Raw genomic sequence first — 230686 nt, 5'->3', positions numbered from 1 at the left:
TGGAAACCCAGAACAACAATCTGGGCGCTTGCCGTCTCTATGAGCGCTGCGGCTATGTGGTAGGCGGCATCGATCATCTGCGTTATCGGGGTATCGATCCCAACACTGCCGAGGTGGCGTTGTTCTGGTACCGCTTTTTCGATAATCCGCTGGAAAAACCGATCAGTTCGCCAACATCGCCGCGGCTTGTTCCGTGATGATCGCCAGCAAGGCCTGAACGGCGGGGGAAGGCTCGCCGTTTTTAAGGCTCAAGGCGTAGAGACTGACCGGCACCGCGGGCGCCAGCGGGCAGACATCGAGCCCGGCCGATTTGGCACCGAGGGCGGTGAAGGGGTCGACGATGGCCAGGCCTTCACCGGCCTCGACCATGCTGCGCATCATCTGGTGAGTCTGCACCCGTGTGTGGATCACCGGTGCCGGGCGCAGCCCATGCAGTTTGTTTTCCAGCGCCGGGCTGAGCGGGTCGTGACCTTCGAGGCCGACCATCGCCTGGCCCGCCAGGTCCTGCAAGGAAATGTACTTCTGCCGGGGTTGCAACCAGCCGTGGGGCGCGAGCAGCTGCAGTTTGCCCTGGGCAATCACCTGGCATTCAATTTCGGGCCGATCCGGGTCATGCAAGCTCAATCCCAGATCGCTTTCGCGCAGCAGCAAGCTTTTGACGATCTCGCGGGTGGGTTGGCTGAGCAGGGTGCAGGGCGCATCGGGCAGGCGTCGACGCAGCGCCGCAATGCTTTGCGGCAGCAATTGCTGGGCCAGGGGCGGCGTGCAGATGATGCGTAAGGGAGGGGCCTGGTATTGCCTGAGGCTGTTGGCCAGGCGCTGCACCGGTTCGAGCGCATCGTAGACGTGGGCCATTTCGACTTGAAGCTCCCGTGCCTCGCGGGTGGCTTGCAGGCGCCCGCGTACGCTGGAGAACAACATGAAGCCCAACTGACCCTCGGCGTCGCGCAGAATGCGTTCGACTTCGGCCACCGGCAGCTGCAGCCATTCGGCGGCAGTGCCCAGGTGACCGGTCTGCAGGAGCGCCTGGATCACTTCGATATGGCGTAAGCGCATGCGTGAAGTCCATGTTCAGCAGGTGAGGGAGTCAGTGGCTGAATCCTAACCCATGTCTGCGCTTAAGACTTCTGCTCATGCCATCGAGTTATGAAACGCTGCTCGATACGGGCTCGCGGGTAATGGTGACGCCCGATTGCACCAGCAGGAATTCGTTTTCATCCAGCTTGTTCACGCGATCGCCAATTGCCAGCTTGTACGTGGTGACAGGCGCCGCGCTTGCCAGGCCGTCTGCCGGCGGGGTGGATTCCTGGAACTCATGTACGGAATAAATGCGGCCTTCCGCGTCTCTTGCATGGAACTGACCGACGAGTACTGCTGCCATCTGCTTAGAACCTCTGGAGATAAATCACTCAATTTGCGGCTCAGTAGACCGTCGCTGGGTGAAGTAAGTTTTCCTACAGGAAAAAAATAGTCAGGGACGGCGTTTCCGTTCGCCCACTGTTTGAATCGTCATCTATAACTACAAGCTCCTCCCATCGGACAGTCGAGAATCTTCCATGAGCAACGTCTTTAAGGTCGCAGTCCTGGTCGGCAGCTTGAGAAAGGATTCGATCAATCGCAAGATCGCGCTGGCCCTGGCCGATCTGGCACCGGCCAATCTCAAGCTGACTATTGTCGAAATCGGCGATCTGCCGCTGTACAACGAAGACATCGATGGCGCTTCACCGCCGGCAGCCTACAGCACTTTCCGACAACAGGTGAGCTCATCCGACGCAGTGCTCTTCGTCACTGCGGAATACAACCGCTCGGTGCCTGCCCCGATGAAAAACGCCATCGACGTGGGTTCGCGTCCATATGGCAAAAGTGTCTGGAGCGGCAAGCCCGGCGCGGTGATCAGTGCATCGCCTGGCGCGATCGGCGGATTTGGCGCCAACCATCACCTGCGGCAGTCCATGGTGTTCCTCAACGTGCCGATGATGCAGCAACCGGAAGCCTACCTGGGCGGCGCCGGTTCGGCGTTCGACGAGGCGGGCAAGCTGTCCGAATCGGTCAAGCCGTTCCTGCAGAGTTTCATCAATGCCTATGGGCAGTGGGTTGAGCAGCACAAGCAGGCCTGAGATTGTTTGCAGGCTGAGGGAGCTTGTCTGTGACAAAGGGCGGGCCCCCTCAATTCAGGTCACACACGCAAAACAGCATTGATCCCGTGGGCGCCATTGCCACGGACGGCGGCTCTACTTCAGAATCCCCGCCGGTCCGCCCCTTGCTCAAGGCTGTTTCGCATGCTCGCCGCTTCATTGATTTTTCTTCTGACGATTACCCTGGTTATCTGGCAGCCCAAAGGCCTCGGCGTCGGTTGGAGCGCGGTGCTGGGCGCCGTACTCGCGCTGATTTTCGGCGTGGTGCATCTGAGCGACATCCCGCTGGTGTGGCAGATCATCTGGAACGCCACCGGTACCTTTGTCGCGCTGATTATCATCAGCCTGTTGCTCGACGAAGCCGGGCTGTTTGCCTGGGCGGCGCTGCATGTGGCGCGATGGGGGCGGGGTAATGGACGAAAGTTGTTTGCCTATATGGTGCTGCTCGGCGCGCTGGTTTCGGCGTTGTTCGCCAATGACGGTGCTGCCCTGATATTGACGCCCATCGTGATTTCCATGTTGCTGGCGTTGCGCTTTTCGCCGACGGCCACCCTGGCATTTGTCATGGGCGCCGGTTTCATTGCCGACACCGCCAGCCTGCCATTGGTGGTGTCGAACCTGGTGAACATCGTTTCGGCGGACTTCTTCAAGATCGGTTTCAACCGCTATGCCGCGGTGATGATTCCGGTCAACCTGGTCAGCGTGGCCGCGACCCTGGCGGTGCTGATGTGGTTCTTCCGGCGCGACATTCCCCGGGATTACGACCCCGAACAACTGGAGCACCCGGCTTCTGCGATCCATGACAAGGCGACGTTCTATGCCGGTTGGGCAGTGCTGGTGATTCTGTTGCTTGGTTGTTTTGCGCTGGAGCCGCTGGGCATTCCGATCAGTGCCATTTCGGCGGTGTGTGCGGCCTTGCTGCTGGCCATCGCGGCCCGCGGTCACAGGATTTCCACGCGCAAAGTCATGAAAGAAGCGCCGTGGCATATCGTTATTTTCTCGCTGGGCATGTATCTGGTGGTCTATGGCCTGCGCAACGCCGGGCTGACCGGTTATCTGGCGGTCTGGCTGGACGCCTTTGCCGGATATGGCGTCTGGGGCGCGGCACTGGGTACGGGGGTGCTGACCGCGTTGTTGTCGTCGATCATGAATAACCTGCCGACGGTGCTGATCGGCCTGTTGTCCATTGATGCGAGTCAGGCAACGGGAGTGGTGAAGGAGGCAATGATCTACGCCAACGTCATCGGCAGCGACCTGGGCCCGAAAATCACCCCGATTGGCAGCCTGGCGACCCTATTGTGGTTGCATGTGCTGGAACGCAAGAACATCCAGATTGGCTGGGGGTACTACTTCAAGGTCGGGATTGTGTTGACGGTGCCGGTGTTGCTGGCAACCCTGGCGGCGCTGGCGGTACGGTTGTCCGTTTAAATCGCGTCGCCGCCATCGCGAGCAGAGGGCTCAGGTGCAACGAGAACCTGTGGGAGCGGGCTTGCCCGCGATGGGGCCACTACAATCGCCATAAAATCCGGATCAACCCTGGCCCGGCACATTCGGCCAAAGATCCGCCACCAGAAACAATCGCTCAGCTTCCTCCCAGTCGCCCTGGGCATTTTCCGTCAGCCGAACCAGCAGTTGCGCCGGCGCCAGCGGCTCCAGATCGCTTAACCACGCTTGCAGTTGCTCGGCGCTCCATGTCTGCTCGGCAGGGTAGTGCGCTGGCGCCAGCCAGGCATGGCGGGGCAGGGGTTGCCAGCGGCCAGACGGACTCTGGGCCGCGAACTCGGCCCAATCCTTTTGGTGCAGCCACCGACCACGCAGGTGCTGTGGATGCGCACCTCGCGGTGGCGCCGCTTGCCCCGGCCAGGGATAAAGCAAGTAACCACCCAGCCACAAATGAGCGCTGAACTCGCGGATGCCCAGCGCCGCCAGCACTTCGCGGCTTTCCGGTCGCGCGGAAATCGGCAATTGATGCTGGCACAGGTGTGCCAGTTTTCGATCCAGCCGATCATGGCAACCAGGGCCGAGCCATTGCGCGGTATCGTGGCCGTCGCCGTTTTGCGGCCCCAGGTACAGCTTGATCGCCAGCTCCAGGTGATGCACGCCGTCTCGATCACGCAGCAGCATGTCCAGTTCGCCGAGGGTGTGGCCTTCGCGGCGGATCGGCATATTGGCGGCAATCATCTCGATGCCGGGTGCGTGCTGTACGGCAAATTGCCAGAGACGTTCGTAGTAAAGGCCCAAGCGCCGGGTGCGGGCCTGGGCCAGCCAATGCAACAAGCCGTAACTGTCTCGATCCAGTTGTAGCAGCCAGTGTTGCAGGCGTTCCGGCGCCTGTACCCAGTCACTGCCGGCCAGCGGATGGCGCTGCGGCCACGGGGTGTCGCTGAGCATCGGCGGCGCCAGGATGACCCATGCCAGGTCGCGCACTTCGGGGTGGCGCAACTGGTGGGGTAACTGCAGCAAATCTGGAAATAGGATCATCTTGCGAGCATAGCCCGAAACCGGAAGCCGCCTTGAGGCTGAAAGGATTTTGTCTATCAGCGGCTTTCGCCCATAATCGTGCTTTTCGCCGTCGCTGCCCTTCCTTAGGAGCCCCATGGAGCAATTTCGCAATATCGGCATCATCGGTCGTCTGGGCAGTTCTCAGGTGCTCGATACCGTTCGCCGACTGAAACGGTTTCTGCTCGATCGTCACCTGCATGTGATCCTCGAAGACACCATCGCTGAAGTCTTGCCGGGCCATGGTCTGCAAACCTCCTCGCGCAAGATGCTCGGCGAAGTCTGCGACATGGTCATCGTGGTCGGGGGCGATGGCAGCCTGCTGGGCGCGGCCCGTGCGCTGGCCAGGCACAATATTCCGGTGCTCGGCATCAACCGCGGCAGCCTGGGCTTTCTGACCGACATCCGCCCCGATGAGCTGGAAGTCAAGGTCGCCGAAGTGCTCGACGGCCACTATCTGGTGGAAAACCGCTTCCTGCTGCAGGCCGAAGTCCGCCGTCACGCCGAGGCCATCGGTCAGGGCGACGCATTGAACGACGTGGTGCTGCACCCCGGCAAATCCACGCGGATGATCGAGTTCGAGCTGTACATCGACGGCCAGTTCGTCTGCAGCCAGAAAGCCGACGGCCTGATCGTCGCCACGCCGACGGGGTCGACCGCCTACGCGCTGTCTGCGGGCGGGCCGATCATGCACCCCAAGCTCGACGCTATTGTGATTGTGCCGATGTACCCCCATACCTTGTCGGGCAGGCCCATCGTGGTCGATGGCAACAGTGAGCTGAAAATCGTCGTGTCCAAGGATATGCAGATCTACCCGCAAGTCTCGTGTGACGGGCAGAACCACTTCACCTGTGCGCCGGGTGACACCATCACCGTGAGCAAAAAAGCCCAGAAACTGCGGCTGATTCACCCGCTCGACCACAACTACTATGAAGTCTGCCGGACCAAGCTCGGCTGGGGCAGCAAGTTGGGGGGTGGAGGCGACTGATGCTCGATCCCGCGCGTAGCTATGACCTGATCGGTGACGTGCACGGTTGCGCTCTGACCCTGGAGCACTTGCTCGACCGACTTGGTTATCACAAACAAGCTGGCGTCTGGCGTCATGCCTCGCGCATGGCGGTGTTCGTCGGTGACATCATCGACCGTGGCCCACGGATTCGCGAGGCGCTGCACATCGTCCACGACATGGTCGAGGCCGGTCAGGCGCTGTGCATCATGGGCAACCATGAGTTCAACGCGTTGGGCTGGAGTACGCCGGCACTGCCTGGCAGCGGCAAGCAGTTCGTACGCGAACACACCCCGCGCCATGCCCGGTTGCTTCAGGAAACCCTGACCCAGTTCGAGCATCATCCAGCGGACTGGCATGACTTCTTGCAATGGTTCTATGACATGCCGTTGTTCGTCGATGCCGGGCGCTTCCGGGTGGTGCATGCCTGTTGGGATGCGAGCTTGATCGAACCGTTGCGGGCATTGTTCCCCAATGGTTGCGTCGATGAACACTTCCTTCAGGCGTCTGCCATACCCGGCAGCTTCGCCTGTACCGTGTTTGACCGATTGCTGCGCGGCACCGACATGCGCCTGCCCCATGGCCTGACCATGACCAGCGGCGATGGCCTGACACGCTCGTTCTTCCGGACCAAATTCTGGGAAGACGATCCGCAAACCTACGGAGACATCGTGTTCCAGCCTGACGCCTTGCCCGAACCGGTGGCCCGCACGCCGCTGTCGTCAACCGAGAAAAACAACCTGCTGCGCTACGGCATCGACGAACCGTTGCTGTTCGTCGGCCATTACTGGCGTAGCGGCAAACCGGCCCCGATTCGTCCGAATCTGGCGTGTCTGGATTACAGCGCCGTGCTCTACGGCAAACTCGTTGCCTATCGACTTGACCAGGAAAGTCGTCTCGATCCGCATAAATTCGTCTGGGTCGATGTTGAGCGGCCGGAGGTGCTGCAATGACGACAGTCGCCGTATTGCGCTTGCCCCTGGCGGTGGATTTGAGCGGGTTCGTCAAACTGCTGCAGCGCATGCAGGTGCCCCATCGGGTCAGTGAGGAGGCGGGCGAGCAAGTGCTGTGGGTACCGGCGAACATCAGTGAAGACGTCCGGGTGCTGTACGAACGCTATCCGGCGGGCGACCCCGATGAGCAACTGGATATCCCGGTGGCGAGGACGGTTCGCCGGCCGAGCTTGCGCTCGCAGCTTCGCCATGCAAAAGGCACGGCGTTGGTGCTGTTGCTCAGCCTGATCGTCGGTATCGTGACTTGGCTGGGCGATAACCTAGACACCATGCGCTGGCTGACTTTCCTCGATTATCACGTCGTCGGTGAGTACATCCACTTTGTGCCATTGGCCGACAGCCTCGCGGCTGGGCAATGGTGGCGACTGGTGACGCCGATGCTGATCCACTTCGGCATCCTGCACCTGGCCATGAACGGCATGTGGTACTGGGAGCTGGGACGGCGCATCGAATCGCGTCAGGGCACTGTCAATTTGATAGGCCTGACCCTGTTATTCAGCCTCGTGTCCAACTACTCCCAGTTCGTATTCGGCGGCCCGACCCTGTTTGGCGGGTTGTCCGGCGTGTTGTACGGGCTGCTCGGGCATTGCTGGATTTTCCAGATATTGTCGCCGAACGCCGCCTATCGTTTGCCCCGCGGGGTGCTGGTGATGATGCTGGTGTGGCTGCTGCTGTGCCTCTCCGGGCTGGTCTCGATGATCGGCTTCGGTGAAATCGCCAACGCGGCCCATGTCAGCGGGCTGCTCGTCGGATGCTTGACCGGTTTGTTGGGTGGTTTGTACAACCGCCGTAAACTGGCCGCCTGAAACAGTTATGTAAATAGAGAGCGCGGAGACCCAATGTCCTCTTTTAACGAAATGATCAAAAACATCACCCCGGACATCTACCAGAGCCTGAAACTGGCGGTGGAAATCGGTAAATGGTCCGACGGCGGCAAGCTCACCGCCGAGCAGCGCGAGCTGTCGCTGCAAGCGATGATCGCCTGGGAAATCAAAAACCTGCCTGAAGAAGAGCGTACCGGCTACATGGGGCCGCAGGAATGCAGCTCCAAATCGATTCAAGTGCCCAATATTCTGTTTAAGTCGGATGCCATCCATTGATCGAGATTGGCCGCGGTGCAATCAGTAAAATGTCGGCGCGCCTGGACGGGCCGAACGTGCAATACGCCTTTCGCCTGGGCGACGCCGAGGTACCGGTCAACCCCTTGATCGGCACCACGGTTCGCCTGGAATACCTGGGAGCGATCCACTGCACCCATTGCGGACGCAAGACCAAAACCAGTTTCAGCCAGGGCTACTGCTACCCCTGCATGAGCAAACTGGCCCAGTGCGACGTGTGCATCATGAGCCCGGAGCGCTGCCATTACGACGCCGGCACTTGCCGCGAGCCGGAGTGGGGCGAGCAGTTCTGCATGACCGATCACATCGTGTACCTGTCGAACTCGTCCGGGGTGAAAGTCGGGATCACCCGCGCCACCCAGTTGCCGACCCGCTGGATCGACCAGGGCGCCAGCCAGGCCTTGCCGATCATGCGTGTGTCGACTCGCCAGCAATCGGGCTTTGTCGAGGACCTGTTCCGCAGTCAGGTCGCGGACAAGACCAATTGGCGCGCCTTGCTCAAGGGGGATGCGGCGCCCGTGGACCTGGCGCAGGTTCGCGATCAGTTGTTCGAGAGTTGCGCCGAAGGCCTGCAAGGGTTGCAGCAGCGTTTCGGCCTCCAGGCGATTCAGACCGTCGCCGATGTCGAACCACTCGAAATCCGCTACCCGGTCGAGCAATACCCGGCCAAGATCGTCAGCTTCAACCTGGACAAGCAGCCGATTGCCGAAGGCACGCTGATGGGGGTCAAGGGCCAGTACCTGATCTTCGACACCGGCGTGATCAACATTCGTAAATACACGGCTTATCAGCTGGCCGTGCATCAGTAAGGACTCCAGCATGCGCACCGAACAACCGAAGATGATCTACCTCAAGGACTATCAGGCACCCGAGTACCTGATCGACGAAACGCACCTGACCTTCGAGTTGTTCGAGGACCACAGCCTGGTCCATGCGCAACTGGTGATGCGCCGCAATCCCGAGCGCGGTCCGGGCCTGCCGCCGCTGGTGCTGGACGGCCAGCAACTGGAACTGCTGTCAGTGACGCTGGCTGATCGCGAGCTGGGCATCGCCGATTACCAGTTGACCGAGAATCACCTGACCCTGCACCCGACCAGCACCACCTTCACGGTCGACACCAGTGTCAGGATCCACCCGGAAACCAACACCGCGCTGGAAGGCCTGTACAAATCCGGCACGATGTTCTGCACCCAGTGCGAGGCCGAAGGCTTCCGCAAGATCACCTATTACCTCGACCGTCCGGACGTGATGAGCACGTTCACCACCACCGTGGTCGCCGAGCAGCACAGCTATCCGGTGCTGCTGTCCAACGGCAACCCGATTGCCTCGGGGCCTGGCGAAGATGGCCGGCACTGGGCGACCTGGGAGGACCCGTTCAAGAAGCCGGCATACCTGTTCGCGCTGGTGGCCGGTGATCTGTGGTGTGTCGAGGACAGCTTCACCACCATGACCGGGCGTTCCGTGGCGCTGCGCATCTATGTCGAGCCGGAAAACATCGACAAGTGCCAGCACGCCATGAACAGCCTGAAGAAGTCCATGCGCTGGGACGAAGAGGTCTACGGTCGCGAATACGACCTGGACATCTTCATGATCGTTGCCGTGAACGACTTCAACATGGGTGCGATGGAGAACAAGGGCCTCAACATCTTCAACTCCAGCGCCGTGCTGGCCCGGGCCGAAACCGCCACCGATGCCGCGCACCAGCGGGTCGAGGCGATCGTTGCCCACGAGTACTTCCACAACTGGTCGGGCAACCGCGTGACCTGCCGCGACTGGTTCCAGTTGTCGCTCAAGGAAGGCTTCACGGTTTTCCGCGATTCGCATTTCTCCGCCGACATGAACTCGGCCACGGTCAAGCGCATCCAGGACGTGGCGTACCTGCGCACTCACCAATTCGCCGAAGACGCCGGCCCCATGGCCCACGCGGTGCGTCCGGACAGCTTCATCGAAATTTCCAACTTCTACACCCTGACCGTCTACGAAAAGGGTTCGGAAGTGGTCGGCATGATCCACACCTTGCTCGGCGCCGAAGGTTTCCGTAAAGGCAGCGACCTGTACTTCGAGCGCCACGACGGCCAGGCCGTGACCTGCGACGACTTCATCAAGGCCATGGAAGACGCCAATGGCGTTGACCTGACCCAGTTCAAGCGCTGGTACAGCCAGGCAGGCACGCCACGCCTGGCGGTGAGCGAGTCCTACGACGCGGCGGCCAGGACCTACAGCCTGACCTTCCGCCAGAGCTGCCCGGAAACGCCGGACAAGGTCGAGAAACTGCCGTTCGTGATCCCGGTCGAGCTGGGCCTGCTGGACAGCCAGGGCAACGAAATCGCCTTGCGCCTTCACGGCGAAGCCAGCGCCCAGGGCACTACCCGGGTGCTTTCCGTGACCGAAGCCGAGCAGACCTTCACCTTCGTCGACATCGCCGAACAACCGCTGCCGTCGCTGCTGCGAGGCTTCTCGGCGCCAGTGAAACTGAACTTCCCGTACAACCGCGACCAACTGATGTTCCTGATGCAGCACGACAGCGACGGGTTCAATCGTTGGGATGCCGGCCAGCAGCTGTCGGTGCAAGTGCTGCAGGAACTGATTGCCCAGCAGCAAAAGGGTGAAGCGCTGGTGCTCGATCAGCGCCTGGTTTCGGCCTTGCGCACCGTGCTGTCCGACGAGTCGCTGGATCAAGCGATGGTCGCGGAAATGCTCTCGCTGCCAAGCGAAGCCTATCTGACCGAAATCAGCGAAGTGGCCGACGTCGAGGCCATTCACATCGCCCGCGAGTTTGCCCGCAAGCAACTGGCCGAAGCGTTGTTCGACGGCCTGTGGACGCGCTATCAGGCCAACCGCGATCTGTCGAAGCAGACCCCGTACGTGGCCGAGGCCGAGCATTTTGCCCGCCGTGCGCTGCAGAACATTGCGCTGTCGTACCTGATGCTCAGCGGCAAGCCTGAAGTCCTGGCGGCGACACTGGAGCAGTTCGACACCTGCGACAACATGACCGAGCGCTTGACCGCACTCGCGGTGCTGGTCAATTCGCCGTTCGAAGAGCAGAAGGCCAAGGCGTTGAGCAGTTTCGCCGAGCACTTCAAGGACAACCCGCTGGTCATGGACCAGTGGTTCAGTGTCCAGGCGGGCAGCGTGTTGCCAGGTGGCCTGGAGCGGGTCAAGGCGTTGATGCAGCATCCGGCGTTCAACATCAAGAACCCGAACAAGGTGCGGGCACTGGTAGGCGCATTCGCCGGGCAGAACCTGATCAACTTCCATGCGGCCGACGGTTCCGGGTATCGCTTCCTGGCAGACCTGGTGATCGAGTTGAACGGCTTCAACCCGCAGATCGCTTCCCGCCAACTGGCACCGCTGACCCGCTGGCGCAAGTACGACAGCGCCCGCCAGGCCTTGATGAAAGGCGAGCTGGAGCGCATTCGTGCTTCCGGCCAGCTGTCCAGCGATGTGTTTGAAGTGGTCAGCAAAAGCCTGGCTTGATGCCTTTTGCGCGCAGTGCCAGTCACTGCGCGGTGCCTAAATCTCGAGCAAGCTCGCTTCTACAGGGTTCTGTCTGATCCTGGCAGGAGCCAGCCTGCTGGCGATGGTTGTCAACGATAACGCGTGTGACCTGGATAAACGCGGCGCACTTGAGTCCATCGCGAGCCGGCTCGCTCCTCCAGGTATGGCGTTACATCCCCCTGAGCCAGCTCGCGATGATGTCGGCCCAGATACCATCATCCTTCCTGATACCCCCTCATTCACCCGCGCCCGTTATCCCTTCAGTTAACAAAACATAACGTGCCGTCGATTGTCAGCCCTTCAAAAACACCGATAGGATAAGCCAGCTTCCGAAGGGGCTCTGGATTGCGGGTTTCAGGACTATGCTCCGAAGCAGTCAATCACGGCGAGCACCCTGTCGGCGCCCTGAAAGGTTGAACGACCTAACAATAATAATGGGGGAAGGTCTATGAGTGAGCCTGTCATGGGTGTGGGTATCTGCCGCCCGCCGGCAATACGCAAATTCGCGTTGCTGGCCACAGCGCTCTCGCTGTTCGGCTGTGCCATGGTGTCGGCGCCAGTGCTGGCCGCTGACGCGCCGGCATCCGACGTTGTTTATTCCGTTGAATCGGCCAAGGCCAGCAAAAGCCTGATACTCGATGTCGTGCACGCAGGCTCGCGCCTGGTGGCGGTCGGGGATCGCGGTCACATTCTCTATTCCGACGACAAAGGCGCGACCTGGGTTCAGGCCAAGGTGCCCACCCGGCAACTGCTGACGTCGGTGTTCTTTGTCGATGACAAGCATGGCTGGGCCGTCGGTCATGACGCGCAGATCCTCGCCAGCGAGGACGGTGGCGTCACCTGGATCAAGCAATTCGAAGATCTGAAACGCGAATCGCCGCTGCTCGATGTCTGGTTCAAGGACGTCAACAGCGGCTTTGCCGTGGGCGCCTACGGGTCGTTGATGGAAACCACCGACGGCGGCAAGCACTGGGAAGATGCCAGCGATCGCCTGGACAACGAAGACCAGTACCACCTCAACGCCATCGCAGCGGTCAAGGATGCCGGGCTGTTCATCGTTGGCGAGCAGGGCAGCATGTTCCGCTCCGCCGATTGGGGCCAGACCTGGGAAAAACTCCAAGGCCCTTACCAAGGCTCGCTGTTCGGTGTGATCGGCACCGCACAGGCCAATACGCTGCTGGCTTACGGGCTGCGCGGCAATCTCTATCGCTCCACCGATTTCGGCAGCACCTGGCAGCAAATCGAGCTCAAGGCCGAACGCGGTGACCTGGAGTTCGGTCTGTCCGGTGGCACGCTGCTGGAAGACGGTTCGATCGTGATCGTCGGCAACGGCGGTTCGGTGATCAGCAGCAGCGACAACGGCGAGACTTTCAGCGTATTCAATCGTCGGGATCGCATTTCCCTTTCGTCGGTCACTGCCGCCGGGAATGGCAATCTGATTCTGACCGGACAGGGCGGCGTTCACGCCACTTCGCCAAACGGCGCCGAGCTGGGCAAATGAGCCGGGTTAATAATAAGAAGGCGGGGCTATGACTTCCTTGAGCACTCATCATCAAGACAAGGCGACGTTTCTTGAGCGCCTGATTTTCAACAACCGCCCGGCAGTGATCACGATCTGCCTGCTGGTCAGCATCTTCCTGTTCTGGCAGGCGACGCTGATCAGGCCATCGACCAGCTTCGAGAAAATGATCCCGCTCGAGCATCCGTTCATTCAAAAGATGATGGAGCACCGCAACGATCTGGCGAACCTGGGCAACACCGTGCGGATTTCCGTGGAGGCCACCGATGGCGACATCTTCTCCAAGGAATACATGGAGACCCTGCGTCAGATCAACGACGAGGTGTTCTACATTTCCGGCGTCGACCGTTCCGGCCTCAAGTCGCTGTGGAGCCCGAGCGTACGCTGGACCGAAGTGACCGAGGAGGGCTTCGCCGGTGGTGAGGTGATCCCGCAGAGTTACAACGGTTCGCAAGCCAGCCTCGACCTGCTGCGCAACAACGTGCTCAAGTCCGGACAGGTCGGGCGCCTGGTATCCAACGACTTCAAGTCGAGCATCGTCGACATCCCGCTGCTGGAGGCCTACCCGGACCCACAGGACCAGGGCAAGTTGCTGGCGCTGGACTACCGCAAGTTTTCCCACGAACTCGAAGACAAGATCCGTAACAAGTTCGAAGCGCAGAACCCCCACATCAAGATTCACATCGTCGGCTTCGCCAAGAAAGTCGGCGACCTGATTGATGGACTGGTGATGGTGGTGATGTTCTTCGGCATCGCCTTCGTCATTACCCTGATCCTGTTGTACTGGTTCACCAACTGCATGCGCAGTACGGTGGCCGTGTTGAGTACGACGCTGGTGGCGGTGGTCTGGCAGCTCGGGTTGATGCACTTCTTCGGCTTCGGGCTCGATCCCTACTCGATGCTGGTACCGTTCCTGATCTTCGCCATCGGTATTTCCCATGGCGTACAGAAGATCAACGGCATTGCCCTGCAATCCAGTGATGCGGACAACGCCCTGACTGCTGCGCGCCGCACCTTCCGCCAACTGTTCCTGCCGGGGATGATCGCGATTCTCGCGGATGCGGTGGGCTTCATCACGTTGCTGATCATCGACATCGGCGTGATCCGCGAGCTGGCCATCGGCGCGTCCATCGGCGTGGCGGTGATCGTGTTCACCAACCTGATCCTGTTGCCTGTGGCGATTTCCTACGTCGGCATCAGCAAGCGCGCCGTCGAGCGCAGCAAGAAGGATGCTCACCGCGAACATCCGTTCTGGCGTCTGCTGGCCAATTTTGCCAGCGCCAAAGTCGCACCGGTCTCCATTCTGCTGGCGCTGATCGCCTTCGGTGGCGGCCTCTGGTACAGCCAGAACCTCAAGATCGGTGACCTCGACCAGGGCGCGCCGGAGTTGCGTCCGGACTCGCGTTACAACAAGGACAACAACTTCATCATCAACAATTACTCGACCAGCTCCGATGTATTGGTGGTGATGGTCAAGACCAAGGCTGAAGGTTGCTCGCGCTACGAAGCCATGGCGCCGATCGACGAACTGATGTGGAAGATGCAGAACACCGAGGGCGTGCAATCGGCGATCTCCCTGGTGACGGTGTCCAAGCAAATGATCAAGGGCATGAACGAGGGCAACCTGAAGTGGGAAACCCTGTCGCGCAACCCAGACGTGCTGAACAACTCCATTGCCCGGGCTGACGGTTTGTACAACAACAGCTGCTCGTTGGCGCCGGTGCTGGTGTTCCTCAACGATCACAAGGCCGAGACCCTGAATCGCGCCGTGCATGCGGTGCAGGAATTCGCCAAGGCCAACAACAAGGATGGCCTGGAATTCCTCCTCGCCGCCGGTAACGCCGGTATCGAGGCGGCCACCAACGAGGTGATCAAGGAATCCGAGCTGACCATCCTGATCCTGGTCTACATCTGCGTGGCGACCATGTGCATGATCACCTTCCGCTCCTGGGCGGCGACCTTGTGCATCGTGCTGCCGCTGGTGCTGACGTCGGTACTGGGTAACGCCCTGATGGCCTTCATGGGCATCGGCGTAAAAGTCGCGACCCTGCCGGTCGTGGCGCTCGGGGTGGGGATTGGCGTGGACTACGGGATCTACATCTACAGCCGCCTGGAAAGCTTCCTGCGTGCCGGTCTGCCGCTGCAAGAGGCTTATTACCAGACGCTGAAGTCCACCGGTAAGGCCGTACTGTTCACCGGCCTGTGCCTGGCCATCGGCGTGTGCACCTGGATCTTCTCGGCCATCAAGTTCCAGGCCGACATGGGCCTGATGCTGACCTTCATGCTGCTCTGGAACATGTTCGGTGCACTGTGGCTGCTGCCAGCACTGGCACGCTTCCTGATCAAGCCGGAGAAACTGGCGGGGCAGAAGGGCAATTCGCTGTTTGCTCACTGATCCACGAAGAAATGAAAAAGCCGCAACCCTGATTGCGGCTTTTTTGTTTCTCAAATTCCACCTCAAATCCTGTGGGAGCCGGCTGCCGGCGAAGCGGTTCAACCGTCGGCATGGATGCCGCTGATCCACCGCCATCGCAGCGATGCGGCGACCCGACAAGTCAGCGTCTACAGATGGCTGTGGTCGTCAGTGCCCAGCACCACATTCAATGCGTTACGCGCATCGTCAAGTTGCACCAGAGTCGCATGTCGCGCACCCAACGCATCGCGATTCTCGATGGCGGTCAAAATCGCCTTGTGCCGTGGCAGCGCCAGTTCATGCAGGTTGGGCCGCTGGTTCGAGTGCTTCAACGCTTCGGCAATGGCCACCGAGAGCATGTTGCACAGGTTGGCCAGCAAGTCGTTGTGGGTCGCATCGGCGATGCGGCTGTGGAAGTCGAGGTCGGGTTGTAACAGCGCTTCCGGCGTTGGCGCGGCTTCCATGCGTTGATAGGCCTCAGCGATGGACGCGATGTCGGCCTCCGTGGCGAATTGCGCGGCCAGTGCGGCGGCGGCCGGTTCGATGATGCTGCGCACACTGGTCAGCAGATCGAAGAACTGGTTCTGCGGACTGCTTTGCATCAGCCAATGCAGCACGTCCGGATCAAGCATGTGCCAGTCTTTGCGCGGTTTGACCACGGTGCCGACCCGTGGACGGGAATACACCAGGCCTTTGGCGACCAATACCCGAGTGGCTTCGCGCAACACCGGCCGGCTGACGGCATATTCCTCGCACAACAGGGCTTCGGCGGGCAGTTTGTCATCGGGCTTGAAGCGTCCGGAGACGATCTGCATGCCCAGTTCCTGGACGATGCGCGAATGCATGCTTTTGCGGTCGGAAGGTTTGCGGTAGTCCATGGGGAACGGCGCGGTCCTGTGCGATGGAGATGCCGGGCATGATAACAGGCGCGGCGGGTGACGGTCGCTAGCGCCGGTTTTTGACTGGCGCAGAACGACCGTAGGAGCGAGCCTGCTCGCGATGGACTTGAACGATCGCGCGTGCTGTCTGAAAGCATGCGTCGCCTTCAAGCTCATCGCGAGCAGGCTCGCTCCTACAGGGGGGTGGGGTTAGTGGGAGTGACGTGGCACTTCAGCCCCACGGCAGCCGACCAGGAAATCGAAGTCGCAACCCTGATCCGCCTGCAAGACATGGTCGATGTACAGCTGGCGATAACCGCCCACCAACAATGGCTGCGGCAGTTGCAGGTCCGCCATGCGTGCGGCCAGTTCGGCGTCCGGGATGTCCAGGTGCAGGCGGCCACTGGCGCAATCGAGTTCGATCCAGTCACCTTCCTTCACCGCCGCCAATGGGCCGCCCGCAGCCGCTTCCGGCGCTACGTGCAGGACAACGGTGCCATACGCCGTGCCGCTCATGCGTGCGTCGGATATGCGCACCATATCGGTCACGCCCTGGGCCAATAGCTTGGCCGGCAGGCCCATGTTGCCGACCTCGGCCATGCCCGGATAACCCTTGGGCCCGCAGTTTTTCATGACCAGGATCGAGTTGGCGTCGACGTCCAGCTCCGGGTCGTTGATCCGCGCCTTGTACAGGTCGAAGTTCTCGAACACCACCGCACGCCCGCGATGTTGCATCAATTCCGGTGTGGCAGCAGAAGGCTTGAGTACGGCACCGAGGGGCGCCAGGTTGCCGCGCAATACGCAGATGCCACCGTCGGCGCGAATCGGGTTGTCGAGGGTGCGGATCACTTCATCTTCGCCGTAGATCGGTGCGTCCCTGGTGTTCTCGCCGATGGACTTGCCGTTGACGGTCAAGGCGTTCGGGTTCGGGATCAGATTGGCCTCGCCGAGACGGCGCAACACCGCCGGCAAACCACCGGCGTAGTAGAACTCTTCCATCAGGAAGCGCCCGGAGGGCTGCAGGTCGACGATGGTCGGCATGCCGCGCCCGATGCGGGTCCAGTCGTCGAGATCCAGTTCCACGCCGATGCGGCCGGCAATGGCTTTGAGGTGGATCACGGCGTTGGTCGATCCGCCAATGGCGGCATTGACGCGAATGGCGTTTTCGAAGGCTTCCCGGGTCAGGATCTTCGACAGTTTCAGGTCTTCGCGGACCATTTCCACGGCGCGCATGCCGGACATGTGTGCCAGCACATAACGCCGCGCATCGACGGCTGGAATCGCCGCGTTGTGGGGCAGGGAAGTGCCGAGTGCTTCCGCCATGCAGGCCATGGTCGAGGCGGTGCCCATGGTGTTGCAGGTGCCGGCGGAGCGCGACATGCCGCCCTCGGCTGCAAGGAAATCATCGATCGTGATGGTGCCGGCCTTGACCTGTTCGCTGAGCTGCCAGACCACCGTGCCCGAGCCAATGTCCTTGCCCTTGTGTTTACCGTTGAGCATCGGTCCGCCGGTGACGACGATGGCCGGCACGTCGCAACTGGCCGCTCCCATCAGTAGCGCCGGGGTGGTTTTATCGCAGCCGGTCAGCAGCACCACGCCGTCAATCGGGTTGCCGCGAATGGCTTCTTCCACGTCCATGCTGGCCAGGTTGCGGGTGAGCATGGCGGTGGGGCGCAGGTTCGATTCGCCATTGGAGAACACCGGGAATTCCACGGGGAAACCACCGGCCTCGATCACGCCGCGTTTGACGTGCTCGGCAATCTGGCGGAAATGCGCGTTGCACGGCGTCAGTTCCGACCAGGTGTTGCAGATGCCGATGATCGGCTTGCCATGGAACTGGTGGTCGGCGATGCCCTGATTCTTCATCCAGCTGCGGTACATGAAGCCGTTCTTGTCGGCCGTGCCAAACCATTGGGCGGAGCGCAGGGTGGGTTTCTTATCAGACATGATCAATTCTCTTATTGTATGACTATATGGTTCAAGCTTGCGCCTAACATAAGCGTAAATTGACCTGTTTGGAAGTGTTGTTGGGTAATTAGTATTACTATATAGTCGCTTTCAACGGAGGGATGGCCCTGACGGTTTTCCGTGAGAGGCGTCTCCCAAGGTTCTATAAAAACAACAATCGGAGACCGATCTCATGAGCCAGGAACTGCGGCTTGTTCGCCGCATCACGCTGAAACTGATTCCCTTCCTGATCCTGCTGTACCTGATCGCCTATGTGGATCGCTCCGCCGTGGGCTTCGCCAAATTGCACATGGGCGCCGACATCGGCCTGGGCGATGCGGCTTATGGCTTGGGCGCAGGGCTGTTCTTCATCGGTTACTTCCTGCTGGAAATCCCCAGCAACCTGATGCTCGACCGCTTCGGTGCGCGGCGCTGGTTCGCGCGGATCATGATCACCTGGGGCGCCATCACCATCGGCATGGCCTTCGTCCAGGGGCCGAACAGCTTCTATGTGATGCGTTTCCTGCTCGGTGCAGCCGAAGCCGGGTTCTTCCCGGGCGTTCTCTACTACATCACCCAGTGGTTCCCGGTGCGCCATCGCGGCAAGATCCTCGGGCTGTTCATCCTGTCCCAACCCATCGCGATGATGATCACCGGGCCGGTGTCCGGCGGATTGCTGGGCATGGACGGCGTGCTCGGACTGCATGGCTGGCAATGGTTGTTCATCGTCATCGGCACCCCGGCGATCCTGCTGACCTGGCCGGTGCTGCGTTACCTGCCGGACGGCCCGCAACAGGTGAAATGGATGGACCAGTCCGAGAAAGACTGGCTGACCGGCGAGCTGAAAAAAGACCTGGAACAGTACGGCCAAACCCGTCACGGCAACCCCTTGCATGCTCTGAAGGACAAACGCGTGTTGCTGCTGGCGCTGTTCTACTTGCCGGTGACGCTGAGCATCTATGGCCTGGGCCTGTGGCTGCCGACGCTGATCAAGCAATTTGGTGGCAGCGATCTGGTGACCGGGTTCGTTTCATCGGTGCCGTACATTTTCGGAATCATCGGCTTGCTGATCATTCCGCGCAGTTCCGACCGTCTGAACGATCGCTACGGCCACCTCGCGGTGCTTTACGTATTGGGTGCCATCGGCTTGTTCTTCAGCGCCTGGCTGTCGGTGCCGGTGCTGCAGCTGGCAGCGCTTTGCCTGGTGGCATTCGCGCTGTTTTCCTGCACGGCGATCTTCTGGACCTTGCCCGGCCGCTTCTTCGCTGGCGCCAGCGCAGCGGCGGGGATTGCCCTGATCAACTCGGTGGGCAACCTCGGCGGCTACATCGGCCCGTTCGTGATCGGCGCGCTCAAGGAATACACCGGCAACCTGGCCTCGGGTTTGTACTTCCTGTCCGGCGTCATGCTGTTCGGTCTGGTGCTGACCGGCGTGGTCTATCGCCTGCTGGAACGCAAGCACGTGCTGCCGGCCGATGAGTTTGCCGCCAGTGCCCGCGGCGCAACCCGCACCTGACCCATAACTGGAAATCACCACTATCCCTGTGGGAGCGGGCTTGCCCGCGATAGCAATCCATCTGGCACATGAATGTTGAATGTGCTGCCGTCATCGCGGGCAAGCCCGCTCCCACAGGGAGTCAGGTGTGCCCAAGTTCTGTGTTTACAGGAGAGATTCATGCGTCTGGTTCAATTCGAATTGAGTAACGGCGAGCGCCGGGTTGGCGTCGTCGAGCAAGGAATGGTGCGTGAGGTGCAGGACGCGCGCACGGTTCGTGACCTGGCACTGGCGGCGATCGAGGCCGGGGTCAACCTCGAGCAGCAAGTGAAAAACCTGGGGCTGGGGATCAGCCATGACTACGCCGAACTGCTGGCGCAACTGCGCATCCTGCCGCCACTGGATCATCCCGACCCGGCGCACATGCTGATCAGCGGCACCGGACTGACGCACCTGGGCAGCGCTTCGGCCCGGGACAAAATGCATCAGCAGGCCGGTGACGAAACGGCGATGACCGACACCATGCGTATCTTCAAGTGGGGCGTGGAGGGCGGTAAGCCCGAAGCGGGTCAGGCCGGCGTGCAGCCTGAATGGTTTTACAAGGGCGATGGCAGCATTGTCGTGCGTCCGGGCCAGCCGTTCCCGTTGCCACCGTTTGCCGAAGACGCCGGAGAAGAGCCTGAAATCAGTGGCCTGTACGTCATCGGCCAGAATGGCAAACCCTATCGCCTTGGTTTTGCCGTGGGTAACGAGTTCTCCGATCACGTGATGGAGCGCAAGAACTACCTGTACCTGGCCCATTCAAAATTGCGCAGTTGCAGCTACGGGCCGGAACTGCGAGTCGGCGATCTGCCGCAGCACCTGGCCGGTACCAGTCGCATCCTGCGGGACGGTGAAGTGCTGTGGCAGAACGAGTTCCTCAGCGGCGAAGCGAACATGTGCCACAGCCTGGCCAACCTGGAATTTCACCATTTCAAGTACAGCCAGTTCCTGCGGCCGGGGGACGTGCACATTCATTTCTTCGGCACCGCGACCCTGTCGTTCGCCGAGGGTGTGCGCACCCGTCCCGGTGACGTGTTCGAAATCAGTCAGGCCGAGTTCGGCGCGCCGTTGATCAATGGCATTTCGCCGGTCGAAGCGGCGTTCGAACCCGGCTCCGTCGGCACCTTGTGAGGCGTTACCCATGACCCGGATTCTTGGCCACAACTACATCGGCGGCCAGCGCAGCGCGCTGGGCACCGTCAAATTGCAGAGTGTCGACGCCGAAACGGGCGAAGCACTGCCCCATGATTTCTACCAGGCGACACCGGAGGAGGTCGATGCCGCCGCCAAGGCTGCGGCCCTTGCGTACCCGGCTTATCGGCGCTTGAGCGCCGAGCGTCGCGCGCAGTTTCTCGAGGCCATCGCCGATGAACTCGATGCCCTGGGCGACGCGTTCGTGACGCTGGTTTGCCGTGAAACCGCGCTGCCAGCGGCACGGATCATCGGCGAGCGCGGCCGCACCAGCGCGCAGATGCGTTTGTTCGCCAAGGTGCTGCGGCGCGGCGACTTCTACGGGGCGCGCATCGACCAGGCGCTGCCTGAGCGCCAACCGCTGCCGCGACCCGATCTGCGCCAGTACCGCATCGGCCTCGGGCCGGTGGCAGTGTTTGGAGCGAGCAATTTTCCCCTGGCCTTTTCCACCGCGGGTGGCGATACCGCTGCGGCACTGGCCGCCGGTTGCCCGGTGGTGTTCAAGGCCCACAGTGGACACATGGCCACGGCGGAGCAGGTGGCCGATGCCATCGTCCGCGCGGCGCAAAAGACCGCGATGCCGACCGGCGTCTTCAACATGATCTACGGCGCTGGCGTCGGCGAAGCACTGGTCAAGCATCCGGCCATTCAGGCGGTGGGCTTCACCGGTTCGCTCAAGGGCGGCAGGGCGTTGTGCGACATGGCGGCGGCGCGTGCACAACCGATACCGGTGTTCGCCGAGATGTCGAGCATCAACCCGGTGATCGTGCTGCCCCAGGCACTGCAAGAGCGCACGGAAACCATTGCCCGTGGCCTGTCGGCTTCCGTGGTTCAAGGCTGTGGTCAGTTCTGCACTAACCCCGGCCTTGTTATCGGTATCCGTTCGCCGCAGTTCAGCGCGTTCCTCAAATTGCTCGCCGACATGATGGCCGATCAACCGGCGCAAACCATGCTCAACGCCGGAACCCTGGGCAGCTATGGCAAGGGCCTGCAAAAGCTTTCCGATCATCCGGGCATCGAGCACCTGGCGGGCAAACCGCAACAAGGTCATCAGGCGCAGGCGCAACTGTTCAAGGCCGATGTCAGCTTGCTGATCAACGGCGACGAGGTGCTGCAAGAGGAAGTGTTTGGCCCGACCACCGTAGTGGTGGAAGTGGCCGACCAGGCACAACTGCACGCTGCATTGAATGGGCTGCACGGTCAGTTGACCGCGACGATCTTGGGTGAACAGGCTGACTTTGAACAGTTCGGTGAGCTCACGGCCTTGCTGGAGCAGAAGGTCGGGCGAATCCTGGTCAACGGCTATCCCACCGGTGTCGAGGTGTGCGATTCGATGGTGCATGGTGGGCCGTATCCGGCGACGTCGGACGCTCGCGGCACGTCGGTGGGCACCCTGGCCATCGACCGTTTCCTGCGTCCGGTGTGCTTCCAGAATTACCCGGACAACTTGCTGCCGGAGGCGTTGCAGAATGCTAATCCGCTGGGCATTCAGCGCCTGGTGGATGGCAAGCCCTCCCGCGACGCGATCTGATCGCGGGTGACAGTCCCCGTGGGAGCGGGCAAGCCGGCACCCACGGATTGTGTGGAACAGTCAGCAAACCCATGAGCTATCATTGCGTCTTTCCCTTCCAAAGATTGAATGCCATGACTGCTGCCACTGACACCTTGCTCAACGTCCTCGTACACTGCGGTATGGTGGAAATCGACGGGCTGCACGCCTTTGAATTTTCCCTCGACGAGGACGACAACCTGCACATCGAATGCATGGACGGTCGAGCGGCCAGGCATTGGGAGTTCACACCGGCGCAAATCCAGGCCGCTAGCTTCGACAGCACTTTGCAAAGCTGGTTGATCACGGGTGATTCTGGTGAACATCGCCTGGTTTGCCTCGGTGACGTCATTGGCGGTGACAACGATGACGATGATGAAGACGATGAAAATGAGGATGCGTAACTTCTGGCCATTGTTCATGGCCGGCAGCATCGGTGCGATGGGTGTTCAAGTCGCTTCTGCCGAGGACTATCAACTGCTGGTGGGTTCGTACACCGCCGGACAAAGCCAGGGCATCTATCGGCTGCATTTCGACAGCGCGACCGGGCAGATCGACGCCAAACCCCTGCAAGTGGTCAAAAGCGAAAATCCTTCCTGGCTGACCCTGTCAAAGGATCAGCGTCGTCTGTTCGTGGTCAACGAAAACGGCCCCGGCCAGACCGATCCGGTAGGGCGAGTGAGCAGCTACGCAATCGACCCCAAGACCCATGAGCTGAGCCTGATCAATCAGGTGCAGAGCCTGGGCAATGAACCGACGCATTCGAGCCTCAGCGCTGACGCCAGCCATCTGTTTGTCAGCAACTACTCGGTGGCCGAAGATCCCGGTGGCACCCTGGCGGTGTTACCAGTGAATGCCGACGGTGCGCTCAAGCCGGTGGTGCAGATGAGCAGCCATCCGGCCAGTCGGGTCAATCCCGAGCGGCAGATGTCGGCGCACGTGCATTCGACGGTCTCGGCGCCGGATGGCCGATACGTGTTCTCCAATGACCTGGGCGCGGACCGGGTTTTTGCCTACCGGTTCGATCCCAAGGCCAACCCGGACCTGCCTTTGACCCCGGCCAAGCCGGCGTTCGTCCAGTTGCCTGCCGGCAGCGGGCCACGGCATTTGCTGTTCAGCGCCGATGGCAAACACGCCTGGCTGACCATGGAGATGAGTGCACAGGTGGCGGTATTCGATTACCGGGACGGCTCGCTGGTGCAGACGCAGATGGTCGACCTGGCGGCCGGCCAGCCGGTCTCGGACAAGGCTGCCGCCGCGTTACATGCCTCGGCAGACGGCAAATTCCTTTACGTCAGCAACCGTGGCACCGCCAATCAGTTGCTGGTGTTCGCCATCGACCCTGCAACCGGCCACCTCAAGGAGCTGCAACGTCGTTCGGTGGAAGGCGACCACCCGCGTGAGTTCAGCCTCGATCCGAGTGGCAAATTTGTGCTGATCGCCAATCAGAAGAGCAACCAGATTGTCGTCGTCGAGCGCGATGCCAAGACCGGTTTGCTGGGCAAAACCGTGCAAAAGTTGCCGATGGACGCCCCGAGCGATCTCAAGTTTTTGCTGCGACAATAGGCCGCAGGCCCCGGTCTAAGGGGTCTGCGCTGTTCTATCAATGAGGCTGATATCTGGTAATGCTGCAAAGCATTTCAAGACACCGACCCTCGAAGGTTAAGTTTGCTTCACGGCCCCACCGGGCAAGCAAGCCAACTGACTTCGAGGAATACCGCCATGAACTTCAATCTCTTTTCCGTAATCGCCGCTTCCGCCATCTCTGCTTCCGTTGCCCTGCCAGCCAGTGCCAACGTTGAAATCAGCGAGAAAAAATCCCACACCCAGAGCTACACCCAGAAATACCTGCAGCAGAGCGCCAACTTCTACGCCGCGCTGGATCACAAAGCCCAACACTGAAAGCTACTTCCTGCCCCCTTTATGCAGGAGCGAAGTCACTTGCCTATCGACCGTCCGCGGACCGAAAGGCGTAGAAGTGATGTCGCTCCTGCATAACGCATTTACGACAGCATCAAATAGCCATCAATCTTCTGCTTGATATCACTCCACTGCACGTTTAAATTTGACGCTGATTTTTTGACTCCTTCTCAAGAAAAGGATCGACAAGATGGCGATGCGTCTGGCTGTGGTGCTGCTGTTTCTCTATTCCACACCCATTTTATCCGCTGCACAGCCTATTCCCGGCGAGCCTGACGCTGCCCGGGAACGCCTGATGAGTTTTATTGAAGACTGAAACAGTCTGCTTCAATGATCAACGAAGCTGATAGTTGCTATAGACCGGACTCGTTGGTTATCCGCGCTTATTTGATCGATCCTGTGGACATTGAAACATGCCCACGGAGAACATCATGGCCAGCGCAATCATCACTTCTGCCAAACATGGCGCCTATGTGGCTATCGGTCTTTACCTGGTCATGGTGCTGGTGGTCAGTCTTTCGCCGCAGTCGCAACAATCCTTCGAAGCGCCGATTCAAGTCGCGCATCCCGGCATCCAGTTTGAACACCGCGCCCAACAGGCGATGGTCGATCAGGCTGATCTCGCGGGAGTCGGCGGAGCATGAACAGATGCAAGTTTTTGGTCATTGCCATTCTGGCATTCATCACCAATGGATTTTCCTTGCTGGGGATCGGGCAAGGTTCGATAGGCGGGGTGGCACGAGCCATCGAGGCCAACCACAACATCGCGCGTAACATCGAGACCGCCAAGGCCATGGGGATGCTGGCCGGTAATCCGCCGGTCGAACCTGAAAGCGGCTTTTTCGGGCCGTTCGAAGTGGACTGCTCGATGATCGGAATGTGTGAAGTGCTGGCCTGAATCACTGAATCACTGAATCACTGAATCACCATGATCCCTGTGGGAGCGAGCCTGCTCGCGATGGTCGTTAACGATGACGCTGAGCACCTGTCACCGCGCGGCGCTCTCAGGTTTTTCGCGAGCAGGCTCGCTCCTGCAGAGGGGCGCGTTTATTTCGCCATGATCGACGTAAACAATGTCGACTCGATAAACCGCTGCAACCAGGCCTGCAACCGCCGATAAGGCGTCTGCGCGAACCATTCGCGATCGACATGGGCGAATTGCCGAACGAACGGCATCAACGCCACGTCGGCGAGGCTGGGATGATCGGCCAGCAAGCAGGCATGACCCTCGAGCATCTCGTCGAGCTTGCGCAAGAACACCTCGCCCTCGGCGCGGTAAAACTCCATCGCATGCTCGGGGTAGCGTTCGGCGTACTTGTAGCGATTGAGCTGCAGCTTGAACGCCTGGTCGTTTTCCTCGATCAGTGCGGCAATGGTCAGCTGTCCCTGCGGATCATCCTTGAGCAACCAATCCTGGGGATCGTTCTGCGCCAACGCCCAGCGCATGATTTCCAGGCTTTCATCAATGACCCGGCCGTCCACATTCAGCACCGGCACCGTGCCTTTGCTCGACAGCGCGAGCATTTCGGCGGGCTTGGCCTTCAGACTGACTTCGACAATGCTGACCTCAACCCCTGAGTAGCGCAGGGCCATGCGCGCCCGCATGGCGTATGGGCAGCGGCGGAAGGAATAGAGCGTGGTCATTTCACCTCCAGGGTGCTGAGGCCGTTGCCTTGGCGACGGACCTGAATCTGTACTGGAATCCGTTCATGCATTTCCTGCACGTGGGAAATGACCGCGACCTTGCGGCCCTGGGCCTGCAGGCCGTCGAGAGCGTCCATGGCCAGTTGCAGGGATTCCGGGTCGAGGCTGCCGAAGCCTTCGTCGATGAACAGCGATTCGATTTTCAGCGTGCTCGACGCCATCGATGCCAGGCCCAGCGCCAGCGCCAGCGACACCAGGAAGGTCTCGCCACCGGACAACGAATGCACCGAACGCAGTTCGTCGCCCATCTCGGTGTCCATCACCAGCAACCCCAGCATGCTGCCGCCGCGCTTGAGGCGATAGCGGCGCACCAGTTGGCGCAGTTGCACGTTGGCGTGATGGACCAGCAAGTCGAGGTTGTAGGCCTGGGCGATTTTGCGGAAGGTGTCGCCGGTGGCCGAACCGATCAACGCATTCAAACGGGCCCAGCGCTGGAATTCGGCGTAGGCGTCGGCAATCTGTTGCGCCAGGGCCTGATTGGCGTTTTGCCGGCGCTGGTCCTCAGCCTGCTCGGCACGCAATTCAGCGCAGCGTTGTTCGCTGAGGCCGAACTGGTTTTGCAGGTCGGTGAGGGCGCTGGCGAGTTGCTCGGCGTCGAGGTTGCCATTGTGCTGGGCCTGATGATCGGCCAGGCGCTGGTCACGTTCCTGCAGCAGCACCTTGGCCTGTTCGATGGTTTTTTCGCTGTTCTGCAAGCGCTGGCGCAGTTCGCTGACGTGCGTGTCATCGACCCGCAGCAGGTCTTCGAGACCGCCGTCATCCAGCTCGGGATGACGCGCGCGCCAGTCGGCAATCTTCTGCGTCAGCTCGTTGTCTTCGCTTTGCAGCGCTTGCAAGCGCTCCTGTTGTGCCTTGAGTTCCGCGCCAATCCGCACGTATTGCGTGCGCACGTTCTGCAGTTCCGAAGCTGTGGTGGTTTCGGCGTTGCGCGCCTGCTCCACGGCCTGTTCCAGTTGCTGCTGCCAGTGCTCGGCGCTGCTGTGTTCGCCCAGCAGTTGCGCGAGTTTCGCCTGACAGGCCTGTTGCTGTTCGGCCAGAGCACTGAACTGCTGCTTGGCACTTTGCAGCTGCTGGATGCGGCTGAGCTGGCGATCCTGTTCCTTCTCCAGCGTCTGCTGACGTTGCTGCTGTTCGGCCAGTTCTTCCTTTTGCTGATCGACTTGCGCCAGGCGCTCGGCGATCTGTCGATCCAGCTGCATGAAGGTTGCCGCCGGCTCGACGCGCAAGGCCTCGAGGGTTTCGGCCGGCAGCAGGCTGGCGAACGCGGTGAGTTCCTCGTCGAGGCGCTGACGGTCGCTGCTCAGTTCGCGTTGTTGATTGCTCAGGTGCTGCGCAGCTTGCTGATGCGCGGTCTCGGTATTGCGCAGTTGCTGGGTCAGGCGCGCGGCATCCTGCTGCAGGGTGAGCAGGGCGCTTTGACGTTGTTCGTCCTGGGTGATGCTTTGGTTCAACTGATCGTTTTGCCGGGTCAGCCAGGCGTCGCGCTTGTCGGCGTCCTGATTGAACAACGAAGTGCCCAGCGGGTGCGCCTCCAGGCTCGGCGCCAGTGCCTGGAGTTGGGCGGTCAATTGTTCTTGCTGTTGCAGCAGCTCTTTCTGCCGGGCGATCACACCACCGACTTCGGCGCGCAGCTCGGTGAGCTTTTCCTTGATCTGATCCACCGCCTGCTGGGCCGAGGCCTGCTCATTTTCATCGTGGCGACCCAGGCTTTGCAGCAGTGCTTCGGGCTGATGATACGGGTGCTCGTTGCTGCCGCAGACCGGGCAGGGCTGGTCGTCCTGCAACTGCGCGCGCAACTCTTCGACACTGGCGCTACGGGCCAGACGCTGGCGTTCGAGCAGTTCACGGGTGACGTTGAGGGTTTGTTCGGCGACGCTGAGTTCGGCTTTGGTTTTGACCCCGTCCTGGGTCAGGCGCTCGCGCTCCTGTTGCGCATCGAGCAGTCGCTGGTGCAGCTCGGCGCCGCGTTTTTCCAGCTCCTGCTGACTGGCCCAGAGCCGCGTCATGTCTTCAATGGCGCGCAGTTGTTTGCGATTGTCCTGCAACAGGTTGCCAAGGATACCGATCTGCTCGGCAACCGCATCCGGCTCGGCGCCGGCCTCTTTGAACAGCACTTCCAGTTGCTGTTTTTGCGTGTTCAGTGCTTCGGCGCTTTGCGCCGCCTTCTGTTCGAGGCTGGCCAGTTCGGCCTGGCCCTTGTTCAGGCGATTGCCAATCAGCATCAGCTGTTGCAGGCGATCGCGGTAGGCATTCCATGCATCGCTCAACGGCGCCAGATGGGTGCTCTGTTCCAGCTCGGCGGCCATTTTTTGCAGGCGTTCAGCGACCTGGGCCTGTTTTTCCTGCAAGGTTTCAATGCCGCTCTGGCCTTGCGTGCAGGCCTGCTCGGCGGACTGTCGGGCGTCGGCGCTGAGGGCGGTGTCCTTGGCGAGGCGGGCGAGGGTGCTTTGCTCCTCGAACGCCTGACGCAGCAGCGGGGCGCTTTCGCTGTGCCGCTGCTGCGCTTCGCTCAGGGCGTTTTTCGCCGAATCGAGGGTTTGCTCCAGTTGCGTCTGGCGTTCGCTGAGTTCGCCATGTTGGCGGGTGTGTGTAGCAATCTGTGCAGCCAGTGGCGTCAGTTGCGCATCGAGTTCCGTCTTGCGCGCGAACTGGTGACGTTGCGGGGCGAGTTGTTCAAGGCGTGTGAGCTTGAGGCGTTCGCCGGCCAGACCTTCCCACTGTTGTTGCGAACTGTGCAGTTGCTCGGCGGCCGCTTGTTGCGCGTCCTGCAACTGGCGCAAATCCCTGAGCCAGGTGTGTTGCTGCTCCAGCTGCTTGAGTTGCGCCTGCTGCAACTTCAGCTGTTGCTGCGCTTCGTTGAAGCGTTCATCCAGCTCTGCACGGGCTTCGGGCGACAGCGGGGTGACACCGCTGGCCTGGTCCTGCAGGAGCTTGTGCGCCTCGCGGGCCTCTTTGGTCTTGTCGAAGGCCCGACGGCCGAGACGGGTGTAGAGCGCCGTGTCGGTGAGTTTTTCCAGCAGTTCGCTGCGGTCGTTGTCATCGGCCTTGAGGAAGGCGCTGAACTCGCTTTGGGCCAGCAGCACGGCACGGGTGAACTGTTCGAAGTTCAGGCCCAGGGCGGCTTCGAGTTGGGTCTTGTATTCGCCTTTCTGGCTGGCCAGCAGTTGATCCTGATCGATGTCACGCAGGCTCTGGCGACTGGCCTGCAGCTTGCCACCGGCCTTTTCCCGGGCGCGGTTGGCTTCCCAGCGTGCGCGATAGCGGCGGCCGTCGACACCGACGAAATCCACTTCGGCATAGCCCTCACCGGTGCCGCGACGCAGCAGCGTACGCGGGTCACCGGTGCCGATTTCGCCATCGGCGTCTGGCACCTTGGCGTCGCGGCCGGTGTTGTTCAGCCGCGGCACGGCACCAAACAACGCCAGGCACAGGGCATCGAGCAAGGTGCTTTTGCCGGCGCCGGTCGGTCCGGTGATGGCGAACAGGCCGGCACTGGCCAGAGGTTCGGCGGTGAAGTCGATTTCAAAGGGCCCGGCCAGGGAGGCGAGGTTTTTCAGGCGGATCGCGAGGATCTTCATGGCTGTTCGCCCTCCATCTGCACGTCTTGCAGCAACTCGGCAAAGTCCTTGAGGGTTTGCTCGTCGACTTCGCTGCCGTAATTGTCCTGCCAGGCCCGGCTGAACAGTTCCTGCGGGGTGAGCTGGTCCAGTTCGATCAGCGCCGCACCGTCCTCGGCGCCGTCACGACTGCCATTTCCGGCGTATTCGGCGGCGATGCGCACCAGTCGCACAGCCTTGCCTTGCAGGGCGCTTTCCACTTGATGGCGCAAGTCGGGTTGCGGTTCGTCGAGGCGCACCCGGACTTCAAGCCAGGGTTGACGCTGCAGGTCGGCGAGCAGGTCGATGTTCGGCAAGTCCGCCAACTGCAACAGGATCTCCGCCAGCGGCGCCGGGCCGAGACGCTGCAGGTTCACCGCACGGGGAATGAGTCTGGGTTCAACGCTGACCAGGGTTTCGCCGTCGAGGGTGATGTCGAGAATCTGGTGCTGGTAGCCGATCTCGGAGAACGACAACGGAATCGGCGAGCCGCTGTAGCGAATGCGCTCCTCGCCGTTGACCTTTTGCGGCTTGTGCAAATGTCCGAGGGCCACGTAGCTGATGCTCGGCCCGAACAGGCTGGCGGGCAGGGCTTCGGCGTTGCCGATGATCAGGCTGCGCTCGGAGTCTTCCGACACCGAACCACCGGCCATGTGCGCATGGCTGATGGCGATCAGTGCCTGGCCCGGCTGACGTTTGGCGTTGGCCGCTTCGATCAGCCATTCATGAACCTGGCCAATGCCGCGCAGGTAGTTGTCGCCCAGATGCGCGCCGGTCACTTCCGCCGGGCGCAGGAACGGTAGCGCCAGGCACCAGCCGGCGATTTCACCGCTAGCGTCCGGCAGAGGCAGCAACAGGCGTTCGGCGTCCAGTTGCCCGTCATCGAGCCACAACACGCGACCCAGGGCATGGGTGCGCAAGCGGCGCATCAAAGGCGCGGGCAGTTCGATCCGCGATCCGGAATCATGGTTGCCGGCAATCATCACGATGGTCAGCGACGGCTGCTGCTCGTGGGCGCTGACGATGAAGTCGTAGAGGCGTTCCTGGGCTTTGACCGGCGGGTTGACCGTGTCGAAGATGTCGCCGGCGATCAGCAGCACATCAGGCTGATCCAGCTTGAGCTGACGCAACAGCCAGTCGAGAAAACAACCGTGCTCGAAATCGCGATCCTGGCCGTGCAGGTTCTGCCCGAGGTGCCAGTCGGAGGTGTGGAACAGACGCAAGGGCAACTCCGCTAGATAAAAGGTGATGGCCGCGGGGACACATGACGCGGCGAAAGGGGAAAGAGTTTACTGGTAAAAGGTCGGGAATGCAGAAGGCAAAAAACTTGGCCTCGGACAGCTCCTACAGCGAGTACGCATCACAGTGCATGAAATGTCGCAGGCTTGAATCCTTCGATCTTGTAATGGGTGGAGCGGCGCACGAAGTCGACGTACATTGGCCCTCGGCACGGATCGTTACGCACCATCAGGAAGTGGTTCAGTGCCCATTGGGCCGATTGTTCAAGGAAGTGTCATGACTCAACGGTTACTGCAACTTGATCAGGTGTCGTTCAACCTGCCCGACGGGCGCGTGCTGTTCGAACACTTGAACCACACTTTCAGCACCAGGGTAACTGGCATCGTGGGCGCCAATGGCTGTGGCAAGTCCTTGCTTGGCCGGCTCCTGACGGGGGAGCAACTGCCCACCAGCGGCATCGTCCGCCGCGAAGGGCGGGTTTATGCGGTGGCGCAATTGCTTGAGCCCGAGCGCTACCCCAACGTCGCCGCGCTGGCAGGGGTCGAACCTGTTCTGAGGGCGCTGGATCGCATTGCTCAGGGCGTCATCGACGAAGACGATCATGCCCTGGCGTCCGACCAGTGGGATTGCGCCACTCGCCTTGAGGCCGAGCTGCAGCAAATCGGACTCGGTCACTTGAGTGCCGACACTCGCACTGACGACCTCAGTGGCGGCGAACGGCAGCGGGTGGCGCTGATGGGGGCGTGGTTATCGAGGGCCGACTGGTTGATTCTGGATGAGCCGAGCAACCATCTGGATATCGATCAGCAACACAAGCTCGCACAGCAGATCGAGCGCTGGCCAAATGGATTGATCCTGATCAGCCACGATCGCGGTCTGCTGGACCACGTCGACGAAATTGTCGAGCTTTCGCTCCTCGGGCTGGCGGTGTATGGCGGCAACTACAGTCATTATTCGGCAGCGCGCGAGCAGGAACAGCAGGCGTTCCAGTCGGCCCTGCAAGGCGAGCGGGCACAAGCCCGGCGCGAGCAACGCGAGATGATCGTGCAGATGGAGCGTCAGCAACGGCGCAATGCGCGGGGCGACCGCCAGGCGCGTGACGGCAACCAGACCAAACTGATTACCAATGCGCAAAAAGAACGCAGCGAAAACAGTCAAGGCAAGTTGCGCCTCAATCAACAGTTGGCCCGCGAACAACAACAGCAACGAATCGCCGAGGTTCGGGCGCGCTGTGCGCCGGACATCCAGCGCGTGATGCTGTCACCGGAGTGCTCGGTGCCCAATGGCAAGCTGATCGTGCAGTTGATCAATGTCGCTCTGCCTTTCGGCCATGCGCAGCCAATCAACCTGACGCTGACGGGCCCTATGCGCATGGCTATTATGGGCGCCAACGGGAGCGGCAAGTCGACCCTGTTGCAGGTCATCGCCGGGCAGCTTCCAGCGTGTGCAGGGGACGTGGTGCGCAATTGTCATGTTGGCTGGCTGGATCAACACGCCGGGCTGCAGCACCCGCAACGTACGGCGGTGCAATGGCTTTACGAAAGTAACCCGCAGCTGCCCGAAGCCGATGCGCGGACTCGCTTGGCACAGATGGGGATCGATGCGGATCGGGCGATGCTCAAAACCTGCCAGTTGAGCGGGGGAGAGCGCCTGAAAATTGCCCTGGCCGCCGAGTTGTATGCGCTGCGACCACCGCAACTGCTGTTGCTGGACGAGCCGGACAATCATCTGGATTTGCCCAGTAAAATCGCCCTCGAACAGATGCTCGACCAATACACCGGGGCGTTGATCGTGGTCTCCCACGACAGTGCTTTTTTACAGGCGATCCATCTGGATACCGAGTTCCATCTCGGCAACGCACCGCGTCATTTGGGATAAAGCGGCGGCAAACCACTGTCACCCACCGGGTCCTGGACCCGCTCGGCAATCGGGATGGTGCGGATCGCCCGCCACAGCTCTTCGCCTTGCCAGTGTTGGCCGGTTTCGCTGTAGAGCGCGCCGTTCAGGCCGTCGAGGGCGTCGGACAGTGGCACGAAGCGGGCGGCCATGTCGGCCAGGGTTTCCGGTTGCTGTCGGGCCCAGGCGTCGAGGGCCTGGCGCGTGGCGTGGGGATCGTTGGCCTGGCAGGCACGCTTGAGGTCGTCGAGCACGGTGCGCGGGCTCGGGCCGGTCTGCGCGGCTCGCGCAATTGCCGGTTGCCAGCGCGCGCGCCACCACAGGCCAAAGCCCAGCAGCGTCGTGCAAGCGAGGATCAAGGTGCTGAGTTTCCAGCGCCGCAGGGTTTCGTTGTCGACAGTGGCGTTGGCCGGTGAGTTGCCGGCCGGCGTGTCGACCACGAGGCTCGGATTGGCCGCGACCTGCAGGGTTCGGGCCGGCAGGCTGGTGTGTTCCAGATGGTCTTCAAAGGTGTTCCACCAGACCACTTCGACCGACGGCAGCTCGATCGGTCCGCTACGGACCGGCACCAGCGCCTCACGGTCTTCACGACTGCCGATCAGGCCGCGGTCGTTGTTCTGGTTGCCCAGCACCGGTTGGTCCGGATAACGACGCAGACCACTGGCTTCGGTGCCCGGCAATGGTGGTAGCTGTGCGCTGCCGAGGCCTTCGGCCTTGACGATCAGGCTGCGGGTCAGCGAGTCACCGACCTGGACATGCTCCGGTTCCGGGTTCCAGTGCTCGCTCAGGGTCAGGCTGCGTGCCGGCAGCCATGGCAGGTCGGCGGGGTAGGTGATGGGCTTGGCCTTGACCGTCAGCAGCAGTTCGCTGGAGCTGACGCGCATCAGCTTGCCGGATTTCGGCGACTGCGGTGTGGCGTCCGGGGCGGGCTGTGCATCCACCAGGGCGGCATTGAAGGTTTGCGCCGGGATGATCAATTCGCCACTGTGCTGCGGGTAGATCGCGTAACGCATTTCGATCACGCCGTGGCGCACGCCGTTGATGTCTTTCTCGTAGGTGCGCGACTCGCCGAGCTGCTCGATGCGTGCATCGGGAATCTGCAGCGGCGGCAGGCTGCTGTCGTCGTACAGCGACACCGAATGGTAGATGCGCAAGGTCAGGACCGCCTGAGCCTGCACGTAAACGCTGTTCTGGTCGAGGCTGGCGTCGATGAAGACCGGGGCCTGTTTGTTCGGGTTGTCCTGGGTTTGGCTTTCCACCACTTGCACGGTGATCGGCTGGCTCTCGACGTCACCCAGCTTCAACGGCGGAATCACTACGCTGCCATTTTCTTTGGGCAGCAGGGTGACGATCCAGCGTGTGGTGGCGCGGTTGTCGCCGCTGAGGGTGTTCAACTGGTTGACCTGACGTGTGCCACGCACCTCGAAAAGTGGCTCCAGCGGCGTCAGGTCCGGCTTGCCGAACTGCGTGACGTCGGAGGACTCCAGGGTCAGTTCGATTGTCTCTCCGGAGCTCAGGCGGGTGCGATCGACGCTGGCGACCAGCTCGGCTGCCTGGGCCTGAGCGGTGCAGATCAGCAAGGCCGGCATCGAGGCGAGCATGTAGGCGGTGAAGCGGGTCATCGAGTTTTTCCCTGATCCTGATGTTGTTGCTGTTCGTACCAGAATTTGCGTCTGAGCAATTCGCCGGGGTCATCCGGGATCTGCCTCAGCCACTGCTCCAGCGCCTGCTGTTGTTCGCCTTCGATGCTGTCGTTGGCCGGGCGCATGGGCGGTGTGGTGTGCTGTTCATCCCCCAGTTCGCTGCCCGGTACTTCATTGCTGCCGGGGCGGGTCGGGCGGGCTGGTGGTTGTTCGGTGGCGGATTGGGCGTCCTCGCCTTCGGCCTTCGGTTCGCCCGTGCCCGACGGTTGCGTCGAGGTGGCGCCGGACGGTGATTCCTGGGGCGGCGTCTGCGGCTCTTCAGTGGAGGTTTTGTCCGGCTCGGCGGCAGGCGGGGTCTGCTGCTGCTTGATCAGGGCTTCCACCAGTGCCTTGTTGGTCAGGGCCGGGCGCAAGTCCGGCTGGCGTTCAAGTGCCTGATCGTAAGCATCCAGTGCGGCTTCCAGTTCGCCATTTTTGGCCAGGGCATTGCCACGATTGTAGTGGGCGTGGGCGTCATTGCCTTCGGCGAACCGCTGGGCGGCGCCGGTGTAGTCGCCGGCCTCGTAAAGGGCCACACCTTGCCATTGGCGATCTTCGAAATGTTGTGCCGCTTCTGCCGGGCGTTTCTGCTTGAGCAGGTGTTGACCCTGTTGGTCGGGGCGCAGCCACAGGTCCTGAAAGTCGAAGGCATAGCTCGACTGTGGCAATGCCAGCAACAGCGGCAGGCAGAACAGCCAGCCGCGACGGCCGGCGCAGGCCGCCAGCAACAACAAGGGCAGCAGCAGCCAGTAACCCTGATCGGCCCAGGTGTCCAGGCGCAGGGTCTGGCCGTCGTTGCGCAGGTTACGCGGGCCGTCGAGCAGGCCGAGGGCGCGCAGGTCGGTATCGTCCAGGCGCGCCTGGCGATAATGTCCATCCAGGTCACTGGCGAAGGCTTTGAGGCCAGCGTCGTCCAGACGAGGCACCAGAATCGCGCCCTGTTCATCTTTGAGGAAACTGCCATCTTCCTGAGTGATCGGCGCACCTTCGGCGGTGCCGATGCCGAGCATCAGAAACTGCGTTGATTTGCCGCTCAGCGCGCGGCGAATCCCCAGGCGTTCCTGCTCCGTGAGAGATGAACCGATCAACAGGATCCGGCCATCGCCGAGGGCGGCCTGTTGCAGCAAGGTCAGGGCCTTGGCTACCGCGAGGTCGGCGCGATGGCCGGCTTCGGGCATCAGCGACGGCTTGAGGGCATCGAGCAGATTGTGGCTGGTGGCCAAATCATCCGACAGGGGAACGAGGGTGTGCGCACTGCCGGCGTATACGACGATGGCCGTCTGCGCATCACTGCGATTTTGCAGCAGGTCGAAGAGCTTGCGCCGGGCCTGCTCCAGGCGGTTGGGCTGAACGTCGGCGGCGAGCATCTCCGGGGTCAACTCCAGGAGCACCACCAATGGGTCGGCGGGTTTCTGGCTCAGTTGCTCGACACGTTCCCAGCTCGGGCCCAACAGTGCGAACACGGTCAGCAGCCAGGCCACGCCAAGGGCGATCCACGGCAGTTTGCTGTCGCGTCCGTTGCCACCACTGAGCAATGCCGAGTGGAAGGCGGGCGGCAGAATCATCTGCCAACGCCCGGCACGTTTCTGCCGATGCCAGAGTTGCCAGAGTAACCAGCCAAGCAATGGCAGCAACAGCAGCCACCAGGGGCGGAACCAGTAGGGCCAGAGTGCGCTCATCGACGCCTCCGCAGACGCAGGCGCTTGAGCCGCTCGCGCCAGTCAGGCAGTTGCGTTTGCAAAAACAGATCCTTGGTAAACAGACGGTGCAAGGGGTTATCCGGCCAGAGTTCGCGGGCCACCAACAGCATGCTCAACAACAGTGCCAGCGCCAAAGGCCACTGATACAACGTCTGAGCCGGGCGGGCCTGGGTTGGTTGCTGGGCTACGGGCTCCAGTCGGTCGAGAGTCTCCTTGATCGCCTGCAGTTCCTTGCCGTCACGAGCCCGGAAGTACTGGCCGCCCGTGGTTTCGGCGATGGCTTTGAGGGACGGTTCGTCCAGATCCAGGCTCGGGTTGATCCCGAGGAACCCCGGGGTGCCACTTTGCTCCGGGTCGGCGCCGATGCCGATCGGGTAGATTTTCACCCCTTCCTTGGCCGCCAGGCGCGCTGCGGTGAGCGGGTCGATCTGGCCGGCGTTGTTGGCGCCGTCCGTCACCAGAATCAATACGCGGCTTTGTGCCGGACGCTGGCGCAAGCGCTTGATGGCCAGGCCAATGGCGTCGCCGATGGCGGTGTTCTTGCCGGCGATGCCGATACGCGCTTCGTCGAGCCAGACACGCACCGTGTGGCGGTCGAACGTCAGGGGCGCTTGCAGGTACGCCTGGCTGCCGAACAGGATCAGGCCGACCCGATCACCTTCGCGGCTTTCCAGGAAATCACCGAGCAAATGCTGGACCAGCGCAAGGCGGCTGACATCGTCGTCCTGCCATTGCATGTCGGGGAAGTCCATGGAACCGGACACATCCACCGCCACCAGCAGATCGCGGCCGCTGGCCGCAATCGGCAGGGGTTCGCCCAGCCATTGCGGACGCGCGGCGGCGGTCAGCAACATCAGCCACAGCAGCATGAACGGTGCCTGTTGGCGCCAGGCCGGCAGGTTGGCGCGAGCGCGACGCCGGGCCAGGCCTTCAAGGTCACTGAGGAAGCTGACCTTGAGCGCCGGCTCGCCGCTGTCGGCCACCGGCAACAGTACGCGCATCAGCCACGGCAGGGGCAGCAGGACGAAGATCCACGGCCAGGCGAACTCAAACATGTTTGCGAATCCAGATTTCGACGGCTTGGGTCAGGCCGGCAATGGCCTTGTCGTCGAGTTTGCATTCGGGCTTGTAGGCGCCTTCGACCAGCACCATCCAGCGGGTCAGGCCGGCTGCCGGGCAGCGGTTGTCCAGAAAGGCCAGCCATTTGCGTCCGTTGAGGGTGTGGCTCTGGCTGTAGGGATAGTGGTTTCGGCACAGGCGCTTGAGCAGGCCGTTGAGCTGTTGCAGCCAGGCGCCTGCGGGCGCACCGTCGTAGGGCTTGGGCATCAACGCCAGTTCCGCCAGTGCGGCGAGGCGCACCGGGTCCAGTGGTTGCTCGGCGCGCACGACCGGGCGTTTGCCCGGCAAGAAGCGTCGCAGCTTCCACAGGCCGAAACCGATCAAAGGCAGCAACAACAGCAACAACCACCAGCCCGGCGCTGGTGGCCAGAATCCGATGGCGGGTGGGGTAATCAGCGGTTGCAGTTGATCGAGACTGTTCATCGGCCTTTCCCCGGTTTCTGCGGGTTCAGGTATTCGCGCAATTGTTCGACCATCTCGCTTTGGGTGCTCAAGGGCATCAACAACACGCGCAGTTTTTGCGCGAGCAATTCCCAACGGGCAATGCGCGCTTCGGCCTGGGCGCGGTAGGTCTGGCGCAGGTCGAAATTCAACGTGTCGAGTTCCAGCTGCGCGCCACGTTCGGCAAAGCGCAACAGCCCGGCGGCGGGCAGGGCGTGATCCAACGGGTCGGACAGTGGCAGCAGCAACAGATCGCAATGGCGCGACAACAAACTCAATTGCTGTTCGGCGCTCTCGGACAGGGCCCGTTCGTCGCAGATCACGATCGCCAGGCTGCCCGGGCGCAACACTTCCCGGGCACGACGCAAGGCAATGCCGAAGGCATCGCGGGCCGGCTCGCTTTCGGTGTTCAGGGACTGGTTGACCCGCACCAGTCGGTTGAGCAATTGCAGCAGGCTCTGCTTGCTGCGCCGGGGTTTGATTTCGTAATGCTCGTTGTCGCCGAACACCAGTCCGCCGACCCGATCGTTATGACCCAGCGCGGCCCAGCCGATCAGGCTCGCGGCTTGGGCGGCGAGCACCGACTTGAACATCAGCCCGGAGCTGAAAAACAGCCGGCGGCTTTGCTCGACCATGATGAAGATCGGCCGCTCGCGTTCTTCGTGGAACAGTTTGGTGTGCGGCTCTTGAGTCCGTGCCGTGACGCGCCAGTCGATGGTGCGCACGTCGTCACCGGCCTGGTAGACCCGCACCTGATCGAAGTCCACGCCACGTCCGCGCAGCTTGGAGTGGTGCAGGCCGATCAGCGGGCTGCGTTGGCTCGGCGTGGAGAACAATTGCACTTCACGTACGCGATGGCGCATCTCGATCAGCTCGGCGAGCGTGATGCGGATACCCGGTTGGGACGGCAGGGGGGCGTTCATCGGGGTCAAGCGACGGCTACGACGTCGAGAATCCGCTGGACCACCCGATCCTGGTCGATCCCCGCGGCTTCGGCTTCAAAGGAGAGAATGATGCGATGGCGCAGCACATCGAACAGCACGGCCTGGATGTCTTCCGGGCTGACGAAGTCGCGTCCGGCCAGCCATGCATGGGCGCGGGCGCAACGGTCGAGGGCAATCGAACCGCGAGGACTGGCGCCGTAGGCAATCCATTCGGCCATTTCCGGGTCGAATTTGGCCGGTGTCCGCGTGGCCATGACCAATTGCACCAGGTATTCCTCCACGGCGTCGGCCATGTACAAGCCGAGGATTTCCTTGCGCGCGGCAAAGATGGCCTGCTGACTGACCCGGCGTTCGGGCTTGGTCTCACCGTTCAGCGCTTCGCCGCGAGCCTGTTGCAGGATCCGCCGTTCGACGGCGGCATCGGGGAAGCCGATTTTCACGTGCATCAGGAAACGGTCGAGCTGGGCTTCGGGCAGCGGGTAGGTGCCTTCCTGCTCGATGGGGTTTTGCGTGGCCATCACCAGAAACAGCGGCGATAGCTCATACGTGCTGCGTCCGACACTGACCTGGCGCTCGGCCATGGCTTCGAGCAAGGCTGACTGGACCTTGGCCGGGGCCCGGTTGATTTCGTCCGCCAGCACCAGGTTGTGGAAGATCGGGCCTTGCTGGAACACGAAGCTGCCGGTTTCCGGGCGATAGATCTCCGTGCCGGTAATGTCGGCGGGCAACAGGTCGGGGGTGAACTGAATGCGATGGAACTGGGCTTCGATGCCCTCGGCCAGTTCTTTGATGGCCTTGGTCTTGGCCAGGCCAGGGGCGCCCTCGACCAGCATGTGGCCGTCGGCAAGCAGGGCGATGAGCAAGCGCTCGATGAGTTTTTCCTGGCCGAGAATCTGCGTTGAAAGAAAGGTTCGCAGCGCAAGCAGCGCTTCACGATGTTCCATCGATGACTGTTCCTGGAAAGGGTGACCGACGACGTTCGAATAACGCCAGGGCTGGGGGCGTTACTTTAATCCATCGCGGGGGGCGGCGACTAACGGCATTTTGCGTAAAGTGCAGGGATTTGAGTTCGGTCTCGCCACCGTACATGAAATGGTGACGACTCTACTGGTATTACTCCATCGATTGGAGGTCACTCATCAGCAGTTTGATGGCTGTCCTGTCGACCAGTTCGCACCACGGACCGTCGTCAACGATCGTACCGTTTTGCATGACGATGACGCGGTCGAAGCGGTGCAGGTGGCTGACATCATGAGTCACACAAATTAGTCCACGACCGGCGAAGGTGTCGAATAGCAATTCCCAGACTGGGGTGGCGAGCTTTGGCTCGATTGATGCGCTGGGTTCGTCGAACAGATTGAATCGTCCCGGTCTGTTGATCAGCCGCAGCAGTGATAGACGTTTGGCTTCGCCGCCTGAAATGTTGGATGCATTCTCAGTGAGATGGCGATGGCCAACAACTTCTTCGAGGTTTAGTCGCTGTATTGCCTGGTTTAGACATGGCGATTCAGCAACTCCGAACAGGACTGAATTTTTAAAGGTGCCTTCCAGAAACTGCGGGGACTGAGGACAATATCTGAGGACGTTCAAATGAGTCTGCGCGCTCAGTCTGGAAACCGGTAGGCAGTCGATGTTCAAGTGACTTCTCAGCTGAACATGCAATCCGGCCAGCGCTTCCAGTAACGTCGATTTACCCGCACCACTGGGGCCGGTGATAGCGACCGATTGACCTTGGGTGAAAGTGATGGCGTTCTCGATACGCAGGCGAATCATTCCGTTGTCGCTCACAACGCAGGGCTCGAGAGTCAGCGTCGATTCGTCTCGAGGCTTGATTTGGGCTGTTCGGTTGTCGTCAAAGTTTGGCAATGACAATAGCTGTTGGAGCCGACGCTGGTCAGCGAGGAACTGATCCAGTACCCGATAGCCCTCGGTCAGCGCGGTGATGTTAAGCAAAAAACTTCCCGCAATGGAAAAAATGGCAACCATTTGTCCAACGCTGATGCTTGGCTCGTTCGTCAGTTGATCGAGAACTCCCCAACTGAGTAATCCGCCCGTGGAAAGGCTTACAAACAGCACTTTCGTCCCACTCAAAACACCACCGGAGCTTGCCACGGTGATTGCCGCGTCGGCGTAATGCTTGAATGCACTGTTCAAGGGTTGCGTTGCCGTGTACTCGGCAGCCTCGAGCTTTATCGATTTGCCAGTGCTCAAGGTGCTGAATAGGAGCGCGCTGAGTTCATCCTCTTGCTCGTTGACTGCATCAAGGTGTTTTCTGCGCCACCTGATGATTCGGCAGGCAACGAATAAATAGACGACACCTAAGCTGCTCATCGCAATGAAAATGCCGATACCGCCCATGTAGGCAAAAGCGCATCCGACGATCAGAAATTCCAGGCACAGTGGGAGTCCAACGGTGACGAAGAACGTTAATAGTTGCTCGTGTGCTGTAATTCCCCGCTCCACTGATTTTATGAAGTGACCGATACGCCAAGAGCTGAACGGGATGAACTCTTTTCGCATCAGTTGCGCAACCCAGTGGGTGGATGCGTCCATTACTACTTTCTGCACCAGTTTGGATAAAAAAATACTTGCAGCGGATTAATGATTGCTTGTACACACCCCGCCAGAATGAACCCCCCCGTTAGAAGTAGTAGTGTATTGAGTGTCGCGCGGTCATCGCTGTTCAGTGTGTCAATTACGTTTCCTAGTAGTAATGGAGGGGCGAGAGCAATAAGTTTTAATATTATTATCGTCGTGATCGTTGATATCAATAAAGCGACGTGTGCTTTACAGGCTGTTCTAATGAAGGTCTGCATCGGGAATGCCTATAGCTGTTCGCAATAATTAAGCTGTTTTCGCCGTTTGGCGCAGGAATCGCTGGGGAACAACATGGCAACCATTTCTGATCAGGTTAAAACGTTCAAGTCCAGGAATATAAGATTGGCAGACGATGCCGTCGTCGGAGTATCGGGTAACTACTCTGTGGTAAGGCACTTTGCCGGTACGTAAAAGATTATTTTCTAATGAGTTGAGTTGAGCTGGAACGTCTTTTACGAAATCCACTATTGGGGGGTCGAGAGTTGGAAGTTTCAATCTGCTTACAGCTTCGAAATCTATAAGAGGTTTTAGTTTTTCCGAGCTTGCTAGAAATGAAAGTGTTGCTCTATCAGTCGCTTCTTGCACATCGTCATACAGTTCACTGACTTGAAATTGTTCCGTCGCTGCTCTTTGGATTGCGGTGCATAAGTCCAATGAACAACCTGAACCGATGGGTGACAAATGGTGATGGCCGGGGCCGGATTTCGGTAGTGCAACGGAGAAATAAACATCCATCACATCTTTTATGACTATGATCTGTAGTTTATCTGCTAGCGCAAGGGCGTAGTCGTTGTTCTGCAGCGCTTTGACGAGTAAAGGTTTAGAGGGGTTATATAATTTCATATTCGGACCAATCGAACAAACCGCCATGAAGAAGCAGGACAGGATGTGCCTTTCGATGATTTCATTGATTCCGTGAAGTAATGCTTCAGCTTTGATGCAGCCAAAAGCAGTCCCTGAGTTAGAGGAGTAACGAGACAGGAAGCGCATGCCTGTATTTTCACCACTCAAATTGGCACTCTCCATCCTCGGGCATAGAAGAATTTTCGGAACGAAGAGCTCTTTACTTTGATCGAGCGTTGTGAGTTTAAAAGATTTTATGAGCTCCGATGCATTTGGCAGGCTAGTGAAAAGCCCATCGTTTTCTGCTGCTTTTTGAGAAGCGATAAATCCACAGGACTGAACACTCGAATCATCAGCGTTGAACTGGAAAATGCTGAGGTGTTCGATGCTTTCAGCAAGAGCTCCAATGAGCGAATCTGGACCTTTTCCTGCGCCGGACTCTATTAGATTTCGGCTTTTATCAAAAAGTTTTGCTGTGGCTACAAGTGCGTTGCAATCAATATATTGAGTGACGGCATTTAGATTTAAGGATTCAATTATTCTTTGGATTTTTTGTAAAGCCGTGACGGGGTCGGTTTCACGCTCTGACATAAGTGCCTCATCGGGGTCTGAATGCCGAAAGGGCCCTTTCGGCATTTGCTGCAGATGTGATTTGTGCGAATCAGTTAGTCAGCGAGGCAAAGAAGTTTACTTCATTTGCCAAGAGGCCACTTGATGTGATCAATGCCTGGGGAAGTTCATCCCAAGGGGTTATCTCAGTGCGTTTTTTACCCATGATGTTAACTCCTTTTTTTATGGAGCAGCACTAGGAAGTAGGTGCTGCGCTTGCGAGATTTATTCGCAAGTGACTTATTAATAGCAGTCAGGCTTTTGAGGTTCAATTGTTCGGTGTCGCGAAACTTCCCATGTGAATGTGGGCTTGTTCCTACATTGAAGTGGGATGGATCTCGGCGAATTTTAGAGTCTGTTAAAATTTGCGTATTTTTCCCGTTATTCCAGTAGTTTGCGATGTTTAAAGATTTGGAGAGGTGATGGTTTCTTTTGCTTCAGAATTGGGTGTTGCTAGCGCAGTCGGACAAAAAACGGCTGGAGTCGTTTACAAGAGGGAAGTCGAAAGGGAAAGGCTTATTTCCGGATGATGTGTATCGCAGGCGATCCGTCGGGGAAATCGTTGGAGATTTGTGGGGCTTGAATTGACGATGTTCTTTTGGACGCCTTCGCGGGCAGTCTCGCTCCTACAGGGACGCAATGTTTGCGCACGCCATCGGTATTGAAGGAGCGGGGCTTGCCTGCGATGGCGGTCGCTCAGACACTGAAATTTCAGAGTTGGCTGATGTAAGTCCCGGTCCCCTTGAGAATGTTCTGCAAGGTTTCCTCAACTTCCGCCAGCTCGCTCGCATCGGTGCTGTGAGTGATCTCCAGCACATCATCGCCATTGAGCGCATCAGCATCGGCCGCCGCGATTTCGATCTTCAGCAGGGTAGGGCTCAGGGTGACTTTCACACCGTCCAGGGACGATGGTTCGTCATCGAGGGTGATTTCCAGCTCGTCCTCGTCCGGGTAGCGGGTCATCAGGAACATTTCGCCCTTGTTGCTGTGGCAGCAGAGCATGGCCATGTTGTCTTCTTCTTCATCGCAAGGGTTGACGATCAAGAGGGGGGTGGTCATTTGCATGGGGAGTTCCTGGCTCGGCGAGCGTTTGAGGGCTACAAAAGCCAATTCTGCCAGCCGTCGAGTCTTTGTGCTGCCCCCGCGTGGCCTGAGTCGCAAAATAGTGCGTTTTATATTATTGGTCGGATGAATTTCAGTCTGGCTTCATGGTTTGGTCTATGAATGATGAAAGACCTGTCTTTCGGATGTGTCTCATCCGGCAACATGAAAAATCCGATGGGGCTGTAGGGTATTTATACAAGAGAAAAATAACCCGCATCCACGGCGCTTTTGCTTGTTTTGTCCGATTTATTTGCCTTAGTTTTTGCAGCTCGAACGCATTGGATTGCGTAGTCAGCTATGAAAAAAAGGACCTTTGAATGAGTCGTTATTTTGAGTGGGCGGATGAGATCAAACATTTGTCCGAAGAGCAGGTCGAGGAGCTCTACCAGCGTTATCTGAACGGTGAAAAAACTGCGGAACTGGCAGTCGAATACAACATTTCGGCGAATGTCCGCAGTCTGTTGAAGGTATTGCCACCCATCATCAGCAAGGACCTGGCATGCCCTTACTGCGACCTTCCCATGTGGGTGCGTCGGCATGCCAGGGGTACTCCTGTCTCAATCCGTAAGCCCTTCAAATGCGTGCGGTGCGAGCACTATCACTTCGCGCCGGGCAACTATGGTCGGCAAAGGCTCTGTAATTGCATCGAGTGTTACAAAGTGCGCCAGCAGGAAGTCGCGGCCCAAGCGTTGCGCGACCGGAGTGAGCTGGAGAAGCGTTATGGAGTAACGAGTCCGCCAGTGCCGTATGCGTCGCTGAGCTTCGTTCAGAAACTGGTCCTGCTTGCCTTGCTGGACGATGGCGGCGCCGCCGGTGCGGAACGCATCGCCCCGCTCGATGCCAGTACAAGAAGCGAATATTTGGCGCCCAGCGAAGAATCCAGCGAAGAGTGGGTGAAAAAGCTCTACGAATGCGGCGCATTATTGGTCGATCTGGGCTCGGATATTAAGGCGTTCGATCGGGCATCCGGATGCCTGATCAACGATTTTTCCGCAGTACGCTGGCTGCCAAACGTTGCCCTGGAGCCCGGCGTACAGTGCACTCGCGACGCGCTGTACCTGGCGCTTTATCAGGAGCTGTCCGGGGCCGTGCAGCCCGCCTGGAAAAGCGAGCTTTATGCGTTGATGTTCAGTCTGGCGCGGGATGAGTCGATCCAGTACATCCAGGTGCTGGCCAATGAGGTGAATTTTGTGTTCAGCGCCCAAGGGCGTGCCGAAACCGTCGTTGGCCAGCTTTTGCAGGACTTCTCGGTAAGTCATCTCTACTACTTTGCGCGCCTGGCCGTGAAAAATGCCGCGCATTTTTATGCGACCGGCAACTCCAAGGGCAGAAACCATGCAGCAAACACCATTCCGGGCAACATGCTGGGTACGGCGCAGGATGCGCTGGCGAGGAATTGGCGCAAGACAGCCTATCGCGATTCGCGGGTGCCGCAGTCGGCCTTGCATCGCTTGTTATATGACGTGGTACTCAAGGACAGCGGTGCTGGCTTTTCGAAGTCCCCCGGAATCTATTGGCGCGATGAATTGGTGCCGCAGTTTTTTTCCGGGGCCCTCTTCGGCAGTGATCTGGCAGGGCATCTGCAGCTGTTTTGTCGTGAGTGCGACTCGGCCAATATCGACGCCAGCATGGACAAGATGACGCTGCAAATGATGTGTTACGACTGCGCCACCGTGAGTAAATTTCGAGCCATTGAAGACTTGATTGACTGATTTGGTCGTAGTTTCTACGGCGATCTCGTCGGCGCCCATGATTTGCCCCGCAATCATGGGTGTCGTCTTTTTCTGATTCGCTTGAAAACGCAACGGTCTCGAGCACGTGTTTTCGGGTGAATGACCGGCTGATCCGGCAGGAATTTCCCCGATTTCCCGCTCGGCTGCTAGTGTTGATCGTTGCACATGGCGCAAGCAGCGTACCGTTGACCGAATATGTCGCAGCACCGCAAGCACGGGCCTTGCCGCACTCGTTAAGCTGCGCAACGGATGAGCACCTGTAAAGGCATTGCGCTGCGCGCAGCCCAGTCGTTTTTGCAGATGCCCATTCATGGAAGGTGAATGTGACCTGAGTGTCTCGTCCAGCTTCACCCACCTGTCGTCCTGTTTCCTCTGCCCGAGAATCAGGAACAGGGTGACGGGTTGCCCCGAACAGGGGTTTTGCACGCGACGCTTCCATCAATAACAAGCCCAAGCGGAGTACCACAGATGGCGTTCTTCACCGCAGCCAGCAAAGCCGACTTCCAGCACCAACTGCAAGCGGCACTGGCGCAGCACATCAGTGAACAGGCACTGCCACAAGTGGCGCTGTTCGCTGAACAATTCTTCGGCATCATTTCCCTGGATGAACTGACCCAGCGTCGGTTGTCCGACCTCGCTGGCTGTACCCTTTCTGCGTGGCGCCTGCTTGAGCGCTTCGATCACGCGCATCCGCAAGTGCGCGTCTACAACCCCGATTACGAGCGTCATGGCTGGCAGTCGACCCACACCGCGGTCGAAGTGCTGCACCATGACCTGCCGTTCCTGGTCGACTCGGTGCGTACCGAGCTGAACCGTCGCGGTTACAGCATTCACACCCTGCAAACCACCGTGCTGAGCGTGCGTCGCGGCAGCAAGGGCGAGTTGCTGGAAATCCTGCCGAAAGGCACCCAGGGCGACGACATTCTGCAAGAGTCGTTGATGTACCTGGAAATCGACCGTTGTGCCAACACCGCCGAACTGAACGTGCTGACCAAAGAGCTGGAGCAAGTGCTCGGCGAAGTGCGCGTTGCGGTTGGCGATTTCGAGCCGATGAAGGCCAAGGTCCAGGAAATCCTTTCCAGCCTGGACAACAGCCAGTTCGCCGTCGATGCCGACGAGAAGAGCGAAATCAAGAGCTTCCTGGAATGGTTGGTGGGCAACCACTTCACCTTCCTCGGCTACGAAGAGTTCGTGGTGCGTGATGAAGCCGACGGCGGTCACATCGTCTACGACCAGGACTCTTTCCTGGGCCTGACCAAACTGCTGCGTACCGGCATGACCTACGATGAACTGCGCATCGAAGACTACGCCGTTAACTACCTGCGCGAGCCGAAACTGCTGACGTTCGCCAAGGCCGCGCACCCAAGCCGCGTGCACCGTCCGGCTTACCCGGACTACGTATCGATCCGTGAAATCGATGCCGACGGCAAGATCATCAAGGAATGCCGTTTCATGGGCCTGTACACCTCCTCGGTGTACGGCGAAAGCGTGCGTGCCATTCCGTACATCCGCCGCAAGGTCGAGGAAATCGAACGCCGTTCCGGCTTCCAGGCCAAGGCACACCTGGGCAAGGAACTGGCACAGGTGCTCGAAGTGCTGCCGCGCGACGATCTGTTCCAGACCCCGGTGGACGAGCTGTTCAGCACCGTGATGTCGATCGTGCAGATCCAGGAACGCAACAAGATTCGCGTGTTCCTGCGCAAAGACCCGTACGGCCGCTTCTGCTACTGCCTGGCCTACGTGCCGCGTGACATCTACTCCACCGAAGTGCGCCAGAAGATCCAGCAAGTGCTGATGGATCGCCTGAAAGCCTCCGATTGCGAGTTCTGGACCTTCTTCTCCGAGTCCGTGCTGGCTCGCGTGCAGCTGATCCTGCGCGTCGACCCGAAAAACCGCATCGACATCGACCCGCTGCTGCTGGAAAAAGAAGTGGTGCAGGCCTGCCGCAGCTGGCAGGACGACTACGCCAGCCTGGTGGTTGAAAGCTTCGGCGAAGCCCACGGCACCAACGTGCTGGCCGACTTCCCGAAAGGTTTCCCGGCCGGTTACCGCGAGCGTTTCGCAGCCCATTCGGCTGTGGTCGACATGCAGCACCTGCTGAGCCTGAGCGAAAAGAATCCGCTGGTGATGAGCTTCTATCAGCCGCTGGGCCAGGTCTCCGGCCAGCGTGAGCTGCATTGCAAGCTGTACCACGCCGATACCCCGCTGGCACTGTCCGACGTATTGCCGATCCTGGAAAACCTCGGCTTGCGGGTACTGGGTGAGTTCCCGTATCGCCTGCGTCACACCAATGGCCGCGAGTTCTGGATTCACGACTTCGCGTTCACCGCCGCCGAAGGCCTGGAACTGGACATCCAGCAACTCAACGACACCCTGCAGGACGCGTTCGTCCACATCGTGCGCGGCGATGCCGAAAACGATGCGTTCAACCGTCTGGTGCTGACCGCCGGCCTGCCATGGCGTGATGTGGCGCTGCTGCGTGCTTACGCCCGCTACATGAAGCAGATTCGTCTGGGCTTCGACCTGGGCTACATCGCCAGCACCCTGAACAACCACACCGACATCGCTCGCGAGTTGACCCGGTTGTTCAAGACCCGTTTCTACCTGGCGCGCAAACTCACCAGCGACGATCTGGAAGACAAGCAGCAACGTCTGGAACAAGCGATCCTGAGCGCCCTGGACGACGTCCAGGTGTTGAACGAAGACCGTATCCTGCGTCGCTACCTGGACCTGATCAAGGCAACCCTGCGTACCAACTTCTACCAGACTGATGCGAACGGGCATAACAAGTCCTACTTCAGCTTCAAGTTCAACCCGCACCTGATTCCAGAGCTGCCAAAGCCGGTACCGAAGTTCGAAATCTTCGTTTACTCGCCGCGCGTCGAAGGCGTGCACCTGCGCTTCGGCAACGTGGCGCGTGGTGGCCTGCGCTGGTCCGACCGTGAAGAAGACTTCCGTACCGAAGTCCTGGGCCTGGTAAAAGCCCAGCAAGTGAAGAACTCGGTCATCGTGCCGGTGGGTGCGAAGGGTGGCTTCCTGCCACGTCGCCTGCCACTGGGCGGCAGCCGTGACGAGATCGCGGCCGAAGGCATTGCCTGCTACCGCATCTTCATTTCGGGTCTGCTGGACATCACCGACAACCTGAAAGACGGCGCCCTGGTGCCGCCGGCCAATGTCGTGCGTCATGACGACGATGACCCGTACCTGGTCGTGGCTGCGGACAAGGGCACTGCAACCTTCTCCGACATCGCCAACGGCATCGCCATCGACTACGGCTTCTGGCTGGGTGACGCGTTTGCGTCCGGTGGTTCGGCCGGTTACGACCACAAGAAAATGGGCATCACCGCCAAGGGCGCGTGGGTCGGCGTACAACGCCACTTCCGCGAGCGCGGCATCAACGTCCAGAAAGACAGCATCACCGTGGTCGGTGTCGGCGACATGGCCGGTGACGTGTTCGGTAACGGCTTGTTGATGTCCGACAAGCTGCAACTGGTCGCAGCGTTCAACCACCTGCACATCTTCATCGATCCGAACCCGAATCCGGCCACCAGCTTCGCCGAGCGTCAGCGTCTGTTCGACCTGCCGCGTTCGGCCTGGTCGGATTACGACACCAGCATCATGTCCGAAGGCGGCGGGATCTTCTCGCGCAGCGCGAAAAGCATCGCGATTTCCCCGCAGATGCAGGAACGCTTCGACATCCAGGCTGACAAGCTGACCCCGACCGAACTGCTCAACGCCTTGCTCAAGGCGCCGGTGGATCTGTTGTGGAACGGCGGTATCGGTACCTACGTCAAAGCCAGCACCGAAACCCACGCCGATGTCGGCGACAAGGCCAACGATGCACTGCGCGTGAACGGCAACGAACTGCGCTGCAAAGTGGTGGGCGAGGGCGGTAACCTCGGCATGACCCAGCTGGGTCGTGTGGAGTTCGGCCTCAATGGCGGCGGCTCCAACACCGACTTCATCGACAACGCCGGTGGCGTGGACTGCTCCGACCACGAAGTCAACATCAAGATCCTGCTGAACGAAGTGGTTCAGGCCGGTGACATGACCGACAAGCAACGCAACCAGTTGCTGGCGAGCATGACCGACGAAGTCGGCAACCTGGTACTGGGCAACAACTACAAGCAGACTCAGGCCTTGTCCCTGGCGGCCCGTCGCGCCTTGCCGCGCATTGCCGAGTACAAGCGTCTGATGAACGACCTGGAAGGTCGCGGCAAGCTGGATCGCGCCATCGAGTTCCTGCCGAACGAAGAGCAGATCAACGAGCGCGTTGCCGCAGGCCATGGCCTGACCCGCGCCGAGCTGTCGGTATTGATCTCCTACAGCAAGATCGATCTCAAGGAGCAGTTGCTGAACTCCCTGGTGCCGGACGACGATTACCTGACCCGCGACATGGAAACCGCTTTCCCGCCGACTCTGGTGAGCAAGTTCTCCCAAGCCATGCGCCGTCATCGTCTGAAGCGCGAAATCGTCAGCACCCAGATCGCCAACGACCTGGTCAACCACATGGGCATCACCTTCGTTCAACGACTCAAAGAGTCGACCGGCATGAGCCCGGCGAACGTGGCCGGTGCTTACGTGATCGTGCGCGACATTTTCCATCTCCCGCACTGGTTCCGTCAGATCGAAGCCCTGGACTACCAGGTCTCCGCCGATGTGCAACTGGAGCTGATGGATGAGCTGATGCGTCTGGGCCGTCGCGCTACGCGCTGGTTCCTGCGCACCCGTCGCAACGAGCAGAACGCTGCCCGTGACGTCGCGCACTTCGGTCCGCATCTGGCAGCGCTGGGCCTCAAGCTCGACGAACTGCTGGAAGGCCCGACCCGCGAAGGCTGGCAGTCCCGCTACCAGGCCTACGTCGCTGCTGGCGTTCCTGAGTTGCTGGCGCGCATGGTTGCAGGCACTACTCACCTGTACACCTTGCTGCCGATCATCGAGGCCTCCGACGTGACCGGCCAGAACGCAGCGGACGTGGCCAAGGCCTACTTCGCCGTGGGCAGCGCGCTGGACATCACCTGGTACCTGCAACAGATCAGCGCTCTGCCGGTTGAAAACAACTGGCAGGCCCTGGCCCGTGAAGCGTTCCGCGATGACGTCGACTGGCAGCAACGTGCGATCACCATCTCGGTCCTGCAGCAGGGCGACGGCACCCAGGACGTGGAAACACGCCTGGAACTGTGGATGCAGCAGAACGAAAGCATGATCGAACGCTGGCGCGCCATGCTGGTGGAAATCCGTGCCGCCAGCGGCACTGATTACGCCATGTACGCGGTGGCCAACCGCGAATTGCTGGATCTGGCATTGAGCGGTCAAGCGGTGGTATCTGCCGCAGCGGTCGCCGAGCTGGAACCGGCGGCCTGATCAGGCGTTGAATGAAAAAGCCCCGCATCGAGAGATGCGGGGCTTTTTTATTCAAGGGTGGAAACGTGTCGGCCCATGGATCGATCACTCAGGTGTAGGGCGTGGAGCGTGCGGGTGTCGAGACGTGCCTTTCCAGAATTTGCAGATTGAACGTGACGACATCGCCGGACTCATCGGTGAAACAGGTGCTGTATGCCGGGTCGCGCCAGATTGCTTTTTTGATGATTCCGGCGTTGCGTGCTTTCAAGTAAAGGGTCGCTTGGGAGCTGCTCAAATCATCCAGAGTGATGATTTGATGAAAGCCGTTCAGTAAATGGAAGGAGGTGGTATTACCGCCGGAGGCCGGATAGGCGCCCAGCACGCCTTTTCCGCCCTTGCTGAAGTATTTTTGGTAGTAGGCTTCGTTCAGAATCTGCAGGTTGTAGTAGTCGTTATAACACTTGAAGTGGACGACCATGGCCGTGGATTTTCTACTGCCTGTACGGAGCATGGTTTGGGTGACAGGATCATAGGCTTCAAAGGTCGTCACTACATTTGGAGGTATGGGAGATCTGCTTCCACCCGGTTCGAAATGACCCGCGCTCAATACCTGGTCAAAAAATGTCATGTTGATTCCATCGCAAGTGATGCGGGCGATGAAGGATCTTTCCTGGTCTTTAGTCATGAAGACGTTCCTTGTCTATAGGGGATAATTGTTGGCGCCGTCGCGCGGAGCTGAAGATACCGCTATTTAAAATTCATGACGTTGATTAATTGTGAGCAAACTCTTCCTGTCCAGATTGGAGTTTGCTCACATTGATTTTCGCAGTTTCAATACGATTTTCGCTCTGTCGTGTTGTCGAGCATCGAGACGTTACTTGTCGGGTTGGTCAATAAATTACTGAGCGACTGGTCAAACTTCTGCAGCGCTCTTACTTGCACATTCTGCTGTTCGTTAATATCCGCGACGATGTCTTCGCTGCGCTTGTAATCCGCCCATACCGGGCTCAACGCCTTGGCGTCCTGCCCTTGCGCAGTGCCGATGTAAGCCAGGTTGTTGTCGTAAAAGTCCACACTGACCTTCGCTTCGATGTCGGAGCTGCGCGATGTCATCAGCTGGCTGCGGCTGTCGACGATGCCGACCACCTCCGGCTTGGCCGCCATCAGGCTCCGCATGTCCGGGTACACCGTGACCGAGCCGAACTGGCGCTGCAATGAGGCCTTGACCCAATCCACCGCCAGATCGGGCTGGGAGGTGGCTACGTAGGCATCGTGAATCGGTTGCACCAGCAGGCTCTGGCCGAAACCGGTGCCGGCGTTGGCCTGGTAATTCTGTAAGTAGGCGCGGTTGGTTTGAGTATTGCGGCTGTAGACGATGCCCAGCGAAACGTTGTGGCCGTTGGGTATGCTCCGGGCATTACTGCGCCCAACGGGTTGCGTGAAAATGCCATCCACTGAAGATACCGCCGAAGGAGCGGTGGGTATTGAACAGCCGGCTATTAGCACGGTGACTGTCAGGGTACTGACAAGCGCAAGTTTCATGGTGTTTCTCCGGTGAAACAACATCAGTCGGAAAGTTAAATTGCCGGTTTTACTCGGCAGTCATTCCAGACTAAACCGCGAATTGACGATGAAATAGTCAATATCCGTAGTTATCAGGCGGCCAATAGTTTTGTTTGGTTTAAAGCGTTTGGGTTAATTGCCGACGGATATAAAAAGGCCCAAATCAATGATTCGGGCCTTTTTGTTTATGGCTGAACGTACAGCTATCAGTTTTCCAATGGGATCAGTACTTTCTCTTCTGGCGACAGCACTATGAACACCAATAGTTTTGCAGGCTTGGTTTTGCTGGCGTTTTTTGAAACCAGGTGCTCGGAACCGGCCGGTTCGTACCAATACTCACCGGCCTTGTAGGTCCGTTCTTTTTCGCCCTTGACCTGAGAAGTGATGGCCCCCGATAACACATAGGCCATGGCAGTGCCTTCATGCTTGTGTGCAATGGAGGATTGCCCCGGCTGGTAGTCGACTTCGATCATCAGGGCTTTCTTGCCAGGTGCGTTTTGCAGCATTTGATCTTGCAGCACCGTGACCTTTTCCGAATGATCACTGGCTTCATGGGCGAATGCCGAGGCGGAAACGGTCAGGGCCAAGGCAACAAAAGGGGCAGTACATAGGCGCAAAACGTTCATGGTTCATTACCTGCAATGGGTGAGTTGTCCGGAACCAATCTAGTGCGCCACCCACCACAAACAAACAGCCAATATTCGGGAAGTCCAGGGGACCAATGTCAGGTCTTCAGACAAAAAAAGATCGCAGCCCCCGGCACCTTCTACAGAGGTACCCATGCCCTGTAGAAAATGCCGAAAGCTGCGATCTTTAATCGAGTTCTTAACGAATCGGAAAACTGTTGAAGTCGACAGCGTTGGCCAGTTGGCAATCGATCAGGTCGATGAATCCCTGCACTTGAGGGCTGTTGAAATGCAATTGCATGGCCGCTTCCGATTGCCAATGGGCACTCACGGTCCAGCGATTACTGTCGTCGGGGCAACGGTCGACCATGTAGGACTCACAACCCGGAAGTTCGCGCAGGGTTTCGACAATCTTTTGCAGTTGCTTACCCAGTTCGTCCGAGCGACCAGCGACGGCTTTTACCTTGACGGTATTGATCATTTGGTTGGGCATTGCTCACACTCCTGAATCAGGCCGGACGAATCCTGCTCATTGAGAGATAACGCCTATGCAGGATAGGCCTGCACCCCGGGACCACCAATAGCCAATCGCCGGATAAAGTCGCAGACCAATCCGTCAGGCGACTTGCTGCAAGATGTCCCGCAGGCGATCCAGGGCGATGTCGATGTCCAGGGTTTCAATGGCGCCAAAACCGAGGAAAAGCCCGGCCAGCGGCGCCTGTTGGTAGAAAAAGCTGTCGATGGGGTAGAGCCCGACTTCGACTTTTTTCGCCAGTTCGATCACCAACGGGACATCGATCGGCACTTTGCACAGCACCACCATGTGGAAACCGGCCGTGGTCGGCACTGCTTCAAGCCATGGCGAAAGGTCGGTGGCGATGCGCGCCAGTATCCGGTCCCGTCGACCGGCGTAGATCGTGTGACAACGGCGAATGTGCTTGAGCAGGCAGCCTTCGGCGATGAACTTGGCCAGCGCCCATTGCGGCAGGGTCGAGGTGTGAAGGTCGGTGAGCTGCTTGGCACGCACCACCGCATCGAGAATCGCCGGCGGCAGAATCGCATAACCCAGCCGCAACTCCGGCAACAGGGTTTTCGAGAAGGTCCCGACGTAGGCGACGATCCCGCGTTCATCCATGCTTTGCAGCGAATCCGTGGGCCGGCCCTCATAGCGGAATTCGCTGTCGTAGTCGTCTTCGATGATGATTGCCCCCAGCTCATGGGCCTTGGCCAGCAACGCCACGCGCCGTTCCTGACTCATGGGCATGCCCAGCGGGAACTGGTGCGACGGGGTCACATAAATCAGCCGCGTGCCAAGGGGGATCTTGTCCACCTGAATGCCTTCGCCATCCACTGGTACGCCGATCACCGTGGCGCCGTGGGTGCCGAACAACAGGCGTGCCGGTGGGTAACCGGGGTCTTCCATGGCGACGATGCTGCCAGGGCGGGTCAGTACCCGGGCAATCAGGTCCAGGGCCTGTTGGGCGCCGTTGCACACCACCACGTCTTCATCCTGGCAATTGACCCCGCGAGAAAATGCGATGTGCCGGGCGATGGCATTGCGCAGTGCCGGCAGGCCTTCCGGCAGGCTGTAGAAGCCTTTGGAGGCGGAGATCTGCCGCAAGGCGTGGGAGGTGCAGCGCCGCCAGTCGTCCTGGGGAAACTGGCCCTTGCTGGTGGCGCCACCAATGAAGTCGTAGCGCAGCGAGCCTTCCAGTGTCGGGTGGCGCAGAAATACTGGCAGGTTGCGCCAGGATTCAATGACCTCGAAACCGGCCAGTTCCGAATGGCTCTGTTTACGCTCGACTTTCGAAGCCCGGGCGTTGACATAGGTGCCTTTGCCGATCACTCCGGTCAGGAAGTTTTCGTAGGTCAGTTGAGCATAGGTGTCGGAAATGGTCTTGCGCGAAATGCCCAGTTGCTCGGCCAGCAGGCGACTGGGCGGCAGCTGCGTACCGGCTGCCAGACGTCCGGACTCGATCGCGCTGCGCAGTTGGTTGTACAGCTGACCGGCCAGGTCCTTGCGGCCATTGATGACAACATGTAGTTCCATACCGGCCAAACTCCGGGGCAATTGGGGCGCGTGTGCGTCGCGCAAGATTACCCTCATCCGGCGCTTGTGCAGAAGTTGCGTGGCGGAAAAACCGTCAATTGGTCTGGAGACGGGTGGTCCACGGTTTTTCCGTCGAATTGGACCTGTAACGCACAGGCAACAACGGATAACGTCAATTACACATCCGTGCTGCACGAGGCCCGCCATGAACCCCCGTCTGGATTACTACAGCGCGTCACCCAAGGCGATGAAAGCCATGATCGCGATGGAGGCCTTGACCAGCAGCTTGAGCATCGAGCCGGCGCTGCTGCACCTGATCAAGATCCGTGCGTCACAGCTCAACGGCTGTGCGTTCTGCACCGACATGCATTCGGTGGATGCCCGGCGCCTGGGCGAAACCGATCGGCGCCTGTATTCCATTGTGGTATGGCGTGACAGCAACTTCTTCAACCCGCGCGAACGGGCGGCCCTGGCCTGGACCGAGGCCGTGACCCTGCTTGCCGAAAGCCATGTGCCGGACGATGTCTATGAGCAGGTGCGAGCGCAATTCAGTGAAGCTGAGCTGGTCGACCTGACCATCGCCGTCACCACCATCAACAGCTGGAATCGGCTGGCGGTGAGTTTCCGGCAAAGCCCCAGTACCTGATCGGTTTGTCATACGGCTTTCATGAAGGGTGCGCAGGATGGATTGCACCGATAGACGGACAGGGAGTCATCGATGTCAATCATGGAAGCCGGCAGCCGTCGGCGCATTGCCGAGCACTGCGCAGCCATCGAGAAAAGCGTTTCCTGGCGGACACTGGCGGCGGATCTCGATCCGGTGCTGGCCCAGTGTTTCAGTGTCACCGCTCGTTGTGGCTGTTTCATGCAGGCGGCACGGAGCCTCAATATCAAGGCGACCCGGCTGCGCAAGCAATTGGCGCAGCTGGAAACACAGCTGCAGTGTTCGTTGTTCAGCCCCTCGGACAATGGCGTTACCCTCAGTCGTGACGGGCTGCAGCTGCATTCGCAATTGATCGCACTGGCCCACGAGCGCGACTTGCCGGTGATCGAACAACCGCTGGTGCGCCTGGCTGTCGCCGAATCGATCCTGCACGACATTCTCGGGCGTGACCTGGTGGCCTTGCTGCGGCGCAACGCCAGCGTGCGCCTGGACATCATCAACCTCGACAGCGAACTGTCACTGCGAGCGGTCAGTGCCGATGTGGTGTTGTGGTTAGCCAGCACCGACTCGCCGCTACCCGGCCCGAGTTTTGCCATCAGCGAACCCCGGCGCCTGGCGCGTCTGGACTACCTGCCGCACATCGCCAAACGTTACTCAAGGGTCGCTTCGCGCCCGGACAGTCTCGATGACCTGGCCGATTTCCTGCTGGTGCAGTGGCAGCATGATCGGCAGGTCGACTGTTTTCGCCCGTGGAACAACCTGGTAGACCAGCGCCTGGCCGGGGTGGTGCAGTTGCATTCCTATGAACTGATGCTGGAGATGATCCGTTGCAGCGCCTGCATCGGCCTCTTGCCCGGCTACATGAGCCGTTTCGACCGTGGCTTGATCGGTTTGCCAGGGCTGTTCAACGCACCGATGCAGCGTCAGGTCTGGCTGGCGGTGAATGTCCACTCCGAGGGGGATGCGCAGGTGCAGATGATCGTCGAATTGATCAACAGCACCTTCAACGAGCGCCGGGAGTGGTTCGAAGGTTGAGCCCGATCAAACTGCGGGAGCGAGCCTGCTCCCACAGGGGGCTCGCCAGCCGGGAAGGATGCGATATAGAGTGAGCGGCCATGTCTGTATCAAGGATGAGTCACCCATGCCCGCCATCGATCCTGTCATCACCCTCGAACGCTTCAACGAATCCCACATCGAAGGCATCACCGCGCTTTACCACGACCCCATGGTCGCCCGGCAGACGCTGCAAATGCCGTTTCCGTCCCGCGAGACCTGGCGCAAGCGTCTGGCGTCGGACAACGAACGAATCATTCAATTGGTGGCGCTGCATCAGGGCGCTGTTGTCGGCAGCATCACCCTTGAGCAGTTTTCACGTGTCCGTCGCGGCCATGCCGGTACGTTCGGCATGGGTGTCGCGCAGGCGTGGCAGGGCAAGGGCGTCGGCACCAAACTGTTGGCGGCAGCGCTGGATATCGCCGATGACTGGATGAATCTGCGGCGGATCGAACTGTCCGTCTATGCCGACAACGAAGCTGCCATCGGCCTGTATCGCAAATTCGGCTTTGAAACCGAAGGGGTCTTGCGCGATTACGCGGTGCGTGACGGGGTTTTCGTCGATACCTTGAGCATGGCGCGCCTGCGTCGTCCACCCAAGGCCGGTTGAATCAGCGGTTCAGGACAACGCCAGTGCCGCTCGTGCTTTTAGTCGTACGCCCGCGGCGCGCTTCTGCCATGCTCAAGGTCCGCAGCACCGCTTCAACCAAAGGAACATCGCGATGGACGACGTACAGCAACTGGGCGAAATGCTTCGTCATTACGCAGACAGCGAAGCGCACAAGAAGCAACTGTTCGAGACGCAATCGGCCGAATGGGCCAAGCGCATTGACGAGTTGTACGATCAGATCCAGCAGTGGCTGGAACCCGTCAAGGCGCCGAATCTGCTGGAGGTCAGTCGTGAAGCCTATGTCGCATCGGGGCCGAGCGTTCCGGTGGAAACCTCCACCTTCAATACCGAAAAACTGAGCATCCTGATCGCCGGCAAACCGGTGGAGTTCGTGCCGGATGTGATGGGTGTCGGCGGGCAGATTTCAGTGGCGGTAATGGGCTTTACCGCTGCACGCTACGGCAGTGTTTCGCTGGTTTGCCTGCCGCCGTCGGACGGCTGGCAATGGCGCAAGACCAATGGCTTGAAGGACCCGGATACCTTCGCCTTCGATGCGAACTTTCTGGCGCAGCAGTTGCAGAGCCTGATCCCCCGCGAGCGCAACTGAATTCACTGAGCGATGCACAGGGGTGGGCCGCTGCCTCAGAGTTCGAGGTGACCCACGGTTGCAATGCCGTGCACTGTAGAAACCGGGGTGAAAACAATACAGGCTCAGGAAAAGTTCATTAGTGCGGATCAGATTGAAAATGACCATGGCCTGGAGGATCCATCTCTGATACGGCTTTTAAACCCATATCTGAATCTGTAATGAAAATCAGCGTCGGCCCATAGTGCTTCCTCCTGTAGGAGCGAGCCTGCTCGCGATGGGCGTCAACGATGACGCGGGCTGTCTGGATGCCCCCGTTGCCTGTGCGTTTTTCGCGAGCAGGCTCGCGCCTGCAGGGTGATGTGCCAAATCCTGATGAGGTAGCCACATGTATCAGTACGACGACTATGACCGGGCGCTGGTGTTCGAGCGGGTTGCGCAGTTTCGCGATCAGGTCGAGCGCTTCATCGCGGGGGAACTGAGCGAGGAAGAGTTCCTGCCGCTACGCCTGCAGAATGGCCTGTACATGCAGAAACACGCCTACATGCTGCGGGTGGCCATCCCTTACGGCACCCTGAGCGCCCGGCAGATGCGCACGCTGGCAAGCATCGCCCGCGACTACGACCGTGGTTACGGCCACTTCACTACGCGGCAGAACATGCAGTTCAACTGGATCGAACTGGCCGAAGTGCCGGATATCCTCGAACGCCTGGCCCGGGTGGACATGCACGCGATCCAGACCTCCGGCAACTGTGTGCGCAACATCACCACCGAAGCCTTTGCCGGGGTCGCGGCCGACGAAATGATCGACCCGCGCCCGCTGGCGGAAATCCTGCGGCAGTGGTCGACCATCAACCCGGAATTCCTGTTCCTGCCGCGCAAGTTCAAGATTGCCATCTGCTCGGCCGAGCAGGATCGGGCGGCGATCATGATGCATGACATCGGTCTCTATCTTTACCCTGGCAGCGATGGGCAAATGCTCCTGCGGGTCATCGTCGGCGGTGGATTGGGGCGCACGCCGATCCTCGGTTTGCAGATCCGTGAAGGCTTGCCGTGGCAGCATTTGCTGTCTTACGTCGAGGCGGTGTTGCGGGTCTACAACCGCCATGGCCGGCGAGACAACAAGTACAAGGCGCGGATCAAGATTCTGGTCAAGGCCCTGGGCATCGAGGCGTTCGCCCGGGAAGTCGAGGAAGAATGGCAGTACCTGCGGGACGGGCCGGCACAGTTGACCGAATACGAGTACGAGCGCGTGGCCAGTGCCTTCGTCGCGCCGCCATACCGCGAACGGGCGGACACCCGCCTGGATTTCGGCACACAGTTGAGCGCGCACCCGGCCTTCGCCCGTTGGGTGCAGCGCAATGTGCAGGCGCACAAGGTGCCGGGCTATGCCAGCGTGGTGCTGTCGACCAAACCCGGCAGTGCCGCGCCGCCGGGCGATGTCACCAGCGAACAGATGGAGGCGGTGGCCGAATGGGCCGAGCGCTTCGGGTTCGCCGAGATCCGCATTGCCCACGAACAGAACATCGTCCTGCCGGACGTGCCCAAGGCCGATCTGTTCGCGCTCTGGCGCCTGGCCTGCGAGCACAACCTGGGCAGCGCCAACGTCGGCTTGCTGACTGACATCATCGCCTGTCCCGGTGGCGACTTCTGCGCACTGGCCAACGCCAAGTCGATCCCCATCGCCCAGGCCATTCAGGCGCGTTTCGACGACCTCGACTACCTGCACGACCTCGGTGACATCAGCCTCAATATTTCGGGCTGCATGAACGCCTGTGGGCACCATCACATCGGCAACATCGGCATCCTGGGGGTCGATAAGAACGGCAGCGAGTGGTACCAGATCACCCTCGGTGGGGCCCAGGGCAAGAACAGTGCGCTGGGCAAGGTCATCGGCCCGTCCTTCAGCGCCGCCGAAGTGCCCGGGGTGATTGAGCAGATCATCGATACCTTTGTGCGTTACCGCGAGAGCGAGGAGCTGTTCGTCGATACCTTGCAGCGCATCGGCCTGGAACCGTTCAAAGAGGCGGTTTATCCGAAAACGCTGGAGGTATCGGCATGAACAATCTGTTGCGTCTGCAAGAGGGCGTGGCGCGGATTATAGAGGACGACCCATGGATGCTGGTCCGGGACCTGGAGGCGCCATTGCCGGCGGGCAAGCTGATCCTGCCCTTGGCCCGTTGGCTGGAAAACCCTCGGCAACACGCGTTGTGGCTCGGGCCGGACGATGACGTGGAGAGCCTCAAGCCGTGGTTGGCCGAACTGCCGCTGATCGCCGTGGACTTTCCGAGTTTCCGCGATGGTCGCGGCTACAGCCAGGCGTACTTGCTGCGCACTCGATTGGGCTGGACGGGCGAGTTGCGTGCCATCGGTGACGTGCTGCGCGATCAGCTCAGCCACATGCGTCAATGCGGCTTCGACAGCTTCGCGGTGCGGGCGGATAAGTCTGCCGAGGATGCGTTGAAAGGATTGGCCGGCATGAGCGTGTTGTACGGTCGTTCGGTGATAGAACCGCGGCCGTTGTTTCGGCGGCGGTGACTCAGATGGGTTGTTCACAATGTGGCGAGGGAGCTTGCTCCCGCTGGGCCGCGCAGCGGCCCCAATATTTAGTCAGACACGCCGTGCGAGCAGGTCTTACGACTGCTGCGCAGCCGAGCGGGACGGTGAGGTGATCCGACAAGCTCCCTCGCCACAGCAGCACAGCAGCACAGCAGCACAGCAGCACAGCAGCCCACAATCACTTCAACGCCGGATCGCCCATGTTCATTTTTTTCCAGCCCTGCAACAGCACCTGCGCTTTCGGTTCCTGTCCATTGTTCAGGTAGTACTGGATCAACGCCAGGCGCGCATTGCGGTTGGCCGGCTGCACTTTCAATAGCCGTTCCAGTTCTTCGCACGCCTCATCGACTTTGCCGCTGTCGTGCAGCGCCACAGCCAGCACGTAGCCAAACTGGGCACTCTGCGGTTCCAGTTGCGCGGCTTTGCGCAAGAACGGCATGGCCTGGGCGGACTGGCCCGCGCGTACCAGCGACAAGCCCTGGGTATGTTGCAGCAAGGCGGCGTCCGGGTGCTCTTTGAGGCTTTGCGCCAACAGCGCCTGCGCTTCCTGTCCGCGGCCATTGGCCTCCAGCCACTGCACCAGCGTCACCAGTGCCGGGTAGAAACCCGGATCACGCTTGAGCGCGGTGCGCAGTAAGCCTTCGACCTCGTCACTGCGCCCGCTGGCCTGATACAGCATGGCCAGGTTGAGGTTGGATTCGGCACGCTCAGCCAGACTCTTTTGCACGCTTTCGTACTCGGCGATGGCGACCTCCCAATTTGCGCGGGCACTGCCCAGACCCGTGTTCGCGACGCTGAGCAAGTCCCGGGCCGCGGCAATGCGCACGGCTTTCACCGGATCGCCGAGCAACGGCGACAGCAAGACGGCGCGTTCTTCGGGCGGCAGGAACGCACTGATGGCATGGACCGCGCTTTCCCGTACTTGCGGCGCTGGATGGCTCAGGTCCCTGGTCGCCAGTTTCAACGCCTGCTCGCTTGGATACAGCGGCAGCTCGGCGAGCAGGGTCGCCCGTTGAATCGCCGGCAGGTTGCTGCGTTGCAGTTGCTCGTAGAGCGCTTGCGCCGCGCCTGGCTGACCGTTGCGAATCAGCCACAGGCTTTCGTCGTAGCGCGGGGCCTGCACGGGGCTGGCGTTGGCGGTGTTCCACAGCTTGAACTGCTCGGTGACCTTGTTGCCAGCCTTGCCCTGGTGGCAGCTCAGGCAGGCGTCCGGTGTACCGAGTCTTGCCGCACGCTCGGGGTTGGGAATACTGAAACTGTGGTCATGGCGGAAGTCATTGCCCATGTAGAACTTGCCGGGCATGTGGCAATCCACGCATTGCGATCCCGGTTGGCCCATGGCGTGACGGGTGTGTTCGATGGAGTCGTAGTTCTTCGCTTGCAGGCCCTTGCCATCGACGGTTTGCACGGTCGTCTTGCCGGCGGTGTTGTGACATTGCAGACAGACGCCGTTACCCGGCGCCTTGAGCTCGGCGCTGTGCGGGTTGTGGCAATTGCTGCAGCGCACCCCCTTGTCGAACATCTTGCTCTGGGCGAAGGAGCCGTGTTCGAACACTTCGTCCTTGATCTTGCCGTCCAGGGCGTACAGCTCGCGGGTCAGCGGGCTCGGCAGGTAGTCATCCATCAAGCGCTTGCCAACGGTGTAGCCGTCGTCCAATGGCGCGCGGCGCGAGTGGCAGCGGGCGCAGGTCTCGATTTCGACGGTGGCGTTCTTGTCCTTGAGATCGACGGCGAAACCGGCGTGGATCAGATCGGTCTTTTTCGCGATCCATTCCAGGTGGTTCGAGGCCGGGCCATGGCACGCCTGGCAACCGACCCCGAGGCTGTTCCACTGGCTGTCGAAGGTGTTCTTCGCCGCATCGAAATTACGCTTGAAACCGGTGGTGTGGCACTCAATGCACATGAAGTTGGCGTTCTGGCTCGGTTTGCTCCAGTGCAGCGGGTCCTTGAAAGTCACGCCCTGGCCCGGATAGAGATGAAACCAGCGGTGCTTCTCGGTATCCCAGGCCACGCCCAGGGCTTGCAGTCGACCTTCGCCGACCTCGATCAAATATTGCTGCAAGGGCGCAATGCCGAAGGTGTAGGCCACCTTGAAGTCGGCATTCTTGCCGTCGCTGCCGGGGGTGTTGACCCAGAAACCGTCGTCCTTGTGCGAAAAACGGGTGGTTTCGTTTTCCGCCTTGAAGGTGACGTTGTTGAAATCACCGAGCATGGTTTCGGTGTTGGCCGGTTGCATCGCCAATTGGTGATGGGAGCCTTGCCAGTCCTTGACCTGCGCGCTGTGGCAGCTCTGGCATTGTTGCTCATCGACCATTTTGGCCGGCGCCAGGGCAACGGGCTGCGGTGGCGGCTTGACCGGTTCAACGGCGGCCTTGCTGACCGGTGCGTAGGTCAGGGGGGCCGGATTGCCGCTGAACAGAAACCAGCCGATGCCTGCGACCGCCAACAGCAAAATGCCGATGGTGACGGGAAACAGGTAGCGATTGATCAGGGTCGGTTGCGAATCAGGGCTTGTGTTTGCAGCTTTATTTTTATGTTTCGGCATTGCGACTTCCGTGGTCCAGGTGCGTTTGCCGTCAGGCGCGCGTTCAGCGAGAGGCAGCTTTGCCGGATGGCCGGCGTCTGTCAAATGACGCTTGTGATCTTGTGGGAGTGAGCTTGCTCCGGGCTGCGTACCGACGATGGCGGTTTGAAAATTGCCGGATCACTCCCCGCCAAACCAGCGGAAATACGGGTTGCCGCCATCCCCGCGCATCACCTCGCGAGCATCCCTGGCCCAGGCATCACGGTCACCCTCGTAGGCATGCAGGCTCGCCCGATAGAACTGCATCAGGCGTTGCTGGTGGGTGTTCATTCGTTCGATGAAAGCGGCGTCAGCGTTGACCAGGGGCGGGGCACTGCGCAGATTCAGCAGCGCCGGAAGCACGCGGGTAATTTCCTTGTCCCGTACCCAGGGGGCGTATTCGATTCGTGGTTGATCGTCGGTCACCGGTGGCGCATCCGCAGCGAAGTGTTCAAGGCCGGCACGATCGGTGACCCAGGTCGCCAGCAGCGCGGCCGCCGAGCCGATACCGACATCCTGCAAGGTGCTGCGCACGCTGTCCTGCTGGAAGCGCGCGCTGATTTTCGCCGCATCCAGTTCCATCGGCTCCAGCGAACCCACCAGCAGCATCTCGTGGAACTCGCTGGTCCACAGGGTGGCGTAGGGGAAGACATCAAGGAAACTGCGCACCAGCGAGCGTGAGTCGTCGATGTTTTGCGTCGGCAACGGCAGCCATTGGGCGACCAGGCCCTGTTTCTGCAAACGGCTGGCCGCCAATTGATAAAAGTCCCGGGAATACAGATTGACCACGCCGGCAGCGGACGGCGGTGGTGGTTCGAGGGTGATCAGGTCGTAGGGCTGCGGGTTGCGCAGCAGTTCCTGGCGACCGTCGCGCAGTCGGACATCGACACCGGGATCGCTGGCGGCATTGAAGTTGCCCTTGAACAAGGGCGCAGCCTTGACCACCGAGGGCAACAGTTCGGCGACGACGCGATGTTCCAGGCCCGGATAGCGGGTCAAGGCGCCTGCGGTGATCCCGGTGCCGAACCCGATCACCAGCGCCGAGCGCGGTTCTCCGTTGTGGATCAGCAGCGGCAACAGTGCCTGGATGCGCATGTAGCGCAGGGACGGCATGGCGTCGCCGGTGTTGGACACGCCCTGGATGTACAGGCGCTGGAAGGCTTTCTGGCCTTTGCCCTGGGTGACCACGGCAACCGTGCCGCCGCGACCTTCCTCATAGAACGCCAAGGTGCCGTTGCGGGCACCGGGTAGCAGGCTGGCCAGTTTATCGACTGGGGTCAGCAGTGCCAGCACCACCGATAACAGGCCGACCGCGACCACGCCCTGACGCCGGCCTTTCTTGACCCCATGCCCCTTGCGCACGGCGAAGTAGCCGATCCCGGCGGCGATGATCGCCAGCAAGCCAAGAGTCCGCACCAGCCCCAGCAAGGGGATCAGCACAAAGCCGCAGAGCATCACCCCGATAATCCCGCCCAGGGTATTGAACGCCACGACTTCTCCCACATGGCGCCCCACATGGTCGCGCCCGACGCTCAAGCGCAGTGCCACGGGAAACGCCGCGCCGAGCAGCACGGTCGGCACGAACACGATGCTCAGGGCGGCGACCGCAAAGCGTGCGCTCATGCCCAGTAATTCACTGGCGCCCAACGACAGCACCCAGGCTTCGACCAGGCTCTGGGCGAGCACCAGCCAGCGCCCGAGCACGGCGATTTCCAGCAATGCGATCACTCCGGCGCTGGCGATCAGCAGGCCGAATACGCCCCAGGGATCGCGCAGCCGATCAACCCGTCGAGCGAGCAGCGCGCTGCCCAGGAACAGCCCGGTAAGGTACGTCGCCAGCACCACGGCAAAGGCATAGGTGCGCGTGCTCATGAACTGCACGATGGACTGTGACCACACCACTTCGTAGCCAAGAGCCACGCCTCCGGCAATCGAATACAGCCACAGGGCCAGGCGATCCGGTGCCTTGTCCGTGTGGTGTTTGACCGGTGCTTCAACCGGCAGTGAACGATGGCGGTGGAACCACAAGGCCCCGGCAGCGGCCAGCAGGTTCAGCATCGCGGCAGCCAGGGCACTGCCGCGCACGCCGAGGGTGGCGATCAGCACGAACGCCGCGAGCAGGGTGCCGGCGATGGCGCCGGCGGTATTCGCCGCATACAAGTGTCCGCCAGCCTTGCCCAATTGTTGCGGGTGACTGGCCAACGAACGAACCAGCACGGGTAAGGTGCCACCCATCAACAGGGCGGGAATGCCCACCAGGGCAAACGGCAACACCCAGGCCAGCAGACCGATGTGCTGTTCCAGCCAGGCGAAAGGGCTGGCCGCCAGGCTCATGGCGAAGGTCGCGCCGACGCCGAGCACCGCCACCAGCACTTCCAGCCCGGCATACAGCAGCACCGGTTGCTGCAAGCGGTCCGCCCAGCGGCCGAACAGCAAGCCCCCCAGGGCCAGGCCTGCAAAAAACGCACTGATGCCGGTGGTGATGGCGTACACCTCGACGCCCACCACCAGCGACAGTTGTTTGATCCACAGCACCTGATACACCAGTGCCGCGGCACCGGAGACGAACAGCAACAGGGCGGGGATCAACAGCGCCGGGGAGGCGACGTGAGGGGCAGGTATGGCCGACGACTTGCTGGCGACACGTGATGACATGGGGCTGATGCCTTGTACGATTTTCGGATTGAAAAAAATCTGTGGGCGCTGGCTCAGACACTCTGTCTGTCGATCGGACGGTCGCCATCGCTGGCAAGCCAGCGCCTACAGTTGTGCGCTTTCAGAAAAAAGTCCGCTCGCCGGTGAAGGCGAGCGGCGGTCAAGCGGTCTTACTGTGCAGCTTTCATTTTTTCGGCAATCTTGGCATCTACCGCGGCACGGATCTGGTCAACACTGAAGCTGGCCGGTTTCTGGCTAGGTGGATACTCGATGAAGGTCTGCAGGAACTGCGCAGATTTGGTCACTGCCTGGGCAACCAGATAAACGTTTTTGGTGGTCCAGTCGTAGTACTGGTCAGACACGATGTCCGCCCGTTCGTACGGGTCCATCCGCAGGTTGAAGATTTTCGGTACCCGCAGGCAAACGAACGGTTCGCTCCATACTTTGAAGCCGCCCGGCGCACGCTGCTCGCAGAACACCGCTTTCCAGTTGCCGAAACGCATCGACACCAGCATGCCGTCATCGTTGAAGTAGTAGAACTCCTTGCGTTCGCCTTTGGGTTGCTGACCGGTCAGGTAGGGCAGCTGGTTGTAGCCGTCCAGGTGCACCTTGAAGCTGGTGCCGCCCGAGGTGGGTGCCCAGCCCTTGAGCAGTTTGTCTTTCACATCGGCATCGCCGGCAGCGGCGAGCAGGGTCGGGAACCAGTCCATGCCCGAGAACATCTCGTTGGACACTTCACCGGCCTTGATCTTGCCTGGCCAGCGCACCATGGCCGGTACGCGGTAGGCGCCTTCCCAGTTGGAGTTCTTCTCGTTGCGGAACGGCGTGGTCGCCGCGTCCGGCCAGGAGAACTGGTTCGGGCCGTTGTCGGTGGTGTAGACGACGATGGTGTTGTCGGCGACTTTCAGGTCATCGAGGGTCTTGAGCAGTTTGCCGACGTCGCCGTCGTGTTCGAGCATGCCATCGGCGTACTCGTTGCCCGGCATACCACTCTGGCCTTGCATTGATTCACGTACGTGAGTGAAGGCGTGCATGCGCGTGGTGTTCATCCAGACGAAGAACGGTTTGTCCGCCTTGGCCTGCTTCTCGATGAACGCCTGGGCGGCGGCGGTGGTTTCGTCGTCGATGGTTTCCATGCGTTTTTTGGTCAAGGCACCGGTGTCCTCGATCTTGCCGTCGGCGAAGCTGTGGATCACGCCGCGTGGAGAGTTGGCCTTGACGAACTCGGCGTCGTCCTTGGGCCAGTACGGGCGTTCAGGCTCTTCTTCGGCATTGAGGTGATAGAGGTTGCCGAAGAACTCGTCGAAACCATGGTTGGTCGGCAGGTACTCGTCCTTGTCGCCCAGGTGGTTCTTGCCGAACTGGCCAGTGGCGTAGCCAAGGCCCTTGAGCGCCTGGGCGATGGTGATGTCACGCTTTTGCAGGCCGACAGGGGCGCCCGGAATGCCGACTTTCGACAGACCCGTACGCAAAGGTGTCTGACCGGTAATGAACGACGAGCGCCCGGCGGTGCAGCTGTTCTCCGCGTAATAGTCGGTGAACATCATGCCTTCCTTGGCGATGCGGTCGATGTTCGGCGTCTTGTAACCGACCACACCCATGGAATAGGCGCTGATGTTGGTCTGGCCAATGTCGTCGCCAAAAATCACCAGAATGTTGGGTTTTTCCGCGGCCACGGCAGTGGCCGAAATCGCCATGACCGAAGTCGCCACCAGGGCAAGCTTGGGTAACCATTTGCGTATGCGAGTCATCTGACTTGCTCCTTTTGCTTACGTCGCTCGGTGCGACAAACGTTCATTGCGGTCCTGCGTTACGCTTTTTTTTATTGCACTTGCTCAGGTGTGGCGGCATCGAACGGGTAGATCCGACGCCATTCGGTCGCCATGTCGACGACCGTCCAGCCACGTTTGTTGGCTTCGTCCAGGGCCTTGTCCAGCCGGCCGATCTGCGACTCGCGGTCATAGGCCCACTCGCGTTTGGCGTCGGTGTGATGCACCAGGCCCATGAAGCGCTTTCCCGGCCCGGCGGCGGTCCACTGCAGCATTTGCAGGTCGCCGTCGGAGTTGCCGAAAGCCAGGATTGGCCGCTTGCCGATGACGGCGTCGATGCTTTCCGGTTTGCCCGGGCCGTCGTCGTTGTGCGCCAGTTTTCGCGTGCGCAGGATCGACGCCTGGCCATTCTTGTACTGAAACGCCGTGACGAAAGTGGTGCCGATCACCCGCTCGGGCGGGATGCCGTAGACCTTCTCGGCGAAGGCGCGCATGAAACCGGTGTCGCCACCGGAGACGATGTAGGTCTTGAAGTCTTCACTGCGCAGGTAGTCGAGCATTTCCAGCATTGGCTGGAAGATCATCTCGGTGTAGGGCTTGCCGGTTTTCGGATGGCGCGCCTGGCTGAGCCAGGTCTTGGCGTAGTCGTCGAAAGCCTCGGTGGTCATGCCGGTGTGGGTCGCACCGAAGATCTTCATCATGCCGTCCAGGCCGGTGGCCGCCAGCGCCTTGTGATCGTTTTCCAGCACCGCCTGGAACGGCTGGGTGGTTTTCCACTCCGGGTGTTGGGGCGCGGTGCGCTTGACCTCTTCCAGGGCAAACAGCAGCTCGAAGTACATCGGTTGCTCGCTCCACAAGGTGCCGTCGTTATCAAACACGGCAATGCGGTCCTCGGGTTTGACGAAGTCCTTGCTGCCTTGATCGGTCACCGCCTGCACGAACTCGATGATGTGCTTTTTCGCTGGACCGTCGTTCCAGGAGGGCAGGGGTTCGGCGGCCTGAACCAGCAGTGGCAGGCTCAAAGCCAGGGCTAGCAGCAGCTTCAACCGGTGAAAGTGGCGGTGGCTGATCGGGTTCGTCATGGGCGTTCCTTCGAGTGAACCGGATTGAGTGGTCGCAATGCAGGAGCGACTGATTCTTTGTTGTACTCGGCCTGACTATGCAGCGTAGTCAAGGATTCCTTGAGTTGGTGCAGTGCCTGATCTTTGGTGGGCTCGCGGCCGTAGCAGGCGCGTAGAAAGGCTTGCAGGCGCGGGCCGAAACCCGTCAGCTTCAAGCCCGTTTGGCTGCGGCGTGTCCACAGGTACAGCGCGCTCAATTGTGGCGGTTTGCTATCAAGCTGCGCCGGGATTTGCCGCCAGGCATAGTCGGCAGAGCCCAGCCAGGCGCTGTGTCGGGCCTGACGCCTGGCCTTGGCCCCGAGGTACGCGCGATGGACGAAGGGGCGGGCAAACCAGGCGAGTAGCGCCACGCTCGACAGCAACGCCAACAGGCTGAAAGCAAAGCCCGAAAGGTGCAGGCGATGGGGCTGACCGAGTTGCTTCAGGTCTTCGCTGATCGAAAACACCGGCCGATAGGCACTGTTGGCGGCGGCGTCGAAATTCACGGCGGGCACTTGTGCGGTGCGGGTCTGCTGGCTGCTGGCGTCCCACCATTTCAACTCGATGGCCGGCAAGGTGTGAGGGCCTTGGGTGTCGATGCGGTAGGTCACGCTGTCGATACGCTGGCCGCCGGTGAAGTGGCCGCGGCCGTCGTCCAGCGTGCTGACCTGCGGGTTCTTTGCATATCGACTGAGGCCGCTGGCTTCCCTCAGCGGCGGCGTCGGCAATGACATGGCCAGGGCGCCGTCGGCTTGCAGTGTCAGTTGTCGGGTGAGGCTGTCGCCGACCTTCAGCGGAGTCGCGGAATTGATGATTTGCTGGGTGAAACGCAATCCCTGGGCGACCAGCACCGGTTCGCCGGGCGCGAAGCCCGCTGGTTGCGCCGCCGTGAAGTGCAGCGGCTGGCTCTGGGCGCTCAGTTCGACGCTGGCCTGACCCGGGGTGGCGCGCACGCTCAGGGCGGGAATGTCGAAGCCCTGCGCCACATTCGGTGTGATCAGGTAGCTGTAGCGCATGCCGTTGAATGACTTGCCGTCGAGCGTCTGGTTCAGGTGCTCGGCGTGGCCGTCCGGCGGTATCACCAGCGCACCGGGCAACGTGAACTCGGGCAGGGTAGGGGCGTTGGTGAACCAGGTGTCGGTGAGGACATCGAGGTGCAATTCGACCAGGCTGCCGACCATGGCGGTGTTGGCCGGTTGCAGGCTGGTCTGGACGCGCAGTTCGGGTTCGGCGGCGAGAGCGGTGGTGCTGATCAGGCACAGGAGCAAGGTGCCGAGTATTGTGTTGCCTGGGCAGGAGCCTTCGCGGGCAAGCCGGCTCCCACAGGTTGCGCGCCGTTCATGACGTTTGGGGACGACAACGATCCCTGTGGGAGCTGGCTTGCCGGCGATGGGAGTGACTGGGTCTCGCAGACTGATCATGGCTTCACTCCCGCCTGATCCTGCAAACTGAATTTTTGCTTCAAGAACTTCGCTGGCGATGTCGTGAGGTTCTGCAACCACTGTTCATCCGAGGCTGCCCGATCGGTTTGCACTGTTCTGCTCTGGCCCTTGCCGGGAGCCTTGTCCATCTTGATGGCGTCCGGTTTGACTTTGGGGGCGTTTTTTTCGGCGCTTTCGGTGTCTTTCTGCAAGGCCATGGCCAAGGCCAGGTTGGCCGTGGCTTCAGGGAACTGCGGCTGCAATTTCAGCGCCTGGGTGTAGGCGGCGATGGCCTCGTCGAATTTGAAGCGGCGCACGTAAATGTTGCCCAGGTAGAAATACGCCTGGGGCGTTTCCAGGCGGGCGAAACTGGCCAGGGCCAGGTCGAAATCGGCGGCGTTGTAGGCCGCGATGCCTTTCCAGTACGGGTCAACGAAATGCGCTGCGGCTTGTGGGAAGTGCCCGTGCTCGAATGCCCATCGGCCTTGCTGGTCCGGGGTAAGAAACGCGTCGGTCAGGGCGTTGGCCTGTGCGGGTGACGGTTGCAAGCCAATACCCATGGCCAGTAAAAAACCGGCGATCCAGTTCAGGCTCCAACCCTTGCGCACGCTGAAGAACGCGATCAACAGCAACGGCCAGCACAGCCAGTATCCGGCGTCTTTCCAGTGCAGTTCGCGCTGTTCGTCGCTGGCACTCTGGAAATGCTGCTGGGCCTGCAGTTCGATCCAGTCCAGATCGTCGTTATTGAGGGTCAGGCTGCCCAGTGGTGCATCCAGCGTTGAGGCGAGCTGCTTGAGGGCGGCCTGATCGAAGCTACCCAGCGCCGGGCGACCGTTGCTGTCGGTGCGCGGCTGGCCGTCGGCAGTTTGGATGATGCCGCCGTCCTCGCTGCCGACGGCCAGGATCAGCACTTGCAGCGCGCTGTCGTCCAGCCGTTTGTCCAGACCCGCCAGCGCCGATGTGTCGGCACCGTCGGTGATCAACAAGAGCGTCCCCGGCGCTTTTTCGGCACTCAGCAAACGCTTGGCCTGATCGATGACTGCTCCGACATTTTTCCCCGGTTTGCCGATCAGATCGGTGCCCAGTGCCTGGATAAAGGTATCGAGCAGGGCCGGGTCATCCGTGGGCGGCAACACCAGGTGCGCACTGCCGGCATAGGCGATCAGCGCGTTGCGGGCGCCGGCGCGACGCTGGATCAGGTCATGCAACTTGTGTTTGGCCGCTTCCAGGCGTGTCGGTTGCACATCGTTGGCGTCCATGGACGGCGACAGGTCGAGGGCGATGATCAACGGCGCCCGGTTTTGCAGAAAGTCAGGGCGATCCTGCTCCCAGGTCGGTCCGGCGGCGGCCAGCGCGCCGAGCGCCAACAGCGCGCAAACCAGATGCACCGGGCGCAGCCACTGTTGGTCCTGCGGGGTAATCAGGAGGTGCGGCAGCAAATGCTCGGCAATGTTGCTGCGCAATCGCCGCTGCAAGTCGCGGCTGCGCCGCCAGAGCCACGGCAGAACGGCGGCGAAGGGCAGCAGTAACAACCACAGTGGACGCAGGAAATGGAAGTCGCTGAGGTTGATGTCCATCTCAAACCTCCTGCCGCTGACGGGCAATGGACACGCGTGGCCACAGCAGGGCGCCCAGGTGATAGAGCGAGAGTAAGGCGATCGCCGCCCCGAGCGGCCACCAGAACAGATCACGTTTGGGTTGATGACTGAGGGTCTTCACTTGATGCGGCGTGAGGGTATCGAGGGTGTTGTAGACCTGATCCAGCGCATTGCGGTCTTCGGCGCGGAAGAACTTGCCACCGGTGGCGGCGGCGATCTGCTGCAAGCCCTGCAGGTTGACCTTGGCTTCACCGGAGGCGTCAGGATCGCCGATGCCGATGGTGTGAATCACCACACCCTTGGCCGCCGCCATGGCCGCCGCCATGGCCGCCGCGTGATCCGGAGTGATGGCGCTGCTGGTGTCGTTGCCGTCGGTGAGCAGGATCAGCACTTTCTCTTGTTCGCGGGCCTGGTCGAGCAGTTTCAGGCTCAAGCCGATGGCGTCGCCAATCGCTGTATTGGGGCCGGCCATGCCGATGCCGGTGTCGTCCAGCAACAGCGACAGGCTGGCGTGATCGAGGGTCAAGGGGGCCTGCGGGTAAGCGCCGCTGCCGAACACGATCAGGCCGAGACGATCCTCTTTGCGCTTGTCGATGAAGCCATGCACTACCGCTTTGACGGCGTCCAGGCGATTGATTTTCTGGCCATTGGCGTCGGTGAAATCGGTGGTTTCCATGGACTGTGAAAGGTCGATGGCCAGCATCAGGTCGCGCACCGGTTGCTGACGCTCGATGGGTTTTTCCACGTACACCGGCCGGGCCGCCGCCAGCAGCAACAGTGCCCACACCAGCAGGTTCAACAGCAATTGCCAGCGGTTGCTGCGGGTGCCGGCCTGACTGGGAGCCTGGCCGACGGCACGGCTCATGGCGGTGAAAAACGGCACACGCACGGCGCTGCGCGCCTCACGGTAGTCAGGCAGGTAGCGATAACCGAACCATGGCAATGGCAGCAACAGCAACAGCCAGGGGTAATCAAGCTGCCACATGATGATGCTCCACCCAGGTTTTGCAGGTGTCGAACAGCTGCTGGCGTTGCTCATTGGGCAGTGCACGCAAAGCCGCATCGGGGGCATATGCAAGTAGCGACAGTTGTTGGCTGAAGTTGGCGGGCAACGGCTGCTTGCAGTGGCGCTGCAAAAACGCCTGCCAATCATCTTTTCCAAGTGCTGCCGGCGACTGTGGGAGCGAGCCTGCTCGCGATAGCGGACTGTCAACCACCTTCGTCGTTGAATGTTGAGCCGCCATCGCGAGCAGGCTCGCTCCCACAGGGTGTGCGGCTGGCATGGAGAGGGCGGTACGTTTTAGAAGTTCTGGAAGTTCGCGCAACGCGTTCAGGTCATCACTGCGCTTTTGCAATTGCGCCAGGCGCAGCAGCGCCTCGCGCCGATAACGGTCCCGCCGCCATTGCCAGTAACGCCGCGCGCTGACCAGCAACACCGTCACTGTCAATAGCGCCAACAATGCCCACCAACCCCACGTTTGCGGTGCGTAGCTGGCCGCCGCTGGCAGGGCAATTTCCTGGAGTTGGTCAATGCTCGGAACGTTCGGATTCATCGCCGCGCTCCCGCCAGTTTGCCCAGCTCGGCGCGCAATTGTTGCTGTGCCTCGGTGGCGGTGCTGAACATCATCAAAGGCACCCGACTGCGCCGCAACAGCGTTGCAACGTCCTTCAGCCGGCCACTTAGAAAGTCTCCCAAAGGCTGGTGTACCTGACGGCGTTCCACCGCCAGCTCTACCTGCAACTCACCTTGGGTGATCAGCAGGCGGCCGTTTTTCGGCAGGTTCAGGGCCAGCGGATCGTAGACCTGCATGGCGATCACATCGTTGTGCGTGGCCAATTGGCGCATCAGCTGCAAGGTTCGTTCACCGGCCCCGGCAAAGTCACTGACGATGCAGATCAGGTGATCGTGCCCGGCCAGGGCCAGGCACTGCTGCAACACCTTGTCGAGTTGCTCTTCGCCTTCGGCGTCCGGGTTGGCCGCATTCAGTGCCTGGTTTTGCTGGGCGATATGGCTGCACAACGCTTCGATCCGCTTGCGGCTGCGCAGCGGTGTGATGCTGTCGATGCGTTGGTCGTTGAACACCAGCCCGCCGACCCGGTCCCCGGCGTTGAACACCATCCAAGCCGCCAGGGCGCCGAGTTCAGCGGCGACGGCGGATTTGAAGCTGCGTTGCGAGCCGAAAAACATCGACATGCGCTGGTCCACGACAATCAACGCCGGACGGTCCCGCTCTTCGGTGAAGGTGCGCACCACCGGTTTGCCGGTGCGCAACGACGCACGCCAGTCGAGGTGACGCAAATCGTCCCCGGGCTGGTAACGGCGCAATTCATCGAAGTTCAGGCCACGGCCCCGCAGGCGCGACGCATGGTTGCCGGCCAGGATGCTGCCCCGGGGCTGACGCGCAAGAAAACTCAAGTCACGGGCCTTGAATTCCAGCGCCATCAATTGCGCCAGAGAGACATAGACCAGGCCGTCGGCGTTCATGCGGGAATTGCCACTTTATCGAGCAATCGGTCGAGCACCTGATCAGCCGTTACGCCATCGGCCACCGCGTCATAACTCAGTTGCAGGCGATGGCGCAGTACCGGGTGCACCACGGCGCGCACGTTATCCGGTGAGACGAAGTCCTGGCCCTGCAACCAGGCGTCGGCGCGGGCGCAGCGGTCCAGGCCGATACCGCCGCGAGGACTGGCACCGATATTGATCCAGCGCCCGAGGTCGACGTCGTAATCGGCCGGATGGCGGGTGGCATTGATGATGTCGATCAAGTAGCGGTCGATGGCCGGGGATACGTGCACCGTGCTGACTTCCCGGCGCGCGGCGAAGATCACGTCCTGGGCCAGGGCGAAGCCCTGCACTGGAGCAGTCTTGGCGCCGAGTGCCTGTTCTTCCTCGCGCAACAGGCGCAGCACCTGGCTCTCGTTTGCCGCGCTGGGGTAATCCAGCAGGACTTTCATCAGAAAGCGGTCCATCTGCGCTTCGGGCAGCGGGTAGGTGCCTTCCTGTTCGATGGGGTTCTGTGTCGCGACAACGATGAACAGTTCCGGCAGCGCATGACTGTTGCCGGCCACGGTGATTTGCCGCTCTTCCATGGCTTCGAGCAACGCCGCCTGGGCCTTGGCCGGGGCGCGGTTGATTTCGTCGGCCAGGATCAGGTTGCCGAACAGCGGGCCCGGCTGGAAGCGGATCTCGTTTTTGCCCTCGACCTGATGCAGCACCTCGGCGCCGGTGATGTCAGACGGCAGCAAGTCCGGGGTGAACTGGATGCGGCTCATCTTCGCGTCCAGGTGTTTGGCCAGTGCCTTCACCGTGCGGGTCTTGGCCAGCCCCGGCAGGCTTTCCAGGAGCAAGTGCCCATTGGCCAGCAGGCCCAGGAGGATCTGCCGAATCACCTGGTCCTGGCCCAGTACGGCTTCGGCGATGCTGGCTTGCAGGGCGTTGAGGTCATTGAGTGCGGTCATGGGTTACTCCTCGCTCAAAACATAAAGGTCGGAATGACCGGGGTGGAAGACGGGCGGAATTTCCAGCGGGCGCTGATGATCATCCCTGGCGATCTCCTAGAAAAACGCGAGGGTCAGGTTGATGTTGAAACCATTGCCTTCCGGCCGGTTCTTGGTGTCGAACTCGGGCACCCAGCGGGCGCTGACGCTGGCCTGGGCATCGGCGAACTTGCCGCTCCAGCCCACGGAAGGGCCGGCCCCCACCGAACGTCCGCGAAAGCCAGTGGTAGAGCCACTGCCGGAGTCATCGGTGATCTGCTGGATGTAACCGGCAACCAGACCGGCGTTCCAGCCGTTGCCGAAACCATGGGTCCACAGGGCGTCGAGGGTGAAGATGTCGCCGTTTTTATAATCGGTGGCGTTGTTTTCGGTATAGAACTCCAGCCCGCCCGACAGCGTGAACTCGCCGCCCTTGCCGTCCGCGTGAGTAAACGCCACGGTGGGCATGAAGGTGTAGGTGTTCTGTCCGGGGTTGGCCAGGCGATTGTCGTTGTAGGCACCGGTCGGGACGTAGATCGGCAGGGACAAGGAGAGGTGGTTGACCTCGTCGAAGTGGTAGCCGGCGGCAATCGGTGTCACCAGCATGTCGGCGAACTGGGTGCCGGTGTCTTCATTGCCCAGTGTGCGGCCACGGGGGCCGCTGATGCTCGCGGTGACGTCGGTGTATTGCACCGGCACGCCAATGGCCGAGGCATAGTTCCAGCTTCCCTTGCCGGTGTCCCAGATACGGGTGAAGTTGGCCATGGTGTAGGACACCTTCATGTCCACCCCGGTACTCAAGGCACCGACAATCGGCACTTGGGTGTTGCCCTTGAGATCGCCGTCGTACCAGATGCTGGTCAGGGACATCACCCAGCCCGGCGCCGGCGGAATGACCCCCGCATTGGAAAACACCTGCTGACCGGTGATCGGCCGGCCAACGCCGCCCTCGGCTGCCAGCACCAGCGGGCTACCCCCAACCATGCACAGCGCCAACAAAGGGCGCACTACTGAAGGCCTGATCATCACTGACTCCGCTTATTTGTCTTTTTGGTCTACAGGGGTCAGCAACGGCATATTCCATTGGCCATTGGTGACTTCCGGTTTGGGCAGGTAGAGGCGCAGTACGCCGTAGAACGGACCGTTCGGTGCCGGCAGCCAGTTGCTTTGCAGGTCTTTGGCCGGCGCCTGGTGCTGTACATAGAGGGTCAGGCCACCATCGGTATCGCGTTTGAGGTCAGGCAGCATGCGCGAGTTGATCAGGTAGCGATTGAGCGGGTTGGCCACAAGGAGTTTGTTCTGGCCGTCGTACATCGTCAGCGACCAGAACGCGTCGGCCGGGGGCAGGGCGTCTTTGTCGAAGTGCAGGGTGTAATCGTGTTTCGAGGCATCGACCGGTTGCCCGTCCTTGTCGACGAAATAGCCGATGTAATCCGCTTCTTCGGCGGAGTTGCCGAAAATCCCCATGTTGGCGCCGGCGTAGCGATACAGGTAATTGCCCTTGAGGTGGTCGCGGGTGCCGAACACGTCGCCGCTGGAGACTTCGTGGGTGTCGACTTTGGTTTTCTTGAATTCGGCGAACTCGGCCTTGGCGTCGCTGATGCCGTCCTCCAGGGCCTTGCGCTGGTCCGGGCTGAGGGTGTTGACGTTGAACGGCTTGCCGGCTTCGATGCCGATTTTCGCGAATCGCCCCAGCAGGTCCTTTTCCACGTCCTGGGAGGGTGCGAAGGACAGCATGAAGTTCAGGTAACGGAAGATGTCCGGGGTGTCGCTCATGGTCGGTGTGGGTTTCGGCCAGTCGATCTTCGGCGCAGCCGGTGGCGCCTTTTGCTTGTCGTAGTGGCTCAGGGTTTCGACCTTGTAGCCCTTCTGGATCTGCTTGACCTTGGCCAGGTCCTTGTCATCGAACAACTGGGTGCGATACAGCGCGTAGGCGATGTTGCTTTCGCTACGCAGCAGGCGGTCGATGTTCAGCGGTTGCTGACCCTGCCAGTTGGGCCCGGCGATCATGTAGTGGCCGCCATTGTTGCCGGTGCTGCGGGTCCCCAGGTAGGCGAAGTTCTGCGTGTAGGCGTCGATCAATTGCACCGAGTAGTAACGGTGCTCTTCGATAGGGGGCAAGGTCAGCACCAGGGGCTCGGCGCGCAGATCCATCCAGACGAAGGAATAGGGCGTGTCGGCATTTGGCGTGACGAACGCGGTGTCCCTGGCGGTAAACGCCTTGGCGGTGTTGCCGATCTGGTTGAACGGTGCCTTGAAGTTCGGGCTCTTCTTGTCCACGGCCTGGGTGTACAGCGTCTTGTACATCTCCACCACGGGGAAACCATACAGATAGGCTTCCTTGGCAATGCTCCGGGCTTCTTCCGGGGTGGCGGTGAAGTCGGCCGAGGCGCTGGTACTCAGGGTCAGGGCCAGACCGCTCAACAGTAAATTGCGCTTATTCATGGTGGGTCCTTGTTGAAATCCTGCCCGTCATTTCACGGCTGTGATGTCGTCGAGTTTCCAGGTCTTGTTGAAATAGGCTTCAGTCGGGGCATACAGGCGGAAGTAGCTGAACCAGTGTTTGCCCGGCAGGGTTTGCACCCAGTTGTTCTCGAAGCCTTTTGGCGCGGTCGGGCCGAAGTACAGGTCCACCGAGCCATCGGTGTTCTTTTTTAGGTCCTGGCGTGACGACAGGTCGGCTTTGCGTTGTGGGTTATCAATCAGGCAACGGCTGTCGGTGTCGTACACGGTCAACGACCAGAACTGCTTGGCTGGCGGGTTGGCGCCGACGTGGAGACGATAGTGCTTGCCGCCGTCGAGCCAGTTGCCCTTGTCGTCGGTGTAAGCGCCGAGGTAGGTCTGGCCCAGGCCCGGGGTTTTGGAAACCATGCCTTTGGTGTTGGTGACCGCTTCGTAAAACCAGGCACTGCGTTCCCACAACTGGTCGTAATAGGCCACGCGCTGCGACGGCTCGGCGATGTTCAGTACGGTGTCCCATCGCCGGTCCGGCCAGTACTGTGCGCCGGGGAAACGTTTGGCGAACGTGTTGGCCTTGGCGATCAGTTCACCCACCAGGGCTCCTTGCTCCAGGGCCTTGTGTTGGGCTTCGGTCGGGTTGAACGGTTTGTCTTTCTCGATGCCAAGGCTGGCGAGCATGGCCATGTAGAAGCGGTCACGTTCGTTGACCGGTTCTTTCTGGATGATCTGGTGCAGGCGCTGCCAATACGCCAGGCCGCGTGGCTGGGTGCCGGACCAGGCTTTGCCACCAGGAGAGAGCAGTTTGGTCTTTGCCGGATCGGCGCGTTTGGCGTAGGGATACATCTTGAACTGTTCGACCAGTGCCGTGCCTTTGGCCGGGTCCGGATCGAGCACGCGAAAACCTACCAGCACGTTCATGGTTTCCGATTTGGCCAGGTAATACTTGCCGGCATCGGCCGGCGGTTCGACGCCTGGTGGCAGCACCAGGTATTTGCCGCCCTGGCCCTTGTCGGGGCCGGTCTGGCCCATGTCGATGATTGCGCGCTGCCAGAAATCACCGACGCCCCCTGCGGTCGGGCCGGGCGGCAATTCGATGACCAGCGGGCCGGTTTCATTGAGATCGACGAAACCGAGGATGTACGGTGTGGTGGCGTTGGCGGTGATCACACCGAGCTTGTCTTCGTAGCTGTTGAGCACCATCAGGTCGCCGCTGCGGGCACCCAGTTTGTCGCGGAATTCTGCCTGCCATTGGGCGTAAGACACCAACGGCAAGGCCCAGAGGTAACTTTGGGTGGCTTGCTGGAAATCCAGTTCGGCATACAGTTTGGCAATGGATTCGTGAGCCGGCAGTTCGCCCTCCATGGCAATTTTGCCGATTCGGGTGTCGAGGTCCTGAGCGCCGACACCACAACTGACGAACATCGTCATCAGGCTGAAACCGGCTACGCGAATGGCACCGTGCATAAAAGCTCCTTGCTGACCGTTATTCACGGTCCATGCGGTTCGAAGAAGGCATGAATGGTATTAGGCCGGGGTTTGCAGGTTTTGCCGCCACCCAAACCGAGGGGGCGTGAGGGTGATTTTGAATGTCGAACACCCAGTTGGCGTTTGAGCGAAAGTCACTGCGATGTAGATCGAATCGGGAGTTGGCCGGGAAGTGGGCGGCTGTATGCAGCTTCAGGGCGCATTGGTCCAGCAGGTGGGAAGCGGGCGCCAGGTACAGCGGGTTGTTGATGGTGTCGGCAGTCTCGGTGTTGTCTACCTGGGCGTAAAAGACAGGCAAAGGCAAAGTCGCTAAAAGACAGGCGTGCAACTCCAGTGTGTTCGCCATGATTCCCCGGTTCCTTGGTGGCTCATTCAGACAACTCGGCACTTGGCGGCCGTTACGACGTAGTCTCTTTGCTATCCAGCCTGTAGGACACGTCCTGTTGACGCTAGCAGCTCACCACCGTTTAGCCAGTCGAAGGGATTAATTCTTTGGTTTTGTGTGCAAAATCTCACTTTATTCGTGTACTAAAAAGTTAATGCGATTCAGTGGGTTGGCTGTGAGCACGGGTGTTTAACGACGAAACCCGCACTTTGTGAGAAGACAAAACGCGGGTTTATATGATCTGTGGTGAGGGGCTTGCCCCGTTGGGCTGCCAAGCGGCGCGCTACACGGTTCCTCGGCGCCTGTGCTCCCAACAGGGCAATCCCCACGTCACGAAGGGCAGAAGTAGGGAGCGCGGGTCAAGATTAGCCCGTACCTGGTTGACTGCCAGCTTGCCCGGCATGATTGACTGCTGAGTATCCGCCAGTCCGCCACAGTATGGATTCGAGGCTCAGCACTTCTTCTGCCCAAAAGCCCGCTGTTCCTGCTCGCGCAGTTCCGGCGTGAACTCCTCGCCGAAGTCATCCATCTCGAACACCTGGCGGATTTCGATCTCGGCCTCGGTACCCGGCATCGGGTTGGGGCAGCGCTTGACCCACTCGATGGCTTCCTCCCTGGACTTCACCTGCCACAGCCAGTAGCCGGCGATCAGTTCCTTGGTTTCGGCGAACGGGCCGTCGATCACGGTGCGCTTGTCGCCCGAGAAGCGCACGCGGGCGCCTTTGCTGCTGGGGTGCAGGCCTTCGCCCGCGACGAGGATGCCGGCCTTGGCCAGTTCTTCGTTGTAGTTGCCCATGGCGGTCAGCAGTTCGTTGCTGGGCATGACACCGGCTTCGGAGTCCTGGCTGGCTTTGATGATGATCATGAATCGCATGGTTTTGATCTCCGCTGGATTAGAGTGCTTCAATTTATAGTCGTACGGCGGAGGGCCTAATCGACACTGTTGCAAAAAAATTCACCAACGAGGTCGATGCGGGGCTTTCGTGATGAGCACCGGGAGGCGGCTGGGGAGGGCGATTGCCTAATGGGTCGGACAAGCCCGGCTTCCACAGGGTCTTGTGGTGATTGTGCAAACGCCGGGTTTCAGATTGCTCGACGACTGGTCACAATTTGTATCCAGAGTAGGTCGTCGGACAATTTCGTGGTTAACTTCGACCTCTTCAAAATTCTCTACCACAAACGTTCAGAAGGACTCCGTTCATGGCTCAAGTCACTCTTAAAGGCAACCCGGTTCAAGTCAACGGCCAACTGCCTCAAGCCGGTTCCAAGGCGCCAGCCTTTTCCCTGGTTGCCGGCAATCTGTCCGACGTCACCCTGAAAGACTTCGCCGGCAAGCGCAAAGTGCTGAACATCTTCCCAAGCGTCGACACCCCGACCTGCGCCACCTCCGTGCGCAAGTTCAACGCCCAGGCCAACGACGTGGCCAACACCGTGGTGCTGTGCATCTCCGCTGACCTGCCGTTCGCCCAGGCCCGTTTCTGCGGCGCAGAAGGTCTGGAAAACGTCCAGAACCTGTCGACCCTGCGCGGTGCCGAATTCATCCAGAACTACGGCGTGGCCATCGCTGACGGCCCGCTCAAGGGCTTGACCGCCCGCGCCGTGGTGGTACTGGACGAGAACGACAACGTGCTGCACAGCGAACTGGTCAAGGAAATCGCTGAAGAACCGAACTACGAAGCGGCACTTGCTGTACTGAAATAAGCATACCTTTACAAAGTTTAACGGCCTGGCCCTCCCCAGGCCGTTTTCATTTGTGCTTCAGTGTCTTAGATAGGTCTTCTGTTACGTAAGCCGAAGGTAAATTGCCGGTAAAGGCGCTTTGCTTAATACCCGCCAGTGCTTATCGTTCAGCCTCATGTAAAAAAGAAGCCCACGCGCCTAATGGTTGATCACTCAATGCAATCCTCCACCCCCCGTAGTCCCCGTCGCTGGCTGTTTGGCCTGCTCGTACTGTTGGTCATCGCTGGTCTGTGCTGGAAGTTCTGGCCCGGCAGCGCGGTGCCGAAAGACGCTGCGGGGCAAAAAGCCGTTGCCGGACACACGGGCAGGTCGGGCGCGATGCGTCCCGGGTTCGGCGGTGCGACAGGGCCGGTTCCGGTGCGAGTGGCGCCGGCGGTCAAGGGTGACTTCCCGCTGTACTACAAGGCTTTGGGCACCGTCACGGCGCTGAATACCATCAACGTGCGCAGCCGCGTCGGCGGTGAGCTGGTCAAGATCTACTTCGAAGAAGGGCAGATGGTCAAAGCTGGCGATCTGCTGGCCGAGATTGATCCACGTCCGTACCAGAACGCCTTGCTTCAGGCCGAAGGCACCTTGTTGCAGAACCAGGCACAGCTGAAAAACGCCCAGGTGGACGTCGAGCGTTATCGCGGCCTGTACCGTGAAGACAGCATCGCCAAGCAAACCCTGGACACCGCCGAAGCACTGGTGGGACAGTTCCAGGGCACGGTCAAGACCAATCAGGCGGCGGTCAACGACGCCAAGCTCAATCTCGAATTCACCCGGATCCGCGCACCGATCGCCGGACGCATCGGTTTGCGGCAACTGGACATCGGCAACCTGGTCGCGGCCAACGATACGACGGCACTGGCAGTCATCACCCAGACCCAACCGATCAGCGTGGCCTTCACCCTGCCGGAAAGCAGCCTTGACGTCGTGCTGGCCCGCTATCGCAGTGGCGCGAGGCTGCCGGCCGAAGCCTGGGATCGTGGTGATACCAAACTGCAGGCCACCGGCGTGTTGCAGAGTCTGGACAACCAGATCAACGTCACCACCGGGACCCTGAAATTCAAGGCGCGCTACGAAAACCGCGATCAGTCGCTGTTCCCCAACCAATTCGTCAATGTGCGCCTGTTGGCCGACACCCTCAAAGACGTGGTGCTCGCGCCTTCTGCGGCCATCCAGTTCGGTACAAACGGCACGTTCGTCTATGCCCTGGACGGCGACAAGAAGGTCAAGATTCGTCAGTTGAAAATCGGCGCCAGCGACGGTGAAAACACCGTGGTCACCGAAGGCCTTTCCGCGGGTGATCGCGTGGTGCTGGAGGGCACCGACCGTCTCAAGGACGGCAGCGACGTGGAAGTGGTCAACACCCCCGAGGACGTGCCGGCCAGTCCGGCTGGCCACCTGCAAGGCAAATCGGCGGCCAGTACGACTGAACAGACCACCGACAAGGCGAAAAAGGGCGGCGCATGAATCTCTCGCGGCTGTTCATCCTTCGCCCGGTAGCGACCACCCTGAGCATGCTGGCCATCGTTCTGGCCGGGGTGATCGCTTATCGGCTGTTACCGGTCTCGGCGTTGCCTCAGGTCGATTACCCGACCATCCGCGTCATGACCCTTTACCCCGGCGCCAGTCCGGACGTCATGACCAGCGCCGTCACCGCTCCGCTCGAACGGCAGTTCGGGCAGATGCCCGGCCTGACACAAATGGCGTCCACCAGCTCCGGTGGCGCCTCGGTGCTGACCCTGCGTTTCAGCCTCGACATCAACATGGATGTCGCCGAGCAGCAGGTGCAAGCCGCGATCAACGCCGCGACCAACCTGTTGCCCAAGGACCTGCCGGCACCGCCGGTGTACAACAAGGTCAACCCGGCCGATACGCCGGTGCTGACCCTGGCCATCACGTCCAAGACCATGCTGCTGCCCAAGCTCAACGACCTGGTCGACACCCGCATGGCACAGAAAATCGCCCAGATCAGCGGCGTTGGCATGGTCAGCATCGCCGGTGGTCAGCGTCAGGCGGTGCGGATCAAGGTCAATCCCGAGGCCCTGGCGGCCAACGGCCTGAACCTGTCGGACGTGCGCACGCTGATCGGCGCCTCCAACGTCAACCAGCCCAAGGGCAACTTCGATGGCCCGACGCGGGTTTCGATGCTCGATGCAAACGATCAACTGACGTCGCCCAAGGACTACGCCAACCTGATCCTGGCGTACGCCAACGGCGCGCCGTTGCGTCTCAAGGACGTGGCCGAAATCGTCGACGGCGCCGAGAACGAGCGTCTGGCGGCGTGGGCCAACGAAAACCAGGCGGTGTTGCTGAATATCCAGCGCCAGCCAGGGGCCAACGTCATCGAGGTGGTCGACCGGATCAAGGCCTTGTTGCCGAGCATCACCGACAACCTGCCGGCCGGCCTCGACGTGACGGTGCTGACTGACCGCACCCAGACCATCCGCGCCTCGGTCAAGGACGTGCAGCACGAGTTGCTGATCGCCATCGCGCTGGTGGTGATGGTGACGTTCCTGTTTCTGCGTCGGGCAAGCGCCACGATCATTCCGTCGGTGGCCGTGCCGCTGTCGCTGATCGGCACCTTTGGCGTGATGTACCTCGCGGGCTTCTCGGTCAACAACCTCACCTTGATGGCCCTGACCATCGCCACCGGTTTCGTGGTGGACGACGCGATCGTCATGCTGGAAAACATTGCCCGATTCATCGAAAAGGGCGACAGCCCTTTGAATGCGGCGCTCAAGGGCGCCAAGCAGATCGGCTTCACCCTGATTTCCCTGACCCTGTCGCTGATCGCGGTGTTGATCCCGCTGCTGTTCATGGCGGACGTGGTGGGGCGGTTGTTCCGTGAATTCGCTATCACCCTGTCGGTGGCGATCCTGATCTCCCTGGTGGTGTCCCTGACCCTGACGCCGATGATGTGTGCGCGGCTGCTCAAACGTGAACCCAAGGAAGACGAACAAGGCCGTTTCTATCGGGCCAGTGGCGCGTTCATCGACTGGATGATCGCGGCGTACGGGCGCAAATTGCAGTGGGTGCTCAAGCACCAGCCGCTGACCCTGTTGGTGGCCATCGCCACCCTGGCGCTGACGGTATTGCTGTACATCGCCGTGCCCAAGGGCTTCTTCCCGGTACAGGACACCGGGGTGATCCAGGGCATTTCCGAGGCGCCGCAGTCGATTTCCTTCGCCGCGATGAGCGAACGTCAGCAGGAACTGGCCAAAGTGATCCTGGCCGATCCCGCGGTTGAAAGCCTGTCGTCCTACATCGGTGTCGATGGCGACAACTCCACGCTCAACAGCGGTCGGTTACTGATCAATCTCAAATCCCACAGCGAGCGCGACCTGAGTGCTACGGCAGTGATTGCCCGGTTGCAACCGGAGCTGGACAAACTGGTCGGCATTCGCCTGTTCATGCAGCCGGTGCAGGATTTGACCATCGAGGACCGTGTCAGCCGTACGCAATATCAGTTCAGCATGTCGTCGCCGGACTCCGAATTGCTTAGTCTCTGGAGCGGGCGGCTGGTCGAGGCCCTGGCGCAACGGCCGGAACTGACCGACGTCGCCAGCGATCTGCAGGACAAGGGGTTGCAGGTCTATCTGGTGATCGACCGGGATGCCGCGTCGCGGGTCGGGGTTTCGGTGTCGAACATCACCGATGCGCTGTACGACGCCTTCGGTCAGCGGCAGATTTCCACCATTTACACCCAGGCCAGCCAATACCGCGTGGTGCTGCAATCACAGTCCGGGGAGAAGATCGGCCCGCAGGCGCTGGAGCAGATCCACGTCAAGACCACCGAGGGCGGTCAGGTGCGTCTGTCCAGCCTGGCGCACATCGAAGAGCGCCAGGCGCAACTGGCGATCACCCATATCGGCCAGTTCCCGGCGGTGATGATGTCGTTCAACCTCGCGCCCGGCGTGGCGCTGGGGCATGCGGTGCAGATCATCGAACAGGTGCAAAAGGACATCGGCATGCCGATTGGCGTGCAAACCCAGTTCCAGGGCGCGGCCGAGGCTTTCCAGGCGTCGCTGTCGAGTACCCTGCTGCTGATCCTGGCGGCGGTGGTGACCATGTACATCGTGTTGGGCGTGCTGTACGAAAGCTACATTCACCCGATCACCATTCTCTCGACCCTGCCCTCGGCGGCGGTGGGCGCGTTGCTGGCGTTGATCCTCAGCGGCAATGACCTGGGCATGATCGCGATTATCGGCATCATCCTGTTGATCGGGATCGTGAAGAAGAACGCCATCATGATGATCGACTTCGCCCTCGACGCCGAGCGCAATCAGGGCATGGCCCCTGAAACGGCCATCTACCAGGCGGCCTTGCTGCGTTTCCGGCCTATCCTGATGACCACCCTGGCGGCCCTGTTTGGCGCGGTGCCCCTGATGTTGGCCACCGGTTCCGGGGCGGAATTGCGTCAACCGCTGGGTCTGGTGATGGTGGGCGGTTTGTTGGTCAGTCAGGTGCTGACGCTGTTCACTACGCCGGTTATCTATCTGTACTTCGATCGCCTCGGTCGGCGCTGGGGTCGCAAGCCTGAGCCGGTGGAAGCGGTAGAGCAGCCATGAACCTCTCCGGTCCTTTCATCAAGCGCCCTGTCGCGACCATGTTGCTGAGCCTGGCGATCATGCTGCTGGGCGGTGTCAGTTTCGGCCTGTTGCCGGTGTCGCCGCTGCCCCAAATGGACTTTCCGGTGATCGTGGTGCAGGCCAGCCTGCCTGGCGCAAGCCCGGAGGTCATGGCGTCCACCGTGGCCACGCCGCTGGAGCGTTCCTTCGGCGCCATCGCCGGGGTCAATACCATGAGCAGCCGCTCCAGCCAGGGCTCGACCCGGGTGATCCTGCAATTCGACCTCGACCGCGACATCAACGGCGCGGCGCGGGAAGTGCAGGCGGCGATCAACGCGTCGCGTAACCTGTTGCCCAGCGGCATGCGCAGCATGCCAACGTACAAGAAGGTCAACCCGTCCCAGGCACCGATCATGGTGCTGTCGTTGACTTCGGACGTGCTGGAAAAAGGCCAGCTCTACGACCTGGCATCGACCATCCTGTCCCAGAGCCTGTCCCAGGTGCAGGGTGTCGGTGAGGTCCAGATCGGTGGCAGTTCGCTGCCGGCGGTGCGCATCGAGCTCGAACCCCAGGCGCTCAATCAGTACGGCGTGGCGCTGGACGATGTGCGCAACACCATCGCCAATGCCAACGTGCGCCGGCCCAAGGGGTCGGTGGAGGACAGCCAGCGTTTGTGGCAAGTCCAGGCCAACGACCAACTGGAAAAAGCCAAGGACTATGAGTCGCTGATCATTCACTACGCCGACGGTGCGGCCCTGCGCCTTAAGGATGTGGCCAAGGTCAGCGACGGCGTCGAGGACCGTTACAACAGCGGATTCTTCAACAACGATTCGGCGGTATTGCTGGTCATCAACCGGCAGGCCGGCGCCAACATCATCGAGACGGTCAACGAGATCAAGGCGCAGTTGCCGGCGTTGCAGGCGGTGCTGCCGGCCAGCGTCAAACTGAACCTGGCCATGGACCGCTCGCCGGTGATCAAGGCCACGCTGCACGAAGCGGAGATGACCCTGCTGATCGCCGTGGCCCTGGTGATTCTGGTGGTGTTCCTGTTTCTCGGTAACTTCCGTGCGTCGCTGATTCCGACCCTGGCGGTGCCGGTGTCGCTGGTCGGCACCTTTGCGGTGATGTACCTCTATGGCTTCTCGCTGAACAACCTGTCGCTGATGGCGCTGATTCTGGCCACCGGGCTGGTGGTGGACGATGCCATCGTCGTGCTGGAGAACATTTCCCGGCACATCGACGAAGGTGTACGGCCGATGAAGGCGGCCTACCTCGGCGCCCGGGAAGTCGGCTTCACGCTGCTGTCGATGAACGTGTCGCTGGTGGCGGTGTTCCTGTCGATCCTGTTCATGGGCGGGATCATCGAAAGTCTGTTTCGTGAGTTCTCGATCACCCTGGCGGCGTCGATCGTGGTGTCGCTGGTGGTCTCGCTGACACTCACGCCGATGCTTTGCGCCCGTTGGCTCAAGCCCCATGTGCCGGGCCAGGAAAACCGCTTGCAGCGCTGGAGCCGCCAGGCCAACGAATGGCTGGTCGCTAAATACGCGACGAGCCTCGACTGGGTGTTGCGCCATCGGCGGCTGACCTTGTTGAGCCTGCTGGTGACCGTTGGCGTCAACGTTGCCCTGTACGTGGTCGTGCCGAAAACCTTTATGCCGCAACAGGACACCGGCCAGTTGATCGGTTTTGTGCGCGGCGATGACGGCCTGTCGTTCAGTGTGATGCAACCTAAAATGGAGACCTTCCGCCGCGCCGTGCTGAAGGACGAAGCCGTGGAAAGCGTCGCCGGTTTCATCGGCGGCACCAACGGCACCAATAACGCCTTCATGCTGGTGCGGTTGAAACCGATCAAGGAACGCAATATCTCGGCGCAGAAGGTCATCGAACGTCTACGCAAGGAAATGCCCAAGGTCGCCGGGGCGCAATTGATGCTGATGGCCGACCAGGACCTGCAATTCGGCGGTGGCCGTGAACAGACCACGTCGCAGTATTCCTACATTTTGCAAAGCGCCGATCTTGGCGAGTTGCGCGAGTGGTACCCGAAAGTCGTCACCGCGCTGAGGGCTTTGCCGGAGCTGACCGCGATCGACGCCCGTGAAGGCCGTGGCGCCCAACAAGTGACCTTGATTGTCGACCGCGACCAGGCCAAGCGCCTGGGGGTCGACATGAATATGGTCACGGCGGTGCTGAACAACGCCTACAGTCAGCGGCAGATTTCCACCATCTACGACAGCCTCAACCAGTACCAGGTGGTGATGGAGGTCAACCCGAAATACGCCCAGGACCCGATCACCCTCAAGCAGGTTCAGGTGATTACCGCTGCGGGTGCGCGGATTCCGCTGTCGACCATCGCTCACTATGAAAACAGCCTGGAAGACGACCGGGTCAGCCACGAAGGCCAGTTCGCTTCCGAAAGCATTTCCTTCGACATGGCCGAAGGGGTCACGGTGGAGCAGGGCACGGCGGCTATCGAGCGGGCGATTGCCAGGCTGGGCATGCCGGAAGACGTGATCGTGAAAATGGCCGGCACCGCCGATGCCTTTGCCGCCACCCAGAAGAGTCAGCCGTTCATGATCCTTGGCGCGCTGGTGGCGGTGTACCTGGTATTGGGTGTGCTGTATGAAAGCTACATCCACCCGCTGACCATTCTGTCGACCTTGCCCTCGGCCGGTGTCGGCGCCTTGCTATCCATCTATGCCCTGGGCGGTGAGTTCAGCCTGATCTCGTTGCTGGGCCTGTTCCTGCTGATCGGCGTGGTCAAGAAAAACGCCATCCTGATGATCGACCTGGCCCTGCAACTCGAACGCCAGCAAGGCATGGCGCCGCTGGAGTCGATCCGCAACGCCTGTTTGCAACGTTTGCGGCCGATTCTGATGACCACCCTGGCGGCGATTCTCGGCGCCTTGCCATTGTTGCTCAGCCGCGCAGAAGGGGCGGAAATGCGCCAGCCACTGGGCCTGACCATTATCGGCGGGCTGATCTTCAGCCAAGTGTTGACCCTTTACACAACCCCGGTGGTTTACCTCTATCTCGACAAGCTGCGCCATCGTTTCAACCATTGGCGTGGGGTGCGTACCGATGCTGCTCTGGAAACTCCGCTATGACTGACCGTTCGCTTTACAACCTGGCTGCACCGATGATCGCGGCTCGAGGCTCGCGTTTGTTGAGCCTGTCGCTGTGCGTGGCGATGCTCAGTGCCTGTGCCGTCGGCCCCGATTACCAGCGTCCGCAAACCGCCGCGCCGGCGCAGTACAAGGAAGCGGCCGGCTGGCGTCAGGCCAATCCGAGCGATTCCCTGGCCCGCGGCGCGTGGTGGGAGTTATATGGTGATCAGCAACTCAATGGCCTGGTCGAGAAACTCAATGCGTCCAACCAGACCGTGGCGCAGTCCGAAGCCCAGTATCGCCAGGCCCAGGCCCTTGTGCGCAGCGCCCGAGGCGCGTTTTTCCCGACGGTGGACCTGACCGTCGGCAAGAACCGCTCCAGCCAGGGCACCGGCAGCAGCAATTCCAGCCTGACCAGTTCTTCCAGCGGCATTCGTGACACCTATACGGCCCAGGCCGGCGTGAGTTGGGAGGCCGATGTCTGGGGCAAACTGCGTCGCGGCCTGGAAGCCGACACCGCCAATGCCGAGGCCAGTTTTGCCGACCTGGCGGCGATGCGCCTGAGCCAGCAGTCGGAACTGGTGCAGAACTACCTGCAATTGCGCGTGATCGATGAGCAGAAACGCCTGCTTGAGGCGACCGTCGAGGCCTATCAGCGTTCGTTGAAAATGACCGAAAACCAATACCGCGCCGGGGTCTCCGGCAAGGACGCGGTGGCCCAGGCGCAGACCCAACTCAAGAGCACCGAGGCGGACATGGTCGATTTGATCTGGCAGCGCGCCCAGTTTGAAAACGCCATCGCCGTACTCATCGGTCTTCCGCCCGCCGAATTCAGCCTGGCGGAAATCAACAGCATCCCGGCATTGCCGCAAGTGCCACTGAGCCTGCCTTCGCAACTATTGGAACGGCGCCCGGACATTGCCTCCGCCGAACGTTCGGTCATGGCCGCCAACGCCAACATCGGTGTGGCCAAGGCTGCCTATTACCCGGACCTGACCCTGAGCCTGAATGGCGGTTACAGCAGCAGCACGTACGCCAACTGGATCAGCTTGCCTAACCGCTTCTGGTCGGTCGGGCCGCAACTGGCCATGACCTTGTTCGACGGTGGTCAACGTTCGGCGGAAGTGGACCGCAGCGAAGCGGCCTACGATCAAACCGTGGCCAAATACCGCCAGACCGTGCTCGATGGTTTCCGTGAAGTGGAAAATTACCTGGTTCAGCTCAAGGTGCTGCAAGACGAAGCGGTCGTACGCCAGCAGGCACTGGATGCGGCCCGTGAGTCTTTGCGCTTGACCCAGAACCAGTACAAGGCCGGTCTGATCGCCTACATTGATGTGGTAGTGACCCAGGCCGCTGCCCTGAACAATGAACGCAGCAACCTGAGCCTGCTGCAAAGTCGCTTGATTGCCAGCGTGCAGTTGATTGCGGCATTGGGTGGCGGGTGGGATGGCCAACTGCAGGTCAGCGGCAATTTGTAGGCGCTGGCTTTCCAGCACCTGCAAAATTGGCGAACTTACGCTTGTTACGATGCCAGGCGGCAGTTATTTCCGCCCCCACATTGATCGTTAAAAACCACGCGTCCAGTTAATGTGAAACCTTAAAACAAGCGTTTCATCGGACTGCTGGCCTTTTGCTAATTTTGTGAGTGCGTTCTCATTTGGAATCAGTACAATCGCCGGATTTGCCCCGCCAGGCATGACCGTCATCAAGGGGGGCGCTCGCGAGAAGTCTCATGCTCATCGGTAGCTATTCCCCCACCCTGGTTATCATTTCGCTCTGTGTGGCGATTCTCGCTTCATACACCGCACTCGACCTGACTGGACGCATTGCCACGGCCAAGGGGCGGGCCGTGCATTTATGGACGGCGGGTGGCGCTTTTGCCATGGGCATCGGCGTATGGTCGATGCATTTCATCGGCATGCTCGCCTTCAAATTGCCCATCGATCTGGGCTATGACATCGCCTTGACACTGCTGTCGCTGTTGATCGGCGTCCTGTCTTGCGGCTTTGCCCTGTGGCTGGTCAGTCAGCCGCAACTGCCGGCGTGGCAATTGTCTGTCGGCGCGCTGGCCATGGGTGCCGGGATCAGCGCCATGCATTACACCGGCATGGCGGCGATGCGCATGCAGCCGGGTATCGATTACGACCCGACGCTGTTCAGCGCGTCGCTGCTGATCGCGGTAGGCGCCTCCGGGGCGGCGCTATGGATTGCCTTCCGTTTGCGTCAGCACACGCCTTATGTGCGCCTGATCCGCGGCGGTGCGGCAGTCATCATGGGGATTGCCATTGTCGGCATGCATTACACCGGCATGGCGGCTGCGCGTTTTCCCGATGGCAGCTTTTGCGGCGCGGCGGTCAATGGCCTGAATGGCAAAGGCCTGGACAATCTCGTGCTGATCACCACCCTGGCGGTGTTGAGCATTGCCTTGTTGACGTCGATCCTCGACGCGCGCCTGGAGGCCCGCACCGCCAGCCTTGCCCAGTCGCTGACCGAAGCCAACCGCGAACTCACCCAATTGGCCCTGCACGACACCCTGACCGGTTTGCCGAATCGGGTGCTGCTGGCCGACCGCATCGACCAGGCGATGTCCAGGGTGGACGCCGAAGGTGGGTGTTTTGCGTTGATGTTCATCGATCTGGACGGCTTCAAGCCGGTCAATGACGCCTTCGGTCACCACATGGGTGACTTGCTGTTACGCGAGGTCAGCCTGCGTTTGCGTGAAGACCTGCGCAGCCAGGACACCTTGGCGCGCATTGGCGGCGATGAGTTCGTGTTGCTGGTGCAGTTGAGTGAGCAGAACGATGCCATGGGCCTGGCGGCGCGCCAGGTCGGGTTGATCGCCCGTTCGTTCCGGGTCGCCGAACATGACTTGCAGATCTCTGCCAGCGTCGGTATTGCGCTGTATCCGGGCAATGGCCAGACCGCCCACGAATTGCTGATGAATGCCGATGCGGCGATGTATCACGCCAAGGGCGCCGGCAAAAACGGTTACAGCTTCTTCGATGCCTCGATGAACAGCAACGCGCGCAAGCAACTGCAACTGCTGCAGGACCTGCGCAACGCCCTGGACCACAACGAGTTCAGCCTTCACTACCAGCCCAAGTTCGACGCCGGTAACGGTCGGCCGGTCGGTGCCGAGGCGTTGTTGCGCTGGGAGCACCCGACGCAGGGCATGTTGCTGCCGGACAAGTTCATCGATCTCGCGGAAAAGACCGGGCTGATCATTCCGATTGGTGACTGGGTGCTCAACGAAGCCTGCCGCCAGATGCGCGAGTGGTACGTGCTCGGCTACACCGACTGGCGCATCGCGGTGAATCTTTCCGCCTTGCAGTTCTGCCATGTCGGCCTGGTACAGAGTGTCGCCAAGGCGCTGGCCACGCATCATCTGCCGGCCAACAGCCTGACCCTGGAAATCACTGAAACCACCGCCATGAGTGATGCCGATGCGAGCATGACGGTACTTCAGGCGCTGTCGGACATGGGCGTTGACCTGTCCATCGATGATTTCGGTACCGGCTATTCCAGTTTGATGTATCTCAAGCGTCTGCCGGCCAACGAACTGAAAATCGACCGCGGGTTTGTGCGTGACCTGGAGCGCGACAGCGACGATGCCGCGATTGTTTCCGCCATCGTCGCCCTGGGCCAGGCACTGGGTTTGCGGATCGTCGCCGAAGGCGTGGAAACCGGGTCGCAACAGGACTTCCTGACCCAACTCGGGTGCGACTCGTTGCAGGGTTACCTGCTCGGGCATCCATTGCCCGCCGAGCGTTTCATGGTGGAGATCCATCGTTCGGAGCAATTGGCGGTGGTTTGACCGGCGTTTGTGAACCGGGAGCAGGCGACAGGTTCATGCAAAAACCGACGAGGACGGTTATTCTTGCCCCCGGAACGCTTACGCTTGAAACGGGGAAAGCCTGCATGGACAAAGTCATTATCATCACCGGCGGCAGTCGCGGCATCGGTGCCGCCACAGCCCTGTTGGCCGCCGAACAAGGTTACCGGATCTGCATCAACTATCAGGCCGATGAACAAGCGGCGCAGGGCGTGCTGGAGAAAGTCCGCGCGCTGGGTGCCCAGGCCATCGCCGTACGGGCCGATGTCAGCATCGAAGACGAAGTGATCGCGCTGTTTCACCGGGTTGATACCGAACTTGGCCGGGTCACCGCGCTGGTGAACAACGCCGGTACCGTGGGACACAAGTCCCGTGTCGACGAAATGTCCGAATTTCGTATCCTCAGAACCCTCAAGACCAATGTGCTGGCGCCCGTCCTGTGCGCCAAGCACGCGATTCTGCGCATGTCGCCCAAGCACGGCGGGCAGGGCGGCAGCATCGTCAATGTGTCCTCGGTCGCCGCCCGTCTGGGGGCACCCAACGAATACGTCGACTACGCCGCCTCCAAGGGCGCACTCGATACCTTCACCATTGGCCTGTCCAAGGAAGTGGCCGGCGAAGGCATCCGCGTCAACGCCGTACGCCCCGGCTATATCTATACCGATTTCCACGCACTGAGCGGCGACCCTGATCGGGTCAGCAAACTGGAGTCGGCGATACCCATGGCCCGGGGCGGGCGTCCGGATGAAGTGGCCGAGGCGATAGTCTGGTTGCTGTCGGACAAGGCTTCGTACGCGACCGGGACCTTCGTTGATTTGGGGGGGGGACGTTAGACCTCTGGATGGTCGCTGTCAGGTCTGGCCTCTTCGCGAGCAGGCTCGCTCCCACAATTGACCGTGTACCCTTTGGGAGCAAGCTCGCTCCCAAGGTTGACCGTGTACCCCTGTGGGAGCGAGCCTGCTCGCGATTGCGTTCTTTCAAGCGACATCTGAACGTCAGAACGATCGAATAATCCGCCCCAACGTCTCCATCGCCTTTTCCGCCGCCTCATCCCACGGGCTCCCGTAATTCAAGCGAATGCAATTCCTGAATCTTTGGGTCGGCGAGAATATCGGCCCCGGCGCAATACTGATGCCCTGGGCCAAGGCCATTTGAAACAACTTCAACGAATCCATCTGCTCCGGCAATTCCAGCCATAAAAAGTACCCGCCTGCTGGCTGGCTGACGCGAGTCTGTGCCGGAAAGTAGCGAGCGATGGCCGCGAGCATCGCGCTTTGTTGTTCTTCCAGGGCATAACGCAGTTTGCGCAGATGCCGATCGTAACCGCCGTGCTGCAGGTAATCGGCAATGGCGGCCTGAGCCGGCATCGAGGCGCACAGAGACGTCATGAGTTTGAGGCGTTCGATTTTCTGCGCGTAACGGCCTGCGGCCACCCAGCCAATGCGATAACCGGGCGCAAGACTTTTGGCGAAGGAGCCACAATGCATGACCAGGCCTTCGGTATCAAACGCCTTGGCCGGTTTCGGTGCCTGTTGTCCGTAATACAACTCGGCGTAGACATCGTCTTCGATCAGCGGTACCTGGTGACGGCGCAGCAGCTCCACCAGTTCCTGTTTCTTCGCCTCGGGCATGGTGGCGCCCATGGGATTCTGGAAGCTGGTCATGCACCAGCAGGCCTTGATCGGGTGGCGTTCCAGGGTTTGCGCGAGGACGCCGAGGTCGATGCCGTCGCGCGGGTGCACCGGAATTTCCACGGCTTTGAGTTTCAGCCGCTCGAGGATTTGCAGGCAGGCATAGAACGCCGGGGCTTCGATGGCTACCAGGTCGCCGGGTTGGGTCACGGCTTGCAGGCACAGATTCAGCGCTTCCAGTGCGCCGTTGGTGATCAGCAGTTCTTCCATGGGCAGCATCAGCCCGCCGACCATGTAGCGCAGGGCGATTTGCCGACGCAATTGCGGGTTGCCCGGCGACATATCGGTCACGACCATGCGCGGGTCCATCTCGCGGCTGGCACTGGCCAGCGACCGCGAAAGCCGTTGCAGCGGAAACAGGGTCGGGCTGGGGAACGCCGAGCCGAAGGGCACAGTGTTCGGGTCCTTGATCGAGTCGAGGACCGAGAACACCAGTTCGCTGACGTCGACTTCAGTCGATTCGTTGACCTGGCTGCTGATTTCCGGCTCGGAAAACGGTCGCGGTGCATGGGCATTGACGAAATAGCCGGATCGCGGCCGGGCGCGGATCAAGCCGCGGCGCTCCAGCAGGTAATACGCCTGGAACACGGTGGAGGGGCTGACGCCGTAGGTCTGGCTGGCGTAGCGCACCGATGGCACGCGCTGTCCGGGGCCCAGGACACCGGAGCGGATCAGTTCTGCGATGTCGTCGGCGAATTTTTCGTAGCGTTTCATCGGTATCCCGCAATGGAATCGAATAACGGTGGCGAGGGTGCAATTTCCCTCGCCACAAAGCTGTGCATCTTAAAGGCTCAGCGGTTCATTGGCGCTACAAAGCGGCTCTTGGCCACGCTATAGATGCCCGGTTCGTCGCTGTCGACGATTTTGAAGGCGATGCTTTGCGAGCTGCTGGCCGGACGGTCCGTGGTCATTGCCACCGACACCGGCACATCGACAATTTCGCCGGGTGCCAGGCTCAGTTCAGTCTTGCCCTGCAACTGGAAACCTTCGCCGTCGACCAATGCCAGGCGGTAGTCCTGACGCTGCTGGGTCTTGTTGATGATCTTCAGGCTGTAGATGTTTTCGATCTGCCCCTGGCTGTTTTCGCGGAACAGGCCGCGGTCCTTGCTGACGTCCAGCGACACCATTGGCCGTTCGACCAAGGCCAGTACCAAGGCGCCGATCATCACCAGCAGCACGGCGGTGTAGCCGATCAGTCGTGGACGCAACAGATGAGTCTTGCCGCCTTGCAGTTGGTGCTCCGAGGTGTAGCTGATCAGCCCGCGAGCGTAGCCCATTTTGTCCATGATCGAATCACAGGCGTCGATGCACGCGGCGCAGCCGATGCATTCCATCTGCAAGCCATCGCGGATGTCGATGCCGGTCGGGCAAACCTGCACGCACAGTTGGCAATCAATGCAATCACCCAACCCGACTTCGGCCGGTTTGACCTCGCGTTTGCGCGGGCCACGGCTTTCGCCCCGGGCGACGTCGTAGGAAATGGTCAGGGTGTCCTTGTCGAACATCACGCTCTGGAACCGCGCATAGGGGCACATGTGCATGCACACCGCTTCACGCAGCCAACCGGCATTGATGTAGGTGGCGCCGGTGAAGAACAGCACCCAGAACAGGCTGACACCACTCAACTGCAAGGTCAGCAGTTCTTCGGCCAGCGGCCGGATCGGCGTGAAGTAACCGACGAAGGTCAGGCCGGTCAGCAGGCTGATGGCCAGCCACAGCGTGTGCTTGGCCGAGCGGCGCATCAGCTTGTTCAAGCCCCAGGGCGCGGCTTGCAGTTTGATGCGCTGGTGACGTTCGCCCTCGGTGATTTTCTCGCACCACATGAAGATCCAGGTCCAGGAACTTTGCGGGCAGGTATAGCCACACCAGACCCGCCCGGCGAACACGGTGATCGCAAACAGGCCGAACGCGGCAATGATCAGCAGGGCCGAGAGCAGGATGAAATCCTGTGGCCAGAACGTCGCGCCGAAGATGTGGAACTTGCTTTCGGACAGGTCCCAGAGCACCGCTTGGCGCCCACCCCAGTTCAACCATACGGTGCCGAAGAACAGCAGAAACAGAAATCCCGCACCACTCATGCGCAGGGTGCGGAATACACCGGTGAAGCTGCGGGTATGGATCAGGTTGTCGCTGGTCTTGACCTTCATCTTGGGGCGTGAAGGTTCATGGGTTCTTACGATTGGGGCACTTTCTACGGTTCGGACGGGGATTCTCTCGCTCATGGTCTTTCGCTCATCAGCCTCCATCAGGCATGAGCACTATGAGCGGCCATCTGTTTGCATAACAGACTCAGGTATCGCAATAAAAACCGGATCAGATGGCGGTCGCGTGCGATCCTGCGACAAGTTGAAGCACCTGCCTCGGCGGCACGCAGTTGGCTATATCAGGTGTTTTCAGCCAATGTTGATTCGGGTCAGTCAAATCACCGAATCACTGTCAGTCGCCTTCAGATGCCGGCGACCGTCCACCGCGCCTGCGACGGTCAATGCGTCGGCTTCTGCTTCGGTGATGTAAATGTGCTGGCCGTTGATGTCTACCGCAGACATGGCTTTTTCCCCGTCGGTGACAATGGTGACGTCGGGACACAGTCGAATTTCTTCGCCGTTTTCGGTGGTAAAGAAGCAGGTCTGGTTTTCAATGCGCACGGTCATGGGAGTGTCCTTCTTTTCAGCGGGATCTACAGTCTTAGGGCACACCCGGCGGTCATCGTTCTGTGAAACCGATTAATGGTCGTCGCTGTCCACCTTCCATGACCTTCTCAAGGACAGCGCCATGAACGCCTGGTGGCATGAAGTCTGGGTGACCCTGCAGGCCGAATTCGCTGACATCGGCGACGCTTCCCAACTGACGCGCATCACCGTGCGCCTGCTGATCGCCGCGACCCTGGGCGGCATTCTCGGCTTCGAACGCGAGAGCAAGGGCAAGGCCGCAGGCGTACGTACCCATATGCTGGTGGCACTCGGCGCGGCGCTATTCGTATTGGTGCCACAGATGTCCGGATCCCAGGCCGATGCCATGAGCCGGGTCGTGCAGGGCGTCATCGCCGGCATCGGCTTCCTCGGCGCCGGCACCATCCTGAAAAACCAGGAAGGCGACGAAGGCCACGTCAAAGGCCTGACCACCGCCGCCGGCTTATGGATGACCGCCGCCATCGGCGTCTCCGCCGGGTTGGGCAGGGAAGCGACGGCGGTGTTCAGTACAGTGTTGGCGCTGGTGATTTTCAGTGTGGTGCCGAGAATCTTGACGATGCTCGAAAGGAAGAGCGACCACCTGTAGGAGCGAGCCTGCTCGCGAAGGTCGTTAACGATGACGCGAGCAGCCAGACACTCAGCGGTGCTCGATATTCCATTGCATTCGGGCTCGCTCCTACAGGTACAACGGTGAAAGATCGTCAGCCTAGGGTCATTCCGGCGTCACAATCACCGGCGGCATGGTGTCAGGCGGTTCTTCCCGTGGTGGCGTGGTGCCGGGTGGTTCCTGCTCGGGAACAGGTTGTGGGTCGGTCGGTGGGATTACCGGATTGTCGATATTCGGATCGGGTGTTTCGCCCGGGAATGGATTGGTCATGGTCTAGCCTCCAGTGGCACATGGCGTGAGTCGTGCTTAAGTTGATTGACCGCCACGCTACGGATTTGATTCCGGCCAATTATCGATGAACTTTTCCGGGCGCCCGGCGCTCGGAACCTAAGTGAGTTAATCGGGATGACAACCAGACACAAGAGCGTCCATGGGGCGTAACGGAGAGATGCTCGATGACGACTGAAAAACCGACAGAATTGAGCTACAACCCGCACATGCCGCTGTCGCAGGCTCTATTGCTGCCACGGATCGTGATTGAAAACACCATGCCGACCCTCGACGGCGGGCAATTCGCTGTCAAGGCGGTGGTGGGTCAGGACGTGGTGGTCACCAGTAAAGTGTATGCCGACGGCCATGACCGGCTCGCGGTACGGGTACGTTGGCGCACCGAGGGCGATGAGGTCTGGCACAGCGAAGTCATGACCGCTCTGGGCAACAATGCCTGGCAAGGCCGCTTCCGCGTCGAAGACCAGGGGCGTTATGTGTTCTGTATCGAGGCCTGGATCGATCAATTCGCCAGTTTCCTTCATGAGCTGGAAAAAAAGCACATGGCCTCCGTCCCCGTCAGCCTGGAGTTGCAGGAAGGTCGCCTTCACGTTCAGCAAGCGGCCGAGCGCACCGAGGGGCAACTGAGCGAGCAACTGGCGGCGCTGCACCATGAATTGTGCGGATTGCTCGAAACCGAGCAGGTCGCGTTGTTTCTGCACCACCGTAGCGCTGGGTTGATGGCCCAGGCCGATCACCGTGCTTACCTGAGTCTGAGCCCCGAGTTTCCGGTTGATGTCGAGCGCGAACTGGCGCAGTTCGCCAGTTGGTATGAATTGTTCCCACGTTCGATCACCGATGATCCGGCTCGCCACGGCACCTTCAACGACGTGCATTCGCGTTTGCCGATGATTCAGGACATGGGCTTCGACGTGCTTTATTTCCCGCCGATTCACCCGATCGGTCGCAGTTATCGCAAAGGCCCGAACAATTCCCTGACCGCCGGGCCGGACGACCCCGGCAGCCCCTACGCCATCGGTAGCGAAGAGGGCGGCCATGAGGCGATTCATTCGCAACTGGGCACCCGTGAAGACTTCCGCCGACTGGTGGTGGCCGCGTCTGAATACGGACTGGAAATCGCCCTCGACTTCGCCATTCAGTGCTCCCAGGACCATCCATGGCTGCAGCAGCATCCCGGTTGGTTCAACTGGCGCCCTGACGGTACGATCAAATACGCCGAGAACCCGCCGAAAAAATACCAGGACATCGTCAATGTCGATTTCTACGCCGCCGAGGCGATTCCCAGCTTGTGGGTTGAATTGCGCGATATCGTGGTGGGCTGGGTCGAGGAGGGCGTGAAGCTCTTTCGCGTCGACAACCCGCACACCAAACCGTTGCCGTTCTGGCAGTGGCTGATCGCCGATGTGCGTGCGTTGTATCCCGAGGTGATTTTCCTTGCCGAGGCCTTTACCACGCCGGCGATGATGGCGCGGCTGGGCAAGGTCGGTTACTCCCAGAGCTACACCTATTTCACCTGGCGCAATACCAAACAGGAACTGGCGACCTATTTCACCGAGCTGAACGAGTCGCCATGGCGTGAATGCTTCCGGCCAAACTTCTTCGTCAACACGCCGGACATCAATCCGGCGTTCCTGCACGATTCCGGGCGACCCGGGTTTCTGATTCGCGCGGCACTGGCGACCATGGGCTCGGGGTTGTGGGGCATGTATTCCGGGTTTGAGTTGTGTGAGTCGGCAGCGATTCCGGGCAAGGAGGAATACCTGGACTCCGAGAAGTACGAGATCCGCCCGCGGGACTTCACCGCACCGGGCAACATCATTGCGGAGATTGCCCAGCTCAACCGCATCCGCCGGCAAAACCCTGCGCTGCACACGCATTTGGGCCTGAAGGTCTACAACGCCTGGAACGACAACATTCTGTATTTCGGCAAACGCAGCGTCGATGGCAGCAATTTCATCCTGGTGGCCGTCAACCTCGACCCGCATCACCCGCAGGAGGCGAATTTCGAATTGCCGCTGTGGGAAATGGGCTTGCCCGACGATGCCACTACCCACGGCGAAGACTTGATGAACGGTCATCGCTGGACCTGGTACGGCAAGTACCAGTTCATGCAGATCGACCCGGCGCACCAGCCGTTCGGGATCTGGCGGATCACCGCGTCCTGAGTCCACCACAGGTAATAACCAAAATTGAATGGGTGATCGGCTCAGAGGTTAGTTCGAATGCGAAAGGAGTTTCCAATGGCGAAGAAACCCAAGGCAGCCACCTTCATCAAGGACCCGCTCTGGTACAAGGATGCGGTGATCTATCAGGTTCACGTCAAATCGTTTTTCGACTCCAACAATGACGGGATTGGCGATTTTCCCGGCCTGATCGCCAAGCTCGATTACATTGCCGACCTCGGCGTCAACACCATCTGGCTCTTGCCGTTCTACCCCTCGCCACGGCGCGACGATGGCTATGACATCGCCGAATATCGCGGCGTCCACAGCGACTACGGCACCCTGGCCGACGCCAGGCGCTTTATCGCCGAGGCACACAAACGCGGCTTGCGGGTGATCACCGAACTGGTCATCAACCATACCTCCGACCAGCACGCCTGGTTCCAGCGCGCACGCAAGGCCAAGAAAGGTTCGGCGGCGCGGGATTTCTACGTGTGGTCCGATGACGATCAAAAGTACGACGGTACGCGCATCATTTTTCTCGACACCGAAAAGTCCAACTGGACCTGGGACCCGGTCGCCGGCCAGTATTTCTGGCACCGCTTCTATTCGCACCAGCCGGACCTGAACTTCGATAATCCGCAAGTCATGAAAGCGGTCCTGTCAGTGATGCGTTACTGGCTCGACATGGGCATTGACGGACTGCGCCTCGACGCGATCCCGTACTTGATCGAGCGCGACGGCACCAACAACGAAAACCTTCCCGAGACCCACGACGTCCTCAAGCAGATCCGTGCTGAAATCGACGCCAATTACCCGGACCGCATGTTGCTGGCCGAGGCCAATCAATGGCCCGAAGACACGCAATTGTATTTCGGCGACACCGACAAACAGGGCCTCAACGGCGATGAATGCCACATGGCCTTTCACTTTCCGCTGATGCCGCGCATGTACATGGCGCTGGCCCAGGAAGACCGCTTCCCGATCACCGACATCCTGCGCCAGACCCCGGAAATCCCTGCCAATTGCCAGTGGGCGATTTTCCTGCGCAATCACGATGAGCTGACCCTGGAGATGGTCACCGACAAGGAGCGCGATTACCTGTGGAACTACTACGCGGCTGATCGTCGTGCGCGTATCAACCTGGGGATTCGCCGTCGCCTGGCGCCCTTGATGGAGCGTGATCGACGCCGGGTGGAGTTGCTCAACAGCCTGCTGCTGTCGATGCCCGGCACGCCGACGCTGTACTACGGCGATGAAATCGGCATGGGCGACAACATCTACCTCGGCGACCGCGATGGCGTACGCACGCCGATGCAATGGTCGATCGACCGTAACGGCGGCTTCTCCCGCGCCGATCCGGCGAGCCTGGTGCTGCCGCCGATCATGGACCCGCAATACGGCTATCTCTCGGTCAACGTCGAAACCCAGGCCGGCGACCCGCATTCGCTGTTGAACTGGACCCGGCGGATGCTCGCGGTGCGCAAGCAATCCAAGGCGTTCGGGCGCGGTACCTTGAAAATGCTCTCGCCGAGCAACCGCAGGATCCTGGCCTATACCCGCGAATTCACCGGGGCGGACGGCAGGCACGAAATCATTCTGTGTGTGGCCAACGTGTCGCGCAGTGCGCAGGCGGCGGAGCTGGACCTGTCGGCCTACGTCGGCATGGTGCCGGTGGAGATGCTCGGCGGTAACGCGTTTCCGCCGATCGGCCAGCTGAATTTTCTCCTGACCCTGGCGCCTTACGGCTTCTACTGGTTCGTACTGGCCACGGAAAACCAGATGCCGAGCTGGCATGTGGAGCCCGCACAAAGCTTGCCGGACTTCACCACGCTGGTCCTGAAAAAACGCATGGAAGAGCTGCTCGAAGCCCCGGCGCGCAACACGCTTGAACAGGACATTTTGCCCAACTGGTTGCAAAACCGCCGCTGGTTCGCCGGCAAGGACGCGGCCATCGACCAGGTCCACCTGGCCTATGGTGTGCGTTTTGGTGATGCCACGCACCCGGTGCTGTTAAGTGAAATTGAAGTCACCAGCGGTGGGCAGACCAGCCGTTACCAACTGCCGTTCGGCTTCATTGCTGAAGACCAGGTCGGGACGGCACTGCCGCAGCAGCTGGCACTGTCACGGGTTCGTCGAGGGCCGCAGGTCGGCTTGATCACCGATGCCTTCAGTCTCGAGAATTTCATCCACACCGTGTTGCGGGGCATGCAGGACCATCTGGTGCTGCCGTCGGACGGTGGCGAGATCCGCTTCGAGCCAACTGCCGAACTGGCCAAGCTGGGGCTGACGGCTGAATCGGAAGTGCGTTACCTGTCTGCCGAGCAATCGAACAGTTCAGTGGTGATCGGCAACAGCCTGGTGTTGAAGCTGATCCGCAAAGTCGCCGCCGGTGTGCACCCGGAACTGGAGATGAGTGCCTATCTGACACGCGCCGGTTTCCGCAATATTTCGCCGTTGCTGGGTGCCGTGGTGCGCCAGGACGCCAGAGGCGAGGACAACTTGCTGATGATTGCCCAAGGCTACTTGAGCAATCAGGGCGACGCCTGGGAGTGGACGCAGAACAACCTGGAGCGAGCGCTGCGCGATGAGTTGGCGGACGCCATGTCCGAGCAGGAACAACACTACAACGCGCTCGGTGAATTGAAAGATTTCGCTGCCATGCTGGGGCAGCGCCTGGGGGAAATGCACCAGGTGCTGGCGGCGCCGAGCGACAATCCGGATTTCGCTCCGCACGTCACTACGCAAAAAGAGGCACAGGCTTCGGCCAAGGATGTCGTGGCACAGATCGAGCATGCGTTGAAGTTGCTTAAAGAGCATCAAACCGAACTGAACCCGGCGGACAAAGGCCTGGTCAGCCGGTTACTGGACAACAAAAAAGCCATCCTCAGCCATGTGCAGGCACTGGGCAAAAAATCCGTGGGAGGACTGAAGATTCGCGTGCACGGCGACTTGCATCTGGGGCAGGTACTGGTGATCAAGGGTGATGCGTATCTGATCGACTTCGAAGGCGAACCGGCGCGACCGTTGCATGAACGTCGTGGCAAGCACAGTCCATTTAAAGATGTGAGCGGCGTTTTGCGATCTTTCGACTACGCTGCGGCCATGGCCATCAACGTGCATAACGTTGATAACACTGCTGAAGCCCGCGCGGCTCGCCAACGGGTTTCCGATCGCTACTTGAGCGAAGCGCGGCAAGCATTTGTCGACGCTTATCGGCTGGCGGCAGCTAGTCTTGGCCATGCATGGCAAGATCCTGAAGGCGAGGACGCCGCGCTGGCGTTGTTCGGTCTGGAGAAGGCAGCGTACGAAGTGGCCTACGAGGCAGAGAATCGCCCCACATGGCTGTCCGTGCCGTTGCACGGTTTGTACGGGTTATTGAATGGGCTTAAACCCTTTTCCGATCTTGGTGGAGAGTAGTCATGAGTTTCTCGAACAAGGAACAGGGTCAGTATGAAGAAGCACTGCTACCCAGGGCGCGGGACATTGATGCGCTGGTGCGCGCCGAGCATCACGACCCCTTTGCAATACTCGGTCCCCATGGCGATGGCGCCGGAGGACAGTTCATTCGGGCTTATCTGCCAGACGCCTTGAGCGTGCAGGTGGTGGCCAGGGAATCGGGAGAAGAACTCGGTCACCTGGAGTTGACTCAGACACCGGGACTGTTTGTCGGGCATTTCGACCGGGCGCAACCTTATCTGCTGCGCACTCGCTGGGCTGGCGGCGAACAGATCGCCGAAGACCCGTACAGTTTCGGTCCGCTGCTCGGTGAAATGGATCTCTACCTGTTCGCCGAGGGCAATCACCGCGACCTTAGCAGTTGCCTGGGTGCGCAGCTGATGTCGGTCGACGGTGTCGATGGCGTGCGTTTCGCCGTATGGGCGCCGAATGCCCGGCGGGTGTCGGTGGTCGGTGATTTCAACGTCTGGGATGGTCGCCGCCATCCGATGCGTCTGCGTCATCCCACGGGTGTCTGGGAGCTGTTCATTCCGCGCCTGCAAGCGGGGGAGGCGTACAAGTACGAGATTCTTGGCAAGGACGGGATTCTGCCGCTGAAGGCCGACCCCATGGCCCTCGCCACGTCGCTGCCGCCGGACACCGCCTCGAAAGTGGCGTCACCGCTGAAGATCGACTGGCAGGACCAGGAATGGATGCAGTCCCGTGGCGAGCGTCAGCGTCCGACAGCACCTTTGTCCATTTACGAACTGCACGCCGGCTCGTGGCAATGCGAGCTGGATGATCTGGGCGAAGTGGCTCGCCAGTACACCTGGCCGGAGCTGGCCGAGCGGCTGATTCCGTATGTGAAGGAGCTGGGTTTCACCCACATCGAGCTGATGCCGATCATGGAGCACCCGTTTGGCGGATCGTGGGGCTATCAACTGCTCTCGCAATTCGCCACCAGCGCCCGCTACGGCACCGGGGATGAGTTCGCGGCGTTCGTCAATGCCTGCCACCAGGCCGACATCGGGGTGATCCTCGACTGGGTGCCGGCGCATTTCCCCACTGACACCCATGGCCTGGCGCAGTTCGACGGCACCGCACTGTACGAGTACGGCAATCCCCAGGAAGGCTTTCATCAGGATTGGGACACGCTGATTTATAACCTCGGCCGCACCGAAGTGCATGGCTACATGCTGGCGTCGGCGTTGCACTGGCTCAAGCATTTCCATGTCGACGGCCTGCGGGTCGACGCGGTGGCGTCGATGCTCTATCGCGATTACTCGCGCAAGGCTGGCGAATGGGTGCCGAATCGCCATGGTGGTCGAGAAAACCTCGAAGCCATCGACTTCCTGCGTCACCTCAACGACGTCGTGGCCCTGGAAGCGCCGGGTGCCCTGGTGATCGCCGAGGAGTCCACCGCATGGCCGGGTGTCAGCCAGAGCACGCAACAGGGTGGCCTGGGCTTCGCCTACAAATGGAACATGGGCTGGATGCACGATTCGTTGCATTACATCCAGCAGGACCCGGTGTACCGCGCCCATCATCACAACGAGCTGAGTTTCGGCCTGGTCTACGCCTGGTCCGAGCGCTTCATCCTGCCGATCTCCCACGACGAAGTGGTGCACGGCAAGCATTCGCTCATCGACAAGATGCCCGGTGACCGCTGGCAGAAATTTGCCAATCTGCGGGCTTACCTGAGTTTCATGTGGGCACATCCCGGCAAGAAACTGTTGTTCATGGGCTGTGAGTTCGGCCAATGGCGCGAGTGGAACCACGACCAGCAACTGGATTGGTACTTGTTGCAGTACTCCGAGCACAAAGGTGTTCAGAAACTGGTGAGCGACCTCAATCGGTTGTACCGCGAAGAGCCGGCGCTGTATGAGCAGGACGATGTGCCCCAAGGCTTCCAGTGGTTGATCGGCGACGATGCGATCAACAGCGTGTATGCGTGGTTGCGCTGGAGCAAGGACGGCAGGCCGGTGCTGGTGGTGGCGAACTTCACCCCGGTACCGCGTGAGGCTTATCGCATCGGTGTTCCGTTTGCCGGGCGCTGGACCGAATTGATGAACAGTGATTCGGCGACCTATGCCGGCTCCAACTACGGCAACAGTGGCGGGGCGTACACCGAGGAGGCGCCCAGTCATGGGCAGGCGTTGTCATTGGTGCTGAATTTGCCGCCGCTGGCCGTGTTGATGTTGCGCCCCGAAGGTTGAACCAAAAACGCTTGCCTGCATCGCGAGTGAACTCGCTCCGACAGGGTCCTTGTGACCCTTGTGGGAGCGGGTTGCTCGCGATGGCGTCGCCCGTTCAACAGTCTTTTCGAGGCCTGATCCTCACCACCGCATCCGCACACCCAGGCTGGCGATCAACCCGTTCAAATCATTCTGGTCGACGTCACTGCTGTAATCGGCGCTGACGTACAGGCTTACGGTCGGGGTCATTCTGGCCACCAGGCCCAATCCCAGCTCTACCGTCGACGAGTTCCGGCTGCTGCTGATCTTGTCGACCTGATCCAGGGTCACGGTATTGCCGGTGTTCACCGTGTGCCACAAGTTGGTCCGCACATAGGGCTCCAGGGGCAGGCCGTTGAAGTCGTAACTCCCTTTCAGTTTGGCGCCGACCCGGCCGCTCCAGGACGACAGGTCAGTGGAAGAGGCAGTGCCCGAGCCAGCGTAGGGAGTGTCCAGGATGATCCGTTGATTGATCAATTGCGCCTGGGGTTCAACGACCCAGTGTTCGCCAAGGCCGATGGGGAAGCCACCCTCCATCGACACGGTCATCGCGCTGCCCTCGGCGGCTTGCCGCACACCCTGTTCATTGCGGGTATAGCCATTGATCCGGCCGCCACTGGCTGTCAAGTCCACGTGCCAGCCTTGTGGCCCGATCAGGCTCCAGTAGGCGCCGAGGTTTTGGCCTTGCAGGCTGAAGGTGTCGCTGTTGGAGTCTGATTGGACGCGGTTGGTGAATAAACCAGTGCTGTTGCCCTGGATCAGGCTGGTGCCACCGATCAGGCCAACCCGCTGAATACGACCACTGCCGCTTTCCAGGGTCATGAGTGCAGGGCCTTTCAGTTCACCGGCAGCGGAAGTGGAAATGCCTTCGGCGAGAGCATCGTTTTGTGCCTGGCGCGAGGGCTGCCCATACAGCTGATCCCAGGCGGCAGGTGCGGCATCTTCGGTCGTCAGGTGCGAACTTCGCAGATCGGGCATGGTGCTGAAACGGCCGGGATACGTGGAGGCTTGGGCGGGCATGGAAAGCATCGGGACGTCCTGGCGATACCAGGGCGACATATCTTCCTCGACAGGCGAGGCCTGTACTTCCATGGAAGAGCACAGCAGGAGTGAGCTCGAGACTGTGCAAAAAGTGATTTTGATCTCTTGTTGGGTGAGTGAAGTTTTCATGGGGGTCTACCTTGCAATCGCATGCCGTTCTCGCTTTGCCGTCTCTCCTACCCCGAGTGAGGGGCGACCGATGGATGGGGGCAAGCCGGGGCCCGCCCGTGTTCGCGGGTGACTTGGGGGCTTGCCCCTGATTGTGGTTCCGGGGGTAGTAACGTGAATTCAAGGAGACCCCTGCCACTGCGTCAAGAAAATGGCCGATAAGTGGTAGGGGTATTTTATGGCTTATAAGTGACTGATTTTTGTCGTCTCTCTAAGTTCTTGTTAAATGGAAAAAACAAGGAAAAAGCCCTGAAATAGAGCCATTGCTCGGTATTTACCAGCTCACCCGGATACCGGCATTACCGATCATTCCCCGCAGTTGCTGACTGTCGAGGTTGCTGGAGTAATCGGCACTGGCGTACACACTGACGTCGGGGGCGAGCGTCAGGATGGCGCCGACGCCGAGGTCGGCCCATGAGGATTTCTGTTGCGTGTCGATATCGGTGACTCCGGCAAATCTGACTGTATCGGTGCCCGAAAGGGTGTGCCACAGGTTAGCGCGCAGATAAGGTTCGAGGGGCAGGCCACTGACCTGATAACGGCCCTTGAGCCGGGCGCCGAGCCGACCGGTCCAGGCCGGATCGGAATCGAACGTCACCCGGGAGATGCCGTCGTCCTGAGTGTCGAGGGCAAGGTTCTGATGGATCACCTGCGCCTGGGGTTCGATCACCCAACGGCTTGCCAGCGGGAACGGGTAACCGGCCTCTGCCGACAGCGTCAGCACATGTCCTTTGCTATCGAGCTTGAGGCCGCGATCGGAATGACTGTCGCCGTCGAGCCAGGTGTACATCGCCACCGTGTCGACGTACCAGCCCCTGGCGTCGGTCAGGGTCCAGTAAGCGCCAAGACTGTCCCCTCGCAATTCAACCTTGCCCGCACGCTTGCCTTCGAACCCTTCGTTGAAACCGTCGACGTCGCCCTTCAAGCGGCTATGGCCGACGAAGAATCCGCTGCGTTGGGCATGCCCCCCGGACGTCAGCGAGCTGTACAGGTCGTTGCCCACCTGGAAGCCGTTCAGCGAGCCATCGAGCCGTGGCGTGACGGTGCCGGCCCAGGTCTGGTCTACATCCTTGCCATAGACCCGACCCCAGCCAGCGCCGAAGGCCCCGGTTTCGCTCAGCAGACGCTGATCACCCTGGCGATCGTGGAATGTACCAAGGGCGGTCAGGGCCAGTTGCGCAGCGGCCGGTGGCAATACGGACCAGACCGGGACTTCCGCGCGGTACAGGGGAATCGCGGCGGCACCGGGCTGGGCAACGGGCAGCGGCGGACTACCGGCAGCGGCGACCGGCGTGGCCACCAGAGGCACAAGAATCGGCGGCAGGGCCGGGTCGGGATTAGGCTCCGCGACCAGCGGCGCCGCGACGACAGAAGAGCGCAGGTACCAACTGTTTTCGCTGCCGGCTGTGATGCCGCCCTTGTACAGGACGTAATTGAAGGCGCCCGCCGACACTGGGGTTTTCAGGGTAAAGGCGCCGTTGTCGCTGATCGCCGTCCCCTGGGCCTGAACAACCTGAATGCCATTCTGCTGGGTCAACGCGCCAGCGCCACCGAGGTTGCTGATGCTGATCGAGGTGCTGCCGGTCAAGGTGCCATCGATGACCACCAGTTTGTCACTGGGCGAATTGTCGTCGCCCAGAGTGCTTTGCAAAAACAGTTGCCCGTTGTTGCCCGAATAATTGCCCTGCACGGCAAGCACATCGTTGGTGCGCGTATTGCCGTTGCTCAGGTCAATTACCCCGGCGTTATTCAGGGTCGCGCGCTGCCCCGGGGTGAAGGGCACGATGCCGCCCTGGCTGGACGTCAGTACGCTGCTGCCATCGATGTTGAATGCACCCGTGCGGCTGCCGCTGTCGCCGAGCACGAAGTTGCCGGTGAGGTCGAACCGCGAACCGTTGTTGAGGTTAACGGTTTCCCAGTTGATGTAACGGGCGGCGCCGGCGGATGTGGTGTGATCAAAGGTCAACTGATCGGTGCCCGGGCCACCGTCGAGGGTTGGGGTCAGGGCGAGGGTGGTTTCAGTCAGGTTGCGCACAATGGCCTTGTCATTGTCATCGCCCATCAGGATTGCCGAACGGATAATGCCGCCGCCGTCCCATAGAAAGGTGTCATTACCCGTGCTGGCGCGGATTTCGCCGACGACCTCGCCGCCTGTCACGGTGATGCTGTCGTTGCCACCGCTGACGCTGATATTGCCGCCAATCCTGCCGCCGGAAACGATGATGGTGTCGGTGCCGAAACCGGTGACCAGGTTGCCCAGGATCTGTCCGCCCGAGAGATCGAACAGATTGTTATCGAGTTTCATGTCGACCCGGCCAATGGTGCCGCCGGTCATTTTGGCGGTGTCGCCATCCTCGAAGGCGCCGACGATGGTGCCGCCGGTCATGAGGAAAAAATCGCGACTGTCGCCTTGGGCAAGGGACTGGATGGTCCCGCCACTCATCGTGAAGTGATCGATGCCATTGCCCTGGTTGACTGCGCCTGTGATTTGGCCGGCAGTGATGTTCAGGGTATTGGCGCCGTCCCCCTGATTGAGCGAACCGAGAATGCGCCCCGAGTTGAGGTTGACGGTATCGTTGCCGGCGCCAAGCGTCACATTGCCATTGATGGTACCGGTGCCATTGGCGGGAAACGTCAGGGTGTTGTTGCCGGCCAGATCGGTCAGCGGTCCATTGCTGGCGCTGTCACACACGAAGTTATCGTTGCCGGCGGTGGGGATGAGAGTGCAGGCGGCGTGGGTGGGAGCCGACCCGCCTGCACACAGCCAGAGGAAAAATACACAGGCGCTGAAACGGTACTTGGGTAGATCTGACCATGGATTCATGCTCGTCTCCGCATAGGGATCGGCGACTGACCCGCCACGGCGTCAATATTGGCCAGGCGTCAGTCACCTTCGGCAGCGCGAGTTGCGAGACAGCATCGGAAGGCAATCTCCCGTCATCCAGAACCTTCGGCAACGACGGCTACGGTGGTTGCATGTCCGTAGGGCCAGCCCCAGGGACATGGGCAACGTAGCAGCAGCGCTTAGCGGTTTCTACTGTCAGAAATACCAGAAATGACGGGGAGTTTACTTTGACTCAACGGTTTTTCCGGGGGGAAGGAAGCTTCAGAGATGCACTTCCACGGCCAACGGCAGGTGATCCGACAGGTGCGTCCACGGTTTGTTTCCGAGGATTTTCGGATCATGGCTACTGGCGTTGCGCAGGTAGATGCGGTCCAGGCGCAGCAGGGGATACCGCGCGGGATAGGTTTTTGCGGGGCGCCCGTGATGGCGTTCGAAGGCTTCATGCAGGTCCTCACGACGGGCGAGGGCGACATTGCCCTGCAACTGCCAATCGTTGAAGTCGCCGGCAATGATCACTGGCGCGTCGTCAGGCAGGGACTCAAGCAACTGACAGAGCAGCTGCAGCTGCAGTTGGCGATGGCTTTCCAGCAAGCTCAGATGAACGCAGATCGCATGCACTTCGGCGTGGCCCGGTACATCAAGGACGCAATGCAGCAGCCCGCGACGTTCCGGCCCGGTGATGGAAACGTCGAGGTTGCGGTGTTCGCGAATCGGGTATTTCGACAGCAGGGCGTTTCCGTGATGGCCATCGGGGTAGACCGCATTGCGCCCGTAGGCAAAATCGCTCCACATGCTGTCGGCGAGGAACTCGTATTGCGAGGTTTGCGGCCATTGGTGGTAGCGCGAGGAGTGACGCTCGTGTTCGCCGACCACTTCTTGCAGAAACACCAGATCGGCCGATGTACTGCGTACCGCTTCACGCAGTTCCGGGAGGATGAAACGTCGGTTGAGGGCGGTAAACCCCTTGTGGGTATTGACCGTCAGCACGCGCAATCGATTGATGGCCGGAGGGTTGTTCAATGGCTTTGATTCAATCGTGTCGCGTTTGGAATTACGGGTCACTTTCACTCCTCTGAATCCGGGTGACTTATGTATGCGACTGATACGCAAGCGGGCAGTTCAGTTTGAGTGAAGTAAGGATAGCCTCCACGCACACATTGGCTGTTTGTCGCGTCAGACAAACACGATTTCATAAGGCAGACGCATCCGCTCCAGCAGCACCCGAGGCAGCATCGGTGCAATGCCGATCGCCGGTTCGCCTTTGAGTTGGCTGGCATAGGCGTGGGTGGCGTGGCTTTTGCGTGCGACCGTCCAGCTGTCCAGGCGTATTTTGCGCGCGCGGTGCCAGGGGATCGCGGCGTAATCACGGGCTGGCCAATGCCAGGCCCAGACCGGTATTTCATGGAAGGTTGCACCGGCAAGGGTCGCGGCATTGGCGCTGGCGCGGCCGACGGCGTCATGGTCGCTGACGCCATCCGCGCGCCAGGTGCTGAACACCACATCGCCTGGTCGCAAGTAGCGTGCAATGAATTGCGTCAGTTCCAGTTCATGCTCGGCCAGGGCGTTGTCGGTAAAGCCGCCACGAATCCATTTCAGGCTATGCATGGGCAAGCCGAGGCGACGCAAGGCTTCGACACTCTCCTGGGAGCGAAACACGCTGAGGCGTTTTTCCGACCATTGCTGCGAACCCGGATGGCTGGCGCTGCCGTCAGTGACGGAGATCAGTTGCAGCGGATGGCCGTTGGCGCTGAGCAATTGCAGCAGGCCACCGCAGGTCACCACTTCATCGCCGGGATGCGGGGCGATCACCACGGCGCGTGCGCCGGCCGGGACCAACGACTGGGTGCCGATCACTGGGATATTGTCCAGTTGCGCGGCGCTGTTCCAGATTTGTCCCGCCAGGGTGCTTTCACTGATGGAGGCAGACTTCATGGGGTTACGTCCTTGTTCCGTTTCGCCTTCAGTCATGCGCAATGCTTGCGGGCGGCAAGCCAGGCTGACCCGTGAGGGCTGGTTGATGGCAATGCGCGGCGCTCCGAACCCTTGGGCGCCGCGCATCCAGTATTGCTCATCGAAGCGTGTTCGTCGGCATTTGAAACAATTTTTATCCGACGAGTCTTTGGTTCATTTCAATCCTCTTCCTCGTGCTGCAATTCGAACAGCAGCAATGAACGGCCGGTCACCGAATACTCGTGGCCGAACTCGAAGCGTTCCTGGCCGCGAACCGACGGTTGGTTGGTATCGACCATGCATGTCCAGAAGCCGCCATCGGGGACTTCCGGCAACGTGAAGTTGACGATGTCGTGATGGGCATTGACCACCAGCAGCAGGGTGGCGTCGGCCCCTTTGCGGCGAATGCCGGTTTCCTGCGCACGTCCGTCAAGCAGCATGCCCAGGCAACGATTGTGCGCATCATGCCAGTGCTTGGTGGTCATCTCGCTGCCATCCGCGGCCAGCCAGGTGACATCCTTGACGCCGATATCCTCGTTGTAATTGCCGACCAGGAAGCGCCCGCGGCGCAGGATCGGATAGGCCAGGCGCAGCTTGATCAGGCGTTTGACGAATTTGAGCAGGGCTTTGCCGTCTTCACTCAAGTCCCAGTTGACCCAACCGATTTCGCTGTCCTGGCAATAGGCGTTGTTGTTGCCGTCCTGGGTGCGGGCGAATTCGTCACCGGCCACCAGCATGGGCGTGCCTTGGGACAGCAACAGGGTGGCGAAGAAATTACGCATCTGCCGCTGACGCAGACCGTTGATTTCCGGGTCGTCGGTAGGACCCTCCACTCCATGGTTCCAGGACAGGTTGTTGTTGCTGCCGTCCTGATTGTCTTCGTCGTTGGCTTCGTTGTGCTTGTCGTTGTACGACACCAGGTCGTTGAGGGTGAAGCCGTCGTGGGCGGTGACGAAATTCACCGAAGCATAGGGCCGGCGACCGCGCTGGTTGAACATTTCGCCGGACGCGGTCATGCGACTGGCGAAGTCCGCCAGTTGCCCATCGTCGCCTTTCCAGAACGCACGCACGGTGTCGCGAAACTTGTCGTTCCACTCCACCCAGCCCGGCGGGAAGTTGCCGACCTGATAGCCGCCGGGGCCGCAATCCCAGGGCTCGGCAATCATCTTCACCTGACGCAGCACCGGGTCCTGGCGACAGGCCACGAGGAAGCTGTGACGTTCGTCAAAGCCGTCGTGGTAGCGCCCCAGAATGGTCGCCAGGTCGAAGCGGAAGCCGTCGACGTGCATCTCCGTCGCCCAGTAGCGCAGGGAGTCGGTGACCATTTGCAGGACGCACGGATGGCTCAGGTCCAGGGTGTTGCCGGTGCCGGAGTCATTGATATAGAAGCGCTTGTCGTCCGGCATCAAGCGGTAGTAGGACGCGTTGTCGATGCCACGCATCGACAGGGTCGGGCCTTGTTCGTTGCCCTCGGCGGTGTGGTTGTAGACCACGTCCAGGATCACTTCGAGGTTGGCTTCGTGCAGGTGCGCGACCATTTCCTTGAATTCGGCGATTTTGCCGCTGGCCAGGTAACGCGGGTCGGGGGCGAAAAACGCGATGCTGTTGTAACCCCAGTAGTTGGTCATGCCCTTGTGCAACAGATGCTGGTCGTTGACGAAGGCATGAATCGGCAGCAGCTCCACGGTCGATACGCCGAGCTTGCGGATGTGTTCCAGGACATCGTCGACCATCAACCCGGCGAAGGTGCCGCGCACGTTCTCGGGGACGGAAGGGTGACGCATGCTGATGCCGCGCACGTGGGTCTCGTAAATGATCGTTTTGTCCCACGGCACGCTGACCCGGTGGTCGTGGCCCCAGGTGTGCGCGGGGTCGATGACTTTGCATTTGGGGACGAAGGGCGCGCTGTCCCGTTCATCGAAACTGAGGTCGGCGTCGGGATGGCCGATGGTGTAGCCAAACAATGCCTCGGACCATTTCAATTTGCCGACCAATTGCTTGGCGTAGGGGTCGATCAACAGCTTGTTGTGGTTGAAACGGTGGCCGTTGGCGGGGTCATAGGGACCGTAGACCCGATAGCCATAGATCAACCCTGGATGGGCGTCGGGCAAGTAGCCGTGGTAGATCTCGTCGGTGTATTCCGGCAGTTCGATGCGTTCGAGCTCGACCTCGCCGGCATCATCGAAAATGCACAGTTCGACTTTGGTGGCGTGAGCGGAGAACAAGGCGAAATTGACCCCAAGACCGTCCCAGGTCGCACCCAGTGGAAAGGGCAGGCCTTCACGAATTCGCGAGGCCTCGACTTGAGGGGCTGGCGCGGTTTTCTTCGGACTGGGCATAGGTGCTCCTGCAAAGTGAGGTACAGAGACGCCGCAATTTGTGGGAGCGAGCCTGCTCGCGATTGCGGTGTGTCAGGTCATGCATGTGTCGAGGTAAACCGTCCTCGCGAGCAGGCTCGCTCACACAGGGGGTTGTTGAGGGTGAGCGTCCCTCGGTGGCGAGCGGACTCGCCACGCGTTCAATCAGGAAAAAGTGCGAGCCAATCAGTTCGCCGGCGGTTTACGCGCTGCGCGAGGCTTTTTCACGGTGACTTTTTCCCCGGGCGGGATCAAGGCGGAGGCCGCCGCCGGTTTGGCTTTGGCTTTTGGCGCGGCCACTTTGCCTTCTCCCGCCTTGCCATTGGCGGTTTTGCTCACAGGCGCTTTTGCCGGTTTTTTCGGCGCCAGTGCTTCAGCTTCGGCGAGTTTGCGTGCCATCTCCCAGTGGCGGCTCTCCTGGCCTTCGGGTTTCCCTTCGGACTCCCAGATCTGATAGGCAAATTCACGGATGCGTTTATCGTCGGTACTCATCGCATTGCTCCTGAACTGAACTCAAGTGTCGGTAGTTTGAATAAAGAGATTGACCGGGAAGTCCCCCAGTGCGGCGCTGATCATCAGCTCCCTGTTTTTTGTGACTGTGATGCTTGAAAAAAGTCCCTTTAGATTTTCGTCAGCGATCGCGAACGGTAAATCGATTCGCGTATCGCCCCACTGCAGCGCGTTCACTTGCGGCTCGGCACTGTTTTCCAGCAGCGCTGCGCAACGGATCGGCACGATGACGATGGCGCGTTTACCCTCCCATTCACGAACAAATCCCAGCACTCGATGGGCCTGGCTGCCGACGACTTCGAGGGCCTGGTAAGTCCCTCGCCGGAACAGCTCGGCGTGCTCGGTGCGCAAGTCCAAGGTCCGCGCAATCAAGGTTTGCTTGATGCGCCCGTCGCGCCAGTTCGCCAGCTGATCCGGCAGATTCATTGCTTGCTGCAAGGCCTGTTGGCGGCTGGCGTAGTCCACTGGCCGGCGGTTGTCCGGATCGACCAGGCTGAAGTCCCAGAACTCGTTGCCCTGATAAAGATCCGGCACACCCGGCACGGTCATGCGCAGCAAGGTTTGCGCCAATCCGTTGAGTGCGCCGGGCACGGCAATCGCGTGCACAGCCTTGCCGAGCGCCGTGCGCAGAAAGTCGCCCTGCGGGCTCAACAGCAGGCGCTGGATGAAGCGTTCAACCGCTTGTTCGTAGGCATCGTTGGGCGCGCTCCAGCTGCTTTGCAACTTGGCTTCACGCAGCGCTTTGCGTTGCCATTGCCAGAGGCGTTCAGCATAGGCCTCCAGCGCCGGTTGATCGTCAACCTGCAGGTGCAGTGGCCAGCTGCTGAGGATTGCTTGATACAGAATCAGCTCATCACCCGCCGATGGCTGCTGATCATCGTCGCGCAACGGGCGGGCGAGGGCGCGCCAGAGGCCGATCTGCTCGACGTACCACTGACTGCGTTCGCTCAACACCGCCAGGCGCGCACGGGTGTCTTCGCCGCGCTTGTGGTCGTGGGTCGCGGTGGCCAGCAGGTTGTCCGGAAAATCGACGAGGCGTTGCGCGCACGCGGCATGAAAATCCTCGACCGGCGCGCTGAACTGCTCCGTACTGAAACCGACGTCATTGCGCCCCAGCAGCACTGCCGAACGATAGAACGCGGTGTCTTCCACGGCCTTCGCCGCAGCCGGAGAGGTCAGTTGCTGAAACCGCACGCAGGCATGCCTGATCCGTTTGCGCACGCGTCCGGCCGGGGCCTTGCGCCACGGCTCGCCGCCCAGCCAGCGGGCCAGGCAATCGAGCACCGGCCAGTCGGCTTCGCCGAGGGTCTGCCGGGCGCCGTCCATGGCCTGCTGGAAAAAAACGTTGTCCTGGGACGACCGCCCGAGGGGGCTGATGTAGGTGCGGTACACCGGAAAATGGATGATCAGTTCCTGCAATGCCCGGCGGATCGCCCCCAGGGTCAGGTCGCGGGTCATCAGGTCTTCCCGGGCCACTTGCAGCAGCGCCTGAGCGACACTTTCGAAATCCCCGGCCAGGGAGCCGTTGAGGATCTGTTGCCGGGCCAGTTGCGCTTCCTGACGGAAATCGGCGGGACGTTCGCTGTGCCGCTGCCAGAGTCTGCCCAAGGCCTGTTCGCCTTGAGGATCGTGTTGCAACAACGACACCTGGTTCATGAATTCATAGCCGGTGGTGCCGTCCACCAACCAGTCGCGGTGCAGGGTTTCGCCTGCGCCGAGGATCTTTTCCACGTAGATCGGCAGATGCCGGCCAGGAACCAGGCTGTCGACCCGCCGCCGCAGCTTGCGGCAGTAACCCCGAGGGTCGGCGAGGCCGTCGATGTGGTCGACGCGCAGACCATCGACCAGTCCTTGCGCCACCAGCTGGAAAATCTTTGCATGGGTCGCTTCGAACACCGCCGGGCGTTCAACCCGCAGGCCGCCCAGTTCATTGACATCGAAGAAACGCCGCCAGTTGATGTCATCCGCGGCCGTACGCCAACTGGCGAGACGATAGCTCTGGCGCTCCAACAGGTTATGCAGGCGCTCGAAACCTTCACGGGTGAGCGAATCGTAGGCTTTCAGGTTTTGCTCGATGGCCTGCAGCATGGCGGGATCTGTGGCCAGTTCGCGCAATTCGTCCTGCAAGGGAATGGCCAGGCGGTGAGCGTCGGTCTGGTAGCTCAAGGTACTGAACCGGTTGGCCAGGGATTTGAGCTGATCGATGTCGGACGTGAGCAACTCGCCGCAGGTCATCGGGCAAATCGGAAAGTGGTGTTCGTAATGCTCGACAAAAAACGCGCCATGGTGCGCGTCGAAACGCAAAGGCAGGGTGCCGTCCTGCAGGGCAACCCCATAGTCGCTGCCAAGGAACGGCAGCAGCAGTTTCCCCTCCATCAACGGGTCGGCGGAGTGCCACTGGATATCATAGAACTCGCTATAGGGGCTCAGGCGCCCCCACTCAAGCAAGTCCAGCCACCAGGGGTTGTCACTCCCGCCGACCGCCATGTGATTGGAGACGATATCGAGGATCAGCCCCATGCTGTGCTCGCGCAACGCGCTGACCAGACGGCGCAACCCCGCTTCGCCGCCCAACTCCGGGTTGATGGTGGTCGGGTCCACCACGTCATAGCCATGCATCGACCCGGCGCGGGCGCTGAGCAGCGGCGAGGCGTAGACATGGCTGATGCCGAGCTCGGCGAAGTACGGCACCAGCGGTACCGCATCGTCCAGGGTAAAGCCCTTGTGAAACTGCAGCCGCAGGGTGGCCCGCAGCGGCTGTATTGGCAGAGCGCTCATTGGTCACGCTCGGCCGCCTGAAGTCGCGCGCAGGCGAGCAATTCCAGGCGTCGCGAGGCGTCCGGGTCATCGAGCAGGGTTTCGCTGTTACCGCGCAGGCGTCGGGACCAGTTGGGATGAGCATCGATGGTGCCAGGCAAGTTGGCCTGCTGTTCGACGCCCAGCGCATCTTCCAGTGGCAGCAACACCAGCGGCGCACGGGTATGGCCAAGGAAGCGCACACTGGCGTCGAGCACCTGATCGGTCTCGTGGGACTCTTCGCGAAAGTTCTGCGGGTCCTGGCTCAAGGCCCGGCGCAAGCCTTCGCGCTCGCGTTCGCGGTGTTGGCGCCACTCGATTTCACCGTTGGCGTCGATGAGGTTGAGTCGGGCGTTCCAGTCGATGTCGCGGCCGTGCCACCAACCGTTGAGGGTTGGCAAATCATGGGTGCTGGTGGTCGCCAGCGCGTTGTCCGGCCAGTCGAGGATCGGTTTGAAATGAGTGTTGTCCTGTTCGAACAGCAGCACCCGCATGCCCAGCATCGAACGGGCGATGAGCTTTTCCCGCAGACCTTCGGGCACGGTGCCGAGGTCTTCGCCAAGGACGATCGCCTGGTGGCGATGGGATTCCAGGGTCAGCAGTCGTAGCAGGTCGTCCACCGGGTAATACAGGTACGCACCGTCGGCGGGCGGCGCGCCGTTGGGGATGACCCACAAACGTTGCAGGCCCATGACGTGGTCGATCCGCAGGCCGCCGGCGTGGGCAAAATTGGCCCTGAGCATTTCGATGAACGCGCGAAAGCCATTGCGCACGAGGCCTTCGGGAGAAAATGCGGAGATCCCCCAGCCTTGGCCGGTTCGGTTGAGAATGTCCGGCGGCGCGCCGACGGTGAGTGAGGCGAGCAATTCGTCCTGGCGACTCCAGGCCTGACTGCCACCGCCATCGGCGCCCACTGCCAGATCGCTAATCAGGCCAATGCGCATGCCGGCGCTGCGGGCTGTCGCTTGGGCGCGTTCCAGGCAGCGGGTGATCAGCCACTGACAGAAGGCGAAGAAACCGATGCGCCCGGCGTTTTCTTCGGCGAATTCGGCGAGGGCAGCACTGCGCGGGTTACGCCATTGTTCGGGCCACTCGCGCCAGTCAAGGCTTTCACCCTTGGCGGCGCGGATCTCTTGAATGGCTTCGAAGCGGCAGTGATTTTCCAGGGCTTCGCCACCGGCATGACGAAAACTGCCGAAATCGGCATGCAACGGGTGTTCGCCCTGAACGAAACCTTCGTACAGCGCCTGCAACAGTCGGTGTTTGGCTTCGGCCGCGGCGGGCCAGTCGATCAAGGCACGCTCCTGTAGATCCTTCAGCTCGGCGCCCAGCCCGGTGGTATCGATGGCGGCACGCATGGCTCGCTCGCCAAGGATCGCCCCTGGCGCGCAGTAAAGGCTGTTAAGGAATAACCGGCTGGAGGGCGAATAAGGGCTATAGCGCCGGGTGTCGTTGGCGAACATGGCATGCAGCGGGCTGATCGCCAGCGCGTCGGCGCCACGTTCGCCGGCGACCCGGGCCAGGTCTTCCAATGCCTGGGTATCACCGAATCCGCCATCACCCTCACGCCGCAAGGCATAGAGCTGCACGCTCAAGCCCCAGGTGCGCGGTATCGGACTGTCCACGGCATCGCCCACGCTGAAGCAACGTTCGGGCGCCACGGCCAGGGTAAAGGACTGGCCATCGATGCTGACGTGCTGGTAACCCACCGGAATCAACCCAGGCAAAATGGCCTCGGCGTCCAGTTTGAGGGTGAGTCGCGAACCATCTTCGAGGTGGATCTCGCAGGGTGTGTGCGGTTCGAAGTGGTGGGCCAGATTGAGCCCGACGCCGAAGTCGGCGGTAATCAGCGGCGGTAGCTGTCGGGTTTGCTGCACCTGCTGCAATTGCTGCAGGCTGGCGTCGATTTCCTGAGCACTGCCGGCCGGGTGGCCGAGTCCGGTCAGAACGCTGCGCAAGACCGAGGGTGCAACTTTTTGCGGGCGACCATTGGCATCGATCCAGTCGACCGCGAGGCCGGCCCGGCTGGCCAGGATTTCCAGTTGCGCATCACTCATTGGCGCTCTCCATCGGGGGTTGCAAAGGGGCTGCGGCCGTGAGGCTGACAAGCGCGCAATACGGAGCCAGAGTGCCTTTTTCCAGGCGCTCGGCCGAATGTGGCGGATGTTCGAACAACAACGAACTGCCGACTGACGCAGTGTGGAGTACCGGTGCTGCGCTAAGGTTCAGGTCAATGCGCAACAGATTGCCATCGCCCAGTCGCCATGACGCACTCACCGCACCGACCGCCAGCACTTCGGCTCCCAGCGCCTGGGTACCGGGCAGGCGCGGAATGATCTGTTGCTGGCGGAGCTGCAACAGGCGGTGATACAGCTCGTGCATCTGCGACGATCCATTGGCTGTCAGCACTGGGCGGGATGATTCGAAGGTCTGTGGCGCGTTCGGGTCGGGAATTTGCGCGCGTTTGTACGGATCAGTAAACGCGGCGAACGCTGCAAACTCGTTACGCCGTCCTTCACGGACCCGTTGCGCCAGTTCGCCATGGTGACTGGTGAAAAACAGAAAGGGTTGTTCGGCGGCAAACTCATCCCCCATGAACATCAGCGGGATCATCGGCGACAACAACAGCAGCACGGTGGCAGCCTGCAGCGCTTGTGCGGGGGCGAGTTGATGCAATCGCTCGCCAAAGGCGCGATTGCCGATCTGGTCGTGATTTTGCAGAAACAGTACGAACGCGCTGGGTGGAAGGTGGCCGCTGGGCTCGCCCCGAGGCTTGCCGCGGCGGTCGACGTGCCCCTGGAAGACGAAACCCTGGCTCAGGCAGCGCGCCAGTTGTTCAGTCGGGTTTTGCGCATAGTCGGCGTAGTAGGCGTCGGTTTCGCCGGTCAGCAGTACGTGCAGGGCATTGTGGCCGTCATCGTTCCACTGTGCGTCGTAGCCTTGCTCCAGCAGGCTGGCCCGGTTGTGCTCGTTTTCCACCATCAGCCAGACATGGCGAGCGTCATCGGTCTGCTCGCGTACACGTTGCGCCAGCTCCTGAAGAAAGTGCGGGTCTTCGATGGCGTGGACGGCGTCCAGGCGCAAGCCGTCGAAACGGTACTCGAGCAACCACATCAAGGCGTTTTCGATGAAAAAGTCTCGCACTTCGCGCCGGCGAAAATCGATTGCCGCGCCCCAGGGCGTGTGCACGTCTTCGCGGAAGAAGCCCTTGGCATAGCGATGCAGGTAATTGCCGTCCGGGCCGAAGTGGTTGTAGACCACGTCGAGAATCACCGCCAGACCGTGGCCATGGGCGGTGTCGATCAGGTGCTTGAGTTGATCGGGCGAACCATAGGAGGCCTGGGGTGCGTAGGGCAGCACCCCGTCGTAACCCCAATTGCGCACACCAGGGAACTGCGCCAGGGGCATCAGTTCGATGGCGGTCACGCCCAGTTCAACCAGCCGCTTCAGTTGTTGCTCGACTGCCGCAAACCCGCCGAGCACACCCACGTGCAGCTCGTAAATCACTGCCTCGTGCCAGGGGCGGCCACGCCAGGCGCTGTGATGCCACTGGTAGGCATGCGGATCGACCACCACGCTGTGCTGGTCGATGTCACCGGCCTGGGCGCGGGAGGCCGGGTCGGGCACCTCCAGCTCGCCATCGATGCAGTAGCGATATCGCGTGCCCGCCGGGCAGTGGATGTTGTTTACGAACCAGCCGTCGTCTTGCGGCAACAACGGCAAGGATTGTCCATTTTCCAGTTCGACACTGACGTAAAACGCATCTGGCGCCCACAACGCAAATCGCGTGTGTTCCGCGTCCAGCATGATTGCGCCGTGGGGCCAGGTCTCAGGGGTCCGTAACGGCATTTCAAAGCCTCTTTATTGTCTGTGTGATTTCCCCAGAGCCTTGGCCACCAGTTGTTCGTAGAGTTCGGCGTAGGGTTCGACGGCCTTGCACCAGTTGAACGGGGCCGCCATGGCCCGGCAACGCATGGCATGCAGCAGGTCGGGAAAAGCAAATACCTTGAAAGCGCGGCTCAGGGCTTCCTGATAGCTCTCCACCGTCGATTCATCGAACAGGAAGCCGGTCACGCCGTTTTCAATGGTGTCGGCCAGGCCGCCGGTATTACGCGCCACCGGCAACGAACCGAAACGCTGGGCGTACATCTGGCTCAAGCCGCAAGGCTCGTAACGCGAAGGCATCAGCAGGAAGTCGCTGCCGGCAAACATGCGCCGGGCGTCGGTTTCGTTGAAGCCGATGCGCACGCCGATTTGCCCGGGAAAGCGCAAGGCCAGTTCGCGCATGGCTTGCTCTTCTTCCGGTTCGCCACGGCCGATGATCGCAATCTGGCCACCGGACTTGACGATGTATTCGGAGACCGCTTCGGTCAGGTCCAGGCCTTTCTGGTAGACCAGTCGCGAGACCACGGCGAACAGCGGGCCTTCAGAGTCTTCCAGGCCAAACAGTTGGCGCACGTGGGCGGCGTTGACCGCCTTGCCTTCCCAGTCGCCAATGCTGAACGGGCGGAACAGGTGAGTGTCGGTCGCCGCGTCCCAGCTCTCATCGATGCCGTTGGGAATGCCGCTGAGCAGGCCTTGCTGGGTCTTGGAGGCAAGGAAACCGTCGAGACCGCAGCCGAAGGCCGGGGTGGTGATTTCCTGGGCGTAGGTCGCGCTGACCGTGGTGATGTGGCTCGAATAGGCCATGCCGGCCTTGAGGAACGACATCTTGCCGTAGAACTCCATGCCTTCCTGTTGCAGCGCATGAAGGGGAATACCCAGTTCCGGGCAGGAGCCGAGGCTGGTCACGCCCTGATACGCCAGGTTGTGGATGGTGAACAGGGTCGGGGTGCGTTGTCCGCGCCAGTGCATATAAGCGGGCGCCAGGCCGGCCGGCCAGTCGTGGGCGTGCACCAGGTCCGGGCACCAGTGGATTTGTGCCAGGTTGGCAGCGATATCGGCAGCCGCCAGGCCCAGGCGGGCGAAGCGAATGTGGTTGTCCGGCCAGTCGCGACCATTGTTGGCGCCATAGGGCGAACCTTCACGCTCGTACAATTCAGGGCAGATCAACACGTAAATGACCAGGCCGTCGGGCATGTCCATGCGCCCGATCTTGCAAGGTGGCAGGGCGGCATGGCCCCCGAGCTCACCGATGATATGAATCGGATTCTCACTGTGCAGCACCTGCGGGTAACCGGGAATCAGCACCCGCACATCGTGCAGATGCGACATCGCCCGTGGCAGTGCCGCCGACACGTCGCCCAGGCCCCCGGTTTTCACCAGATCGGCGATCTCGGAGGTCACAAACAATACTTTTTTCTTGTTCGGGTTCTGACTGGCAACCGGTGTCAGCGTCTTGGTGACGGGAACACTGATCGATTGGGCACTGTGGGCGCTCACGGCGCTCGATTCGCCGACCTGTTGACGAGCACGCTCTCCCTGAATATCCAAAGCCGCACTGATCATATGCATCTCCCGTGTTGTTGATCTAATTCTTAGGTCTGGCAAACGGTATTTCGTGGCCAATTCCTGTGGCCGGGCGCAAACGCGCTCCACATCGTTGAGCAAGTGCTGCCCAAATGCGCAGAAGCAGAATGGGTGAATGGGCTGTTGCAAAGATTGCACCAGTCGTAACGCACCTACCTTTCAGTCGACCGATCACGGCAGGCAAAAGTTTCGACTTTTTTTCCACTTTGTGACCGACCGGTTTTCCCCCGCGAACGTGAGTCTAGGCCAGAACTTAGAGCGGTAAAGCTCAGATGGCAAAATTGTTCGACAATCGGTTTAACGAGGTACGGACGTGCCGGATTGGAGGGCAAACGCACCGACGAAGTGCAGTTTTTTTGATGAAAATGGCTGAAAACGAAGCACAAATGTCACATCAGTGTGCGTGGGCGAACAGTTGGCTTGCACTGTAATGGTGCGGAATCGGGCAGTGTGGCGTTTGATCTGGCGTCATTGCGAGCAAGCTCGCTCCCCCAGAGATTTGCGGTGTTCACAAAACCTGTGGAAGCGGGCTGGCCCGAGATAGGGAGGCAGTGCTCCGGATTGACGAGGCTGTTGGGGCGCTATTGCGGGTAAGCCACGCTCACACATTCAGTTCATCAAGCGAATGGGCGCGCCAGCGGACCAGGCCTGAATGTCTTCGATCATCTGCGAAAAGAACAGCTGGTAATTCTGTTGGCTGACATACCCGACATGGGGCGTGGCCAAAACATTGTCCAGGGTCCTGAAGGGATGAAGCGGTGGCAATGGCTCGACATCGAACACATCGAGTGCCGCGCCTGCCAGCTGACGTTTCTGCAAGGCCTTGATCAAGGCTGCCTCGTCGACGATGGGCCCCCGCGCCGTGTTGACCAGAAGCGCCGTGGGTTTCATCCAGCCCAGCGCCTCGGCGTTCACCAGGCCCCGGGAGCGATCGCTGAGCACCAGATGCACCGACAACACATCGGCCTGCTCGAACAGTTCCTGCTTGCTGACATAACTCACGCCAACTTGTGCCGCCCGTTCAGCGGTGAGGTTCTCACTCCAGGCGATGACGCGCATGCCGAATACCTGGCCAAATTGCGCAACCCGTTGACCGATGCTGCCCAAACCGAGGATCCCCAGGGTCTTGCCGTGCAGGTCGCCCCCCAGCCCTTGCTGCCATTGGCCGGCGCGCAAGGCATTGGCTTCGGCCACGAGATTGCGGGTGGCAGCCATGATCAGCGCCCAGGTCAGTTCCGGAGCGGCGTGTTTGTAGCTGTCGGTGCCACACACCTGAATACCCAGCGCGGCGGCTGCCTTCAAATCGAGCGCGGCGTTGCGCATACCACCGGTGACCAGCAACTTGAGTTTCGGCAACTGGCGCAGCAGGGCCTCATCGAAGCGCGTGCGCTCACGCATCACGCAAATCACGTCAAACTCGCTCAGGCGACCCGCCAGGGTGGCATTGTCGGCGGGGTATTCATGAATAAAGCTGACCTGGCCGATGCTTTCCAGCACCGACCAATCGACCACGTTGCGGGCCACGTCCTGCCAATCGTCAATTACCGCAATCTGCACCGCCATCAGCCTTACCTCATCAATGCACGGGGTTGGTTTTGCTCAGCCAGGCGAGCAATGCCTGGTGGAATTTTTCCGGTTCTTCCATCTGCGGCGCGTGGCCCAGGCCAGGGAACTCGATCAATGTCGAATGGGCAATCCGCTGTGCCACTTGTTTGCCGAGCACATCGTAATGGCCGATTTTCGCCTTGACCTCGGGTGGCGCGATGTCGCTGCCGATGGCGGTCGTGTCGGACGTGCCGATCAGCAGCAGGGTGGGCATCTTCAGGTTCTGGAATTCGTAATACACCGGTTGGCTGAAGATCATGTCGTAGATCAAGGCCGAATTCCACGCGACCTGCGTATGCCCCGAGCCTTTGTTCAGGCCCGCCAGCATGTCCACCCAGCGGTCGAACTCGGGCTTCCAGCGCCCGGCGTAATAGGTGTTGCGTTCATAGGTGCGGATACCGTCGGCGCTGAGCTTGAGCTCGCGCTCGTACCACTGGTCAACGGAGCGCCATGGAACGCCCAGGGCTTTCCAGTCTTCCAGGCCAATAGGGTTGACCAATGCCAGTTGCTCGACCTGTTCGGGGTATTGCAGCGCGTAGCGGGTAGCGAGCATGCCGCCGGTCGAGTGGCCGAGGAGGCTGGCCTTCTGGATGCCAAGGGCCTTGAGCAATTGCTGGGTGTTACTGGCCAGTTGCTGGAAACTGTACTGATAGTGCTCGGGCTTGCTGGAGTTACAGAAACCGATCTGGTCGGGGGCAATGACCCGATAACCAGCGTCGCTCAGGGCTTTGATCGAGGTGTCCCAGGTCGCACCGCAGAAATTCTTGCCGTGCATCAGCACGACGCTGCGGCCATTGGCCTTGCCATGGGCAGCGACGTCCATGTAGCCCATTTGCAGGGTTTGGCCCTGGGACTCGAAGGCGAAGTGTTTGACTGTGTAGGGGTACTCGAAACCTTGCAGCTCAGGGCCATAGGCCGGGCTCTCGGCATGAGCGATGACCGGCAGCGCAGCGGTCAGCAGCAAACCGGGCAACCAGCGGGAGAGGGTGGGGGACATGGGAAACTCCACGGGAAATCCGTCGATGCTGGATCGGCTTGATTAGGGCGACATTAAACAGGCAATCGCCGCAGCGGTTGGTTCAACCCATCCAGCCCAGGGTGATCAGCGCCAGCACCCCATAACGGGCGCCCTTGGCCAGCGTCACGATCAGCAGGAAACGCCCCAGTGGCTCACGCATGACACCGGCCACCAGGGTCAGCGGGTCGCCGATCACCGGCAGCCAGCTCAGCAATAGTGACCAATGACCGTAACGCTGGTAACGATGACGGGCGCGTTCAAGGTGCCGGGGGCTGACCGGAAACCAGCGCCGGTCACGGAAGCGCTCGATGGCCCGTCCCAGCCACCAGTTCAGCAGGGAGCCGAGGACATTGCCCAGGGTCGCCACCGCCAGTAGCAACCACAGCCAATACCGATCGCTGAGCATCAGCCCCACCAGGACCGCTTCGGATTGCAGGGGTAACAGCGTTGCGGCACCGAAAGCTGCCAGGAACAGCCCGAGGTAAGCGCCGTACATCAATGGGCCGGGTAGTCCGCCACCACCACATCGGTGCCGTCCTTTTTCAGGCCGATCACTTGATACGCATCGCTCATGCCATCCATCTCCATGCCCGGCGAGCCCATGGGCATGCCGGGCGCGGCAACGCCCAGCAGATCGTCACGCTTGCTCAGGGCCAATACCTGGTCGGCCGGCACGTGGCCTTCGACGAATTTGCCGTTGATCAAGCCGGTATGGCATGACGCCAGACGCGGTGGCACGCCGTGCTGTTGCTTGAACTCGCTCATGTTGGCTTCGACATGGTCCTCGACCTTGAAGCCGTTGGCTTGCAGATGGCTGATCCATTTTTTGCAGCAACCGCAGTTGGCGTCGCGATGAACCTCGATCGGAATCAGCTCGGTGGCCTGGGCCAGGGAGGAAATCAACAGGGCGCTCAGAGCGGCCAGACGCAGATGGGTTTGCATGTGGGGAAGGTCTCGTGGTGCGGGCAAAGGAAGGCATTCTGACCAGAATTTCCTGCCCGACATTCAAGGATTGTTTCTAATTAATACAAAGTCGCTTGGCCCCATCTTCGCAGATCCAGGCTGACAGCCCGATGAGACGCTCATTACAAAGCTGTCAGGTACGCCCCGGATTGCGGGTGCGCCAATTCATAAAAAACAAACTAACCAAGACGTACAAAAAATTGAATGACTTATTTTGTTCATATGTAGGAAGTTTCTGTAAGGCAACAAAACAAGCTGTGTGAGGATTTGTATCTGAATTGTACTGGAATTGTAAAAAGCTCGAATCAGATGTTGATTGTGCCTGTGCCGCAGCCGATATTCGCGCCCACTTAACTGGTTTGAACAAGGAGTTTTTATGGTTGCCTCACGAGGACTTCCAACATGACCATCGGATATACAGGCGCCTGGACCCCCAAGGCGGGATTGTTGGTGCGAGATACCAACAGCCGATCAAAACCCGTCGCGCAAAGCGACAAGGTCCGTCAGATGTTGAGTCTGGTGGGCACCAATCCGGTGGCGCTGGACACCGTGAAGATGGATCAAATGAAACTGCGTAAGCAACTAACGGGGTTCGACCCGGCGAATGTCTCCGTCAAGTCCCTCGGCAACCTCAGTTCTTTCTTGCGCGAGCGTGGCTTGATCAGCGACGTGACCGCACTGACACTGACGAATGCGGGGGACAAGTTCGACCGGTTCGGTATTGCGACGGATCCGGAAGCCAAATTCAATGCACTCGAGTATTTTGCTCTTCAACTGGATAACATTCAGACCAATAACGTGAAGGGCAACAAGTACGCCAATTTCTTGATTCCCGAGTTTAAAAAAGCCATCTACGTGTTGCAGAACCTGAAAACTTACGGCGAGAGCGGCGGGCCGGCGATCCGTCCCGGCAAGAACGTCCAAGCGAAAGCCTGATACAACTAGTGCTGGCCCGTTCAGGCGATCGAACGGGCCAGGCCATTGTTTGTCCTGATCAAGACTCCACTAAGAATACGGTTTGTCAGTTCGCTGATTGAATGTTCGGCTGCCTGATGAATAACGGACGTTATCGATGCTGGTAGTAACCCGGTCCGCCATGGTCGTTGTAGTAATGGTCATGGTGCCAGCCACCGCGGGGGAACACGATGCAGCCGCTCAGGGACAAGAGAGCCAGCAGGGGAATCAACAGGGTGATTCGACGCAACATTTGTAAATCCTCATGGTTATCGCCGCGATGAAGCTAAAACTCTTCATCGGCTGTAACATGAGACCCCGTTCGCCGCCTCTCATCCCCGAAAATCGGTAGGGACTTGGCATGCGATCGGATACAAAGCGGATACATTCTTCAGGTTCAGGCTTACATTCAGGAAATGGCAATGACCCAGTCGCAACGTTTGAAATACTCGATTCTGATCTCCCTGGTGGTGCTGGGAATCATGTTTGGCCTTTCGTATCTGCAGAACATTGGGGTCATCAGCGAAAAGCTGTTCCAGTACATCGCCATTGGCGTGGCGGTGATCGTGGTAGTCATCAATGGGGTGATGCGTCGCAAGGTCAAGCCCTGAGCGAACGGCTCAGGGTTTGTTCATGCCTGGTGCAGGACAGCGGCGGCCTTCGGGTGCAGGCTGTAGCTTTTGTCCGGATTGAGGACTAGCACGCCTTCACTGCACAGGCGTTTGAGCACTTCGCGCACACTCAGGAAGGACAGTGGTATATCCAGCTCCAGCAATTGAGTGTGCACGCCACGCACGCCCAGGCTGCGGTCGTGTTTGGCGGCCGTCAGCAAGGCGTCGATGACTTTCAGGCGGATCAGACTGGTGCGCAGGCCGAAACTCTTGAGCAGCACCCGAATCCGCTCATTGCCATGGCGCTCGGCTGGCGGGTCGAAGGCATCGCTTCCGAGGGCGTTGCCGATTGGCGCATTGCTACCGTCCGATGGCAGTTGCGAGTTGTACATGGCAAAACTCCTGTTGCGAGCCTCATCAGGAAAAAAGTTGTGCGCTCGTACCTGACTGGACGTATGAGCCACGCAAATCATGAGGCCTCTAATGTAGAAATTTCGTCGTCATTGCGTCAGCAACCTGTGAGCCCCACAGCATCTCCTGCCAGCGCACGCAATTTTGTCGTTTGTTTCGTCCCTGAATGGATGCGCCGTGCATGACCGGATTCAGACAATCGAGCAGGATCAAACGGCATTGAATCGGGCCATCATTACTGGGGAAAACCGATGCGCAGCCCCCGAAGCTGCGCATGTTCGTGTCGGTCAGGCTTGTGAGGCCGATGTGTCGGGCAACGGGTCCAGCTGTCGGCCCATCTCGCAAATCAGGAATGCGATCGAATCGGCATTGCGCAAGATGATGTCAATCCTCTTGTCCGGGTTGTGTGGGTCGAGAAAGGCTTCGCGCGCCGCTTCCATTGTCTGGGTGCCGGCGATTTTGAGGATGGCCTTGCCCACGTGATTCAAGCCGGGAATTTCATCCAGGTCTTCCCATGCCTGATCGTCGTTATTCCAGCGGGCGAACAGTTCTTCCCGGGGCGTCCCGAGCGATAGCGCTTCTCGCTGAAAAACCTCCTGAATCTGCTTGATCGCACGTCCATACTGGGTAATGGGCGACACCAGGTCACTGAACGGCCGTCTCGCCTCCAGCGTCGCAATATCCAGGGCGCTTGCAAACAAATGCGCGAACTCATGGATCAGTGTGGCGGCCTGACTGTGTTCGTCGACATTGAAGGGCTCGGTCAAACAGGACTTGTACCAGTCCAGTTGCTGATCGAAGAATCTTTCAGTGAAATGCACGTTTTTCCGCGCATCCTGCTCCACGACGAAAGCGATCAGGTTGGCGTGTTGGTACTTGTTCGAGCCTACGATAAAACGTTCGCTGTTCAGCAAATCTTCTTCGGGATCCACCAGCGCCGTGCAAATGGGGACGATGCTCTGTTTGATTTTGTCGAGCAGACCGTGATCGACGCTGCGAACATCAAAGAAATGTTTGAGGAACGTATCCAGTCGAGTGCCGGGGATCAAGCGCCTTAGGTGCGCCAGATTATGCAGGCTGTTGAAGGCGTAATAGCGTGCCATATCGATGGCCTGCACGATCATCCGGGCCTTTTCGGGATGGTGGGTACGTATGTCTTCCATGCCCCGCGCTTCGATGTTCAATACCCGCCTGACCTCATGGTTGGTCGCGTATCGATTGTGCATTTTCGACAGGGCTTTGCCGTAGTGCACGGTATGCAGGTCCGGGTCGACCACCAGTTGCCGTGTCGGCGATTGCCGCAGCGACGGGCCGCTCTGTTGATCGTTCAGTATCTGCCAGACTGCGGCCGGTTTGGCAACGCGGTACACCTTGCCGGCAATGGGCGCGTAGCTGTTTTTACTGATCGGATCGAAGTAGGTGCCATCGTCCTCACTCTTGGTGAAATGCTGCAAGGCCACGGTGGGCGCTTCGAAGGCCTGCAATGACGTACGCGACGTCGCCGTTGGCCGGGTGTCTGTCCATTGCGGGTCGGTCACCGGAGGGATCACCGGTGCCGTTTCGGTGGTCGCCTGTTCGGTAAGGGCTGAAGTTTCCAGTGATAGCCGCCCCAGGGAAACCATTTGTACGGTACCGGCAATGAAGGCCTGCAACGCCCTTTGCCAATGATGGTCCTGCAGTGCTTCGGCGGAGGCCTCGAAGTCTTTGAAGCTTTGCCACAGAAACGTCACGCAGGCGAGTTTGCCCGGCAACAGGCCAATGATCAGTTTGACGCCAGTGCTGAACAGGTTCTTTATCGCCTCCCAGTCCGATTGGCCGCTGATCTCGGACTGGCTGCCGAGCATCCGTGACAACAGGCTGATGTTGTCGCCGTACATCTGGCTGAGGAAGTTGCCGGTCAGGGGGGACGAGGCGAGGGTGATTTCGCTCCGTTGTCCGACGGTGGACTTGAACAGGTTGCTGAACACCGTGCGCTGAGTTTCCGGCAAACGGCGAATCAACAGATCCTGCAGGGGGCCCGGTTGATTGAACGCAGCGACAACGCCGGCTTCGTTCTCGAACTCGCTGAAAGCCGTCGTGGGGTGGTAAGGCGCATACAGGACATGTGGCCCCGGCTTTCCGGCGCCGGGACCGATCAGGTAAAGGCCCAGGGCTTTCACGGCGTCAGCCCCCGGCGTCTTGATAAGCTCCAGCGGCCGGACGATGGCGTGCGCCCCTTGCACGGCCGCCCGGGCGATTGCGTCTGGCATGTCCACGACTTGAGCGATCAAGTCGAAGGCACCGGAAGACAAGCGTTGCTGCAGTTTCAAGGCATGGGCGTGTTGCAACAGCTGCCACGGCAGCTGTTGGATAAAACGCAGCTTACGACTGTCTGCATCGGCGCCGGTCAATGCGTCGCTCACCAACCGGGCGTAGTCGCGCTGGAGGTCCAGTGACTGAAGAAGTTGCTGGATGGCGGCCTGGTCGAGACGGTCTGGCAGGGGCTGGCTGGTCGCTGAGGCGAGCTTGAATCCGGTGCCTTGAGCGATGTTGATGTGGTTCAGGGCAAACTCGGTCAGGGGGCGAGACGGCCCGGCCAGGGCCAGGTTGGGGGTTATTTTTATTTCGTCAGGGTCCAGCGGCGATTGGGGGAACCGGCTGGCGAGCAAGGCTTTCAGACGGGCATGCACGTAGGACGAGAGGGGCTGGATCCCGTGCAGGTAGTCTTTATCGTCAGTGACGCTGTTGCGATATTGCTCCAGCAACTCCAGATGCAATTGCTGCTCTTCCAGTGGTGCCTTGCAGAGCCAGGCCGGCAAGGTCTGCTGCAGGGCGAGACTCTTGGCGATCAGCGTGGCCCGCTGCAAATTGGTGTCGATGACGGTGTTCGCAAGGTTCTTCAGGGCTTTGCGCTTTTTGTCTTCGCCCAGGTCCTGCGTGCGGATGTGCTCGCAGGCCGACAGAAAGTGATCAATGGCCGTTTGCGAGAGGTGCTGCAGGACGCTGCCCTCGATCAATCGCAGGGAATTGAGCGAATAACGGCCATGGACTGAACGCTGGGCGACCGTGAGGTTTTCCAGCAGGGCCAGGCGCTTGCGGGGGTCGAGCAGGCGCAGGGTCAATGCCTGTTTTACGCTATCGACTGAAGCGAAGACTTCCAGCCCTGCCGCTGGCGTCCACAGAATGGCCCGGCCCGAGTGCTGGTTATCGAGCCCGCCACGCTCGGTGAGCACGACGCAGTTGGGCAGCGGCAGTACGTCATGCTGGCCGGAGCACGCAAGGACCAATGAGTAAGCATCAGGCCGAAAACCATTGAGTGCGTGGCGACTCTTGCGGTCCGGTTGATCCGGGTTGAGCACGGTATCGACTATCGCTTGTTCGACGCCTCGCAGGGTGGCTTGCAGTACGCGCAGGTTGGCTTCCCCGCGTATCCCGACGGATAGGGCGTGGGCCAGTCGGGGCTTCATGTCCGCCAGATAGACCCGTTGCAGCGCCAACGAAGTAAGCGGTTGAGCGGCGAAGTCGGCGCGGATCAGCGCTTCAACATCATTGAAGGTTTTGATGTGCTGGGCGGCGGTGTCTGCCCGCACGATTGAGTGCTGTTGCTTGCCCGCCAACACTGGTCGGGTACTCCAGCGCCCATGGGCGTCGAGCGTCAGCAAGCGCTCACTGAGCATCGAGCGTATATCCAGTGCCTTGTCGAACAGCGCGTGGATGTCCACGTTGCCATCACTGTGACGGTAGACCTGCAGGGCGTATTCCATGTTTTGCAGTTGTTTGCTGATGATCGCTTCGAACAGGGTGTTGAATATCGAACCGTTAATCACCTCCCCGGAGACCTGCGGTTTGTGGAAGCCGAGGAAGCGGTTGCGCTCCTCCAGCGTGAGCAGACCATAGAGTTCGTCCTCGTGACCGGTCGCGCTGAATTTGCTCAGCAACGTGGCCTTGAGGTCCAGGTAGTCCTTCAAGACCTGGAGCCCCTGAGTCGGGGTGTAGAGGTAGGCATTGGCATGGCTGATCATCAACGAGCCCGCCAGTTCGACATAATGCGCCGGGTGTTCCCACAGGCGCACGGTCTCCAGTGTCGGGCGTCTGACCGTGGTTTCCGTTGGCTCAATCATGCCGTGCAAGGCCTGGAACTGTTCCGGGCTGATGATCCCGGCTTCGCGTTTGAGCAGTAACTCTGCGCGTGCCTGCTCACGGATCGCGCGACTGAAAAAACTGCGGCGCGATCCGCCATCTACCGCGGCAGCGCCCCAATACCGCTCCAGAAGCCTGGCAAGCAGGTCATTTAGTTTGCTTGACGCTGCATTTACAGCGCTTTCCCAATGTTGCTGGTCAGTACTGGCCGAAGTCCTGTCCGGATGGGCAAACTCATGAAATTCGCCGCTGGGCCAGCGTTGATGGCGGTAATAACGCAATACTGCGTCACTCAGAGAGAGCGAGCTGCGCCAGCGTCGAACCGGTTCCTGGCCAGGGTTTTCCGGCGCTGTCTCGGCGTAGAAATTGACCCGGGTCCGGCTTTGATCCAGGCCCGGAAACGCCGACTGCAGCAACTCATCAAGCACCGTATTGAGCAACGAGGCCAGGGTCGGCAACATGAGCAGTTCGTCGAGCATGGCCTGATCATTGAGTTGTTGTTGGTGGGCAATGGTGGTGCGCTGTTGCTCGAACACGTCGCCCTCGATGACCTGGAATGTCACCTGAAGCTTGTCACGGGCGCTCAGGGCTTTGCGATCTGCCAACGACATCAGCGCCAGCAACCGACTGTCCTCGACGGCACTGTTGAGGCGCTGTTCAAGTTGGCTTTTAAGCGTGTCGAGGTTGTCGAACTTCCTGATGCCATCGTACGGGTTGTAAAGAATCAAACCGTTGTCATCCGGCGTCAGGCTCAAGACAAAACTGCCGATCAGGGGCGTGTACCCGGACCCCTCCGCGTGGATCAGGATGCTGTGCGCGAGCATGGGCGGCGTTTGTTGCCTGCGCAGTGCCTGGCTGGCCAGTTCCACGTGGCCGAGCCATTCGAATTCCTTGCGTGAAAGCCGGTGGACTTTGCCCAGGTCGTTCCAGAGTCCAGGGGACTGCAGGGCCTCGGGGAAAAAAAGCGGAGTGGGGGAAGTTGGCATCGTCGAGTCTCATGCGCGGCGCCGATGAGTGCGCCTGTTGATAGAGTCTCAAGCCTAAAAAACCTTGAACGGACAAAGGTGGTAGATAGTTACTGCCTGCCGGACTTGAGTTTGTGACACCTCGATAACGCCCCTTTAATGCATCGGCCCCATCTAAAAGTTGACAGGTCGCTCGCCCCGAGTTGTTAATCGGCGGTCTACCTACGCTGTTGCCCCCTCCAATAATTAGTCTGGAGCTTCAGATGTCTGCGCCACACGATCAAGTGTCTACTGTTGTCTCGCAAAACCTGTCCTTCGACGAACTGACAGCCTTGCTTGAGAAGATATTCCAGCGTCATGGCACCTCGGCCGAAGTTGCCCGGGTGCTTGCTGCAAACTGCGCCGGCGCCGAACGCGACGGGGCGCACAGTCACGGGGTGTTCCGGATGCCGGGATACGTCTCGACGCTGCAAAGCGGTTGGGTCAACGGTCAGGCCGTTCCGGTGGTCGAGGATGTGGCTTCGGGGTTTGTCCGGGTCGACGCCGGCAACGGGTTTGCGCAACCGGCCCTCGCCGCCGCACGGGCCCTGCTGGTGGAAAAGGCCCGCAGTGCCGGCATCGCGGTCCTGGCGATCCGCAATTCCCATCATTTCGCGGCTCTGTGGCCGGACGTCGAGCCGTTTGCCTATGAAGGGCTGGTGGCGCTCAGCGTGGTCAACAGCATGACTTGCGTGGTGCCGCATGGTGCCGACCGGCCGCTGTTTGGCACCAATCCGATTGCCTTCGCCGCGCCGCGGGCCGACGGTGATCCGATTGTCTTTGACTTGGCGACCAGCGCCATTGCCCATGGCGACGTGCAGATTGCTGCGCGCAAGGGTGAGCGTTTGCCTCCCGGCATGGGCGTAGACAGTCTCGGTCAGCCGACCCAGGACCCGAAAGCGATCCTCGAAGGCGGTGCCTTGTTGCCGTTCGGCGGGCACAAGGGCTCGGCGCTGTCGATGATGGTGGAGTTGCTGGCGGCGGCGTTGACCGGAGGCAATTTCTCCTTCGAGTTCGACTGGAAAAACCATCCGGGCGCCAAGACCCCATGGACCGGACAATTGCTGATCGTGATCGATCCATCCAAGGCCGCGGGGCAGAGCTTCGCCGAGCGCAGCCAGGAGCTGGTACGGCAGATGCACGGTGTGGGTCTTAAGCGCTTGCCGGGTGATCGGCGTCATCATCAACGCGCGAAATCCGCAACGGCGGGCATTGCCCTGGATGACCAGACGTTGGCGAATTTGCGGGAGTTGGCTGGAATTTGATGAACGTGTGAACACCACCACACCTGTGGGAGCAAGCTCCCACAGGGCGTTGGATTTACGTGTGTTCAGCGGCGTGCCAGCAACAACCCGACCACCAGGCCAAATCCGGCAGAAACCGCAACGGTTTGCCATGGATGGCCGCCGATGTAGGTCTCGGTGGCGTCGACCGCAGGTTTCGCCCGATCACGCACGCTGGTCACTGAATCCCGGGCCTGCTGGAGTTTCTGGGCAATCTGCCCGCGAAGCGTCTCGGCTTCCTCACCGACCAGTGAGGCGCTGCTTTTGAGCAATTTTTCCGATTCTTCGATCAGGGCTGAAAGTTCGCTGAATGCTTGATCCTTGATTTGATCTTCGGCGGCTTGTGCGGCGGTTTTCCGGGCCATTGAAGGACTCCTTGCAGGTAAGTGGACAGTGAACAATGGAGTGCGCCGCGATTGAAAAAGTTGCAGCGATTTTTCGCTCAGATTCAATCCGGAAGAAAATCCAGCGCAGGACGTTTCGTCCTACAGTGTAAGATGTTGCCTATTTTACGCAGCAGGAAATTCCCATGAGCTTCAATCTGGCCGACAAACCCCTTGCCGAGCGCGCTGCGCTTGAAGATGAGAAATCCCGTCTGTTCGAACTCTGGCAAACCAACCTGGGCAAAGCCAAGGGTGAAGCCGCACGGCTGTTTGGCGAACGTGCCAAGCGCAAAGGCAAATGGGCCGAGTGGGTCCGTGCCGAGCTGGACGGCATGTCGCCGCCGGAGTTTTCGAACATGGTGCGCAGCGAAGTCAATCGCCTGATGGCAGCCAACAAGTAACGCTTAGGCAAAACTGGCTACGATCGCTTCACGTACTTTCAACACCACCGGATCGAGCCGGGTGCTGGTACGCCAGCCCAGCTCGATCGGGTAACGGGGCAATATCAAAGGGCAGGGCAGCAGCGCCAGGCCCGTGAGCGCCGCGATGCTTCGCGCGGCGTGGGCCGGAATGGTCGCCACCGCCTGACTGCCCTTGAGCAGGTGCGGCAACGCCGCAAAATGCGTGGTCGAGGCGCAGACCCGCCGGCTCAAGCCGACCGCCGCCAAGCCTTCGTCGGTGATCCCGATGAATCCACCCGACGACACCAGAATGTGTTCGCGGGCCACAAACGCCTCAAGACTGATGTGCTGCTGTCCCTCGGCCAGGCTGAGCGGATCAACCAGACACGCGTAATGTCCCTCGCCCAGCACTTGGCGACTGAGCAGACGTTCGGCAAAACCGCCGGCGGTAATCGCCAGGTCGATGCTGCGTTCCATCAGGGCTTGCGCGACGATCTGGCTGTGGGTTTGGCAAAAGATCAGTCGTAACTTTGGCGCGCGTCGGGCAATTTCTTCGATCAAGCGGCGACCGTACGCAATCTCGAAATCGTCGGACATGCCCACCGTCACCGAGCGCCCGTCGTAATGGTTGGCGGTGGGGTCAAGCATTGCCAGGCTTTGTCGGCATTTGTGGAGCGCATCGCTGACCACCGGCTTCAACTGATTGGCCGCCAGCGTAGGGGCAAGGCCGCGGCCGGTGCGCACGAACAACTGATCGCCATACACCTCGCGCAACCGCCGCAACGCGGCACTGACCGCCGATTGCGTCACCCCCAGGCGCAGGGCGGCGCGGCTGGCGCTGGCCTCCTCGTGCAGGGCTTCGAAGACTTTGAGTAGGTTGAGATCGATGTCGATGATATTCATTTGGTTCATATCATTTAGCAGTAAGTGGGGCTTTATTCATGATTGCGTCAGGCTGGAGAATCAGCAACACCTGATGTGAATGGAGTGACCGCGATGCCCAAATCAATCGTTGCTGCCCTGCAGATCGGCGCCTTGCCCGGCGGCAAAGCCGAGACCCTGGAACAGATCCTGTCGTATGAAAACGCAATCATCGAATCCACTGCCGCGCTGGTGGTGATGCCAGAAGCCTTGCTGGGCGGTTATCCGAAAGGTGAGGGCTTTGGCACGCAATTGGGCTACCGATTGCCCGAGGGCCGCGAAGCGTTCGCCCGCTATTTCGCCAACTCAATCGATGTACCCGGAGCGGAAACGGACGCGCTGGCCGGATTGTCGGCGCGTACCAACGCCAATCTGGTCATCGGCGTGATCGAGCGTGCCGGCAGCACCTTGTATTGCACCGCGCTGTATTTCGACCCGCAGGCCGGGCTGGTCGCCAAGCACCGCAAACTGATGCCCACCGGCACCGAGCGCCTGATCTGGGGCAAGGGCGACGGTTCGACCCTGCCAGTGATCGACAGCCAGGTCGGGCGGATTGGGGCGGTGGTGTGCTGGGAAAACATGATGCCGCTGCTGCGCACCGCGATGTACGCCAAAGGCATCGAAGTGTGGTGCGCGCCGACCGTGGATGAGCGGGAGATGTGGCAGGTCAGCATGCGCCATATCGCCCATGAGGGGCGCTGCTTTGTGGTCAGCGCTTGTCAGGTCCAGGATTCGCCGCAAGCCCTGGGCGTGGAAGTGGCCAATTGGCCGGCGCAGCGGCCGCTGATTGCCGGCGGCAGTGTGATCGTCGGGCCCATGGGCGACGTTCTGGCCGGGCCGTTACGTGACGGACCAGGCTTGCTCACGGCTGAAATCGACACCGATGATTTGATCCGCGCCCGTTACGACTATGACGTAGTGGGCCACTATGCACGCCCGGATGTGTTCGAGTTGACGGTGGATGAACGGGCCAGGCCCGGCGTGAAGTTCAGCGCATGACGCCTGAAGGAGCGAGACTGCTCGCGATCACGGAGGCACATCCAACACATTTGTTGACTGTTCCAACGCTATCGCGAGCAAGCTAGCTCCTGCAGTTGATTTGTGGTTTCCAAGTGTCGGCGTTCTTCCCTTTTGAAATGATGAGTCAGCGCTGCTGGAGCCACTCTTCGCGGGTGATTTCCCAGACTTCTTTCGGAAATCTTCCCCCCACAAAGTCGCCTTCCTCGGTGTGGATCAGGCGCATGCCGGTACGCTCGGAAAGTTTGCGTGAGCCAATGTTCGGCGCCGCTTTGGGCACGCGCAACACGTCACGATCCAGGGTTTCAAACCAATATCGGGTGACCGCCTCACTCGCTTCGGTCATTAAACCCTGACCTTGCCATTGCGGGCCAAGCCAGAATCCGCGGTTGTTGTCCTGTTCATTCATCAGGCTGATATTGCCGATCAATTGCCCGGGTGCCGACTTTAAGCGGATCGACCAATGCCATTCCTCGCCACGGGCGATCGCAGGCAGGGCATTGTCTCGCAAGTACGTGAGCGCTCCATCGCAGGGATAGGGCCAGGGCACCAAGACGTTCAGGTAACGCACCACTTCCCAGTGCGGGAATTGTTGCTGGATGGCTTCGGCATCGGCCAGTTCCAGCGGGCGCAGGATCAGACGCTGGGTGTAAAGCGTGGGGGTGGGTTCCATGTTCTTTATCGCTCCTTGAAATCATACTTAGCGGCTGCCGGTCATCGGCCCTGGCAGGCTGAGTTTGCCACTGTCCACGAAGCGTGTGGTACCGAACAGGCCTCCGGCCAACTTGCCGCGCAGCACGTAGGGCAGATTGTTCAGGGATTGCATTTGGCTCAACCCAATGGTCTGGCGCAACACCGAGAAGGCCGACACGCTGACCGGCACGGTCAACACGGTTTCGGAATAGCGTGAAATTGAACCGGACTGATCGCTGACCCCGGAGGCAAAGGGCTGACCGTTGATTTCCAGGTCCAGTGCCACGCCGTTGTAGTTGATGTTGGTGTCATTGGGGTTCTGCACGCGAATTTTCACGGCGAACCGGACTTCCATGTCCTGGCTTTGCAGCGGCTCAATACCGACGATATTGACATTCAACGGATCGCTGTTGGGGAACGAGGTACAGGCGCTCAGGCAGAGCAGCAAGAGGGAAACGAGGACTGCGTGGACACTGCGCATTGAGGTGCTCTCGACGAGAAAAGGACTGAACCACCCATGGCTCAGCCCTTGAGCGCAATCTAGCGGTTCAACTGTGCGACACCCGCAGGCGTTACGGGTTCACCCTGGGCCGGCATTTCGGGGTTCTGCATCACTTGCAGGACCGAGGCCTCGGGGTCGAACTCGTCCTCTTCCAGCTCGATGAATTCTTCAGGCAGGAAGATATTCAAAACGATAGCGCACAGCGCGCCGACGGTGATGGGCGATTCAAAAATGTTGTGCAGGGCCAAGGGCAGTTCACGCAGGACTTCTGGCACTGCCGCCACGCCCAGGCCCATGCCCAGGGAAATCGCCACGATCAGCATGTTGCGCCGATGCAGTCCCGCTTCGGCGAGGATCTTGATCCCGGCCACCGCGACGGTGCCGAACATCACCAGCTCAGCGCCGCCGAGCACCGGTTTGGGCATCAATTGCAGTACCGCGCCAATCATCGGGAACAACCCCAGCAGCACCAACAGGCCGGCAATGAAAAACGCTACGTAACGGCTGGCCACGCCCGTGAGCTGAATGACGCCGTTGTTCTGTGCGAAGGTCACCATCGGCATGCTGTTGAACACCGCGGCCATGGCCGAATTGAGGCCGTCGGCCAGCAACCCTGACTTGATTCGGCGGATGTACACCGGGCCTTTGACCGGCTGCCGGGAAATCATCGAGTTGGCCGTCAAGTCACCGGCCGCTTCCAGTGGCGACACCAGGAAAATCACGGCCACCGGCACGAACGCCACCCAATCGAAGGAAAACCCGTATTTGAACGGCACCGGCACGCTCATCAGCGGCACGGCCGGCAGGGTGGCGAAGTCGACATGGCCCATCAGCCAGGCAACCCCGTAACCCAGGGTCAGGCCGATGACAATGGCGCCCAGACGCAGGAACGGCACATCGACCCGGTTCAGCGCCACGATCGTCCCCAGCACCAGCCCGGCCAGGCCCAGGTGGCTGGCAGCACCCAGGTCGCTGGCGCCGAATCCGCCGGCGATGTCGGTCATGGCGACCTTGATCAGCGACAGCCCCATGAGCGTGATGATCGTGCCGGTGACCACCGGGGTGATCAGCATGCGCAATTTGCCGATGAACTGGCTCAACACCACCTCAATGAATGCGGCGAAAAAGCACACGCCGAAAATCGTCGAGAGGATTTCATCGGTGCCGCCGCCCCGGGCCTTGACCATGAAACCGGCGCTGAGAATGACGCTGATGAACGAAAAACTGGTGCCTTGCAGGCACAGCAAGCCGGAACCCACCGGACCGAAACGCCGCGCCTGAACGAAGGTGCCCAGGCCCGAGACAAACAGGGCCATGCTGATCAGGTAAGGGATTTCGCTGTGCAGGCCCAGGGCGCTGCCCATGATCAGTGTCGGGGTGATGATGCCGACGAAACTGGCGAGCACATGTTGCAGGGCGGCGAAGACGGTGGCGGTCAGATGCGGGCGATCGTTGAGGCCATAGATCAGGTCGTTGTGACGCGGGGCAGGGGGTTTTTCAGAGACGGTCATGGGGCTTGTACGGGCCAGAAGGCGACCCGGGTCAGAAAATGGAGGCGCAGGATGCCAGAAAGACCATTTTGTGGCGAGCAAAGTCCCCGAAACCTCGGCCAACCTGTAGGAGCGAGCCTTGCTCGCGATGGACGTCAACGAAAACACGGGAAGTCAGGCACCCCGCGGTGTTCTGAAAACCATCGCGAGCAAGCTCGCTCCTACAGAGGGATTCGCTGTTCAGGCAAACGCCGCAAGCAAATCCTCTTCAAACGCCTTCTGCGCATCCCCCGGGATCTGGGCGCGATGGCGGGCCAAATGGAACGCTACATCGAAGCTCATGCCTTCACGGCGCACGACCCGCAGCAAGCCTTTGTCTTCCCAGCTTCGGGCGAAGTGGCTGGGCAGGTAGCCGACGTGCTTGCCGGACAGAATGAAGGCGAGGGTGCCTTCGACCTGCTCCGAGCGCGCCGAACACACTTTGCCCTGGAACGGCTCATCGCTGCGCAGGAAGCGGTAGGGGTGATCGACCCGGTCGCAGGCCTGCAATGCCTGATCGTCCGGCGCATCGTTGTCGAATAGCGGATGACCGGGGGCGCAATACAGGTGCTGGGTTTCGCTGAACAATTGGCGGTAATCGAAAGCGCTCTGTGCCTGGGAGAAATAGCCGATGGCCAGGTCCAGACGCTGTTGCAGCAACAAGCGCTCCATTTCGCCGGGCATCGCGCTGATCAACTCGATGCGCACTGATTCGTCTCGCTCACGGAAACGCCGGATCGCGCCGGCCACGTGTTGCAGTACCGATTGATCCAGGGCTTCGGACAGGCCCAGGCGCACCTCTCCGATCAATCTTCCGGCCACGCCGTTGGATTGATGGCGGAACGCTTCAATAGATTCGAACAAAGCCTTGGTGGCCGAGAGCAATTGTTCGCCCTTGGGGGTGATCCTGAATCCGCCCTTGCCACGACTGCACAGGCGATAGCCGAGTCGGGTTTCCAGTTTGGCCATTTGCTGGCTGATGCTGGACTGACTCAAGCCCAGTTCACCCTGGGCCGCACTGAAGCCACCACATTCCACCACGCTGACGAACAGGCGCAACAGGTGCAGGTCCAGATCGTGGAGTTGACCGAGCATCAAACATTATTCCTGGGTAATGTCAGGTTAACAAACTTGATATTTCACCAATGTATCCGACGACGCATCCTGCCGTCACTTCCTCTTGTCAGGTGTTCGTCATGGCTCCCAAGTTCAAGCTGTGTTTACCCGCGTTGCTCCTGGCCGTGGCCGCCTCGGCCCAGGCTGAAGACAAAGTCGTCAATCTCTACAGCTGGGCCGATTACGTTGCCCCGGAAACCCTGCAACGTTTCGAGCAGGAAACCGGCATTCATGTGCGCTACGACACCTTCGATGCACCGGAAGTGCTCGAGACCAAGTTGCTCACCGGTGGCAGCGGCTATGACGTGGTCGTGCCGTCGTCCAGCGTATTGGCGCGTGGCCTGGCGGCGGGCGCACTGAAAGCGATTCCCCATGAAGGCCTCAAGGGCTACGCGAATCTTGATTCGGACCTGCTGGAGAAGCTCGCCGCGGTCGATCCCGGCAATCAATATGGCGTGCCCTACACCTGGGGCACCCTGGGGCTGGGCATGAATGTCGAAGCGGTGCGCAAGCGCCTGCCGAACGTGCCGCTCAACAGCCTGGATTTGCTCTTCAAACCGGAATACGCCAGCCAGCTCAAGGACTGTGGCGTTGCGATCATCGATTCGCCGCAGGAAGTGATCGGCCTGGCCTTGCACTACCTGGGCAAAGACCCCTACAGCACCGACAAGAATGATCTGGATGCGGCGCAGGTGTTGTTGCATCAACTGCAGCCCTCGGTGCTGTATGTCGCCAGCGGGCGGCAGATCAACGATCTGGCCAACGGCAGCATTTGCCTGGCACTGGCTTACAACGGCGATGCGAGCATGGCCGCGGATCAGGCGCGCAAGGCCAACAAACCGTACGAAATCGCCTACCGGATTCCGAAGGAAGGCACCCTGGTCTGGCAAGACAATCTGGCGATCCCCAAGGATGCGCCACACCCCGAAGCCGCTCGCCAATTCATCGAGTTCATGCTTCGCCCAGAGTCCGTCGCCGCACTGACCAACACGCTGTTCTTCGCCACGGCCAACCAGGCGGCCACGCCGCTGGTGGATGAGGCCGTGCGCACCGATCCGGACATCTATCCGCCCGCCGACATTCGTGACCGCCTGTACGCCGACCGCAGTATGAGCCTCAAGGACATGCGCCAGCGCACTCGCGTGTGGACCGCTTTCCGTAGCCGCCAATAACAAGGAACCTTCAATGGACGTCCCAGCGCAGAACGACCAAGCCATCACCCGTGACAGCCTTTACGGCACTGCCGCCGAAAGTACCTACGCCGGAATCACCAGTTTCATGCGTCGTCGCTACAGCCGCGATTTACGCGGTGTCGACGTCGCGGTCAGCGGTGTGCCGTTCGACACGGCCACCAGTAACCGTCCCGGTGCACGCTTCGGACCGCGGGGCATCCGCGCCGCATCCACCGGCATCGCCTGGGAACGCCACTGGCCGTGGACGTTTGACCCGTTCGATCATCTGGCGGTCGTTGACTTTGGCGATTGCGACTTCGATTACGGATCGCCGCAGTCGACGCCCGAATGCATCGAAGCCCACGCCGAACACATCCTCAATGCCGGCAGTGCGATGCTGACCTTCGGCGGCGATCATTTCATCACCTACCCGCTGCTCAAGGCCCATGCCCGCAAGCATGGTGCGCTGTCGCTGATTCACTTCGACGCCCATAGCGACACCTGGCCGGACGAAGAGGGCAAGCGCATCGACCATGGCACCATGTTCTGGCACGCCGCCAAGGAGGGCCTGGTCGATCCTTCGCGTTCGGTGCAGATCGGCTTGCGCACCACCAACGACGATCACCAGGGCTTTGAAGTGCTGGATGCACGACAAGTGCATCGGCGTGGCGTGGACGCGATGGTCGAAGCCATCCGCGCACGGGTCGGCGATCACCCGGTGTACCTGACGTTCGACATCGACTGCCTCGACCCGGCCTTCGCTCCGGGTACCGGGACGCCAGTGTGTGGCGGCTTGAGCACGGTGCAGGCGCTGGAGATTCTCGGTGGTTTGCGCGGGATCAACCTGGTGGGCATGGACGTGGTGGAAGTGGCACCGGCCTATGACAGCGCCGACATCACCTCACTGGCGGCAGCGACCCTGGCGATGGAAATGCTGTGCTTGTATGCGGCGAGGCATAAGGTCGACCGGTAAAAACAACCCGGTATTTGGTCGCCTGCCCGAGTGATGGTATGTCGGGTGGGCCACCTGAAATACGTAGGAGCGAGCTAACTCGCGATGAAGGTGCCTCCGACCAGGCTGTCAGCGGCCTGCGTGGTGCTTTTTCCTCGATTGAGCATTCTCTCGGACATTTCACTGAAGACAACGCTGACGAGTGGCATACTGCTGCGCATGAATGTCGACTCCCCCCTCAGCGCCTGGCAACACGCCATCGAACAAAAGGGCTTCGTCCAGGACGAAGCTCAGGAACATGCCGTCTGGGCGTTGCAAAAGTGCCACGAAGCCTTGCATGAAGGCCGCAAGTCGATTTCCGGTGTGTACCTCTGGGGTCCGGTCGGGCGCGGTAAAACCTGGTTGATGGACCAGTTTTACCAACACCTGCGGGTACCGGCCCGGCGTCAGCACTTCCATCATTTCATGGGCTGGGTGCATCAGCGCTCGTTTCAACTGACCGGCACCGCCGACCCCTTGAAGGCACTGGCTCGGGAACTCGCCGAAGAGGTGCGGGTGCTGTGCTTCGACGAACTGTTCGTCAATGACATCGGTGACGCCATCATTCTCGGGCGCTTGTTCCAGGTCATGTTCGAGCAGGGCGTGGTGGTGGTCTGCACCTCCAACCTGCCACCCGACCAGTTGTACGCCGACGGCTTCAATCGCGACCGTTTCCTGCCCGCCATTGCGGCGATCAAGCAGCACATGCAGGTGATTGCCGTGGATGGCGGGGAAGACCATCGCCTGCATCCGGGCCAGGGCTTGCAGCGTTACTGGGTGAATACGCCCGGACAATCGAGTGCCCTGGGCGATGTGTTCAAGGCGTTGACCGTCGGTCAGGCGGTTTCCAGTGCGCCGGTCCAGGTCGGCTATCGCTCGCTCGATGTCGTGCAGGCCAGCCAGGGCGTGCTCTGGTGTCATTACGCCGACCTCTGTGAACAGCCTTTTGCCGCCATGGATTTCATGACCCTGTGTGACACCTACAGCGCTATCCTGTTGAGCGACGTACCCAACCTCAGTGCTCAAAAGCGCCAGGGGCGTATAGCCCGTGGTACCGAAGATGGAGTCGAGCGGGTGGTGGCCGGCGATCGCGAGTTGCCACAGTTGTCGGTGCATGATGACGGCGTACGGCGGTTCATTGCCCTGGTGGACGAGTGCTACGACCGCAAGGTGCCGCTGTACCTCGAAGCGCAGGTGCCCATGGACTCGCTCTACACCCAGGGCTATCTGGAATTCCCGTTCCGCCGCACCCTCAGTCGCCTGCAGGAGATGCAGCTGCAACGTTTCGCCGAGGCGTGAGAACCAGGAGGCGTGAAGATGAATCAACCGCTGTCACACCATTTGCTGACCATGGCCTACCAGAACGCCTGGGCCAATCATCGACTGGCCAAGGCCTGGAGTCAGTTGCATCAAGATGAGCTGGCGGCACCGCGCACCAGTTTCTTCCCCAGTCTCAGCGCGACCCTCAACCACATCCTGACTTGCGACTGGTTTTACCTGGATGCCCTCGAACGTGAGTTGCGCGGCGACGATCCGCACCCCGATTGCTACGTCTTTTTCAAGGACGACGAGCCTTACACCCAGGCCGTCGACCTCATGCGCGAGCAATCCCATGTGGATCGACGCTTGATTGCCTATTGCGAGCAAATGCGCGATGCCGATCTGGTCAGGGTCGTGACCATCGCCCGGGACACGCCGCAGCACGAGAGCCGCCTGCGCCTGTTGTCACACCTGTTCGAGCACCAGATCCACCATCGCGGCCAGGTTCACGCGATGCTCAGCGGCACCTCAGTCAAGCCGCCACAACTGGACGAGTTTTTCTGTGTCGGCGAATCGCATCTGCGGGCTGAGGATTTTGCCGAGTTGGGCTGGACCGAGGCTTTGATTTGGGGGCATTGAGCCAGCAAGCTTTTGATTTGCCGCGGCGCCCACGATATCGTCACCCGGCCTTCCAGGGCGAACAACGCGCTGGGGCTACTTCATGCAATCGAGGATGGAAATGGATTCCGCGGAAATACTAGTGTTGCAAGCCAGCTACACCAATCCGGTGCATGCCGAAGCCATCTGTCTGGTGTTGAACAGTTACGCCGAAGACCCGATGGGGGGAGGTCACTCCTTGCCTGCCGGCGTGCTGGAGCACTTGCCGGGTGAGCTGGCCAAGCGCCCTCATGCCTTCAGTGTGCTGGCCTTCGTCGGCGGCGAACCCGCCGGGCTGGTCAATTGCTTCGAAGGTTTCTCGACCTTCGCCTGTCGGCCGCTGGTCAATGTTCATGACGTGGCGGTCGTGCCGAAGTTTCGCGGATTGGGGCTGAGCCAGCGGATGTTGCAGAAGGTCGAAGAGATCGCCCGTCAACGCGGCTGCTGCAAAATCACCCTGGAGGTGCTGGAGGGTAATGCGGTGGCCCAGGCGTCCTACGGCAAGTTCGGCTTTGCCCCGGGTGAGTTCGACCCGGCGCACGGTCGGATGATGTTCTGGATCAAGGCGCTTTGATCAAGGCGCTGTGATCAAGACAAAAAAGGGGCGCCCATCAGGACGCCCAATGATCGACTCTGACTGCAGAGCAGGACAGTCAGAGGTGTAACAATCATTTCGGTCTGTAGGACTCGGTCATCTGCGCGGTTTGATCGTCGGGGACCCGCAATGGCGTCGTCTGACTTTGCGTGGCGTTACCCAACGCCAGTTGCTGGTTGTATCTCAGGGTTTCGTAGTAGTACCTCATGCGTTCGGCTCCACCTTCTGCAAATACGCAGGTGGAGCCGAGAGTCATCAGGACGGCGAGGGTCAACGTAATACGTTTCATGGTATGCCTCCTACTAACAGCGGTCGGATGCCATTCGTCCATGAATCAATGAATCGAAGTCGAATTTCGATTATCCGCCGATTCCATTAAAAGGGAATTAAAGGTGGTTGGAGTTTCCAGCCCAGGATCAGCGTTGCCTGTCATCGGGTCATGCCAGTCAATTGCCGGGCAGGAATAGAGAAGTGCTGCCCAATCGACGGAGCATCAACAAGCCAATCTGAAAAATGCGGGAGTCGCCATGGCCGGCGAAGGACTATTGCGCATCGGAAGCAGTGCGGGACTGCTTCCAGTTCAGGCGGGGGAATCAGGCGTGAGGGGCGCCCTGGGTAACGGACAAGGGCTGTTGGCCCTGGAGCAGCAAGCGCAGTTGCGCCAGTTCCTGTTTCAACTGATCGCGTTCGTCCTTCAACTGGCGCAATTCATCGCGACGGATAGTGACGTAAAGGGTTTGTGCTGGCAGTGCGGTCTGTACGGTGCCCATTGCTCACCTCGCAAATGGCGTGTCTCAACTGTAGATCCGCCCAAATCGGCGGTTGATCTACTATCGGCGCCGATTTTGATTTCTTTTTCCTTTGAAGGGAACTTTTTTATTTTTCATGGTCGTTGTGTCTTCGACACGATTCCAGACGTTATCAGTCTGGATCGGGCACAATGCCCGGAAACTTCATCCCGACGCTCTGGACTAAGCTTCATTAGTCGCGTTGGGCTATACCTTTGACACACTTTTATTTGTAGTAGGGAGCATCAGCACATGCAACTCGGGATTATTGGACTGGGCCGCATGGGCGGTAATATTGCGCGGCGCCTGATGCTCAACGGGCATACCACCGTTGTGTACGACCGCAATACCGCCTTCGTCGAGACCTTGAGCGCAGAGGGCGCCACCGGCGCTGCCGATTTGCCGGCCCTGGTCGCTGGCCTGGCCAAACCACGAGCGGTCTGGGTCATGTTGCCGGCCGGCGCACCGACCGAAGAAACAATCGACGCCCTGAGCAACCTGCTCGAAGCCGGCGACACCATCATCGACGGCGGCAACACTTTCTATAAGGACGATATCCGCCGGGCGAAAACCCTCTCGGAAAAAGGCCTGCACTACATCGATGTCGGTACTTCCGGTGGCGTGTGGGGCCTGGAGCGCGGTTACTGCATGATGATCGGCGGCGATGCCGAGACCGTTAACCGTCTCGACCCGCTGTTCCAGAGCCTGGCACCGGGCATGGGCGACATTCCGCGCACCAAGGACCGCAAGTCCGATGACCCTCGCGCCGAGCACGGCTACATCCATGCCGGTCCGGCGGGTGCCGGGCATTTCGTGAAAATGATCCATAACGGTATCGAATACGGAATGATGCAGGCCTTTGCCGAAGGCTTCGACATTCTCAAGACCAAGGCCAGCACCAACCTGCCGGAAGACCAGCGCTTCGACTTGAACGTCGCGGACATCGCTGAAGTCTGGCGTCGTGGCAGTGTGGTCTCATCCTGGCTGCTCGACCTGACCGCCGACGCTCTGGCCAGTGACCCGAAACTCGATGGTTTTTCCGGATCCGTAGCCGACAGCGGTGAAGGTCGCTGGACCATTGAAGCCGCCATGGAGCAATCGGTGCCCGTCCCCGTGCTGTCGAACTCGTTGTTCTCGCGCTACCGTTCCCGTGGCCAGGGCACCTTTGGCGACAAGATCCTTTCGGCCCAGCGCTTCGGCTTCGGCGGCCATGTGGAGACTCCGAAAAAATGACCCAAGTGATCCGCAGAAAATCCAAGACGGAACCCGCGCCACCGACCACGCTGTTTTTGTTCGGCGCCCATGGCGATCTGGTCAAGCGCCTGCTGATGCCGGCGCTGTATAACCTCAAGCGCGACGGGTTACTCGGGGATGGACTGCGGATCATCGGCGTTGACCACAACGCCATCAGCGATGAGGGCTTCGCGAACAAACTCGAAGACTTCATTCGCAACGAGGCGGCCGCAAAAGTCGGCAAGGGCGATCAGGCCCTTGACCCGCAGGTGTGGGCCAGACTCGCCAAAGGCATCAGCTACGTCCAGGGCGATTTCCTGGACGACAGCACATATCAAGCGCTGGGGGCGAAGATTGCCGCCAGCGGCACTGGCAATGCGGTGTTCTACCTGGCCACCGCGCCACGTTTTTTCACTGAAGTGGTCCGCCGTCTCGGCGCGTCCGGGTTGCTGGAAGAGAGCCCGGAGTCCTTCAGAAGGGTGGTGATCGAAAAGCCTTTCGGTTCCGATCTGCAAACCGCCGAAGCCCTGAATGCGTCCCTGCTCAAGGTCATGACGGAAAAGCAGATCTATCGGATCGATCACTATCTGGGCAAGGAAACCGTGCAGAACATTCTGGTCAGCCGGTTTTCCAACAGCCTGTTCGAAGCGTTCTGGAACAACCATTACATCGACCATGTGCAAATCACCGCCGCTGAAACCGTCGGCGTGGAAACCCGTGGCAGTTTTTACGAACACACCGGCGCCCTGCGCGACATGGTGCCTAATCACCTGTTCCAGTTGCTGGCGATGGTGGCCATGGAGCCTCCGGCAGCCTTTGGCGCCGATGCGGTGCGTGGGGAAAAAGCCAAGGTGGTCGGCGCTATCCGCCCCTGGTCGATCGAAGAGGCCCGCGCCAATTCGGTACGCGGTCAATACACCGCCGGGGTAGTCGACGGCAAACCAATGCCAGGGTATCGCCAGGAAGAGAAGGTGGCACCGGACAGCAACACTGAAACCTATGTGGCGCTGAAGGTCATGATCGACAATTGGCGTTGGGTCGGCGTGCCGTTCTATCTGCGTACCGGCAAGCGCATGAGCGTGCGCGACACCGAAATCGTCATTTGCTTCAAGCCCGCGCCCTACGCGCAGTTCCGTGATACCGAGGTCGATGAGCTTGAACCGACCTACCTGCGGATCCAGATTCAGCCCAACGAAGGCATGTGGTTCGATTTGCTGGCCAAACGGCCTGGCCAGGCCCTGAAAATGGACAACATCGAACTGGGTTTTGCCTACAAGGATTTCTTTGAAATGCAACCGTCCACCGGCTATGAAACCCTGATCTACGATTGCCTGACCGGCGATCAGACGTTGTTCCAGCGTGCCGACAACATTGAAAACGGCTGGCGTGCCGTACAGCCGTTCCTCGACGCCTGGCAGCAGGATTCAACGCTGCAAAACTACGCCGCAGGTGAAAACGGGCCGCAGGCCGCCGAAGAATTGCTGGCTCGCGATGGTCGCGTCTGGCACGGTCTCGGATGAGTGGGCAGGCGCGACATCCCATCCGGTTTTTGCTCAGTGACATGGATGGCACCTTGCTGCTGCCCGACCACAGTCTCAGTCAGCGCACCGTCGATGCGGTACGCGCGTTGCGTGAGGCCGGGGTGCTGTTCAGTCTCGCCACCGGCCGACCACCCAAAGCCATGTTGCACATGATCGAGGCCCTGGGTGTCGACTTGCCGACCGCTGCCTTCAACGGCGGTACCCTCGTCAACCCGGACGGCAGTCTGCTGGTGGCGCATTACTTGCCGGCCACCGCTGCACTGACCACGCTGGCGCTGTTGGCCGATCAGCCGGACATTGAGGTCTGGGTCTTCAGTGGCGGCGACTGGCTGGTGAAAGACCCGAGCGGCCCCATGGTGCCCCGAGAGCAGCATGGCCTGGGGTATCCGCCGGTAGCGGTTGAGAGCTTCGAACCGTTTCTTGAACGTATCGACAAAATCGTCGCCGCCAGCAGCAACGCCGAGTTGCTGATCGAGCTAGAAGCGCAGTTGCTACCTCTGGTGGAGGGGCAGGCCCAGGTTTCCCGTTCGCAACCGGTTTATCTGGACATCACCGCGATGCAAGCCAACAAGGGCCAAGCGCTGGCGACCCTGGCCGCGTTTCTCGGTGTGCCGCTGGAGCAAACGGCGGCCATGGGCGATGGCGGCAATGATCCGGCCATGTTCCAACGCGCCGGGTTGTCGATTGCCATGGGGCAGGCCGAGGAGGAAGTGAAGCGCCAGGCTGATGTGGTGACGGGCGCCAATACCGAGGAGGGTGCGGCTCAGGCGATAGAGCGGTATATCCTCCCTCGATAGCCATTCAAATCCAATCGTGTGAGCGAGCAGGCTCGCCCACACATTTTTTGGGCAATCTTTAGAGCCAGTAGCTCACGGCGTACCAACCCAGACCACCCATCACCACGGTATAGGGCAGCGCCATCCATACCATCCGTCCGTAAGACAGACGAATCAGCGGCGCAATCGCCGAAGTCAGCAGGAACAGGAATGCGGCCTGACCGTTAGGCGTCGCCACACTCGGCAAGTTAGTACCGGTGTTGATCGCGATCGCCAGTGTTTCGAAATGCTCGCGGCTCATGTGGCCGGAGAGGAACGCTTGTTTCACTTCCGTGATGTAGATGGTCGCCACGAACACGTTATCGCTGATGGCCGAGAGCAAACCATTGGCGATAAACAGCATGCCCGGTTGCTGATCGGCGGGCAGCGCCAGTACCCACTGGATCAATGGCGTGAACAACTGCTGATCGTGAATGACCGCCACCACGGCGAAGAACACCACCAGCAATGCGGTGAACGGCATGGCATCCTTGAATGCGCTGCCGAGACGATGTTCGTCGGTGATGCCGGTGAAGGCCGTGATCAGCACGATCACCATCAAACCGATCAAACCCACTTCCGCCACGTGAAACGCCAGACCGGCAATCAGAATCAATGCGGCCGCGCCCTGGACGATGAGGGCTGCACGCTGCTGCGAAGTGCGTTCGGCATTGTCTTCGGCGGCGTAATTGGCCAGCACGGCGCGGACGTTGTCCGGCAGTAAAGTGCCGTAGCCGAACCAGCGCAGTTTCTCCAGCAGGACGCAGGTCACCAGGCCCGCCACCAGCACCGGGAGCGAAACCGCAGCGACTTTCAGAAAGAACTCGGAAAAATGCCATCCCATTTCGTGGCCGATCAGCAGGTTCTGCGGTTCACCCACCAGCGTGCAAACGCCACCCAGCGCCGTACCGACGGCACCGTGCATCAACAGGCTACGCAGGAACGCACGAAACTGATGGAGGTCGCCGTGATGGAGAGTAGGCAGGTGCTGATCATCGCCGTACTCGCCGTCCTGGCGTGGATCGGTGCCCGAGGCCACCCGGTGGTACACGGAGTAGAACCCGACGGCAGCGCTGATGATCACTGCCGTCACAGTCAGAGCGTCTAGAAACGCCGAGAGGAACGCCGACAAAAAGCAGAACATCAACGCCAGCAGCGCCTTGGAGCGCACCCCAAGCAACAGGCGCGAAAACAGGAACAACAACAGGTCTTTCATGAAGTAGATGCCGGCCACCATGAACATCAGCAGCAGGATCACCGGGAAATTGTGCACGAGCTCGTCATAGAGCGCCTGTGGCGTGGTCATTTTCAGCAACAGTGCTTCGACCAACAACAAGCCACCTGGCATCAGCGGATAACACTTGAGTGCCATGGCCAAGGTGAAAATGAACTCCAGCACCAGTAACCAGCCAGCGGCCACCGGACCTGCCGTCCACAGCACCAGAGCATTGAGAATCAGGAAACCGACAATACAAACCTTGTACCAGCGGGGTGAATTGCCCAGAAAGTTACGCGCGAACGCCTGGGGCATCGAGCCGGACATTAGCTGCTCCTTGTATTAAGAAGCGCGCAACTTGCCGTAAGCGCAAGGGAAGATCAAGTACGGAAGAAATACTTTGGACTAAGGCAGATAACGGACAACCACCGCCTTATAGTTGCCATCCAGGGAATAACCGCCGACCACGATCTTTCCATCTTCCTGCACGGCGACGGACGTTGCCGTATCCAGGCTTCTGCCCAGACGGGTACGCACCCATCCATTGCCATCGCCAAAGGCGTGATCGAGCTGACCGTCCTGCAGGTATCGGCCAAGAATGAAGTCGGCTTCGACACCACCGATGGTGGCACCGGCCACCAACACGCTGCCGTCCGGTTGCGCTTGAGCGGCGGTCCATTGGCAACCGCTGCGAGCGATGTTCAGCAAGTGCGCCTGGCCGCCGTTGCAGCGGTTGTCCGGGCGGCCATTGACCCGTACTTTCAAGGCCATGCAATGCATCGGGTCGCGGCTGCTGCCAAAGCACTGCACGTCGCCATTTTCCTGCTGAATGATTTGACTCACCTGAGCGCTGTGCCCACGAGCCCTGAAGGTCATGAATCCATCGACGGCGAAATGGGCGTCGAGACTGCCGTCCGGGAGATAGCGGGCCAACAACCCTTCCTCGGGGAAGTTGATCGAGCCGCCGACGAGGATCCGACCGTCCCGCTGCACACTCAGGCTGCTGAGCCAGGTGTTCATCAGCAAATGCCTGACTATCACGAAACCGCGGCCATTGAAGGTACTGTCCAGCGAACCGTCGGGGGCGAGCCGGATGAGCAGGCCGGCATGATCAGCCAGTTCGAAGTGATGGTTGGCCACCAGCAGGATTCGACCGTCCTCCTGGACCGCCACCTCACAAGCTTCGGCACCCGGCACGCCTGCGGGCAGCCAGGCATCGCGCACACCATGAGACAGATGCCCCGGCAGGCGCACGACGCAACGACCGTTGTCGCCAAACTGCCGGGCCGGGCGGCCCTGTTGGTCAAACAAGGCCAATGCGGGGAGGGTACGGTGGGTGTTTTCATAGTGCAGGCCGACGATCAGAATGTGTCCATCGGGCAGCACCTGAACCTTGCCGGCCATGGCTTCGAAACCTTGTTCGAATTGTCCGATGACGCTGCCTTGGTGGCCGAAGGTCAGGTCCGCCGAGCCGTCCTTCAGCAGTCGGGCCAGGCCAAAACGGCTACCTCCCTGGGTTCCGACCTTTGCCGCCACCAGCAAACGGCCCTGTGAATCTATCGAGACGTCGTTGGCCATGCTTGAAAGGCTGTCGGCGAAATACACCTGGGTCTTGCCATGGCTGGCGAAGGCAGGATCGAGTTTACCGGCATGACCGACTACGGGTTGTGAAGCCAAGACGGACTGGATTGACATGCACGCATCTCCTTGCGAGTCGTCCTGATCCAGAAGTTGGGAGGGAGACTATAAGGAGAACATTCAAAACCTGAATGCTTGAATGCACAATGGGGATAACTAACAAGCGGAGGGTCGTTGTGTGCCACAACAGTGTCTTTTCGAACCACTGGCAAGCCAGCAACGTATTCAGACGCGTACAAGTTCAAATAAACGAGTGTCGCAAGTACCAACTAACGAAGGGGAAAGGCGCGGATTATCCTTGGGATAATCCGCAAAACAATTAATGCGGCATTGACCAGGACTGGAGTTGGTAACCTTCCTCGCTCAACTCGGTACGGGCCTGTTCAAGCAGGCGCTCAAGCTGTGCTGGATCGGTATAGGCGCTGCTCGGGATCTGCTTGCGGCCGATGCTGGTGTTGGTACGGTCGATCACGGTCAGGCTGAGTTCGCCGGTGCAGTCTTGCGCCCAGGCCACGCACTGGAAAGGCTGAAATGCGCGGTCGGCAATCAAAAGAGCTTCGTTGATACGGAGCGGGGCGTTCATAGGATATTCCCTCAGTATGCCCAATCAAGTGATGTGCCGACGGTTGGGCTTGGCGTTCGGCAGGTTACTTGTACTGATGTCCGCAACAGGGGGTCGGGTCACATGCGATCAAAAGAAATTTCAACTTTCTTTCATATACCCGATGCGTCGAGCCATTTTGAAAGGTAAATGAAAGGTTGAATTAATTAGGTGGCTAACAAAGTCCCTTCTTATAACTATTTACGCGCCCGCTCTATAGTCAAACGGTACAAGGCCACGTCAAATTCTTGCTAATGTTACAGCCAGGTTTGCCAAATGACTGTTTTTAATAATTTTTCCTGAATTTGGCGCCAAGGAATAGTCATGAGCGATGCGCCTGCCTTACGACGTCTATTAGTCGTGGACCCCTGCGACGACTGCCATCGTCTGCTACCGGGGTTGCGCTCCGTGGGTTGGGACGTGGACAGCTGTTCGCTGGAAAACGCCGCCGACCGAACCTGTGACGTAGGATTGTTACGGTTACAGCCCTGGCACCTCGAGCACCCGGATGCCGTCAAGGATGTCATCAGCCGCAGCGGAACCGAGTGGATCGCCGTGCTCAATCAGGAAGTCCTGCGGCTACAGAATGTCGGGGACTTTGTCTGCGAGTGGTTTTTCGATTTTCATACCTTGCCGTTCGATGTTTCCAGGGTCCAGGTCACCCTGGGGCGGGCCTTTGGCATGGCGCGCCTGCGCGGGCAGGGAACGGTTCATATCGATCAGCCCGAACACGAACTGCTGGGGGACAGCAAACCCATACGCGAATTGCGTAAGTTGTTGAGCAAACTGGCGCCCACCGAGTCGCCGGTGTTGATTCGCGGGGAAAGCGGTACAGGCAAGGAACTGGTCGCCCGTACGCTGCATCGTCAATCCCTGCGCCACAATAAACCCTTTGTCGCGATCAATTGTGGCGCGATTCCCGAGCATCTGATCCAGTCCGAACTGTTCGGCCACGAAAAGGGTGCCTTTACGGGCGCCCACCAACGCAAGATCGGGCGGATCGAAGCGGCTAACGGTGGAACGCTTTTTCTCGACGAGATCGGCGATCTGCCCTTGGAGTTGCAGGCGAATCTGTTGCGTTTCCTTCAGGAAAGGCACATCGAGCGGGTGGGGGGCAGTCAGCCGATTCCAGTGGATGTTCGCGTGTTGGCTGCGACCCACGTCGATCTCGAGGCCGCGATCGAGAAGAAACGCTTTCGCGAAGACCTGTATTACCGGCTCAATGTGTTGCAGGTCGCAACCGCCCCCCTGCGTGAGCGCAATGGCGATCTGTCGATGCTGGCCAACCACTTTTCCCATTTCTACAGCCATGAAACCGGTCGCCGTCCACGCAGTTTCAGTGAGGACGCGATGATCGCCATGGGCAAGCACGACTGGCCTGGCAATGTTCGGGAACTGGCCAACCGGGTCCGTCGCGGGTTGGTACTGGCTGAAGGCCGGCAGATCGAAGCACGCGATTTGGGCTTGATCAGCCATCATTCCATCGCCGTGCCGATGGGCACGCTGGAAGACTACAAGCACCGGGCAGAGCGCCAGGCGTTGTGCGATGTGCTTAACCGCCACAGCGATAATCTGAGCATCGCTGCCAAGGTGCTGGGGATCTCCAGGCCCACCTTCTACCGTTTGCTGCACAAGCATCAAATACGGTGATCCGCTAAGGTGTATCGCTGCAAGCCAATGCTGCGAGAGCTTGAAGAGCCTACAAAAAAGCCCGCTGAAACAGCGGGCTTTTAGTTGGAGCAGGATTAGAAGTAGTAAGGGAATTTCAGGCTGAAGGAAAAGTCAGGCGCGTCGTCGGTCATCCCGATAGACAGTTGCGGGACGATCGTCAGGTTATCGCTGGCGGCGATGGTCATGCCGATGTTGAAGTTGCCCGAGTTGTAATCGCTGTTGGTGATGGATTGCCAATCCCCTCCGTCCGGTTTGATCTTGCTCTTGCGGGCGAACTGATCAGTGAACGAGAACGACATACTCATCTTCTCGTTCAAGGCGAATGCAATGCCGGCGCCGATCTGCCAGGAATCGCCCAGTTTCACGTCTCCGGGCACCTTGGAATTGACCTGGGGACTGATGTCGCTGAATGAGTCTTCCATGTTGTAGGTATAGGCCAGGCTGCCGAACAGCACCGCAGGGTCGAAGGTCTTGACCAGCGAGATGCCCGGGGTAATCGACCAGACACCGTTGCCGGTAGGCAAGCTTTCGGGTACCGCCAGGTTATTATTGTTCGGATCCACGATCAGCTTAATGCCGTAAGGGTCTTCACCCGTTGGTGCCTTGATCCGCAATGTGGCGACCGCGTCGGGATAGTTGGCCGACTCATCGAGAAACTTGTAGGCAACGCCAACGTTGACATCGCCGATGGTCGGGTCGCGGGTGACGGATGCATCCGACGTCACCGGACCTGCGCCACCGGCGCCTCCGGAGGAGTACGTCGATTCGCGATAGATCACGGGAACGTTGATGTCGAACTGCCAACGTTGTGCCACGTTGTAGCGGGCGGTCAAGTCCAGGGTCCAGTTATCCGCCTTGATACGGTCGATGTTGATGTTGCCGAGAAAAATCGAATCCAGTGCCAGGAAGCCGTTGAGCGTTAATGCGCGGGTATCGTAGTGCGTGTAGGTCAGGCCGGTTTCGACGCTGAACTTGCCGCCACCGAAGAAGCCGCTGGCTTCGTCATAGAGGTTGGAAACGCTTTGCGCAGGTTCCGAGTCATCCTTGAGCGACTGACCATATGACGCGCCTGTGGCTCCCGACCCGGAGGTGGCCACTGTCTGGCCACCCTTGGTCTTTTCCGCAGGGGATTTGGTCAGGCGCTTGGGTGCAGGTGTCGCTGGTGTTTCTTCGACCTGGCGAACGCGCTGTTCGAGTACCATCAGCGCGTTCTGTTGTGCTTCGTAACGTTGTTTCAGCTCCATGAGTTCTTGTTTTAATGCTTCAACCTGGGGATCCGGTGCTGCGTATAGCAATGAAGCCGGGGCCAGGCTACTCAAACAAACGAAAGCCCTGAACGTTAAAGATCGATGCATGGGTTAGCCGTCCCTTCTGACACGTCTGGTGACACTGAGCGTAGATCAGAATCCGCTGGTGCGTAGCCCTTTGAGCTGGTCTAGATTGCCGCTCAACGAACCGGCCGTCGGAACGGTGTCACGCAGTACGACATTGAGCGACGTGATGTTGCGGACCTGGTTGCCGGCGCCGAGCAACGTCGTGTTCTGCAGCAGCCCGCCCTGGGCCAGGCGTTGTACCGTACTGCCTTGGTTGTTATTGGCCAGGATGTTGAGTTGTATGCCACTGCCGGTCGAGGAAACGCTCACCGAACCCGCTCCGTTGGCGCCGGTTAACGTCGAGCCGGCGGCCAATGGCTGGCCCTGCTGCTGTTGTATGGCTGGGGCCTGGTTAGCCTTGCTCACGTTGATATCAACGTTGTTGTAGGCCGAGTTGTAGTCACCGGCAGCCCGCGTGACTTGTGTGACACCTTCGGTGCTGTTGAGGCCGTTGCCGCCCGTGACGGTGCCGGTGCCTTGGGATTGCGAGGTACCCGTGCCTTTTTCATCGATCTTCGACACATAGAACTGTGGCTGGATGGTCGATTGTTGAATCTGCATCGAGGACGTTGCCCCGATCACTTCACCGTTGGCATTTTGCCAGGTGCTGGTCATGGCAATGCCGAAGCTGATGATGCGTCCCGGCATGACAAAGCGACCGCGCAGGCTCGCCAATTGCTGGTCATTCAGTTCGATGGGTTTAAAGGTCTCTGCATGGATTGGCAGGCTGGCGGCGAGGCAAGCCACTGCCAGCCAGATTGGAGTCTTCATTGGATACTCCCGGAGCTTCGTGCTCCCTTGTTATTAGAAGAAGTCGCTTTGGATGAATCCAAAATCCATCAACTCAGCGTCTGGCACCGGGTTGAAATTGTTGACACGATTCTTGGCGGTCAGAGGCAACGGCGGGTCGAGCAACGCATTGGTCTTGTCGTAGCCCTGACCGATGACGGCAAAGATGATGCCGTTCCAGCCTTTGACAAAGTCGTCGATTTTGTAGCGTTTATGACCGAGTACCGGATCTCCGATATACACCCAGCCGTCATGGACCCTCTGCATGACTACAAAATGCTTGTAGCCACGTATATCCATGAGTACCACCACAGGAATTTTGATTTCACCCAGGGTTTCCGTTGCTACCCGGTAGCCACGGGCGCGCATGCCGATACTTTCCACGTAATGCTTCATGTCGAGCATGGAGAAGCCCTGAACGCGGACGAGATCCTGATCGGAGTGTGCCAGCATGCCTTCGATGATCTGGTCTTCAGTGACGTCCAGCCAATAGGCTTGGCGCAAAATGGTCGCCAGCGCCGCTGCACCGCAACTGAAGTCGGTTTTCTGTTGCACCAGGTCGGCAAATTTACGCTCGCGGATGCTCTGGATCGGCTTGAACACCACTGCGCCGCCCGGCAGGACGGACAGCGGCATTTGTGCTGCTTCGCTCACACTGGCCACACAAAGCAAAAATGCCAAGACGATAATGCGCATTGTGGGATGCCTTCTGGTTGTTGTGAAAAAAGGCCCCCGTAAGGGGGCCTCCAGAGACAGCATTAGAACGACTGGTTGGAGATGGCCAGCGAGTTGCTTTGTTGGTTGCCCACGCCAGCAGCCACGTTGACACCCAGGTTGCCACTGCCACCATTCACCGAACCACTCAGGGTTGCAGTGTTGGTCACAGGGTTTGCCCAGCCGGTTGGAGTCAGCACTTGATAGGAGTAGGTGTTGCTCAAATCAAATGAACTGCTTTCGCTGAAGCTCTTCGTTACGTCTTTCGAAGACGCAGACGATTTCTCGCCTGATTTGGCGTACGAGGAGTCATACGCTTTTGTGAACGAAGAGTCGTGCGATTTGGTGTAGGAAGAGTCGGACGAACTGCTGTTCGACGTATTGAGAGAACCACTGGCCGATGCATCAAGTGATGCGGTCAGCGAAGCATCAGCAGACCTGCTGCGGGTGTGATCGGCGCCGCCATTATTCCAGGTCGACGATCTGGAAGCGCTCGCCGATGCGTCCAGGCTAGCGTTCAGAGAAGCATCGAACGAAGCACTGCTGGAAGCACTGGAATCTGCGCTTCTGGATCCGCTAGCATCGTAGCTTTTTGATCCGCTTGCATTGAAGCTATTGTTACCGCTAGCAGACCAACTGCTGCTGGCGCTCTTATCAACGCTCAAATTGGAGTTCTTGTTGAAGGAGGCACTGCCGCTGGCCGTTTTGGTAACGGTCAGAGTATCCACGCGATAAGTCCGGTCGGCGTCGTTATCCACTGTCAGACCAGGACTCTTCTGATCGGCAGAGGCGGTGGCCATTGCGCTACCGAGCGGCGAGTTGGAGTTGGCAATTGCCATGGTGTTTTTCTGTTGGTTAAGGTCGCCGCCAGCAACGTTGACACCCATATTGCCGCTGCCGCCATTGCCCGATCCGCTCATCACGCCAGAGGCGGTGCTTCCATAGTTGTAGACCTTGTTATTGTTGCTGTATTGCGTGACTTTAGAGCTGGCATCGGCAGTGCCGAACACGAAGCTGTTATCCAGACTGGAGGTGGAGCTGGCATTTGCGATGGCGGCCGCGTTGTCTTGTTGGTTGCCGTCGCCTGCAGCTACGTTGACACCGACGTTGCCGCTGGCGCCTGTAGCAGAGTTATTCATCTCTGCTGCGTTCTGAGTCCCAGCATTGCTGATGCGGTTGCCGGTACTGGTCTGGCTATCCCACGCTTTGGCCGTCGCGTTGACGAGGATCTTGGTTGGAGGAGGAGTGTGGCCGTGGTGATGGTCACGCCGATCGTTTTGCCCAGCTTGTACAGCAACAGCCATGACCGCAGCAATTGCGAAAACCAGAGGCTTTAGTGCCATCGAAGGTTTCATGGTGATTCTCCGTACTTATTTTAGGTTAAGTGTTGTAACTACCTGTTTGGGTCAATCCGCGACCCGTACGCTGAAGGTGTTGGCCATTCGGTTTCCCACCCCTGCGCTCTGATTCAACTGAATTACCCCGCGGCTACCGGTGAAGGCCTGATCGCTGGTAGCGACCTGGCGGTAGCCCGGTGCAGAGTCAGTTGGATCGGAGTTGTTGAGCAGCGTCACGTTCTGTTGCATGAGGACGCTGTCGTCGATGCTTTGCGGCTGAGCACTGATGCTGATGCGCAGTGCGTTGGCTTGCTGGGTATTGGCGCCCGAACTCTGGTTCACGCCCAATACGCCGCTGCCATTACTGAAGGAGTTGCCCTGGATGCTCGAGTGCGCATCCATGGCAGGGTCGACCTGACCGCGCAGCCGTTGGCGAATCTGTACGGTCGCGCTGGCGCCATGGCCAATGGCGATGGCCCGGGCGTTGGCCTGTTGCTGGAGATCGCCAGCCGCCTGGTTGACGGAGAAGTTGCCCTGGTACTGCGCGCCCGAATCATCGATTTCGGCGTTATTGATAACAGGAGATTGGGCGAAGGCCGATGTACTGCAAAGCATGGCGATGATCAGTAGCGAGCGATTCATCTCAACGGTCCCCCGTTATGATTCTCAAAGCGCCCAGGCCTTGCTGGACGTTTGAATTGACCATGTTGGCTATGCCGTTGTTGCCCGAATTTCCCGAGCGTCCGGCGGGGATGTTGGAAAGCTGGGTTTGGTTGGTGATGTTGCCGCCCAGGTTGTTGGTGCCTTGGGCGACCAGGCGTGAAATGCCTGCACCACTGGCGACGCTGGCAAAGTCACCGTCGCTCAATTCGCTGGTCTGATTGAGGATTTGTTTGGACGGGTTCGCATTGGCGGTCGTGGGGTTAGGATCGGGAGCTAACGTCGGAGTCACCGCGTCTCGCACCTGAACATCACGTTTGATAATGATGATGCCGTTGTCTGCCTGTACAGGCAGGCAAACACTTGAGCCCAGTGCACATCCGATCAGCAGGAGGCTAAAAATGCGGTTATCAAGTTTCCCCACGGCGGCAATTCCTTCTGTAAGTGGAACGCTGGCCCTTATCAGCGTTGCGAGGAAGAGAGCAGAAGGTGTGCCGGTTTTTGATTTTCCTTTTAAAACAACAAGTTGGACTTATTAATCAAGGTGGTTGAAAAAGATTTGTAACGCTCCTGAGACAAAGCCACGCAAAAACACCGTCCATGCGGGCGGCATTGCTCGCCAAGGGCGTTGCAGGCAAGTTGTATCAGCGGCGTAACATTTTCTTTCTGGAAGGCCCGGAACGCTTTAATTCGCGGGTTTGCGGGGAAGGGAGTGTTTCAGGAATGGACATTTACACCCTTGCAGGGGGCGCTCGTTTCAGGCTTTTAGCAAGCATGCCACAGCCTCGAATGCCGCCAGCTTGCGCTGTGTCCAGTCGCCTTGCAGTACCTGCAAAGGCTGGCGGTGCAGGTTTAGCCATTGGTGGCTGGCCTGGAAAAACGCCTGGCGTTCTGCCAGTTGCGGTTGGCAACGTTGTCCATCGTCATGCCAGGCCACGGATTCAGGGCTGAGCAACAAATGCAGGTCGTAGTGCCGTGCCAGCAATGCGTGTTCTATCCAGGCCGGGCAAGCGCCAAACAAAGTACGGCTCCAAAGGATATTGCTCAGCAGGTGCGTATCGAGAATCAACAATTCAGGTTGTTTGCCGCGTGCCTCATCTTCCCAAGTAAGCTGGCCATTCGCTATGTCTGTAATGTCACCGTAGCAGGTTTCGCGGGCTTCGCTGTCGATAAAGTGCCGAACATACTCACCGACCAATATGCCGCCAAAATTGGCGTGAATCTCGTTCGAAAGCCAGCTTTTGCCGCTGGATTCCGGGCCTGTCAGCACCAACACCTTCATGGGCAAAGCAGCGGATCGCTGCGCCATGTGCGCCAGCCTTTTATGGCCAGCAGCGTGAACAGCCCATACAAGGCAGCAGTCAGGTACATGCCTTTATAGAGGAACAGGCCGACGAAAATACAGTCCAGAGCGATCCACAGCGGCCAGCACTGCACGCGCTTTTGCGCCATCCAGAATTGCGCCACCAGACTGTAGGCCGTGAGAGCGGCATCGAGCCAGGGTTGCGCGGCGTCGGTCCAGTGCGCCATGGCGGCGCCCAGCAACAGGCTGCCGATCGCGCCGAAGGCCAGCCCCGACGCTACTGCTTGGCCGCCCAACCGGCTGACCTCGCGCCCATGCTGCGTCTCGCCTGCGCGGGTCCACTGCCACCAGCCGTAAAGCTGCAAAGCGGCATAGATCAGCTGCAGCAGCATGTCCGAATACAGCTTCACTTCGAAAAAGATCCAGCTATATAAAAGCACCATGACCAGGCCGATCGGCCAGCACCAAGGGTTCTGTTTGACCGTCAGCCAGACGGCATTGACACCGAGGGCGGCGGCAAACAGTTCAAGCCCGGACATGCAGTTTCCTTGGGTAAAGTCGAAGAGGGGCGGATTGTACCCAGAGTGCAAGGTGTCGCGTCAGCTCTACATGACGCTGTGTTGCGTTTTCTTGCTCCTGTCATCAATCAGCGTCTGCCTCTCGCCAGTTCCCATTACACGGCAGCACGGATCGGACTTGTCTGATAGGATTTGCGCCCGCACGGTAAACCTGAAATCCAACTGTTTCACGGAGTTTTCAGGATCGAGTGTGTTTCTTGTGCTCGCGTAGTTTCGACTACGCTGATCGCGATAAGCGTTTTAAAAAATACTAATGGGGCATGCATCGGCGCATAGCCTTTTGGGGGATTGATGGATCTTTGGACCGCCTTTCAGGCTTTGATTCTTGGCGTTGTAGAAGGACTTACAGAGTTTTTGCCCATTTCCAGTACCGGTCACCAGATTATCGTGGCCGACTTGCTCGACTTCGGTGGCGAGCGTGCAATGGCGTTCAACATCATCATCCAGCTCGGGGCGATCCTGGCGGTGGTGTGGGAGTTCCGCCGCAAGATTTTCGACGTGGTCATCGGCTTGCCGACCCAGCCAAGTGCGCGGCGCTTCACCGCGAACCTGCTGATCGCCTTCCTGCCGGCTGTGGTGCTGGGGGTGATTTTCGCTGACCTGATCCACCACTACTTGTTCAACCCGATCACCGTGGCGACGGCCTTGGTGGTGGGCGGCATCATTATGTTGTGGGCCGAACAGCGTCAGCATGAAGTGCATGCCGATACCGTCGATGAGATCACATGGAAAGACGCCCTGAAAGTCGGGTTTGCCCAGTGCCTGGCGATGATTCCGGGTACTTCGCGTTCCGGCTCGACGATCATCGGCGGCCTGTTGTTCGGTCTGTCGCGTAAAACCGCCACCGAGTTCTCGTTCTTCCTGGCGATGCCGACCATGGTGGGGGCGGCGGTGTACTCAGGCTACAAGTACCACAAGCTGTTTGTGCCGGCAGACTTCCCGGTATTCGCCCTGGGTTTCGTCACGGCGTTTATCTTCGCCATGATTGCCGTGCGAGGTTTGCTCAAGTTCATCGCCAGCCACAGCTACGCGGCGTTCGCCTGGTATCGCATCGCATTCGGTCTGCTGATTCTCGCTACCTGGCAGTTTGGCTGGGTTGACTGGACTGCCGCCAAGCCATGAGTGATTCCAGCGCGCGCAATCAACCCGGGCGGCAGTCCGGGGGAGATATCCAGCATCTGCGTCTGAAACTGTTGGTGTTCGCGATTTTGTGCGCGCTGCCGCTGATAGGTTCGATGTCGTTGTGGCTGCGTGGGGTCTCGCCGATTCCCTTGGCGGCCTACGGCATCGTCAGCGTGCTGACGTTTTTCCTGTACTGGAATGACAAACGCAGGGCCCGGGTCGATCAACGGCGAACACCGGAAAACGTGCTGCATGCGTTGGAGTTCGCCGGTGGCTGGCCGGGTGCCTTGCTGGCCCAGCAAGTCTTTCGGCACAAGACGCGCAAGGTCTCTTATCAGTTGGTGTTCTGGATCATCGTGTTGCTGCACCAGGTGTTCTGGATCGACATGCTGTTTCTTGGTGCAAATCTGTTGGCACTGTTTTAAAGCAATAACCCTACCTGGGTACGCTTGGGTAATTTGCCGACCACCAGTTGATGGGAGCGCCGCAACAGACCTTGCAGCTCCTCGGTGCCAAGCGGGTAGGGCGTTGCCATGATGATCCACTGCGCCCGTGCCAGATAAGGTGCGGGATGAATGCCCGGACGGTCGCAATGACCGAGAAACAAATCCTTGTCGACTTTGAACGCCAGGGACGCGCCACGCAGATTCTGCAAGGCGAACATCTTGTTCCCGGCAATCGAAAATACCCGTACACCTCCCCATTTGTAGTCTTCCCGCGCGCCGGGCAACGCCAGGCAGAATGTCGCGGCGTCCTCTTCGCTCATGCGTCCAGCCTTCATATCAATCGGTCCCCACAGGCATTGAATGATTCGATCAGATGGTCGATCCAGGCGCGAACGGCTGGCATCACCCCGCGTCGATGAGGGTAGACCGCCTGCAACCAGCCACCAGGCAGTGACCACTCGGGCAGTATCTGCACTAACGCGCCAGTCTGCAGTTCCTGCTCGCAATACATCATCGGCAGCATGGTAAAGCCCTGGCCGGAGAGGGTGCAGGCCCGACGGATAATGAAGTCGTCGATACCCAGCCGGGCCTCCAGCGCCAGGTCGCAGCTCTTGCCCTGTTGGTCGAGCATGCGAATGTGCACCATACGGTCGGCTTCCAGGGCGCCAAGCACCGGCAAACCCTTGAGATCTTCGGGATGATTGATTTCTCGACCGTGAATCAGCGCCGGACTGGCGACCAGGAGCATCTGCGCCTGACGCAGGCGGCGGGTGACCAGCAAAGGGTCTTCATCACCCAGTTCGCGGACCCGCAGGGCGACGTCGACGCCCTCATTCACCAGATCGACGCGGCGATTGAGCAGCATGACTTCCAGTTGAACCTGAGGGCATTTTTCAAGAAATTTGCTGATCACGGACGGTAGCAGCTCATGGGCCAATCCCACGGGACAGGATACCCGCAAGCGTCCTCGGGGTTCACTGGACATGCTGGCCACGGCTTCGTCGGCCATCTCGGCCTCCAGCAACATGGCCTGACAGTGCCGCAGGTAGCGCTCGCCAACGGCCGTCAATTTGAGCTGGCGAGTGGTTCGTTGCAGCAGGCGGGCGCCCAGACGCTCTTCCAATTCCGCAATGCGCCGCGACAACCGTGACTTGGGAATGCCGAGTAGTCGCCCGGCCGCGGCGAAACCACCGGCTTCCACGACCTTGGCGAAGTAATAGAGGTCATTGAGGTCTTGCATGGGTACTGGCTCGATTGTTCTATCAGTGGGACAAACTATCGCATTGTTACAGTCTAATCAGCTATTGGTTTCGTCTGTAGGATCGTTTCCATCAGATCGCCCCGGTGGCGATCCTCACCTGGAGATCCCACATGAAACTGCTGCATATCGATTCGAGCATTCTTGGTGACAACTCGGCGTCCCGTCAGCTGAGCAGCGAAGTCGTCAAAGCCTGGCAAATCGCCGAGCCGTCGGCGGTGGTGACATACCGTGACCTGGCGGCTGACGCCATCAGCCATTTTTCCTCGAACACCCTGGTTGCCGCCGGCACGCCCGCTGAACTGCGCGACGCCGCACAACAGCACGAAGCACAACTCAGTGCTTCTACCCTGGCCGAGTTTCTCGCCGCCGATGCCGTGGTGATTGCAGCGCCGATGTACAACTTCACTGTCCCGACTCAATTGAAGGCGTGGATCGATCGCATCGCCGTTGCCGGCCAGACCTTCCGTTACACCGAAGCCGGTCCTGAAGGGCTGTGCGGCGGCAAGAAAGTCGTGATCGTGTCGACTTCCGGTGGCATGCATGCCGGCCAGGCAACCGGTGTTGCCCACGAAGAGTACTTGAAGGTGCTGTTCGGTTTCATCGGTATCACGGACATCGAATTCGTTCGCGCCCACGGCCTGGCTTATGGCGATGAAGTCCGCAACAAGGCCATGAGCGACGCTCACGCGCAAATCAGCGAGCAATTGTTCGCCGCCGCGTAAAACTTGCGTAAAGACGGTACGCCGTTCAGGCAGCCCTCAAAAAACTCTGTATTCTGGATACGCAAGTACCAGGTACGGAGTTTTTTGTTTCTGGTCGTTTCAGATTGTGGCCCAAGTTATGCAGTCAAGGGTACAGGTCTCGAGTCCGGTAACAGGGTGGGGCATCCCATGGTGCGTCTTTGTGCAACTTTGCTGATTTGTCTGCTCTGCAGCCTGAATACAGTGCACGCCGCGCCTGCGCCGCGCCCACACTGGAGCGTCGGTTACCACGAGCTGAGTTTTCTCGACCCGCTGGACCTGCAACCGATGCGTGCGATTGCCTTCTACCCATCGAGCGAAAAGGAACACTCCAGCAGGCTCGAGGGTTACACCGTCGAGGCGGGTGAAGACACCAAAGTCGCCATCGGCCGGTTCCCCATGCTGATGCTCTCCCACGGCAACACCGGAACGCCACTGGCGCTGCACGACCTCGCCACCTCCCTGGCGCGCAAGGGGTTTGTGGTGGTAGCCGTGATTCACCCCGGCGACAACTCCAAGGACCACAGTCGTCTCGGCACCTTGAGCAACCTGTACGGACGGCCGATCCAGATATCCGAAGCCATTACCGCGACCCTGGGCGACCGCATGCTGTCGCCGTTCGTCAATGCTGATCAGGTCGGCGTCATCGGTTATTCGGCCGGGGGCGAGACCGCATTGATTCTGTCTGGCGCGACCCCGGATCTGGGGCGCCTGCGCCGTTACTGCCAGGAGCGCCCGGACGACAGCGATGCCTGCAACACCCAGGGTGAACTGATCGTCGACCGCGATGACCTGCAACCGGTGGCGGATCCGCGCGTCCACGCGTTGATGCTGATGGCGCCGCTGAGCTTGAAGTTCGGCCGCCAAACCCTCGCCGACGTGCACGTGCCCGTCCTGCTTTATAGCGGCGACGGCGACAAACTGGTGCCCATCGACAAAAACGCAGTGGCTTTGGCGCGCAAGCTGCCCGTTGCTCCGGACTTCAAGTTGCTGGCCGGGGCAGGGCACTTCGTATTCATGGCGCCGTGCAATGACGAGCAGATTGTCATCACGCCAGCGCTGTGTACTGATGCCGATGGTGTCGATCGTGAAGACATTCACCGCAACCTGATTTCCGAAGCCGGGAGCTTCTTCTCCCGCACGCTGGGCAAGGCGACTCGGGCCGGAATGCAAACTGCCGATCAGTGAGGGGGATCGGCAGTTGTTTATCGTTGGTTACTTATCAGCTAAAGCAGTTTCCGGTGTGACTACTCTTGCATTAAGTTCACGTACGGACTCGATAAGAGGTGCCACCCGTTTTTGGTAATCAACTTGCAAGTGGCCCCGATCAGTGCGTACTAGTGGGGGGTAGACTTTCTACGCTTCCTGGGCAATCAGGCCGACATGGGTAAGGTCGTTTTGCTTCCAGTTGAACGTGACACCCTGGAGTTTCAGGAGATTTTCCATAGGGTTTTCCTGACGTAGAAATGGGCAGCACTCATCCCCAATATCGTCGCCGACGTCCCAGCATTGACCGTTATGGCAGATTTGTTGCTGCGTCGAGCTTTGCGCATGGGCTGTGCCGTAGAGGGAAAACAGCAATGCAGGTGCGAGCAGGCTTAAAGGCAATATACGCATGTTTATTAATTTCCATTTGTCGATTGTTATGTAACAGCGGCGTCGAGCATCTGTGAAAGTTGACACTTCAAACAATGCTGGCTCTTTGTCTCAATCGATGCGGCATGTTGCGCTGGAATCCTTCGGTAATGTTTTAATCCATGATCTTGTCGGTGTCAGCGTTCAACGGGTTTGACGCGCACTTTGGCGTGACAGGAGCAGCGTCAGGCAAAGGCCGGTGACTGACAACAACGCAGCTGCGAAGAATATCCACGTATAACCCAGGTTCAACGCCACCGCCCCCATCAAGGGGCCGGCGATCGCCAACGCCAGGTCGAAAAACACCGCATAGGCACTCAAACCGGCACCGCGGCTGGAGCTGGGCACCTGCTTGATCGCCTCGACGCCCAGTGCCGGATACACCAACGATAGGCCGAAGCCGGTCAGGCCGGCACCGATCAAGGCATAGGCGGTCGAAGGCGCAAGCCACAGCAATAACAGGCCGACTGATTCAATGCTCATGCAGGCGATGGCCGAGGTGAATCCGCCGAAACGGCTGATGCTGGAAATGAACAGCAAACGCGCCAGAATGAAGCACACGCCGAAGACGGTCAGGCAGTAAGCCGCGCCGGTCCAGCCACGGTTGAGGTAATACAAGGTGATGAAAGTGGTCAGGGTACCGTAGCCGATGGAGGCCAGGCTCAGGCTCGCACCAAAGGGCGCAATGCGCCCGAACACCGCCCAGAACGGCAAACGCTCACCCCGGATCACGGGCACCGATGGCTTGTTGCGAATCAGCAGCAGCGCAGCCAACGCCAGCACCGACAGCGCGATGCCCAGGCTGACGAATCCCAACTGATCGACCATCACCACGCCCAGCGGAGCGCCGATGGCAATCGCGCCATAGGAAGCGATGCCGTTCCACGAGATCGAGCGCGCGGTGTGCTCGGCACCCACTTGGCCCATGCACCAACTGATGGTGCCGACTCCGATCAGTCCCTGGGCGATCCCCAGCAATAAGCGCCCCGCAATCAAAATCAACAGGCTTAGCAGCGGAGCGCTTTGCAACAGGGTCGACAGCAGCGTCAATGCCCCGCTCAACACAATGCCTGACAGGCCGTAAATGATCGCCCGCTTGGTACCGACGCTGTCGGACATACGCCCGGCCATGGGGCGGCTGAGCAGCGTGGCAAGATACTGCGAGCCGATGGTCAACCCCGCGATGACGGCACTGAACCCTAGTTGTTCATGGACATAGCCCGGCAATACCGCAATCGGCAGGCCGATGCAGAGGAAGGCAATAAAGGTATAAAAAACGATGGAGACGATCTGCAGGGTGATCGCCATGGAGCTTTGCGGTAGCTGTTGCGGCGCAGACATGAGGGCTCGTTCGCGGGCGGCGGTGGGAGAACTGCATGATGGCGTGGCGTTGACATAAAAGGAAGCATGCTAACTACTCTTGCCATGACATTGTCGCTGTTGTTCATGGCCCCATCGTGAGCAAGCTCACTCCCACATTGTGGAATGTATCCCTTGTGGGAGTGAGCCTGCTCGAGATGACTTATGCACCAACAGGAAACCTTGGTCTGATATGCAAAAAGCCCTGTCACATGGACAGGGCTTTTCATTGGCAGCTTGTGCAGCTAAAGGCGTGGATCTGCCCTTAGAACACCACGCCCTGACTGCGCAGGTAGTCGTCATAGGTGCCGCTGAAGTCGGTCACGCCATTCGGGCTGAGTTCGATGATGCGGGTGGCCAGGGACGATACGAACTCACGGTCGTGGCTGACGAAGATCAGCGTGCCCGGATAGTTTTCCAGCGCCAGGTTCAGCGCTTCGATGGACTCCATGTCCAGGTGGTTGGTCGGTTCGTCCATCACCAGTACGTTCGGCTTTTGCAGGATCAGCTTGCCGAACAGCATGCGACCTTGCTCACCACCGGAAATGACCTTGACCGACTTGAGGATCTCGTCGTTGGAGAACAGCATGCGGCCCAGGGTGCCGCGAATGATCTGCTCGCCTTGAGTCCACTGGCCCATCCAGTCGAACAGGCTGACATCGTCTTCGAAATCGTGGGCGTGGTCCTGGGCGTAGTAGCCCAATTCCGCGCTCTCGGTCCACTTCACGGAACCGGCGTCCGGGGTGAGTTCGCCCATCAAGGTGCGCAGCAGGGTGGTCTTGCCGATACCGTTCGGGCCGATGATCGCGACGCGCTCGCCGGCTTCAACGGTGAAGCTGAAGTTCTTGAACAGGGTCTTGCCGTCGAAGCCCTTGGACATCTGCTCGATGGTCACGGCCTGACGATGCAGCTTCTTGGTCTGTTCAAAACGAATGAACGGGCTCACGCGGCTCGATGGCTTGACCTCGGCCAGCTGGATCTTGTCGATCTGCTTGGCGCGGGAAGTCGCTTGCTTGGCTTTCGAGGCGTTGGCCGAGAAGCGGCTGACGAAGGTTTGCAGCTCGGCGATCTGGGCTTTCTTTTTGGCGTTGTCCGACAGCAATTGCTCGCGCGATTGAGTCGCGGCGGTCATGTACTCGTCGTAGTTACCCGGGAACAGGCGCAGCTCACCGTAGTCCAGGTCGGCCATGTGGGTGCAGACGCTGTTGAGGAAGTGACGGTCGTGGGAAATGATAATCATGGTGCTGTTACGCGCCGTGAGAATGGTTTCCAGCCAGCGAATGGTGTTGATGTCCAGGTGGTTGGTCGGTTCGTCGAGCAACAGCACTTCCGGGTCGGAGAACAGGGCTTGGGCAAGCAATACCCGTAGCTTCCAGCCTGGAGCGACTTCGGTCATCGGGCCGAAATGCTGTTCCAGGGGAATACCCAGACCCAGCAACAGCTCACCGGCGCGGGATTCGGCGGTGTAGCCGTCCATTTCAGCGAATTCGGTTTCAAGCTCGGCCACGGCCATGCCGTCTTCTTCGCTCATTTCCGGCAGCGAGTAGATACGATCGCGCTCGGCCTTGACCTTCCACAACTCTTCGTGACCCATGATGACGGTGTCGATCACGGTGAATTCTTCGTAGGCGAACTGATCCTGGCGCAATTTACCCAGGCGTACGTTCGGCTCCAGCATGACCTGGCCGCCAGACGGCTCGAGGTCGCCGCCGAGAATCTTCATGAAGGTCGACTTGCCGCAACCGTTGGCGCCGATCAAGCCATAACGGTTGCCGCCGTTAAATTTGACCGAAACGTTTTCGAACAACGGCTTGGCGCCGAACTGCATGGTGATGTTAGCTGTGGAGATCAATTACCTTACCTATCAATGGGTTAGAGCTGGTCTTTTTTGCCTGATACCGATTTGATACCAATCTGGAGCTTTTCCAGCTCCGCCCAGTCTGAGCTTGAGTTGAGCCAACGCGCATACGTCGTCAGCAACATTTGGACACTGTGGCCAAGCTGCTGAGCGATGAATGCGGGGTTCATGTTGGACATTAAGCATATTGTCGCATAAGTATGACGGCAGTTGTATGGCGGTCGATAAGGCATCGCCAGCTCTTTGAGTGCCGGCCCCCACTGTTTGTGCAGATCGGAGGTTTGTTTGATGTACTCGCTGTTCTTCGACGGCGGGAACACATAGGGAGTCGTCTTGACTCTGCCGATACCCTTGGCGCGGCGCTCGGCGTACTGGCGAGCGAACTCGAGCGCATGCAGTGCTCGCTCGTTCAGCAGCACGAAACGATCCTTGCCGGTTTTGGTGCGCTCTTCGACGGCGGTCAGGGCGACTGTGCGGCAGACGTGAACCTGGCGTTTCACCAGGTCAACCGCCTCCCAGCGCAACGCGGCGACCTCGCCCAGGCGAAGCCCCGTGAAGAACGCGAACTCAAAGAACGCAGCATATATACCGCTTGGCCAGTGTGTCGTCTGATACAGGTGGTCGATGATTAGGTTGGCTTCGTCCAGGGAAAACGGGTTGATCTCCTTGCGACCTCGCTTCGGGAGATCGATCATTTTGGCCGGATTTTTTTTGATCAGCTCTTCAGCCACGGCCGCATCCAGAATTGTCGAGAGCTTGACCAAGGCGTTGCGCCGAACACCAGGAGACGTCCACTCCGTAGCCGCAATAATGCGGCGTAGGAGGGTGGTGGTAATCAGATCAATGCGCACCCGGGCAAGCGGTGGAATCCAGTAAAGGTTCAGCGCACCCTTATAGTTGTTGCGAGTACCGCTGGTGATGTTCCGGCCATCCAGCCACAACTGGGCATACTCGTGGAAGGTCGGTACACCACCGAGTAATACCGATGACCCGGGAAACAGCTCGGCGTACTTGGCGTCATCCAACAGGCCGAGTTTGATCAGGTTGTCTACTTGATCGCGTAATTGGGATGCAGCTTTAATGCCCTTCTGCGTCGTGGGATAGGGGAGGGTTTCGCTTCGGCGGATACCGTTCCAAGTAAAACGAATCCTGAGGGATTTGCGGAAGAGTTCAACTCCATCGGGCAAATCCACTGTGCTTCTTCCCATTCGTAATATCTCTTTTTGCTGTACATGATGCGATTCCCCAGTTTGTTCCAGACGCCTTCGGGGATCTGCTTGCGGGCGCGCCGGGTAGCGAGTGCTCTAAATGAAATGCCCAGGATATGGGCCATGACCTCTTCTGATACTTTGTCTACTTCGGGGTGCGGCAATGTCTCCAGTTCGGTGCTGGCCATCACAGTTTCTCCATTGCGCGGCGGGCAATGCCTTCGGCCTGGCGCTGTTTGCTGCATTGTTCATGGTTGCCGTGTGCCCGCGACTTGTCGCACTTGTCGCAGATGGTTTGCAAATCTAGAGGTGGCATTTGCCCGCGGCGGATTCGGACTGTTCGACGAAGTGCAGTCATGCGGCCTCGCACATATTGGGTTTTGAAGTCGAGTGGATGCTTTTTAAAGGAGGTGAGTTGACCTCTTCATTAAGTGGCGCGTTGATCAGGTATTGCGGTTGCATGTGCTGTGTTCCTCGGTAGAGCCCGCCGCCGGGTTCATTGGTGAGAGGCCGGCGACGGGTTGTTGCAGTGGTGGTTAGCCCAGGTTGAAGCTGCCGATGGTCAGCTTCGCGCCACCCCCGACTTCCTGTTGAACGACGTCCTTGAATTCTTGTGCGAGGTCTTCGCGCAGTTGTTCTTCGCCAATCCAGCGCAGGCGCAGTAGGGGCTTGTCACCGCCGGTGAGGACGGCAACACGGAGTCGGATGATCTGGACCTTCAGCCCTTCGAAGGGCTCGACGGTGAATAGGAATTCGGCTGGCAGGCCTTCGGAGGATTTGGCTTCGATCTGGTCCATTGCCGAACGGGATGCGCTCAGGTCGCCGACGACATGTTCGCTCTTGCGTGCTTGCTCGATGCTGATGGAGCGGATGGCGCTCGCGGCTTTGCGTAGATCGATGTGGCTGTCGTCCGCTGCAAGGGCTTGAAGGTTCGACGCCCAATCCTCAATCCAGTCGCTCAGGTCCTTCTGCGCGAATTGAATGGCGGCGGCACGCTCCAGCGCTCGGAAGGCCGCAGTCTTTCTCAAGTTAAGCGTGGCGGTGAAATCGCCGTGCCCTGGCTCTTTGGTATTGCCCAGGTTGAAAATCACGGTGCACGACATGGCTTCCGCGTCGACAAAACCAGAGGCGACGGTATCGGCGCTTTGTTCCATCACGTAGTTGCCGAAGTCCAGCAATGAGTGGGTGGTGAGCGCGCCGCGGAAGCGACTGCGAGCGGCTTGAAACTTCTCGATGCTGTGGATCTTCTGATCAGACGGCAGCACCAGCGCCGGAGTGAAGGTGCTCAGCGGCTTGGCATAGGCCAGTACGGCGGTGTCTTGAATCAACTGAATTGCTTTGGCTTCCATTTGATCGTTTTCCTTTTGGTGAGAGGCATGGATAGGTCGGTTAGGACTTCGCGTGAATCGGCGCGGCGTCTCGGTTGAACAGCTGACCCGCGCGAGGAGCTTCAGCAAACAAGGTCAGGCGACCGCCCTCGTTGACATGCATCGGCGTGTCGAGGGTTGTGTCTTCGCTGCGGCTGCCGCGTTTGGTTGGCACCTTGTAGGCGAGCTTGTGGTTGACCGTTACCTGGTGGCTGTCGGCAATCTGCTTCAGCGTGAAGGTCAGCGTGACGGAGCCGACCTTGCCGTTGTCGACAACGCCCGATGCAACTTCGGAAAGGGCGTGGCCGATCTGGTTTGCGAAGACGCCCGCGTTGAGTTCGCCGATGAACTCGGCTGTGTCTGTGGGTTTCATGTGCTGTGCCTCATTAAGTGCGAGTTGTTTGCCCCTGGGCAGCAGGGGCCACCGATGAATTAAGCCGCTTGCTTCGCCGCTTGGGCGTCGAGGAAGTCAGCCAAGTCGTGCAGGTAAACCACGCGCTTCGCCCGTGCCGAGTTGTGCAGCCGCTTGACGACCAAGGCGATACGCCCGGCCTTGATCTCTTCCAGCAGGTAGCGGTCGGTCCGGATGTGCGTGAAGTACTGCTCTCGGACTGCCGTCAATGACGGGCAGGGTGTGGCGAACTGTCTGCGAAGCTGGTCCAAGGTGTTGCTCATGCTGCTTCCTCCCCGAACCCCTCCGATCGGGGCACCAGCTTGAGGCGGATCAATTCGGCTAGGCCTTCTTTGCTTTTGCCCATCGCGGCGGCGCAGATTTGGCCTTTTGCATCAGCCACCACGGCACCGAATGGATACTCCGGCGAGTTCGTGGGGGTGACGTAGGCCACTTGCCCGTCTTGAATGACGTTGTTGACGCAGCGAAACACCTCCGCCAGCTCGGTACTCAGCACCGGCATGCTTTCCAGCAACTGGACGGCTTCGGTCGAGGCGCCGATTAGTGTGGCGCGGCTGATGACGCCGGGGCAGTTGAGGTAGATCGGGATCAACTTCAAGGCGCCGAGGGCTTGTGTGTAGGCATTGGCTTGATTGGTTTTCATGCGGCGGCGTCCTTGTTCGTAATGGTGATGCCCAACTTTTTTGCCAGCCAATCCACCCCGGCTTCTTTCACCATCACTACGGCGTAGTGAACCGGTTTGCCAATCGTGGGGTTCCAGCGGACGCGGGGGGCTGAGTACAGGCGGCCTTGGTCGCGATACTGGCTGGCGAGGTCACCGCTGCTGTTCAAGATTCCCAGCTCCCGCAACCTGGTGCGGAAGGCGCGGGGTTTGATGCCGAGCACTGCGGCGGTTTGGTCCAGGGTGCGGTTCATAGCGCTGTCCTCAGGCGGCGATCAGTTTGCGAACGCGGCCAAGCAATGCTTCCGAGTCGGCCAGTACCTGATCAATTTGCGCCAGCCGGCCGGACTGTTCTGGTGGGGCGGGTTGCGCCGACTCAATGCGGCCGTTCGCGATGTCCTGAATGAAATCCCTCAGATGCAGGTGATTGGCTCGGTCTGAGCGCTTGAGGGTCAGTTCGCCGGTGTGGCCGCTCAGGTCAACGTTGATGACTGCGCTGTTGTCGGTGAGCTCCACTTCAAATCTTGCGTGGATGGTTTGCTCTGGTCGTTGAAGTGGGCAAACGGCGGCGCCACCAACCTGCAGCATGTGATGCAGCAGATCTTGTTGGGCGAGAGGGATGAGATAGCTGTTCATGCGGCATCGCCTCCGAGCGGCCAGGTGTTGGCATCGATTGCGGGGGTATTCACTGGCTGGACGGCTTCGGTGCGGCCTTCCGGCGTGGTGATCACCAGAAGACCAGTGCGGAGCTGGATGGCCTCGACAGCTACGCGATTACTGCAGACAGAAGGATGCAGGTAGACCGGGCAGCGGGTGTTGCTGTGCTGTGTGGTTTGCATGGCTCGTACTCTTTGGTGAGAGGTGTACGAGACAGAAATTAGCAATAGCTAAATAATTGTGCAATAGCGGATGCTAAATATTATTTTTGAAGTCGAAAAAAAAACCGCGCATCGGCGGGTCTTTCGACAGAAATGGATTAGAGCAGGACTGAATACCAGAATACCTTTCCGATCACGATGATTTCGTTTTTTAGCAAATCAACCGCACTGTACTCTTCATCGGGATGCTCATCACGATTGTAGCTGCGCATCCTGAGGCCACCGCCTGGTAGGCGATACAGAGTTTTGACGCGCAACTGGCCACCATGATTTAACGCATACATCTTGCCGTCGGTAATAGTAGTGCAGCCTTGATCAACGCCCACGGTGCTGCCGTGCGGAAGGACTGGCTCCATGCTGTTACCACTGACAGTTACGCAGACAGCTTCAGTTGGTTGAACGTTCTGGCGCCGTAGCGTCATCTTTCCGAATCGAAGCTTTTGTTTGTGGGACTGGTGTACAGCTGTACGGCCGCTTCCAGCGGATAGCTCGACTTCCTTTAGAAACGGCACGTAAACCTCGTCATCATCCAGCGGAGTATCGTCGTCCCATACGTCGATGGGTCCGAGATACTCGGCATTACCTTCAATAGTTCCGTCTTGTGAAGTTGACTGCTGGTTTTTTCCTGCGGTCGTTGAGTCATACCTCGAGGCGGATGGCGCTGTAAGCGTGCCTTCTGGAAGCCCTATTTTTGCTTCAAGGTTTGCAGCAGCTTTTTCGCCAAGCGAACGGTGACCGTTCAGCAGCTGTGAAAGGTAGGAGGCATCTAAATTGTGCTGTTCGGCGAACTCTTTCTGGGATTTTCCACCCATCAAATCTCGCAAAACCTGAATTCGCATTTTTTTGGTATCCATCCGCCAATCATCTCGCCCCTTTAGCAAACAGTAAATTACGGTTTGCTATTGTCTGATTCATTAGCAATTGCTAATCTAGGTGGCCTGAAGGAGGTGCATATGACCTTGCACGAATATTTGAAGACTCTTGATAAGACTGCTTTGGAGGCCTTTGCCACTCATTGCGGGACTTCTGTTGGGCAGTTGAAACAGGTTGCTTACGGAAATCGACGAGCGAGCGCGGCTTTGGCAGTCGGTATCGAGCGGGAGTCAAAAGGTGCAGTCATTTGCGAGCACCTTCGGGCTGACATTGATTGGGCCTACTTGCGTGGTTCCAAAGCTGCTTAAGGGTGCCGGACTGGGGCCTCTCACCAAAGATCCCCCAGCCCAGCGACGACGATACACAGCACATGCACATCGGTCGTGGTCGTAGGATAGGGGTTGCCCTGGACTATGGCTAGACCGTAAACAGGGGATTTACGGTTATGAGTCGAACAGATCTTTTGCCGGACGCCGGTCCGGTCCTTCCACTGCGACAGGCGATTTATCGCGCTGGTCGTGACTACAAGGGCGGAATTACCGCCCTTGCCTTTGACATGGTGTTGGACAACGACACCCTTCAGAAGAAACTCAAACTCGATGAAGAGCGTCGCTGGCTGAACCCTGATGAGCTGGAAGAGCTGATCAGGTTGACCGGCGATTCGCGTTTGCTCGATGCGCTGATGCGCCCGGCGGGTGCAGTGTGGTACCGCCCGGTGCCGGTACCGGCCACGCGTGATGCGTTGAAAGCCGTTGGCAAATTGCTCGGCGAGACCGGCGAGTTTGTCGCCGCGATGCACGACGGTGCTGCCGACAACGTGTGGGAGCTTCACGAAGTCCTCGATCTTGAAAAGCAGGGGATGGACGTGATCCGCGAAGTTCTCGGAATCATGGCGGGTGCTCGTCAGGCGATGGAGGATCGTGCTCATGGCTGATGAAATCGATCGCGCCAACGACCAGGCGCAATACCTACTCGACGTCGCGCTTCAGCGCCGTCGCCTTGCGCCATCCAGCCGCGCCAGCGCAGAGTTTGCGCGGATTGCGACGACCCCATCCCGTTGCTTCGACAACAGACGATTGCCGGTTGCCAAACCTGCGTCGACTGTCAGGGGTTGCGGGAGGCTCGGCGATGACTGAACCGGCCAAAGGAATAGCCGTCGCCGAATGGGCAAAACGTTACATCACGACTTTCGACCTCGCCCTGGTATCCATTGAACCAGGAGAAAAAGCCCCTAAGGGGCTGGGGTGGAACAAGCCGGGCGGCTACATCACCGATGCGTCCGTCGCCGAAGCATTCTGGCAACAAAACCCAAACCATAACCTCGGTGTCGTGCTTGGGCCGAGCCGTGTCTGTTCGCTGGACGTCGACGACGTTCAGTGGACGCGGTACGTGTTGTATGAATTGCTGGGCGTCGATCTGGATGCCATGGCGTTGGTGTATCCGACCATTGTTGGTAACCCTGCGCGCTTCCGGGTCGTGTTCAAAGTGCCTGAAGGCGTTGAGCTGACCCGGCATTCTCTGTCCTGGCCTAATGAAAAAGACCCTGACGGCTCGATTCACAAAGGCTTGATGGATAAGGCCAAGGCTGCGAAAGAGCAGGGCGATGGTGTCGGGGAGGCTGCGGCGCGCGCGGAGGCTGAAGAGTACAAGCGCTTCACGGTGTTCGAGCTGCGCGCTGGCCTGGTACAGGACGTGTTTCCGCCTTCGATTCATCCGGGTACCGGCAAGCCTTACACCTGGAGAACCCCACCGAACGCCAACGACGGCCTGCCGACGCTGACTGTCGATCTGCTGAATATCTGGCAAGGCTGGGAATTCTTCAAACGTGATGCCGAGGCAGCCTGCCCGTGGGCGATGAAGCCGAGCGCGGCGCCGGCGAAGGTCATTAAGCGTTCGGCACCTGCGGCGGGTAAGCAGCCGTCGGTGATCGACGAGTTCAATCGCTGCCACGACATCGAGGAACTGCTGCGTACTCACGGCTATATCAAGCGGGGCAGCAAGTGGCTTTACCCGCAGAGCAGCACCGGTCTACCGGGGGTGACAATCGCCGACGGCAAGGTCTATTCGCACCACGGTGCCGATCCGCTCGCGAACGGGCATCAGAACGATGCGTTCGAGGTGTTCTGTTTACTCGAGCACGGTGGCGACCAGTCGAAGGCGGTGAAGGAGGCTGCGCGTATGTTGGGCATGCAGCGTTCATCGCGGCCTGATCCGCAGGATCTTCCCCCGACCCCATCCGGTGATGTGAGCGAGCCGAGCTGTGCGAACGACGACATCAGCGAGGCCGCTCCGGCTCCTGATGGGGGCGCGGGGGAGGCGCTAACACTTGACCATTTGCTTCGGCGTTTTGCGCTGGTCGAGGGCACCACGCAAGTGTGGGACTGCGACCAGTCGCGGGTGATGAAGAAGGCCGCGTTCGAAGCGCGGGTGGGCAAACCACTCGCCAAGGCGTGGTTGGATGACACGGGCAAACGCTTGATTGCGGATGATCACGTCCGCGACATCGAGCAAGCGCGGCGCATGGCGGGCAAGAAGGGTGGCGCGCTGGGTATGGCGCCGACTGACCGATATGTGTACATCGACGGCACCAAGGATGTCTGGGATCGGGAAAAGAAACGGCGCATTGCCGAGGGCGCGGTGAAGATGGCCCTGGGTGACACTTATCCCCTGTGGCTGAACAGCAGTGAGCGGCGCACCGTGGATGTCGAACACATCGTGTTTGATCCGACCATGAGTAAAGACCCTGCGGTGTACATCAATACCTTTGATGGTTTGCCGCTCGAACCGGTCAGGGATGACGAAGCCTGCGTCAACCTGCGTTGGCTGATTTCGTTTTTGTGCAACCACGATGAAGCGGCGTCCCAATGGCTGATCCGCTGGCTGGCGTACCCGTTGCAGCACCTGGGCGCCAAGATGGACACCGCCGTGCTGATGCACTCGATCATGGAAGGCTCAGGCAAAAGCCTGCTGTTCGCTGATGCGCTGGGCATGCTGTACGGCCAGTACGCAGCCACGGTCGGCCAGACGCAGTTGGAGAGCAACTTCAACGCCTGGCAAAGCCGCAAGTTGTGGTCGGTATTCGAAGAGGTGGTGAGCCGCGATCAGCGATACAACCAGGTGGGCAAGATCAAGCACCTGATCACCGGCAAGACGGTGCGGATGGAATCGAAGTTCATCAACGGTTGGGAGGAAGCCAACCACATGAACGCGGTGTTCCTGAGCAACGAGATTTTGCCGTGGCCGATCAGCGACAGTGACCGCCGGATGCTGGTGATGTGGCCCATGGAGACGTTGCCGGTCGAGCGGCAAAAGGCAATCGGCCGCGAGCTGGAGCAAGGTGGTGTCGCGGCGCTGTACGGCTGGTTGTTGTCGGTTGATTTGGGCGACTTCAACCAGCGGACGCGCCCGCCGTCAACGGACGCCCGTGAGCGACTGGTGGCCTTGAGTCGGGCCGGATGGCAGACGTTCCTGCATCTGTGGAAGTACAGCGAGTTGGGCCAGGGGCTTTGGGGGCCGTGTCTGTCGACGGACCTTTACTCGCTATTTCTCGAATGGTGCCAGCGGAACAAAGAGCATGTGATGAGTCAGACGAAGTTCTCGCTTTTCATCAGTTCCGAGGTCGATAAGACGCGGGCCATTCCCTGGACCGATGGCAACAACCGGCGCTTTGGCGCTTTCTTCTTTCCCGTCGATCAGGACGCTTCCCCGCCCCCATCACTGAAGGCGGCCGAGCTGGGCAAGCAGGTGGAAAACTGGCGGGCCAAGGCGAAGCTGGCGGGCTGGCATGTCGACAGTTGGGACCACATCAAGGCGGCTGCCGCATGACTACATCTAAAAGTGTGTTGGGTGTGTCGGGTGTGTGTTGGGTTGATTTTGGATACCCCACACAGGGTAGAGCCTTCTATTTCGGCTGTTTGCGGGCTTTGTGTCGGGTGTGTTGGGTTTCGCTACACGTGCGCGCAGGCGTGACGTTAGATGTTCGGTTTCTGATGGCTGATTATTTTCTTCATGCGAGAACAGAAACACCCAACAAACCCAACACACTCAACACAGATCGATTAAAGCTATTGATTTATAAGGATTTCATCTGTGTTGGGTTTGTGTCGGGTTGGGTGTTTTTTGTGTCGGGTTCGATTTTCAGGGGAGTGGGGCGATGATCGAGGAAGTTGAGGTGTTGATGCAGCATTGGGGCGCTCAGCACGGCCAGGTTGGCGACGGTGGCGGCTTGGGCAGCCCGATGGCTACGATCATGCAGTACGGCGGTTGCGCTCCCCGTGGTACTCCTGGGTCGCGAGATCTGATGATGTCGGCCGGTGGTGGTATGGACCATGTCAGCACTGAGGTTGCCGCTGCTGTTACGCAGCTCGAACGGCAATCTGAGAAGGGCGCACAGTTGGCCCTGTTGGCTCGCAACCGATACTTGGCCCAGCCCCCGATGACCGTGCGTGAGCAGCTTCGATTGTTGCAGCTCGCCGAGGACGCTGACCGGACCTACAGGAACTGGGTGCATCGTTTACACGAGCAGGTGCTGTTGATACTGACCGTACGCACCGCAACAACACGTGGGCGCGATCGCCGCAGCGGGACGGTAGAAACCAACTACACACGGGCCTCAATGAGTAGGCGCACACGGGTTTGCTGATTGCCATTCGTCGGGGTGGTTTCCCTCAAACCTGAGTCAAAGTTGCGTCAAAGTTGCGTCGAGTCGAACAACCGAAAATGACCCCTTTTCGGTTTTTCCGGACAGGGGTAAAAAGTCCCCACGATATGGAATTTGCGCCTTGGCGCTGACCTCGCACGTGCTGTGCAGCTTCACCCGGCCTTCCCTGAGCCGGTCACCCAACCCCGCTCCGGCGGGGTTTTTCATTCCATTGCCGAGGAGGCAACGCATGTCGACTGAACAGGAGGTGCAGCAGTCGCTGGCCGATCTTCCTACATGGTTATTGATTCTGGTGGCGCTCGCGGGTTTGACCGGGGAGATGTGGCGCGCTGATGCGGCAGGGATGGCGGTGCCGGTGTTGGTCAAGCGGGTGCTGCTGCGCTTCGGGGCGTCGGCAGTGTTTGGCCTGGCGACGGTGATGCTCGCCACGGCGCTGAGTTGCAGCCTGATGACTGCTGCTGCGATCGGTAGCGTTGTGGCTTGTCTCGGCGCCGATGTCGCCAGTGGCTTGTACGCTCGGTGGCTGGCAAAGCGGGCAGGGATCTGCGAAGCACCGCCGAGCGGGGGCGGACAGGCATGAAATCGCCGGGGACCCTGGGGTTATTCGGTGGGTACGGGGTCGGAAACCCGCGGGAAAGTGTTAGCGGCAGGGTTGCCAGCTTACTGAAATTCAATCCATTGAAATTGAAAGGTTTGCATTGAAAAGCCGTTGAAAAGGAGGGCTTATGACAGAACCAATGTACCTGTCAAAGAGCGCCTTCGCGGCTCGGATCGGCAGGGCGCCCAGTTACATCACCTGGTTGAAAAACAACAACCGGCTGGTGCTCTCCGCCGATGGTAAGCAGGTGGATGTCACGGCCAGCGAAGCTCTGATTCGCGACACCGCTGACCCGAGCAAAACCGCTGTTGCGGATCGGCACCACCAAGATCGGCTTCAGCGTGACGTGTACAGCCAACTGTCCGGCCAAGTCGAACCGACTTCAACGGCTGCGCCGCCGCCAGTAATTGCCCCTACCGTGCAGTTGCCAGACTTCCAGAAAGCCCGCGCCCTACGCGAGCACAACCTGGCACAGCTCGCCGAGATCGAGTTGCACAAGGCCAAGGGCTCGCTGGTGTTCGCGTCGGCGGTGCAGACGGGCGCTTATAATGCTGGCCGCATGCTGCGTGATCAACTGCTGGGCATGCCTCCGCAGCTGGCACCTGAATTGGCTTCCATGACGGACCCTTGGGAAATCGAAAAACACCTGACGGCGGCGATCCGTCGCTCGCTGGAGGATGCCGAGCGCATGTCCTCCGCAGACCTTGAACACGCACTGACCATGAGTTGACCTTATGCCTACGGACATTCCTGATGGTGCAGAGGTGTACCGTGAGGCGTATTTCCGTGGGCTCCGGCCCGACCCGGATGTCTGGATCGATCAGTGGGCCGATGAGTACATGCGCATTCCGCGTGACACCGGCGCTGCTGAACCCGGCCAGTACCGCACTTCACGTACACCGTACGCCCGCGAGCCCATGCGCTGCCTGTCGCCAGCTCACCCCTGCAAGCGAGTGATCACCATGGTCGCGTCGCAGCTAATGAAAACCCAGATTGGTCTGAACTGGATTGGCGGCCTGATGCACATGGCTCCGTCGAACATCCTGGCGCTGTTGCCCAGCTTGGGCCTGGCCAAACGGGTGTCGTCGCGGATCGGCAAAACCATCAAGGCGACGCCGGTGTTGCGTGAGCGTGTCGCGGCCAGCCGCTCGCGGGACTCTCGCAACACCATGGACACCAAGGAGTTCGAGGGCGGTACCTTGTATGTCACCACCGCCGGCTCAGCGGCCAACTTGTCGGAGCTGTCTGCGCGCTACATCTACGGCGACGAGATCGACCGCTGGGAAGTGGACATCGGCGAGGAGGGTGACCCCATTGAGCTGGCGGAAACGCGGGGCAGTACCTTCGGCCGCAACGCGAAGTTCTATTTCTCCAGCTCTCCCACGATCAAGGGCGCCTCGCGAATCTCCGATTTGTTCGAGGGCAGCGATCAGCGTCACTACTACGTGCCGTGCCCGTATTGTGGTCACATGCAGACGCTTGAGTGGGAAAACCTTCTCTACTCGGCCGACTTCAGCGTAGTGCATTACAAGTGCGCGGCGTCCGGGATGGACTGTGACGTGCTGATCGATGAATACCACAAGGGTGAAATGCTCGCCAAAGGCGAGTGGCGCGCCCATGTCGAGGGTGACGGCGAGACGGTGGGCTTTCACCTCAACGCACTGTATTCGCCCCTCGGCTGGATGGACTGGAAGTCGCTGGCCAAGCAATTTGAGAAAGCCAAAAAGGCCCAGGCCAAGGGTGATCTTGAACCCATGCAGGTGTTCTACAACACCCGGCTGGCGAAGGTCTGGGATGCAGCTCAAGAGCAGACCAAAGCCAATGTGCTGAGAGCCCGAGCGCGCTTGGAACTCTTCGGTCTGGGGTCGATGCCAGCAGCGGTGCTCATGATCACCGGAGCCGTCGACGTTCAGGCCAACCGCCTGGAATTCATGGCCATGGGCTGGGGCGTCGGCATGGAGCGCTGGGTCATTGACTACCAGATCGTTTCGGGCGACCCCGCCGATGAACGCACCTGGGCCGCGCTCGACGAATTGCTCAAAGCCAAGTATCGCCATCCGTGCGATGTTGGCCTCGGCATTCTCGCGGTGGCGGTCGACTCCGGTGGCCACCACACCGATGAGGTTTACCAGTTCTGCCGTGTCCGCCGCTGGCGAAATGTCTTCGCCATCAAGGGTGCGAGCAAGCCCGGCAAGCCGGTGATTGCTCAGCGCCCATCAATGGTGGACGTCACCTGGAAAGGTCAGACCGAGCGTAACGGCGCCGAGCTGTGGTTCGTCGGTACCGACACCGCGAAGGACTGGATTTACAACCGTTATCCGTTCGAAGCCGGCCCGGGCGCGCTGCACTTTGCCAATGACCTGCCCGATGATTTTTTCGATCAGTGTGTCGCCGAGCGTAAGGTCGCGCGCTACATCCGTGGTCACAAGCGTATCGAATGGGTTAAGGGCAAGGCCGAACGCAACGAAGCGCTCGACCTGATGGTGTACTGCCTGGCCATGGCCCATTACCTGGGTCTCAATCGCTACAAGGAGCACGACTGGGAGCGGGTGCGCCAGTCGCTGGCGCAGTCAGGTCTGTTCGACGAAGGCATCAAGCCAGTGCAAGGCGAGCGCGTCAGTAATGCCGAGCAAAACGCATCCGCTGTTGTACCGCAACCAGCTCCGCAGCCACTTGGTCCTGTCGTGCAATCGCGACCCGTAGCACCACCTCAACGCCGCAGCTCCAGTAGCGGTTACCTGAAGAGACGCTGATATGTCATTTACCCAGAAGCACCTCGACGCAGTTGAGGCGGCCATCGCTCGCGGTGAGAAAACCGTGCGCTACACCGACCGTACCGTGGAGTACCGTTCGGTCGATGAGCTGCTGAAAGCTCGTGACGAGATCCGCACCTCGCTGGTGAACTCAGCCGGACCGCGCTCCCGCGTCGTTCGGCTTTGCCACGGAGGCAAAGGACTCTAATGGCTCGCTATCCGACGCTGACCCGTAACGGATTCGTGTTGCCGTCAAACATCAAAGCCAGTTACGAAGGCGCCGGTGAGGGTCGTCGCTCCACTGGCTGGGATGCGCCGGACAACGGAATCAACAGCATCAACACCCCGGCGCTGCGCAATCTGCGTTCACGGTCGCGGGCAGCGGTTCGTAATGACCCGTATGCCTACAACGTCATCGACAAGCGCGTCAGTAACCTGATCGGTACCGGCATCACGCCGCGACCGAAAACCGACAACGAAGCCCTGCGCAAACTGTTGCAGGAGCTTTGGGACGACTGGGTCGATGAATCGGATGCCGACGAGCGCACCGACTTCAATGGCCAGCAGGCACTGATCGCTCGCACTGTCGAAACGTCAGGTGAATGCTTTGTCCGCTTGCGACCGCGTAGCTTAGATGAAGGTTTAGCGGTGCCGTTGCAGATTCAGGCGCTGGCGCCGGAGTTCGTACCGCACGACAAATTCGAGACGACCAAAGCCGGCAACATCATCCGTGCAGGAATTGAGTTCACGCCCGGCGGCAAGCGGGTGGCGTACTGGATGTACCTGGCGCATCCACGCGATGCGTCGTCGCTGAACGCCGGTTATAACCAACTGGTGCGGGTGCCTGCTGCGCAGGTGCTGCACATCTTTGAACCGGTCGAGCCGGGCCAGCTGCGCGGTGTTCCGCGATTGTCGCCGGTGTTGAAACGCCTGCGCAGTCTCGACAACTACGACGACGCGGTCTTGTTCCGGCAGGAGGTGGCCAACCTGTTTGCCGGGTTTATCAGCCGGCCAGCCCCGGACTCCGGCCCTGTGCCAAGAGACCCGGTTACCGGTCAACCGCTGAGCCTGGATGGCGATGGCTTCACGCCTATGGTCGCCTTGGAGCCCGGCACCATGCAGGAGTTGGGACCAGGTGAAGAGGTTGAGTTTTCCAAGCCACCGGACGCCGGCAACAACTATCCCGACTTCATGCGACAGCAATTGATGGCAGCTGCAGCGGGTACCGGGACGCCCTACGAAATCCTCACCGGCGACATGCGCGAGGTTAACGACCGGGCGTTGCGGGTGGTGCTGAACGAGTTCCGGCGCCGTTTGGAGCAGCTGCAATTCAGCGTGTATGTGCATCAACTCTGCCGCCCCGTGCGGGCAGCCTGGATGGACATGGCCGTGCTGTCGGGTGCCCTGGTGTTGGACGACTACGCGCAGCGTCGCCGCGAATACCTGCGTACCCGTTGGGTGCCGCAAGGCTGGGCCTACATCCAGCCGGTGCAAGACGTGCAGGCGCGGCGCATGGAAGTGCAGGCGGGATTCGCCTCGCGTAGCGAAATGGTCCTGCGTACCGGTTACGACGCCGAAACGGTCGACGCCGAAAACGCGGCCGACCTGGCCCGGGCCACCCATCTTGGCCTCAACTACAACACTCTTGAAGCCGTCGAACCGCTCGACGACAAGGAGCAACCATGAGCAAAAAAGCGCGACCGCGCATTTACAACCGGGCGGGCCAGCGCGTGCCGGTGCAAGACAAGACCTGGTATGCCCTTCAGGCCAGCGGCGACGCCCCCGAGCGAGTGATCGAAGTGTTCGTCTATGGCGAGATCGGCGGCTGGGGCATTACCGCCAATCAGTTCGTGCAAGACCTGCGCGCCATGGACGATGGCGCCTCGCCGGTGATTGCCGCCTTCAATAGCATCGGTGGTGATTTGTTTGACGGGCTGGCCATGCACAATGCCCTGTCGCGTTTGGGTGAGCGTTGCACCGGTCGGATCGATGCGCTGGCGGCCAGTGCAGCCAGCGTGGCCGTGTGTGGTGCGCACCGAGTGGTGATCGCCTCAAACGCCATGTTGATGATTCACAACCCCTGGACTTACGCGGCCGGCGATGCCGAAGACTTCCGCAAAGTGGCCGACGTTCTCGATCAGACGATGGAAGCCATCATAGCGGCCTACAAGGCCAAGGCACCGGACATCGATGAGGTCGAGTTGCGACGCTTGGTCGCGAACGAAACATGGTTGACCGCCAGTGAAGCGGTGGCCTTGGGGCTGGCTGATGAAGTCGGCGACGGCGTCAAGGTCAAGGCCTGTCTCGGCCAAGGGGCCGTGTTGCAGCGCTACCAGCATGCACCGGCCGAATTGCTCGCGCAGCTTGACGAACCACCGGAGACAGAGTCGGATTTGGAGCCTGACGATCCGCCGCTGACACCGCCCGTAGTCGACTCGGCAAAGCTAGCCCTGATGATTACCCAGCGCTGCGCTGAGGCGGGGATCAGCAACCTTGTCGATTCGCTACTCAGCTCCACCAAACTTGAAAACGAGGAAATCGTCCAGGCCGAGTTGGCCCGTGCCAAGGCCGTGAATGACTTGTGTGTGGCTGCACGCTTGCCGGAGTTCAGCGCCGAATTTGTTGCGGCAGGGCTGGACGTCGCAGCTGTTCGAGCGCGCCTGTTCGACAAGATCGTCACCAGCGGCAAGGGCTTCGAAATCGACAACAGCTTGCCGCTGGACGATGACCCTGCGCCAAAGGTGCAGGCCAAACAAATCGATCAACCATCCATCTGGTCTGCCCGCCAAGCCGCGCAGACCGGTAAATCCCGATCTGCGACAGGAGCAAGACGATGACCATTCAACGCGAACCCATGCATGCAGGCGAGTTTCTCCTGTCTGAAGGGGCGGGCACCATTTCCCGCGAAGCCATCAATGTTGCCGCCGGCCCAGCGCTGGAGCCGGGGCAGATCCTGGGATTGGTTACCGCTACCGCTGAGTTTGCCCCTTACAACCCGACTGCCGAAGACGGCACCGAAAACGCTATCGCCATTCTCTACGGTCCACTTGGCGAGTCGGATGTGGTGCGTCGCGGTCGCGCCGTGGTGCGTCTGGCGGAAGTCAGCGAAACACACCTCACCGGCCTTGATCCTGCGGCTGAAAAAGCACTGGCTACTCATTCGCTGATCGTTCGCTAAGACAACAACTCTGATTCCCCGGCCCGCCCAGTGCGGGTTTTTTGTTTTCTGGAGATAGCTACATGGCTGACATTGAAATCTTTAACGATGACGCGTTTTCGGTCTCTTCGCTGACCGCCGCCATCAACGAACAGGAATACCTCCCGGGCCGCATCAGCAGCCTAGGCCTGTTCCAGGAAGAGGGTATCAACACCCTGACCGTACAGATCGAAAAAGACGGCGATACCCTGGCCCTGGTACCTGCAGGTGAGCGCGGCACGTCAGGCCTGGTGGTCAGCGGCACAAAGCGCAATCTGATCCCGTTCAACACCGTGCACCTGCCGCAACGCTTCGCCATCAAGGCCGACGAGATCCAGGGCATTCGCGCCTTCGGCACCCGTTCTGAATTGCAGGCCGTGCAGGACGTGGTTAACAAGCGCCTGGCCAAAGCGCGTCGGCAGCTGGATGCCACGCACGAATTCCAGCGTATGGGCGCGCTCAATGGCCAGATCCTTGATGCGGACGGCACCACCGTCTTGCTCGACATCTACAAAACGTTCGGCGTTACCCGCAAGAAAATGTCCATGGGGCTGAACAGTCCGGACACCGAACTTCGCGTCAAGTGTGGTGATGCGCTGGACCTGCAGGAGGAAGCCCTGGGCAGTATCACCAGCACCGGCTCGCGGGCACTGTGCGGTAAGAATTTCTGGAACAAGCTGCTGGTCCACAAGTCGGTTAAGGAAACCTACCTCAACAGCCAGCAGGCAGCGGCGTTGCGCGGCGATGCTCGCGAAAGTTTCGAATTCGGCGGCATCGTCTGGGAGCGCTATCGCGGGAAGATCGCCGGCGTGACCTTCATCCATGACGACAAGGCGCTGCTGATTCCCGAAGGCGTGCCGGACCTTTACATCTCGGTGTTCGCGCCGGCCGACTACATGGAAACGGTTAACACCGAAGGCGTGCCGTACTACAGCAAAATCGAGCCGATGCCGTTCAACAAGGGCATGGCCGGTGAAGCCCAGTCGAACCCGCTGCACCTGTGCACTCGACCGCTCGCGCAGATTCTGCTGGAACTCTGAGCATGGGCTTTCGTGATCTGATTGCCGAGGTGGATGCCGTGGTGTTCGAAACCCTGGGCGACAGCGCGCGGATCGAAGGCCGCGACGAACCGGTGCTCGGCATGTTCGCAGCACCCTGGCTACAGCCGAAGTTCGGCAAGCTCAACACGGGCCTGCGCGAGCCGCGACTCGAGATCCGCGTCAGCGATTCAGCGGGCCTGCAACAGGGCATGTTGGTCAGTATCGACTTGCCCGCGCTGGACGGCGGTGGCGATTACGACCTGCTGCAGCTGGAGCCGAGTGGCGACGGCCTGGTCGCCTTGATCCTGAGGATGCGTGCATGAATGTCGGTAGCCACTTCAAGTCCTCGGCCGACGGCGGAATGATCTCGATTCAGTCTTCGTCGGCAGATCTGCAAGCGTTCCAGGAGCTGGCCAAGGTGGTGCCCAAAGCGGCGGCCGCCGCGCATCGTCGCGCGATCAACAAGACGTTGGGTTGGTTGCGCACGCACATTGCCCGGGCGGTCAGTCGACAGGAACGCATCGCTGTTGCGGCGGTGCGTCAGCGGTTGCGCAGCTATCCGGTCACAGGTGGGGCCACGAGCGGCAAGTTGTGGTTTGGCTTGAACGCTATCGAGTCCAGCCGGATTGGCCGGGCACGACAGACCGGCATCGGCGTATCAGTGGCCGGGCGGCGGTATCAGGGGGCGTTCCTCAAAAAGGTCTATGGCAACAAGCCCGACATCTGGATTCGCACGGCGAGCAAACACTTCAATCCGGACGACTACCCCGACAGCACCGTCAGTGCGCGGGGTGGCGCCAGTTCGGGTTGGATTGCGGAGAACGACAGTCGCTTTCCGCTGGCCAAGGCCAAGGTCTCCCTGGAGCAGGCGCGACCGCACTTCGACAGCTGGGTACGTAAGGCCGATGAGCGCTTGATGGAGATCCTGCAGCAGGAGCTCAACTTTGAACTGCAAAAGTACCTGAAGGGGAAATGACGTGTCGGATGAGCCATTTACTTTGGATCAACTCTATCAGGCCATCGAGCAACACCTGGTCGCGGAATTGCCGGGTGTCAGAGCAGTAACTGCCTGGCCGAAAATCGAAGATCGTATCGCGCTGCCGGCGGTGTTTTTGGAGATGGCCGAGTTCGAACCCGGTACCGATATCGGAACCGGAGAAACAACGCTGGTGTGCAAGTTCGAGGCGCGCATCGTCGTCGACCCGATCCAGCGACATCACCATCAGCAAGCCGTGCAATTGGCTACTCAATTGGCGTTGATTCTTCGGGCACAAACCTGGGGGCTGGAAGTCGAGCCGGCGGTGTTCATTCAAGCCGGGCAGGACTGGACTCGGCCGGAGCTGGATGGTTACACCGTCTGGCTGGTGGAGTGGGATCAGCAGATCTACCTCGGCCCGCAGCAATGGCCATGGCCCGATGAGCCGCCGGGCTCACTGTGGTTCGGTTTCAACAACGACACCAAAGAGCAGTTCTTTCCTGCGGATGACGTGCCATGAGTTACGCCCTGGCCGAACATGACCGCATGATCGCCGCCATGTTGATGCCGTGTGTCGTGGTCGGGGTGGATCTGGCAGCGGCCGCCGTACGGGTGCAGTCCGGTGACTGGGTGAGCGCCTGGGTGCGCTGGCACAGTTTGGCAGCCGGCAAGGCCCGACACTGGCGGGCGCCGAGCCTGAATGAGCAGGGGGTGTTGTTCAACCCCAGTGGCCAGGCCGGCATGGGCACCTTTATTCCCGGGCTGTACGGCGATGCCGGCGGGCAACCGGATAACCGCGATCATGTGGAAGTCTGGCGTTTCGAGGATGGTGGTTCGCTGGTGTACGACTGGGAAGCCAGGAGCTACACCATCACCCTGCCAAGCGGGACGGTATCGATCAAGGTAGGCAGCACCGAAGCGGTGGTTACTGACAGCGCCGTCAACGTCACGAGTGGGATGATTAACCTGAATGGCGCGGTGAATATCGACGGTCCGTTGCATGTCACGCAGGACATCACCAGCGATGCAGCCATTATCGACACGACGGGCAACACGCCCAACCACAAGCATTAATTAAACCGATCAAAGCCCGCCCAGTGTGGGCTTTTTCATGCCTGGAGAAAACACATGGCCAAGCCCACTGAGGTGTCTGCCACTGATGAACACACGATCACCAAGCCGTTGCAGGAGCAGGAGCAGGAGCAGGAGCAGGAGCAGGAGCAGGAATTTTCGACGTTCCGTGACACGGTTTATACCTCGCGTCTGCTGATCGTGCCCGAAACCGGCCGTACGTTGGCCGTGACCAAAGGGCAGGTACAGGTAAAAACTGCAGATGTCGAAGCCATCACCTTTCTGAAATCCCACCCGGACCTTCAGCCGCTCATGGAGTGATGTCGATGATCGGAATGGACCGCCATACCGGCCAACCCATTTCCGGCGTCGAGCACCTTCGCCAGTCCATTGCGGACATTTTGGCCACGCCGCTGGGCAGTCGCCGTTATCGGCCGGAGTACGGCAGCACGCTCCGGCGCTTTGTTGACCTTCCGGTGAACGAAGGCTGGAAGAGCGCGGTTCAAGCCGAGGTCGCCCGAGCGTTGGGACGCTGGGAGCCGCGTTTGCGCCTGGAGCGTGTGCGGGTGCTGTCCGTGCTGAATGGGGCCATCGATATTCAAGTGAGCGGCGAATACCTCGGTGAAGGTGTGTTGCTGGAGGTGAGTGCATGAGTGTCGTCAACCTGTCGGCATTGCCGGCGCCAGAAGTGCTGGAGTCGCTGGATTTTGAAGAGATCTACCAGGAAGTACTGGCCGACTTTCGTTTGCAGATGGACGATAACTGGACGGCGGTGCTGGAGTCTGACCCGGTCGTCAAGCTGCTGGAGGTTGCGGCCTATCAGAAGCTGATGAGCCGGGCGCGGATCAATGACGCGGCGAAGGCCAGTCTGTTGGCCTATGCACGCGGCACGGATCTGGACAATCGCGCGGTTGATTATGGGGTCGAGCGGCTGACGATTACCGAGGCCGACCCTGATGCGGTGCCGCCGATTGCGGCGGTGATGGAAAAAGACGACGCGCTGCGGTATCGCACTCAGCTATCCCTTGAGAGCCTGTCGGTGGCGGGCAGTCGCGGCGCGTATGAGTTTCACGCACTGACCGCCTCGGCCAACGTCGCGAGCGTGTCGGTCGACTCGCCAACCTTCAAGGCGGCGGAGATCAGCCAGGCGGTGCGCGATCAGTTGCCGGCCGGGGCAATCGTGGTCGTCTGCGACTACCCGGCCGGCCTGGTCAACCCATTGCCCGGCGACGTGTCGCTGGCGGTGCTGCCGGCACCCGAGAGCACGGTGGAGCCGGACGCCCTGGTAGCCACCGTGCAAGCGGCGTTATCGGCCGAGGACGTGCGCCCGATCACCGATCGGCCGCGTAGCCAGCTCGGCCAGCCGAGCAACTTTAGTGTCGATGCCGAGCTGGAGATTTTAGACGGCCCGTCGAAGGTGGTCGTTCTGGCGGCGGCCAATGCGGCGCTGGTGGCAGCGATCAAGGCGGCCCGGCAGTTAGAGGGGGAAATGTCGCTGTCGGCGATCTACGCCGCCTTGCACGTCTCTGGCGTGCGCCGGGTGGTGCTGAAACAGCCCACGGCCGACGTGATCTGTGACAAGCGGCATTACCCCAACTGCACCTCGATCAAGGTCACAGGGACGGTCGTTCAATGAGCCGGTTATTACCGCTGAACAGCACGCCGCTGGAACGTGCGCTGGCCACGGCCTGCGACCTGGGCATTGACCCGGAAATCATCCGGGGCGTGGCCGACTCGGCGCGCTGTCCGGTGGACTTCTTGCCCTGGTTGGCCTGGGCCATGTCGGTCGAAGGCTGGGAGGCCGCCGACACCGAAGAACAGCAACGCGCGCTGATTCGCGAGTCGATCCCGGTTCACAAGCGCAAGGGCACGGTCGGTGCGGTGCGCCGAGTGCTGAAGGCGGTCGGGGTGCGGGCCGAGTTCAAGGAGTGGACGCAAATCCCCGGCGCGGTGCCTTACACCTTTGAGTTGATCGCCTGGGCCAACGACAACCGCGGCGACGAGGGATCGATTCTGTCTCCGCAGCTGTTCCAGCGTCTGCGTGCCCTGGTCGACGCGACAAAGAACGAGCGTAGTCACTACGCGCTCAAGGTCGGCGCGCGGTTTGACGGTGGCTTTCGCCTGGGCAATGCCAGCCAAACGCGGCAATTGGACCGCCGCACGCTGGACGTGCAAGGCGTACCGATGGATACCGCCGAGCAAACCCTGGGGCTGGCCAACGCGTCCAGCGTTCGCTGTGTCGTTCATCAAAGCGCCGATCTGATGGGCGTTCCTATTCAAGTAGAGCAGGGCTTTGCGGTCGCGAACGCGCACCGTACCCGAATCGTTGTTCGCGCCACTATGGAGGCCGTCCTCGTATGAGTACCCCGTTACAACCCGTGATCACCAAGGCCGGACTGGCCGCTATCTGGCGCGCAGATAACACCGGCGTGGCGGCAGAAATCACCCATGTCGAAGTGGGCACCAGCGGTTACACCCCGGCCAACACACAGACTGCTTTGCGCACCCCGGTGGCGAAATACGCCATTTCCGACGGCCAGCGCCTGAGCGACACCCTGATTCATGTCACGGCGGTGGCCGACGATGGCAAAGCCTATTGGGCTCGTGAGATCGGCTTTCGGTTGTCGGATGGCACGCTGCTGGCGGTGTGGTCGCACCCGACCGAGGCGCTGACCTACAAGTCGGCTACGGCCGAGTTGCTGCTGGCCTATGACCTGTCGCTGACCGCGTTGCCGGCCAATAGCGTGACCATCACGTCAACCGGTGCGGGTTTGAACCTGACGCTATCGGCCGAGCTGGCCGCGCTGGCGACAGCCAGTGTTGCTGGCATGTTGCGTGATCTTAAGCATCAGGACTCGCTCGATAGTCAGGAAAAAGTCGATCAGGTAGTAGGCCAACAAATCGCCAATTTGATGGACCGAATGAAAACCGCTGAAGTGCGGGCTGAAACGGATCATGAGGAATTGCTAACGGCAGTTGTTGCCAATGCTGCGGGGATTGTTGCCTTGCAAACACTTTTTGCCAAAACCACGCTTGGAGTCTGACCTATGAGTCTCGAATCTGTAATTTCTGACCTCGTTACTGAAACCAAAGGTCTTCTTTCATATTTCACCGGTGCTAAGAAAGGCATTGAAACGGCGGTCGCCTCGGCGATCGCGGCGGTGCCCGCCATGCAAAAAACGTGGTACGTCGACCAGCTCGCTGGCCTGGACACTAACGACGGGCTAACTCGCGATACGGCGTTTCGCAGTATCGCCAAGGCAATGGCGGCCACGCCGGCCAACGGGATCTGCTTTGTTAACCTGCTGTCTGACTACACCATGACGGATACGCCAGCATTGACGGTTGGCTATCTGATCATCAATGGAAATGGTGCAGTTCGTAACTTGTTCCCGAAGTATTACCAAAGTACGGACGCCGCTGGCGTAACCACTACGGGGATGGGTGGGTTTTCCGCGTGGTCACAGGGTTACAACGTCGAACTTCGCTATTGCAACTTAGTGCTGCCGTCTCCGGCTGGACAGGTTCCTGCGCCAAGCACTACGCGCTCATGTTCGTTTGTCCGCACCAACTCTGGGGCCAATCTGCCGCCCTATGTTGGGCTTGTGATGCAGGGTATCGCTGTAACGATGCCGTCGGACTTCTATGGGGCTTTGGTGGGTTTGTCTGCATCGTCAGCGGTATTGACCGTGGCGGGTGGGACGTTCCCCGCTGGCATGCTCGGGCATTACTTTTCAAACGTGACCAACCCCGCTGGAACCAACCCGCAAACCCTGTCAACCGTGTTGACTAACCTCAGTCTGATTTAAGGATCTGCCCGCATGAACAAAGTGAACCTCAATGTTAATTACGAGGGGCAAGCCTATATCGGGTTCGCCTTCGCGGATCTGGCTCTAGGAGCTGCGGTGATTGTTGCCACTCAGCAAATTGATCAAGCGGCCGACGTGGCTCGCCGTGCGGTGCTGGGCGATTCGCTGCGCGCTCTGGAGTATGAGCACGCCGCCGTCGAGGCCCGCGGCTTCGCCGCTGGTGGTTACGCTGGCGACATGCCGCCCTCGGTGCAGGCCTGGGCCGACGCGGCCGAACTGGAGCCCAAAGCGGCGGCCGACAGCATCATTGCCGAGGCCGAGGCTTGGCAAACGGCGCTGTATGCCATCCGTGCGGCTCGTCTGAAGGGCAAACAACGGGTGCTCAAGGCCACCAGTCACGACGCCGCCGAGGCGCTGGCTGACACTGCAATCGCGGCCATTCGCGACAGCATTGCCGGGGTTGGCAACGCTGCCTAAACCCTGGTTCAAACGCCTTGAGCGCCCCGCATTGTCGGGGCGTATTTGTTTGTGCAAATGACCGCGCCGGGCGCGGTCTTTTGCTTTCTGGAGAATGCTACATGAGTGGATTTTTTCACGGCGTTACGACGACGTTGGTCGACACCGGTGCGCGGACCATTGCCTTGCCATCGTCCTCGATCATTGGTCTGTGCGATACCTTCACCCCGGGCATTCTCGGCGGCGGTACGGCCAAAGCGGGTGACCTGGTATTGCTCACCTCCGAGCGCGAAGCCATTGCCGCGTTCGGTGCTGACTCGGCGATTACCCGGGCGGCTCAAGCGATCTATGTCCGCGCCAAGGCGGTGATCGTCGCGGTCGGCGTGCCCAAACTCGAAGATGCCGCGCTGCAAACCTCGGCCATCATCGGCGGTGTCCTGGCCTCGGGGCAGCGCACAGGCCTGCAAGCCTTGCTCGACGGCAAGAGCAAACACAACGCTCAACCCAAACTTTTGATCGCCCCTAAACATTCAGCGACCCAGGCCGTGGCCACCGCCATGGATGCGCTGGCCGGCAAGCTGCGCGCCATGGCCATTGTCGACGGTCCGAACACCACCGACGAGGCGGTGATGGCGTACGCCGAAAACTTCGGCAGCAAGCGGGTGTACCTAGTCGATCCAGGTGTCCAGTACTGGGACACGGTGCTCAGTGCCACGGTCGATGCGCCGGGCTCGGCCTGGGTCGCGGGCCTGTTTGCCTGGACCGATGCGAACTACGGTTACTGGGCCTCCCCGTCGAACAAGGAGTTTGTCGGCATCACCGGTACCACACGCCCGATTGAGTACCTGGACGGCGATGAAACCTGTCGGGCCAACCTGCTCAATGGCGCGAACATTGCCACGATCATCCGTGATGGCGGGTATCGCCTGTGGGGCAACCGCACCTGCTCCAGCGATGCGAAATGGGCGTTCGTCACTCGCGTGCGCACCTGCGACATCCTCATGGATGCAATTCAGGCCGGGCATAAGTGGGCGGTCGACCGCTCGATCACCAAAACCTACGTCAAGGAAGTGACCGAAGGCCTGGATGCGTTCATGCGCGATCAGAAAAACGCCGGGGCGATCATCAATTTTGAAGTGTTTCCGGACACCGAACTCAACACCGCCAGCCAGATCGAGCAGGGCAAGGTGTATTGGCGCATTCGCTTCACCGACGTGCCGCCGGCAGAAAACCCGAACTTCCTGATCGAAGTCACCAACCAGTGGCTGACCGAAGTCCTCGACGCTTAAGGAGCATGCAGGATGATTCCTCAAACTTTGTACAACACCAACCTGTTCGTCGACGGCGTCAACTTTGCCGGTGACGTGCCGAGCCTGACCTTGCCCAAGCTGACCACCAAAACCGACGAGTATCGGGGCGGTGGCATGGCCGGTGCCATCGAAATGGACCAGGGCCTGGAAAAAATGGAAGCGTCTTTTGTCACCAAAGGCGTGCGTCGCGAGTCACTCAAACACTTCGGGCTGGCCGATGGCTCGGCGTTCAACGCGTCGTTCCGTGGTGCCTTTCGCGGGCACAAGGGCACCGTCACGGCGGTGGTGGCTACCTTGCGCGGTCTGCTCAAAGAAGTCGATTTGGGCGACTGGAAAGCCGGCGATCCGGCGGAAATCAAACACGCGATCGCGCCGGTCTACTACAAGCTCGAAATCGACGGTCGGGTGATGTACGAAATCGACATGATTGCCGGGGTCCAGGTGATCGATGGCAAAGACCAGCTGGCTGAAGTGCGCTCCGCGCTTGGTCTCTAAGGGAATAGATCCGCATGACCATGCAAACTGTGAAAAAACTGCCGGCCTGGCTGTCGATCAACACCGACAGCGCCGTCGTGACCCTGTCGCGTCCGAGTGAGGTCAACGGCGTGAAGGTGGATTCATTGATGCTGCGGGCGCCGCTGGTGCGTGAGGTCCGCGCCGCAGATCGGGCGGCGGGTGACGATGACGAGCAGCGCGAACTGTTGCTGTTCGCCAGCCTGGCCGAGGCGGGCATCAAGGATCTGGAAGGCCTGAAGGTGGTTGACTACCGCCGTCTGCAGGCGGCCTATTCGCACCTGGTGCCGCACGCGGATTATTCGAAATCACTCCCGGCGTGGCTGTCGATCACTGCTGAAAATGCGCTGGTCAGTCTGTCGCGCCCCAGCGCAATCAATGGCGTGCAGGTCGACAAACTGACCCTGCGTTCACCCACGGTGCGCGAAGTGCGGGCGGCTGATCGCGCGGCAGGTGGCGACGACGAACAGCGCGAACTGGTGTTGTTCGCGGACCTGGCCGGCGCCGCTATCGCCGATCTGGAGGGCCTGAAGGTGGTGGACTACAACCGCTTGCAGGCCGGCTATTTTCGCCTGGAGCAAGACGACGGGGTTTGATCCGGGGGTGATGAAGATGGTGGCGAAACGTCTCGCGGCGGACACCGGATTTTCTGCCGCCGAGATTCAGTCGATGCCATTTTACGAGATGGTCTGGTGGCTCACGGATTGAGCCGCTTCCGGTAACGCTCTGTACAGGGGAGCCATGACATGGCGAACAAACTCTCCCTCGGGTTGGTGATCGGTGGTGCCGTCAGTCCTACGGTCGGCGCCGCGTTCAATGAGGTGACGGGGCGCATCAAGCGCCTGGAAGCGGAAGGCAACAAGGCGCGGGTGCTGCAGCGCACGATTGGCGACACCATTCGCCTGCGCGATGAATGGAAAAAGGCCCACGACAGCGGCGCCGCTGGGGCGTCCAAGCTGCTGGGTCGCTTGAATTCCAACCTCGACAGCCTGAAAAAACAGGGTATCGAAGTGGGTCGGCTGGACAAGGCGTACCGTTCCCTCGGCCAGGCGGCAAGCAAGGCCGAGTTCAAGGCCAAGGGTTACCAGCAGATCGATGCCGGCAAGGCGGGGATGAAAAGCACGGTCGGTCAGGCCGTGGCCGGTGTGGCGACGGTGGGTATTGCGACCAAGGTCAGTGCCGACTTCGGGGCCATCGTCCGCGACATCGCGATCAAGGCCGGCATTGCCAATGATCCGAAAGAAAAGCAGATGGCGCAGACGATCATCGAGACCTCGCGCGACACGGGTATGGCGCGCAATGACGTCGCCGACGTGGTCAACCAGCTGGTGGGCGCCGGCATGGATCTGGCCAAGGCGCTGGAGTATGCCCCGGTCGCGGCCAAGTTTGCTGTGGGTCAGGGTTCGAGCGGTGCCGACACGGCGAAGATGATCAATGCCCTCGGGCAGAACGCCAAGATTACCGACGCCAAACAGATGCAGCAGGCACTGGAAGCCATTGCCTTTCAGGGCCAGGCCGGCAGTTTTGAAGCGGTCGACATGGCGCGTTGGTTCCCCGAACTGCTGTCGAACATGGGCAATTTGAACATCACCGGCATGGACGCGGTGACGCAGTTGGGTGCCATGCTCCAGGTACAGATGAAGACTGCCGGCGGCGCCGATGAGGCGGCGAACAACCTGAAAAACTGGATGGGCAAGATCGGCTCAACCGACACGGTGGCGGCTTATCAAAAAGCCGGCATCGACTACAAGGGCTCGATGCAGACCGGTTTGCAGAACGGCATGTCGACGCTGGAATCCAGCATGGCCTTGGCGCAGAAGTACATCCAGGCCACCGACCCGAAACGCGCCGCGCAGATGGCCGAAGCGACGGCGAAGATCAGCCAGGAGGCGGATCCAGAAAAGGCCAAGGCGATGATGGCGTCGCTGGAGGAAGCCTTGCGCACCGGTGACCTGTTCGCCGACATGCAGGTCAAGGCCGCGCTTTCGGCCTACCTGCAGAACAAGGCGCTGTACAGCCAACTGAAAAACGATTCGCGTGAAGCGTCGGGCATCCTCGATAAAAACCTCGCCGAGCGGCGTGAAGCGTCGTCGCAGAAGTGGGCGGAAATGGCGCAGTCGATGGATGACGCCCTGCGCAGTGTCGGCGATGCCCTGCGGCCGGTGACCGATTCCGTGGCCGAGGGATTGACCAAAGTCACCAAAGGCATCACCGCGTTGTCGGACAGCTCGCCCGGGGTGGTCACCGGTATCGCGGCAGTGGGCGGTGGATTCCTGGCGCTGAAAACGTTGTTCAGCTCGTACAAGATCGGCAAGGGCTTGTTCAACCTGGCGCGCGGGACACTGGGCAAAGGCAAGTCCGACGAGGTGCAGAAAGTCTTCATCACCAACTCCTTGGAGGGAGATCGTGCCGCGCCTGGGACTGAGCTCAAGGGCAAGGCGGGTAAGGCCTTGTCATTGGTCGAGACTGGACTGAAGGCCGTGGCGGCGGTCAAGGGCGCGTCTGAAGGTGGTGAGGCGACTGACGGGCAGGAGGGCAAGAAAGCCGGTGGTTTTGACTTGGTGTCGACCGGTCTCAAGGTGGTGTCGCTGGCCAAAGAAGCCGCAGGCGATGGCGATGTTCAAGCCGGTCTAGAAGACGGCGCCGTCAGGAAGGTGTTTGTGGTCAACGCTGCCGCCATGGGCGGCGGAGGTGGACCGGTTGAGCTTCGGCGCCGTGGTCGTGGGGCCGCCCGTAATTCCTCGCGGCGGCGTCGGTCTGCAGTGCCGCCACGCCCGGGAGGCCCTTCACGTCCCCCGGTCCCCGCTCCAAGGCCGGCTGTTCCAGCGCCGCGTCCAGCCGCATCCGTATCTGCAACCAGCGGCGTGTTGGCCAAGCTGGGGGGCGTGGCGGAAACGGTGGGGAAGGTCGGCAAACTGGGCAAAGTGATTCCGGGCGGCTCGCTGATAGAAGCCGGTGGCATGGCATTCGAAACCTACCAGAACGCCAAGACCCAGACCGAAAAGGCCGAAGGTTACGGCGAGGCGGCGGGTTCGCTGGCGGGCACCATGGCCGGTGCCGCCGCCGGGGCGGCCATCGGTTCGGTGGTCCCCATCATTGGTACCGCCATTGGCGGAATGGTCGGCGCGTATCTGGGCAGCCTGGGCGGCACTGCCTTGGGCGGTGTCGCGGGCAAGTCATGGTTCGGCAGCGAAGAGCAAAAGCCGGCAACTGCAGTAACGCCTTTGCTGACGGCGCCTCGGCCGGGGCCGGTGGTGCCAAGTCTGGCCAGTATGGGGCGTTCCTTCAACGGGGCGAACGCACCTGGTGCATTACTGATGGCAGGTCCCACCGCACCACCCAGCCCAGCCTTGGGTGATGTCGCGCGCGCGTTGGCGGCGCCGACTCCGACCAAGCCCGCGCCGGTGGTCATTCAGCCGAAAGAGCCTGGGAAACCGGCGCCGACCAAGGTGGATCAGCAGTTTCAGTACTCCTTGAACATGCCAGTCACCGTGCAAGGCGATGTCAAAGATCCGCAACGACTGGCGCAGGACCTGATGCCGCATATGCAGCGCATGATGGCCGATGCCGCGAAACAGAGTGCGTCCAACCAACTGTTCGATGAACCCCATTTGTAAGGAGCACCCATGGCCTACATGGAACAGCTACAGGCCGGCCTGAAGTACCTGGTTGAAGCGGGGGAGACCGGGCGTCGCAGTGCGGATGGCATGCTCGGCCCGGTGAACGGGGCGATCCGCGAAATAACCGGCGCGGCATCCGAGCTGGAAAACATCCCCTTCGTGGGGCCGGCGATAGGTGCCAAGCTGCAGCGAGTGATGCGTGGTGTCGATGCGGCACAGGCCAAGGTCGGCCAGGTGGTGGCCACCTACGGCCGGGCGACCCGTGCCGCCGCCGAGGTGCAGGCGCGCATGGGGACGTTAAAGGAACAGGCGGGCAAGGCATCGACGGCGATCAATTCGATTGCCGGCAAGGTCAGTCCGTCACTGGCCAACATCGTGCCGACCAGTGCGTTCGCCATTGATGGCACGCCGGCACCGGAGGCCGTGAAGCCGTTCCCGCATCTGCTGATCCTGCAGCCGCAAGATCCCAAGGCCCAACCGTATTACTTCAACCTGGATACGGCGGCCTTCGACGAACTCACGCGCTCCACCGAGTTTCGCTGGGCCTCGCAAGAACGCCTGTCGCGCCGGTCGGCGCAGCAAGCGGTCGGCATTGGCGAAGAAAAAATAAGCCTGAAAGGCACGATCTATCCCGGCTTCAAGGGCGGGCTTAAGCAGCTCGACACCTTGCGTAGCATAGGCGCGCAACTGAGGCCGTTAACCCTGACCACGGGCTATGGCGATGTTATGGGCACCTGGTGCCTGAAGAGCATCGCGGAAGAGCAGGGCGCGCTGATGCACGGCGGAATTCCGCGTAAACAAGGGTTCACTCTGGAGTTTGTGCGCTATGGCGACGACATGCAGAACGTCTGACGGGGATCTGCTGGACACCATCTGCCATAACTACTATGGCCATTTGAGCGGCACTGTTGAGGCGGTGCTGAATGCCAATCAGGGCCTGGCCGATGAGGCGCAGCCCTATCGTGCAGGTGTGGTGATCGCGCTACCGGATCTGGCGACGCCCGCACAGGAACAGGTCACACTTTGGGATTGATGGTCTACACTCGAGCCGCTTGATTACTCAAGCTCCTTACTTTCTTACCCGCCTTGTGCGGGTTTTTTTTTGAGCAAAATCCATGACGCCTATTTTTCGCATCGTTGCCAATGGCGCCGATATCACGGCGTTGATCAATGATCGGCTGATTCAGCTGCGCACTCTGGACAAGCCTGGGATGGAATCCGACGAGTTCGAATTACGCATCGATGACCGCGATGGTCAGGTAACCCTGCCGTCGCGCGGCAGTGCCATCGAGGTCTATCTCGGTTACGCCGAAACGTCGCTGGCCCGTATGGGACGTTACATGGTGGACGAGATCGAGGTTTCCGGGCCACCGGACACTCTGGTGATCAAGGGCAAGGCCAGTGACATGCGCGGCACCGGCAAGACCATCCGCAGCGGCAGTTGGGAGAACGTACCGCTGTCGACCATCGTGACCGACATTGCGGCGCGCAACAGCTGGCAGCCGGTATGTCCGGTGGACACCAAGGTGATCCGGGCGGACCAGCTTAGTGAGTCCGATTTTAATTTCCTCACTCGCCTGGCTAAGCAGTACGACTGCACGGCCAAGGTGGCCGAGGGCAAGCTGTTGGTGATGCCGCGCCAAGGCGGCCAAAGCGCAAGCGGCAAGGCCTTCGGTGCGATCACCTTGACGCGCAGCGACGTCAGTCGTTGGCAGTTTCGTCTGGGGGATCGCAATGCGCACAAGGCCGTGGCGACCAAACATCAGGATAAGAAGAACGGAAAACTGGTCGTGGTCTCCCTGGACAACGACGACGTGCCCGATGGCCTGCCGGCGGTGCACACCGACCGGCATATCTATCCCAATAAAACCGCTGCCGAGGCGGCGGCCAAGGCTCGCTTGGCCGCGTTCAATCGATCGGGTGCCGGCGTGCGTCTGGAAATGCCTGGGCGTACGGACATCTTTGCCGAGCGCTCGATCAATGCCCAAGGCTTCAAGGAAGGACTCGATGGTGAGTACCTGACCGATTCGGTTGAACAGGTTTACACCCAGTCCGGTTGGTCGACCACTGTCGAGTGCAACGGCGGCAAGCAAGGCAAAGCGAAGGCCAAGGGCAAGAAGAAAAAACAACCGAAGGACCTCAAGGTGGTCCAGCTGAGTCAATAAGCCGAGTCCGCTGACAGTGTCGCTGTCAGACAAAACAGGAGTTACGCGAATGCCGTTAACTGAATTACAACTACAGCGCATCATGCCGAACGCCCGCCGCCAAGCGGGCGTTTTTGTTTCCGCCCTAAACGCCGCCATGGCCCGCCGGCAAATCAACACGCCAAAACGCCAGGCGGCGTTTCTCGCGCAGGTCGGCCACGAGTCCGGTCAACTGCAGTACGTGCGTGAACTGGGCAGCGAGCAGTACCTGGCCAAATACGACACCGGCAATCTGGCGGTGAAGTTGGGGAACACCCCAGAGGCGGATGGGGATGGCCAGCGCTATCGCGGTCGCGGCCTGATCCAGATCACCGGTTACAGCAACTACCTGCGCTGCAGCCTGGCGCTGTTCAATGACGAGCGTTTGTTGCGCACGCCCGAATTGCTCGAGCAGCCCCAATGGGCGGCCGAGTCGGCGGCATGGTTCTGGTGGGTGCGCGAGCTGAGCGCGTTAGCCGATCGGGACGAGTTCGAGGCGATCACCCGCAAGATCAACGGCGGCCTCAATGGTCTGACGGATCGACTGCAGCTGTGGGAGCGGGCGAGGGCGGTGTTATGCGTCTCGTCGACCTGATCCCTGCACCGTCCCGAGTGTTGGTAGTCGGCAGCCTACTGATTGCAATCGCAGGTGGTGCTGCCGTGCTGACCTGGCAGGTCCAGGACTGGCGCTATGGCCAACAGCTCGCTGAACAGGCCCGACTGCACACTGACACCCTCAATCAACTGGCCCTGGCTTCGACCGCGCAACAGCGTGCCGAACAAGACAAACGTCTGGCCTTGGAGCAGCGCCTATCAGCCAGCGAACAAACCCATTACCGAGCCCTGAGCGATGCCCAACGTGATCAAGGTCGCCTGCGCGACCGCCTTGCCACTGCTGATGTGCGCCTGTCAGTCCTACTCGACGCCACCGATTCAGCCAGCGGCTGCGCAATGTCAGCCACCACCACCGGCGGCGTGGTTCATGGCCCCACAAGAGCCCAACTTGACCCAGCGCATGCTCAACGAATTATCGGCATCACCGATGTCGGCGACCAAGGATTGATTGCCCTGGCAGCCTGTCAGGCCTATGCCAAAGAAGTCTCAACACCGAAGTGAAAAAGAGCGACCGGGGTGGATGCGTCAACATCCAACCCGGCCGCCGTCCCTGCAGATGGTCCCTGCAAGTCCAGCCAAGGCTCTTACTCCGTGCACGAAGTGCGGCGAGCCTAGCACCTGTTTATCCATACAGTAAAGGTCTTGCTATTTATGTCTACTCCCATCATCCCTTGGATGGGCGGCAAACGCCGCCTGGCCGACCGCCTCATTCCGCTTTTTCCACCACACGAATGCTACGTCGAAGTTTTTGCCGGCGGTGCCGCGCTGTACTTCATGCGACCCCAGGCCGCGCCCGTTGAAGTCCTAAACGATATCAATGGCGACCTGGTCACGCTTTACCGCGTTGTGCAGAACCACCTCGAAGAGTTTGTGCGCCAGTTCAAATGGGCACTCAGTTCGCGTCAGGTGTTCGAGTGGCAGAAGATGACCCGTCCCGAAACCCTCACCGACATTCAACGCGCGGCCCGCTTTTTCTACCTGCAGCACCATGCCTTTGCCGGCAAGGTCTCCGGACAGACCTTCGGTACCGCGACCACCGGCCCAGCCATCAACTTGCTACGAATCGAGGAAAATCTCTCGGCTGCTTGGCAGCGCCTGTCTGGCACCTACGTGGAAAACCTACCCTGGCTCGAGTGCGCTGAACGCTACGACCGTCCTCATACCTTTCATTATATGGACCCGCCGTATTGGCAGACTGCCGGGTACGGGGTGGATTTTCCGTTTGAGAATTACGAGCGGATGGCCGACTTCATGCGCCGCTGCAAAGGCAAGGTCATGGTCAGTATCAACGATCACCCGGATATCCGTCGCGTCTTCGAGGGCTTCCACTTTGAAACTTTGGACATCCGCTACAGCAATACCAATCAGCGCCAAGGTAAAGCTGAGGTCAGCGGCGAACTGGTGATCATGAACTGGGAGCCGATTGCATTAGGAGGATTGTTCTAGGTCATCAGGTGTAGGAGGCCGGTGCGCCGAAAGCAGTCACTGGTGACCGGCTGCGTTCGGCCGATTCTGTTGAAAAAGTCGGCCATAGCTTCCACGATAAAAAAGTACGCGCTTGAGATTGAAATCTTTACTTTGAGCAGAGCATTCCGGGCTCAGATTTTGCGTAGCTGCGCGCAAAAAAGGCGTTTTCAGCAGTCCGTACGTGGTCCATCTGGAAGGGCCGACTTTTTCAACAGTATCGGCCTATTGCGGACGCTGATTCACGTTTGAATCAACCGGACTGCCGGAGGCAAGTTCGGTTGAGTGGGAGTTAAATGTCTTAGCGGGATATGCAGTCTCATTTAGAGCGGCCGATCTTCTCCAGACCATCAGCCACTTGCCCGATGCCAGTGTAGATTGAGGTCGCAACTCCCACATAGACGGGAACGACTGTTGCCTCAATGCTGACGAGATTTGAAGTCAGACCAGCCGTGATACCTAGTGCGGCATTCGCTGATGCCAAACCTGTTCCCGCAATAATGCGCAGCGTGGGCCCAGCCCAGCGAGAGAGGAGTGTGGCGTCTGACTCTTTCTTGGGAGGCTCCTCCGATGCCTTTGAGGGAGTGCGGTTACGCGATCGAAGAATCAGGTTATCACGCCGCGCGAATGCAAGATCCAGTTGCTCCTTGTGCTTGGAAATGCTCAAGCTTTCGGCCTTATCACTAACATGCGCAATTAGCTCATCTTCTGATTGGAATTCCAGATCTGCGGCAGGGAGAAGGAACTCTCGAGGTATCGAACGCAGATCGCTTGCATTCTCCTGCAATGCCTCTAGGAGACCGGAGTCCTCGAGTGCGAGGAACACATCTTCATGCAATCGAAGTGCAGCATCAGTCTTGGAGGCTACCAATCCAACGAGGTCTGCGATGTGCTCTGTGTCATATGCGTGCCACCTGAGTTCGTCAGCGCGTTGCGAAAACTTAACAAGTTGGTGGAAGTCAAGTCGACGAAACGCTTTCTCTAAAGGGGGCTGCAACACCCCCTCCAGATCAAACATCCGCTCCTGAAGTTCGCCAGCGTCCTCTCGGAACAGTGTCGGGTGTTTTGGCCGCTTGTGGTCGTAGGAGGTCGACCTCCAGGACGATCTCCTTACGAGTAGAGGAAAATCTAACTGCTTCTCGGTGGCGACTAAGAGTCCTTGAGGAAGCTCTCCAACGAGCCAACCTTCGACGGAGTCACTGTCGGTTTGAACCTTTACCCAGACACCTCTTTCTCTCAGTTGCATGTGCATCCTCCGATGAGATCGGTAGAAAAGGAGTGAAACTGATTAAAGTGCTACAAAACGACCCTAAGCAGCCTGTGGCAGTCGACAGAAATCAGCCGAAAGCAGCCAGTCAGATGCGTCTATAAAGCTAGGTGGCATTCAGGTTGATTACATGTGTAATTGAGAGGAAGAATAGCAACGTGCCCAAAATCATAACAAAGGCATGAGGAAGTGCGACATGGGGCCACAGTGTGACTTGTTTAACTCTCTGGATTCGTATCGTTTTCCACGCGCTGTACCACGACGAGCCAATTTGGAATGGATGTTCGACTTTCGCTTCACCACGAAAGTGTGCTTCGATCAGATTGCTCCGGGAGTAGTAAGAGATCTGAAAGAGCTTCCATTCAATCTCAAGTAGCCAAAAAAATGCAGTACTTATGGAGGAGATAAGAAAAGGAAAATACGAATGACTAGCGAAAGCTCCAGCTATCGAGACCAGACCGAAGGTTACGCTCCAAGCTTTGATAGTCAAGGCGCGTGAATCGAAGTCCTCAATGGTCTTTTGGAGATGTAAATATTCTGCTTGAAGCGCTGCATACAGTTGGTCTTCAGTCATAGAAGGTTCCTTTTTCTAAGTGCCATCGTTCGTTCGATTTAAGTAATCTGCCAGATGATCCTGTCTAGCCAGTAACCTACGCTGCGGTTTTTGGTTTGATTCAGCCAGTACTATTTACAATAGCCTATGTCAGAAGCTGCGGCTGGCGGGCCAGCTTGGCCATTGAGCTGAGTTGATCGCGGTCGGAACCGACGTTGGTCACCTCGTGCGCAACGATCAAATGGTGCTGAGTATCGACCGCTGTCTGCACGTTGTAGCCGACGACTCCCGTTCCGCGCGTCATCATGGAGCGGGCGTCTGGATCGCTCAGTGAGACCTGTTTATTCGTCGAGACCTTTTTTAGCCAACGCAGTGACAAAATTTGGTACACCGGATCCAATGGTCCATTCCCCTGCAGTATTGACGCGCATGCAATCGGAGAAAAATGCAACATAGCGATCTATATGTTGGCCGGTGCCTGTTGGATAACAAAGTAATTTCCACCGATTTAGTTCGCCACCATCAAATATAATCGACCCCGCATTGTATGCGGCCGCAACCATAGGAGGGTCAAAGTGTGTGTTGCCCAATTTTTTTGCAATGCACGCTGTACCAGCTTCGATAGACAGTTCTGGGGACAATAATTGGTCGCCGCTGATATTCCGACCTAACACGCCTTGGGCCGTTTTGACTAAGGTCTGCATGAGTCCAACACTTTCGTCACCTATTTTTGGTTCTTGACGACGCGCGGTTGGATTACCTCCACTCTCTGCTGCAATGGTTGCGACAATAAGTTCGACCGGTACACCATATTGCTTAGCATATTGCGAACAAAGCTCTCCGTAACGATCCCAAATAGCGCGTACAGTTGTCGGTTCACCCGCAGTGCCCATAGCTGGTGCACCTTCCACTGAAACACCTTTTGAAGTGAGCGCCCAAGAAACCCCCTGTGGAAAGTGTTTGTGCGGTGTCGTTAGCTGTGAAATAACTTGTTCCAATATGTCAACGTTTGCAGGAGCAGTTGGTGAACTCGGTGTACTAAAATTATCTGTAGTGGCTGTGGCTGTGGCTGTGGGTGTGGGTTGATTAGATGGAGGAGGTGGATTTGAGGTTGACTTGCCAATCTGTTCACTAAGATTTTGTACCGTTTGAGCAATTTGGTCTCCTTTGTCTTTTGAACCTTGGCTGCTCCCCCAATAAAAACCAACAATGTTGGCAGATATACCATTAATAAAGCCTACAGCTGTACCTATTAGACCGAAAGCAGCTGTTACTACATTGGCTTTATCAGTGGGAATTACAGCTCCTGTGAAGACTAAAATCAATGCTCCGATAACTACGACTAGCAACCCCGTCAAACTAAAAGCCACCAGCCACATGCCTGCAGAAAAAACCTTCCCTGCAAGACCGGTATCCCGCTGAAAGTCCCCAGCCCGGGTGCGGTCTTCCAGCTCTAATTCTGCGAAGCGAATGCCGGCATCAATCTCGTATTTCCTCAGGTCAGCTTCAGCACTGCGAAGCTTAAGCAGAAAGTCGGGGTTGTTTGAGTTGTTCTCTACTAAAGTTGTAATTTCTTCAGGTGTCAAAGTTGTGTTGGTAGAATTTGCTGGCTGCTTCGGTGTAATTGTTGGTGGCGTTTGGTCTGTCTTTGTATCTGTTGTATCTGTCGGTGCCGGTGCCGGTGCCGGTGCTGGTGCTGGTGCTGGTGCTATTGGAGATAGACCTGTTGAAAGGGCCCCAGAAACGACAGCGGCAGCGATTATATTAAATGGCGGAGGCAAGGTAAGTGCAGCAAGCAATGTTGGAGCTACCGAGCTAAGTATGGACTTTGTAATGGGAGTCAACGCCATTTTCATCACTCCAAATCAAGGATGTAGACAGAGCGATTTTTTTGATCTGTCTGATTTAAAGCGCTAGATGTTCTTTTTCAAATTAGGTCGGTTTTTTCATGAGTCAAGCCGATCCGATAGTAAAAATTGCAATAGGTAACTAACCGTCTAGAAATTATGCAGTTAAAAAGACGGCGATGGAATTCTTCAAGTTCATGATTTTTAAGAGAAGAGAAAGCTTTGGCGACAAGGTACAAAGCGACGGTGGAGCGGAGACCGTCACAATCCGGATATAAGCAGCTGGATGCGAACGTCCGCTACTGGCAATTCTGTTGAAAAAGTCGGCCATGGTTTCCACGGCAGAAAAGTACGCGCTTGAGATTGAAATCTTTACTTTTAGCAGAGGATTCCCAGGCTCCGATTTCGCGTAGCTACGCGCAAAAAAGGCGTTTTCAGCAGTTAGTACGCGGGCAGTTTGGCAGGACCGACTTTTTCAACACAATCGGCCGTTTTCTGCCCATCGCGAGGGGCTGAAAACGACCCAATGACGGTGGGGACGGGCAGAATTCGGCCAGAAGCGATCCTTCACTTTTTACTCTGGTACGAGAATGGGCCCGCTGACCCAATTGTTTTTTCTTCACGCCCCGCGTTACCCTCGAAACAAGTCGAATACGTGAAACAGATGGACTTGCCATCGTGGTGCATTCCCGTCGGCCAAATAAACGGATAGCAAGTTGAGGGGAAAGTGGACTTTAAAGAAGCATTCATCCTGGTAATGGATCTTGCTCAGGCCATGCCTGCGATATTCGACAGGGTCAAAATAGAGTTCGCCTTTGGTGACGGCAATCCCACCATCGGCGACTGGTCGGACCCAAGCAGCCCAGGAATGCTCGTCACCGGCGATGGTGTTGGTTGCAAGAGCGGCGTGTATTTTTTTGGCTCGCCCGAGAGGGAAATCCTCTACATCGGCAAGGCAACCAGGAACAATCTGCACCATCGGGTTTGGGACCATGTCAAGACGCCCAGCATCCGAGAAGACGGCAGGCGGACCTTTCCCAACCACCGGTTCACCGGGCTTGAGCAAGACAAAAATCCAATGCCCCACATTCATAGCGGTGAAGCACGGATTGCAGTCATTACGGTCTCTGACCCGGTGGTGGTATCCCTCATTGAGGTATATCTACATACGGCCCACGTAAAACGGCACGGTAGATTGCCAGCTTTCAACCGACAAATTGGCTAGTCAACAGATCGGCGCTCCTTGTCGTTGCGACGGGCTGACACTTCCCTACTGCAACTCAGGCTGGCCAGGCAGCCCTGATTTGATCAGTTCGACAGTGCGCAGCACCTGCGTGACCAACCCACCCGGATCAGACAAACAGTCCATTTTGCTTGCAACGTTGTCCTGGTAAAGGCATGAGTACCAGTTGAAGGCGTTCCAATTCCGCTGCATCAGGTGTAAAGGCAATTGAGGAATCGGCGCCAACAGCCTTCCATCGCTTGCCAGTTTCCCGTTACTGACCGGCACCACGCCATAATGCAGCGCATCGGTAGCAACCTCGATTCGCAACAACACCCCCTCAACGCCAATGTCGAAAAACATCCCCACGTTCTTCAACCTCAATGCCTTGGGCATGAACCACTTGCAGCAATTCGCCTCGATACTTTCATGCCCGGCAAAGTCAATCGGCGATGGCATCGGAGCATAACGCTCTGATAATGCTCGTCGCACAGCCTCAAAGTAGCCGAACAATACTTTCCCCTTCGCATGGGGGAGTGCTTGGGCGATGGCTTCGGCCGCCTGCAGATTGTCCCCGGCGGTGAGAAGATCAATTAGTGCGTTTCGTGTGGTATGCGTCATAGCCCGCCCTGTGATTTTTTGGACCAGGTTCTTGTATTGGATCAATGCGTGCTGAAGTGCAGGCGTCTCGCTTGAGGAACTGATGCACCGCTCAAGCCAGTCCAGGATGTGCTCCTGGTACGACAGTCGACGGTAACTCACGTCGCAATGACTACTTGCCTGCGCGTCCGTGCCTTTTTTTGTCAGGTACCACAACTGCCACTTCTTGCCTGAGGCCTTGCCAATATCGTCATAACGCTTCAATTGTTGGTTGCCGTCGAGAGCGTCGATCTTGTTTTCAATAAGGATGAGGTGATCCCTCAGGTGAATCACCACATCAACACGACCATACCCCGCGAACGTCTGCTCCTTTTGCACCCTGGCTTCGTTGAGGCTGCATTCATGCGCAAAATCCATTGTCGACAAGAACAGTTCGAGGAAGTGCACGCCTTGACCGTGACGGCCCTCGGGGCTTAATAGTTCTGCGATCATCGCCGAGTGAGTGTTGACCTCGGCCCGCTCGATTCGGGTGATGGTGAAGAGGTTGAACAGCTCACCGCTTGCTGCGAGTTTGGTTTTCGCCTCCCTCACCAGGCCGCCGGCCTGATCCAATAACAACTGTACTTTCTCCATGCTCACTGAAACTCCGTTGTGCTGATGGATGGCGTAGCTGGGGGCAAGCATGTCACTCCAGGGTGGTTCATGGCTAGACGCCACCAGAGGCCCCGTGCCCAAGTCTGGCTGACGAGGTCTTTTCCAAAGCTGTGACCAACTGAAAACCTGCCTTCTGATACAACTTACGGGCATCGCAAAGCACGTCGGTTGACCAACGCGCCGCAGTGACGACCGACAGAGATCGACCCATTTCTGCCGGTCAAAAAAAGGACGTAGTCGATCCCAATGCTGGCATTTAAGAGGTGCGCTAAATAGCCGACTATTATGAGAGCTTGAGCGTGATATAAAATAAATAGATATAATATCCGCTCGGCTTAACGGTGCGGCTGTTAAAATCTTTCCTGATTTAGCTTTATAAAGCTATTACTTAAACAGCCTCGGAGTTAAGGGTGCCGGAGGTGTGTCTAAGTATCTGTCACCAAAGTAAGTAAGGAGTATTTTTCCAAATCGACTGCTTCTAAATGCGTCGATACGCTGGGAAAACTCAACAAATATTTTCCTGATGGTGTCAGTTTTATACTCTGAGTGGTCTATCCCGGTGTTAATGTCACAAACGGGGTAGGTGCCCGACGAAATGGCATTATTTCCGATGGGCTCGTAGGTTGTTGGTTCGAACTTTGGTAATATACTATTTAACGTACGGTCATTGTAGCTGTATAAATTGTATGTTAGTGCTATGTTTTTATGTGTGAAAAGCAGCCATTCCAAATCATCTTTCTCAAGGACGCCTGCCATCATGAAGAGATAAATAGTAATGTCTTTTTTAATGTGCTGCACAGCTTGGTATAAAACTATCGTGCCCAGTGAGTGGGCGCTTAGCACGACGTGATCGCCAGGCTTATGTGCGGAATTTATTTTATTGGCTAATAATTCTCCGATTTCTATCGCTCGCTCGTTTGCATTACTCCATTGCTCATGCTTTCTAGTAACCTCATCCACGTCGAAGATGGCAACGATTGCGCTTATTATTGAGTCGAATTTATCGCCGATATTCTCTGAGTTCCAGTTAATTATATTTGTCGGAAAAGCTGGGTTTTTTTCTTCTTGAATTCTTTTGTGTAGTAGCTTTACGTCTTCTGGAATGAACGAGTAGTTCCAGGACCAACCGAGATGAGGGTTGTACAGAAAAAAACTTTCCCATCCATTGTGATCTGAATTGAATCCGTGTGTGAAATAAGAAGTTAATTCGCTCATGGTCTTCCTTGTATGCGTTATTTTCTTTGATAGGTACGAAAAAGTTGGTGTACGAATTTATCGGTGATGTGATAGAAAACCTTAGAGCGGCCCCGATCAACTTTTCACGATTACACGGAAAAATATTTCTTCAGACAGGTAAATTTTTGCGCTCGATGAAATTTTATTACACCTCGATAGTCCGCTCACTGCCGGTCATGGCCACGCGACTGACTGGTCAAACCCTTAGAAAATGACCGGTCAGGTCGAATGCAAATGGGTGGGTAAATCTGTGAAATTACCCTTAAAACAGCCTTTTGATACGGTTTTCCTGGTGCTGCTCGTTGCCACAACGCCTTTCAGATATACGAAGTTACGAGGCCTGTGGTGAGGCACTACGGACTAGGCCTGGATCAAAAGCTAGGAGCGAGCGTGGATCAATCGATATCAGCCAATTCAAAGCAATCAACTCGTTGCGCTGGGAGCGGACCGAAAGCTGACCAACCCAGCGGGGCTGCATCGAAAAGCGTTCTTTGCCCATTTAAGTCGGTCGGGGACAGTCGTTGAGCGCTTTACCAATGCAGCTACGAGTATTCCGAGTTCCGAAAAACTTCTAAGTTATATAAGTACAAGGCAGAAAGAGCTTTAAGCAAGTCAGGAAAATTTGTTAAATATAAATGCCGTCTTGTAGGGCACGTGCTCCGTGACTGGCTACCTTTGAGGAACAAATTTGGCCACCAATCCACTAGAGAGTGGTCTTTCATTTCGATGCTGATACCGGTTTCTGCTCACGCTCACACTGTGTTTTTCCATCAATGGTAAGGGTTCCATTTTCACCGATCGAAAAAACTTTCTTTACGATGTCCTTATACGGAGATTTTTCACCCTTGTATTCAGCAGTTACACTATTATGAATTAATACATTCCCTTCAATTTTGAATGTCCCTCGAACGATCGATCCCAGAGGTTGAAACAAATCGTACGAACCGTCGGCGCCATATCGAACTCTACTTTTCATGTCAGCATGACCAGGCATCATACAGTTCCATGAGCCGACAATTTTTTGTAGGTCACCGAGGGTGGGCTCTTGCCCCTTATCCCGACGATTGCAAAGGAAGTGAGTGTCATCGACTACTCCTGCCTGCTCGGTTGATAACATTGCGACTCTCATACGACCACTTGTTTGCGCAGGAGATGCCTTACCGTCCATGATTTTAGACGTGTAGGTCTCGGAAATGTGGTCACCATCAAAAATATATGTGCCCTTAAGTAGAAGCTTTCCGCTAACGATGTTTAGTGATGCGGAACCGTCTACACTGTAGGTTCTAATGGCGAACTTGTCTTCTGACCCTTTGCAACTCCAGTCCCCTATGATTGAGCCATCTGACCCCGCTCCGCGGAACTGAAGCACCAGTTCAGGCCGTGCTGCTTTATCCGCTTGTTCCTCCGCCTGACATGCTTTGCGAGCTCTATCGGTCAACGCTACTACCCCGGCATCAGGAAAAGTCTCATATACGTCTACAACAGCTTTGCGAAGGGTCGTCTCATCATCGGTGTTGCGAGTTAAATTAGGGATCAGGAAAATAGCCTTTGCCTCAGGGACACCCTTGTTTCGCATAGAGACTACTGCTTGGTACAACAAAACGTCTCTATTGCAGTCGGCCTGGGCGATACAAGAGGTCATACCTAAACTAAACCACATTAATCTTGAAAAAAACGCTTTCATAATACATCCTTGATCATTAAGTTGCTGCAATCACTAGTTAATTAGCTTTGATTCGTCAGTAGCATCTTCAATCCCAATCCTTAAACTATTCTTGGATCTAAATCACTACAGGGCGACTTTATTTTCTATCAGGCATTGCCGGTAGGAAACAACTTTTATTTGTTCAGAGTCATATGCTGTGTACACCTCATACGCCCCTGCAATCGCGCCCACCATTGACCGCCTGTCATCCTCATTTTTGATGTGATCCATGTAAACTACCGCTGCCTCCTCGCTGATCCCTTGTTCCCGAATCTGGGCCGCAGCTTGGTAATACTTCGAGATTTTAGTGCAAAAAGTCTGAAGGTCGTTTGTAGATTCTTCAGCCATTACTACACACGAAATGGTGGAAAGAATGACGGCGAGAAATCCACGTGATTTTAAAGCCATGACTGCCTTCCTTGAGTGCGTAGTGGCAAGACGACAGCACTTTATGAAAAATTTCGATTGCGGGCAAGTTGCTCGACTAGGAGGCGTTCCGGAGGGGGCTTGGCTAGTGGCGCCTTGATGACTTGGCCGGACGGATAGCGAGCTAACGCACTGCGTTAGGCGTCTTGGTTGGAGCATCAGCCCGGGAGTGCTAAGCCTGTGGTCGCTCTTTTGATCCTGTCCCACTTCGATTGGGACCATATGAACGCGCCAGCGACCTAGTGGAGCGATTCGAGGTTGACAGAATTGTTCTGCCATATTCTGGGTCAGTAGAGCTGGCGGTTATCTTGGCCAGCCAAGTAGCATCTTTAGACGAACGCGCCGTCGCACAGCTACATAGCATCGCGGCAGAAGGGAATACTCTCTGGGGGGCGTTGCGATTCATCCAGCTACAGAGTGAGCCGACATAGAGAAGTGAGCCTCAGACAGGGTGTGGCAACCGAAACCATAAGAAGCCGAACGTCCGCTGTTGGCCGTATTCTGCCGGTTCTGACCGGCAGCTATGGGTTGAACGCGCCCGCCCTTGTGCGCACTTCACTCCGCTGCTCGACGGTTGAATCCACAGCCGATCACGGTCACTCCGGCGTCATCATTACCGCGAGCGTCATCTTGATTAATTCTTCATTACGGTTGATCGCTTCCAGAGCGCCGCGAACATTGCCACCGACCTCAGTCGCTCCGCGTTTCTCAGCCCAAAGCGTAAGCTCCATGATGGCAGCCTCCAGGGCGAGTTGATTTTCGTTGAGCTTGTACAGCAGAGAAGGGAGCAGGTCGGCATTGGCCATCGCGAATCCTCCGTGAAGCATTCAGCGTAGCAGTCGAATGTTTGGGGTGCGACTCAAGGTGATCTTGCTTAAGCAAATCCCGGTTCGCCTAACCCGCCCACCAAGAACCGGTAGTGCCCGTGACAGCTTGCTAAAAAGTTGCTACATCGTGAAGAGATAACGTAGGGCGAACCCAGACTCGCCGGGGCTGTGGTGGTTGGCTACATCCAATCCATCATTGGACCTCATCGCAGAGGCTCGCCGTACTGGAGGTTAGGGGGGGGCCTGATACCAATTCTGATACCAAACGGCGTTATTTAAGGTGTTTTGATGCGATCCGGCGCGGCTCAAGCCCTTGATTTTCCTGCGCTTTACGCAACATCACGACGCCCAAAAGATCGCATGGTGATGTTAGCTGTAGAGATCAAAGGTTTTTCCTGCGAAGCATTCAGAGTAGCGGGTGGCGGCAGTACCGAATCAGTACCTGCGCTGAGGCCGGGATCATTCCCGTCATCAACCAAGGGGGGGCGCATAAAGTTTGGCGGCGATTGTACTGGTCTGGCTCTTTAAACGATAGGGCAATCCGGCCCCTCAGACGCTTTGCTGGCATCAGCGGACAGATTTTCAACATTTCAGGTTAACTATTGGTTACAAAGTGTGGCTAAAATGCCACCTATCATTAGTTGCCGATATTCAGCGCCGGCTCAACGGCGTGCCATAGGGCTGCTAATCATATTCAGACGCTGCAAAAGCCCCGCAGGCCAGAGACTGGCAGGGCGCGCAGTTTGTTCACCCATGACGTGTGACGAATTCCGTGAAACTCATCATTGCCGCTATCTACGTTGTCTCCATCGCGTATGTCCATCTGCGTGGGCGGGTGCGCCATAAACTGGGCCGCCAATTGAGCGACCACTCGACGTTTCTGGCGCCGATCAACTGCTTCCTTTATCTGTTCTCGAAGCTTCCCAACAAGCCGTATCTCAATCCGGCCGACTTTCCCGACCTGAGCCCGTTGCAGGCCCACTGGGAAGAAATCCGCGCCGAAGGCCAGAACCTCTTGCAGGCCGGGGAGATCAAGCGCTCCAGCCAGTATGACGATGTGGGTTTCAACTCGTTCTTCAAATCCGGCTGGAAACGCTTCTATCTCAAGTGGTACGGCGACAGCCATCCGTCGGCGATGAAGCTCTGCCCGCGCACCACCGAACTGGTGCAGAGCATCGGTTCGATCAAGGCGGCGATGTTCGCGGAATTGCCACCGGGTTCGAAACTGGTGCGTCACCGCGACCCGTACGCCGGCTCTTACCGATATCACCTGGGCCTGGCGACGCCCAACGACAGCGGTTGCTACATCAACGTCGATGGCGAGAACTACCATTGGCGCGATGGTGAAGCGGTGATGTTTGACGAGACGTACATTCATTACGCCGAAAACGCCACCGAGCAGAACCGGATCATTCTGTTTTGCGACGTTGAACGGCCGATGAAGTATCGCTGGGCGGCCGCGTTCAACGCCTGGTTCAGTCGCAATGTGATGTCGGCGGCTGGAGCGCCGAACGAGGAGGGTGACCGGACCGGCGCCATCAATCGACTGTTCGGCAGGATCTACAAGATTCGTCTGCGCGGCAAAGAACTGAAAAAGCGCAACCGTAAGCGCTATTACCTGGAAAAGTGGGCGATCTTCGGCGGGTTGCTGGCGATCTTCATACTGGTCTGATTCATTCGCCGGGTCGACCGAGGGCATCGCGGGCTTGCCTTCGGTGAGCCAGGCCGGCCGCGCGCCTTACTTGCTGACTTTTTTCCTTGCCGCCGGTTTGGCAGCCGGTTTGGGTTTTGCGGTCGCCTTGCCTGGCGCCTTGCCGCCCAGACTGCGTTTGAGCAACTCAGTCAGGTCAATGACATCCGCTGTTTTGCGCTCCTCTTCGCCGGTGGCCGTTTCCACATCCTCAATCTTGCCTTCGTGGGCTTTCTTGTCCACCAGGGCCATGATCTTGTCCTCAAACTCGTCCCGGTAGTCATCCGGCGACCACTCGGCGCTCATGTCCTCCACCAGTCGCTTGGCCATGTCCAGTTCGCCCTTGGCCAGCTCGGCCTTGGTGACGTCAGGGCCGAGCGCCAACTCCTCCAGACTGCGCACTTCCGCCGGCCAGCGCAGTTTCACCAGCACCATGGCCGATTCCAGTGGCATCAGCGCCGCCAGATACTGGCGGGTGTGCAGCACTACGCGTGCCAGGGCGACTTTTTTGGTTCGGGTGAGCGTTTCGCGCAACAGCGCATACACCTTGCCCCCGCGTTTATCCGGTGCCAGGTAATAGGGCGTGTCGATGTTCTGCAACGGGATCTGTTCGCTGTCGACAAAGGCAAAAATGTCGATGGTCTGGGTCGACAGGGGATGCGCCGAGCGAATTTCCTCTTCGCTGAGCACCACGTATCGACCCTTTTCGTACTGGACACCCTTGACGATGTGTTCCTTGGTCACTTCCTTGCCGGTGATCTTGTTGACGCGCTTGTAGCCCACCGGGTCCATGCTGCGGCTGTCGAGCCAGTCGAAATCCACCCCATGGGAAGACGTCGCCGAAACCAGCGCCACGGGGATGTGCACCAGGCCGAAGCTGATTGCGCCCTTCCAGATTGCCCGCGCCATGGTCGTCTACTCGTGAGTGATGATCAGCTGACACGTGGCCTCTGGAAAAAGTTTCAGCGACCTTCAGCCCCACCGGGATGGGGCGCCAACTTCGTGTTACATCTTCTCGGAGTTTTTTGTTAACAAATACGAACCCCGAGCGTAGCGTGCTATCGAAGACTCTATTCTGGCTCACGTCGAGAGGCTCCCCATGAACCGATGCATGCTTGGCCTCATCACGCTGGCCCTCAGCGGTTTCATCATTCCGGCGGTTCAGGCTCATGTGGCAGGGTCAGGTGCGCCGATGCAGATCGCCCAGAACTTGCCGGGCAGCAATAACAATCCCTACAACAGCCCGATTCGCCGCGCCAATCCAAACAGCATGCAGGGTACACAGCCCAGCGCGCCTGCCGTCCGGGGGCCGAACACCGTGCCGGTTCCGCGGCCACCGACCCTCGATAATGGTGGCGTCGGCAATCGCTATCCTCAGGATCGGCCGGCCCCCACCAGCCCACCCAAGTTCATCCCCAATCCGCCTCAGCGAGACCCGGACGCCCGCAACCCGTGATGGCCGGGCAGCCAGGCTGTCGGTCATTTCTCATGACAAAAGGAATCGTGCATGTTGCGTAAAACCCTTCTGGCCATTGTCTGTGCCAGCGCCTTGATGACCACCACATTGTCCGCCATGGCAGCGGCTGCCCAGGAGATGACGAGCGAGCAGGGCACGCTTGAAGTCACACCGATCGTCACGGGGCTGGAACATCCCTGGGCCCTGGCGTTTCTGCCTGACCGCCAGGGCATGCTCGTGACCGAACGGCCCGGCAACCTGAGGCGGGTGACGGCTGACGGCAAACTCTCAGCACCGATCAGTGGCGTGCCAGAGGTCTGGGCCAAGGGGCAGGGTGGCTTGCTGGATGTGGCGCTGTCACCCGACTTCAAGCAAGACCGCACGGTCTACCTGTCTTATGCCGAAGGTGGAGGTCAGGGGGACAAGGCCGGGACTGCCGTCGGCCGTGGGCGCTTGTCCGAAGACCTGACCTCACTCAAGGATTTTCAGGTGATTTTCCGTCAGGAACCGAAGCTGTCGGTCGGCAACCACTTCGGCTCGCGGCTGGTGTTCGATCGGGAGGGCTATCTGTTCATTACCCTGGGAGAAAACAACGACCGCCCGACCGCCCAGGACCTCGACAAGTTGCAAGGCAAGGTGGTGCGGATTTACCCCGACGGCAAGGTGCCGGACGACAACCCCTTTGTCGGTCAGGCCGGCGTGCGCCCGGAAATCTGGTCGTACGGTCATCGCAATCCCCAAGGTGCGGCGCTCAATCCCTGGACCGGCATCCTCTGGGAGAACGAACACGGTCCCCAGGGCGGTGACGAGGTCAATATCATCGAACGCGGCAAGAATTACGGCTGGCCGCTGGCCACCCATGGCATCGACTATTCCGGCCAACCGATCCCCGAAGCCAAAGGCACCACCGCCGAAGGCACCGTCGCACCGCACCATGTCTGGGAGAAATCCCCCGGCCTCAGTGGGCTGGCGTTCTACGACGGCGACCGATTCAAGGCCTGGCAGCACAATGCGTTTATCGGTGCTTTGGTGACTCAGGAATTGATTCGCTTGCAGTTCGACGGTGATCGGGTGGTCCACGAAGAGCGCTTGTTGGGTGAGCTCAATCAACGCATTCGCGATGTGCGGCAGGGACCGGATGGCTATTTGTACGTGCTGACCGATGAAGCGAACGGTGGGCTGTACAAGCTGGGACTGAAATAACGTGCAGCACCGTGGAGAGGGGCAGGCGCCCTTGCCATAGCAATCGGGGCGTTCACTCGCGACGATACAGGATCACCGCCGCCCGCAGCTTGTCCCGGCCGAACCGGCACATTTTTTCGAATTCCCCGTGGCTGACCGGCAGATGCTGGCAGTCCATGGGTTGGCGATGCTGGCTATGGTCCACATCGGGGTCATGCAGGTAGACGAATTCGTCGTCGCAATCGGTGACGATCACCCAATGCGGCGATTTCGAACGGGTCAATCGATAGCTGCTGATCAGCACCAACGGCTGTCCTCCCTGTTCCAGCAAGCGCGGCAGGTTCAGCGCCCCGCCCATCGCACACTCGACATCAGTGGCTTGCAACTGCGTCGTGAACTCATCGTGCACCAGGCGCATGACGTCTTTTTTATGCTCGTCGCGCACGCCGTCGAGGAATAAAGGGCCGGGCATGCTCAATTGCAGATTCACCCGAAAGCCCCGCCGCCAGGCCGCCAGTGCCAAGCCCTGTGGACTGCAACCTCCGTGACCGGAAGTCATGAACACAGTGGTCGCCTCGCGCCAGATCTGCAGTTCTTCGCGGCGCTCCAGCGCTCGGCCCTGTTGCAACGCGCCCATAGCCATCAGCAGACAGGCCGGACCGCAGGTGAAATCGGTGGTTTGTGGGTAATAGGGCACCTGGATGTTTCGTGAGTCGCGGTGCTGAAGGATGCGCTTTTCCAGGCGCAACGCGTCGGCGTGGTCCTGGTAGTAGTCGTGAATCAATGCGAAACGCCGATAGCCATTGCGCTCATACAGGGCAATCGCTGCCGGGTTATCGATGCGCACCTCCAGCCGCAAATAGGCGCAATCGTGCGCCAGTGCACAGGCCTCGATGCGCTCGAGCAATTGTTTGCCCAAACCGCTGCCCCGCGCCTGGACCGCGATTGCAATCGAATACAGGCGTGCCAGCGACGTACCGCGATGGAACAACACAACGGCATAGCCCACCAGGTCCTCGCCACGCTGGGCCACCAGCAGTTGTCCGTGTGCCCGAGTGATCATCCATTGGAAGCTGCGACTGTTGAGCCGATCCGTGGTGAAACACTGTTCTTCAAGTTGCAGTAGTGCAGGTAGATCCTCAGTGACCGCCAACCGAAATACGAGACTCATATGACCACCGTAAAAGTTGCGTAATGAAACGGGACTTTCGAAAAAGTTCGTGCTTAATAGGAAAGGTCTTGTTCTCCAACGGATCAATCACTATGTCAGCGGTACAAGGTCATTGGCGCGCAGTATCCGAGCAAACTTTGCCGGCAGCAATCACTTCCGCAACTTATTTAAATGATGCGAATAGAACTTCCAGCCAATTGATTATCATCGTCGAGCGCAAGGAAGATTGGGCCTCTTATTTCCCCAGTGAAGACATCGTTACGGCTCAAGAGTATCTCGAGCAAACCCGCGACAATGACCAGGGCAAACGCGTTCAGGTGATCAACCTGTGCCGTAGCTACAAGTACCTCGGGCATGGCTACTATTGCTCCCTACTGGCCGAAGCGCGCGGCCACAAGGTCATCCCGTCGGTGCGGACCATCAGTGAGTTGACGCGTAAATCCCTGTATGGCCTGGCGCTGGATGATCTGGACAAAACCCTTGAGAAAGCCCTCAGCCATCATCTCTACAGTGATACCGAAGGCTTTACCCTGACCTTGTATTTTGGCAAAACCAACATCGAGCCTTTACAGGATCTGGCGCGCCAACTATTTGAAGTGTTTGCCTGTCCGATTCTGTTAGTTGAGTTTCGCCGAACTAACGGTTGGCACATCGAGGGCATCAAGTATGGTGCGCTGCACAAGTTGCGTGAAGATCAGGAAGATCAGTTTGCGAACTCGCTGGACAGTTTCAGTCGCAAGATCTGGCGAATGCCGCGATCAAGGCGTCTGGCTCGTTATGACCTGGCGATATTGCACGATCCCCAGGAAGCCTTGCCGCCGTCCAACGCCAAGGCGCTGGACAACTTTGTCAGGGTCGGCAAGACCCTGGGGATCGACGTCGACTTGATTGAGCGCAAGGATTACGCACGAATCGCCGAGTACGACGCGCTGTTGATCCGCGAGACCACCAGCGTCGACAACCACACCTATCGTTTCGCCAAGAAAGCCGAGAGCGAAGGGCTGGTGGTGATGGACGATCCGACGTCCATCCTGCGCTGCACCAACAAGGTGTACCTGACAGACCTGCTCAAAAGCCACCAACTGGGCATGCCTGCCACCGAAATCCTCTACAAGGAGCGACCGGAAGATTTCGAACGGGTCGGCGAGCGCCTCGGTTTTCCGTTGGTGTTGAAAATTCCCGACGGCTGTTTTTCCCGAGGCGTGATCAAGGTTGAAAGCCAGCAGGCATTGCTCGAAGCCACGGCCGAGCTGTTCGAGCATTCCGTGCTGTTGCTGGCCCAGGAATTCTTCTACACCGAGTACGACTGGCGCATCGGCGTACTTAACCGCAAACCGATCTTTGCCTGCCAATACTTCATGTCCAAGGGGCACTGGCAGATCTACAACCACAAGGCCAAGGGCCAGGACATCAACGGCGAATGCCGGACCCTGGCCGTTCACGAAGCGCCCCGCGCGGTGGTGGAGCTGGCTGTGAAGACCGCCAACCTGATCGGCGATGGCTTGTACGGCGTAGACCTCAAGCAGTCCGGTGACAAAGTGGTGGTGATCGAAGTCAACGACAACCCGAACATGGACGCCGGCATCGAAGACGCTTATTTGCAGGACGATCTGTATTCACTGGTCCTGGAGGAATTCGTCCGCCGCCTTGAACTCAAACGCCGCGGCCAGGCCTGGTGAGCGGCCAATGATCAAAAGTTATCAATTGAGCCAGGGTACGCTGCACGCCGTTGAAAGACTGGATGCCGAGGTGATGCTGTTCAGCAATCCCGACGCCGCCGAACGGGACCTGCTGCACAGTCAATTCAAACTGGATGATCACGCCCTGGCCTCGGCGCTCGACCCTGACGAGGTGTCGCGCATCGAATTTCACCCCGACAACCTGTTCCTGATCTGGAAGCGACCGGACAATTACTCTGGCGCTGACAGCCTGGCTTTCCAAGTGTCGTCCTGCGGCCTGTTGTTTTGCCTGGGTCGCTTGCTGGTGATCACCACTGACGATGCGCCCCTTGGCGGACTCGGCAAGCGCCAGCCGCTGAACACGCCACTGGATGTGCTGCTCGAATTACTGTTCAACAACATCCATCACTATTTGGGGCACCTCAAAGTGATCAAGATGGTTGCCCGGGAGTTGCAGCAGAAATTCAATGCGTCGATGCAGAACCAGCACTTGATCCAGATGTTCAATCTCAGCGAAAGCCTGATCTATTACATCAACGCCATTCACAGTAACGGCGCGGTGCTGACCCGGCTGCGCAATCATGCGGAAAAGGAGCACTTCGGCGCCCATGCCATTGGCTTGATCGACGACCTGATCATCGAAAACAACCAGTGTTACAAGCAGGCGGAAATCTACTCGACGGTGTTCTCCGGGCTCATCGACGCCCGGGGCAACCTGATGAACAACAGCATGAACAACCTGCTGCGCAAACTGACATTGATCAACGTGGTGTTTTTGCCGCTGAACCTGATCGCGAGTATCGGCGGCATGTCCGAGTTCAGCATGATGACGGCGGGGACCCCGTGGTGGGTTTCTTATCCATTGTTTTTGCTGGCAATGATGTTCGGGGCAGGGGGGATGTTGCTGTGGCTGAAGCGATTGGCGAAGTGAATGAGGCCACCTTCACCGTAATTGAAGTGCTCACTAAACCCTGTGGGAGCGGGCTTACCCGCTAAAGCAATCTCGACGACGCTACAGGTTCAGGATCAACAAGCCAAAGAAAATTGGCCATTGACTTGCCATCAGCACCCGGCTAATTTCCGGACATGACTTCCACCGTATTGCGCTGCCAGCCAAGCATTATTACCGCCATTCCTCATTTGGCGGGCTAGCTCACGACTGCAGCACCCAACCCGCCCTAGAGGCGGGTTTTCATTTTCTGTCTCGGGGCTCTGATCAACGTCAGGAGACGATCATGACCCGCGTGCACACCCAACAATCCCTGCTTGGGCATTACGTCAAAAAGATCCTTGCGGCGCCGGTCTACGAGCTGGCGGTGCGCACGCCGTTGCAACCGGCGCCAGCGCTGTCGGCGGCATTGGGCAATCAAATCCTGCTCAAACGCGAAGACTTGCAACCCACCTTCTCCTTCAAGATCCGTGGCGCCTACAACAAACTGGTCCAACTGAGCCCTGAGCAAAAGGCGCGGGGCGTGGTGACGGCGTCGGCGGGAAATCACGCCCAGGGCGTGGCGTTGGCTGCACGTGAGCTGGGGATCGACGCCACAATCGTGATGCCCGCCACTACACCGGAACTGAAGGTGCTCGGGGTGCGCAGCCGTGGCGCGGACGCTTTGTTGCATGGCGAGAGCTTTCCGTTTGCCCTGGCCTTTGCGCTGGACCTGGCGCAAACGACCGGGAAGACTTTCGTTTCGCCCTTCGATGACCCGGATGTGATCGCGGGGCAAGGCACCGTGGCCATGGAGATCCTGCGTCAGCACCAGGGGCCGCTGGACGCTATTTTCGTACCGGTGGGCGGTGGTGGCTTGATCGCCGGCATTGCGGCGTACGTCAAATACCTTCGGCCTGAAGTACGCATCATCGGTGTCGAATCGGAGCACTCCGCTTGCTTGCAGGCAGCATTGCAGGCAGATCAGCGCGTCGTCCTGCCAAGCGTCGGCACCTTCGCCGATGGCGTGGCCGTCGCACAGATCGGCGCCCATGGCTTTGAAGTGTGCCGGTTTTGCGTCGACGAAGTGCTGACCGTCAGCAACGACGAACTCTGCGCCGCGATCAAGAATATCTATGACGATACCCGCTCGATCACCGAACCTTCCGGTGCATTGGCGGTGGCTGGAATCAAGAAGTACGTCGCCAGAAGCGCAGCCCGTGGCCAGACCTTCGTGGCCATCGATTCGGGAGCCAATATCAATTTCGACAGTTTGCGGCATGTGGCCGAGCGCGCCGCGTTATGCGACGCCCCGGCGTGAATCAAGTCAGCCGGCAAGCGGACGCCAAACGGTGCGTTTCACGGTTACTCAGCGATTGCGTTATCGACTTTGCCGGAGGCTGACCAGATCCGGTAGCGAACCTCGACGTCCTTGGGCACGTAGAGCACGATGGGCAGTTTGCTGTTGTAGCGCAGCATGAACCCGTCACCGACCACCGGCACGAAGTCCTGGTGACTCTTGCCATCCGGGCATGCCATGAGGGTGCTCATCGGGCCGATGACTTTTTCCAGGCGGTAGAACGGATAGCCCCAACCCTCAAGGTTTTTCTCTTCGAGAATGCCGCCCAGGCGTTGGCGATTGCAGTCGACGTTCAAGGTTTTGCCGGCGAGGATCTCGACCTGATAGTCGTCTTCACGGGCTTGCGGGGTGAGGTGGATAACCTGGCGGGTAAAGCCACTTTCAGGTTTCGGAAAGGGGGCGACCTCTTCAAGTTTCGCTGCGTGCGCAGCGCTCGACAGTAAGGCAACTATCAGCCCAACGGTGGTGTTAGCGGTCCAACAACCCATGTTGCCTCCTTGCGTATGTGTGGGGTCAGCGGATACTGGATCAGCGTGTTTCTATTCTTGACGGCATCGGCGGCTAATGCAAACCGGACATCGGAGTGTGCAAATTGCAGGGCCTCTGAATGTGTTTTTTGCAAATTGCACGGTCAATATTTGAGAACGCCGGAATAACTTCTTGATTTACCGATGAACTGCACAGCGAAATTCAAGGCATGTTTTATGCTGGAGTAGTTCTCAAGCTGGCCGGGATTTCACATGAGTCAGCACCGACAGTTGATTGGCAGTCTCACAAAGGAGAGGGTCGCCATGTTTTTATCTGCCTTGGAACTACGCAACATCATTGAAAGCAGTTTTCTACCGAAGCGCTGCCAATGCACGCTGACGCCGGAGTTGTCGATGACGGTAAAAGTGTATTCGGACGGTGAGACCGATCAGCTGGATCTATTGAAAACGGGCATAAACGCTCAACAACTCAATGGCTGCCGGGAAATCAATGATTTGATCGCCGAACTGCGTTCAGACCTTGAACTTCACCATACGGAAAGCGTTCACCGCCACGTGGTGGGCAAGGCCGGTTAGCCCACTGTCTCGAGCTCCGCCGATACGCGTCGGGTCTGGAAAAACGCCAGGCCCAGCGCCAGTTCGAATCCGACCGCAAGCAATATGCCCGGACCGACATGGCCATTGAGCCATTCGCCGAAACCCAGCGCCGCCAGTCCCCAGCATCCAACCGTGAAGCCATAGCTCAATGCTTGACGGATGGGTGACGGTGCTTCATTGCGAATCCGATAAAAAATCACGCACAACGCCGCAAACAATACGGCGATCCGTCGTGCCATCAGTCCAGCCGCCAGCGAATATTCGATATCCCAGGTCGCCAGTAACCACTGGGGCGTCAACCCCCAGACCAGCGCCAGTAGCAGACACAATGTGGCAGTGAATGTCGACAGCGTACGAAACGATAACTGCATGGCGAATCCTTGCGGCAGTGGGGGAAGGCGCTAGAGCATAGCGCCAGAACCCGCTCACGAATACCGCAAGGTGTTATTTCAGACTTTTCAGTCAGTTCTGATAACTGCAGGCGTCAGACAGTTTTCGGTAGGCAATCTCCGCAGGCTTGCCCGACTGGTCATCGATGTACTTCATTTGCGCCGTGACAACCTTGCAATCCAGGGTGTCCGGTTCGGTCAGCGCGATGACTTTACCCACGTGCAGCGACATGCCGTAGTGATAGGAAGGTACGGATTGAGTGGTGGTAGTGGTGTCGTTGGCCTGTGCAACCCCTGTCAATGAGGCACAGACCAGGGCGGCGGAAACGAGCAGGGTGCGCGAGTTCATGAGACGATCTCCAGTGCAGGCGTAAGTCAGCTCGACGTGTTGTCGAACCTGCCGCACTGGGCGTCAGAGGGCTCTGCGGGAGTGCGGTCCAGTAGAGTGTTGGACTGCGCGATTAAGCATTGGTTAACTCACCTGTACGCCGCCTGTCGCCTGGCCACTACCGTTTGGCGGCAACGTTCCGGCTAAGGTCGTCGAATCTCCCACGGCGCCCGTTGTGAATGACCGGGAATTGTAGGAACGGGCTTGCTCCGGGCCGCGTTCCTGCGACAGGGCCTTCGAATTCAACGACGACCCAATTGATGCCGATACGGCAAGTCCGGTCCGGTCTTGCTGCACGTCAGCGCCGCAGCCTGAACCGCAAACCTGACCATCGCGTCGATCTGTTCACGACTCAATTGGCCCACGCCTTCAGCCGAATCCAGCTGCTGCTCGGTCAACCAGGTAATCAAAGCCGCTTGAAAGGTATCGCCGGCACCGACAGTGTCGGCGATTTTCACCGCACAGGCGGGAATCGACCACGAACCGTGGGCGCGACTGAATACGGTGGCACCTTCGCCACCTCGGGTCAAAAACGCCAACTGACAACGGTGCTGCAACCAGCCATCAATCACCCGTGCCGGGTCTTGCCCGGGATACAGCAGGTTCAAGTCTTCATCGCTGACCTTGATCAGGTCGGCGTGCTCCACCAACGTGGCAATCCGTGAGCGCCACAGCTCGATGTTGGGTTCAGGGTTAAGCCGCACGTTGGGGTCGAGGCTGATCAGGCGCCGGCCACTTTCGCGACGCACCAACTCCAGCAGCGTGTCGGCCACGGGTTGCACGACCAGCGAATATGAACCGATGTGCAACCCGCGCACTTGCGGCCCCAGTTCCGGCAGATGTTCCGGTTTCAGTTGCCGGTCCGCGCAGCCCTCGCCACGGAAGCTGTAGTGCGGTGAGCCATTGGCCCCGACCGCGACCATGGCCAGGGTGGTGGGCGCCGGGAAATCCACCAGGTAGTCAGTGTCTACGCCTTCGTCCTGCAACACTTGCAACAAGCGCCGACCGAGGTAGTCGGTCGACAACCCGGCAAACAGCGCTGCGTCGACGCCCAGGCGGCACAAACCCACCGCGACGTTGAACGGCGAGCCGCCGGCAATCGCCTTGAAATTCACTTTTGAAGCCAATTCGCTGGCGTCGTTTTCACTGAAGAAATCGAACAGCGCTTCGCCACACACCAGATACATAGTTATTCGCTCTTTAAAGGGTTGCGACATGCTGTCGATAGCGTTCGTAGGCCTGTTGGGAGGCCATCACGTTTTCTGCAATCGGCAAGGTTTCACTGGCCAGGTCGAGTTTCACGCAACGCTCGCACAGGTCCGAGAGGCTGTCTTCGTGGCCGTTGGCCCAGGATGTACTCCACGCCGCCTGAATCGCCGCGCCCAGGGCGGCGGCTTCGCTTTGTTCGGTGCAGATCACTGGCGTGTTCATGGTGTCGGCGACTATTTGCCGCCACACCTGACTTTTCGAACCGCCGCCGATCAGGCAGATGCTGCGGCTTTGTAAGCCATTGTCGCGCAGCAGGTCCAGTCCATATCGCAAGCCGAAGGTAGTGCCTTCGACCACGGCACGGCACAGATTGGCTTGGGTCAGGTTGGTCATGTTCAGACCCAGGACGCTGCCGGTGGCATGGGGCAGGGCGGGCACGCGTTCGCCGTTGAGGAACGGCAGCATACATACGCCTTCGGCGCCGATGGGGGCCTGGGTGACGAGCGCGTTGAAACACTCGATATCCAGATCGAACAACTCGCGGATCACCCCGGTGGCGTTGGTCAGGTTCATGGTGCAGATCAACGGCAGCCAGCCGCCGCTGGAGGAGCAAAAGGTCGCCACCGCAGCGTCCGGACTGACCTTCGGCTGATCGGCATAGGCGTAGATCGTCCCGGACGAACCGAGGCTCATGGTGATCGCGCCCGGTTTGATGTTGCCCGTGCCGATCGCGCCCATCATGTTGTCACCGCCGCCGCTGGAGACCCGCGCGCGCGGGTTGATGCCCAAGTGCCCGGCGATGCTCGGCAGCACGGTGCCGACGGGGGCGTGAGCATCGATCAGTTCCGGCAACGCCGCTTGCAAGCGGCCGCTGGGGTCGATGTCACGCAGCAACTGCAAATCCCATTGGCGGGTGCGCACATTGAAGTAGCCGGTGCCGGAGGCGTCGCCGTACTCGCTGCAGCTGCGCCCGGTGAGCCAGTAGTTGAGGTAATCGTGGGGCAGCAGCACGTGAGCGATGCGGGAGAAAATCTCGGGATGCTGTTCCTGGGTCCATAACAGTTTGGACACGGTGTAGCCTGGGGCGATGACCACACCCAGACGTTCCAGCGAGCCTTTTTCGCCGCCCAGATGCCTGAGCAGTCGATCGTTTTCTTCGGCGGTTTCGGTGTCGCACCAGAGCTTGGCCGGGCGCAGCACCTTGCCCTGATGGTCGAGCAGCACCAGGCCGTGTTGTTGGCCGGATACGCCGATGCCCAGAATGGCCTCGCCGTCGACATTGGCTGCCAGCAAGGCGCGCCGGCTGGCGAGGGTCAACGCGTCGAGCCACTGCGCCGGGTCCTGTTCACGGCGGCCATTGGCGCCACTGATCAGCTTGTGCGCAGCAGCGCCCTGGCCCAGCACTTGACCACTGACGGCGTCCAGGATAATGGCTTTGGTGCCCTGGGTGCCGCAGTCGATGCCGAGGAAGAGTTGTTGGTTTGTCATGGCAGGTCCTGTGTGTCAGGTCGATCTTGGTGACCATTGAGCATCTGCGTTGTCTGTCAGGTCGTCATCGCGGGCAAGCCCGCGACGGTAGCAGCTTCAACGCAGGACTTATGCCAGAACCCTCTCCAGCGTCCGCGTCACCCCGACATCGCGCAAGCTGTTGCAGCACCACTCAAACGCCGCGACAAACTCCGCCGAGCGTGGTATCGCCGTGCCAAAGATCTCCTCGACCCCCAGTATCCGCTGGGTGATCAACGCATCATCGGCCACCAGCGCCTGGCAGAACGCCGCCCGTGGGTCCGGGATGGCGTAGGTGTCGCCGTTCTCGTCCACACCCTTCAAGTACAAGGCCCAGGCGGCCACGACCAGCGCCGCCCGTTTGGTGTCCTGACCGTCGGCGATCAGGCGGTTGATGGTCGGTACGGTGAATTTCGGAAACTTCGACGAACCGTCCGAGCAAACGCGCTCCAGTTGGTCGGCAATCGCCTGGTTGGAAAAACGTGCCACCAGCGTGTTTTTGTACTCGGTCAGGTCAATTCCCGGTACCGCTGACAACTGCGGGGTCACATCCAGGTCCATGTAGGCGCGCATGTAGCGCACGAACAGGGGATCGTTCATGGTCTCGTGGACAAAGCGGTAACCCTTCAGAAAACCCAGATAAGTCAGGGCCAGGTGACTGCCATTGAGCAGTTTGATCTTCATTTCTTCATAGGGCGCGACGTCGTCGGTGAACTGCACGCCGACCTTTTCCCAAGCCGGGCGACCATTGACGAATTTGTCTTCCAGCACCCACTGCACAAAGGGTTCGCAGACCACCGGCCAGGCGTCGTCCAGCCCATGCTTGTCGGCCAGTTGCAGGTGATGTTCGGTGCTGGTCATCGGCGTGATGCGGTCGACCATGGCATTGGGGAAACTCACGTTGCGCTCGATCCAGTCGCGCAGCCCGGCGTCGCGCAATGCCGCGAAGGCCAGCAACGCCTTGCGGGTGACGGCCCCGTTGTGCGGCAGGTTATCGCAGGACATCAAGGTGAACGCCGGTGTGCCAGTCGCCCGGCGTTTGGCCAGTGCGGCACAGAGGAAGCCGAACACGGTTTTCGGTGCGTCAGGGTTCGCCAGGTCATGCTGGATCTGCGGCAGCCCGGCCATGAACTCGCCATTGCTGTCATCGATGCAGTAGCCGCCTTCGGTGATGGTGAGCGAGACGATGCGGATCTCGGGGCTGGCCAGTTTTTCGATCAGCGCCCGGGCACCGTCTTCGGCCAGCAGCATGTCGCGAATGGCCCCGATGACCCGCACTTCGGTGTCGTCGCTATCGCCCAGTTCGAACAGGGTGAACAGGTAGTCCTGTTCTTTCAGATCGTCACGGGCACGGCGGTCTTCGGCGCGCAGGCCGACACCGCAGATCGCCCATTCCAGGCCTTCGCCGGTATTCATCAGGGCGTCGGTGTAATACGCCTGATGGGCGCGGTGAAAGCCGCCGACGCCAATGTGGGCGATGCCTTGGCGAGTGTCACTCAGGGCGTAGGCGGGCAGGGCCACCTCGGGGGCGAGGCGGTTGAGGTTCTGTCTATTGAGTTTCATCACAGGTTCTCTGAAATCAGGCGGCAACGCGCAGTGGGCGGGTCAGCGCCACGCCGTTGGCATCGAATAAATGGCAGTGCCCGGCGTCCAGATGCAGGCTCAAGGACTCACCGTAGCGGCTGGCCAGATCACCGCGCACACGCATGGTCAAGGCCTCGCCGGAAGCGGTCACGACGTGACAGAAGGTGTCGCTGCCCAGGCGTTCGCTGACGTCGGCAGTGACTTGCAGTGTGCAGTCGCCAGGCTTGGCCAGCTCCAGGTGTTCCGGACGAATGCCCAGGGTCACCGCGCCACCCACGGTCAGGTCGGCAGCGCTGA

The 230686-nt window shown here is 59.5% G+C and carries 207 protein-coding genes and 5 pseudogenes (2 of these 212 cut by a window edge); 102 read left to right on the top strand and 110 right to left on the bottom strand.

Annotated elements, in window-relative coordinates:
* Nucleotides 1-197, top strand: partial view of a GNAT family N-acetyltransferase gene (locus ACVWYU_RS05725; RefSeq protein WP_457372185.1) — the final stretch only. Its footprint begins 418 nt before the window's first position; 197 of the gene's 615 nt are visible here — the last part of the coding sequence; its start codon lies off the left edge, out of view; the stop codon is at nt 195-197.
* On the opposite strand, the gene ACVWYU_RS05720 is transcribed toward ACVWYU_RS05725, so the two are convergent.
* Nucleotides 163-1056: a LysR substrate-binding domain-containing protein gene (locus ACVWYU_RS05720; RefSeq protein WP_390956324.1), complete on the bottom strand. Its 894-nt coding sequence runs from the start codon at nt 1054-1056 to the stop codon at nt 163-165. The genes ACVWYU_RS05725 and ACVWYU_RS05720 overlap by 35 nt on opposite strands.
* 88 nt (nt 1057-1144) lie before the next feature.
* Nucleotides 1145-1381, bottom strand: a complete 237-nt coding sequence (locus tag ACVWYU_RS05715; RefSeq protein ID WP_090320845.1) for a hypothetical protein — start codon at nt 1379-1381, stop codon at nt 1145-1147.
* Nucleotides 1382-1556: 175 nt separating this feature from the next.
* Here ACVWYU_RS05715 and ACVWYU_RS05710 point away from each other — a divergent pair, with 175 nt between their 5' ends.
* Nucleotides 1557-2117, top strand: a complete 561-nt coding sequence (locus ACVWYU_RS05710; protein ID WP_457372184.1) for an NADPH-dependent FMN reductase — start codon at nt 1557-1559, stop codon at nt 2115-2117.
* 162 nt (nt 2118-2279) lie between these two features.
* Nucleotides 2280-3563: an arsenic transporter gene (locus ACVWYU_RS05705; protein WP_390956322.1), complete on the top strand. Its 1284-nt coding sequence runs from the start codon at nt 2280-2282 to the stop codon at nt 3561-3563.
* Between the two features lie 102 nt (nt 3564-3665).
* Here ACVWYU_RS05705 and ACVWYU_RS05700 read toward each other — a convergent pair whose 3' ends face one another.
* Nucleotides 3666-4616 (bottom strand): DUF1853 family protein, encoded by a 951-nt coding sequence (locus ACVWYU_RS05700; protein WP_457372183.1) that lies wholly within the window; start codon nt 4614-4616, stop codon nt 3666-3668.
* Nucleotides 4617-4731: 115 nt separating this feature from the next.
* On the opposite strand from ACVWYU_RS05700, the gene ACVWYU_RS05695 reads away from it, so the two are divergent.
* From ACVWYU_RS05695 to ACVWYU_RS05660, 8 genes are all read left to right on the top strand, one after another.
* A complete protein-coding gene (locus tag ACVWYU_RS05695; protein ID WP_007988608.1) occupies nt 4732-5622 on the top strand; it encodes an NAD(+) kinase in 891 nt (296 codons plus the stop codon).
* On the top strand, nt 5619-6593 hold the full coding sequence (locus tag ACVWYU_RS05690) for a metallophosphoesterase (protein ID WP_457372268.1): 975 nt from the start codon (nt 5619-5621) through the stop codon (nt 6591-6593). Before ACVWYU_RS05695 ends, ACVWYU_RS05690 begins: the two co-directional genes overlap by 4 nt.
* Complete coding sequence (locus tag ACVWYU_RS05685; protein ID WP_457372182.1) at nt 6590-7459, top strand: rhomboid family intramembrane serine protease; 870 nt, start codon at nt 6590-6592, stop codon at nt 7457-7459. Before ACVWYU_RS05690 ends, ACVWYU_RS05685 begins: the two co-directional genes overlap by 4 nt.
* Nucleotides 7460-7492: 33 nt before the next feature.
* Entirely contained in the window at nt 7493-7753 is a 261-nt protein-coding gene (locus ACVWYU_RS05680; protein WP_020799300.1) for a YeaC family protein, read from the top strand.
* The gene (locus tag ACVWYU_RS05675) at nt 7750-8580 is read left to right on the top strand and encodes a DUF2797 domain-containing protein (RefSeq protein WP_457372181.1); all 831 of its coding nucleotides are present in this window, start codon (nt 7750-7752) and stop codon (nt 8578-8580) included. The genes ACVWYU_RS05680 and ACVWYU_RS05675 overlap by 4 nt, the downstream gene beginning before the upstream one ends.
* 10 nt (nt 8581-8590) lie before the next feature.
* On the top strand, nt 8591-11248 hold the full coding sequence (gene pepN / locus ACVWYU_RS05670; RefSeq protein ID WP_457372180.1) for an aminopeptidase N: 2658 nt from the start codon (nt 8591-8593) through the stop codon (nt 11246-11248).
* Nucleotides 11249-11717: 469 nt separating this feature from the next.
* Nucleotides 11718-12770, top strand: coding sequence for a WD40/YVTN/BNR-like repeat-containing protein (locus ACVWYU_RS05665; RefSeq protein WP_390956315.1), 1053 nt, complete (start codon nt 11718-11720; stop codon nt 12768-12770).
* 28 nt (nt 12771-12798) lie between these two features.
* Nucleotides 12799-15183, top strand: coding sequence for an efflux RND transporter permease subunit (locus ACVWYU_RS05660; RefSeq protein ID WP_090320880.1), 2385 nt, complete (start codon nt 12799-12801; stop codon nt 15181-15183).
* Nucleotides 15184-15350: 167 nt separating this feature from the next.
* On the opposite strand, the gene ACVWYU_RS05655 is transcribed toward ACVWYU_RS05660, so the two are convergent.
* A complete protein-coding gene (locus ACVWYU_RS05655; RefSeq protein ID WP_457372179.1) occupies nt 15351-16079 on the bottom strand; it encodes a FadR/GntR family transcriptional regulator in 729 nt (242 codons plus the stop codon).
* Between the two features lie 210 nt (nt 16080-16289).
* The gene (locus ACVWYU_RS05650; RefSeq protein ID WP_457372178.1) at nt 16290-18026 is read right to left on the bottom strand and encodes an IlvD/Edd family dehydratase; all 1737 of its coding nucleotides are present in this window, start codon (nt 18024-18026) and stop codon (nt 16290-16292) included.
* Between the two features lie 193 nt (nt 18027-18219).
* On the opposite strand from ACVWYU_RS05650, the gene ACVWYU_RS05645 reads away from it, so the two are divergent.
* The 10 genes and pseudogenes from ACVWYU_RS05645 to ACVWYU_RS05600 all read left to right on the top strand — a co-directional run.
* On the top strand, nt 18220-19542 hold the full coding sequence (locus ACVWYU_RS05645; RefSeq protein ID WP_090320887.1) for an MFS transporter: 1323 nt from the start codon (nt 18220-18222) through the stop codon (nt 19540-19542).
* 159 nt (nt 19543-19701) lie between these two features.
* On the top strand, nt 19702-20694 hold the full coding sequence (gene araD1 / locus ACVWYU_RS05640; protein WP_457372177.1) for an AraD1 family protein: 993 nt from the start codon (nt 19702-19704) through the stop codon (nt 20692-20694).
* A gap of 10 nt (nt 20695-20704) precedes the next feature.
* The gene (locus ACVWYU_RS05635; protein WP_457372176.1) at nt 20705-22285 is read left to right on the top strand and encodes an aldehyde dehydrogenase (NADP(+)); all 1581 of its coding nucleotides are present in this window, start codon (nt 20705-20707) and stop codon (nt 22283-22285) included.
* Between the two features lie 71 nt (nt 22286-22356).
* Nucleotides 22357-22707 carry a DUF5629 family protein gene (locus ACVWYU_RS05630; RefSeq protein ID WP_457372175.1) on the top strand — a complete coding sequence of 117 codons (351 nt, stop codon included), beginning with the start codon at nt 22357-22359 and terminating at the stop codon, nt 22705-22707.
* Entirely contained in the window at nt 22700-23869 is a 1170-nt protein-coding gene (locus tag ACVWYU_RS05625) for a lactonase family protein (RefSeq protein WP_457372174.1), read from the top strand. Before ACVWYU_RS05630 ends, ACVWYU_RS05625 begins: the two co-directional genes overlap by 8 nt.
* A 156-nt stretch (nt 23870-24025) precedes the next feature.
* Nucleotides 24026-24205, top strand: coding sequence for a hypothetical protein (locus ACVWYU_RS05620; RefSeq protein WP_090320901.1), 180 nt, complete (start codon nt 24026-24028; stop codon nt 24203-24205).
* Between the two features lie 208 nt (nt 24206-24413).
* On the top strand, nt 24414-24539 hold the full coding sequence (locus ACVWYU_RS05615) for a hypothetical protein (protein ID WP_281198154.1): 126 nt from the start codon (nt 24414-24416) through the stop codon (nt 24537-24539).
* Between the two features lie 115 nt (nt 24540-24654).
* Nucleotides 24655-24867: a hypothetical protein gene (locus ACVWYU_RS05610; protein WP_457372173.1), complete on the top strand. Its 213-nt coding sequence runs from the start codon at nt 24655-24657 to the stop codon at nt 24865-24867.
* On the top strand, nt 24864-25121 hold the full coding sequence (locus ACVWYU_RS05605; RefSeq protein WP_457372172.1) for a hypothetical protein: 258 nt from the start codon (nt 24864-24866) through the stop codon (nt 25119-25121). Before ACVWYU_RS05610 ends, ACVWYU_RS05605 begins: the two co-directional genes overlap by 4 nt.
* Before the next feature lie 30 nt (nt 25122-25151).
* Nucleotides 25152-25256, top strand: a pseudogene (locus ACVWYU_RS05600) (outer membrane lipoprotein carrier protein LolA); the annotation flags it as partial.
* A 14-nt stretch (nt 25257-25270) separates the two neighbouring features.
* On the opposite strand, the gene ACVWYU_RS05595 reads toward ACVWYU_RS05600, so the two are convergent.
* Genes ACVWYU_RS05595 through ACVWYU_RS05585 form a run of 3 tightly spaced genes read right to left on the bottom strand, consistent with a single transcriptional unit; the run spans nt 25271 to nt 30746 of the window.
* A complete protein-coding gene (locus ACVWYU_RS05595) occupies nt 25271-25867 on the bottom strand; it encodes a glutathione S-transferase (protein WP_457372171.1) in 597 nt (198 codons plus the stop codon).
* Entirely contained in the window at nt 25864-29505 is a 3642-nt protein-coding gene (locus tag ACVWYU_RS05590; RefSeq protein WP_457372170.1) for an AAA family ATPase, read from the bottom strand. The genes ACVWYU_RS05595 and ACVWYU_RS05590 overlap by 4 nt, the downstream gene beginning before the upstream one ends.
* A complete protein-coding gene (locus ACVWYU_RS05585; protein WP_390956305.1) occupies nt 29502-30746 on the bottom strand; it encodes an exonuclease SbcCD subunit D C-terminal domain-containing protein in 1245 nt (414 codons plus the stop codon). The genes ACVWYU_RS05590 and ACVWYU_RS05585 overlap by 4 nt, the downstream gene beginning before the upstream one ends.
* A 292-nt stretch (nt 30747-31038) precedes the next feature.
* Here ACVWYU_RS05585 and ACVWYU_RS05580 point away from each other — a divergent pair, with 292 nt between their 5' ends.
* Nucleotides 31039-32640, top strand: a complete 1602-nt coding sequence (locus tag ACVWYU_RS05580; RefSeq protein WP_457372169.1) for an ABC-F family ATP-binding cassette domain-containing protein — start codon at nt 31039-31041, stop codon at nt 32638-32640.
* Here the strand turns inward: ACVWYU_RS05580 and ACVWYU_RS05575 are convergent.
* From ACVWYU_RS05575 to ACVWYU_RS05535, 9 genes are all read right to left on the bottom strand, one after another.
* Nucleotides 32628-34280: a BatD family protein gene (locus tag ACVWYU_RS05575; RefSeq protein WP_457372168.1), complete on the bottom strand. Its 1653-nt coding sequence runs from the start codon at nt 34278-34280 to the stop codon at nt 32628-32630. The genes ACVWYU_RS05580 and ACVWYU_RS05575 overlap by 13 nt on opposite strands.
* Nucleotides 34277-36019: a tetratricopeptide repeat protein gene (locus ACVWYU_RS05570; RefSeq protein WP_457372167.1), complete on the bottom strand. Its 1743-nt coding sequence runs from the start codon at nt 36017-36019 to the stop codon at nt 34277-34279. The genes ACVWYU_RS05575 and ACVWYU_RS05570 overlap by 4 nt, the downstream gene beginning before the upstream one ends.
* On the bottom strand, nt 36016-37095 hold the full coding sequence (locus ACVWYU_RS05565) for a vWA domain-containing protein (RefSeq protein ID WP_457372166.1): 1080 nt from the start codon (nt 37093-37095) through the stop codon (nt 36016-36018). The genes ACVWYU_RS05570 and ACVWYU_RS05565 overlap by 4 nt, the downstream gene beginning before the upstream one ends.
* Nucleotides 37088-37582, bottom strand: a complete 495-nt coding sequence (locus ACVWYU_RS05560; protein WP_090320932.1) for a DUF4381 domain-containing protein — start codon at nt 37580-37582, stop codon at nt 37088-37090. The genes ACVWYU_RS05565 and ACVWYU_RS05560 overlap by 8 nt, the downstream gene beginning before the upstream one ends.
* Nucleotides 37579-38523: a DUF58 domain-containing protein gene (locus tag ACVWYU_RS05555; RefSeq protein WP_457372165.1), complete on the bottom strand. Its 945-nt coding sequence runs from the start codon at nt 38521-38523 to the stop codon at nt 37579-37581. The genes ACVWYU_RS05560 and ACVWYU_RS05555 overlap by 4 nt, the downstream gene beginning before the upstream one ends.
* A 5-nt stretch (nt 38524-38528) precedes the next feature.
* Nucleotides 38529-39488: an AAA family ATPase gene (locus tag ACVWYU_RS05550; RefSeq protein ID WP_003218556.1), complete on the bottom strand. Its 960-nt coding sequence runs from the start codon at nt 39486-39488 to the stop codon at nt 38529-38531.
* Between the two features lie 169 nt (nt 39489-39657).
* A complete protein-coding gene (locus tag ACVWYU_RS05545) occupies nt 39658-41097 on the bottom strand; it encodes an ATP-binding cassette domain-containing protein (protein WP_457372164.1) in 1440 nt (479 codons plus the stop codon).
* 291 nt (nt 41098-41388) lie between these two features.
* Entirely contained in the window at nt 41389-42576 is a 1188-nt protein-coding gene (locus ACVWYU_RS05540) for a YcaO-like family protein (RefSeq protein ID WP_457372163.1), read from the bottom strand.
* A 729-nt stretch (nt 42577-43305) separates the two neighbouring features.
* Nucleotides 43306-43659 (bottom strand): hypothetical protein, encoded by a 354-nt coding sequence (locus ACVWYU_RS05535; protein WP_247255767.1) that lies wholly within the window; start codon nt 43657-43659, stop codon nt 43306-43308.
* A 356-nt stretch (nt 43660-44015) separates the two neighbouring features.
* On the opposite strand from ACVWYU_RS05535, the gene ACVWYU_RS05530 reads away from it, so the two are divergent.
* Both ACVWYU_RS05530 and ACVWYU_RS05525 read left to right on the top strand, forming a co-directional pair.
* The gene (locus ACVWYU_RS05530; protein WP_457372162.1) at nt 44016-45410 is read left to right on the top strand and encodes a hypothetical protein; all 1395 of its coding nucleotides are present in this window, start codon (nt 44016-44018) and stop codon (nt 45408-45410) included.
* Nucleotides 45411-45899: 489 nt separating this feature from the next.
* The gene (locus ACVWYU_RS05525) at nt 45900-50795 is read left to right on the top strand and encodes an NAD-glutamate dehydrogenase (RefSeq protein ID WP_247255769.1); all 4896 of its coding nucleotides are present in this window, start codon (nt 45900-45902) and stop codon (nt 50793-50795) included.
* A gap of 88 nt (nt 50796-50883) precedes the next feature.
* On the opposite strand, the gene ACVWYU_RS05520 is transcribed toward ACVWYU_RS05525, so the two are convergent.
* The 5 genes from ACVWYU_RS05520 to pdxR form a co-directional block, all read right to left on the bottom strand.
* Nucleotides 50884-51459: a hypothetical protein gene (locus ACVWYU_RS05520; RefSeq protein WP_457372161.1), complete on the bottom strand. Its 576-nt coding sequence runs from the start codon at nt 51457-51459 to the stop codon at nt 50884-50886.
* 146 nt (nt 51460-51605) lie between these two features.
* On the bottom strand, nt 51606-52316 hold the full coding sequence (locus ACVWYU_RS05515) for an ATPase (RefSeq protein WP_390956297.1): 711 nt from the start codon (nt 52314-52316) through the stop codon (nt 51606-51608).
* Between the two features lie 227 nt (nt 52317-52543).
* Entirely contained in the window at nt 52544-52963 is a 420-nt protein-coding gene (locus ACVWYU_RS05510) for a cupin domain-containing protein (protein ID WP_457372160.1), read from the bottom strand.
* Between the two features lie 199 nt (nt 52964-53162).
* Nucleotides 53163-53456, bottom strand: a complete 294-nt coding sequence (locus ACVWYU_RS05505; RefSeq protein WP_457372159.1) for a putative quinol monooxygenase — start codon at nt 53454-53456, stop codon at nt 53163-53165.
* 123 nt (nt 53457-53579) lie between these two features.
* Nucleotides 53580-55013, bottom strand: coding sequence for a MocR-like pyridoxine biosynthesis transcription factor PdxR (pdxR, locus tag ACVWYU_RS05500; RefSeq protein ID WP_457372158.1), 1434 nt, complete (start codon nt 55011-55013; stop codon nt 53580-53582).
* A 205-nt stretch (nt 55014-55218) separates the two neighbouring features.
* Here pdxR and ACVWYU_RS05495 point away from each other — a divergent pair, with 205 nt between their 5' ends.
* From ACVWYU_RS05495 to ACVWYU_RS05470, 6 genes are all read left to right on the top strand, one after another.
* Complete coding sequence (locus ACVWYU_RS05495) at nt 55219-55659, top strand: carboxymuconolactone decarboxylase family protein (RefSeq protein ID WP_457372157.1); 441 nt, start codon at nt 55219-55221, stop codon at nt 55657-55659.
* Nucleotides 55660-55731: 72 nt separating this feature from the next.
* On the top strand, nt 55732-56712 hold the full coding sequence (locus ACVWYU_RS05490; RefSeq protein WP_457372156.1) for a LysR family transcriptional regulator: 981 nt from the start codon (nt 55732-55734) through the stop codon (nt 56710-56712).
* A 106-nt stretch (nt 56713-56818) separates the two neighbouring features.
* Nucleotides 56819-57340 (top strand): GNAT family N-acetyltransferase, encoded by a 522-nt coding sequence (locus ACVWYU_RS05485; RefSeq protein WP_247255775.1) that lies wholly within the window; start codon nt 56819-56821, stop codon nt 57338-57340.
* Nucleotides 57341-57452: 112 nt separating this feature from the next.
* Nucleotides 57453-57947, top strand: a complete 495-nt coding sequence (locus ACVWYU_RS05480; protein WP_457372155.1) for a hypothetical protein — start codon at nt 57453-57455, stop codon at nt 57945-57947.
* A 367-nt stretch (nt 57948-58314) separates the two neighbouring features.
* The gene (locus ACVWYU_RS05475) at nt 58315-59988 is read left to right on the top strand and encodes a nitrite/sulfite reductase (RefSeq protein WP_457372154.1); all 1674 of its coding nucleotides are present in this window, start codon (nt 58315-58317) and stop codon (nt 59986-59988) included.
* The gene (locus ACVWYU_RS05470) at nt 59985-60464 is read left to right on the top strand and encodes a DUF934 domain-containing protein (protein WP_457372153.1); all 480 of its coding nucleotides are present in this window, start codon (nt 59985-59987) and stop codon (nt 60462-60464) included. Before ACVWYU_RS05475 ends, ACVWYU_RS05470 begins: the two co-directional genes overlap by 4 nt.
* 199 nt (nt 60465-60663) lie before the next feature.
* Here the strand turns inward: ACVWYU_RS05470 and ACVWYU_RS05465 are convergent, their stop codons facing one another.
* The 15 genes from ACVWYU_RS05465 to ACVWYU_RS05395 form a co-directional block, all read right to left on the bottom strand.
* Nucleotides 60664-63030 carry a tetratricopeptide repeat protein gene (locus ACVWYU_RS05465; protein ID WP_457372152.1) on the bottom strand — a complete coding sequence of 789 codons (2367 nt, stop codon included), beginning with the start codon at nt 63028-63030 and terminating at the stop codon, nt 60664-60666.
* A 159-nt stretch (nt 63031-63189) separates the two neighbouring features.
* Nucleotides 63190-65703, bottom strand: a complete 2514-nt coding sequence (locus ACVWYU_RS05460; protein WP_457372151.1) for a fused MFS/spermidine synthase — start codon at nt 65701-65703, stop codon at nt 63190-63192.
* Nucleotides 65704-65873: 170 nt separating this feature from the next.
* The gene (locus ACVWYU_RS05455; protein WP_457372150.1) at nt 65874-67454 is read right to left on the bottom strand and encodes an arylsulfatase; all 1581 of its coding nucleotides are present in this window, start codon (nt 67452-67454) and stop codon (nt 65874-65876) included.
* Between the two features lie 71 nt (nt 67455-67525).
* Nucleotides 67526-68554 carry an HAD family hydrolase gene (locus ACVWYU_RS05450; protein WP_457372149.1) on the bottom strand — a complete coding sequence of 343 codons (1029 nt, stop codon included), beginning with the start codon at nt 68552-68554 and terminating at the stop codon, nt 67526-67528.
* Nucleotides 68551-69993: a hypothetical protein gene (locus tag ACVWYU_RS05445; protein WP_457372148.1), complete on the bottom strand. Its 1443-nt coding sequence runs from the start codon at nt 69991-69993 to the stop codon at nt 68551-68553. The genes ACVWYU_RS05450 and ACVWYU_RS05445 overlap by 4 nt, the downstream gene beginning before the upstream one ends.
* A complete protein-coding gene (locus tag ACVWYU_RS05440; protein ID WP_457372147.1) occupies nt 69990-71570 on the bottom strand; it encodes a VWA domain-containing protein in 1581 nt (526 codons plus the stop codon). The genes ACVWYU_RS05445 and ACVWYU_RS05440 overlap by 4 nt, the downstream gene beginning before the upstream one ends.
* A 1-nt stretch (nt 71571) precedes the next feature.
* Complete coding sequence (locus tag ACVWYU_RS05435; protein WP_457372146.1) at nt 71572-72576, bottom strand: vWA domain-containing protein; 1005 nt, start codon at nt 72574-72576, stop codon at nt 71572-71574.
* Nucleotides 72563-73144, bottom strand: coding sequence for a DUF4381 domain-containing protein (locus ACVWYU_RS05430; RefSeq protein ID WP_457372145.1), 582 nt, complete (start codon nt 73142-73144; stop codon nt 72563-72565). Before ACVWYU_RS05430 ends, ACVWYU_RS05435 begins: the two co-directional genes overlap by 14 nt.
* Nucleotides 73141-74076: a DUF58 domain-containing protein gene (locus tag ACVWYU_RS05425; protein ID WP_457372144.1), complete on the bottom strand. Its 936-nt coding sequence runs from the start codon at nt 74074-74076 to the stop codon at nt 73141-73143. The genes ACVWYU_RS05430 and ACVWYU_RS05425 overlap by 4 nt, the downstream gene beginning before the upstream one ends.
* Nucleotides 74073-75053, bottom strand: a complete 981-nt coding sequence (locus ACVWYU_RS05420; protein ID WP_457372143.1) for an AAA family ATPase — start codon at nt 75051-75053, stop codon at nt 74073-74075. Before ACVWYU_RS05420 ends, ACVWYU_RS05425 begins: the two co-directional genes overlap by 4 nt.
* A 96-nt stretch (nt 75054-75149) precedes the next feature.
* Entirely contained in the window at nt 75150-76097 is a 948-nt protein-coding gene (locus tag ACVWYU_RS05415) for a SphA family protein (protein WP_090321018.1), read from the bottom strand.
* A 12-nt stretch (nt 76098-76109) separates the two neighbouring features.
* Nucleotides 76110-77516, bottom strand: a complete 1407-nt coding sequence (locus ACVWYU_RS05410; protein ID WP_457372142.1) for a DUF1254 domain-containing protein — start codon at nt 77514-77516, stop codon at nt 76110-76112.
* Nucleotides 77517-77543: 27 nt separating this feature from the next.
* A complete protein-coding gene (locus ACVWYU_RS05405; protein ID WP_090321028.1) occupies nt 77544-78995 on the bottom strand; it encodes a DUF1254 domain-containing protein in 1452 nt (483 codons plus the stop codon).
* A gap of 19 nt (nt 78996-79014) precedes the next feature.
* Nucleotides 79015-79362, bottom strand: a complete 348-nt coding sequence (locus ACVWYU_RS05400) for a hypothetical protein (RefSeq protein WP_457372141.1) — start codon at nt 79360-79362, stop codon at nt 79015-79017.
* 490 nt (nt 79363-79852) lie between these two features.
* Nucleotides 79853-80275, bottom strand: coding sequence for a YciI family protein (locus ACVWYU_RS05395; protein ID WP_457372140.1), 423 nt, complete (start codon nt 80273-80275; stop codon nt 79853-79855).
* 326 nt (nt 80276-80601) lie between these two features.
* Between ACVWYU_RS05395 and tpx the strand changes: the two genes are divergently transcribed.
* The 7 genes from tpx (at nt 80602) to ACVWYU_RS05360 (ending at nt 93466) form a co-directional block, all read left to right on the top strand.
* Complete coding sequence (tpx, locus tag ACVWYU_RS05390) at nt 80602-81102, top strand: thiol peroxidase (protein WP_090321038.1); 501 nt, start codon at nt 80602-80604, stop codon at nt 81100-81102.
* Nucleotides 81103-81282: 180 nt separating this feature from the next.
* Nucleotides 81283-82596, top strand: a complete 1314-nt coding sequence (locus ACVWYU_RS05385; protein WP_457372139.1) for an MdtA/MuxA family multidrug efflux RND transporter periplasmic adaptor subunit — start codon at nt 81283-81285, stop codon at nt 82594-82596.
* Nucleotides 82593-85697: an MdtB/MuxB family multidrug efflux RND transporter permease subunit gene (locus ACVWYU_RS05380; protein ID WP_457372138.1), complete on the top strand. Its 3105-nt coding sequence runs from the start codon at nt 82593-82595 to the stop codon at nt 85695-85697. Before ACVWYU_RS05385 ends, ACVWYU_RS05380 begins: the two co-directional genes overlap by 4 nt.
* On the top strand, nt 85694-88801 hold the full coding sequence (locus ACVWYU_RS05375; RefSeq protein ID WP_457372137.1) for an efflux RND transporter permease subunit: 3108 nt from the start codon (nt 85694-85696) through the stop codon (nt 88799-88801). The genes ACVWYU_RS05380 and ACVWYU_RS05375 overlap by 4 nt, the downstream gene beginning before the upstream one ends.
* Entirely contained in the window at nt 88798-90279 is a 1482-nt protein-coding gene (locus tag ACVWYU_RS05370) for an efflux transporter outer membrane subunit (protein ID WP_457372136.1), read from the top strand. The genes ACVWYU_RS05375 and ACVWYU_RS05370 overlap by 4 nt, the downstream gene beginning before the upstream one ends.
* Nucleotides 90280-90533: 254 nt before the next feature.
* Nucleotides 90534-92615 (top strand): putative bifunctional diguanylate cyclase/phosphodiesterase, encoded by a 2082-nt coding sequence (locus tag ACVWYU_RS05365; RefSeq protein ID WP_457372135.1) that lies wholly within the window; start codon nt 90534-90536, stop codon nt 92613-92615.
* Nucleotides 92616-92719: 104 nt separating this feature from the next.
* On the top strand, nt 92720-93466 hold the full coding sequence (locus tag ACVWYU_RS05360; protein ID WP_090321056.1) for an SDR family oxidoreductase: 747 nt from the start codon (nt 92720-92722) through the stop codon (nt 93464-93466).
* Nucleotides 93467-93628: 162 nt separating this feature from the next.
* Here ACVWYU_RS05360 and mapR read toward each other — a convergent pair whose 3' ends face one another.
* The 3 genes from mapR to ACVWYU_RS05345 form a co-directional block, all read right to left on the bottom strand.
* A complete protein-coding gene (gene mapR, locus ACVWYU_RS05355; protein WP_247255799.1) occupies nt 93629-95038 on the bottom strand; it encodes a GntR family transcriptional regulator MpaR in 1410 nt (469 codons plus the stop codon).
* Between the two features lie 77 nt (nt 95039-95115).
* Entirely contained in the window at nt 95116-96546 is a 1431-nt protein-coding gene (gene ccoG, locus ACVWYU_RS05350) for a cytochrome c oxidase accessory protein CcoG (protein WP_390956272.1), read from the bottom strand.
* A gap of 195 nt (nt 96547-96741) precedes the next feature.
* Entirely contained in the window at nt 96742-96975 is a 234-nt protein-coding gene (locus ACVWYU_RS05345) for a DUF3203 family protein (protein WP_247255801.1), read from the bottom strand.
* A gap of 121 nt (nt 96976-97096) precedes the next feature.
* On the opposite strand from ACVWYU_RS05345, the gene ACVWYU_RS05340 reads away from it, so the two are divergent.
* The gene (locus ACVWYU_RS05340; protein WP_457372134.1) at nt 97097-97600 is read left to right on the top strand and encodes an MgtC/SapB family protein; all 504 of its coding nucleotides are present in this window, start codon (nt 97097-97099) and stop codon (nt 97598-97600) included.
* A gap of 126 nt (nt 97601-97726) precedes the next feature.
* On the opposite strand, the gene ACVWYU_RS05335 is transcribed toward ACVWYU_RS05340, so the two are convergent.
* Complete coding sequence (locus tag ACVWYU_RS05335; RefSeq protein ID WP_162842371.1) at nt 97727-97891, bottom strand: hypothetical protein; 165 nt, start codon at nt 97889-97891, stop codon at nt 97727-97729.
* A 185-nt stretch (nt 97892-98076) separates the two neighbouring features.
* On the opposite strand from ACVWYU_RS05335, the gene ACVWYU_RS05330 reads away from it, so the two are divergent.
* From ACVWYU_RS05330 to glgB, 3 genes are all read left to right on the top strand, one after another.
* On the top strand, nt 98077-100074 hold the full coding sequence (locus ACVWYU_RS05330) for an alpha-1,4-glucan--maltose-1-phosphate maltosyltransferase (protein WP_457372133.1): 1998 nt from the start codon (nt 98077-98079) through the stop codon (nt 100072-100074).
* A gap of 75 nt (nt 100075-100149) precedes the next feature.
* Entirely contained in the window at nt 100150-103491 is a 3342-nt protein-coding gene (treS, locus tag ACVWYU_RS05325) for a maltose alpha-D-glucosyltransferase (protein WP_457372132.1), read from the top strand.
* A 2-nt stretch (nt 103492-103493) separates the two neighbouring features.
* Nucleotides 103494-105725 carry a 1,4-alpha-glucan branching protein GlgB gene (gene glgB, locus ACVWYU_RS05320; protein ID WP_457372131.1) on the top strand — a complete coding sequence of 744 codons (2232 nt, stop codon included), beginning with the start codon at nt 103494-103496 and terminating at the stop codon, nt 105723-105725.
* Nucleotides 105726-105845: 120 nt separating this feature from the next.
* Here glgB and ACVWYU_RS05315 read toward each other — a convergent pair whose 3' ends face one another.
* From ACVWYU_RS05315 to ACVWYU_RS05250, 14 genes are all read right to left on the bottom strand, one after another.
* Nucleotides 105846-106913, bottom strand: a complete 1068-nt coding sequence (locus ACVWYU_RS05315) for an autotransporter domain-containing protein (RefSeq protein ID WP_457372130.1) — start codon at nt 106911-106913, stop codon at nt 105846-105848.
* A 313-nt stretch (nt 106914-107226) separates the two neighbouring features.
* Complete coding sequence (locus ACVWYU_RS05310) at nt 107227-109776, bottom strand: autotransporter family protein (protein ID WP_457372129.1); 2550 nt, start codon at nt 109774-109776, stop codon at nt 107227-107229.
* Between the two features lie 282 nt (nt 109777-110058).
* On the bottom strand, nt 110059-110859 hold the full coding sequence (locus ACVWYU_RS05305; protein WP_390956261.1) for an endonuclease/exonuclease/phosphatase family protein: 801 nt from the start codon (nt 110857-110859) through the stop codon (nt 110059-110061).
* Nucleotides 110860-110970: 111 nt separating this feature from the next.
* Complete coding sequence (locus ACVWYU_RS05300; protein ID WP_247255810.1) at nt 110971-111729, bottom strand: PIG-L deacetylase family protein; 759 nt, start codon at nt 111727-111729, stop codon at nt 110971-110973.
* 197 nt (nt 111730-111926) lie between these two features.
* A complete protein-coding gene (gene glgX, locus ACVWYU_RS05295) occupies nt 111927-114086 on the bottom strand; it encodes a glycogen debranching protein GlgX (protein WP_457372128.1) in 2160 nt (719 codons plus the stop codon).
* A 204-nt stretch (nt 114087-114290) separates the two neighbouring features.
* Nucleotides 114291-114596 (bottom strand): DUF2934 domain-containing protein, encoded by a 306-nt coding sequence (locus tag ACVWYU_RS05290; RefSeq protein WP_457372127.1) that lies wholly within the window; start codon nt 114594-114596, stop codon nt 114291-114293.
* A 21-nt stretch (nt 114597-114617) separates the two neighbouring features.
* On the bottom strand, nt 114618-117392 hold the full coding sequence (locus tag ACVWYU_RS05285) for a malto-oligosyltrehalose synthase (RefSeq protein ID WP_457372126.1): 2775 nt from the start codon (nt 117390-117392) through the stop codon (nt 114618-114620).
* Nucleotides 117389-119467, bottom strand: a complete 2079-nt coding sequence (gene malQ / locus ACVWYU_RS05280; protein WP_457372125.1) for a 4-alpha-glucanotransferase — start codon at nt 119465-119467, stop codon at nt 117389-117391. The genes ACVWYU_RS05285 and malQ overlap by 4 nt, the downstream gene beginning before the upstream one ends.
* Entirely contained in the window at nt 119460-121259 is a 1800-nt protein-coding gene (gene treZ, locus ACVWYU_RS05275) for a malto-oligosyltrehalose trehalohydrolase (protein WP_457372124.1), read from the bottom strand. Before treZ ends, malQ begins: the two co-directional genes overlap by 8 nt.
* A gap of 12 nt (nt 121260-121271) precedes the next feature.
* Nucleotides 121272-122858 carry a glycogen synthase GlgA gene (gene glgA / locus ACVWYU_RS05270; RefSeq protein ID WP_457372123.1) on the bottom strand — a complete coding sequence of 529 codons (1587 nt, stop codon included), beginning with the start codon at nt 122856-122858 and terminating at the stop codon, nt 121272-121274.
* A gap of 630 nt (nt 122859-123488) precedes the next feature.
* Nucleotides 123489-124442 carry a D-2-hydroxyacid dehydrogenase family protein gene (locus tag ACVWYU_RS05265; RefSeq protein WP_457372122.1) on the bottom strand — a complete coding sequence of 318 codons (954 nt, stop codon included), beginning with the start codon at nt 124440-124442 and terminating at the stop codon, nt 123489-123491.
* Nucleotides 124443-124455: 13 nt separating this feature from the next.
* Nucleotides 124456-125481, bottom strand: a complete 1026-nt coding sequence (locus ACVWYU_RS05260; protein WP_457372121.1) for an alpha/beta fold hydrolase — start codon at nt 125479-125481, stop codon at nt 124456-124458.
* A gap of 82 nt (nt 125482-125563) precedes the next feature.
* On the bottom strand, nt 125564-125998 hold the full coding sequence (locus ACVWYU_RS05255) for a YqaA family protein (RefSeq protein ID WP_247255819.1): 435 nt from the start codon (nt 125996-125998) through the stop codon (nt 125564-125566).
* Nucleotides 125998-126444 carry a DUF411 domain-containing protein gene (locus ACVWYU_RS05250; protein ID WP_390956252.1) on the bottom strand — a complete coding sequence of 149 codons (447 nt, stop codon included), beginning with the start codon at nt 126442-126444 and terminating at the stop codon, nt 125998-126000. The genes ACVWYU_RS05255 and ACVWYU_RS05250 overlap by 1 nt, the downstream gene beginning before the upstream one ends.
* A gap of 423 nt (nt 126445-126867) precedes the next feature.
* Between ACVWYU_RS05250 and ACVWYU_RS05245 the strand changes: the two genes are divergently transcribed.
* On the top strand, nt 126868-127401 hold the full coding sequence (locus ACVWYU_RS05245) for a hypothetical protein (RefSeq protein ID WP_457372120.1): 534 nt from the start codon (nt 126868-126870) through the stop codon (nt 127399-127401).
* A 130-nt stretch (nt 127402-127531) separates the two neighbouring features.
* Here ACVWYU_RS05245 and ACVWYU_RS05240 read toward each other — a convergent pair whose 3' ends face one another.
* Nucleotides 127532-127672 (bottom strand): hypothetical protein, encoded by a 141-nt coding sequence (locus tag ACVWYU_RS05240; RefSeq protein ID WP_162842372.1) that lies wholly within the window; start codon nt 127670-127672, stop codon nt 127532-127534.
* Nucleotides 127673-127841: 169 nt separating this feature from the next.
* Here ACVWYU_RS05240 and ACVWYU_RS05235 point away from each other — a divergent pair, with 169 nt between their 5' ends.
* On the top strand, nt 127842-128030 hold the full coding sequence (locus tag ACVWYU_RS05235) for a hypothetical protein (protein WP_247255823.1): 189 nt from the start codon (nt 127842-127844) through the stop codon (nt 128028-128030).
* A 20-nt stretch (nt 128031-128050) separates the two neighbouring features.
* Here ACVWYU_RS05235 and ACVWYU_RS05230 read toward each other — a convergent pair whose 3' ends face one another.
* Nucleotides 128051-128422 carry a fe2+ zn2+ uptake regulation protein gene (locus ACVWYU_RS05230; protein WP_247255824.1) on the bottom strand — a complete coding sequence of 124 codons (372 nt, stop codon included), beginning with the start codon at nt 128420-128422 and terminating at the stop codon, nt 128051-128053.
* Between the two features lie 306 nt (nt 128423-128728).
* Complete coding sequence (locus tag ACVWYU_RS05225) at nt 128729-133546, bottom strand: hypothetical protein (RefSeq protein ID WP_457372119.1); 4818 nt, start codon at nt 133544-133546, stop codon at nt 128729-128731.
* 242 nt (nt 133547-133788) lie between these two features.
* Here ACVWYU_RS05225 and ACVWYU_RS05220 point away from each other — a divergent pair, with 242 nt between their 5' ends.
* Complete coding sequence (locus ACVWYU_RS05220) at nt 133789-134829, top strand: Ldh family oxidoreductase (protein WP_457372118.1); 1041 nt, start codon at nt 133789-133791, stop codon at nt 134827-134829.
* A gap of 65 nt (nt 134830-134894) precedes the next feature.
* Here the strand turns inward: ACVWYU_RS05220 and ACVWYU_RS05215 are convergent, their stop codons facing one another.
* Nucleotides 134895-135212, bottom strand: a complete 318-nt coding sequence (locus tag ACVWYU_RS05215) for a DUF883 family protein (RefSeq protein WP_090321126.1) — start codon at nt 135210-135212, stop codon at nt 134895-134897.
* Nucleotides 135213-135376: 164 nt separating this feature from the next.
* On the opposite strand from ACVWYU_RS05215, the gene ACVWYU_RS05210 reads away from it, so the two are divergent.
* Nucleotides 135377-135631 carry a hypothetical protein gene (locus ACVWYU_RS05210; RefSeq protein ID WP_047528516.1) on the top strand — a complete coding sequence of 85 codons (255 nt, stop codon included), beginning with the start codon at nt 135377-135379 and terminating at the stop codon, nt 135629-135631.
* Between the two features lie 3 nt (nt 135632-135634).
* Here the strand turns inward: ACVWYU_RS05210 and ACVWYU_RS05205 are convergent, their stop codons facing one another.
* Entirely contained in the window at nt 135635-136543 is a 909-nt protein-coding gene (locus ACVWYU_RS05205; RefSeq protein ID WP_457372117.1) for a LysR family transcriptional regulator, read from the bottom strand.
* Between the two features lie 84 nt (nt 136544-136627).
* On the opposite strand from ACVWYU_RS05205, the gene ACVWYU_RS05200 reads away from it, so the two are divergent.
* Entirely contained in the window at nt 136628-137551 is a 924-nt protein-coding gene (locus ACVWYU_RS05200) for a carbon-nitrogen hydrolase family protein (RefSeq protein WP_457372116.1), read from the top strand.
* A gap of 145 nt (nt 137552-137696) precedes the next feature.
* On the opposite strand, the gene ACVWYU_RS05195 is transcribed toward ACVWYU_RS05200, so the two are convergent.
* The 4 genes from ACVWYU_RS05195 to ACVWYU_RS05180 all read right to left on the bottom strand — a co-directional run bounded on the left by ACVWYU_RS05195 (nt 137697) and on the right by ACVWYU_RS05180 (nt 141388).
* Nucleotides 137697-138242: a GNAT family N-acetyltransferase gene (locus ACVWYU_RS05195; protein WP_457372115.1), complete on the bottom strand. Its 546-nt coding sequence runs from the start codon at nt 138240-138242 to the stop codon at nt 137697-137699.
* A gap of 27 nt (nt 138243-138269) precedes the next feature.
* A complete protein-coding gene (locus tag ACVWYU_RS05190; RefSeq protein WP_247255829.1) occupies nt 138270-138743 on the bottom strand; it encodes an LEA type 2 family protein in 474 nt (157 codons plus the stop codon).
* Between the two features lie 59 nt (nt 138744-138802).
* On the bottom strand, nt 138803-140275 hold the full coding sequence (locus tag ACVWYU_RS05185; protein ID WP_457372114.1) for a nucleobase:cation symporter-2 family protein: 1473 nt from the start codon (nt 140273-140275) through the stop codon (nt 138803-138805).
* Nucleotides 140276-140494: 219 nt separating this feature from the next.
* Nucleotides 140495-141388 (bottom strand): LysR family transcriptional regulator, encoded by an 894-nt coding sequence (locus ACVWYU_RS05180; protein WP_457372113.1) that lies wholly within the window; start codon nt 141386-141388, stop codon nt 140495-140497.
* Between the two features lie 101 nt (nt 141389-141489).
* On the opposite strand from ACVWYU_RS05180, the gene ACVWYU_RS05175 reads away from it, so the two are divergent.
* The 5 genes from ACVWYU_RS05175 to ACVWYU_RS05155 all read left to right on the top strand — a co-directional run bounded on the left by ACVWYU_RS05175 (nt 141490) and on the right by ACVWYU_RS05155 (nt 146063).
* Nucleotides 141490-142581, top strand: coding sequence for a polyamine ABC transporter substrate-binding protein (locus tag ACVWYU_RS05175; RefSeq protein WP_457372112.1), 1092 nt, complete (start codon nt 141490-141492; stop codon nt 142579-142581).
* 13 nt (nt 142582-142594) lie between these two features.
* Entirely contained in the window at nt 142595-143554 is a 960-nt protein-coding gene (gene speB, locus ACVWYU_RS05170) for an agmatinase (protein ID WP_457372111.1), read from the top strand.
* 198 nt (nt 143555-143752) lie between these two features.
* On the top strand, nt 143753-144871 hold the full coding sequence (zapE, locus tag ACVWYU_RS05165) for a cell division protein ZapE (RefSeq protein ID WP_457372110.1): 1119 nt from the start codon (nt 143753-143755) through the stop codon (nt 144869-144871).
* Nucleotides 144872-144889: 18 nt separating this feature from the next.
* The gene (locus ACVWYU_RS05160; RefSeq protein ID WP_457372109.1) at nt 144890-145471 is read left to right on the top strand and encodes a DinB family protein; all 582 of its coding nucleotides are present in this window, start codon (nt 144890-144892) and stop codon (nt 145469-145471) included.
* A gap of 100 nt (nt 145472-145571) precedes the next feature.
* Complete coding sequence (locus tag ACVWYU_RS05155) at nt 145572-146063, top strand: GNAT family N-acetyltransferase (protein WP_247255834.1); 492 nt, start codon at nt 145572-145574, stop codon at nt 146061-146063.
* Between the two features lie 94 nt (nt 146064-146157).
* Here the strand turns inward: ACVWYU_RS05155 and ACVWYU_RS05150 are convergent, their stop codons facing one another.
* Both ACVWYU_RS05150 and ACVWYU_RS05145 read right to left on the bottom strand, forming a co-directional pair.
* Nucleotides 146158-146373, bottom strand: coding sequence for a hypothetical protein (locus ACVWYU_RS05150; protein WP_090321160.1), 216 nt, complete (start codon nt 146371-146373; stop codon nt 146158-146160).
* 304 nt (nt 146374-146677) lie between these two features.
* On the bottom strand, nt 146678-146854 hold the full coding sequence (locus tag ACVWYU_RS05145) for a DUF6026 family protein (RefSeq protein WP_247255836.1): 177 nt from the start codon (nt 146852-146854) through the stop codon (nt 146678-146680).
* Nucleotides 146855-147100: 246 nt separating this feature from the next.
* Here ACVWYU_RS05145 and gnd point away from each other — a divergent pair, with 246 nt between their 5' ends.
* The 3 genes from gnd to ACVWYU_RS05130 are packed head-to-tail and all read left to right on the top strand — an operon-like array spanning nt 147101 to nt 150443.
* Nucleotides 147101-148105, top strand: coding sequence for a phosphogluconate dehydrogenase (NAD(+)-dependent, decarboxylating) (gene gnd / locus ACVWYU_RS05140; RefSeq protein WP_343229240.1), 1005 nt, complete (start codon nt 147101-147103; stop codon nt 148103-148105).
* Nucleotides 148102-149625, top strand: coding sequence for a glucose-6-phosphate dehydrogenase (gene zwf, locus ACVWYU_RS05135; protein WP_457372108.1), 1524 nt, complete (start codon nt 148102-148104; stop codon nt 149623-149625). The genes gnd and zwf overlap by 4 nt, the downstream gene beginning before the upstream one ends.
* Nucleotides 149622-150443, top strand: a complete 822-nt coding sequence (locus tag ACVWYU_RS05130) for an HAD family hydrolase (RefSeq protein ID WP_457372107.1) — start codon at nt 149622-149624, stop codon at nt 150441-150443. Before zwf ends, ACVWYU_RS05130 begins: the two co-directional genes overlap by 4 nt.
* A 58-nt stretch (nt 150444-150501) precedes the next feature.
* On the opposite strand, the gene nhaB is transcribed toward ACVWYU_RS05130, so the two are convergent.
* The 3 genes from nhaB to ACVWYU_RS05115 all read right to left on the bottom strand — a co-directional run bounded on the left by nhaB (nt 150502) and on the right by ACVWYU_RS05115 (nt 153898).
* On the bottom strand, nt 150502-152004 hold the full coding sequence (nhaB, locus tag ACVWYU_RS05125) for a sodium/proton antiporter NhaB (RefSeq protein ID WP_390956236.1): 1503 nt from the start codon (nt 152002-152004) through the stop codon (nt 150502-150504).
* 78 nt (nt 152005-152082) lie between these two features.
* Nucleotides 152083-153372, bottom strand: a complete 1290-nt coding sequence (locus ACVWYU_RS05120; protein WP_457372106.1) for a hypothetical protein — start codon at nt 153370-153372, stop codon at nt 152083-152085.
* 262 nt (nt 153373-153634) lie between these two features.
* The gene (locus ACVWYU_RS05115; protein ID WP_457372105.1) at nt 153635-153898 is read right to left on the bottom strand and encodes a hypothetical protein; all 264 of its coding nucleotides are present in this window, start codon (nt 153896-153898) and stop codon (nt 153635-153637) included.
* A gap of 342 nt (nt 153899-154240) precedes the next feature.
* Between ACVWYU_RS05115 and ACVWYU_RS05110 the strand changes: the two genes are divergently transcribed.
* The gene (locus ACVWYU_RS05110; RefSeq protein WP_090321181.1) at nt 154241-155566 is read left to right on the top strand and encodes a sigma-54 dependent transcriptional regulator; all 1326 of its coding nucleotides are present in this window, start codon (nt 154241-154243) and stop codon (nt 155564-155566) included.
* Nucleotides 155567-155661: 95 nt separating this feature from the next.
* Here the strand turns inward: ACVWYU_RS05110 and ACVWYU_RS05105 are convergent, their stop codons facing one another.
* The 8 genes from ACVWYU_RS05105 to pnuC form a co-directional block, all read right to left on the bottom strand.
* Nucleotides 155662-156942: a hypothetical protein gene (locus tag ACVWYU_RS05105; protein ID WP_390956234.1), complete on the bottom strand. Its 1281-nt coding sequence runs from the start codon at nt 156940-156942 to the stop codon at nt 155662-155664.
* A 45-nt stretch (nt 156943-156987) separates the two neighbouring features.
* Nucleotides 156988-157731 (bottom strand): hypothetical protein, encoded by a 744-nt coding sequence (locus ACVWYU_RS05100; protein WP_390956233.1) that lies wholly within the window; start codon nt 157729-157731, stop codon nt 156988-156990.
* Nucleotides 157732-157764: 33 nt separating this feature from the next.
* Nucleotides 157765-158445 carry a C39 family peptidase gene (locus ACVWYU_RS05095; protein WP_390956232.1) on the bottom strand — a complete coding sequence of 227 codons (681 nt, stop codon included), beginning with the start codon at nt 158443-158445 and terminating at the stop codon, nt 157765-157767.
* 62 nt (nt 158446-158507) lie between these two features.
* On the bottom strand, nt 158508-159818 hold the full coding sequence (locus ACVWYU_RS05090) for a heme utilization protein (RefSeq protein ID WP_457372104.1): 1311 nt from the start codon (nt 159816-159818) through the stop codon (nt 158508-158510).
* A gap of 51 nt (nt 159819-159869) precedes the next feature.
* Nucleotides 159870-160442, bottom strand: coding sequence for an adhesin (locus ACVWYU_RS05085; RefSeq protein ID WP_090321195.1), 573 nt, complete (start codon nt 160440-160442; stop codon nt 159870-159872).
* Nucleotide 160443: 1 nt separating this feature from the next.
* Nucleotides 160444-160884: a hypothetical protein gene (locus ACVWYU_RS05080; RefSeq protein ID WP_090321197.1), complete on the bottom strand. Its 441-nt coding sequence runs from the start codon at nt 160882-160884 to the stop codon at nt 160444-160446.
* 333 nt (nt 160885-161217) lie between these two features.
* Nucleotides 161218-161742 (bottom strand): AAA family ATPase, encoded by a 525-nt coding sequence (locus ACVWYU_RS05075; protein WP_457372267.1) that lies wholly within the window; start codon nt 161740-161742, stop codon nt 161218-161220.
* On the bottom strand, nt 161739-162302 hold the full coding sequence (gene pnuC / locus ACVWYU_RS05070; protein ID WP_457372103.1) for a nicotinamide riboside transporter PnuC: 564 nt from the start codon (nt 162300-162302) through the stop codon (nt 161739-161741). The genes ACVWYU_RS05075 and pnuC overlap by 4 nt, the downstream gene beginning before the upstream one ends.
* A gap of 330 nt (nt 162303-162632) precedes the next feature.
* Here pnuC and ACVWYU_RS05065 point away from each other — a divergent pair, with 330 nt between their 5' ends.
* Nucleotides 162633-163463, top strand: a complete 831-nt coding sequence (locus tag ACVWYU_RS05065) for an undecaprenyl-diphosphate phosphatase (protein ID WP_090321205.1) — start codon at nt 162633-162635, stop codon at nt 163461-163463.
* Nucleotides 163460-163888, top strand: a complete 429-nt coding sequence (locus ACVWYU_RS05060; RefSeq protein ID WP_247255848.1) for a DUF1294 domain-containing protein — start codon at nt 163460-163462, stop codon at nt 163886-163888. Before ACVWYU_RS05065 ends, ACVWYU_RS05060 begins: the two co-directional genes overlap by 4 nt.
* Here ACVWYU_RS05060 and ACVWYU_RS05055 read toward each other — a convergent pair.
* Both ACVWYU_RS05055 and ACVWYU_RS05050 read right to left on the bottom strand, forming a co-directional pair.
* Nucleotides 163885-164244, bottom strand: a complete 360-nt coding sequence (locus ACVWYU_RS05055) for an MmcQ/YjbR family DNA-binding protein (protein ID WP_457372102.1) — start codon at nt 164242-164244, stop codon at nt 163885-163887. The two genes, ACVWYU_RS05060 and ACVWYU_RS05055, sit on opposite strands and share 4 nt — an antisense overlap.
* Nucleotides 164241-165149 (bottom strand): LysR substrate-binding domain-containing protein, encoded by a 909-nt coding sequence (locus ACVWYU_RS05050; protein WP_090321216.1) that lies wholly within the window; start codon nt 165147-165149, stop codon nt 164241-164243. Before ACVWYU_RS05050 ends, ACVWYU_RS05055 begins: the two co-directional genes overlap by 4 nt.
* Before the next feature lie 131 nt (nt 165150-165280).
* Between ACVWYU_RS05050 and ACVWYU_RS05045 the strand changes: the two genes are divergently transcribed.
* Together ACVWYU_RS05045 and ACVWYU_RS05040 are read left to right on the top strand one after the other, a co-directional pair.
* Nucleotides 165281-165892 (top strand): FMN-dependent NADH-azoreductase, encoded by a 612-nt coding sequence (locus ACVWYU_RS05045; RefSeq protein WP_090321219.1) that lies wholly within the window; start codon nt 165281-165283, stop codon nt 165890-165892.
* Between the two features lie 168 nt (nt 165893-166060).
* Nucleotides 166061-167098 carry an alpha/beta hydrolase family protein gene (locus ACVWYU_RS05040; protein WP_247255850.1) on the top strand — a complete coding sequence of 346 codons (1038 nt, stop codon included), beginning with the start codon at nt 166061-166063 and terminating at the stop codon, nt 167096-167098.
* 168 nt (nt 167099-167266) lie between these two features.
* On the opposite strand, the gene ACVWYU_RS05035 is transcribed toward ACVWYU_RS05040, so the two are convergent.
* From ACVWYU_RS05035 to ACVWYU_RS04975, 13 genes are all read right to left on the bottom strand, one after another.
* A complete protein-coding gene (locus ACVWYU_RS05035; RefSeq protein WP_457372101.1) occupies nt 167267-167527 on the bottom strand; it encodes a tail fiber domain-containing protein in 261 nt (86 codons plus the stop codon).
* A gap of 162 nt (nt 167528-167689) precedes the next feature.
* On the bottom strand, nt 167690-168886 hold the full coding sequence (locus ACVWYU_RS05030) for an MFS transporter (protein ID WP_247255852.1): 1197 nt from the start codon (nt 168884-168886) through the stop codon (nt 167690-167692).
* A gap of 283 nt (nt 168887-169169) precedes the next feature.
* On the bottom strand, nt 169170-170756 hold the full coding sequence (locus tag ACVWYU_RS05025) for an ABC-F family ATPase (protein ID WP_090321229.1): 1587 nt from the start codon (nt 170754-170756) through the stop codon (nt 169170-169172).
* A 20-nt stretch (nt 170757-170776) separates the two neighbouring features.
* A complete protein-coding gene (locus tag ACVWYU_RS05020) occupies nt 170777-171970 on the bottom strand; it encodes a tyrosine-type recombinase/integrase (protein WP_090321232.1) in 1194 nt (397 codons plus the stop codon).
* 187 nt (nt 171971-172157) lie between these two features.
* Nucleotides 172158-172286 carry a hypothetical protein gene (locus tag ACVWYU_RS05015; protein ID WP_457372100.1) on the bottom strand — a complete coding sequence of 43 codons (129 nt, stop codon included), beginning with the start codon at nt 172284-172286 and terminating at the stop codon, nt 172158-172160.
* A gap of 220 nt (nt 172287-172506) precedes the next feature.
* Nucleotides 172507-173319 carry a DUF2303 family protein gene (locus ACVWYU_RS05010; RefSeq protein ID WP_457372099.1) on the bottom strand — a complete coding sequence of 271 codons (813 nt, stop codon included), beginning with the start codon at nt 173317-173319 and terminating at the stop codon, nt 172507-172509.
* A 40-nt stretch (nt 173320-173359) separates the two neighbouring features.
* Nucleotides 173360-173710 (bottom strand): hypothetical protein, encoded by a 351-nt coding sequence (locus ACVWYU_RS05005; protein WP_090453414.1) that lies wholly within the window; start codon nt 173708-173710, stop codon nt 173360-173362.
* Nucleotides 173711-173769: 59 nt separating this feature from the next.
* The gene (locus ACVWYU_RS05000; protein ID WP_390959266.1) at nt 173770-174012 is read right to left on the bottom strand and encodes a pyocin activator PrtN family protein; all 243 of its coding nucleotides are present in this window, start codon (nt 174010-174012) and stop codon (nt 173770-173772) included.
* Nucleotides 174009-174392, bottom strand: a complete 384-nt coding sequence (locus tag ACVWYU_RS04995) for a hypothetical protein (protein ID WP_457372098.1) — start codon at nt 174390-174392, stop codon at nt 174009-174011. Before ACVWYU_RS04995 ends, ACVWYU_RS05000 begins: the two co-directional genes overlap by 4 nt.
* Entirely contained in the window at nt 174389-174664 is a 276-nt protein-coding gene (locus ACVWYU_RS04990) for a hypothetical protein (RefSeq protein ID WP_457372097.1), read from the bottom strand. Before ACVWYU_RS04990 ends, ACVWYU_RS04995 begins: the two co-directional genes overlap by 4 nt.
* A 10-nt stretch (nt 174665-174674) precedes the next feature.
* On the bottom strand, nt 174675-175046 hold the full coding sequence (locus ACVWYU_RS04985; protein ID WP_457372096.1) for a hypothetical protein: 372 nt from the start codon (nt 175044-175046) through the stop codon (nt 174675-174677).
* Nucleotides 175043-175249 carry a hypothetical protein gene (locus ACVWYU_RS04980; protein WP_457372095.1) on the bottom strand — a complete coding sequence of 69 codons (207 nt, stop codon included), beginning with the start codon at nt 175247-175249 and terminating at the stop codon, nt 175043-175045. Before ACVWYU_RS04980 ends, ACVWYU_RS04985 begins: the two co-directional genes overlap by 4 nt.
* Before the next feature lie 137 nt (nt 175250-175386).
* Nucleotides 175387-176142: a S24 family peptidase gene (locus ACVWYU_RS04975; protein WP_457372094.1), complete on the bottom strand. Its 756-nt coding sequence runs from the start codon at nt 176140-176142 to the stop codon at nt 175387-175389.
* A 99-nt stretch (nt 176143-176241) separates the two neighbouring features.
* Here ACVWYU_RS04975 and ACVWYU_RS04970 point away from each other — a divergent pair, with 99 nt between their 5' ends.
* From ACVWYU_RS04970 to ACVWYU_RS04800, 35 genes and pseudogenes are all read left to right on the top strand, one after another.
* The gene (locus tag ACVWYU_RS04970; protein WP_457372093.1) at nt 176242-176469 is read left to right on the top strand and encodes a YdaS family helix-turn-helix protein; all 228 of its coding nucleotides are present in this window, start codon (nt 176242-176244) and stop codon (nt 176467-176469) included.
* A gap of 137 nt (nt 176470-176606) precedes the next feature.
* Nucleotides 176607-177095 carry a phage regulatory CII family protein gene (locus ACVWYU_RS04965; protein WP_457372092.1) on the top strand — a complete coding sequence of 163 codons (489 nt, stop codon included), beginning with the start codon at nt 176607-176609 and terminating at the stop codon, nt 177093-177095.
* Nucleotides 177088-177293 (top strand): annotated as a pseudogene (locus ACVWYU_RS04960) (TraR/DksA C4-type zinc finger protein). Before ACVWYU_RS04965 ends, ACVWYU_RS04960 begins: the two are co-directional and overlap by 8 nt.
* The gene (locus ACVWYU_RS04955) at nt 177290-179986 is read left to right on the top strand and encodes a DUF5906 domain-containing protein (protein WP_457372091.1); all 2697 of its coding nucleotides are present in this window, start codon (nt 177290-177292) and stop codon (nt 179984-179986) included. Before ACVWYU_RS04960 ends, ACVWYU_RS04955 begins: the two are co-directional and overlap by 4 nt.
* Nucleotides 179987-180314: 328 nt before the next feature.
* Nucleotides 180315-180803 (top strand): hypothetical protein, encoded by a 489-nt coding sequence (locus ACVWYU_RS04950; RefSeq protein ID WP_457372090.1) that lies wholly within the window; start codon nt 180315-180317, stop codon nt 180801-180803.
* A gap of 247 nt (nt 180804-181050) precedes the next feature.
* Nucleotides 181051-181401, top strand: coding sequence for a phage holin family protein (locus ACVWYU_RS04945; RefSeq protein WP_008056035.1), 351 nt, complete (start codon nt 181051-181053; stop codon nt 181399-181401).
* Between the two features lie 145 nt (nt 181402-181546).
* A complete protein-coding gene (locus tag ACVWYU_RS04940) occupies nt 181547-182149 on the top strand; it encodes a terminase small subunit (protein WP_457372089.1) in 603 nt (200 codons plus the stop codon).
* A 4-nt stretch (nt 182150-182153) separates the two neighbouring features.
* Nucleotides 182154-184172 (top strand): phage terminase large subunit family protein, encoded by a 2019-nt coding sequence (locus ACVWYU_RS04935; RefSeq protein WP_457372088.1) that lies wholly within the window; start codon nt 182154-182156, stop codon nt 184170-184172.
* A gap of 1 nt (nt 184173) precedes the next feature.
* Nucleotides 184174-184380: a phage head-tail joining protein gene (locus ACVWYU_RS04930; RefSeq protein WP_008048905.1), complete on the top strand. Its 207-nt coding sequence runs from the start codon at nt 184174-184176 to the stop codon at nt 184378-184380.
* Nucleotides 184380-185858, top strand: coding sequence for a phage portal protein (locus ACVWYU_RS04925; RefSeq protein WP_457372087.1), 1479 nt, complete (start codon nt 184380-184382; stop codon nt 185856-185858). Before ACVWYU_RS04930 ends, ACVWYU_RS04925 begins: the two co-directional genes overlap by 1 nt.
* Complete coding sequence (locus ACVWYU_RS04920) at nt 185855-187009, top strand: head maturation protease, ClpP-related (RefSeq protein ID WP_457372086.1); 1155 nt, start codon at nt 185855-185857, stop codon at nt 187007-187009. The genes ACVWYU_RS04925 and ACVWYU_RS04920 overlap by 4 nt, the downstream gene beginning before the upstream one ends.
* On the top strand, nt 187006-187350 hold the full coding sequence (locus ACVWYU_RS04915) for a head decoration protein (protein ID WP_457372085.1): 345 nt from the start codon (nt 187006-187008) through the stop codon (nt 187348-187350). Before ACVWYU_RS04920 ends, ACVWYU_RS04915 begins: the two co-directional genes overlap by 4 nt.
* 62 nt (nt 187351-187412) lie before the next feature.
* Nucleotides 187413-188408, top strand: coding sequence for a major capsid protein (locus tag ACVWYU_RS04910; protein ID WP_090321283.1), 996 nt, complete (start codon nt 187413-187415; stop codon nt 188406-188408).
* 2 nt (nt 188409-188410) lie between these two features.
* Complete coding sequence (locus ACVWYU_RS04905; RefSeq protein ID WP_457372084.1) at nt 188411-188731, top strand: head-tail joining protein; 321 nt, start codon at nt 188411-188413, stop codon at nt 188729-188731.
* A complete protein-coding gene (locus ACVWYU_RS04900; protein ID WP_457372083.1) occupies nt 188728-189384 on the top strand; it encodes a hypothetical protein in 657 nt (218 codons plus the stop codon). The genes ACVWYU_RS04905 and ACVWYU_RS04900 overlap by 4 nt, the downstream gene beginning before the upstream one ends.
* A gap of 1 nt (nt 189385) precedes the next feature.
* Nucleotides 189386-189904: a hypothetical protein gene (locus tag ACVWYU_RS04895; RefSeq protein ID WP_457372082.1), complete on the top strand. Its 519-nt coding sequence runs from the start codon at nt 189386-189388 to the stop codon at nt 189902-189904.
* Nucleotides 189901-190458: a phage baseplate assembly protein V gene (locus tag ACVWYU_RS04890; RefSeq protein WP_457372081.1), complete on the top strand. Its 558-nt coding sequence runs from the start codon at nt 189901-189903 to the stop codon at nt 190456-190458. The genes ACVWYU_RS04895 and ACVWYU_RS04890 overlap by 4 nt, the downstream gene beginning before the upstream one ends.
* 54 nt (nt 190459-190512) lie before the next feature.
* Nucleotides 190513-190776 (top strand): hypothetical protein, encoded by a 264-nt coding sequence (locus ACVWYU_RS04885; protein WP_457372080.1) that lies wholly within the window; start codon nt 190513-190515, stop codon nt 190774-190776.
* Nucleotides 190777-190781: 5 nt separating this feature from the next.
* On the top strand, nt 190782-191108 hold the full coding sequence (locus tag ACVWYU_RS04880; protein WP_457372079.1) for a GPW/gp25 family protein: 327 nt from the start codon (nt 190782-190784) through the stop codon (nt 191106-191108).
* Nucleotides 191105-192091 carry a baseplate assembly protein gene (locus tag ACVWYU_RS04875; RefSeq protein ID WP_457372078.1) on the top strand — a complete coding sequence of 329 codons (987 nt, stop codon included), beginning with the start codon at nt 191105-191107 and terminating at the stop codon, nt 192089-192091. The genes ACVWYU_RS04880 and ACVWYU_RS04875 overlap by 4 nt, the downstream gene beginning before the upstream one ends.
* A complete protein-coding gene (locus ACVWYU_RS04870) occupies nt 192088-192816 on the top strand; it encodes a phage tail protein I (RefSeq protein WP_457372077.1) in 729 nt (242 codons plus the stop codon). Before ACVWYU_RS04875 ends, ACVWYU_RS04870 begins: the two co-directional genes overlap by 4 nt.
* On the top strand, nt 192813-193499 hold the full coding sequence (locus ACVWYU_RS04865) for a phage tail-collar fiber domain-containing protein (RefSeq protein ID WP_457372076.1): 687 nt from the start codon (nt 192813-192815) through the stop codon (nt 193497-193499). Before ACVWYU_RS04870 ends, ACVWYU_RS04865 begins: the two co-directional genes overlap by 4 nt.
* Before the next feature lie 3 nt (nt 193500-193502).
* Nucleotides 193503-194264 (top strand): hypothetical protein, encoded by a 762-nt coding sequence (locus ACVWYU_RS04860; RefSeq protein WP_457372075.1) that lies wholly within the window; start codon nt 193503-193505, stop codon nt 194262-194264.
* A 12-nt stretch (nt 194265-194276) separates the two neighbouring features.
* Nucleotides 194277-194741 carry a hypothetical protein gene (locus ACVWYU_RS04855; RefSeq protein WP_457372074.1) on the top strand — a complete coding sequence of 155 codons (465 nt, stop codon included), beginning with the start codon at nt 194277-194279 and terminating at the stop codon, nt 194739-194741.
* 101 nt (nt 194742-194842) lie between these two features.
* Nucleotides 194843-196009 (top strand): phage tail sheath subtilisin-like domain-containing protein, encoded by a 1167-nt coding sequence (locus ACVWYU_RS04850; protein ID WP_090321318.1) that lies wholly within the window; start codon nt 194843-194845, stop codon nt 196007-196009.
* Between the two features lie 12 nt (nt 196010-196021).
* The gene (locus ACVWYU_RS04845; protein WP_457372073.1) at nt 196022-196525 is read left to right on the top strand and encodes a phage major tail tube protein; all 504 of its coding nucleotides are present in this window, start codon (nt 196022-196024) and stop codon (nt 196523-196525) included.
* 14 nt (nt 196526-196539) lie between these two features.
* Nucleotides 196540-196815: pseudogene (locus tag ACVWYU_RS04840) on the top strand (phage tail assembly protein); the annotation flags it as partial.
* Nucleotides 196816-196827: 12 nt separating this feature from the next.
* Nucleotides 196828-197139, top strand: coding sequence for a phage tail assembly protein (locus ACVWYU_RS04835; RefSeq protein WP_457372266.1), 312 nt, complete (start codon nt 196828-196830; stop codon nt 197137-197139).
* Nucleotides 197140-197289: 150 nt separating this feature from the next.
* On the top strand, nt 197290-200160 hold the full coding sequence (locus ACVWYU_RS04830; protein WP_457372072.1) for a phage tail tape measure protein: 2871 nt from the start codon (nt 197290-197292) through the stop codon (nt 200158-200160).
* Between the two features lie 9 nt (nt 200161-200169).
* Nucleotides 200170-201015: a phage tail protein gene (locus ACVWYU_RS04825; protein WP_457372071.1), complete on the top strand. Its 846-nt coding sequence runs from the start codon at nt 200170-200172 to the stop codon at nt 201013-201015.
* Complete coding sequence (locus ACVWYU_RS04820) at nt 200990-201196, top strand: tail protein X (protein ID WP_457372070.1); 207 nt, start codon at nt 200990-200992, stop codon at nt 201194-201196. The genes ACVWYU_RS04825 and ACVWYU_RS04820 overlap by 26 nt, the downstream gene beginning before the upstream one ends.
* 82 nt (nt 201197-201278) lie before the next feature.
* The gene (locus ACVWYU_RS04815; RefSeq protein ID WP_457372069.1) at nt 201279-202328 is read left to right on the top strand and encodes a phage late control D family protein; all 1050 of its coding nucleotides are present in this window, start codon (nt 201279-201281) and stop codon (nt 202326-202328) included.
* 49 nt (nt 202329-202377) lie between these two features.
* Nucleotides 202378-202941 (top strand): glycoside hydrolase family 19 protein, encoded by a 564-nt coding sequence (locus tag ACVWYU_RS04810; RefSeq protein ID WP_457372068.1) that lies wholly within the window; start codon nt 202378-202380, stop codon nt 202939-202941.
* On the top strand, nt 202923-203462 hold the full coding sequence (locus ACVWYU_RS04805; RefSeq protein WP_457372067.1) for a lysis protein: 540 nt from the start codon (nt 202923-202925) through the stop codon (nt 203460-203462). Before ACVWYU_RS04810 ends, ACVWYU_RS04805 begins: the two co-directional genes overlap by 19 nt.
* Nucleotides 203463-203612: 150 nt before the next feature.
* Nucleotides 203613-204407 (top strand): DNA adenine methylase, encoded by a 795-nt coding sequence (locus ACVWYU_RS04800; protein ID WP_457372066.1) that lies wholly within the window; start codon nt 203613-203615, stop codon nt 204405-204407.
* Nucleotides 204408-204744: 337 nt separating this feature from the next.
* On the opposite strand, the gene ACVWYU_RS04795 is transcribed toward ACVWYU_RS04800, so the two are convergent.
* The 4 genes and pseudogenes from ACVWYU_RS04795 to ACVWYU_RS04780 form a co-directional block, all read right to left on the bottom strand.
* Nucleotides 204745-205671, bottom strand: coding sequence for a hypothetical protein (locus ACVWYU_RS04795; RefSeq protein ID WP_457372065.1), 927 nt, complete (start codon nt 205669-205671; stop codon nt 204745-204747).
* A gap of 127 nt (nt 205672-205798) precedes the next feature.
* Nucleotides 205799-206266, bottom strand: coding sequence for a hypothetical protein (locus tag ACVWYU_RS04790; protein WP_457372064.1), 468 nt, complete (start codon nt 206264-206266; stop codon nt 205799-205801).
* 145 nt (nt 206267-206411) lie between these two features.
* A pseudogene (locus ACVWYU_RS04785) lies at nt 206412-206591 on the bottom strand (IS5/IS1182 family transposase); the annotation flags it as partial.
* Entirely contained in the window at nt 206587-207138 is a 552-nt protein-coding gene (locus ACVWYU_RS04780; RefSeq protein ID WP_457372265.1) for a transglycosylase SLT domain-containing protein, read from the bottom strand. The pseudogene ACVWYU_RS04785 and the gene ACVWYU_RS04780, both read right to left, overlap by 5 nt.
* A gap of 1681 nt (nt 207139-208819) precedes the next feature.
* Between ACVWYU_RS04780 and ACVWYU_RS04775 the strand changes: the two genes are divergently transcribed.
* On the top strand, nt 208820-209317 hold the full coding sequence (locus ACVWYU_RS04775) for a hypothetical protein (RefSeq protein ID WP_457372063.1): 498 nt from the start codon (nt 208820-208822) through the stop codon (nt 209315-209317).
* A 45-nt stretch (nt 209318-209362) separates the two neighbouring features.
* Here the strand turns inward: ACVWYU_RS04775 and ACVWYU_RS04770 are convergent, their stop codons facing one another.
* From ACVWYU_RS04770 to ACVWYU_RS04750, 5 genes are all read right to left on the bottom strand, one after another.
* Nucleotides 209363-210598, bottom strand: a complete 1236-nt coding sequence (locus ACVWYU_RS04770; protein WP_457372062.1) for a PDDEXK-like family protein — start codon at nt 210596-210598, stop codon at nt 209363-209365.
* Nucleotides 210599-210952: 354 nt separating this feature from the next.
* Nucleotides 210953-211783, bottom strand: a complete 831-nt coding sequence (locus ACVWYU_RS04765) for a hypothetical protein (RefSeq protein WP_457372061.1) — start codon at nt 211781-211783, stop codon at nt 210953-210955.
* A 739-nt stretch (nt 211784-212522) separates the two neighbouring features.
* Nucleotides 212523-213488 carry a hypothetical protein gene (locus ACVWYU_RS04760; RefSeq protein ID WP_457372060.1) on the bottom strand — a complete coding sequence of 322 codons (966 nt, stop codon included), beginning with the start codon at nt 213486-213488 and terminating at the stop codon, nt 212523-212525.
* Nucleotides 213489-213593: 105 nt separating this feature from the next.
* Entirely contained in the window at nt 213594-213917 is a 324-nt protein-coding gene (locus tag ACVWYU_RS04755) for a hypothetical protein (RefSeq protein WP_457372059.1), read from the bottom strand.
* 614 nt (nt 213918-214531) lie between these two features.
* Nucleotides 214532-214741 carry a hypothetical protein gene (locus ACVWYU_RS04750; protein WP_457372058.1) on the bottom strand — a complete coding sequence of 70 codons (210 nt, stop codon included), beginning with the start codon at nt 214739-214741 and terminating at the stop codon, nt 214532-214534.
* A 793-nt stretch (nt 214742-215534) separates the two neighbouring features.
* Here ACVWYU_RS04750 and lpxO point away from each other — a divergent pair.
* Nucleotides 215535-216434: a lipid A hydroxylase LpxO gene (lpxO, locus tag ACVWYU_RS04745; RefSeq protein ID WP_390956218.1), complete on the top strand. Its 900-nt coding sequence runs from the start codon at nt 215535-215537 to the stop codon at nt 216432-216434.
* Between the two features lie 66 nt (nt 216435-216500).
* Here the strand turns inward: lpxO and ku are convergent, their stop codons facing one another.
* A complete protein-coding gene (ku, locus tag ACVWYU_RS04740; RefSeq protein WP_090321383.1) occupies nt 216501-217361 on the bottom strand; it encodes a non-homologous end joining protein Ku in 861 nt (286 codons plus the stop codon).
* Nucleotides 217362-217551: 190 nt separating this feature from the next.
* Between ku and ACVWYU_RS04735 the strand changes: the two genes are divergently transcribed.
* Both ACVWYU_RS04735 and ACVWYU_RS04730 read left to right on the top strand, forming a co-directional pair.
* Nucleotides 217552-217908 carry a hypothetical protein gene (locus ACVWYU_RS04735; protein WP_247255854.1) on the top strand — a complete coding sequence of 119 codons (357 nt, stop codon included), beginning with the start codon at nt 217552-217554 and terminating at the stop codon, nt 217906-217908.
* A gap of 51 nt (nt 217909-217959) precedes the next feature.
* Nucleotides 217960-219111, top strand: a complete 1152-nt coding sequence (locus tag ACVWYU_RS04730; protein ID WP_457372057.1) for a PQQ-dependent sugar dehydrogenase — start codon at nt 217960-217962, stop codon at nt 219109-219111.
* Between the two features lie 52 nt (nt 219112-219163).
* On the opposite strand, the gene ACVWYU_RS04725 is transcribed toward ACVWYU_RS04730, so the two are convergent.
* Nucleotides 219164-220261 carry a GNAT family N-acetyltransferase/peptidase C39 family protein gene (locus ACVWYU_RS04725; RefSeq protein ID WP_390956215.1) on the bottom strand — a complete coding sequence of 366 codons (1098 nt, stop codon included), beginning with the start codon at nt 220259-220261 and terminating at the stop codon, nt 219164-219166.
* 92 nt (nt 220262-220353) lie between these two features.
* Between ACVWYU_RS04725 and ACVWYU_RS04720 the strand changes: the two genes are divergently transcribed.
* The 3 genes and pseudogenes from ACVWYU_RS04720 to ilvA form a co-directional block, all read left to right on the top strand.
* On the top strand, nt 220354-221940 hold the full coding sequence (locus ACVWYU_RS04720; protein ID WP_247255857.1) for a RimK family protein: 1587 nt from the start codon (nt 220354-220356) through the stop codon (nt 221938-221940).
* A gap of 7 nt (nt 221941-221947) precedes the next feature.
* Nucleotides 221948-222871 carry a magnesium transporter CorA family protein gene (locus tag ACVWYU_RS04715; RefSeq protein ID WP_457372056.1) on the top strand — a complete coding sequence of 308 codons (924 nt, stop codon included), beginning with the start codon at nt 221948-221950 and terminating at the stop codon, nt 222869-222871.
* 304 nt (nt 222872-223175) lie between these two features.
* A pseudogene (ilvA, locus tag ACVWYU_RS04710) lies at nt 223176-224171 on the top strand (threonine ammonia-lyase, biosynthetic); the annotation flags it as partial.
* Nucleotides 224172-224233: 62 nt separating this feature from the next.
* Here ilvA and eco read toward each other — a convergent pair.
* The gene (gene eco, locus ACVWYU_RS04705) at nt 224234-224716 is read right to left on the bottom strand and encodes a serine protease inhibitor ecotin (RefSeq protein WP_457372055.1); all 483 of its coding nucleotides are present in this window, start codon (nt 224714-224716) and stop codon (nt 224234-224236) included.
* 303 nt (nt 224717-225019) lie between these two features.
* On the opposite strand from eco, the gene ACVWYU_RS04700 reads away from it, so the two are divergent.
* Nucleotides 225020-225292 (top strand): DUF1652 domain-containing protein, encoded by a 273-nt coding sequence (locus ACVWYU_RS04700; protein ID WP_090321402.1) that lies wholly within the window; start codon nt 225020-225022, stop codon nt 225290-225292.
* Here the strand turns inward: ACVWYU_RS04700 and ACVWYU_RS04695 are convergent.
* From ACVWYU_RS04695 to ACVWYU_RS04670, 6 genes are all read right to left on the bottom strand, one after another.
* Complete coding sequence (locus ACVWYU_RS04695) at nt 225289-225684, bottom strand: hypothetical protein (RefSeq protein WP_090321404.1); 396 nt, start codon at nt 225682-225684, stop codon at nt 225289-225291. The two genes, ACVWYU_RS04700 and ACVWYU_RS04695, sit on opposite strands and share 4 nt — an antisense overlap.
* 91 nt (nt 225685-225775) lie before the next feature.
* The gene (locus ACVWYU_RS04690) at nt 225776-226051 is read right to left on the bottom strand and encodes a DUF2790 domain-containing protein (protein ID WP_457372054.1); all 276 of its coding nucleotides are present in this window, start codon (nt 226049-226051) and stop codon (nt 225776-225778) included.
* Between the two features lie 281 nt (nt 226052-226332).
* Nucleotides 226333-227277, bottom strand: coding sequence for a carbohydrate kinase family protein (locus ACVWYU_RS04685; protein WP_457372053.1), 945 nt, complete (start codon nt 227275-227277; stop codon nt 226333-226335).
* Between the two features lie 13 nt (nt 227278-227290).
* The gene (xylB, locus tag ACVWYU_RS04680) at nt 227291-228787 is read right to left on the bottom strand and encodes a xylulokinase (RefSeq protein WP_457372052.1); all 1497 of its coding nucleotides are present in this window, start codon (nt 228785-228787) and stop codon (nt 227291-227293) included.
* 108 nt (nt 228788-228895) lie between these two features.
* Complete coding sequence (locus ACVWYU_RS04675; RefSeq protein WP_457372051.1) at nt 228896-230368, bottom strand: mannitol dehydrogenase family protein; 1473 nt, start codon at nt 230366-230368, stop codon at nt 228896-228898.
* 16 nt (nt 230369-230384) lie between these two features.
* Nucleotides 230385-230686, bottom strand: partial view of an ABC transporter ATP-binding protein gene (locus tag ACVWYU_RS04670; RefSeq protein ID WP_457372050.1) — the 3' portion only. Its footprint extends 802 nt past the window's final position; the window shows 302 of its 1104 coding nt (coding positions 803-1104); the start codon falls outside the window, past its right edge; the stop codon is at nt 230385-230387.

The sequence above is a fragment of the Pseudomonas sp. TE12234 genome (genome assembly GCF_054061835.1).
The sequence above is the reverse complement of the archived record's forward strand: the minus strand, read 5'-3'. Positions and strand labels throughout refer to the sequence as shown.

Bases quoted from the DNA above. Each gene is read 5' to 3' on its own strand.
- ACVWYU_RS05720 (WP_390956324.1), bottom strand. From the start codon at position 1,056: ATGCGCTTACGCCATATCGAAGTGATCCAGGCGCTCCTGCAGACCGGT.
- ACVWYU_RS05715 (WP_090320845.1), bottom strand. From the start codon at position 1,381: ATGGCAGCAGTACTCGTCGGTCAGTTCCATGCAAGAGACGCGGAAGGC.
- ACVWYU_RS05710 (WP_457372184.1), top strand. From the start codon at position 1,557: ATGAGCAACGTCTTTAAGGTCGCAGTCCTGGTCGGCAGCTTGAGAAAG.
- ACVWYU_RS05705 (WP_390956322.1), top strand. From the start codon at position 2,280: ATGCTCGCCGCTTCATTGATTTTTCTTCTGACGATTACCCTGGTTATC.
- ACVWYU_RS05700 (WP_457372183.1), bottom strand. From the start codon at position 4,616: ATGATCCTATTTCCAGATTTGCTGCAGTTACCCCACCAGTTGCGCCAC.
- ACVWYU_RS05695 (WP_007988608.1), top strand. From the start codon at position 4,732: ATGGAGCAATTTCGCAATATCGGCATCATCGGTCGTCTGGGCAGTTCT.
- ACVWYU_RS05685 (WP_457372182.1), top strand. From the start codon at position 6,590: ATGACGACAGTCGCCGTATTGCGCTTGCCCCTGGCGGTGGATTTGAGC.
- ACVWYU_RS05680 (WP_020799300.1), top strand. From the start codon at position 7,493: ATGTCCTCTTTTAACGAAATGATCAAAAACATCACCCCGGACATCTAC.
- pepN (WP_457372180.1), top strand. From the start codon at position 8,591: ATGCGCACCGAACAACCGAAGATGATCTACCTCAAGGACTATCAGGCA.
- ACVWYU_RS05665 (WP_390956315.1), top strand. From the start codon at position 11,718: ATGAGTGAGCCTGTCATGGGTGTGGGTATCTGCCGCCCGCCGGCAATA.
- ACVWYU_RS05660 (WP_090320880.1), top strand. From the start codon at position 12,799: ATGACTTCCTTGAGCACTCATCATCAAGACAAGGCGACGTTTCTTGAG.
- ACVWYU_RS05655 (WP_457372179.1), bottom strand. From the start codon at position 16,079: ATGGACTACCGCAAACCTTCCGACCGCAAAAGCATGCATTCGCGCATC.
- ACVWYU_RS05650 (WP_457372178.1), bottom strand. From the start codon at position 18,026: ATGTCTGATAAGAAACCCACCCTGCGCTCCGCCCAATGGTTTGGCACG.
- ACVWYU_RS05645 (WP_090320887.1), top strand. From the start codon at position 18,220: ATGAGCCAGGAACTGCGGCTTGTTCGCCGCATCACGCTGAAACTGATT.
- araD1 (WP_457372177.1), top strand. From the start codon at position 19,702: ATGCGTCTGGTTCAATTCGAATTGAGTAACGGCGAGCGCCGGGTTGGC.
- ACVWYU_RS05635 (WP_457372176.1), top strand. From the start codon at position 20,705: ATGACCCGGATTCTTGGCCACAACTACATCGGCGGCCAGCGCAGCGCG.
- ACVWYU_RS05630 (WP_457372175.1), top strand. From the start codon at position 22,357: ATGAGCTATCATTGCGTCTTTCCCTTCCAAAGATTGAATGCCATGACT.
- ACVWYU_RS05625 (WP_457372174.1), top strand. From the start codon at position 22,700: ATGCGTAACTTCTGGCCATTGTTCATGGCCGGCAGCATCGGTGCGATG.
- ACVWYU_RS05620 (WP_090320901.1), top strand. From the start codon at position 24,026: ATGAACTTCAATCTCTTTTCCGTAATCGCCGCTTCCGCCATCTCTGCT.
- ACVWYU_RS05615 (WP_281198154.1), top strand. From the start codon at position 24,414: ATGGCGATGCGTCTGGCTGTGGTGCTGCTGTTTCTCTATTCCACACCC.
- ACVWYU_RS05610 (WP_457372173.1), top strand. From the start codon at position 24,655: ATGGCCAGCGCAATCATCACTTCTGCCAAACATGGCGCCTATGTGGCT.
- ACVWYU_RS05605 (WP_457372172.1), top strand. From the start codon at position 24,864: ATGAACAGATGCAAGTTTTTGGTCATTGCCATTCTGGCATTCATCACC.
- ACVWYU_RS05595 (WP_457372171.1), bottom strand. From the start codon at position 25,867: ATGACCACGCTCTATTCCTTCCGCCGCTGCCCATACGCCATGCGGGCG.
- ACVWYU_RS05590 (WP_457372170.1), bottom strand. From the start codon at position 29,505: ATGAAGATCCTCGCGATCCGCCTGAAAAACCTCGCCTCCCTGGCCGGG.
- ACVWYU_RS05580 (WP_457372169.1), top strand. From the start codon at position 31,039: ATGACTCAACGGTTACTGCAACTTGATCAGGTGTCGTTCAACCTGCCC.
- ACVWYU_RS05575 (WP_457372168.1), bottom strand. From the start codon at position 34,280: ATGACCCGCTTCACCGCCTACATGCTCGCCTCGATGCCGGCCTTGCTG.
- ACVWYU_RS05570 (WP_457372167.1), bottom strand. From the start codon at position 36,019: ATGAGCGCACTCTGGCCCTACTGGTTCCGCCCCTGGTGGCTGCTGTTG.
- ACVWYU_RS05565 (WP_457372166.1), bottom strand. From the start codon at position 37,095: ATGTTTGAGTTCGCCTGGCCGTGGATCTTCGTCCTGCTGCCCCTGCCG.
- ACVWYU_RS05560 (WP_090320932.1), bottom strand. From the start codon at position 37,582: ATGAACAGTCTCGATCAACTGCAACCGCTGATTACCCCACCCGCCATC.
- ACVWYU_RS05555 (WP_457372165.1), bottom strand. From the start codon at position 38,523: ATGAACGCCCCCCTGCCGTCCCAACCGGGTATCCGCATCACGCTCGCC.
- ACVWYU_RS05550 (WP_003218556.1), bottom strand. From the start codon at position 39,488: ATGGAACATCGTGAAGCGCTGCTTGCGCTGCGAACCTTTCTTTCAACG.
- ACVWYU_RS05545 (WP_457372164.1), bottom strand. From the start codon at position 41,097: ATGGACGCATCCACCCACTGGGTTGCGCAACTGATGCGAAAAGAGTTC.
- ACVWYU_RS05540 (WP_457372163.1), bottom strand. From the start codon at position 42,576: ATGTCAGAGCGTGAAACCGACCCCGTCACGGCTTTACAAAAAATCCAA.
- ACVWYU_RS05535 (WP_247255767.1), bottom strand. From the start codon at position 43,659: ATGCAAATGACCACCCCCCTCTTGATCGTCAACCCTTGCGATGAAGAA.
- ACVWYU_RS05530 (WP_457372162.1), top strand. From the start codon at position 44,016: ATGAGTCGTTATTTTGAGTGGGCGGATGAGATCAAACATTTGTCCGAA.
- ACVWYU_RS05525 (WP_247255769.1), top strand. From the start codon at position 45,900: ATGGCGTTCTTCACCGCAGCCAGCAAAGCCGACTTCCAGCACCAACTG.
- ACVWYU_RS05520 (WP_457372161.1), bottom strand. From the start codon at position 51,459: ATGACTAAAGACCAGGAAAGATCCTTCATCGCCCGCATCACTTGCGAT.
- ACVWYU_RS05515 (WP_390956297.1), bottom strand. From the start codon at position 52,316: ATGAAACTTGCGCTTGTCAGTACCCTGACAGTCACCGTGCTAATAGCC.
- ACVWYU_RS05510 (WP_457372160.1), bottom strand. From the start codon at position 52,963: ATGAACGTTTTGCGCCTATGTACTGCCCCTTTTGTTGCCTTGGCCCTG.
- ACVWYU_RS05505 (WP_457372159.1), bottom strand. From the start codon at position 53,456: ATGCCCAACCAAATGATCAATACCGTCAAGGTAAAAGCCGTCGCTGGT.
- pdxR (WP_457372158.1), bottom strand. From the start codon at position 55,013: ATGGAACTACATGTTGTCATCAATGGCCGCAAGGACCTGGCCGGTCAG.
- ACVWYU_RS05495 (WP_457372157.1), top strand. From the start codon at position 55,219: ATGAACCCCCGTCTGGATTACTACAGCGCGTCACCCAAGGCGATGAAA.
- ACVWYU_RS05490 (WP_457372156.1), top strand. From the start codon at position 55,732: ATGTCAATCATGGAAGCCGGCAGCCGTCGGCGCATTGCCGAGCACTGC.
- ACVWYU_RS05485 (WP_247255775.1), top strand. From the start codon at position 56,819: ATGCCCGCCATCGATCCTGTCATCACCCTCGAACGCTTCAACGAATCC.
- ACVWYU_RS05480 (WP_457372155.1), top strand. From the start codon at position 57,453: ATGGACGACGTACAGCAACTGGGCGAAATGCTTCGTCATTACGCAGAC.
- ACVWYU_RS05475 (WP_457372154.1), top strand. From the start codon at position 58,315: ATGTATCAGTACGACGACTATGACCGGGCGCTGGTGTTCGAGCGGGTT.
- ACVWYU_RS05470 (WP_457372153.1), top strand. From the start codon at position 59,985: ATGAACAATCTGTTGCGTCTGCAAGAGGGCGTGGCGCGGATTATAGAG.
- ACVWYU_RS05465 (WP_457372152.1), bottom strand. From the start codon at position 63,030: ATGCCGAAACATAAAAATAAAGCTGCAAACACAAGCCCTGATTCGCAA.
- ACVWYU_RS05460 (WP_457372151.1), bottom strand. From the start codon at position 65,703: ATGTCATCACGTGTCGCCAGCAAGTCGTCGGCCATACCTGCCCCTCAC.
- ACVWYU_RS05455 (WP_457372150.1), bottom strand. From the start codon at position 67,454: ATGACTCGCATACGCAAATGGTTACCCAAGCTTGCCCTGGTGGCGACT.
- ACVWYU_RS05450 (WP_457372149.1), bottom strand. From the start codon at position 68,554: ATGACGAACCCGATCAGCCACCGCCACTTTCACCGGTTGAAGCTGCTG.
- ACVWYU_RS05445 (WP_457372148.1), bottom strand. From the start codon at position 69,993: ATGATCAGTCTGCGAGACCCAGTCACTCCCATCGCCGGCAAGCCAGCT.
- ACVWYU_RS05440 (WP_457372147.1), bottom strand. From the start codon at position 71,570: ATGGACATCAACCTCAGCGACTTCCATTTCCTGCGTCCACTGTGGTTG.
- ACVWYU_RS05435 (WP_457372146.1), bottom strand. From the start codon at position 72,576: ATGTGGCAGCTTGATTACCCCTGGCTGTTGCTGTTGCTGCCATTGCCA.
- ACVWYU_RS05430 (WP_457372145.1), bottom strand. From the start codon at position 73,144: ATGAATCCGAACGTTCCGAGCATTGACCAACTCCAGGAAATTGCCCTG.
- ACVWYU_RS05425 (WP_457372144.1), bottom strand. From the start codon at position 74,076: ATGAACGCCGACGGCCTGGTCTATGTCTCTCTGGCGCAATTGATGGCG.
- ACVWYU_RS05420 (WP_457372143.1), bottom strand. From the start codon at position 75,053: ATGACCGCACTCAATGACCTCAACGCCCTGCAAGCCAGCATCGCCGAA.
- ACVWYU_RS05415 (WP_090321018.1), bottom strand. From the start codon at position 76,097: ATGATCAGGCCTTCAGTAGTGCGCCCTTTGTTGGCGCTGTGCATGGTT.
- ACVWYU_RS05410 (WP_457372142.1), bottom strand. From the start codon at position 77,516: ATGAATAAGCGCAATTTACTGTTGAGCGGTCTGGCCCTGACCCTGAGT.
- ACVWYU_RS05405 (WP_090321028.1), bottom strand. From the start codon at position 78,995: ATGCACGGTGCCATTCGCGTAGCCGGTTTCAGCCTGATGACGATGTTC.
- ACVWYU_RS05400 (WP_457372141.1), bottom strand. From the start codon at position 79,362: ATGGCGAACACACTGGAGTTGCACGCCTGTCTTTTAGCGACTTTGCCT.
- ACVWYU_RS05395 (WP_457372140.1), bottom strand. From the start codon at position 80,275: ATGCGATTCATGATCATCATCAAAGCCAGCCAGGACTCCGAAGCCGGT.
- tpx (WP_090321038.1), top strand. From the start codon at position 80,602: ATGGCTCAAGTCACTCTTAAAGGCAACCCGGTTCAAGTCAACGGCCAA.
- ACVWYU_RS05385 (WP_457372139.1), top strand. From the start codon at position 81,283: ATGGTTGATCACTCAATGCAATCCTCCACCCCCCGTAGTCCCCGTCGC.
- ACVWYU_RS05380 (WP_457372138.1), top strand. From the start codon at position 82,593: ATGAATCTCTCGCGGCTGTTCATCCTTCGCCCGGTAGCGACCACCCTG.
- ACVWYU_RS05375 (WP_457372137.1), top strand. From the start codon at position 85,694: ATGAACCTCTCCGGTCCTTTCATCAAGCGCCCTGTCGCGACCATGTTG.
- ACVWYU_RS05370 (WP_457372136.1), top strand. From the start codon at position 88,798: ATGACTGACCGTTCGCTTTACAACCTGGCTGCACCGATGATCGCGGCT.
- ACVWYU_RS05365 (WP_457372135.1), top strand. From the start codon at position 90,534: ATGCTCATCGGTAGCTATTCCCCCACCCTGGTTATCATTTCGCTCTGT.
- ACVWYU_RS05360 (WP_090321056.1), top strand. From the start codon at position 92,720: ATGGACAAAGTCATTATCATCACCGGCGGCAGTCGCGGCATCGGTGCC.
- mapR (WP_247255799.1), bottom strand. From the start codon at position 95,038: ATGAAACGCTACGAAAAATTCGCCGACGACATCGCAGAACTGATCCGC.
- ccoG (WP_390956272.1), bottom strand. From the start codon at position 96,546: ATGAGCGAGAGAATCCCCGTCCGAACCGTAGAAAGTGCCCCAATCGTA.
- ACVWYU_RS05345 (WP_247255801.1), bottom strand. From the start codon at position 96,975: ATGACCGTGCGCATTGAAAACCAGACCTGCTTCTTTACCACCGAAAAC.
- ACVWYU_RS05340 (WP_457372134.1), top strand. From the start codon at position 97,097: ATGAACGCCTGGTGGCATGAAGTCTGGGTGACCCTGCAGGCCGAATTC.
- ACVWYU_RS05335 (WP_162842371.1), bottom strand. From the start codon at position 97,891: ATGACCAATCCATTCCCGGGCGAAACACCCGATCCGAATATCGACAAT.
- ACVWYU_RS05330 (WP_457372133.1), top strand. From the start codon at position 98,077: ATGACGACTGAAAAACCGACAGAATTGAGCTACAACCCGCACATGCCG.
- treS (WP_457372132.1), top strand. From the start codon at position 100,150: ATGGCGAAGAAACCCAAGGCAGCCACCTTCATCAAGGACCCGCTCTGG.
- glgB (WP_457372131.1), top strand. From the start codon at position 103,494: ATGAGTTTCTCGAACAAGGAACAGGGTCAGTATGAAGAAGCACTGCTA.
- ACVWYU_RS05315 (WP_457372130.1), bottom strand. From the start codon at position 106,913: ATGAAAACTTCACTCACCCAACAAGAGATCAAAATCACTTTTTGCACA.
- ACVWYU_RS05310 (WP_457372129.1), bottom strand. From the start codon at position 109,776: ATGAATCCATGGTCAGATCTACCCAAGTACCGTTTCAGCGCCTGTGTA.
- ACVWYU_RS05300 (WP_247255810.1), bottom strand. From the start codon at position 111,729: ATGAAGTCTGCCTCCATCAGTGAAAGCACCCTGGCGGGACAAATCTGG.
- glgX (WP_457372128.1), bottom strand. From the start codon at position 114,086: ATGCCCAGTCCGAAGAAAACCGCGCCAGCCCCTCAAGTCGAGGCCTCG.
- ACVWYU_RS05290 (WP_457372127.1), bottom strand. From the start codon at position 114,596: ATGAGTACCGACGATAAACGCATCCGTGAATTTGCCTATCAGATCTGG.
- ACVWYU_RS05285 (WP_457372126.1), bottom strand. From the start codon at position 117,392: ATGAGCGCTCTGCCAATACAGCCGCTGCGGGCCACCCTGCGGCTGCAG.
- malQ (WP_457372125.1), bottom strand. From the start codon at position 119,467: ATGAGTGATGCGCAACTGGAAATCCTGGCCAGCCGGGCCGGCCTCGCG.
- treZ (WP_457372124.1), bottom strand. From the start codon at position 121,259: ATGCCGTTACGGACCCCTGAGACCTGGCCCCACGGCGCAATCATGCTG.
- glgA (WP_457372123.1), bottom strand. From the start codon at position 122,858: ATGATCAGTGCGGCTTTGGATATTCAGGGAGAGCGTGCTCGTCAACAG.
- ACVWYU_RS05265 (WP_457372122.1), bottom strand. From the start codon at position 124,442: ATGGCGGTGCAGATTGCGGTAATTGACGATTGGCAGGACGTGGCCCGC.
- ACVWYU_RS05260 (WP_457372121.1), bottom strand. From the start codon at position 125,481: ATGTCCCCCACCCTCTCCCGCTGGTTGCCCGGTTTGCTGCTGACCGCT.
- ACVWYU_RS05255 (WP_247255819.1), bottom strand. From the start codon at position 125,998: ATGTACGGCGCTTACCTCGGGCTGTTCCTGGCAGCTTTCGGTGCCGCA.
- ACVWYU_RS05250 (WP_390956252.1), bottom strand. From the start codon at position 126,444: ATGCAAACCCATCTGCGTCTGGCCGCTCTGAGCGCCCTGTTGATTTCC.
- ACVWYU_RS05245 (WP_457372120.1), top strand. From the start codon at position 126,868: ATGACCATCGGATATACAGGCGCCTGGACCCCCAAGGCGGGATTGTTG.
- ACVWYU_RS05240 (WP_162842372.1), bottom strand. From the start codon at position 127,672: ATGTTGCGTCGAATCACCCTGTTGATTCCCCTGCTGGCTCTCTTGTCC.
- ACVWYU_RS05235 (WP_247255823.1), top strand. From the start codon at position 127,842: ATGACCCAGTCGCAACGTTTGAAATACTCGATTCTGATCTCCCTGGTG.
- ACVWYU_RS05230 (WP_247255824.1), bottom strand. From the start codon at position 128,422: ATGTACAACTCGCAACTGCCATCGGACGGTAGCAATGCGCCAATCGGC.
- ACVWYU_RS05225 (WP_457372119.1), bottom strand. From the start codon at position 133,546: ATGCCAACTTCCCCCACTCCGCTTTTTTTCCCCGAGGCCCTGCAGTCC.
- ACVWYU_RS05220 (WP_457372118.1), top strand. From the start codon at position 133,789: ATGTCTGCGCCACACGATCAAGTGTCTACTGTTGTCTCGCAAAACCTG.
- ACVWYU_RS05215 (WP_090321126.1), bottom strand. From the start codon at position 135,212: ATGGCCCGGAAAACCGCCGCACAAGCCGCCGAAGATCAAATCAAGGAT.
- ACVWYU_RS05210 (WP_047528516.1), top strand. From the start codon at position 135,377: ATGAGCTTCAATCTGGCCGACAAACCCCTTGCCGAGCGCGCTGCGCTT.
- ACVWYU_RS05205 (WP_457372117.1), bottom strand. From the start codon at position 136,543: ATGAACCAAATGAATATCATCGACATCGATCTCAACCTACTCAAAGTC.
- ACVWYU_RS05200 (WP_457372116.1), top strand. From the start codon at position 136,628: ATGCCCAAATCAATCGTTGCTGCCCTGCAGATCGGCGCCTTGCCCGGC.
- ACVWYU_RS05195 (WP_457372115.1), bottom strand. From the start codon at position 138,242: ATGGAACCCACCCCCACGCTTTACACCCAGCGTCTGATCCTGCGCCCG.
- ACVWYU_RS05190 (WP_247255829.1), bottom strand. From the start codon at position 138,743: ATGCGCAGTGTCCACGCAGTCCTCGTTTCCCTCTTGCTGCTCTGCCTG.
- ACVWYU_RS05185 (WP_457372114.1), bottom strand. From the start codon at position 140,275: ATGACCGTCTCTGAAAAACCCCCTGCCCCGCGTCACAACGACCTGATC.
- ACVWYU_RS05180 (WP_457372113.1), bottom strand. From the start codon at position 141,388: ATGCTCGGTCAACTCCACGATCTGGACCTGCACCTGTTGCGCCTGTTC.
- ACVWYU_RS05175 (WP_457372112.1), top strand. From the start codon at position 141,490: ATGGCTCCCAAGTTCAAGCTGTGTTTACCCGCGTTGCTCCTGGCCGTG.
- speB (WP_457372111.1), top strand. From the start codon at position 142,595: ATGGACGTCCCAGCGCAGAACGACCAAGCCATCACCCGTGACAGCCTT.
- zapE (WP_457372110.1), top strand. From the start codon at position 143,753: ATGAATGTCGACTCCCCCCTCAGCGCCTGGCAACACGCCATCGAACAA.
- ACVWYU_RS05160 (WP_457372109.1), top strand. From the start codon at position 144,890: ATGAATCAACCGCTGTCACACCATTTGCTGACCATGGCCTACCAGAAC.
- ACVWYU_RS05155 (WP_247255834.1), top strand. From the start codon at position 145,572: ATGGATTCCGCGGAAATACTAGTGTTGCAAGCCAGCTACACCAATCCG.
- ACVWYU_RS05150 (WP_090321160.1), bottom strand. From the start codon at position 146,373: ATGAAACGTATTACGTTGACCCTCGCCGTCCTGATGACTCTCGGCTCC.
- ACVWYU_RS05145 (WP_247255836.1), bottom strand. From the start codon at position 146,854: ATGGGCACCGTACAGACCGCACTGCCAGCACAAACCCTTTACGTCACT.
- zwf (WP_457372108.1), top strand. From the start codon at position 148,102: ATGACCCAAGTGATCCGCAGAAAATCCAAGACGGAACCCGCGCCACCG.
- ACVWYU_RS05130 (WP_457372107.1), top strand. From the start codon at position 149,622: ATGAGTGGGCAGGCGCGACATCCCATCCGGTTTTTGCTCAGTGACATG.
- nhaB (WP_390956236.1), bottom strand. From the start codon at position 152,004: ATGTCCGGCTCGATGCCCCAGGCGTTCGCGCGTAACTTTCTGGGCAAT.
- ACVWYU_RS05120 (WP_457372106.1), bottom strand. From the start codon at position 153,372: ATGTCAATCCAGTCCGTCTTGGCTTCACAACCCGTAGTCGGTCATGCC.
- ACVWYU_RS05115 (WP_457372105.1), bottom strand. From the start codon at position 153,898: ATGAACGCCCCGCTCCGTATCAACGAAGCTCTTTTGATTGCCGACCGC.
- ACVWYU_RS05110 (WP_090321181.1), top strand. From the start codon at position 154,241: ATGAGCGATGCGCCTGCCTTACGACGTCTATTAGTCGTGGACCCCTGC.
- ACVWYU_RS05105 (WP_390956234.1), bottom strand. From the start codon at position 156,942: ATGCATCGATCTTTAACGTTCAGGGCTTTCGTTTGTTTGAGTAGCCTG.
- ACVWYU_RS05100 (WP_390956233.1), bottom strand. From the start codon at position 157,731: ATGAAGACTCCAATCTGGCTGGCAGTGGCTTGCCTCGCCGCCAGCCTG.
- ACVWYU_RS05095 (WP_390956232.1), bottom strand. From the start codon at position 158,445: ATGCGCATTATCGTCTTGGCATTTTTGCTTTGTGTGGCCAGTGTGAGC.
- ACVWYU_RS05090 (WP_457372104.1), bottom strand. From the start codon at position 159,818: ATGAAACCTTCGATGGCACTAAAGCCTCTGGTTTTCGCAATTGCTGCG.
- ACVWYU_RS05085 (WP_090321195.1), bottom strand. From the start codon at position 160,442: ATGAATCGCTCGCTACTGATCATCGCCATGCTTTGCAGTACATCGGCC.
- ACVWYU_RS05075 (WP_457372267.1), bottom strand. From the start codon at position 161,742: ATGAAGGTGTTGGTGCTGACAGGCCCGGAATCCAGCGGCAAAAGCTGG.
- pnuC (WP_457372103.1), bottom strand. From the start codon at position 162,302: ATGTCCGGGCTTGAACTGTTTGCCGCCGCCCTCGGTGTCAATGCCGTC.
- ACVWYU_RS05065 (WP_090321205.1), top strand. From the start codon at position 162,633: ATGGATCTTTGGACCGCCTTTCAGGCTTTGATTCTTGGCGTTGTAGAA.
- ACVWYU_RS05060 (WP_247255848.1), top strand. From the start codon at position 163,460: ATGAGTGATTCCAGCGCGCGCAATCAACCCGGGCGGCAGTCCGGGGGA.
- ACVWYU_RS05055 (WP_457372102.1), bottom strand. From the start codon at position 164,244: ATGAAGGCTGGACGCATGAGCGAAGAGGACGCCGCGACATTCTGCCTG.
- ACVWYU_RS05050 (WP_090321216.1), bottom strand. From the start codon at position 165,149: ATGCAAGACCTCAATGACCTCTATTACTTCGCCAAGGTCGTGGAAGCC.
- ACVWYU_RS05045 (WP_090321219.1), top strand. From the start codon at position 165,281: ATGAAACTGCTGCATATCGATTCGAGCATTCTTGGTGACAACTCGGCG.
- ACVWYU_RS05040 (WP_247255850.1), top strand. From the start codon at position 166,061: ATGGTGCGTCTTTGTGCAACTTTGCTGATTTGTCTGCTCTGCAGCCTG.
- ACVWYU_RS05035 (WP_457372101.1), bottom strand. From the start codon at position 167,527: ATGCGTATATTGCCTTTAAGCCTGCTCGCACCTGCATTGCTGTTTTCC.
- ACVWYU_RS05030 (WP_247255852.1), bottom strand. From the start codon at position 168,886: ATGTCTGCGCCGCAACAGCTACCGCAAAGCTCCATGGCGATCACCCTG.
- ACVWYU_RS05020 (WP_090321232.1), bottom strand. From the start codon at position 171,970: ATGGGAAGAAGCACAGTGGATTTGCCCGATGGAGTTGAACTCTTCCGC.
- ACVWYU_RS05015 (WP_457372100.1), bottom strand. From the start codon at position 172,286: ATGCCACCTCTAGATTTGCAAACCATCTGCGACAAGTGCGACAAGTCG.
- ACVWYU_RS05010 (WP_457372099.1), bottom strand. From the start codon at position 173,319: ATGGAAGCCAAAGCAATTCAGTTGATTCAAGACACCGCCGTACTGGCC.
- ACVWYU_RS05005 (WP_090453414.1), bottom strand. From the start codon at position 173,710: ATGAAACCCACAGACACAGCCGAGTTCATCGGCGAACTCAACGCGGGC.
- ACVWYU_RS05000 (WP_390959266.1), bottom strand. From the start codon at position 174,012: ATGAGCAACACCTTGGACCAGCTTCGCAGACAGTTCGCCACACCCTGC.
- ACVWYU_RS04995 (WP_457372098.1), bottom strand. From the start codon at position 174,392: ATGAAAACCAATCAAGCCAATGCCTACACACAAGCCCTCGGCGCCTTG.
- ACVWYU_RS04990 (WP_457372097.1), bottom strand. From the start codon at position 174,664: ATGAACCGCACCCTGGACCAAACCGCCGCAGTGCTCGGCATCAAACCC.
- ACVWYU_RS04985 (WP_457372096.1), bottom strand. From the start codon at position 175,046: ATGAACAGCTATCTCATCCCTCTCGCCCAACAAGATCTGCTGCATCAC.
- ACVWYU_RS04980 (WP_457372095.1), bottom strand. From the start codon at position 175,249: ATGCAAACCACACAGCACAGCAACACCCGCTGCCCGGTCTACCTGCAT.
- ACVWYU_RS04975 (WP_457372094.1), bottom strand. From the start codon at position 176,142: ATGGATACCAAAAAAATGCGAATTCAGGTTTTGCGAGATTTGATGGGT.
- ACVWYU_RS04970 (WP_457372093.1), top strand. From the start codon at position 176,242: ATGACCTTGCACGAATATTTGAAGACTCTTGATAAGACTGCTTTGGAG.
- ACVWYU_RS04965 (WP_457372092.1), top strand. From the start codon at position 176,607: ATGAGTCGAACAGATCTTTTGCCGGACGCCGGTCCGGTCCTTCCACTG.
- ACVWYU_RS04955 (WP_457372091.1), top strand. From the start codon at position 177,290: ATGACTGAACCGGCCAAAGGAATAGCCGTCGCCGAATGGGCAAAACGT.
- ACVWYU_RS04950 (WP_457372090.1), top strand. From the start codon at position 180,315: ATGATCGAGGAAGTTGAGGTGTTGATGCAGCATTGGGGCGCTCAGCAC.
- ACVWYU_RS04945 (WP_008056035.1), top strand. From the start codon at position 181,051: ATGTCGACTGAACAGGAGGTGCAGCAGTCGCTGGCCGATCTTCCTACA.
- ACVWYU_RS04940 (WP_457372089.1), top strand. From the start codon at position 181,547: ATGACAGAACCAATGTACCTGTCAAAGAGCGCCTTCGCGGCTCGGATC.
- ACVWYU_RS04935 (WP_457372088.1), top strand. From the start codon at position 182,154: ATGCCTACGGACATTCCTGATGGTGCAGAGGTGTACCGTGAGGCGTAT.
- ACVWYU_RS04930 (WP_008048905.1), top strand. From the start codon at position 184,174: ATGTCATTTACCCAGAAGCACCTCGACGCAGTTGAGGCGGCCATCGCT.
- ACVWYU_RS04925 (WP_457372087.1), top strand. From the start codon at position 184,380: ATGGCTCGCTATCCGACGCTGACCCGTAACGGATTCGTGTTGCCGTCA.
- ACVWYU_RS04920 (WP_457372086.1), top strand. From the start codon at position 185,855: ATGAGCAAAAAAGCGCGACCGCGCATTTACAACCGGGCGGGCCAGCGC.
- ACVWYU_RS04915 (WP_457372085.1), top strand. From the start codon at position 187,006: ATGACCATTCAACGCGAACCCATGCATGCAGGCGAGTTTCTCCTGTCT.
- ACVWYU_RS04910 (WP_090321283.1), top strand. From the start codon at position 187,413: ATGGCTGACATTGAAATCTTTAACGATGACGCGTTTTCGGTCTCTTCG.
- ACVWYU_RS04905 (WP_457372084.1), top strand. From the start codon at position 188,411: ATGGGCTTTCGTGATCTGATTGCCGAGGTGGATGCCGTGGTGTTCGAA.
- ACVWYU_RS04900 (WP_457372083.1), top strand. From the start codon at position 188,728: ATGAATGTCGGTAGCCACTTCAAGTCCTCGGCCGACGGCGGAATGATC.
- ACVWYU_RS04890 (WP_457372081.1), top strand. From the start codon at position 189,901: ATGAGTTACGCCCTGGCCGAACATGACCGCATGATCGCCGCCATGTTG.
- ACVWYU_RS04885 (WP_457372080.1), top strand. From the start codon at position 190,513: ATGGCCAAGCCCACTGAGGTGTCTGCCACTGATGAACACACGATCACC.
- ACVWYU_RS04880 (WP_457372079.1), top strand. From the start codon at position 190,782: ATGATCGGAATGGACCGCCATACCGGCCAACCCATTTCCGGCGTCGAG.
- ACVWYU_RS04875 (WP_457372078.1), top strand. From the start codon at position 191,105: ATGAGTGTCGTCAACCTGTCGGCATTGCCGGCGCCAGAAGTGCTGGAG.
- ACVWYU_RS04870 (WP_457372077.1), top strand. From the start codon at position 192,088: ATGAGCCGGTTATTACCGCTGAACAGCACGCCGCTGGAACGTGCGCTG.
- ACVWYU_RS04865 (WP_457372076.1), top strand. From the start codon at position 192,813: ATGAGTACCCCGTTACAACCCGTGATCACCAAGGCCGGACTGGCCGCT.
- ACVWYU_RS04860 (WP_457372075.1), top strand. From the start codon at position 193,503: ATGAGTCTCGAATCTGTAATTTCTGACCTCGTTACTGAAACCAAAGGT.
- ACVWYU_RS04855 (WP_457372074.1), top strand. From the start codon at position 194,277: ATGAACAAAGTGAACCTCAATGTTAATTACGAGGGGCAAGCCTATATC.
- ACVWYU_RS04850 (WP_090321318.1), top strand. From the start codon at position 194,843: ATGAGTGGATTTTTTCACGGCGTTACGACGACGTTGGTCGACACCGGT.
- ACVWYU_RS04845 (WP_457372073.1), top strand. From the start codon at position 196,022: ATGATTCCTCAAACTTTGTACAACACCAACCTGTTCGTCGACGGCGTC.
- ACVWYU_RS04830 (WP_457372072.1), top strand. From the start codon at position 197,290: ATGGCGAACAAACTCTCCCTCGGGTTGGTGATCGGTGGTGCCGTCAGT.
- ACVWYU_RS04825 (WP_457372071.1), top strand. From the start codon at position 200,170: ATGGCCTACATGGAACAGCTACAGGCCGGCCTGAAGTACCTGGTTGAA.
- ACVWYU_RS04820 (WP_457372070.1), top strand. From the start codon at position 200,990: ATGGCGACGACATGCAGAACGTCTGACGGGGATCTGCTGGACACCATC.
- ACVWYU_RS04815 (WP_457372069.1), top strand. From the start codon at position 201,279: ATGACGCCTATTTTTCGCATCGTTGCCAATGGCGCCGATATCACGGCG.
- ACVWYU_RS04810 (WP_457372068.1), top strand. From the start codon at position 202,378: ATGCCGTTAACTGAATTACAACTACAGCGCATCATGCCGAACGCCCGC.
- ACVWYU_RS04805 (WP_457372067.1), top strand. From the start codon at position 202,923: ATGCGTCTCGTCGACCTGATCCCTGCACCGTCCCGAGTGTTGGTAGTC.
- ACVWYU_RS04800 (WP_457372066.1), top strand. From the start codon at position 203,613: ATGTCTACTCCCATCATCCCTTGGATGGGCGGCAAACGCCGCCTGGCC.
- ACVWYU_RS04795 (WP_457372065.1), bottom strand. From the start codon at position 205,671: ATGCAACTGAGAGAAAGAGGTGTCTGGGTAAAGGTTCAAACCGACAGT.
- ACVWYU_RS04790 (WP_457372064.1), bottom strand. From the start codon at position 206,266: ATGACTGAAGACCAACTGTATGCAGCGCTTCAAGCAGAATATTTACAT.
- ACVWYU_RS04780 (WP_457372265.1), bottom strand. From the start codon at position 207,138: ATGGGCACTGCGGGTGAACCGACAACTGTACGCGCTATTTGGGATCGT.
- ACVWYU_RS04770 (WP_457372062.1), bottom strand. From the start codon at position 210,598: ATGCTTGCCCCCAGCTACGCCATCCATCAGCACAACGGAGTTTCAGTG.
- ACVWYU_RS04765 (WP_457372061.1), bottom strand. From the start codon at position 211,783: ATGAGCGAATTAACTTCTTATTTCACACACGGATTCAATTCAGATCAC.
- ACVWYU_RS04760 (WP_457372060.1), bottom strand. From the start codon at position 213,488: ATGAAAGCGTTTTTTTCAAGATTAATGTGGTTTAGTTTAGGTATGACC.
- ACVWYU_RS04755 (WP_457372059.1), bottom strand. From the start codon at position 213,917: ATGGCTTTAAAATCACGTGGATTTCTCGCCGTCATTCTTTCCACCATT.
- ACVWYU_RS04750 (WP_457372058.1), bottom strand. From the start codon at position 214,741: ATGGCCAATGCCGACCTGCTCCCTTCTCTGCTGTACAAGCTCAACGAA.
- ku (WP_090321383.1), bottom strand. From the start codon at position 217,361: ATGGCGCGGGCAATCTGGAAGGGCGCAATCAGCTTCGGCCTGGTGCAC.
- ACVWYU_RS04735 (WP_247255854.1), top strand. From the start codon at position 217,552: ATGAACCGATGCATGCTTGGCCTCATCACGCTGGCCCTCAGCGGTTTC.
- ACVWYU_RS04730 (WP_457372057.1), top strand. From the start codon at position 217,960: ATGTTGCGTAAAACCCTTCTGGCCATTGTCTGTGCCAGCGCCTTGATG.
- ACVWYU_RS04725 (WP_390956215.1), bottom strand. From the start codon at position 220,261: ATGAGTCTCGTATTTCGGTTGGCGGTCACTGAGGATCTACCTGCACTA.
- ACVWYU_RS04720 (WP_247255857.1), top strand. From the start codon at position 220,354: ATGTCAGCGGTACAAGGTCATTGGCGCGCAGTATCCGAGCAAACTTTG.
- ACVWYU_RS04715 (WP_457372056.1), top strand. From the start codon at position 221,948: ATGATCAAAAGTTATCAATTGAGCCAGGGTACGCTGCACGCCGTTGAA.
- eco (WP_457372055.1), bottom strand. From the start codon at position 224,716: ATGGGTTGTTGGACCGCTAACACCACCGTTGGGCTGATAGTTGCCTTA.
- ACVWYU_RS04700 (WP_090321402.1), top strand. From the start codon at position 225,020: ATGTTTTTATCTGCCTTGGAACTACGCAACATCATTGAAAGCAGTTTT.
- ACVWYU_RS04695 (WP_090321404.1), bottom strand. From the start codon at position 225,684: ATGCAGTTATCGTTTCGTACGCTGTCGACATTCACTGCCACATTGTGT.
- ACVWYU_RS04690 (WP_457372054.1), bottom strand. From the start codon at position 226,051: ATGAACTCGCGCACCCTGCTCGTTTCCGCCGCCCTGGTCTGTGCCTCA.
- ACVWYU_RS04685 (WP_457372053.1), bottom strand. From the start codon at position 227,277: ATGTATCTGGTGTGTGGCGAAGCGCTGTTCGATTTCTTCAGTGAAAAC.
- xylB (WP_457372052.1), bottom strand. From the start codon at position 228,787: ATGACAAACCAACAACTCTTCCTCGGCATCGACTGCGGCACCCAGGGC.
- ACVWYU_RS04675 (WP_457372051.1), bottom strand. From the start codon at position 230,368: ATGAAACTCAATAGACAGAACCTCAACCGCCTCGCCCCCGAGGTGGCC.